Origin of the sequence: Sphingobium sp. CR2-8 (genome assembly GCF_035818615.1) — a bacterium.
Taxonomy (GTDB): domain Bacteria; phylum Pseudomonadota; class Alphaproteobacteria; order Sphingomonadales; family Sphingomonadaceae; genus Sphingobium.
In genome coordinates this window covers 2165324-2389421 of the sequence record NZ_JAYKZY010000002.1, presented here as the reverse complement: position 1 = coordinate 2389421, position 224098 = coordinate 2165324, and the positions used below count along the sequence as shown (strand labels likewise).

222 protein-coding genes, 1 tRNA gene and 11 pseudogenes (2 of these 234 cut by a window edge) are annotated in these 224098 nt (G+C 64.9%); 156 read left to right on the top strand and 78 right to left on the bottom strand.

Annotated elements, in window-relative coordinates; translation table 11 throughout:
• The 13 genes and pseudogenes from U5A82_RS15585 to U5A82_RS15525 form a co-directional block, all read left to right on the top strand.
• On the top strand, positions 1 to 521 hold the 3' portion of the coding sequence (locus tag U5A82_RS15585) for a threonine ammonia-lyase (protein ID WP_326291745.1). Its footprint begins 472 nt before the window's first position; 521 of the gene's 993 nt are visible here — the last part of the coding sequence; the start codon falls outside the window, past its left edge; it ends in the stop codon at positions 519 to 521.
• A complete protein-coding gene (locus tag U5A82_RS15580) occupies positions 518 to 1414 on the top strand; it encodes a LysR family transcriptional regulator (protein ID WP_326291744.1) in 897 nt (298 codons plus the stop codon). The genes U5A82_RS15585 and U5A82_RS15580 overlap by 4 nt, the downstream gene beginning before the upstream one ends.
• Positions 1415 to 1500: 86 nt before the next feature.
• Complete coding sequence (locus tag U5A82_RS15575) at positions 1501 to 2736, top strand: amidohydrolase family protein (protein ID WP_326291743.1); 1236 nt, start codon at positions 1501 to 1503, stop codon at positions 2734 to 2736.
• A 16-nt stretch (positions 2737 to 2752) separates the two neighbouring features.
• Positions 2753 to 4252, top strand: a complete 1500-nt coding sequence (locus tag U5A82_RS15570) for a bifunctional 3-(3-hydroxy-phenyl)propionate/3-hydroxycinnamic acid hydroxylase (protein WP_326291742.1) — start codon at positions 2753 to 2755, stop codon at positions 4250 to 4252.
• Entirely contained in the window at positions 4249 to 4677 is a 429-nt protein-coding gene (locus tag U5A82_RS15565) for a GlcG/HbpS family heme-binding protein (protein ID WP_326291741.1), read from the top strand. Before U5A82_RS15570 ends, U5A82_RS15565 begins: the two co-directional genes overlap by 4 nt.
• A complete protein-coding gene (locus U5A82_RS15560) occupies positions 4674 to 5582 on the top strand; it encodes a VOC family protein (RefSeq protein WP_326291740.1) in 909 nt (302 codons plus the stop codon). The genes U5A82_RS15565 and U5A82_RS15560 overlap by 4 nt, the downstream gene beginning before the upstream one ends.
• Positions 5582 to 6412, top strand: a complete 831-nt coding sequence (locus U5A82_RS15555; RefSeq protein WP_326291739.1) for a fumarylacetoacetate hydrolase family protein — start codon at positions 5582 to 5584, stop codon at positions 6410 to 6412. The genes U5A82_RS15560 and U5A82_RS15555 overlap by 1 nt, the downstream gene beginning before the upstream one ends.
• Before the next feature lie 41 nt (positions 6413 to 6453).
• Entirely contained in the window at positions 6454 to 8739 is a 2286-nt protein-coding gene (locus U5A82_RS15550) for a TonB-dependent receptor (protein ID WP_326291738.1), read from the top strand.
• Between the two features lie 72 nt (positions 8740 to 8811).
• Positions 8812 to 9660 (top strand): alpha/beta hydrolase, encoded by an 849-nt coding sequence (locus U5A82_RS15545; RefSeq protein ID WP_326291737.1) that lies wholly within the window; start codon positions 8812 to 8814, stop codon positions 9658 to 9660.
• Between the two features lie 23 nt (positions 9661 to 9683).
• Entirely contained in the window at positions 9684 to 10988 is a 1305-nt protein-coding gene (locus tag U5A82_RS15540; RefSeq protein WP_326291736.1) for a glycoside hydrolase family 1 protein, read from the top strand.
• Between the two features lie 11 nt (positions 10989 to 10999).
• Positions 11000 to 11907 (top strand): annotated as a pseudogene (locus U5A82_RS15535) (alpha/beta hydrolase).
• Entirely contained in the window at positions 11904 to 12260 is a 357-nt protein-coding gene (locus U5A82_RS15530) for a hypothetical protein (RefSeq protein ID WP_326291735.1), read from the top strand. The pseudogene U5A82_RS15535 and the gene U5A82_RS15530 overlap by 4 nt, the downstream one beginning before the upstream one ends.
• A 102-nt stretch (positions 12261 to 12362) precedes the next feature.
• Entirely contained in the window at positions 12363 to 15686 is a 3324-nt protein-coding gene (locus tag U5A82_RS15525; RefSeq protein WP_326291734.1) for a glycosyl hydrolase, read from the top strand.
• A gap of 26 nt (positions 15687 to 15712) precedes the next feature.
• On the opposite strand, the gene U5A82_RS15520 is transcribed toward U5A82_RS15525, so the two are convergent.
• From U5A82_RS15520 to U5A82_RS15505, 4 genes are read right to left on the bottom strand one after another with little or no spacing between them, the layout of a single operon-like run.
• Positions 15713 to 16474: a TIGR02186 family protein gene (locus U5A82_RS15520; protein WP_326291733.1), complete on the bottom strand. Its 762-nt coding sequence runs from the start codon at positions 16472 to 16474 to the stop codon at positions 15713 to 15715.
• A complete protein-coding gene (locus U5A82_RS15515) occupies positions 16474 to 17388 on the bottom strand; it encodes a sulfite exporter TauE/SafE family protein (RefSeq protein WP_326291732.1) in 915 nt (304 codons plus the stop codon). Before U5A82_RS15515 ends, U5A82_RS15520 begins: the two co-directional genes overlap by 1 nt.
• Positions 17389 to 17445: 57 nt before the next feature.
• Positions 17446 to 18534, bottom strand: coding sequence for a hypothetical protein (locus U5A82_RS15510; RefSeq protein WP_326291731.1), 1089 nt, complete (start codon positions 18532 to 18534; stop codon positions 17446 to 17448).
• Positions 18531 to 19919, bottom strand: coding sequence for a glycosyl transferase family protein (locus tag U5A82_RS15505; RefSeq protein WP_326291730.1), 1389 nt, complete (start codon positions 19917 to 19919; stop codon positions 18531 to 18533). The genes U5A82_RS15510 and U5A82_RS15505 overlap by 4 nt, the downstream gene beginning before the upstream one ends.
• A gap of 259 nt (positions 19920 to 20178) precedes the next feature.
• Between U5A82_RS15505 and U5A82_RS15500 the strand changes: the two genes are divergently transcribed.
• Positions 20179 to 20352, top strand: coding sequence for a hypothetical protein (locus U5A82_RS15500; RefSeq protein ID WP_326291729.1), 174 nt, complete (start codon positions 20179 to 20181; stop codon positions 20350 to 20352).
• A gap of 9 nt (positions 20353 to 20361) precedes the next feature.
• Here U5A82_RS15500 and U5A82_RS15495 read toward each other — a convergent pair whose 3' ends face one another.
• Entirely contained in the window at positions 20362 to 20760 is a 399-nt protein-coding gene (locus U5A82_RS15495) for a low affinity iron permease family protein (protein ID WP_326291728.1), read from the bottom strand.
• A 70-nt stretch (positions 20761 to 20830) separates the two neighbouring features.
• Between U5A82_RS15495 and U5A82_RS15490 the strand changes: the two genes are divergently transcribed.
• The 4 genes from U5A82_RS15490 (at position 20831) to U5A82_RS15475 (ending at position 24277) form a co-directional block, all read left to right on the top strand.
• Positions 20831 to 21151: a hypothetical protein gene (locus tag U5A82_RS15490; protein ID WP_326291727.1), complete on the top strand. Its 321-nt coding sequence runs from the start codon at positions 20831 to 20833 to the stop codon at positions 21149 to 21151.
• Between the two features lie 147 nt (positions 21152 to 21298).
• Positions 21299 to 22498 (top strand): ADP-forming succinate--CoA ligase subunit beta, encoded by a 1200-nt coding sequence (sucC, locus tag U5A82_RS15485; RefSeq protein ID WP_326291726.1) that lies wholly within the window; start codon positions 21299 to 21301, stop codon positions 22496 to 22498.
• Positions 22499 to 22598: 100 nt separating this feature from the next.
• Positions 22599 to 23348, top strand: coding sequence for an electron transfer flavoprotein subunit beta/FixA family protein (locus U5A82_RS15480; protein ID WP_326291725.1), 750 nt, complete (start codon positions 22599 to 22601; stop codon positions 23346 to 23348).
• Positions 23345 to 24277 (top strand): electron transfer flavoprotein subunit alpha/FixB family protein, encoded by a 933-nt coding sequence (locus U5A82_RS15475; RefSeq protein ID WP_326291724.1) that lies wholly within the window; start codon positions 23345 to 23347, stop codon positions 24275 to 24277. The genes U5A82_RS15480 and U5A82_RS15475 overlap by 4 nt, the downstream gene beginning before the upstream one ends.
• Positions 24278 to 24370: 93 nt before the next feature.
• On the opposite strand, the gene U5A82_RS15470 is transcribed toward U5A82_RS15475, so the two are convergent.
• On the bottom strand, positions 24371 to 24730 hold the full coding sequence (locus U5A82_RS15470; RefSeq protein ID WP_326291723.1) for a glycine zipper 2TM domain-containing protein: 360 nt from the start codon (positions 24728 to 24730) through the stop codon (positions 24371 to 24373).
• A gap of 170 nt (positions 24731 to 24900) precedes the next feature.
• A complete protein-coding gene (locus tag U5A82_RS15465) occupies positions 24901 to 25116 on the bottom strand; it encodes a hypothetical protein (RefSeq protein ID WP_326291722.1) in 216 nt (71 codons plus the stop codon).
• A 120-nt stretch (positions 25117 to 25236) separates the two neighbouring features.
• Between U5A82_RS15465 and U5A82_RS15460 the strand changes: the two genes are divergently transcribed.
• Positions 25237 to 25830 carry a hypothetical protein gene (locus tag U5A82_RS15460; protein ID WP_326291721.1) on the top strand — a complete coding sequence of 198 codons (594 nt, stop codon included), beginning with the start codon at positions 25237 to 25239 and terminating at the stop codon, positions 25828 to 25830.
• 63 nt (positions 25831 to 25893) lie between these two features.
• Here the strand turns inward: U5A82_RS15460 and U5A82_RS15455 are convergent, their stop codons facing one another.
• The 8 genes from U5A82_RS15455 to uvrA form a co-directional block, all read right to left on the bottom strand.
• A complete protein-coding gene (locus U5A82_RS15455; RefSeq protein WP_326291720.1) occupies positions 25894 to 26109 on the bottom strand; it encodes a cold-shock protein in 216 nt (71 codons plus the stop codon).
• A gap of 191 nt (positions 26110 to 26300) precedes the next feature.
• Positions 26301 to 26489 (bottom strand): hypothetical protein, encoded by a 189-nt coding sequence (locus tag U5A82_RS21730; RefSeq protein ID WP_442802177.1) that lies wholly within the window; start codon positions 26487 to 26489, stop codon positions 26301 to 26303.
• Positions 26465 to 27364: a hypothetical protein gene (locus U5A82_RS15450; RefSeq protein ID WP_442802176.1), complete on the bottom strand. Its 900-nt coding sequence runs from the start codon at positions 27362 to 27364 to the stop codon at positions 26465 to 26467. The genes U5A82_RS21730 and U5A82_RS15450 overlap by 25 nt, the downstream gene beginning before the upstream one ends.
• Before the next feature lie 106 nt (positions 27365 to 27470).
• A complete protein-coding gene (locus U5A82_RS15445; protein ID WP_326291719.1) occupies positions 27471 to 27794 on the bottom strand; it encodes a DUF5615 family PIN-like protein in 324 nt (107 codons plus the stop codon).
• On the bottom strand, positions 27794 to 28012 hold the full coding sequence (locus U5A82_RS15440) for a DUF433 domain-containing protein (RefSeq protein WP_326291718.1): 219 nt from the start codon (positions 28010 to 28012) through the stop codon (positions 27794 to 27796). The genes U5A82_RS15445 and U5A82_RS15440 overlap by 1 nt, the downstream gene beginning before the upstream one ends.
• Before the next feature lie 139 nt (positions 28013 to 28151).
• Positions 28152 to 28658, bottom strand: a complete 507-nt coding sequence (locus U5A82_RS15435; RefSeq protein WP_326291717.1) for a hypothetical protein — start codon at positions 28656 to 28658, stop codon at positions 28152 to 28154.
• Positions 28655 to 29497 carry a hypothetical protein gene (locus U5A82_RS15430; protein WP_326291716.1) on the bottom strand — a complete coding sequence of 281 codons (843 nt, stop codon included), beginning with the start codon at positions 29495 to 29497 and terminating at the stop codon, positions 28655 to 28657. The genes U5A82_RS15435 and U5A82_RS15430 overlap by 4 nt, the downstream gene beginning before the upstream one ends.
• A gap of 77 nt (positions 29498 to 29574) precedes the next feature.
• A complete protein-coding gene (gene uvrA / locus U5A82_RS15425) occupies positions 29575 to 32478 on the bottom strand; it encodes an excinuclease ABC subunit UvrA (protein ID WP_326292962.1) in 2904 nt (967 codons plus the stop codon).
• Positions 32479 to 33232: 754 nt separating this feature from the next.
• Between uvrA and U5A82_RS15420 the strand changes: the two genes are divergently transcribed.
• Positions 33233 to 33577 (top strand): UrcA family protein, encoded by a 345-nt coding sequence (locus U5A82_RS15420; RefSeq protein ID WP_326291715.1) that lies wholly within the window; start codon positions 33233 to 33235, stop codon positions 33575 to 33577.
• A gap of 278 nt (positions 33578 to 33855) precedes the next feature.
• On the opposite strand, the gene U5A82_RS15415 is transcribed toward U5A82_RS15420, so the two are convergent.
• Together U5A82_RS15415 and U5A82_RS15410 are read right to left on the bottom strand one after the other, a co-directional pair.
• Positions 33856 to 34617 carry an enoyl-CoA hydratase/isomerase family protein gene (locus U5A82_RS15415; protein WP_326292961.1) on the bottom strand — a complete coding sequence of 254 codons (762 nt, stop codon included), beginning with the start codon at positions 34615 to 34617 and terminating at the stop codon, positions 33856 to 33858.
• On the bottom strand, positions 34614 to 35282 hold the full coding sequence (locus U5A82_RS15410) for an HAD family hydrolase (protein WP_326291714.1): 669 nt from the start codon (positions 35280 to 35282) through the stop codon (positions 34614 to 34616). The genes U5A82_RS15415 and U5A82_RS15410 overlap by 4 nt, the downstream gene beginning before the upstream one ends.
• 279 nt (positions 35283 to 35561) lie before the next feature.
• Here U5A82_RS15410 and glmU point away from each other — a divergent pair.
• The 7 genes and pseudogenes from glmU to U5A82_RS15375 all read left to right on the top strand — a co-directional run bounded on the left by glmU (position 35562) and on the right by U5A82_RS15375 (position 40991).
• Positions 35562 to 36859: pseudogene (glmU, locus tag U5A82_RS15405) on the top strand (bifunctional UDP-N-acetylglucosamine diphosphorylase/glucosamine-1-phosphate N-acetyltransferase GlmU).
• Positions 36856 to 37719: a metallophosphoesterase gene (locus U5A82_RS15400; RefSeq protein WP_326291713.1), complete on the top strand. Its 864-nt coding sequence runs from the start codon at positions 36856 to 36858 to the stop codon at positions 37717 to 37719. The pseudogene glmU and the gene U5A82_RS15400 overlap by 4 nt, the downstream one beginning before the upstream one ends.
• A 43-nt stretch (positions 37720 to 37762) precedes the next feature.
• The gene (locus tag U5A82_RS15395; protein WP_326291712.1) at positions 37763 to 38137 is read left to right on the top strand and encodes a ribbon-helix-helix domain-containing protein; all 375 of its coding nucleotides are present in this window, start codon (positions 37763 to 37765) and stop codon (positions 38135 to 38137) included.
• Positions 38134 to 38514 (top strand): PIN domain-containing protein, encoded by a 381-nt coding sequence (locus tag U5A82_RS15390; protein ID WP_326291711.1) that lies wholly within the window; start codon positions 38134 to 38136, stop codon positions 38512 to 38514. Before U5A82_RS15395 ends, U5A82_RS15390 begins: the two co-directional genes overlap by 4 nt.
• A 15-nt stretch (positions 38515 to 38529) precedes the next feature.
• Entirely contained in the window at positions 38530 to 40353 is a 1824-nt protein-coding gene (gene glmS, locus U5A82_RS15385) for a glutamine--fructose-6-phosphate transaminase (isomerizing) (protein WP_326291710.1), read from the top strand.
• 46 nt (positions 40354 to 40399) lie between these two features.
• Positions 40400 to 40648 carry a type II toxin-antitoxin system HicA family toxin gene (locus tag U5A82_RS15380; RefSeq protein WP_326291709.1) on the top strand — a complete coding sequence of 83 codons (249 nt, stop codon included), beginning with the start codon at positions 40400 to 40402 and terminating at the stop codon, positions 40646 to 40648.
• Positions 40641 to 40991, top strand: a complete 351-nt coding sequence (locus U5A82_RS15375) for a type II toxin-antitoxin system HicB family antitoxin (RefSeq protein ID WP_326291708.1) — start codon at positions 40641 to 40643, stop codon at positions 40989 to 40991. Before U5A82_RS15380 ends, U5A82_RS15375 begins: the two co-directional genes overlap by 8 nt.
• 117 nt (positions 40992 to 41108) lie before the next feature.
• On the opposite strand, the gene U5A82_RS15370 is transcribed toward U5A82_RS15375, so the two are convergent.
• Complete coding sequence (locus U5A82_RS15370; protein ID WP_326291706.1) at positions 41109 to 42722, bottom strand: GNAT family N-acetyltransferase; 1614 nt, start codon at positions 42720 to 42722, stop codon at positions 41109 to 41111.
• A gap of 166 nt (positions 42723 to 42888) precedes the next feature.
• Entirely contained in the window at positions 42889 to 44112 is a 1224-nt protein-coding gene (locus tag U5A82_RS15365; RefSeq protein WP_326291705.1) for an NADP-dependent isocitrate dehydrogenase, read from the bottom strand.
• A 161-nt stretch (positions 44113 to 44273) separates the two neighbouring features.
• On the opposite strand from U5A82_RS15365, the gene U5A82_RS15360 reads away from it, so the two are divergent.
• Together U5A82_RS15360 and U5A82_RS15355 are read left to right on the top strand one after the other, a co-directional pair.
• The gene (locus U5A82_RS15360; protein WP_326291704.1) at positions 44274 to 45008 is read left to right on the top strand and encodes a phosphatidylserine decarboxylase; all 735 of its coding nucleotides are present in this window, start codon (positions 44274 to 44276) and stop codon (positions 45006 to 45008) included.
• Positions 45009 to 45061: 53 nt separating this feature from the next.
• Entirely contained in the window at positions 45062 to 45799 is a 738-nt protein-coding gene (locus U5A82_RS15355) for a CDP-alcohol phosphatidyltransferase family protein (protein ID WP_326292960.1), read from the top strand.
• A gap of 116 nt (positions 45800 to 45915) precedes the next feature.
• Here U5A82_RS15355 and U5A82_RS15350 read toward each other — a convergent pair whose 3' ends face one another.
• Complete coding sequence (locus U5A82_RS15350) at positions 45916 to 46143, bottom strand: hypothetical protein (protein ID WP_326291703.1); 228 nt, start codon at positions 46141 to 46143, stop codon at positions 45916 to 45918.
• A 257-nt stretch (positions 46144 to 46400) separates the two neighbouring features.
• Between U5A82_RS15350 and rpsB the strand changes: the two genes are divergently transcribed.
• The 12 genes from rpsB to rpmE all read left to right on the top strand — a co-directional run bounded on the left by rpsB (position 46401) and on the right by rpmE (position 57965).
• Entirely contained in the window at positions 46401 to 47159 is a 759-nt protein-coding gene (gene rpsB / locus U5A82_RS15345; RefSeq protein ID WP_326291702.1) for a 30S ribosomal protein S2, read from the top strand.
• A gap of 114 nt (positions 47160 to 47273) precedes the next feature.
• Positions 47274 to 48206, top strand: coding sequence for a translation elongation factor Ts (gene tsf, locus U5A82_RS15340; RefSeq protein WP_326291701.1), 933 nt, complete (start codon positions 47274 to 47276; stop codon positions 48204 to 48206).
• A gap of 301 nt (positions 48207 to 48507) precedes the next feature.
• The gene (pyrH, locus tag U5A82_RS15335; protein WP_326291700.1) at positions 48508 to 49233 is read left to right on the top strand and encodes a UMP kinase; all 726 of its coding nucleotides are present in this window, start codon (positions 48508 to 48510) and stop codon (positions 49231 to 49233) included.
• A 4-nt stretch (positions 49234 to 49237) separates the two neighbouring features.
• A complete protein-coding gene (gene frr, locus U5A82_RS15330) occupies positions 49238 to 49795 on the top strand; it encodes a ribosome recycling factor (RefSeq protein ID WP_326291699.1) in 558 nt (185 codons plus the stop codon).
• A 43-nt stretch (positions 49796 to 49838) separates the two neighbouring features.
• Entirely contained in the window at positions 49839 to 50618 is a 780-nt protein-coding gene (locus tag U5A82_RS15325; protein WP_326291698.1) for an isoprenyl transferase, read from the top strand.
• 4 nt (positions 50619 to 50622) lie between these two features.
• Positions 50623 to 51402, top strand: a complete 780-nt coding sequence (locus U5A82_RS15320) for a phosphatidate cytidylyltransferase (protein ID WP_326291697.1) — start codon at positions 50623 to 50625, stop codon at positions 51400 to 51402.
• Positions 51399 to 52556: a 1-deoxy-D-xylulose-5-phosphate reductoisomerase gene (locus tag U5A82_RS15315; protein WP_326291696.1), complete on the top strand. Its 1158-nt coding sequence runs from the start codon at positions 51399 to 51401 to the stop codon at positions 52554 to 52556. Before U5A82_RS15320 ends, U5A82_RS15315 begins: the two co-directional genes overlap by 4 nt.
• A complete protein-coding gene (gene rseP / locus U5A82_RS15310) occupies positions 52553 to 53686 on the top strand; it encodes an RIP metalloprotease RseP (protein ID WP_326291695.1) in 1134 nt (377 codons plus the stop codon). The genes U5A82_RS15315 and rseP overlap by 4 nt, the downstream gene beginning before the upstream one ends.
• Before the next feature lie 89 nt (positions 53687 to 53775).
• On the top strand, positions 53776 to 56463 hold the full coding sequence (bamA, locus tag U5A82_RS15305) for an outer membrane protein assembly factor BamA (protein ID WP_326291694.1): 2688 nt from the start codon (positions 53776 to 53778) through the stop codon (positions 56461 to 56463).
• Positions 56463 to 57119 carry an OmpH/Skp family outer membrane protein gene (locus tag U5A82_RS15300; RefSeq protein WP_326291693.1) on the top strand — a complete coding sequence of 219 codons (657 nt, stop codon included), beginning with the start codon at positions 56463 to 56465 and terminating at the stop codon, positions 57117 to 57119. Before bamA ends, U5A82_RS15300 begins: the two co-directional genes overlap by 1 nt.
• A 7-nt stretch (positions 57120 to 57126) precedes the next feature.
• A complete protein-coding gene (gene fabZ / locus U5A82_RS15295; protein WP_326291691.1) occupies positions 57127 to 57603 on the top strand; it encodes a 3-hydroxyacyl-ACP dehydratase FabZ in 477 nt (158 codons plus the stop codon).
• Positions 57604 to 57740: 137 nt separating this feature from the next.
• Positions 57741 to 57965: a 50S ribosomal protein L31 gene (rpmE, locus tag U5A82_RS15290; RefSeq protein WP_196224061.1), complete on the top strand. Its 225-nt coding sequence runs from the start codon at positions 57741 to 57743 to the stop codon at positions 57963 to 57965.
• A gap of 325 nt (positions 57966 to 58290) precedes the next feature.
• Here rpmE and aroB read toward each other — a convergent pair whose 3' ends face one another.
• Both aroB and U5A82_RS15280 read right to left on the bottom strand, forming a co-directional pair.
• Entirely contained in the window at positions 58291 to 59400 is a 1110-nt protein-coding gene (aroB, locus tag U5A82_RS15285) for a 3-dehydroquinate synthase (RefSeq protein WP_326291690.1), read from the bottom strand.
• Positions 59391 to 59939 (bottom strand): shikimate kinase, encoded by a 549-nt coding sequence (locus tag U5A82_RS15280; RefSeq protein ID WP_326291689.1) that lies wholly within the window; start codon positions 59937 to 59939, stop codon positions 59391 to 59393. The genes aroB and U5A82_RS15280 overlap by 10 nt, the downstream gene beginning before the upstream one ends.
• A gap of 94 nt (positions 59940 to 60033) precedes the next feature.
• On the opposite strand from U5A82_RS15280, the gene U5A82_RS15275 reads away from it, so the two are divergent.
• From U5A82_RS15275 to U5A82_RS15255, 5 genes are all read left to right on the top strand, one after another.
• Positions 60034 to 60222 carry a hypothetical protein gene (locus U5A82_RS15275; protein ID WP_326291688.1) on the top strand — a complete coding sequence of 63 codons (189 nt, stop codon included), beginning with the start codon at positions 60034 to 60036 and terminating at the stop codon, positions 60220 to 60222.
• 5 nt (positions 60223 to 60227) lie between these two features.
• Positions 60228 to 62090: a hypothetical protein gene (locus U5A82_RS15270; RefSeq protein ID WP_326291687.1), complete on the top strand. Its 1863-nt coding sequence runs from the start codon at positions 60228 to 60230 to the stop codon at positions 62088 to 62090.
• A gap of 17 nt (positions 62091 to 62107) precedes the next feature.
• Positions 62108 to 63040 carry a tyrosine recombinase gene (locus U5A82_RS15265; RefSeq protein WP_326291686.1) on the top strand — a complete coding sequence of 311 codons (933 nt, stop codon included), beginning with the start codon at positions 62108 to 62110 and terminating at the stop codon, positions 63038 to 63040.
• 10 nt (positions 63041 to 63050) lie between these two features.
• On the top strand, positions 63051 to 63995 hold the full coding sequence (locus U5A82_RS15260) for an acetyl-CoA carboxylase carboxyltransferase subunit alpha (protein WP_326291685.1): 945 nt from the start codon (positions 63051 to 63053) through the stop codon (positions 63993 to 63995).
• Between the two features lie 131 nt (positions 63996 to 64126).
• Entirely contained in the window at positions 64127 to 65605 is a 1479-nt protein-coding gene (locus U5A82_RS15255; RefSeq protein WP_326291684.1) for a M48 family metalloprotease, read from the top strand.
• Positions 65606 to 65678: 73 nt separating this feature from the next.
• Here the strand turns inward: U5A82_RS15255 and U5A82_RS15250 are convergent, their stop codons facing one another.
• Positions 65679 to 65840, bottom strand: coding sequence for a Flp family type IVb pilin (locus U5A82_RS15250; protein ID WP_326291683.1), 162 nt, complete (start codon positions 65838 to 65840; stop codon positions 65679 to 65681).
• Between the two features lie 139 nt (positions 65841 to 65979).
• Positions 65980 to 66165, bottom strand: coding sequence for a Flp family type IVb pilin (locus U5A82_RS15245; RefSeq protein WP_326291682.1), 186 nt, complete (start codon positions 66163 to 66165; stop codon positions 65980 to 65982).
• Positions 66166 to 66247: 82 nt separating this feature from the next.
• Here U5A82_RS15245 and U5A82_RS15240 point away from each other — a divergent pair, with 82 nt between their 5' ends.
• Positions 66248 to 66655, top strand: coding sequence for a (deoxy)nucleoside triphosphate pyrophosphohydrolase (locus U5A82_RS15240; protein ID WP_326291681.1), 408 nt, complete (start codon positions 66248 to 66250; stop codon positions 66653 to 66655).
• An 87-nt stretch (positions 66656 to 66742) separates the two neighbouring features.
• On the opposite strand, the gene bfr is transcribed toward U5A82_RS15240, so the two are convergent.
• From bfr to U5A82_RS15225, 3 genes are all read right to left on the bottom strand, one after another.
• Positions 66743 to 67222 (bottom strand): bacterioferritin, encoded by a 480-nt coding sequence (bfr, locus tag U5A82_RS15235; protein WP_088185415.1) that lies wholly within the window; start codon positions 67220 to 67222, stop codon positions 66743 to 66745.
• Between the two features lie 148 nt (positions 67223 to 67370).
• Positions 67371 to 67541: a (2Fe-2S)-binding protein gene (locus U5A82_RS15230; RefSeq protein ID WP_326292959.1), complete on the bottom strand. Its 171-nt coding sequence runs from the start codon at positions 67539 to 67541 to the stop codon at positions 67371 to 67373.
• Between the two features lie 59 nt (positions 67542 to 67600).
• Positions 67601 to 68842 carry a DUF418 domain-containing protein gene (locus U5A82_RS15225; protein WP_326291680.1) on the bottom strand — a complete coding sequence of 414 codons (1242 nt, stop codon included), beginning with the start codon at positions 68840 to 68842 and terminating at the stop codon, positions 67601 to 67603.
• A 59-nt stretch (positions 68843 to 68901) separates the two neighbouring features.
• Between U5A82_RS15225 and U5A82_RS15220 the strand changes: the two genes are divergently transcribed.
• Both U5A82_RS15220 and U5A82_RS15215 read left to right on the top strand, forming a co-directional pair.
• Positions 68902 to 69684 (top strand): methyltransferase domain-containing protein, encoded by a 783-nt coding sequence (locus U5A82_RS15220; RefSeq protein ID WP_326291679.1) that lies wholly within the window; start codon positions 68902 to 68904, stop codon positions 69682 to 69684.
• Between the two features lie 195 nt (positions 69685 to 69879).
• Positions 69880 to 70416 carry a GNAT family N-acetyltransferase gene (locus U5A82_RS15215; RefSeq protein WP_326291678.1) on the top strand — a complete coding sequence of 179 codons (537 nt, stop codon included), beginning with the start codon at positions 69880 to 69882 and terminating at the stop codon, positions 70414 to 70416.
• Positions 70417 to 70656: 240 nt separating this feature from the next.
• Here the strand turns inward: U5A82_RS15215 and purL are convergent, their stop codons facing one another.
• On the bottom strand, positions 70657 to 72834 hold the full coding sequence (purL, locus tag U5A82_RS15210) for a phosphoribosylformylglycinamidine synthase subunit PurL (RefSeq protein ID WP_326291677.1): 2178 nt from the start codon (positions 72832 to 72834) through the stop codon (positions 70657 to 70659).
• Positions 72835 to 73024: 190 nt separating this feature from the next.
• On the opposite strand from purL, the gene U5A82_RS15205 reads away from it, so the two are divergent.
• Positions 73025 to 73180 carry a hypothetical protein gene (locus U5A82_RS15205; RefSeq protein WP_326291676.1) on the top strand — a complete coding sequence of 52 codons (156 nt, stop codon included), beginning with the start codon at positions 73025 to 73027 and terminating at the stop codon, positions 73178 to 73180.
• A 106-nt stretch (positions 73181 to 73286) separates the two neighbouring features.
• Here U5A82_RS15205 and U5A82_RS15200 read toward each other — a convergent pair whose 3' ends face one another.
• Positions 73287 to 73670 carry a hypothetical protein gene (locus U5A82_RS15200; protein ID WP_326291675.1) on the bottom strand — a complete coding sequence of 128 codons (384 nt, stop codon included), beginning with the start codon at positions 73668 to 73670 and terminating at the stop codon, positions 73287 to 73289.
• Positions 73671 to 73872: 202 nt separating this feature from the next.
• Between U5A82_RS15200 and U5A82_RS15195 the strand changes: the two genes are divergently transcribed.
• From U5A82_RS15195 to queA, 5 genes are all read left to right on the top strand, one after another.
• Entirely contained in the window at positions 73873 to 74127 is a 255-nt protein-coding gene (locus U5A82_RS15195; protein ID WP_326292957.1) for an exodeoxyribonuclease VII small subunit, read from the top strand.
• A gap of 5 nt (positions 74128 to 74132) precedes the next feature.
• Positions 74133 to 75062 (top strand): polyprenyl synthetase family protein, encoded by a 930-nt coding sequence (locus tag U5A82_RS15190; protein WP_326291674.1) that lies wholly within the window; start codon positions 74133 to 74135, stop codon positions 75060 to 75062.
• Positions 75063 to 75066: 4 nt separating this feature from the next.
• Complete coding sequence (gene coaD, locus U5A82_RS15185) at positions 75067 to 75579, top strand: pantetheine-phosphate adenylyltransferase (RefSeq protein ID WP_326291673.1); 513 nt, start codon at positions 75067 to 75069, stop codon at positions 75577 to 75579.
• A gap of 117 nt (positions 75580 to 75696) precedes the next feature.
• Complete coding sequence (locus U5A82_RS15180; RefSeq protein WP_326291672.1) at positions 75697 to 76476, top strand: peptidylprolyl isomerase; 780 nt, start codon at positions 75697 to 75699, stop codon at positions 76474 to 76476.
• A 23-nt stretch (positions 76477 to 76499) separates the two neighbouring features.
• Entirely contained in the window at positions 76500 to 77540 is a 1041-nt protein-coding gene (gene queA / locus U5A82_RS15175) for a tRNA preQ1(34) S-adenosylmethionine ribosyltransferase-isomerase QueA (protein WP_326291671.1), read from the top strand.
• On the opposite strand, the gene U5A82_RS15170 is transcribed toward queA, so the two are convergent.
• The gene (locus U5A82_RS15170; protein WP_326291670.1) at positions 77537 to 77722 is read right to left on the bottom strand and encodes a hypothetical protein; all 186 of its coding nucleotides are present in this window, start codon (positions 77720 to 77722) and stop codon (positions 77537 to 77539) included. The two genes, queA and U5A82_RS15170, sit on opposite strands and share 4 nt — an antisense overlap.
• A 141-nt stretch (positions 77723 to 77863) precedes the next feature.
• On the opposite strand from U5A82_RS15170, the gene U5A82_RS15165 reads away from it, so the two are divergent.
• Positions 77864 to 78118 (top strand): hypothetical protein, encoded by a 255-nt coding sequence (locus U5A82_RS15165; protein ID WP_326291669.1) that lies wholly within the window; start codon positions 77864 to 77866, stop codon positions 78116 to 78118.
• 3 nt (positions 78119 to 78121) lie between these two features.
• On the opposite strand, the gene U5A82_RS15160 is transcribed toward U5A82_RS15165, so the two are convergent.
• Together U5A82_RS15160 and U5A82_RS15155 are read right to left on the bottom strand one after the other, a co-directional pair.
• A complete protein-coding gene (locus U5A82_RS15160; protein ID WP_326291668.1) occupies positions 78122 to 78460 on the bottom strand; it encodes a DMT family protein in 339 nt (112 codons plus the stop codon).
• A 166-nt stretch (positions 78461 to 78626) separates the two neighbouring features.
• Positions 78627 to 79565 carry a DUF2171 domain-containing protein gene (locus U5A82_RS15155; RefSeq protein WP_326291667.1) on the bottom strand — a complete coding sequence of 313 codons (939 nt, stop codon included), beginning with the start codon at positions 79563 to 79565 and terminating at the stop codon, positions 78627 to 78629.
• A gap of 237 nt (positions 79566 to 79802) precedes the next feature.
• On the opposite strand from U5A82_RS15155, the gene U5A82_RS15150 reads away from it, so the two are divergent.
• The 3 genes and pseudogenes from U5A82_RS15150 (at position 79803) to U5A82_RS15140 (ending at position 81451) form a co-directional block, all read left to right on the top strand.
• A tRNA-Ala gene (locus U5A82_RS15150) sits at positions 79803 to 79878 on the top strand.
• A 65-nt stretch (positions 79879 to 79943) separates the two neighbouring features.
• Positions 79944 to 80723 carry an NUDIX hydrolase gene (locus U5A82_RS15145; RefSeq protein WP_326291666.1) on the top strand — a complete coding sequence of 260 codons (780 nt, stop codon included), beginning with the start codon at positions 79944 to 79946 and terminating at the stop codon, positions 80721 to 80723.
• A 3-nt stretch (positions 80724 to 80726) separates the two neighbouring features.
• A pseudogene (locus U5A82_RS15140) lies at positions 80727 to 81451 on the top strand (extensin-like domain-containing protein).
• A gap of 185 nt (positions 81452 to 81636) precedes the next feature.
• On the opposite strand, the gene trpE reads toward U5A82_RS15140, so the two are convergent.
• Both trpE and U5A82_RS15130 read right to left on the bottom strand, forming a co-directional pair.
• The gene (gene trpE / locus U5A82_RS15135; RefSeq protein ID WP_326291665.1) at positions 81637 to 83109 is read right to left on the bottom strand and encodes an anthranilate synthase component I; all 1473 of its coding nucleotides are present in this window, start codon (positions 83107 to 83109) and stop codon (positions 81637 to 81639) included.
• A 51-nt stretch (positions 83110 to 83160) separates the two neighbouring features.
• Entirely contained in the window at positions 83161 to 85110 is a 1950-nt protein-coding gene (locus U5A82_RS15130) for a peptidyl-prolyl cis-trans isomerase (RefSeq protein WP_326291664.1), read from the bottom strand.
• 212 nt (positions 85111 to 85322) lie between these two features.
• On the opposite strand from U5A82_RS15130, the gene tpiA reads away from it, so the two are divergent.
• From tpiA to U5A82_RS15115, 3 genes are all read left to right on the top strand, one after another.
• The gene (gene tpiA / locus U5A82_RS15125; protein ID WP_326291663.1) at positions 85323 to 86084 is read left to right on the top strand and encodes a triose-phosphate isomerase; all 762 of its coding nucleotides are present in this window, start codon (positions 85323 to 85325) and stop codon (positions 86082 to 86084) included.
• A gap of 213 nt (positions 86085 to 86297) precedes the next feature.
• Positions 86298 to 86675 (top strand): preprotein translocase subunit SecG, encoded by a 378-nt coding sequence (secG, locus tag U5A82_RS15120; protein ID WP_326291662.1) that lies wholly within the window; start codon positions 86298 to 86300, stop codon positions 86673 to 86675.
• A 90-nt stretch (positions 86676 to 86765) separates the two neighbouring features.
• The gene (locus U5A82_RS15115) at positions 86766 to 88397 is read left to right on the top strand and encodes a CTP synthase (protein ID WP_326291661.1); all 1632 of its coding nucleotides are present in this window, start codon (positions 86766 to 86768) and stop codon (positions 88395 to 88397) included.
• A 277-nt stretch (positions 88398 to 88674) separates the two neighbouring features.
• Here U5A82_RS15115 and U5A82_RS15110 read toward each other — a convergent pair whose 3' ends face one another.
• Positions 88675 to 89805: a PQQ-dependent sugar dehydrogenase gene (locus U5A82_RS15110; protein WP_326291660.1), complete on the bottom strand. Its 1131-nt coding sequence runs from the start codon at positions 89803 to 89805 to the stop codon at positions 88675 to 88677.
• 187 nt (positions 89806 to 89992) lie between these two features.
• Here U5A82_RS15110 and rimP point away from each other — a divergent pair, with 187 nt between their 5' ends.
• The 11 genes from rimP (at position 89993) to U5A82_RS15055 (ending at position 99001) form a co-directional block, all read left to right on the top strand.
• The gene (rimP, locus tag U5A82_RS15105) at positions 89993 to 90517 is read left to right on the top strand and encodes a ribosome maturation protein RimP (RefSeq protein WP_326291659.1); all 525 of its coding nucleotides are present in this window, start codon (positions 89993 to 89995) and stop codon (positions 90515 to 90517) included.
• A 14-nt stretch (positions 90518 to 90531) separates the two neighbouring features.
• Positions 90532 to 92106: a transcription termination factor NusA gene (gene nusA / locus U5A82_RS15100; RefSeq protein WP_326291658.1), complete on the top strand. Its 1575-nt coding sequence runs from the start codon at positions 90532 to 90534 to the stop codon at positions 92104 to 92106.
• Positions 92107 to 92111: 5 nt separating this feature from the next.
• Complete coding sequence (locus U5A82_RS15095) at positions 92112 to 92354, top strand: tautomerase family protein (protein ID WP_326291657.1); 243 nt, start codon at positions 92112 to 92114, stop codon at positions 92352 to 92354.
• 63 nt (positions 92355 to 92417) lie between these two features.
• Entirely contained in the window at positions 92418 to 93080 is a 663-nt protein-coding gene (locus U5A82_RS15090; RefSeq protein ID WP_326291656.1) for a DUF448 domain-containing protein, read from the top strand.
• Between the two features lie 67 nt (positions 93081 to 93147).
• Positions 93148 to 95745: a translation initiation factor IF-2 gene (gene infB, locus U5A82_RS15085; RefSeq protein WP_326291655.1), complete on the top strand. Its 2598-nt coding sequence runs from the start codon at positions 93148 to 93150 to the stop codon at positions 95743 to 95745.
• Between the two features lie 122 nt (positions 95746 to 95867).
• Positions 95868 to 96266 (top strand): 30S ribosome-binding factor RbfA, encoded by a 399-nt coding sequence (gene rbfA, locus U5A82_RS15080; RefSeq protein ID WP_326291654.1) that lies wholly within the window; start codon positions 95868 to 95870, stop codon positions 96264 to 96266.
• Positions 96267 to 96297: 31 nt separating this feature from the next.
• Positions 96298 to 96567 carry an AbrB/MazE/SpoVT family DNA-binding domain-containing protein gene (locus U5A82_RS15075; protein WP_326291653.1) on the top strand — a complete coding sequence of 90 codons (270 nt, stop codon included), beginning with the start codon at positions 96298 to 96300 and terminating at the stop codon, positions 96565 to 96567.
• Positions 96567 to 96956 carry a type II toxin-antitoxin system VapC family toxin gene (locus U5A82_RS15070; RefSeq protein ID WP_326291652.1) on the top strand — a complete coding sequence of 130 codons (390 nt, stop codon included), beginning with the start codon at positions 96567 to 96569 and terminating at the stop codon, positions 96954 to 96956. Before U5A82_RS15075 ends, U5A82_RS15070 begins: the two co-directional genes overlap by 1 nt.
• 14 nt (positions 96957 to 96970) lie before the next feature.
• Entirely contained in the window at positions 96971 to 97867 is an 897-nt protein-coding gene (locus U5A82_RS15065; RefSeq protein WP_326291651.1) for an alpha/beta hydrolase family protein, read from the top strand.
• Between the two features lie 10 nt (positions 97868 to 97877).
• The gene (locus tag U5A82_RS15060; protein ID WP_326291650.1) at positions 97878 to 98456 is read left to right on the top strand and encodes a thymidine kinase; all 579 of its coding nucleotides are present in this window, start codon (positions 97878 to 97880) and stop codon (positions 98454 to 98456) included.
• Complete coding sequence (locus tag U5A82_RS15055; RefSeq protein ID WP_326291649.1) at positions 98453 to 99001, top strand: GNAT family N-acetyltransferase; 549 nt, start codon at positions 98453 to 98455, stop codon at positions 98999 to 99001. The genes U5A82_RS15060 and U5A82_RS15055 overlap by 4 nt, the downstream gene beginning before the upstream one ends.
• 180 nt (positions 99002 to 99181) lie before the next feature.
• Here the strand turns inward: U5A82_RS15055 and U5A82_RS15050 are convergent, their stop codons facing one another.
• On the bottom strand, positions 99182 to 99877 hold the full coding sequence (locus U5A82_RS15050) for an HAD family hydrolase (protein ID WP_326291648.1): 696 nt from the start codon (positions 99875 to 99877) through the stop codon (positions 99182 to 99184).
• Positions 99878 to 100130: 253 nt separating this feature from the next.
• On the opposite strand from U5A82_RS15050, the gene truB reads away from it, so the two are divergent.
• The 8 genes from truB to ligA all read left to right on the top strand — a co-directional run bounded on the left by truB (position 100131) and on the right by ligA (position 110689).
• Positions 100131 to 101090, top strand: a complete 960-nt coding sequence (gene truB, locus U5A82_RS15045) for a tRNA pseudouridine(55) synthase TruB (RefSeq protein ID WP_326291647.1) — start codon at positions 100131 to 100133, stop codon at positions 101088 to 101090.
• Complete coding sequence (gene rpsO / locus U5A82_RS15040) at positions 101091 to 101360, top strand: 30S ribosomal protein S15 (protein ID WP_037473756.1); 270 nt, start codon at positions 101091 to 101093, stop codon at positions 101358 to 101360.
• 251 nt (positions 101361 to 101611) lie between these two features.
• Positions 101612 to 103948, top strand: a complete 2337-nt coding sequence (pnp, locus tag U5A82_RS15035; RefSeq protein WP_326291646.1) for a polyribonucleotide nucleotidyltransferase — start codon at positions 101612 to 101614, stop codon at positions 103946 to 103948.
• Between the two features lie 156 nt (positions 103949 to 104104).
• Positions 104105 to 105124 (top strand): sensor histidine kinase, encoded by a 1020-nt coding sequence (locus tag U5A82_RS15030; protein WP_326291645.1) that lies wholly within the window; start codon positions 104105 to 104107, stop codon positions 105122 to 105124.
• A 55-nt stretch (positions 105125 to 105179) separates the two neighbouring features.
• Positions 105180 to 105968: an outer membrane protein assembly factor BamD gene (locus U5A82_RS15025; protein WP_326291644.1), complete on the top strand. Its 789-nt coding sequence runs from the start codon at positions 105180 to 105182 to the stop codon at positions 105966 to 105968.
• Between the two features lie 146 nt (positions 105969 to 106114).
• Positions 106115 to 107776, top strand: coding sequence for a DNA repair protein RecN (gene recN / locus U5A82_RS15020; protein ID WP_326291643.1), 1662 nt, complete (start codon positions 106115 to 106117; stop codon positions 107774 to 107776).
• Between the two features lie 86 nt (positions 107777 to 107862).
• The gene (locus U5A82_RS15015; RefSeq protein ID WP_326291642.1) at positions 107863 to 108237 is read left to right on the top strand and encodes a putative quinol monooxygenase; all 375 of its coding nucleotides are present in this window, start codon (positions 107863 to 107865) and stop codon (positions 108235 to 108237) included.
• A gap of 334 nt (positions 108238 to 108571) precedes the next feature.
• Positions 108572 to 110689 (top strand): NAD-dependent DNA ligase LigA, encoded by a 2118-nt coding sequence (gene ligA, locus U5A82_RS15010; protein ID WP_326291641.1) that lies wholly within the window; start codon positions 108572 to 108574, stop codon positions 110687 to 110689.
• A 156-nt stretch (positions 110690 to 110845) separates the two neighbouring features.
• Here the strand turns inward: ligA and chrA are convergent, their stop codons facing one another.
• Together chrA and U5A82_RS15000 are read right to left on the bottom strand one after the other, a co-directional pair.
• Positions 110846 to 112153 carry a chromate efflux transporter gene (gene chrA, locus U5A82_RS15005; RefSeq protein WP_442802175.1) on the bottom strand — a complete coding sequence of 436 codons (1308 nt, stop codon included), beginning with the start codon at positions 112151 to 112153 and terminating at the stop codon, positions 110846 to 110848.
• Positions 112154 to 112286: 133 nt separating this feature from the next.
• Complete coding sequence (locus tag U5A82_RS15000) at positions 112287 to 112694, bottom strand: winged helix-turn-helix transcriptional regulator (RefSeq protein WP_326291639.1); 408 nt, start codon at positions 112692 to 112694, stop codon at positions 112287 to 112289.
• A 111-nt stretch (positions 112695 to 112805) separates the two neighbouring features.
• Here U5A82_RS15000 and U5A82_RS14995 point away from each other — a divergent pair, with 111 nt between their 5' ends.
• Complete coding sequence (locus tag U5A82_RS14995) at positions 112806 to 113417, top strand: NAD(P)-dependent oxidoreductase (RefSeq protein WP_326291638.1); 612 nt, start codon at positions 112806 to 112808, stop codon at positions 113415 to 113417.
• Between the two features lie 147 nt (positions 113418 to 113564).
• Here the strand turns inward: U5A82_RS14995 and yghU are convergent, their stop codons facing one another.
• Positions 113565 to 114434 (bottom strand): glutathione-dependent disulfide-bond oxidoreductase, encoded by an 870-nt coding sequence (gene yghU / locus U5A82_RS14990; protein ID WP_326292956.1) that lies wholly within the window; start codon positions 114432 to 114434, stop codon positions 113565 to 113567.
• Between the two features lie 525 nt (positions 114435 to 114959).
• On the opposite strand from yghU, the gene groES reads away from it, so the two are divergent.
• Together groES and groL are read left to right on the top strand one after the other, a co-directional pair.
• Entirely contained in the window at positions 114960 to 115247 is a 288-nt protein-coding gene (gene groES / locus U5A82_RS14985) for a co-chaperone GroES (RefSeq protein WP_007704439.1), read from the top strand.
• A gap of 130 nt (positions 115248 to 115377) precedes the next feature.
• Complete coding sequence (gene groL, locus U5A82_RS14980; RefSeq protein ID WP_326291636.1) at positions 115378 to 117024, top strand: chaperonin GroEL; 1647 nt, start codon at positions 115378 to 115380, stop codon at positions 117022 to 117024.
• Between the two features lie 252 nt (positions 117025 to 117276).
• Here the strand turns inward: groL and U5A82_RS14975 are convergent, their stop codons facing one another.
• Positions 117277 to 117990, bottom strand: a complete 714-nt coding sequence (locus U5A82_RS14975) for a GNAT family N-acetyltransferase (protein ID WP_326291635.1) — start codon at positions 117988 to 117990, stop codon at positions 117277 to 117279.
• A 161-nt stretch (positions 117991 to 118151) separates the two neighbouring features.
• Here U5A82_RS14975 and U5A82_RS14970 point away from each other — a divergent pair, with 161 nt between their 5' ends.
• The gene (locus U5A82_RS14970) at positions 118152 to 120143 is read left to right on the top strand and encodes a putative bifunctional diguanylate cyclase/phosphodiesterase (RefSeq protein ID WP_326291634.1); all 1992 of its coding nucleotides are present in this window, start codon (positions 118152 to 118154) and stop codon (positions 120141 to 120143) included.
• A gap of 28 nt (positions 120144 to 120171) precedes the next feature.
• Here U5A82_RS14970 and U5A82_RS14965 read toward each other — a convergent pair whose 3' ends face one another.
• Positions 120172 to 121125: a crotonase/enoyl-CoA hydratase family protein gene (locus U5A82_RS14965; RefSeq protein WP_326291632.1), complete on the bottom strand. Its 954-nt coding sequence runs from the start codon at positions 121123 to 121125 to the stop codon at positions 120172 to 120174.
• Positions 121126 to 121363: 238 nt separating this feature from the next.
• Between U5A82_RS14965 and U5A82_RS14960 the strand changes: the two genes are divergently transcribed.
• Together U5A82_RS14960 and tgt are read left to right on the top strand one after the other, a co-directional pair.
• Entirely contained in the window at positions 121364 to 121555 is a 192-nt protein-coding gene (locus U5A82_RS14960; RefSeq protein WP_326291630.1) for a hypothetical protein, read from the top strand.
• A 58-nt stretch (positions 121556 to 121613) separates the two neighbouring features.
• Positions 121614 to 122744: pseudogene (gene tgt / locus U5A82_RS14955) on the top strand (tRNA guanosine(34) transglycosylase Tgt).
• A gap of 6 nt (positions 122745 to 122750) precedes the next feature.
• Here tgt and U5A82_RS14950 read toward each other — a convergent pair.
• Both U5A82_RS14950 and U5A82_RS14945 read right to left on the bottom strand, forming a co-directional pair.
• Entirely contained in the window at positions 122751 to 124295 is a 1545-nt protein-coding gene (locus tag U5A82_RS14950; RefSeq protein ID WP_326291629.1) for a sensor histidine kinase, read from the bottom strand.
• Between the two features lie 43 nt (positions 124296 to 124338).
• Positions 124339 to 124533 carry a NepR family anti-sigma factor gene (locus tag U5A82_RS14945; protein WP_326291627.1) on the bottom strand — a complete coding sequence of 65 codons (195 nt, stop codon included), beginning with the start codon at positions 124531 to 124533 and terminating at the stop codon, positions 124339 to 124341.
• 333 nt (positions 124534 to 124866) lie between these two features.
• Between U5A82_RS14945 and U5A82_RS14940 the strand changes: the two genes are divergently transcribed.
• The 8 genes from U5A82_RS14940 (at position 124867) to U5A82_RS14905 (ending at position 134288) form a co-directional block, all read left to right on the top strand.
• Positions 124867 to 125658: a response regulator gene (locus U5A82_RS14940; RefSeq protein ID WP_326291626.1), complete on the top strand. Its 792-nt coding sequence runs from the start codon at positions 124867 to 124869 to the stop codon at positions 125656 to 125658.
• Positions 125659 to 125733: 75 nt separating this feature from the next.
• Complete coding sequence (locus U5A82_RS14935; protein ID WP_326291625.1) at positions 125734 to 125865, top strand: hypothetical protein; 132 nt, start codon at positions 125734 to 125736, stop codon at positions 125863 to 125865.
• 119 nt (positions 125866 to 125984) lie between these two features.
• Positions 125985 to 126623 carry a sigma-70 family RNA polymerase sigma factor gene (locus U5A82_RS14930; protein ID WP_326291624.1) on the top strand — a complete coding sequence of 213 codons (639 nt, stop codon included), beginning with the start codon at positions 125985 to 125987 and terminating at the stop codon, positions 126621 to 126623.
• A 56-nt stretch (positions 126624 to 126679) separates the two neighbouring features.
• Positions 126680 to 126943, top strand: coding sequence for a hypothetical protein (locus U5A82_RS14925; RefSeq protein ID WP_326291623.1), 264 nt, complete (start codon positions 126680 to 126682; stop codon positions 126941 to 126943).
• A gap of 458 nt (positions 126944 to 127401) precedes the next feature.
• Positions 127402 to 128790 (top strand): TIGR03013 family XrtA/PEP-CTERM system glycosyltransferase, encoded by a 1389-nt coding sequence (locus U5A82_RS14920; RefSeq protein ID WP_326291622.1) that lies wholly within the window; start codon positions 127402 to 127404, stop codon positions 128788 to 128790.
• A 14-nt stretch (positions 128791 to 128804) separates the two neighbouring features.
• Positions 128805 to 130877, top strand: coding sequence for an XrtA/PEP-CTERM system histidine kinase PrsK (prsK, locus tag U5A82_RS14915; RefSeq protein ID WP_326291621.1), 2073 nt, complete (start codon positions 128805 to 128807; stop codon positions 130875 to 130877).
• Complete coding sequence (gene prsR / locus U5A82_RS14910) at positions 130877 to 132241, top strand: PEP-CTERM-box response regulator transcription factor (RefSeq protein ID WP_326291620.1); 1365 nt, start codon at positions 130877 to 130879, stop codon at positions 132239 to 132241. The genes prsK and prsR overlap by 1 nt, the downstream gene beginning before the upstream one ends.
• 7 nt (positions 132242 to 132248) lie before the next feature.
• Positions 132249 to 134288, top strand: coding sequence for a tetratricopeptide repeat protein (locus U5A82_RS14905; RefSeq protein WP_326291619.1), 2040 nt, complete (start codon positions 132249 to 132251; stop codon positions 134286 to 134288).
• Between the two features lie 132 nt (positions 134289 to 134420).
• Here the strand turns inward: U5A82_RS14905 and U5A82_RS14900 are convergent, their stop codons facing one another.
• Both U5A82_RS14900 and U5A82_RS14895 read right to left on the bottom strand, forming a co-directional pair.
• Positions 134421 to 134765 (bottom strand): GntR family transcriptional regulator, encoded by a 345-nt coding sequence (locus tag U5A82_RS14900; RefSeq protein WP_326291618.1) that lies wholly within the window; start codon positions 134763 to 134765, stop codon positions 134421 to 134423.
• Between the two features lie 72 nt (positions 134766 to 134837).
• The gene (locus U5A82_RS14895) at positions 134838 to 135416 is read right to left on the bottom strand and encodes a nitroreductase family protein (RefSeq protein WP_326291617.1); all 579 of its coding nucleotides are present in this window, start codon (positions 135414 to 135416) and stop codon (positions 134838 to 134840) included.
• 141 nt (positions 135417 to 135557) lie between these two features.
• On the opposite strand from U5A82_RS14895, the pseudogene U5A82_RS14890 reads away from it, so the two are divergent.
• The 3 genes and pseudogenes from U5A82_RS14890 to U5A82_RS14880 all read left to right on the top strand — a co-directional run bounded on the left by U5A82_RS14890 (position 135558) and on the right by U5A82_RS14880 (position 139898).
• Positions 135558 to 137080 (top strand): annotated as a pseudogene (locus tag U5A82_RS14890) (peptide MFS transporter).
• Complete coding sequence (locus tag U5A82_RS14885; RefSeq protein WP_326291615.1) at positions 137077 to 138498, top strand: amidohydrolase; 1422 nt, start codon at positions 137077 to 137079, stop codon at positions 138496 to 138498. The pseudogene U5A82_RS14890 and the gene U5A82_RS14885 overlap by 4 nt, the downstream one beginning before the upstream one ends.
• Positions 138499 to 138617: 119 nt before the next feature.
• Positions 138618 to 139898 carry an amidohydrolase family protein gene (locus tag U5A82_RS14880; protein WP_326291614.1) on the top strand — a complete coding sequence of 427 codons (1281 nt, stop codon included), beginning with the start codon at positions 138618 to 138620 and terminating at the stop codon, positions 139896 to 139898.
• Between the two features lie 279 nt (positions 139899 to 140177).
• Here U5A82_RS14880 and U5A82_RS14875 read toward each other — a convergent pair.
• Both U5A82_RS14875 and U5A82_RS14870 read right to left on the bottom strand, forming a co-directional pair.
• Positions 140178 to 140462 (bottom strand): annotated as a pseudogene (locus U5A82_RS14875) (GIY-YIG nuclease family protein).
• 133 nt (positions 140463 to 140595) lie between these two features.
• On the bottom strand, positions 140596 to 141093 hold the full coding sequence (locus U5A82_RS14870; protein WP_326291613.1) for an SH3 domain-containing protein: 498 nt from the start codon (positions 141091 to 141093) through the stop codon (positions 140596 to 140598).
• A 209-nt stretch (positions 141094 to 141302) separates the two neighbouring features.
• On the opposite strand from U5A82_RS14870, the gene U5A82_RS14865 reads away from it, so the two are divergent.
• Positions 141303 to 142226 (top strand): 2-hydroxyacid dehydrogenase, encoded by a 924-nt coding sequence (locus U5A82_RS14865; RefSeq protein ID WP_326292955.1) that lies wholly within the window; start codon positions 141303 to 141305, stop codon positions 142224 to 142226.
• A 56-nt stretch (positions 142227 to 142282) separates the two neighbouring features.
• Here the strand turns inward: U5A82_RS14865 and U5A82_RS14860 are convergent, their stop codons facing one another.
• Positions 142283 to 142732 carry a ferritin-like domain-containing protein gene (locus U5A82_RS14860; RefSeq protein ID WP_326291612.1) on the bottom strand — a complete coding sequence of 150 codons (450 nt, stop codon included), beginning with the start codon at positions 142730 to 142732 and terminating at the stop codon, positions 142283 to 142285.
• A 173-nt stretch (positions 142733 to 142905) separates the two neighbouring features.
• Between U5A82_RS14860 and U5A82_RS14855 the strand changes: the two genes are divergently transcribed.
• From U5A82_RS14855 to U5A82_RS14845, 3 genes are read left to right on the top strand one after another with little or no spacing between them, the layout of a single operon-like run.
• Positions 142906 to 143091: a DUF1328 domain-containing protein gene (locus U5A82_RS14855; protein ID WP_326291611.1), complete on the top strand. Its 186-nt coding sequence runs from the start codon at positions 142906 to 142908 to the stop codon at positions 143089 to 143091.
• Between the two features lie 4 nt (positions 143092 to 143095).
• Positions 143096 to 143299: a DUF5818 domain-containing protein gene (locus U5A82_RS14850; RefSeq protein WP_326291610.1), complete on the top strand. Its 204-nt coding sequence runs from the start codon at positions 143096 to 143098 to the stop codon at positions 143297 to 143299.
• A gap of 42 nt (positions 143300 to 143341) precedes the next feature.
• Positions 143342 to 145114 (top strand): DUF885 domain-containing protein, encoded by a 1773-nt coding sequence (locus tag U5A82_RS14845; RefSeq protein ID WP_326291609.1) that lies wholly within the window; start codon positions 143342 to 143344, stop codon positions 145112 to 145114.
• A 6-nt stretch (positions 145115 to 145120) separates the two neighbouring features.
• On the opposite strand, the gene U5A82_RS14840 is transcribed toward U5A82_RS14845, so the two are convergent.
• On the bottom strand, positions 145121 to 145351 hold the full coding sequence (locus U5A82_RS14840) for a hypothetical protein (RefSeq protein ID WP_326291608.1): 231 nt from the start codon (positions 145349 to 145351) through the stop codon (positions 145121 to 145123).
• A gap of 295 nt (positions 145352 to 145646) precedes the next feature.
• Between U5A82_RS14840 and acnA the strand changes: the two genes are divergently transcribed.
• The 3 genes from acnA (at position 145647) to U5A82_RS14825 (ending at position 150629) form a co-directional block, all read left to right on the top strand.
• A complete protein-coding gene (gene acnA, locus U5A82_RS14835) occupies positions 145647 to 148316 on the top strand; it encodes an aconitate hydratase AcnA (RefSeq protein ID WP_326291607.1) in 2670 nt (889 codons plus the stop codon).
• 195 nt (positions 148317 to 148511) lie between these two features.
• Positions 148512 to 149213, top strand: a complete 702-nt coding sequence (locus tag U5A82_RS14830; RefSeq protein ID WP_326291606.1) for a glutamine amidotransferase — start codon at positions 148512 to 148514, stop codon at positions 149211 to 149213.
• 60 nt (positions 149214 to 149273) lie between these two features.
• The gene (locus U5A82_RS14825; protein WP_326291604.1) at positions 149274 to 150629 is read left to right on the top strand and encodes a glycoside hydrolase family 27 protein; all 1356 of its coding nucleotides are present in this window, start codon (positions 149274 to 149276) and stop codon (positions 150627 to 150629) included.
• 115 nt (positions 150630 to 150744) lie between these two features.
• Here the strand turns inward: U5A82_RS14825 and U5A82_RS14820 are convergent, their stop codons facing one another.
• Both U5A82_RS14820 and U5A82_RS14815 read right to left on the bottom strand, forming a co-directional pair.
• A complete protein-coding gene (locus U5A82_RS14820) occupies positions 150745 to 152397 on the bottom strand; it encodes a M28 family metallopeptidase (protein WP_326291603.1) in 1653 nt (550 codons plus the stop codon).
• Between the two features lie 40 nt (positions 152398 to 152437).
• The gene (locus tag U5A82_RS14815; protein ID WP_326291602.1) at positions 152438 to 153094 is read right to left on the bottom strand and encodes a glutathione S-transferase; all 657 of its coding nucleotides are present in this window, start codon (positions 153092 to 153094) and stop codon (positions 152438 to 152440) included.
• Positions 153095 to 153219: 125 nt separating this feature from the next.
• Here U5A82_RS14815 and U5A82_RS14810 point away from each other — a divergent pair, with 125 nt between their 5' ends.
• Entirely contained in the window at positions 153220 to 154443 is a 1224-nt protein-coding gene (locus U5A82_RS14810) for a polyhydroxyalkanoate depolymerase (RefSeq protein ID WP_326291600.1), read from the top strand.
• 142 nt (positions 154444 to 154585) lie between these two features.
• Here U5A82_RS14810 and U5A82_RS14805 read toward each other — a convergent pair whose 3' ends face one another.
• The 6 genes from U5A82_RS14805 to U5A82_RS14780 all read right to left on the bottom strand — a co-directional run bounded on the left by U5A82_RS14805 (position 154586) and on the right by U5A82_RS14780 (position 160132).
• Complete coding sequence (locus U5A82_RS14805) at positions 154586 to 154939, bottom strand: YbaN family protein (RefSeq protein ID WP_326291599.1); 354 nt, start codon at positions 154937 to 154939, stop codon at positions 154586 to 154588.
• 498 nt (positions 154940 to 155437) lie between these two features.
• Positions 155438 to 156481: an IS110 family RNA-guided transposase gene (locus U5A82_RS14800; protein WP_326291598.1), complete on the bottom strand. Its 1044-nt coding sequence runs from the start codon at positions 156479 to 156481 to the stop codon at positions 155438 to 155440.
• Positions 156482 to 156741: 260 nt separating this feature from the next.
• Entirely contained in the window at positions 156742 to 158049 is a 1308-nt protein-coding gene (locus tag U5A82_RS14795) for a sensor histidine kinase (protein WP_326292954.1), read from the bottom strand.
• A 166-nt stretch (positions 158050 to 158215) separates the two neighbouring features.
• Complete coding sequence (locus tag U5A82_RS14790) at positions 158216 to 158881, bottom strand: response regulator transcription factor (RefSeq protein WP_326291597.1); 666 nt, start codon at positions 158879 to 158881, stop codon at positions 158216 to 158218.
• A 44-nt stretch (positions 158882 to 158925) separates the two neighbouring features.
• Positions 158926 to 159276, bottom strand: coding sequence for a hypothetical protein (locus tag U5A82_RS14785; RefSeq protein WP_326291596.1), 351 nt, complete (start codon positions 159274 to 159276; stop codon positions 158926 to 158928).
• A 124-nt stretch (positions 159277 to 159400) separates the two neighbouring features.
• Positions 159401 to 160132, bottom strand: a complete 732-nt coding sequence (locus U5A82_RS14780) for an SIMPL domain-containing protein (protein ID WP_326291594.1) — start codon at positions 160130 to 160132, stop codon at positions 159401 to 159403.
• Positions 160133 to 160270: 138 nt separating this feature from the next.
• On the opposite strand from U5A82_RS14780, the pseudogene U5A82_RS14775 reads away from it, so the two are divergent.
• The 5 genes and pseudogenes from U5A82_RS14775 (at position 160271) to U5A82_RS14755 (ending at position 165631) form a co-directional block, all read left to right on the top strand.
• A pseudogene (locus U5A82_RS14775) lies at positions 160271 to 162051 on the top strand (ABC-F family ATP-binding cassette domain-containing protein).
• A gap of 130 nt (positions 162052 to 162181) precedes the next feature.
• On the top strand, positions 162182 to 162892 hold the full coding sequence (locus U5A82_RS14770) for a VIT1/CCC1 transporter family protein (RefSeq protein WP_326291593.1): 711 nt from the start codon (positions 162182 to 162184) through the stop codon (positions 162890 to 162892).
• A 39-nt stretch (positions 162893 to 162931) separates the two neighbouring features.
• Positions 162932 to 163477: a glutathione peroxidase gene (locus tag U5A82_RS14765; RefSeq protein WP_326291592.1), complete on the top strand. Its 546-nt coding sequence runs from the start codon at positions 162932 to 162934 to the stop codon at positions 163475 to 163477.
• The gene (locus U5A82_RS14760) at positions 163477 to 164784 is read left to right on the top strand and encodes a M20/M25/M40 family metallo-hydrolase (protein WP_326291591.1); all 1308 of its coding nucleotides are present in this window, start codon (positions 163477 to 163479) and stop codon (positions 164782 to 164784) included. The genes U5A82_RS14765 and U5A82_RS14760 overlap by 1 nt, the downstream gene beginning before the upstream one ends.
• 196 nt (positions 164785 to 164980) lie before the next feature.
• Positions 164981 to 165631: a trimeric intracellular cation channel family protein gene (locus tag U5A82_RS14755; protein ID WP_326291590.1), complete on the top strand. Its 651-nt coding sequence runs from the start codon at positions 164981 to 164983 to the stop codon at positions 165629 to 165631.
• 158 nt (positions 165632 to 165789) lie between these two features.
• Here the strand turns inward: U5A82_RS14755 and sppA are convergent, their stop codons facing one another.
• Positions 165790 to 167673 carry a signal peptide peptidase SppA gene (gene sppA, locus U5A82_RS14750; RefSeq protein ID WP_326291589.1) on the bottom strand — a complete coding sequence of 628 codons (1884 nt, stop codon included), beginning with the start codon at positions 167671 to 167673 and terminating at the stop codon, positions 165790 to 165792.
• A gap of 153 nt (positions 167674 to 167826) precedes the next feature.
• Here sppA and gpmA point away from each other — a divergent pair, with 153 nt between their 5' ends.
• From gpmA to U5A82_RS14710, 8 genes and pseudogenes are all read left to right on the top strand, one after another.
• Positions 167827 to 168513, top strand: a complete 687-nt coding sequence (gpmA, locus tag U5A82_RS14745; RefSeq protein ID WP_326291588.1) for a 2,3-diphosphoglycerate-dependent phosphoglycerate mutase — start codon at positions 167827 to 167829, stop codon at positions 168511 to 168513.
• A gap of 196 nt (positions 168514 to 168709) precedes the next feature.
• Positions 168710 to 169198 (top strand): 5-(carboxyamino)imidazole ribonucleotide mutase, encoded by a 489-nt coding sequence (gene purE, locus U5A82_RS14740; RefSeq protein ID WP_326291587.1) that lies wholly within the window; start codon positions 168710 to 168712, stop codon positions 169196 to 169198.
• 10 nt (positions 169199 to 169208) lie between these two features.
• The gene (locus tag U5A82_RS14735) at positions 169209 to 170279 is read left to right on the top strand and encodes a 5-(carboxyamino)imidazole ribonucleotide synthase (protein ID WP_326291586.1); all 1071 of its coding nucleotides are present in this window, start codon (positions 169209 to 169211) and stop codon (positions 170277 to 170279) included.
• 135 nt (positions 170280 to 170414) lie between these two features.
• Entirely contained in the window at positions 170415 to 171074 is a 660-nt protein-coding gene (locus U5A82_RS14730; protein ID WP_326291585.1) for a dihydrofolate reductase, read from the top strand.
• Between the two features lie 65 nt (positions 171075 to 171139).
• Positions 171140 to 172065, top strand: a pseudogene (locus U5A82_RS14725) (bifunctional riboflavin kinase/FAD synthetase).
• Positions 172066 to 172202: 137 nt separating this feature from the next.
• Positions 172203 to 175103 (top strand): isoleucine--tRNA ligase, encoded by a 2901-nt coding sequence (ileS, locus tag U5A82_RS14720; RefSeq protein ID WP_326291584.1) that lies wholly within the window; start codon positions 172203 to 172205, stop codon positions 175101 to 175103.
• On the top strand, positions 175100 to 175609 hold the full coding sequence (gene lspA, locus U5A82_RS14715; protein ID WP_326291583.1) for a signal peptidase II: 510 nt from the start codon (positions 175100 to 175102) through the stop codon (positions 175607 to 175609). The genes ileS and lspA overlap by 4 nt, the downstream gene beginning before the upstream one ends.
• Entirely contained in the window at positions 175609 to 176052 is a 444-nt protein-coding gene (locus U5A82_RS14710) for a DUF3035 domain-containing protein (protein WP_326291582.1), read from the top strand. The genes lspA and U5A82_RS14710 overlap by 1 nt, the downstream gene beginning before the upstream one ends.
• Here U5A82_RS14710 and U5A82_RS14705 read toward each other — a convergent pair whose 3' ends face one another.
• From U5A82_RS14705 to U5A82_RS14680, 6 genes are all read right to left on the bottom strand, one after another.
• Complete coding sequence (locus U5A82_RS14705; protein WP_326291581.1) at positions 176053 to 177552, bottom strand: DUF4403 family protein; 1500 nt, start codon at positions 177550 to 177552, stop codon at positions 176053 to 176055.
• A 101-nt stretch (positions 177553 to 177653) separates the two neighbouring features.
• Positions 177654 to 179573, bottom strand: a complete 1920-nt coding sequence (gene dxs / locus U5A82_RS14700) for a 1-deoxy-D-xylulose-5-phosphate synthase (protein ID WP_326291580.1) — start codon at positions 179571 to 179573, stop codon at positions 177654 to 177656.
• A 130-nt stretch (positions 179574 to 179703) separates the two neighbouring features.
• Positions 179704 to 180168 carry a Fur family transcriptional regulator gene (locus tag U5A82_RS14695; protein ID WP_326291579.1) on the bottom strand — a complete coding sequence of 155 codons (465 nt, stop codon included), beginning with the start codon at positions 180166 to 180168 and terminating at the stop codon, positions 179704 to 179706.
• Positions 180169 to 180231: 63 nt separating this feature from the next.
• The gene (locus tag U5A82_RS14690; protein WP_326291578.1) at positions 180232 to 180558 is read right to left on the bottom strand and encodes a DUF423 domain-containing protein; all 327 of its coding nucleotides are present in this window, start codon (positions 180556 to 180558) and stop codon (positions 180232 to 180234) included.
• Positions 180555 to 182372 carry a cation:proton antiporter domain-containing protein gene (locus tag U5A82_RS14685; protein WP_326291577.1) on the bottom strand — a complete coding sequence of 606 codons (1818 nt, stop codon included), beginning with the start codon at positions 182370 to 182372 and terminating at the stop codon, positions 180555 to 180557. The genes U5A82_RS14690 and U5A82_RS14685 overlap by 4 nt, the downstream gene beginning before the upstream one ends.
• Positions 182372 to 182794, bottom strand: a complete 423-nt coding sequence (locus tag U5A82_RS14680) for an iron-sulfur cluster assembly scaffold protein (RefSeq protein ID WP_326291575.1) — start codon at positions 182792 to 182794, stop codon at positions 182372 to 182374. Before U5A82_RS14680 ends, U5A82_RS14685 begins: the two co-directional genes overlap by 1 nt.
• Before the next feature lie 275 nt (positions 182795 to 183069).
• Here U5A82_RS14680 and U5A82_RS14675 point away from each other — a divergent pair.
• Positions 183070 to 183518 (top strand): annotated as a pseudogene (locus tag U5A82_RS14675) (YaiI/YqxD family protein).
• The gene (locus U5A82_RS14670; RefSeq protein WP_326291574.1) at positions 183518 to 184690 is read left to right on the top strand and encodes a BaiN/RdsA family NAD(P)/FAD-dependent oxidoreductase; all 1173 of its coding nucleotides are present in this window, start codon (positions 183518 to 183520) and stop codon (positions 184688 to 184690) included. The pseudogene U5A82_RS14675 and the gene U5A82_RS14670 overlap by 1 nt, the downstream one beginning before the upstream one ends.
• Before the next feature lie 96 nt (positions 184691 to 184786).
• Here U5A82_RS14670 and U5A82_RS14665 read toward each other — a convergent pair whose 3' ends face one another.
• Together U5A82_RS14665 and U5A82_RS14660 are read right to left on the bottom strand one after the other, a co-directional pair.
• The gene (locus tag U5A82_RS14665; RefSeq protein ID WP_326291573.1) at positions 184787 to 185533 is read right to left on the bottom strand and encodes a LytR/AlgR family response regulator transcription factor; all 747 of its coding nucleotides are present in this window, start codon (positions 185531 to 185533) and stop codon (positions 184787 to 184789) included.
• Between the two features lie 5 nt (positions 185534 to 185538).
• Positions 185539 to 186651 (bottom strand): sensor histidine kinase, encoded by a 1113-nt coding sequence (locus U5A82_RS14660; protein ID WP_326291572.1) that lies wholly within the window; start codon positions 186649 to 186651, stop codon positions 185539 to 185541.
• A 149-nt stretch (positions 186652 to 186800) separates the two neighbouring features.
• Here U5A82_RS14660 and U5A82_RS14655 point away from each other — a divergent pair, with 149 nt between their 5' ends.
• From U5A82_RS14655 to U5A82_RS14635, 5 genes are all read left to right on the top strand, one after another.
• Positions 186801 to 187016, top strand: coding sequence for a hypothetical protein (locus tag U5A82_RS14655; RefSeq protein WP_326291571.1), 216 nt, complete (start codon positions 186801 to 186803; stop codon positions 187014 to 187016).
• Between the two features lie 89 nt (positions 187017 to 187105).
• Entirely contained in the window at positions 187106 to 187360 is a 255-nt protein-coding gene (locus U5A82_RS14650; protein ID WP_326291570.1) for a hypothetical protein, read from the top strand.
• 37 nt (positions 187361 to 187397) lie between these two features.
• Positions 187398 to 187763 (top strand): winged helix-turn-helix domain-containing protein, encoded by a 366-nt coding sequence (locus U5A82_RS14645; protein ID WP_326292953.1) that lies wholly within the window; start codon positions 187398 to 187400, stop codon positions 187761 to 187763.
• Between the two features lie 49 nt (positions 187764 to 187812).
• Positions 187813 to 188187, top strand: a complete 375-nt coding sequence (locus tag U5A82_RS14640) for an STAS/SEC14 domain-containing protein (RefSeq protein WP_326291569.1) — start codon at positions 187813 to 187815, stop codon at positions 188185 to 188187.
• Positions 188188 to 188378: 191 nt separating this feature from the next.
• The gene (locus tag U5A82_RS14635) at positions 188379 to 188927 is read left to right on the top strand and encodes a hypothetical protein (protein WP_326292952.1); all 549 of its coding nucleotides are present in this window, start codon (positions 188379 to 188381) and stop codon (positions 188925 to 188927) included.
• A 93-nt stretch (positions 188928 to 189020) separates the two neighbouring features.
• Here U5A82_RS14635 and trmB read toward each other — a convergent pair whose 3' ends face one another.
• The 6 genes from trmB to U5A82_RS14605 all read right to left on the bottom strand — a co-directional run bounded on the left by trmB (position 189021) and on the right by U5A82_RS14605 (position 194337).
• A complete protein-coding gene (gene trmB, locus U5A82_RS14630; RefSeq protein WP_326291568.1) occupies positions 189021 to 189716 on the bottom strand; it encodes a tRNA (guanine(46)-N(7))-methyltransferase TrmB in 696 nt (231 codons plus the stop codon).
• Positions 189717 to 189855: 139 nt separating this feature from the next.
• The gene (locus U5A82_RS14625; protein WP_326291567.1) at positions 189856 to 190035 is read right to left on the bottom strand and encodes a hypothetical protein; all 180 of its coding nucleotides are present in this window, start codon (positions 190033 to 190035) and stop codon (positions 189856 to 189858) included.
• A gap of 251 nt (positions 190036 to 190286) precedes the next feature.
• Entirely contained in the window at positions 190287 to 191486 is a 1200-nt protein-coding gene (gene metK, locus U5A82_RS14620) for a methionine adenosyltransferase (RefSeq protein ID WP_326291566.1), read from the bottom strand.
• A gap of 57 nt (positions 191487 to 191543) precedes the next feature.
• Positions 191544 to 193157 (bottom strand): apolipoprotein N-acyltransferase, encoded by a 1614-nt coding sequence (lnt, locus tag U5A82_RS14615; protein WP_326292951.1) that lies wholly within the window; start codon positions 193155 to 193157, stop codon positions 191544 to 191546.
• 5 nt (positions 193158 to 193162) lie between these two features.
• On the bottom strand, positions 193163 to 193801 hold the full coding sequence (locus U5A82_RS14610) for a YqaA family protein (RefSeq protein WP_326291565.1): 639 nt from the start codon (positions 193799 to 193801) through the stop codon (positions 193163 to 193165).
• A gap of 11 nt (positions 193802 to 193812) precedes the next feature.
• The gene (locus tag U5A82_RS14605) at positions 193813 to 194337 is read right to left on the bottom strand and encodes a GNAT family N-acetyltransferase (protein ID WP_326291564.1); all 525 of its coding nucleotides are present in this window, start codon (positions 194335 to 194337) and stop codon (positions 193813 to 193815) included.
• 208 nt (positions 194338 to 194545) lie between these two features.
• Here U5A82_RS14605 and U5A82_RS14600 point away from each other — a divergent pair, with 208 nt between their 5' ends.
• From U5A82_RS14600 to U5A82_RS14545, 12 genes are all read left to right on the top strand, one after another.
• Positions 194546 to 195418, top strand: coding sequence for a hypothetical protein (locus U5A82_RS14600; RefSeq protein WP_326291563.1), 873 nt, complete (start codon positions 194546 to 194548; stop codon positions 195416 to 195418).
• Between the two features lie 82 nt (positions 195419 to 195500).
• A complete protein-coding gene (locus U5A82_RS14595; protein ID WP_326291562.1) occupies positions 195501 to 196112 on the top strand; it encodes a DJ-1/PfpI family protein in 612 nt (203 codons plus the stop codon).
• A gap of 66 nt (positions 196113 to 196178) precedes the next feature.
• Positions 196179 to 196826, top strand: a complete 648-nt coding sequence (locus U5A82_RS14590) for a glutathione S-transferase family protein (protein WP_326291561.1) — start codon at positions 196179 to 196181, stop codon at positions 196824 to 196826.
• Positions 196827 to 196959: 133 nt separating this feature from the next.
• Entirely contained in the window at positions 196960 to 197562 is a 603-nt protein-coding gene (locus tag U5A82_RS14585; RefSeq protein ID WP_326291560.1) for a hypothetical protein, read from the top strand.
• A gap of 100 nt (positions 197563 to 197662) precedes the next feature.
• Positions 197663 to 197986, top strand: a complete 324-nt coding sequence (locus tag U5A82_RS14580) for a YnfA family protein (protein ID WP_326291559.1) — start codon at positions 197663 to 197665, stop codon at positions 197984 to 197986.
• Between the two features lie 115 nt (positions 197987 to 198101).
• On the top strand, positions 198102 to 198389 hold the full coding sequence (locus U5A82_RS14575; RefSeq protein WP_326291558.1) for a hypothetical protein: 288 nt from the start codon (positions 198102 to 198104) through the stop codon (positions 198387 to 198389).
• A gap of 187 nt (positions 198390 to 198576) precedes the next feature.
• Entirely contained in the window at positions 198577 to 198903 is a 327-nt protein-coding gene (locus tag U5A82_RS14570) for a hypothetical protein (protein ID WP_326291557.1), read from the top strand.
• Between the two features lie 81 nt (positions 198904 to 198984).
• Positions 198985 to 200304, top strand: coding sequence for a M28 family peptidase (locus tag U5A82_RS14565; RefSeq protein ID WP_326291556.1), 1320 nt, complete (start codon positions 198985 to 198987; stop codon positions 200302 to 200304).
• A gap of 173 nt (positions 200305 to 200477) precedes the next feature.
• Positions 200478 to 201791 (top strand): DNA-packaging protein, encoded by a 1314-nt coding sequence (locus U5A82_RS14560; protein WP_326291555.1) that lies wholly within the window; start codon positions 200478 to 200480, stop codon positions 201789 to 201791.
• A 256-nt stretch (positions 201792 to 202047) separates the two neighbouring features.
• Positions 202048 to 202680 carry an NAD(P)H-dependent oxidoreductase gene (locus tag U5A82_RS14555; RefSeq protein WP_326291554.1) on the top strand — a complete coding sequence of 211 codons (633 nt, stop codon included), beginning with the start codon at positions 202048 to 202050 and terminating at the stop codon, positions 202678 to 202680.
• 86 nt (positions 202681 to 202766) lie between these two features.
• Positions 202767 to 203105 (top strand): hypothetical protein, encoded by a 339-nt coding sequence (locus tag U5A82_RS14550; protein ID WP_326291553.1) that lies wholly within the window; start codon positions 202767 to 202769, stop codon positions 203103 to 203105.
• 114 nt (positions 203106 to 203219) lie between these two features.
• Positions 203220 to 204341: a phage portal protein gene (locus U5A82_RS14545; RefSeq protein ID WP_326291552.1), complete on the top strand. Its 1122-nt coding sequence runs from the start codon at positions 203220 to 203222 to the stop codon at positions 204339 to 204341.
• A gap of 94 nt (positions 204342 to 204435) precedes the next feature.
• Here U5A82_RS14545 and U5A82_RS14540 read toward each other — a convergent pair whose 3' ends face one another.
• Positions 204436 to 204606, bottom strand: a complete 171-nt coding sequence (locus tag U5A82_RS14540; protein WP_326291551.1) for a hypothetical protein — start codon at positions 204604 to 204606, stop codon at positions 204436 to 204438.
• A gap of 45 nt (positions 204607 to 204651) precedes the next feature.
• Here U5A82_RS14540 and U5A82_RS14535 point away from each other — a divergent pair, with 45 nt between their 5' ends.
• Together U5A82_RS14535 and U5A82_RS14530 are read left to right on the top strand one after the other, a co-directional pair.
• Positions 204652 to 204969 carry a DUF6127 family protein gene (locus U5A82_RS14535; RefSeq protein WP_326291550.1) on the top strand — a complete coding sequence of 106 codons (318 nt, stop codon included), beginning with the start codon at positions 204652 to 204654 and terminating at the stop codon, positions 204967 to 204969.
• Positions 204966 to 205412, top strand: coding sequence for an HK97 family phage prohead protease (locus tag U5A82_RS14530; RefSeq protein ID WP_326291549.1), 447 nt, complete (start codon positions 204966 to 204968; stop codon positions 205410 to 205412). The genes U5A82_RS14535 and U5A82_RS14530 overlap by 4 nt, the downstream gene beginning before the upstream one ends.
• On the opposite strand, the gene U5A82_RS14525 is transcribed toward U5A82_RS14530, so the two are convergent.
• Positions 205364 to 206032: a phytanoyl-CoA dioxygenase family protein gene (locus tag U5A82_RS14525; protein ID WP_326291548.1), complete on the bottom strand. Its 669-nt coding sequence runs from the start codon at positions 206030 to 206032 to the stop codon at positions 205364 to 205366. The genes U5A82_RS14530 and U5A82_RS14525 overlap by 49 nt on opposite strands.
• A 162-nt stretch (positions 206033 to 206194) precedes the next feature.
• On the opposite strand from U5A82_RS14525, the gene U5A82_RS14520 reads away from it, so the two are divergent.
• From U5A82_RS14520 to U5A82_RS14505, 4 genes and pseudogenes are all read left to right on the top strand, one after another.
• A complete protein-coding gene (locus U5A82_RS14520) occupies positions 206195 to 207322 on the top strand; it encodes a phage major capsid protein (RefSeq protein ID WP_326292950.1) in 1128 nt (375 codons plus the stop codon).
• 73 nt (positions 207323 to 207395) lie between these two features.
• A pseudogene (locus U5A82_RS14515) lies at positions 207396 to 207931 on the top strand (head-tail connector protein).
• Positions 207928 to 208119 (top strand): hypothetical protein, encoded by a 192-nt coding sequence (locus U5A82_RS14510; RefSeq protein WP_326291547.1) that lies wholly within the window; start codon positions 207928 to 207930, stop codon positions 208117 to 208119. Before U5A82_RS14515 ends, U5A82_RS14510 begins: the two are co-directional and overlap by 4 nt.
• Complete coding sequence (locus tag U5A82_RS14505) at positions 208116 to 208520, top strand: DUF3168 domain-containing protein (protein WP_326291546.1); 405 nt, start codon at positions 208116 to 208118, stop codon at positions 208518 to 208520. The genes U5A82_RS14510 and U5A82_RS14505 overlap by 4 nt, the downstream gene beginning before the upstream one ends.
• A gap of 334 nt (positions 208521 to 208854) precedes the next feature.
• On the opposite strand, the gene U5A82_RS14500 is transcribed toward U5A82_RS14505, so the two are convergent.
• Complete coding sequence (locus tag U5A82_RS14500) at positions 208855 to 209178, bottom strand: hypothetical protein (RefSeq protein ID WP_326292949.1); 324 nt, start codon at positions 209176 to 209178, stop codon at positions 208855 to 208857.
• Positions 209179 to 209315: 137 nt separating this feature from the next.
• On the opposite strand from U5A82_RS14500, the gene U5A82_RS14495 reads away from it, so the two are divergent.
• From U5A82_RS14495 to U5A82_RS14445, 11 genes and pseudogenes are all read left to right on the top strand, one after another.
• Positions 209316 to 209723 carry a phage tail protein gene (locus tag U5A82_RS14495; RefSeq protein WP_326291545.1) on the top strand — a complete coding sequence of 136 codons (408 nt, stop codon included), beginning with the start codon at positions 209316 to 209318 and terminating at the stop codon, positions 209721 to 209723.
• Positions 209720 to 210031: a gene transfer agent family protein gene (locus tag U5A82_RS14490; RefSeq protein ID WP_326291544.1), complete on the top strand. Its 312-nt coding sequence runs from the start codon at positions 209720 to 209722 to the stop codon at positions 210029 to 210031. Before U5A82_RS14495 ends, U5A82_RS14490 begins: the two co-directional genes overlap by 4 nt.
• On the top strand, positions 210028 to 210225 hold the full coding sequence (locus U5A82_RS14485) for a phage tail assembly chaperone (protein WP_326291543.1): 198 nt from the start codon (positions 210028 to 210030) through the stop codon (positions 210223 to 210225). Before U5A82_RS14490 ends, U5A82_RS14485 begins: the two co-directional genes overlap by 4 nt.
• A 97-nt stretch (positions 210226 to 210322) precedes the next feature.
• Complete coding sequence (locus U5A82_RS14480; RefSeq protein ID WP_442802174.1) at positions 210323 to 210814, top strand: tail tape measure protein; 492 nt, start codon at positions 210323 to 210325, stop codon at positions 210812 to 210814.
• Positions 210814 to 213168 carry a DUF2460 domain-containing protein gene (locus U5A82_RS14475; protein WP_326291542.1) on the top strand — a complete coding sequence of 785 codons (2355 nt, stop codon included), beginning with the start codon at positions 210814 to 210816 and terminating at the stop codon, positions 213166 to 213168. The genes U5A82_RS14480 and U5A82_RS14475 overlap by 1 nt, the downstream gene beginning before the upstream one ends.
• A gap of 11 nt (positions 213169 to 213179) precedes the next feature.
• Positions 213180 to 213995 carry a DUF2163 domain-containing protein gene (locus U5A82_RS14470; protein WP_326291541.1) on the top strand — a complete coding sequence of 272 codons (816 nt, stop codon included), beginning with the start codon at positions 213180 to 213182 and terminating at the stop codon, positions 213993 to 213995.
• Positions 213992 to 214351: an NlpC/P60 family protein gene (locus U5A82_RS14465; protein WP_326291540.1), complete on the top strand. Its 360-nt coding sequence runs from the start codon at positions 213992 to 213994 to the stop codon at positions 214349 to 214351. The genes U5A82_RS14470 and U5A82_RS14465 overlap by 4 nt, the downstream gene beginning before the upstream one ends.
• 41 nt (positions 214352 to 214392) lie before the next feature.
• On the top strand, positions 214393 to 216576 hold the full coding sequence (locus U5A82_RS14460; protein WP_326291539.1) for a phage tail protein: 2184 nt from the start codon (positions 214393 to 214395) through the stop codon (positions 216574 to 216576).
• A 29-nt stretch (positions 216577 to 216605) separates the two neighbouring features.
• Positions 216606 to 217103 (top strand): DUF2793 domain-containing protein, encoded by a 498-nt coding sequence (locus U5A82_RS14455; RefSeq protein WP_326291538.1) that lies wholly within the window; start codon positions 216606 to 216608, stop codon positions 217101 to 217103.
• Between the two features lie 200 nt (positions 217104 to 217303).
• A complete protein-coding gene (locus tag U5A82_RS14450; protein ID WP_326291537.1) occupies positions 217304 to 218377 on the top strand; it encodes an OmpA family protein in 1074 nt (357 codons plus the stop codon).
• An 879-nt stretch (positions 218378 to 219256) separates the two neighbouring features.
• A pseudogene (locus tag U5A82_RS14445) lies at positions 219257 to 219792 on the top strand (superoxide dismutase family protein).
• 531 nt (positions 219793 to 220323) lie between these two features.
• On the opposite strand, the gene thpR reads toward U5A82_RS14445, so the two are convergent.
• The gene (gene thpR, locus U5A82_RS14440) at positions 220324 to 220881 is read right to left on the bottom strand and encodes an RNA 2',3'-cyclic phosphodiesterase (RefSeq protein ID WP_326292948.1); all 558 of its coding nucleotides are present in this window, start codon (positions 220879 to 220881) and stop codon (positions 220324 to 220326) included.
• A gap of 123 nt (positions 220882 to 221004) precedes the next feature.
• Between thpR and U5A82_RS14435 the strand changes: the two genes are divergently transcribed.
• The gene (locus tag U5A82_RS14435) at positions 221005 to 221739 is read left to right on the top strand and encodes a Bax inhibitor-1/YccA family protein (protein WP_326291536.1); all 735 of its coding nucleotides are present in this window, start codon (positions 221005 to 221007) and stop codon (positions 221737 to 221739) included.
• 160 nt (positions 221740 to 221899) lie between these two features.
• Here the strand turns inward: U5A82_RS14435 and U5A82_RS14430 are convergent, their stop codons facing one another.
• A complete protein-coding gene (locus U5A82_RS14430; protein WP_326291535.1) occupies positions 221900 to 222532 on the bottom strand; it encodes a glutathione S-transferase family protein in 633 nt (210 codons plus the stop codon).
• A gap of 435 nt (positions 222533 to 222967) precedes the next feature.
• Positions 222968 to 224098, bottom strand: partial view of an ATP-dependent Clp protease ATP-binding subunit ClpA gene (clpA, locus tag U5A82_RS14425; protein WP_326291534.1) — the 3' end only. It continues 1188 nt past the right edge of the window; the window shows 1131 of its 2319 coding nt (coding positions 1189-2319); the start codon falls outside the window, past its right edge; its stop codon occupies positions 222968 to 222970.

Below are 224098 nucleotides of genomic sequence, written 5' to 3'. Positions count from 1 at the left end.
CCGGGCAGGGGACCGTAGGCCTGGAAATCCTCGACCAGGCGGCCGAGGCGGGCGCGTCGATCGGCCAGATCCTCGTCTGCTGCGGTGGTGGCGGATTGACCGCCGGCATCGCGACGGCAGTCAAGGCGCGCGCGCCCGACATGGCCATCCATGCCGTGGAGCCGACCGGTTTCGACGACACCGCCCGTTCGCTCGCCAGCGGACGGCGCGAAACCATATCCCCCGATGCGCGCAGCATCTGCGACGCGCTGATGGCGCCCAGCCCCGGTGCGATGACCTTCCCGATCAACCGGGCACTGCTGTCGGGCGGACTGGTCGTGACCGACGATCAGGTGCGCGACGCCATGCGGTTCGCCTTCACCACGCTCAAGCTGGTGGTGGAACCGGGCGGCGCGGTCGCGCTGGCGGCCATGCTGAACGGCCTTGCGCCGCTGTGCGATGGGGCTGGCGTCGTCGTCCTGTCCGGCAGCAATGTCGATCCTGCGGCCTATGCCGCCATCATCGGCGCGCCTGCGGCATGATCGACCCGCGCGCCATTCGCACCTTTCTGGCGGTCTGCCGCGCGAACAGCATCAGCGGCGGCGCGCGGGCGCTCAACATCTCCCAACCGTCCGTATCCAATGCGATCGCGCAGCTGGAACAGGCGCTGGGCGTATCCCTGTTCGAACGATCGCGCAGCGGCATCCTGCTGACGCCGGAGGGGGAGGCGCTGCTGCGGCGGGCGGAGGCGATCGATAGCCTGTTGGGCGACGTGGAGGCGGAGGTAAAGCTGGCGAGCGCGGGGGTGGCGGGGCCGCTGCGCGTGGGCGGCACGCCCGGCGCGCTGGTCAGCCTGTTGCCCGACGCGGTCCGGCGGCTGGAGGCGCGGATAGGCCATTTCGCCCTGCATGTGGTGGAACGGCCCGATCATGATCTGGCGGCCATGCTCCACCGGGGCGAGATCGAACTGGCCTTCGTCACCACGGGTATCGAACAGCCACCCCAGGGGATAGAGGAACGCACCTTCTCGCGCGATCCCTTCGCGCTGATCGTCGGCAAGCAGAACGACCATCTGCCCGCGCGCCTGTCCCTGCGCGACACGGGGCATATGCGCTGGGTCTTGCCCGAAGCACGCGGCGCATTCCGCCGACAGGTCGATGCCCTGTTCATGGCCGCCGACATCCCGGTGCCGCAGGATATCATCCGCTGCGACTCCCTCCTCACGACCAAGGCGATGGTGCGCGGCGGCCAGCGCGTCACGATACTGCCGATGCAGGTCGCTTCGGCCGAACTGTCGATCGGCGTGCTGCGCGCGGTGACGATAGAGGAAGCGCTGTTCGCCCGGAGCATCGGCGTGCGGAAGCTGGCGGGCGGTCGCCTGTCGCGTCTGGGTCAGGCGCTGTTCGATACGCTCATCCATAGCTCCAGCCTATGACATAGGGAAAAATCATTATTTTTCTTCCGCCCAATCAGAGCGCATAAGGATCGCACAACGACAGATAGCGGCAGGAGAGATTTTCAGTGCGACAGCTTATCCGCAATGTCCGGATATTTGACGGCACCGGTTCCGATCTCTTTCCCGGCGCTGTCCTGATCGACGGTGACCGCATCGCCGCCGTCCTGCGCGACGACGCCGCTATCGCCGCGGTCGAGGCCGACAGCGTGATCGACGGGCAGGGGCGCACCCTGATGCCCGGCATGGTCGACGCGCATACCCATCTGACCTGGGGCAGCTCGGTCGAGAAAATCTATCACCAGTTCATCCTGCCGCCCGAAGAGTTGAAGGTCGCCGCCTGGCGCAATGCCCGCGTGCTGCTCGACCATGGCTATACCAGCCTCTATTCGGCGGGCGCGCTCGGCGACCAGATCGAACCCGAACTGGCCCGCGCGATCGAAGCGGGCGAAACCCCCGGCCCGCGCCTCGTCCCCTCGACGCTGGAGCGTAGCCCGGAAGGGGAAGAGGGCGTCGAGACCGGCGACGTGTTCAACGGCCGCGGTCCCGAAGCGATGCGCGCCTTCGTCGCCTATTGCGCGGCGGAAGGGGTGAAGTCGCTCAAGCTCGTCATTTCGGGCGAAGATGCGCTGAAACCCGGATCGTCGGGGGACATCCTCTACACCGATGAGGAGATGCAGGCGGCGGGCGAGGCGGCGAAGGACGCGGGCCTGTGGATCGCCACCCACGCCTATTCGCCGCGTGCGATCACGCTCGCGCTCGAAGCGGGCGCGCGCATCCTCTATCATTGCTCCTTCGCCGACGATGCCGCGATCGACGCGATGGCGGCGAAGAAGGACGCCATCTTCTACGCCCCCGGTCCCGGTGTCTCGGTCGCTGCGCTGGAAGCCGCGCCTCCGCCGCATATCGACATGGCGTCGATGAAGGCCAGCGCGGCCCAGCGGCTGGAACTGGAAAAGGTGCTGGTCCCCAAGCTCAAGGCGCGCGGCGTGCGCGTCCTGCCGGGCGGCGACTATGGTTTCCCCTTCAACCCCCATGGCCGCAACGCCCGCGACCTGGAGCATTTCGTCACCTATTATGGCTTTACCCCGGCCGAGGCGTTGAGCGCCGCGACCATGCTGGGCGGACAGCTAATGGGACAGCGAGTTGGACAGGTGAAAGCCGATTATCTGGCCGACCTGCTGCTGATCGATGGTGATCCTACAAAGGACATAACGATCCTACAAAATGTCAATAATATCAACATGATAATTCTAGGCGGGCAGATGCACAAAGCCCCCGCCGCGCAGCCCGTGGCCGCCTGATCGGAAAGACGCCTTCATGTTCGACGTTGCGATCATCGGCTGCGGGCCGGTGGGGGCCTTTGCGGCCAATCTTCTCGGCAAATCCGGCGCATCGGTCCTGGTGATCGAGCAGGCAGCGCATCCCTATCCGCTGCCCCGCGCGGTGCATTTGGACCATGAGATGATGCGCCTGTTCCAGTCGGCCGGGGTCATCGAACGGGTCGTTGGCGACATGCGCGATACCGAAGGGCATCTGCATGTCGGCGCCGACCATGGCGTCATCCGCTACATGGGCACGGTCGGTCGGGCGCGGCCGTTCAGCTGGTCCAACGACTATTTCTTCTACCAGCCCGAACTGGAGGATCACCTTCGCGCGGCGCTGGCCGATTATCCCGATATAACTGTCCAACTCGGTGTCGCATTCGAAGGGCTGGAACAGGACGAAAGCGGCGTCACGCTACGCCTTTCGGGCGGTCGCACGGAACGGGCGCGCTTCATCATCGCGTGCGACGGATCGCGCAGCGCGGTGCGCAAGGCGCTGGGCATCCGGCTGGACGATCTGGATTTCGAGGAACCCTGGCTGGTGGTCGATGCCGAAGTGGACGGTCCCGTCCGCTTCCCCGACCTGTGGGGCGTGCCCGACGCCGCCGACCTCCAGAAATTATCGGTGATGATGTGCGATCCGCAGCGTCCCGCGACGATCGTGCCGGGGCGCGGCAATCATCGCCGCTGGGAATTCATGCTGTTGCCGGGCGAGGACGACCGGGCGATGATGGAGCCGGATGCGGTCGCCGCCCTCGTCGCGCCCTATCTCGCCGATGTGCCGCACAGGATCGTGCGCGCAGCCACCTATCGTTTCCATGGACTGATCGCCGAGCGGTGGCGGATGGGCGGCGTCTTCCTGGCTGGCGATGCCGCGCATCAGACGCCGCCCTTTTTCGGCCAAGGCATGTGCCATGGCCTGCGCGATGTCGCCAATCTCGCCTGGAAGCTGGAGATGGTGTTGAAGGGGCAGGCGCCCGACACACTGCTCGACAGCTATCAGCCCGAACGCGACCCCCATGTCCGCGCCGTCATTTCCGCCGCCGTGGGGGCAGGGCGCTATATCTGCATGCTCGATCCGCAAGCCGCCGCGCAGCGGGACGCCGATATGCGCGAAGCCGCCCGGAATGCGCAGCATGGCACCGCCGCCGACCTCATCCCCGCCATCGCCACCGGCATCGTCGCCAGCGGCACGGCAGGGGCGGGCGAACGCTTCATCCAGCCTTGCGTCGGCGACCGGCTCTTGGACGATGTGACCGGCACGGGCTGGCGGCTGTTTACCCGCACCCCGATCGAGGGCGGCGACGTCGCCGTCATCGACCTATCGGACCTGGGCGACGGTGGCGCGATCGCGACATGGCTGGCCGATCGCGGCGCAGACTCGGTGCTGATCCGGCCCGACCATTATGTGTTCGGCACCGGCAAGCCGTCCGACCTCATCGCCCGGCGCGACGCGCTGATCGCCGGGGCCTTCCGTCAGGAGATCGCTGCATGACCCTTATCCTCGCGCAAGCCCGCGCGATCATCGACGCCGCGCTGGACAAGGGCCGCGCTGATGCCGCGCAGCCGCTTGCCGTGGTGGTGCTGGACGCTGGCGCGCACCCGGTCGCCTTCGCCCGCGAAGATGGCGCGAGCCTGTTCCGCTTCGACATCGCGAAGGCCAAGGCGACGGGTGCGCTGGGCATGGGGGCCGACACGCGGGTCATCGCCGCGCGCGCCGCCAACAACCCGATCTTCTTTCAGAGCGTGGCGGCCGCGACCGGCCAACTCGCTCTGTCCCCCGGCGGCGTCCTGATCCGTGACGTGGAAGGAACGGTGATCGGCGCCGTCGGGATCAGTGGCGACACCGGCGATTGCGACGAAGCCTGCGCCATCGTCGGCATCTTTGCCGCAGGACTGTCACACGGAGATTCGCAATGAAACTGCGCAGCATCGAACTGGCACTGCCGGGCGCGGCACAGGCCGCTGCCTTCCTGGTCGATATCTGGGGCATGGCCCCCGCGTCGGTCGTCGGCGACATCCATTATCTGCGCGGATCGGGCAGTTTCCCCTATCTGGTCGCGCTGGAAGATTCGGCCGAGAATTATGTCCGTTCGACCACCTTCGTCTGCACCGCCGACCGGCTGGAGCAGTTGAAGCGCAGCGTCAGCGCCGCAGGCCTGACCGCCGCGCCGGTCGTGTCCGATGACCCGGGCGGCGGTCATGGCATCATCGTGGAACTGGCCGAGGGCGAACTGCTCCGCTTCCTGGTCGACGCGGGCGAAGTCGATCCGATCGAGGGCCACGACCTGCCGGTGAAACTGACCCATGTCGTGTTCAACAGTGCCGACGCCGAAGCGACCGGCCATCTGGTTGAAGAGGCGTTGGGCTTCCGCGTGTCGGACCGGACCAAGGGCATGGTCTTCGTGCGCTGCAACAATTCGCACCACAGCACCGCCTTCGCCCGCGCCGGCTTTCCTTCGCTCAACCATATCGCCTTCGAGATGGAAGATCTGGACGCCGTGATGCGCGGCATCGGCCGCCTGCGCGATCAGGACATGGCCCCCGCCTGGGGGCCGGGTCGCCATGGTCCCGGCGCAAACGTCTTCGCCTATTTCATCGCCCCCTTCGGCCCCGTCATCGAATTTTCGACCGCAGTCGAAAAGGTGCCCGACGACTATCGGGCAGGCAGCCCGGAAGACTGGACCTGGCCCGAAAAGCGGATCGACCAGTGGGGCATGTCCGACAAGGACTTCGGCGGCCTTCGCGCCGCCGAGGAGAAATTCCGCCATCGCCGCGACTGGGATGCCCGGCCGCTCATCCAGACCCATGAGGAACAAGCCTGATGCGTTATGTCAGCTTCCGCCGTCCCGACGGCACCCCCAGCTTCGGCCGAATCGACGGTGAGACGATCGTTGAACTGGCGACCGATGCGACCCCCAGCCTGAAGGCGGCGCTGACCGAAGGCAGCCTGTCGGGCCTGACCGACGGCGCGGCCTTCGCCGCCGCCGATGTCGTGCTGCTGCCCGTCATCCCCGATCCCGCCAAGATATTGTGCGTCGGCTTGAACTATGCCGAGCATGTCAAGGAAACCGGCCGCGAGCAGAAGGCGCATCCGGCGATCTTCGTGCGCTACGCCGACAGCCTGGTTGCCGACGGACAGCCGCTGGTGAAGCCCGCCGTGACCGAGCGGTTCGATTATGAAGGCGAACTGGCGGTCGTCATCGGCAAGCCGTGCCATCAGGTCGCCGCCGCCGACGCCTGGAACTATGTCGCGGGCTATGCCGCGTTCAACGACGGCAGCGCGCGCGATTGGCAGCGCCACAATATTCAGTTCACCCCCGGCAAGACCTTCCCCGGCACCGGCGGTTTCGGTCCCGCGCTGGTGACGCCGGACGAGATTGACGACCTTGGCGCGCTGCGCGTCCAGACCCGCCTCAACGGCGAACTGCTTCAGGACCAGCCGGTCAGCGACATGATCTGGGATATCCCCACGGTCATCGCATATATCAGCGCCTTCACGCCGCTGGCCCCTGGCGACGTCATCGCCACCGGGACGCCCGGCGGGGTCGGCGACAAGCGCACCCCGCCGCTCTACATGCAAGCGGGCGACAAGGTCGACATCACCATCGGCACCATCGGCACGCTCACCAACCGCATCATCGACGAACAATAATTCAACAATCACCCGATCGTAAAACGGGGAGAGGAGACATCATGCGTCAGTTCAATAAGATCGTCGCGACGCTCGCAGGCGCGAGCATCATCGCCATCGCCGCGCCCGCCTTCGCACAGGACACCGCGCCGCAGCAGGCGGCACAGGCGCCCGACGCCAATTCGGACATTATCGTCACCGCCCAGCGCAAGGCGGAAAAGGTGACGGAAGTGCCCATCTCCATCACTGTCGCCAATCAGGCGCAGCTGGAACGGCAGCAGGTCAATACCGTCAACGACTTGAGCCGCATCGCGCCTTCGCTGGAAATCCAGCAGGCGCCCGGCCAGAATACCGGCGGTGGCGGCGCGATCCGTGGTATCGGCACGCAGACCTTTTCCGCAGGGGCGGTCGCGTCGGTCGGGGTCGTCGTCGATCAGGTGAGCCAGGGCAATGCCAATATCTCCGACCTGTTCGATGTGGCGCGGATCGAAGTGCTGAAGGGACCGCAGGGAACGCTGTTCGGTCTCACCACGTCGGCGGGCGTCATCAACATCACGACCAACGCGCCTGATCCCACCGGCTTTTCGGCGCGCGTCCGGACCGAATTGTCCGACGCGGGCACCGCCGGGTCGAAATTCGGCAACCAGGTCATCCAGGGCGTGGTCAATATCCCGCTGGCGTCCAACGCGGCGGTCCGGGTATCGGGCGTCACCAATTTGCGCCAGGGCGTCAATCGCAACGCGCTGACCGGCGATTATAACGACAATGACCGCTATGGCGTGCGCGGTCGCCTGCTGTGGGAACCGACCGAAAATCTGACCGTCAACCTGATCGGCGACTATACCAAGAGCCGGGCGGAAAATGGCGGCGACTTCTTCACCTTCGTCAAGACCAGCGGGCCGGGCACGGCTCTGGGTGGCCTGCTTCGGGACAGCGCAGGGATCACCGCGCGGCTGGCAAGCTGTGGCGTGACGCCGGGGGAGGGCAACCGCAACTATTGTTCCGGCAACAGCTTTGTCGGCCGCAGCGAAAATTACGGCGGTTCTCTCCAACTCGACTATGATGCCGATCCCTTCACGCTGACGTCGGTAACCGCCTATCGCAAGTCGAACGAAACCGGCCTTGGCGCGGCGACCGACGTGTTCCGTGGCGCGCCGCTGGAATTGCAGGTCGCCAATGGCGCGGTGAACCGTCGCCTCAGCCTGTTCACGCAGGAATTCCGCGTCTCTTCGCCCGCCGACCAGTTCCTGGAATATACGCTGGGCGCCTTCTATTCGAACCAGAAGCAGGTGCGCGATCCCGAAACCCTGTCGGTCTCGGTCCTGCCCTTCCCCGGTTTGGTCATCCCGATCGTCCGCAATCCGGGCGCCGATGTCGACATCAAGGACGAATTGCTCGCCTTTTTCGGTCAGGGCACGTTCCACCTGACGCCCAGCCTGCGCCTGATCGCGGGTGGTCGCTACACCACCGATCGCCTGTCGCTCGACTATTATAACTATGCCATTCCGGCCAATCCGTTCACGAAGACGGTTCTGGATGTCCAGAAATTCTCCTGGCGGCTGGGCGCGCAATATGATCTCGACCAGCGGACGATGGTCTACGCCACCGCCTCGCGCGGGTTCAAGGGCGGTCAGATTGCCACGCCGGCCGCGCCGCAGCAGCCCTTCGTCGTGCAGCCGGAAATCCCGATGGCTTACGAAGCGGGCCTCAAGAGCACGCTGTTCGGGGGCTGGGTCGCCGACCTCAGCGTCTTCTATCAGAAGATCAAGAATTTCCAGGCGCAGCAATGCACCGTGGACAGCACCGCCGTCATCTCCTGCGTTCAGACCAACATCGACGGCGTGAAGTCGCGCGGCGCGGAGATCAACTTCTTCGGCAAGGTTTTCGAGGGCCTGTCGCTCAATACCGGCTTCATCTATGCCAAGGCGACCTATCCCAAGGGCTTACTGGGCACCGATGGCACCAATATCGGCAATACGCAGTTGGCCTATGCGCCCAAATATAAGTTCACCCTGTCGGGCGAATATGAGGTGCCGGTGACGAGCCGCTTCAATGGTTTCCTGGCGGCGGACACGGTGTGGAAGTCGAAGGTCCGCTACGAAGCCAATTCCAACCCCGAAACCCGCTTCCGTTCGCACTGGCTGGTCGGCGGGCGGATCGGTGTGCGGACCGACGATAATCGCTACAGCATCGCGGTGTTCGGCCGGAACCTGTTCAACGTGCACGAACCTTCCCTGATGCAGAGCAATTTCCCCTATACGACCGACCAGAGACAGCAGAATATCGGTGCGATCTATGGGCCGCAGTCCTTCCGTCAGGTCGGCATCAGCCTCGACGCGAAGTTCTGATCCGATCGGGCATGGCGGCGTGACAGGCGTCGCCATGCCCGGTTCTGCGCGCGACGACAGGGAAGGGGACATATGGATCAGGTCAGACAGGCGATCGCCGCGATGGGCACTGGTCTTGGCCCGGATGTCCTCACCCGATGTCGCGTCCTGTTCGACGCCGCGCAATCGGCTTTGACGGAACAAGTGCCGGTGTCGCACGCCGACATGGCCTATGGTCCGCATGACCGTCATCGGCTCGATCTCTATCGGCCGCAGGGGGATGGAATGGCCCCGATACTCGTCTTCGTCCATGGCGGCGGTTTCATCAAAGGCGACAAGGGCGGCGTCGACAACTGGGCCAACGCCAATGTCGGTCGCATGGCCGCGCAGGCGGGCTTCCTGGGCGTCGTCATCAACTATCGCCTCGCGCCGGACGATGTCTGGCCGGCAGGATCGGAAGATGTCGCGTCGGTCGTCGCCTGGCTCCGGGCGCAGGCCGCGCAATATGGCGGCGATCCCGACCGGATCGTGCTGATGGGCACGTCCGCCGGGGCGGTCCATGTCGCAGGCTATCTCAAGCGGAACGGAACCAGCGACATTCGCGCCGCCATTCTGCTGTCGGGCCTCTATGGCTACACCCCGCTCGATCCGCGCGACATGCTCTATTATGGCGATGCCGCCCTCTACCCCGACCGGATGCCGCTAGAGGCGGTGGCGTCCACGCCAGTGCCCCTGTTTATAGCCTGCGCGGAGTTCGATCCGCCCCGCTTCCAGACCGAGTTCCTGGCGCTGATGCAGGACCGCCTTGGCCGCCACGGCGCGATGCCGCGCGCTTTCATCCATTCGGGCCATAATCATTACAGCATGGCCATGCACCTGGGCACCGCCGACCGGCGGCTGTCCGACGAAATCTGCGCCTTCGTGCGCGAAACGACCGCCTGACAAACATAATAGGAGACGGAACCATGCTGGATCGCAGAACCCTTCTGGCAACCGGCGCTGCCGCGATGGCCGCCCCGGCCTTCGCCGCGCGCAAGCGCGCCGACCCGGCCTTTCCCAAGGGCTTCCTTTGGGGCGCGGCGACCGCGCCGCACCAGATCGAGGGCAATAATATCGCCAGCGACCTGTGGTTCCTGGAAAACCAGCAGCCCACCGTCTTCGCCCAGCCGTCGGGCGACGCCTGCAACAGTTTCGAATTGTGGGAAACCGACCTCGACCTAGCCAAAATGATGGGCCTCAACTGCTATCGCTTCGGTGTGGAATGGGCGCGGATCGAACCGGAAAAGGCCCTCTTTTCCCAGGCAATGCTCGATCATTACCGGGCTATGGTTGATGGCTGCCGGACGCGCGGGCTGACGCCGGTCGTCACCTACAGCCATTTCACCGCGCCGCGCTGGTTCAGCGCGCAGGGCGGCTGGACCAACCCGGAAAGCGCACCGCTGTTCGCCCGCTATTGCGACAAGCTGACCCGCGCGCTGGGGCAGGGGGTGGATCGCGTCATCACGTTCAACGAACCCAATATCCTGCTGTTGCTGAAGCCCATGTTGCCCCAGCAGGTGTGGGACATTCAGAAGCTGACCCTGGAAACCGCCGCCAAGCGTCTGGGTGTGCCCAAATTCGTCAGCGCCAATGTGGCGGGCTTCGAAGACCTCCCCGCGTTGCAAAAGGGGCTGCTCGCCGCGCACAAGGCGGGCAAAGCGGCTATCAAGGCGGTGCGGCCCGACCTGCCAGTGGGCATTTCGCTGGCGATGATGGACGACCAGGCGGTCGGCAAGACGTCGATCCGCGACCGGATGCGCGGCGAACTGTATGGCGAATGGCTCCATGTCGCAAAGGGCGACGATTTCATCGGCGTACAGAATTACGAGCGGGCGCTCTGGGGCGACAAGGGCCGCCTGCCAGCGCCCAAGGGATCGATCGTCAACTGGTCGGGCACCGAAGTCTGGGCGGGGTCGCTGGGTGGCGCGGTTCGCTATGCGCATGAGGCGACGGGGGTGCCGATCCTGGTGTCCGAACATGGCGTGGGCACCGACGACGACGCGATCCGCGCGAAATTCATTCCCGAAGCGCTCGCTGGCCTGAAGGCCGCGATGGATGATGGCGTGCCCGTGATCGGCTATTGCCACTGGTCGCTGCTTGACAATTTCGAATGGATATTCGGCTATAAGCCTAAATTCGGCTTGCATAGCGTCGATCCGGTGACGTTCGCTCGCACGCCCAAGCCCAGCGCTGCGGTCTATGGCGCGATCGCGCGCCGCAACGCACTGTAAGGAGAAGGTCCATGAAGCGTTTCGCCATCGCCGCCGCATTGCTGTTATCCGTGCCCGTCGCCGCCCAGATGCCGGTGCCCACGCCCGCCCAGGCACCGGCCGAACCGGGCGCGATTCCCCTCTATCCCGATATGAAGGCGCCCAAGGCTTCGACCGAAAGCTGGGTGCACTTCGGCAATGCTCTGGCCGTCCGCAACGTCACTGTCCCTACGTTGACGCCGGTTTTGCCCGACCCGGCCAAGGCGACCGGCGCGGCGGTGATCGTCGCGCCAGGCGGCGCATTCATGCTGTTGTCGATGGAGCATGAGGGGTGGAGCGTCGCGCGCTGGCTGGCCGATCACGGCATCGCGGCCTTCGTCCTCAAATATCGGCTGAACCAGACCCCGGCGGACACGGCGGAGGCCGCCGCCTATATGGGCAAGCGAGTGGCGGATTCCCTGCGTGATCCGACTGCGCCGCCGAGCATAAGCGAACCGCGCGCCACGCTCGATGCGCTGGCGGCGCTCAAGCTGGTGCGTGGCAATGCGGGCAAGTGGGGCATTGACGCCAATCGCGTCGGCATGATCGGCTTTTCCGCCGGCGCGATGACGGCGCTCAACGCCACGCTGGAAGGAAAGAGCGCGGATCGCCCGTCCTTCATCGGTTATGTCTATGGCCCGATGCTGGCCCGCGAAGTGCCTGCGGACGCCCCCCCATGTTCGCGGCCATCGCCAATGACGACAGCCTGTTTCCCAATCCCTCCTATGCGCTGATCGAAAGCTGGCGGCGCGCGCATGTGCCGGTGGAACTCCATGCCTATGAGCGGGGCGACCATGGTTTCGGCATGGGCAAGCCCGGCACCACGACCATGGGGCTGCTGCCGCAATTTCTGTCCTGGATGGAGATGCGCGGTCTGCTGGCGAAGACGGCCGCCCGGTGACGCATGGCGTGTCGATCCGCCGGGAAGCGGCGATCAGCATCGTCATCAATGGCGCACTGAGCCTTGCCTTCTTCCTGGGCGTTTTCGGGACGCAGCCGCGTCCGCTCACCTGGGGACTGCCTGATCGGCTGGCGCTCGACTTCGTGCCGCAAAGCATCGCCGTCGCGCTGATGAGCGCGCTGGTCCCGGCGCTGATCGCCCGGCGGAAACTGGGCAATCTACCCGTGTTACGCGCTATCCTTGTGCGGGCGGTAGGTTTTGCGCTGGCGGGCGGGGCGTTGGGCGGGCTGATCGCATGGTCGATCGGCGTCGCTGCTTTTCTTCCATCGCCTGGTTCACGGCGCTGGTCATGAAGGTCGCCTATGGCGGCGCGCTCGGCGCGCTCATCGCCACATGGGCGTTGCGGCGGCTGCTATCTGCTGCCGAACATCGTTGAACAAGAGGATCGCCCGTCGATGAAAGCCCGTTTTCGCCTTGCCACCCTGCTGGCCTGCACCGTCCTTGCCGCGCCTGCGCTGGCGGATGATCTGGCGGACGGCTTCCGCAATCCACCCCAGTCGGCGCGCCCGCGCGTCTGGTGGCACTGGATGAACGGCAATGTGACGAAGGATGGGATCGACAAGGATCTGGACTGGATGGCGCGCATGGGGATCCGTGGCGTCCAGAATTTCGATGCCAATCTCCAGACACCGCAGATCGTGCCGCAGCGGCTGACCTATATGACCGATGGCTGGAAGGATGCGTTCCGCCATGCCGTGCGGACGGCCGAAGCCAAGGGGCTGGAATTCGCGATCGCCGCTTCCCCGGGCTGGAGCGAAACGGGCGGTCCTTGGGTCAAGCCGCAGGACGCGATGAAGAAGCTGGTGTGGAGCGAAACCGACCTGCGCGGCGGTCAGCGGCTGAAGGGCGCACTGTCTGCGCCGCCCTCCACCACCGGTCCTTTCCAGAGCGCGAAGTTCAGCGATCCGCTGGCGGGCGGCGGGGATGCGGCCGCGTTGCCCAGCTTCTACGCCGACGCGCGTGTCCTGGCCTATCCGATGAGCGCCACAGCCCTGCCGCAGCCGCGCGTAACCCAGGGTGATGGCGCCGCCATTGCCGCAACGCCGCTGCTCGATGATGACCTGGAAACGGTGGTGCAACTCGGGAAGGGGGATGCCGCGACGCCGGGGACGCTAATCCTGGACTATGGCAAGCCAGTCACGATCCGCTCTGCCAGCCTGTTCGTGCCCCATGCCCGACCGCCCTTCGGCGATCCCGCCTATCGCCCGACGCTGGAGGCGCAGACGGCGCAGGGCTGGCAGGCTGTCGGCCGCTTTGCCCTGACCGAAGTGTCCACCACCATCGGCTTCGCGCCTGTCACCGCTCGGCGCTTCCGGCTGGTCCTGTCACCCAACGACGCGCCCAAGTCGCCGGGGCTGGGTGACGGCGCCCCCGGTGCGGTCATGATGGACGTGTTCGCCCGGCCTGACAGCGCGACCATCGGCATCGGCGATTTGCGTCTGTCGGCCGACGCGAAGATCGATCAATATGAGGCGAAGGCGGGCTACGCCATCGTCCCCGACTATAACAAGCTGAGCGATGGCGTAGCCGCAGCCGTGACGGCCGTCGATCCTGCCAAGGTGATAGACCTGACGGATCGGCTTCGTCCCGACGGCAGGCTCGACTGGACCGCGCCGAATGGGAGCGACTGGCGCATCGTGCGTATCGGCTATTCCTTGACTGGCAAGACCAACCATCCCGCCACGCCCGAAGCGACGGGGCTGGAGGTCGACAAATATGACGCCGCCGCCGTTCGCCGCTATCTGGAAACCTATATCGGCATGTATCGCGACACGGTGGGCGCGGACTGGATCGGCAGGAAGGGCATCCGCGCGCTGCTGACCGACAGTATCGAAGTCGGTGCGTCCAACTGGACGCCGCGCATGGTGGAGGAATTCACGGCGCGGCGCGGCTATGATCCGGTCCCCTTCCTGCCGACGCTGACGGGCGTGGTGGTCGGGTCGACCGCGCGCAGCGATGCCTTCCTGCACGACTATCGGCAGACGCTCGCCGATCTGCTGGCGGACGCCCATTATGGCACGGTGGCGAAGGTCGCGCATGAAAACGGGCTGACCGTCTATGGGGAGGCGCTGGAAAATGGGCGGCCGGTGCTGGGTGACGACCTGGCCATGCGGGCGCATACCGATGTGCCGATGGCGGCCATGTGGACCTTCAATCGCGGAGCTGCGCCGCGCCCGACGCTGGTCGGCGACATGAAGGGCGCGGCATCGGTCGCGCACATATATGGCCAGAATATCGTATCGGCAGAATCCATGACCTCGGCCTTTGCGCCCTGGGCCTTTGCGCCTTCGGACCTGAAGCGCGTCATCGACCTGGAGTTCGCGTCCGGCGTCAACCGGCCGATCGTCCACACCTCCGTCCATCAGCCGGTGGACGACAAGCTGCCGGGCCTGAGCCTCATGATCTTCGGACAATATTTCAATCGGCATGAAAGCTGGGCGGAGATGGCGAAACCCTGGGTCGATTATATGGCGCGTACCGGCTATCTGCTCCAGCAGGGCCGCGATCATGCCGACGTCGCCTATTTCTATGGCGAGGATGCGCCGATCACGTCGCTGTTCGAACATGGCGTGCCGAGCGACCTGCCGACCCGCTACGCCTATGATTTCGTCAATGCCGACATTCTGGCCCATCGGATGACGGTGGAGAAGGGCGAACTGGTGGCGGGCAATGCGCGCTACCGGGCGCTTTATCTGGGCGGGTCGAGCCGGGTGATGACGCTGGCGACCCTGCGCCGCATTGCTGCCCTGGTCGATGCCGGGGCGACCGTGATCGGCGCTGCACCTGAACGTGCGCCGGGGCTTCAGGATGATGCCGCCGCCTTCAAGACGCTGGCGACCCGGCTGTGGAGCGGTGCCTCCCAGGGCCAGGGCAGAGTGATCGCCGGCCTTGACGTGGAAGCTGCCTTGGCAGGCGTCGGGCTCGGACCGGACTTCCGGATCGGCAATGGCGCGCAGGACAGCGACTATCGCTTCGTCCACCGCAAGCTGGCCGATGGCGACCTCTATTTCGTCAATAACCGCACAGACCAAGCGGGGCGCATCGAAGCGCGGTTTCGCGTGACGGGCAAGCAGCCCGAAATCTGGCGCGCCATCGACGGCACAGCGGCGCCTCTATCCTATCGCACGGAAGGCGCGGAGACAGTGATTCCGTTGGATGTTGGACCGGAGGACGCCTTTTTCATCCTGTTCCGCGACCCGGCCAAGGCATCGTCCGTTACGATCGCGGCCAAGGCGATACGTCCGGTCGCGACGCTCGCCGAGGCATGGAGGGTCGGCTTTCAGCCAGGCCGGGGCGCGCCCGCGACGATTGCGATGTCGACATTGACGCCGCTGGAAAGCAACGCCGACAAGGGCGTGCGCTATTTCTCCGGGACCGCATCCTATCAGACCCGCTTTGCCTTGCCCAACGGGGTCAAGCCGGGCGCGCCGCTCTGGATCGATCTGGGCAAGGTCGGCGATCTGGCCGAAGTGAGGGTGAACGGCAAAGTGGCGGGCACGACCTGGTTCGCGCCCTATCGGCTCGACATCGGCAAGCTGGTCAGGGCTGGCTCCAACGATCTGGAGATCAAGGTCGCCAACCTGTGGGTCAATCGCCTGATCGGCGACCAACAAACCGGAGCGGCGAAAATCACGTTTACGGCTGCACCCACCTACAGAGCTGACGCGCCGCTGCGGCCGTCCGGCCTGATCGGGCCGGTGCAGTTGCTGACGCAATAGTCCCCGCCGCCATGCGGCTTTGAGGGTCAGATGCGGCGGGCGATGGCGCCCGCTGCCCATCCCATGCCGACCGCCATCGCGATCGCCACCAGCCCATAGAGGAAGGACCAATGTTCGGCCGCGCTCGCCATGAACTGCTCGAATCCGGACTTGCGCACGGTGATGTCGCGTACGGCGGCGGCTACCACGCGGCCATCCTGCACCAGGAAAGTTTCGGCGGTATAGTCGCCGACGATGACGCGCGCCGACAGGGGCAACCGGGCGCGATAGAGGACGCCGTCGGTGATCTCGACCGTGCCCGGCCGCTCGACGAAAAGGCCCGATCTTGCGCGTAGATCGACCAGCCCCTCCTGGAACCGCGACAGTTCCGCGCTTTCGTTCAGCGAGGATGGGGACAGTTGCAATTTGTCCACGCCCAGTTCGTAGATGGCGGCGGTGCGTTCATCGACGATGCGGTCGATCGGGCGCGATGACGCCATGGCGTAGAAGCTGGGGGCCGATCGGAACAGCGCGGTGTCGGCATTGACCCAGATGCCGGCGACCTTCTGCTTTTCGCGCATGGTGATCGATTGTTCCGGCCCTTTCAGCACGACGACGATGTCGGCGGGTTTGGCGGGCCTTTTCCCTTCGGGATAGACGATCGCGCCGAACAGCAGCAGGTCCGCGCCGGTGAAGCTATATTGAATTTCGACGTCGCGCTGCGATACGTCGGGCACCAGATGGGGTTCGTCCGCGCCGACCAGCAACAGGGCGGCAGGCAGGGCCAGCCAGGCGCAGCGGCGGCGCATCAGCCCACCTCGATCGTGTAGATTTCGTCGGGTCGCCACCCCAGGCCCAACGCCATGCGGGCGGCGACCAGCAGCACGATCGCCGCCAAAAGGATGCGCAGATATTCCGGCCGGATCGACATGGAGATGCGGGTGCCGACCTGCGCGCCGACGACGCTGCCGATCAGCAGCAGCAACGCCAGCACCAGGTCCACCGCCTTGGTCGTCATGGCGTGCATCATCGTCGTCGCCATGGTTACGAACAAAATCTGGAACAGCGATGTGCCGACCACCGACTGGGTCGCCATGCCCAGCAGATAGAGCATGGCGGGCACTAGGATGAAGCCGCCGCCGACGCCCAGCAACATGGTCAGGATGCCGGTCGCCATGCCCAGCAGCAGCGGTGCGAGCGGCGAGATATAGAGGCCCGAACGATAGAAGCGCCAGCGCATCGGCAGGGCGGCGACCAAGGGATGGTGCCGCCGTTTGCGGGCGGGCGCGCGCTTGCCCGTCTTGAGGGCGATGAGTGCCTGGATCAATTCCTTGGCCATCAGGCCGCCGATGCCGCCCAGCATCAGCACATATAATATGCCGATGACCGTATCGATCTGGCCGAGATATTGAAGCAGGCGAAAGATGAAAACGCCCAATCCCGCGCCGATCACGCCGCCTGCGATCAGGACGCCGCCCATGCGGAAATCCACCGTGCCGCGTGATATGTGGGTGAATACGCCCGATACGCTGGCGCCCGTGACCTGCGACGCGGCGGATGCGGCGGCGACGGTGGGCGGAATACCGTAGAAGATCAGCAATGGCGTGGTCAGAAATCCGCCGCCTACGCCGAACATGCCGGACAAAAGGCCGACGACCCCGCCCAGGCCGATTATGACGAGCGCGTTCACCGACAGATTGGCTATGGGCAGGTAGAGATCCATGCTTGTCCCGGGTAGCGTCAACAGCCCGTGATAGAAAGCCGCGATGGCTGAAAAGGATCAAAAATCCGCGGCGAGGGTAACGGCCAGGCCCGATCCGGGGCGGGCATCCCCTGCGATGCGCTCGCGCCATTCGACGGAAACCCGCGCACCAGCTTGCGGCAGAGGTAGTCGCACCTGCAATTGGGGACCGATGTCCAACCGGCTGATACCCGGCTGAGCGCCTCCGGAGAGAGCGACGCCCAGTTGGACCGGGCTGTCGGGAACAGGCGTCGACAGCGAGAGTTTCCCGTCGACAAAAGCGTCTCGTGCCCGGAAACCCACGATGCCGGCCTGGGCATAGCCTTCCGCTTCGATCGCTGGCGCGATAGCCTTTGGTCCAAAGCCGCCGACCGCCATGACCGTATTGGCATTGCGCCCGCCTTGCCCCAAAGCGATGCGTCGTTCCACCGCGATGCTAACCGGCAACGCGCGCGTCGGCTGGAACGAGAGGCCTACCGCACCTTCGGGTGCGGCGGGGCGTTCGAGTGCGGTGGTGAGGCGACCATAGGCGGCGATGCGGCTTTGCGTGCGGGGCGTGATGTCATAGTCCAATCGGAAACCGGCCTGCGATCCCCCAAGCTGGCCTGCCGGAACGCCTTGGCTATCCGTCTTGCCGCCCGGGCGATAGAGCAACCATGCACCCGCTCGCCATCGGTCCGTCGTCTTCTGCGCGGTCAGGAGCGGCGGCGGACTGGCGATCGGCGTGCGGAAACGGCTCATATATTCGACGTCGCTGGCATAATGGCGGTTTGCAAAGGCGGCGGTGAAGGAGATGAACTTCATCAGGTCGACCGACACATCTTCCCCATCCTTCGCTGGGGCTGCGATGACGGATCGCGTGGCCTGATAGGCGATCAGCCTGTGTCGATCGAAGCGCTGCGGAGGCTCGTGGATGATGGATGATGATGGCAGGCTGGCCATGGCGCTGGCGCTGAGCAACGCCTGTGGTGTGATCGCTGACGGTTGTGCCTGCGCGATCGACAAGGGGCTGGGTGAGGGCGCAAGCGGGGCGGTCATGGAACCGGGGCTGAGAAGGCGCACCATGATCCAGCCCATCATGATCATGGCGAAGAAGCGCAATGGGCGTCCACTCGTGCCCCGCGTCATGGATCGGTTTTCAGATCGGGAAAATGATGCTGGGTCTTGTCCCAGGTGAGCGGCTTGCCTCGCAAGGATTTCGCGTACAGGAAAACGGCCCGCCGCGCCGCCAATATGGCGATATAGTTGGCGATGACGGTGCGGGGGATGGACATCATGCCCTGGCGCCAACCATAGGCGCGGGTGACGAACAGCGCCCGCATCATGGTGCGCCAGCCCATCAGGCACAGATTGAACAGCATCAGCGTCTTTATCAGCGGCGACAGCGGCGGGAGGAGGATCAGGCTCAGCCAATCGAGCAGGAACATCACCGCCCAGAGGATCAGCGCCAGGTAGGCGGCAAACAGGACGAACGCGGCCATCGTGGCGCGCCGGTCGCGAAGGCGCATCCAGCATTCGGCCATACTGCCATGCCAGCCCATTCGGTCCCACCCGGCCAGCGATATGCCGACCATCCAGCGCGCCTTCTGCTTGACGGCCGCATCGACGCTGTCGGGAAAATATTCCTGCGTCGCCACCAATGCCCCGGCTTGGTCGCGCATGCGCACGAACACTCCGCGTCCGCCCAGATTTGCGATGCGCAGCCCCGCCTCATAATCTTCCGTCAGCGAAGACGGATCGAACGGGCCGCCATGCACCGGGTTGAACAAGTCCCCTATCGCCGATCGTTTGAAAGCGCAGGCGACGCCAGCCGAAGGGATCGACGCGCCCAGCGCTTCGCGCACGGTCAAGGCTTTCCCATGATTTTCAGCAAATTCGTCCCCGTAGTGGTTGCCGATCGCGCGGCGCAACCAGCCGCCGCGACCGGGCAGCGGCACGACCGGCAACTGGACCAGATCGAACCGGTCGATCATGAAATCGAACAGGCGGATTTCGTCGGCATGCACGACATCTTCGGCATCGTGTAAAAGGATCGCCTTGAAACGCCGCCCTTCGCGCGCTTCGACATCGAGCGTAGTCCGCCACAGGACGTTGAGGCAGTCGGCCTTGGTGCTGGGGCCAGGATGCGGGTTGATGCCCACGATGATCCGCGGGTCGCCCGATGCGATTGGTGCGACCACCGCAATCGTATCGGGATCGTTGGGATACAGGCCGATGAAGATCCGGTAGTCGGCGTCCTGCCAACGCGCCAATGTGTGCCGCAACATGGGGCCGATGACGTCGGCTTCGCGCCAGGCGGGAATGAAGACGGCGATACAGCCGGGTTCATGCGACGCCGGCAGCGTCGCAGTCGTCATGCGCGGGTGACGGGCATAGACGGTCAGCGCGCGCCAGCAGCGACGACTGAGAAACAGCAGGTCGACCAGGAGGTCGTCCACCCCGCCGATCGCCAGACCGACGATCGCGAAGAGCAGGATTTCATGGTGCAGGGCGACAAGGCCGGCACCCACCATATCTCCCAATACTGGACCCCCATTCCCCCTGGCGCATCGAAGATGCCATTTGCGTCATGCGGTGCCAAGTCTTTTGCTTAATTGGCGCGTAAGCTTTGCAAAGCCCGAACGATATTTGGCGGCAAGTTGCCTCTGCGGCGCGACCGCAAGAGTCGTAAGGGCGGAACGATGATGCTATTCTTCGAACGTCGATGGTGTTCAAGAAGCGTTGCATCGACCGATCGACCAATCTCTGTGGCTATACGGGAGGAGGGCGAATATGGAAATGGATGTCAATTATCTGCTGCATCGCCAGCAGATGTCATTGATCCGCGCCCAGACCACACGGTCTGAAGAAGGGCGCTACGCTTATGAAAATCTGGCGCGAATCTATACCGATCGGATCGATGCCTATCGGCGCGAGAATATGGAGCAACGCATCCGGGCGCATTGAGCCCAGCTGTCAACGCCGCCGGATCAGCCTGTCGATCGCCAGGCGATGACTTTCGTCGTCACCGCATTCGCGTTCCAGCACGGATTTGATGCGCTGCAACTCCGCTTCGGTCAGATGCTCGATGCCGATGAAATCGTTGCGCGCGCCATCGACGGCGCGGATCAGTTCATCCAGCTTTGCCTGGATGGCTGAGCCGTCGCGATTTTGCGCATTTTGGATCAGGAAGACCATCAGGAACGTGACGATGGTCGTGCCGGTGTTGATGACCAGCTGCCACGTGTCGGAATAATCGAAGATCGGGCCGGTTACGAGCCACAGGATCACGGTCGCCATGGCCAGGACGAACGCGATCGGCTGCCCCGCCCAACTGGCGACGCGTTGCGACATGGCCGCGAAAATATGGTCCATCCTGAATTCCTTCCATTGCGAAACGCTGCATTTATGGTGTGTTCAGCCGCGCAAGGCCATGAGAACTATCATGCGTCTCATTTTCCGCCGTGCCGCTTTGGCTGCCGCTATTCTTGTGCTGACCGCTTGCGCATCCCTGTCACCCGAATCGCGCCTGCGCGCCGGGCTGGAGGAGGTGGGTTTGTCGCCGCGCATGGCAGTGTGCATGGCCGAAAAGATGGTTGATCGACTGAGCCTTACGCAGTTGCGAAAGCTCCAGTCGCTGGCGTCGCTCCGCAAATCTCACAGCGAGCCAATCACTATCGATCAATGGCTTCACAAGGTGCGGGCGTTGGAAGATCCCGGGATTTTCGCGGTTACCAGTTGGTCCGCGCTGGCCTGCACATTCTGATGCTATGACCTGATTCGGTGGTGGCGGTGCTGGATCGGCTTTACGAACTTTGCAATTTTGCAAAGTCGTTTTGCGAAATTTTCTGGCGTGGCGGTTTGGCCTGTGCTTATCGGCTGACAACGGATTTCAGCAAAAAAGGCACGCCCCATGAACATTCACGAATATCAGGCGAAGGAACTGCTGGCGAAATATGGTGCGCCGATTGCCGCCGGTTACGCTGCCTTCACGGTCGAAGAAGCCGTCGAAGCGGCCAAGAAGCTGCCTGGACCGCTCTATGTCGTGAAGTCGCAAATCCATGCTGGTGGCCGTGGCAAGGGCAAGTTCAAGGAATTGGCCCCCGAAGCCAAGGGCGGCGTGCGCCTGGCCTTCAACCTGGACGAAGTGAAGGCCCATTCGGCCGACATGTTGGGCAACACGCTGGTCACGATCCAGACCGGCGACGCAGGCAAGCAGGTCAACCGTCTCTACATCACCGACGGCGCCGACATCGCCAAGGAATTCTACCTGGCCCTGCTGGTCGACCGCGCCAGCAGCCGCATCGCCTTCGTCGTGTCGACCGAAGGTGGCATGGACATCGAGGAAGTCGCCCATTCGACCCCGGAAAAGATCCACAGCTTCTCGGTCGATCCGGCCGCCGGCTTCCAACCGCACCATGGTCGTTCCATCGCTGCCGCGCTGGGCCTGACCGGTGATCTCGCCAAGCAGGCGGCCAAGGTCGCTTCGTCGCTCTATGCCGCGTTCCTCGACACCGACGCCGAACAGATCGAAGTCAATCCGCTTGCGCTGACCGAGCAGGGCAACCTCCTCGTTCTCGACGCCAAGGTCGGTTTCGACGGCAACGCCATGTTCCGTCACAAGGACATCGCCGAACTGCGCGATTTGACCGAGGAAGATGCGGCCGAAGTCGAAGCATCCAAGTACGACCTGGCCTACATCAAGCTGGACGGCAACATCGGTTGCATGGTCAACGGCGCAGGCCTGGCCATGGCGACGATGGACATCATCAAGCTGAACGGCGAATTCCCGGCCAACTTCCTGGACGTAGGCGGCGGCGCCACGACCGAGAAGGTGACGGCGGCGTTCAAGATCATTCTGCAGGACCCGGCGGTCAAGGGCATCCTGGTCAACATCTTCGGCGGCATCATGAAGTGCGACATCATTGCCAATGGCATCGTCGCCGCCGCCAAGGAAGTGAACCTGTCGGTTCCTCTGGTCGTTCGCCTGGAAGGCACGAACGTCCAGCAGGGCAAGGACATATTGGCCTCGTCCGGCCTGGCGATCGTCCCGGCGGATGATCTGGGCGACGCAGCAAAGAAGATCGTGGCGGAAGTGAGGAAGGCAGCCTGACCGGCTACTTCGCCTGAACGATACACCAAAAAAGGGTGCGGGGAGTCCGGGAACGGGCTGCCCGCGCCCATATTGGCGTTTATAATGGAGGATGTTGACCATGAAGATCCTTGTGCCCGTGAAGCGGGTCATCGACTATAATGTGAAGCCGCGAGTGAAGGCGGACGGGACGGGCGTCGACTTGGCGAACGTGAAAATGAGCATGAACCCGTTCGACGAGATCGCGGTCGAGGAAGCCATTCGCCTGAAGGAAAAGGGCGTGGCGACCGAGGTGATTGCGGTGTCGATCGGCGTCGCCAAGGCGCAGGAAACCCTGCGCACGTCGCTCGCCATGGGCTGCGACCGGGCGATCCTGATCCAGACCGACGATGAGGTCGAACCGCTGGGCGTCGCCAAGCTGCTCGCCAAGGTGCAGGAAGAAGAAGGCGCTGGCCTCATCATCCTGGGCAAGCAGGCGATCGACGACGACAGCAACCAGACCGGCCAGATGCTGGCCGCGCTGCTGAACCTGCCGCAGGGCACGTTCGCATCCAAGGTCGAGGTTGCCGACGGCAGCGTCAGCGTGACCCGTGAAGTCGACGGCGGCCTGGAGACGGTGAAGCTCAATATCCCTGCGATCATCACCACCGACCTGCGTTTGAACGAACCGCGTTACGCCTCGCTGCCCAACATCATGAAGGCGAAGGCTAAGCCTTTGGCGCAGAAAACCCCCGCCGATTATGGCGTGGACATCGCGCCCCGGCTCGAGACGCTCAAGGTGTCCGAACCGCCCAAGCGGTCGGCCGGGATCAAGGTCGCCGATGTCGATGAACTGGTCGCTAAGCTCAAGGCTCTGGGAGTGGCAGCATGACGAAGTCTCTGGTTTGGGTTGAACATGAAGGTGGCGCAGTCAAGGACGCGACTCTTTCCGCCGTCACCGCCGCTGCGAAGCTGGGTGAGGTGCATCTGCTGGTCGCCGGGCAAGGCGTGGACGGCGTGGCGGCGCAAGCGGCCAAGATCGCCGGTGTGAGCAAGGTCCATGTCGCCGATGACGCGGCTTTTGGTCATGCGCTTGCCGAGAATGTCGCGCCGCTGATCGTGGATCTCATGGGTCATCATGACGCCTTCGTCGCGCCAGCCACCAGCAACGGCAAGAATATCGCGCCGCGCGTCGCCGCGCTGCTCGACGTCATGCAGATCAGCGACATATTGTCGGTGGAGAGCGAAGACACGTTCACGCGCCCCATCTATGCGGGTAACGCGATCGCGACGGTCAAGTCCAAGGACGCCAAGAAGGTCATCACCGTGCGCGGCACAGCCTTCGAAAAGGCGGCCGCAGATGGCGGTGCCGGTGTCGTGGAAGCCGTGGCGTCGACGGGTGACAAGGGCATCTCCTCCTTCGTGGGCGCGGAAATCGCCAAGCTGGAACGGCCTGAACTCACCAGCGCGAAGATCATCGTGTCGGGCGGTCGCGCCTTGAAGGACGGTGAAACCTTCGAAGCGACCATCTTCCCGCTGGCCGACAAGCTGGGCGCGGCGGTGGGTGCGAGCCGTGCGGCGGTGGACGCAGGCTATGTGCCCAACGACTATCAGGTCGGCCAGACCGGCAAGATCGTGGCCCCCGAAGTCTATGTCGCCGTCGGCATTTCCGGCGCGATCCAGCATCTGGCGGGGATGAAGGACAGCAAGACCATCATCGCCATCAACAAGGACGAGGATGCGCCGATCTTCCAGGTCGCCGACATCGGCCTGGTGGGCGATCTGTTCAAGATCGTGCCGGAGCTGACGGATAAGCTGTAAGGCGAACCCTATGCAGTAGGAAAGGGCGGGGAATGAAAATTCCGCGCCCTTTTTGCGTCTTGCGTCGGCGTCGTCTTGCAGACGGCAACGCCTTTATTCGCAGTTGATGTCGTTCTTGTCGATCGCCCGACCGGCCAGTGCGCCGCCCGCGCCGCCCAGAATGGTGCCCAATGTCTTGGAGCCGCCCGGGGCGATGACGTTCCCCAACACGCCGCCAGCGATCGCGCCGACGATGGTGCCGGTGGTGCCGTCGTCGCGGCGGCAATAATAGCGGCCGTCGCGGTCGCGATAGATCTGGTCGTTGTCGCGGATCGGGCGACGGCTGTAGCGGGGCGGCGGACCGCGCCGGTCGCTCGGGCGGTCATAGCCGTAGCCGCGACCATAATTGTCCGACGTGCAGGCGCCCAATGGCAGCATGGCCAGGATGGCGGCGGCGATGATGGGTTTGCGCATGGATGTCTCCTTATGTCCTTGCCTTTATGGCTTTGAACAACCCGGTAGGACAGCGGTGGTTGCCGAGGACAAAAAGAAACCGCCCGCTGCGGCCGCGAGAGGGGGAGCGGCAGCGAGCGGGCGGTGACCGGCGGCGAGCGGGGACAGAGCCGCCGGATGGAAAAGCTGGATTAGTTGGGCAGCGGCCGGGTGGTGGTGCCGTTGGCGGAGATCAGCGGCGACGTCTGGGTCGCGGTGTCCGTCTTGGCAGCCTGTTCGGCCAGGCTGGTCTTGGCTTCGCTGTAGCGGGTGACAAGGTCGTTCTTGAACTCGGTCAGCTTGCCTTCGTCATAGAGCTTCTTGCCAACATAGCCAGCGATAGCGCCGAAAATCAGAGTGCGGATCATGATATGCTCCATAGTTGCGGTTCGGGGACATAACCGGCGGCGGAGCAGGGAGTTCCGAGACGGATTGTCTGTGCGACGGCTTTTGCTAGGCTTGCGACGGACGGTGGTCGGGGGATGGGCATGTCGGGGTTCGATCTGGTGTTCGCGGCCTTTGGGTTGTTGCTGGGCTTGGCGATCAGCGAGGTGCTGGGCGGATTTTCGCGTGCCCTCAAACTCAAGCGGGGCGCCAGGCCGGTGCGGATCGGATGGCTGACGCCGCTGCTGGGGCTGTTCGTGCTGCTGGACCTGACAAGCTTCTGGCTGAGCGCGTTCGAGATGCGGGCGCAGATGGACGCCAATTATGTCACGCTGGCTGCGGTGCTGGCGCTGGTCGGGGTCTATTATCTGGCCGCCACGCTGATTTTTCCCGACGAACCGGAGGAATGGCCCGATTTCGACGACTGGTACGACCGGCACAAAAGGCTGGTGGTCGGCGGGGTGCTGAGCGCCAACATCGGCCATATCGTCGGGCAGTTGGTGCTGGAGGCGTATAAGCCGTCGTCCGGACCGGAACTGAGCGACGAGGCGACGATGTGGGGCCTGCTGGCGCTGACGGGCCTGATCGGGCTGCTCGTCGCATTGATGATCGTGCGGTCGCGGCGCTGGAACATCGCCATGTTGCTGGCGCTGCCGGCGATCCTGCTGGCCGGGTCTATCTATCTCGACAGCGTCTGACGTCTGTCACGCAAAAGGGGCGGCCGACCTAAGTCCGCCGCCCCCTTCATACATCGCGACCGATTATTCGGCGGGCGAGATGTTCACCGCAGCGACCTTGCCACGACGATCTTCTTCCAGATCGTAGGACACGCGGTCCTTTTCGCGCAGGGTGGCGAGGCCGGCGCGCTCAACGGCACTGATGTGCACGAAGGCGTCGGCGCCGCCATTGTCGGGGGCGATGAAGCCATAGCCCTTGTCGGCGTTGAAGAATTTTACGGTTCCGGTGATGCTGCTCATGCGAGCGTCCTTTCTTTCTATGCGGCGCACCCCGCTTGGGTACGCCGGATTGCTAGCGGGGCAGGGAAAGAAGGAAGTTGGTGCCGCAAAGCGCCGAAAACCGTCGATTTGCGACTGTAGCCTCCCCCATGTAGACCATGGGGGCCACAATAGCAAATCATCAGGGCGCAGGCGCCGGACCCGCGCGCAAATCAGGCGGGGGCGGGCGTCTGCGTCTGCGCCTGTTCCGCGTGATCCAGCGCGTCATCCGCCTCCGCAAAGCCGAAATAGAGGTCGCGGGCTTGGGCGGCGGCGATCTCGTAGGGGAGGCGCTCCGCCTCCATCTGGGCGGCGAGCGCGTCTTCCTCTTCGGGCGTCAGGTCGCGCTCATAATTGTCCACGTCGTAAATGTCGTCGTTGGCTTCGCCGTCGAAGCCGGGCGGCGGGGGAAATCGGTGCGCCAGCGGTCCAGCTTGTGATCCCACCAGAGGCCGCGCAGGTTCGAGGCGGCCTCTTCGGGCGGCAGATCGCCCAGGACGAGGGGCGGTTCGGGCGGAAGTTCACACCGTTCATCGGCAGTGAAAAAGGTGGCTTTGGGCGGATTGTGGAGCGCCATGCGGGCGGCGATGAAAAGGGCGGCGGACGCGCCGGGCGAGAGGGCGGTGGCGAGGGCTGCGTCGCCGTCCGCCGCGACCGGTTCGGGCGTGTCGGGACGCGCGCCGTCGAGCAGCTGCGCATCGTCCATCCGCCGCGCCGTGGGTTCCTCGCCGGTGCGGGGCAGCGCATCGCGCTCCGCCGCCTGCTCCGCCTCCTCCTCCGCGCAGATCAGATCGAGATAGGCGTTGAAATCCTGCGCGACGACGCGGGCGAGGGCGGCGTCGGAGCCTTCGGTCGGGGTGTCGGCCATGCGATCGAGCCGCGCCAGCATCGACATGGCGAGCCGGTTGTCGTGGCGGTGGCGGGTGATTTCGTGATTGTCGGGGTCTTTGCGGATCGTCTCCTCCGTCCCCATGATGGCGCGGGCGAGCAACGTGTCGGCCAGCCGTGCGCGGGCGATGAGGATCGCCGCGTCCCAGCCCAGGCGAAAAGCCGCGCCGTCGCGCCGCTGGCGCAGCGTATAGGCCGAGCGCGCGGTGATGCGCACCGCTTCGCAGGCGAGCATGATGACGCCGGTCGCAGCGAGGACTTCGAGAAAGCGGCGCTGGCGCGCGGGCGACCAGCCGTCGACGCGGATCTGCGGGGCGGGGGTGGGGAGGTTGGGGTCGTGATAGGACATGGGTCGCGTGCCTCCGGCTGAGGGGTTTGCCGGGAGGATATGCGCGCGCGGGGCGTGTAGGACAGCGAATAGGATTTTTAGGGATATTGTTGGCGTTGGCGACGCTTTACCGCACCTCTATGACAAGGTCGCCTTGGTCCAGGCGTTCCCCAATCATCGGCCAACGTGCGTCGAGCCAAAGTCGCAGGCCGCGATTGCTGATATTGCCGCAGCGCAGCCAGAGCAGGCGGGAATGGATGGGCGGATGACGCAACAGGAAATCATCGTCCTTCGTCACGAGGATCAGGCCGTGCTGTTCGACATGGTTGGCGATGACGGAGTCAGGCGTCTGGCCGCCCAGTGCGATGATGACATGCTGGGCGATCAGGCCGCGCTCTTCGAACCATCCGCAAAGAGCGGGCGGGAGTTGCGCGTCGATCAGAAAGCGCATCAGGCGGCTTGGACGACCGTATGATCGACGGCCCGTGCGCCATAGGCCAGACACGCATGGACATCTTCGCGGGTGAGATAGGGGAAGTCGGCCAGCAGTTCCTCGATCGCGACGGACGATGCCAGCGCATCAAGCACATCGCTGACGCGCATGCGGGTGCCAGAGACGATGGGGCGTCCGCCGCAGACATTGGGGTCGATGACGATGCGCGTGGTCATGGGTGGATTATGTGGGGGAGGGGGCAGGGCGTCAAGGCGATATGCTGGCACGATCCTGACGCGATTTAAGTTCAGTAAAGTGTCACTGTAATCAGCACGTGTTACCGCAAATAGCAATTCCGTTAATCAAAAGCCCTTGCTATTTCGACCTGCGATATTCCAGCATGCTCAACATATTGGTGAAGTTGACCACCCCCCAACATTCCCGAAGTGCCAAACTAATAATGAAATACATGCAATATCCGGAAACTAAGTGATCCCAATGCCGCCCCAGCACGGTTATCCTAAGCCCTCCGCCAGCCATCACAGCGACATAACCAACCATAATCATAACGATAAGTATTGATAGCTGGAAGCCGTACACATAATCTTCCGCAGGACGTTCATCATTAAATAGCGCATCCCTCAGATCTTTAGTTTGCAGAACCGTGGAAGCTCGTGTGGTCCAAGCCATTGACATGCCGATGAGCACCGAGGAAGCAGGGAAAAGTGCCTTTGATGCAAAGGAAAATGGGTCGGTCGCAACAAAATACGTCGCCGCTAGAGCAACAAGTGCGTGAAGTGCGAGCCATAGATTGACTATGTTTCGACATCCGGCTGGGGCTTTGCCTGCGCCTGCCTGCAACCATTTCCAGAATGTAGTCACTGGTCTGCACTGTTTCTCACACGAGCATACGCAGCGCGGGTGCGATCCAAAATAGCAGCAAAGACTGAAATTTTTTCACCGGGTTCAACCGGCTCGACCACCGCATTTCCACTAGAGTGTATTCTCTTCGTGCGACCGCCTCCCTCTGGAATAATATTGGCCGCCGCGACTTCACCAACCGCTGCAACTGCGTGAGTGACGTCCTCAATTAAGTCTCTGTCAAGGTCATTTCCCTCGACTTCAATCCTTGTTCTCTCACCTCCCGCCAACTCCGTAAATTCCTCCGCAGGCTTTTGGATGAGTCTATCGATATCATGGGGATTTGGTCGCGTAACTGTAAAACTAAATCGTGTAACGACCTCCGCACGTCGGATTGCATCAATGAATGTCATGGGATCAGAAATCGGTTCGACCAAGATGCGAGTATTGCTTTCACGCGCGAAATGAGCTGCGTTTAGTAACACTTGCAATTTGCTAGCAACTTCCGAGGAGCTTTGAGACACTCCCGTTTTACGAATAACACCGCATGCCTGCGTTTCGGCGTCAAAAACGCCAACCGTGAATGGAGCCTTCAGAGCTTCCTCTTCGAGAAAATCGTGACTAACGCTATCGAACTTCGGCGACGTAACAGCCTGAGTGCGTCCCATAGCAAAGGCTATTCCACCACCCTCTACACGTTCAACATTTCCGATATGCCATTCTGATCGCCGCCCTACCTCTGCGGTAGGTTTCGCCTCTATAGACTTAGAAATGATATCCACCGAGTCACGTGACACGTGCAGAAAATCACCTTGCGGAAGAGACTCGCATTTCACGCGGAATAGATGGATGTAAAACATAGCTGCCCCCTAACCAACTGCGAGATGCGAAGCACAAAATCAGGCACAAAAAAGAGCCGATAAAAACCGACTTGAGGCTACTCCGCCGCCACGCTCTCCATCCCCAGCAACCGCGCGAGATAGTGCCCGGTGAATGACCGCGGCTCCTTCGCGACCTTTTCCGGCGTGCCTTCGGCGACCACTTCGCCGCCCTTGACGCCGCCTTCGGGGCCCATGTCGATGATCCAGTCGGCGGTCTTGATGACATCCAGATTATGTTCGATCACGACCACGCTGTTGCCCTGGTCGACGAGCGCGTGGAGGACTTCGAGGAGTTTGCGGACATCTTCGAAATGTAATCCGGTGGTGGGTTCGTCCAGGATGTAGAGCGTGTTGCCGGTCGCGCGGCGGGACAGTTCCTTGGCGAGTTTGACGCGCTGGGCTTCGCCGCCCGACAGGGTCGTGGCCTGCTGGCCGACCTTGACATAGCCCAGGCCAACTTCGGCGAGCATCGCCATCTTGTCGCGGATGGGGGGCACGGCCTTGAAGAACTCCACCGCATCCTCGACCGTCATGTCGAGCACGTCGGCGATGGACTTGCCCTTGAACTTCACCTCCAGCGTTTCGCGATTGTAGCGCGCGCCGTGGCAGACGTCGCATTCCACATAGACGTCGGGGAGGAAGTGCATCTCGATCTTGAGCACGCCGTCGCCCTGGCAGGCTTCGCAGCGGCCACCCTTGACGTTGAAGCTGAAACGGCCGGGCTTATAGCCGCGCGCCTGCGCTTCGGGCAGGCCTGCGAACCAGTCGCGGATGTTGGTGAAGGCGCCGGTATAGGTGGCGGGGTTGGAGCGCGGGGTGCGGCCGATGGGCGACTGGTCGATGTCGATCACCTTGTCGCAATGGTCGAGGCCGGTCACCTTGTCATGCGCGCCCGCGATGATGCGCGCGCCGTTCAGCGCGCGGGCGGAGGCGGCGTAGAGCGTGTCGATGGTGAAGCTGGACTTGCCCGATCCGGATACGCCGGTGATGCAGGTGAAGGTGCCGAGCGGGATCGACGCGGTGACGCCGCGCAGATTATTGGCGCGGGCGTTGTGGACGGTGAGCTTCTTGCCCGACCCCTTGCGGCGCTTGGCGGGCACTTCGATGCGGCGGGTGCCGTTGAGATAGTCGGCGGTCAGGCTGTCCTTGTTCTTGAGGATCTGCTTGAGCGTGCCCTGCGCCACGATCGCGCCGCCATGGACGCCCGCACCCGGCCCCATGTCGACGATATAGTCGGCGGCGCGGATCGCATCCTCGTCATGCTCCACGACGATGACGCTGTTGCCGAGGTCGCGCAGGCGCTTCAAGGTCACGAGCAGGCGGTCGTTGTCGCGCTGGTGCAGGCCGATCGAGGGTTCGTCCAGCACGTAGAGGACGCCCGACAGGCCGCTGCCGATTTGCGAGGCGAGGCGGATGCGCTGGGACTCGCCGCCCGACAGCGTGCCGCTGGTGCGGTCGAGGTTGAGGTAATCGAGGCCGACATTGTTGAGGAAGCCGAGGCGCTCGATGATTTCCTTGAGGATGGCCTTGGCGATCTGGTTCTGCTGGTCGTTCAGCGCGTCGGGCATGGCGGTGAAGAAGGCGAGCGCGTCCACCACCGAGCGGCGGGTGGAGACGGAGATGTCCTCGCCCGCGATCTTGACCGCGAGCGCTTCGGGCTTGAGGCGCGCGCCGTGGCAGGTTTCGCACGGCATGGCGGTCTGGTACTTGGCCAGTTCCTCGCGCATCCAGGCGCTGTCGGTTTGCAGGAGGCGGCGGTTGAGATTGCCGATGACGCCCTCGAACGCTTTCTTGACCTCGTAGCTTTTCTTGCCATCCACGAATTTGAGCGTGACGGGCTTGCCGCCGGTGCCGTGGAGGATGACGAGCTTCGCTTCGCCCGGCAGGTCGGCCCAGGGGGTGTCGAGCGAGAAGCCGAACTCCTTGGCGAGGGAGCCGAGCACCTGCATATAATAGGGCGAGGGCGGGTTGGATTTCGCCCAGGGGACGACCGCGCCCTTCTTGATGGTGAGGGCTTCGTTGGGGACGACCAGTTCGGGGTCGAATTCCTGCCGTTCGCCCAGGCCGTCGCAGGCCGGGCAGGCGCCCAAGGGCGCGTTGAAGGAGAAGAGGCGCGGTTCGATGTCGGGGATGGTGAAGCCGCTGACGGGGCAGGCGAATTTTTCGGAGAAGACGATGCGGTTGGCGGGGATGCCCGCGCCCTTCATCTTCTTGTCGGTGGACTGGACTTCATGTTCGCGGCCCGGCACGACGCCTTCGGCCAGATCGACATAGGCGAGGCCGTCGGCGAGCTTGAGCGCTTGTTCGAAACTGTCGGCGAGGCGGGTGGCCATGTCCGGGTCCACGGCGAGGCGGTCGACCACGACTTCGATGTCATGCTTATATTTCTTGTCGAGGGCGGGTGCGTCCTCAATTCCGTAGATTTCGCCGTCGATGCGCACGCGGGTGTAGCCTGCCTTCTGCCACTCCATCAGTTCCTTGCGATATTCGCCCTTGCGCCCGCGCACGACGGGGGCGAGCAGGTAGAAGCGCGTCCCTTCCGGCAGGGTCGCGACGCGATCGACCATCTGGCTGACCGTCTGCGCGCTGATGGGGAGGCCGGTCGCGGGACTGTAGGGGATGCCGACGCGCGCCCACAGGAGGCGCATATAGTCGTAGATTTCCGTGACCGTGGCGACGGTCGAGCGCGGGTTGCGGCTGGTCGTCTTCTGCTCGATGCTGATCGCCGGGGACAGGCCCTCGATATGCTCGACATCGGGCTTCTGCATCATCTCCAGAAACTGGCGGGCGTAGGCGGAGAGCGACTCCACATAGCGGCGCTGACCCTCCGCATAGATGGTGTCGAAGGCGAGGGACGACTTGCCCGATCCCGACAGGCCGGTGATGACGATGAGGGAATCGCGGGGCAGGTCGACGTCGACGCCCTTGAGATTATGTTCGCGGGCGCCGCGAACGCTGATGTGCGTGAGAACTCATGCGATCCGTTCTATAAATGTTCCGAATGGAAATCCAGAGGCGAAGATAGGAAGTCGGCCGCGCGAATACGAGGTCCGATCATGGAACAAAGCGCCCGACGCGGCGCGAAGGTCCATCAAATCGGGTGGAAGGCGCGCGACCATGTCGTTCGTGGTGTGCTAAACGCCGTTCGTCCGGCGGAGATGCCGCCCGGCGTCGGGAGAGGGCAGGTCATCGAACCGGCGACGACCCTGCGCATCCCGTCGCTATAAGGGGGGCATAGGCCGACAGGAGCCGGTGCTGGCGCGCTTCGTTAAGCGACGGTTCAGCGCCCATAGCGTCGTCTGGCCATGGAGATTATCCTTATCCGGTGCCCGACAGCATCTGGATACGCCCCCGGCCTTCCCTTGCGCCGGGGGCGTTTTCGTTTTCCCGCTTCGATATCGTTGCGATTCGCGCTTTCCGCTACGGCAATTTGGGCTGCGATGTCGTTCGCAGCGGCGCGGATGTCGTTCGTCGCGCCGTTCGTCGCCACCCATTTGCGCTTTGTCGGCATAGCGGTCGTTGGCCGATGGAGGGCATGCCCGGGTCGAAGCGGACGGGCGGCGAAACGATCGGCGGCTTAGAGAGGATGGGCGAACGGGACAGGATGCCGACCCTTCAAAGACCCTTTGGCTCCGCCCGTTCGCACCCGGCGATCCGCCCAGCCCCCTTATGCGGAGCGACGCCGGTCACAACAGATTTTGAGGAGATAGATCCATGTTCGCTTCGTTCAAATTCGCCGCCGCCGTCGCTTCCGCCGCCCTGCTCGCCACCACAGGCGTCGCGTCCGCGCAGGAATTCCAGTCCAATGGTCGCACCGATGAAGTCTTTCACGGCGACCTGAACCTGTCGAAGGCGGCCGATCAGAAGGTACTGCGCGCCCGCATCCTGCGGTCCGCCAGCCGCGTGTGCGGGTCGAACAATCTGGCGGAGGCACAGGCGTGCAAGGCCAAGGCGATCGCCCATGTCCAGGCCCCGATCAACGCCGCCATCGCCCGCGCCGAAACCGGCGAGCGCTATGCCGATGCGGGGCGGAGCGGCGTGCCGGTCGCGGGGAACTGATCGACGCGGGATGACGATTGGTCAGCAGGAAAGGCCCGGTTTGCGCCGGGCCTTTTCGCGTGGGTGGCAAATGCCTCATTCTTCGTCGCCCCAGCGAAGGCGGGGGCCTCAGGCGATTACGGGATAAGGTCCGAAATATCGCGCCAATCGGGATGGCCCCGCGCCCTGTTGGTCATGATGGAGGTGTAGCCACCGTTCGCTATGGGCCAGTGTTGCGCGTCTTTGCCTGAGATGCCAGCCTTCGCTGGCATGACGTCCAGTTCAGGTCGGCCGCCCCCTCAAAAATCCGGGCGGCGTTTTTCGCGGAAGGCGGTGACGCCTTCCGCGAAGTCCGGGCGGGTGAAGGCGTCGCGGAAGAGGGAGAGGGTGGTGGCGTCGTCGTCAGCCTGGCCGTCGAGGATGCGGCGGACGATCGCCTTGGACGCGCGGACGCTGTGCTGGGCGTTGGCGGCGATGGTGCGAGCGAGCGTGTCGGCGGCGGCGAGGGGATCGACTGCGATGTCCTCGATCAGTCCGATGGACAGGGCTTCGTCGGCGCTGTGGAGCGCGCCGGTGTAGAGGATTCGCTTGGCGCGGGCGGGGCCGACCAGATCGACCAGCAATTTCGTGTCGAACAGCGAATAGACGATGCCGAGTTTGGCGGGCGTGATGCCGAGGCGTGCGGCGGGCGACGCGATGCGCAGGTCGCAGGCGATGGCGAGGCCGCAGCCGCCGCCGACGCAATCGCCGTCGATCGCGGCGATCACCGGTTTTTCCGCATGGGCCAGCGCATATTGGCTGGCGCGGATCGCGGCCTGATTGGCGACGCGCCAGTCGGGGTCGGCCGAACAGGTGGCAAATTCGTGGATGTCCGCGCCCGCGCAGAACAGACCGGGCGTGGCGGAGGCGAGGATGAGGGCGCGCACGGCATCGTTCGCCATGGCCTGCCCCACCAGAAACGGGAGCGCTTCCCACATCGCCTGGGTCATGGCGTTGCGCCTGTCGGGCCGGTCGATCAGCAGCCGCGCGACCGGGCCGTCCTGTTCCAGCCGCAGCATCAGGCTGGCCAGCGTTGCAGCAGCGGGACCAGTTCGTCGAAATGGTCGATGACGGCGTCGGCCTCCAGATTGTCGACCGGGCCGTCGAGGAAGCCGAAGCCGACCGCGATATTGGGCAGGCCTGCATTGCGTGCGCCCGCTATGTCGTTGATCGTGTCGCCGACGAAGATGGTGCGGCCGCCGCCCGCGCGGGCGATCATTTCGCGGATGGGCGCGGGATCCGGCTTGGCGACGCCCACCGTGTCGCCGCCAACGATGCTGGCGAAGCGATCCGACAGGCCGATCTGGCGCATCAGGGGGAGGGTGAAGCGTTCCGCCTTGTTGGTGCAGATGGCGAGTTTGACCCCGGCGTCGGTCAGGGCGTCCAGCGCGGCGATCAGGCCGGGATAGGGGACCGAATGGATGGCGAGATTCTGCTCATAATAGTCGAGCAGGATGGGCAGAAGCGCGTCCAGCGTGTCCGCGTCATAGCCCCCCGATGCGTCGAGCGCCCGGGCCAGCATGATCTTTGCGCCCTTCCCCACGAAGGGATGGATCGCCGCAGCCGGGAAAGGGGGGCGGTCGATCGTGCCGATGGCGTAATTGACCGCAGCGGCGAGATCGCCGCTGGTATCGATCAGGGTGCCGTCGAGGTCGAAGCCGACGATATCGAAAGGGATGCTGTTCATGCCCACGCCATGCCGCGAGGGTGGTGGCAATGGCAAGGCAAACATGGCAGAGCGAACCGGTAATCGCTTCGTGCGGATGATCGTTGCGCTAATCCCCGTCGGCCGTGCGAGGGCAAGAAGGGGGCTTCGACAGGCTCAGCCCGAACGGGTTTCTGAGGTTGTGGATATGAAGCGGTCGTCGCGCTAGAGGCATCATAGCAACAGGACCGATACGCCGTGACCAGTTCCGCCAGCCGCCCGCTTGCCGTCATCATCCTTGCCGCGGGGCAGGGGACGCGGATGAAATCCAGCCTGCACAAGGTGCTGCACCCCGTTGCGGGACGGCCGATGCTGTTGCATCTGCTGGCGAGCGTCGAACAATTGTCGCCGGAGCGGAAAGTGGTCGTCGTGGGCGCGGGGCGCGCGCAGGTGGAGCAGGCGGTGGCCGGGACCGGCGCCGTCATCGCGGTGCAGGGCGAGCAGTTGGGCACCGGCCATGCGGTGGCCCAGGCGCATGATGCGCTGGCGGGCTTCGCGGGCGATGTGCTCATCCTCTATGGCGACGTGCCGCTGGTGAGCGCGGGCACGATGCGCGCGATGCTGGACCGGCTGAGCCGGGGCGACGAGCCGCGCGCGGTGGTGCTGGGTTTCCGCCCCGACGATGCCGCCGCCTATGGCCGGATCATCGCCGACGGGCAGGGCATCATCGAGAAGATGGTGGAATATAAGGACGCCAGCGAGAGCGAACGCGCGGTGACGCTTTGCAACAGCGGGTTGATGGCGGTGCGGTCGACCGACCTGTTCGTGCTGCTGGACCAGATCGGCAACAGCAACGCGGCGGGGAAGATTATCTGCCCGACATCGTCATGCTGCCCGGCGCGCCCAGCGCGGTGATCGAGACGGAGGCATGGGAAGTGGCGGGCGTCAACAGCCGGATCGAACTGGCGGGGGTCGAAGCGATGTGGCAGGCGCGCCGCCGGATCGAGGCGATGCGCGAGGGGGCGACGCTGGTCGCGCCGGAAACGGTGTTCTTCGCCCATGACACGGTGCTGGGCCGCGACGTGGTGGTGGAGCCGAACGTGGTGTTCGGGCCGGGCGTGATCGTGGCCGATTATGTGACGATCCATGCTTTTTCCCATCTGGAGGGGGCGCGCGTCGAGAGTGGCGCGCAGATCGGTCCCTATGCGCGGTTGCGGCCGGGGGCGGATATCGGCTCCAACGCCAAGGTCGGCAATTTCGTGGAGATCAAGAAGGCGCGGCTGGACGAGGGGGCCAAGGTCAACCACCTGTCCTATATCGGCGACGCCAGCGTGGGGGCGGGGGCGAATATCGGCGCGGGGACGATCACCTGCAATTATGACGGCTTCTTCAAATATAAGACGCAGATCGGGGCGGGGGCGTTCGTCGGCTCCAACAGCGCGCTGGTGGCCCCGGTCAGCATCGGCGACGGCGCGATCGTGGCGGCGGGTAGCGTGGTGACGCAGCCGGTGGAGGCCGACGCGCTATGCCTGGTGCGGCCGGCGCAGGTCGGCAAGCCCGGCTGGGCGGCGGCGTTCCGTGCGCGGATGAAGGCGAAGAAGGCCGCCGCCAAGGGATGAATTGCGTGCGCCGCCACCCGTGGCTGACGGGATTATTGTGCCTGCTGCTGGTGCTGCTGGGCCTGCCGTTGTGGCTGCTCCTCAATGCGCGCGCCATGCCGATCGTGCGGCGGGCCGAGATTGCGCTGCCCTTTCCCGCCGATGCGCCGCGCAAGGCGGTGACGGTCGCCCTGCTGACCGACACGCATCTGTCGGGACCGGACAACAGTCCGGCGCGGATGGCGCGGATCGTGGCGCAGATCAACGCGCTGAAACCCGACCTGATCGTCCTGGGCGGCGACTATATCGGCGATGACAAGGGCGGGGCGATCTATGACGGGCGCGAAAGCATCGCGTCTTTTGCGGGATTGCGCGCGCGGTTGGGCGTGGTGGCGGTGCTGGGCAACCATGATGCGCACAGCAATACCAACCAGCGGGCGCTCAATGCCAAGGACTGGGAGGCGGCCTTTGCGCAGGTCGGCGTGACGCTGTTGCAGGACGCGGTGGTGCGGCGCGGGCCGCTGGCGATCGGCGGGTTGAAGGATGTCTATACGCGCAAGGTGAACATGCCCCGCACGCTCAAGGCGATGAAAAAGGACGGCGGCGCGCCGGTCATCCTGTCGCACGGGCCGGACGTGTTTCCCAAACTGCCTGACGCGGCGTCCCTGATCCTGGTCGGCCATACCCATTGCGGGCAGGTCGCTTTCCCGTTTTGGGGGATCGTCTATGTGCCGTCCCGCTATGGCACCCGCTATGCCTGCGGCCTCTATCGCGACGGCGGCAAGACGATGATCGTGTCGGGCGGGGTCGGCACCAGCGGCGTGCCGGTGCGGATGCTGGCGCCGCCTGATATCTGGCTGGTGACGATCCGGCCGCGCTAAGCGTGATTGACATGATATCATGATATGATATCATTGCAGCATCATGCGTTTCCTGGCCGATATTCCCGACGACGACGTCAAATGGCTCGACCAGCTGGCGCGTGAGCGCGGCAAGTCGCGCGCGGCGGTGTTGCGGGAGGCGGTGCAGGATTATCGCGCCGAAGCGCAATCCGCCGGGAACAAGAAGTGGCTCGATATCGGCTTTGGCGCGTGGAAGGCGCGCGCGGACATGGGCGATGCGGTCGATTGGCAGCGGCGCGAGCGCGCGGCATCGACTCGTCCGTGGGACGATGATTATGAGGCGGTCAGGGCGGAGTTTCCCGATCTGTTCGATGCGGAGGATGATCGCCAGCGCCAGATCCATCTGGATATGGTGGCGGGGAACTATCCCGATGCTGAAAAGCCCGTGTCCCGGTGAGCGGTTTCAGCTTCGATTCCAATATCATCATCGATGCATTGACGGGTTTCGCTCCCGCCCGCGCGGAGATCGATCGCGCGACGGACTTTGGCGCGCGGGCCTGGATTAGTCGCGCGGTGTGGATCGAAGTCATGTCGAAGGGGGCGGGCGATGGGCTATGGCGGGCCGAAACTTTGCTGTCCGGTTTCGGCGTGGACGAGATCGACGCGGAAATCGGGCGGCAGGCTGCGGCCTTGCGCCGCGAACGCAGTCGGCTCAAAGCGATGGATGCGATCATCCTGGCCACCGCCCAGCTGCGCGGCCGGGTGCTGGTGACACGAAATACAAAGGATTTCCCGGCAGAGATGCCGGGCATCCGCGTTCCCTATATTCTTTGAGAGGCTTTCCGGCACATGTGCGGCATCATTGGAATCATCGGCAAGGACGACGTGGCGGAGCGGCTGGTCGATGGCCTCAAGCGGTTGGAATATCGCGGCTATGACAGCGCAGGCGTCGCCACCATCCATGACGGCGCGATCGAGCGGCGGCGGGCGGAGGGGAAGCTGGCGAACCTGGTGCGCGAATTGCGCGACGAGCCGCTGCCCGGCACCACCGGCATCGCGCACACCCGCTGGGCGACGCATGGCGCGCCGACGACCAGCAACGCGCATCCCCATGCGACCGGCGAAGTAGCGCTGGTCCACAATGGCATTATCGAGAATTTCAAGTCATTGCGCGCTGAGTTGATGGCGCGGGGGCGGCATTTCGACAGCCAGACCGACACCGAAGTCGTCGCCCATCTGGTGAGCGAACGGGTGGAGCAGGGCGCGTCGCCGCAGGAGGCGGTGGCGCAGGTGCTGCCGCGCCTGCATGGCGCGTTCGCGCTGGCGATTGCGTTTCGCAGCCATCCCGACATGCTGATCGGGGCGCGGCTGGGGTCGCCTTTGGTCGTGGGCTATGGCGACGGGGAAACCTATCTGGGGTCCGATGCGCTGGCGCTGGCGCCGTTGACGCAGCGTATCGCCTATCTGGAAGAGGGCGACTGGGTCGTCATCACGGCGGACGGAGCCGAGATTTTCGACAAGGATAATCAGCCGGTCGAGCGGCCGGTGACCATTTCCGGCGTGTCGGGCGCAATGATCGACAAGGGCAATCATCGCCACTTCATGCAGAAGGAGATTTACGAGCAGCCGGTCGTGGTCGCCCAGACGCTGCGGTCTTACCTACGTCGTATGGAAAATGAGATCGCCATGCCCGACATGGATTTCGATCTGGGGCAGGTGAAGCGCATCACCATCGTCGCCTGCGGCACCAGTTACTATGCCGGGCTGGTGGCGAAATATTGGTTCGAGAAATTCGCGCGGGTGCCCGTCGACATCGATGTGGCGAGCGAGTTTCGCTATCGCGATCCGGTGCTGGAGGCGGGCGGATTGGCGCTGTTCATCAGCCAGTCGGGCGAGACCGCCGATACGCTGGCGGCGCTGCGCCACGCCAAGGCGGAGGGACAGATCATCGCGGTGGTGGTGAATGTGCCCACCAGTTCGATGGCGCGCGAGGCGGACCTGTTGCTGCCCACCCATGCCGGGCCGGAAATCGGCGTCGCGTCGACCAAGGCCTTCACCTGCCAGTTGGCGGTTCTGGCGGCGCTGGCGGCCAATCTGGCGCGGGCCAAAGGGAAGCTGACGCCGGAAGAGGAAGCTGAGATCGTCTGGCATTTGTCGGAAGCGCCGGCGGCGCTGAACGAAGCGCTGAGCCGCGACGGGCAGATCGAGGCGATGGCGCATCTGATCGCGCCGGCGCGCGATGTGCTGTATCTGGGGCGCGGGCCGGATTATCCCATGGCGCTGGAAGGGGCGCTGAAACTCAAGGAAATCAGCTATATCCATGCCGAGGGCTATGCCGCGGGCGAGATGAAGCATGGGCCGATCGCGCTGATCGATGAACTGGTGCCGGTAATCGTGATCGCGCCGAGCGGGCCGTTGTTCGAAAAGACGGTGAGCAATATGCAGGAAGTGCAGGCGCGCGGTGGCAAGGTGGTGCTGATTTCCGACGCGGAAGGCATCGCGGCGGCGGGCGAAGGCTGCATGGCGACGATCGAAATGCCCAAAGTGCATCCGCTGATCGCGCCTTTGGTGTACGCGGTGCCGGTGCAATTGCTGGCTTACCATGTGGCGGTGGCCAAGGGGACGGATGTCGATCAGCCGCGCAATCTGGCGAAGTCGGTGACGGTGGAGTGAAGGTCTGATCCTTGCGATATGACACCATATAGGGTATCATAATTGCATGGCCAAGGCGGATAAGCTGTTGGATCGGATGGCGCGCAATCCCGCCGGGGATTGGACGATGTCGGATATCCAGACGCTGTGCGAGCAGTTGGGTTGGACGTGTCTGCCGCCGACAGGAGGCGGATCACATTGGAAAGTGGCGGTGCCGGGCAGCGACACGATCCTGACCATTCCGGCCAAGCGCCCGATCAAGCCGGTCTATATTCGTAAGCTGATGGGATTTGTGAAGGACGGCAAGCATGGCTAAAACAACAGCGCGCAAGGCCGACTATGCGATCATGGTCGAGCCATTGTCGGATGCGGATGGTGGCGGCTGGCTTGCCACCGTTCCGGCGCTGCCCGGTTGCATGGGTGACGGTGATACGCCCGAGGCTGCGCTGGCGGATGCGGCGGCGGCGATCGCCGAATGGCATGCTGCCGCAGAGGCGCTGGGACGTCAGGTGCCTGGCCCGGCGGCGCTGGGCCAGTGGCGGCAGCGCGTGCCACGATCCTTGCATGAAAAGCTGAAATTCGTGGCTGCGCGCGAGGGCGTTTCGCTGAACGCCTATGTCGCCAATGTGCTGGCAGAGAGTATTGGGCGGGCGGGATAAGCCGCCTCAATGTTCAGCGTTTCCCGGCGAAGGCCTAGGTCCAGTTAGGAGCGCGGAAATGGACCCCGGCCTTCGCCGGGGAACGACAGAGCACAGGTTCCCGTCGACACGCATTGATTACCCACCCCCCGGCGAATTATGCCCGCCAGCGGGCACCGGGCCGCCGCTCGGCGCGTGGGCGTGGTCGGGGTTGCTGTCCCATTCGATATGATAGAGGTCGAAGCGGCGGTCGCGCAGGTTGCGGACGGTGCCTTCGGCGCGCGCCCAGCTGAGATCGGCCAGGTTCACGTCCGCCATGGTGAGCGTTTCGACATTCTCGGTCGACTCCGCCGCTATGCCGTCCCGCGCGAAGGGGAGGTCGCAGGGGGTCAGGATCGCGCTCTGGGCATATTGGATGTCCATATTGTCGACGTTCGGCAGATTGCCGACATTGCCCGACATGACGACATAGCATTGGTTTTCGATCGCCCGGGCCTGCGCACAGTATCGCACGCGCATGTAGCCTGAACGCGAGTCGGTGCAGAAGGGCACGAAGATGATGCGCGCGCCCTGATCGACCAGGCGGCGGGCGAGTTCGGGAAATTCGCTGTCGTAGCAGATGAGGACGCCGATCGGGCCGCAGTCGGTCTGGATCACGTCGAGCGCGTCGCCGCCCTTGATGTTCCACCAGAAGGCTTCGTTGGGGGTGGGGTGGATCTTCTCCTGCGTGTGGATCGATCCGTCGCGCAGGGCGACATAGGCGATATTCTGGACGTCGCCGTCATCGGCGCGGGTCGGGTGCGATCCGCCGATGATGTTGATATTATATTCCAGCGCCATGCGCCCCAATTCCTTGGTCAGGCGCGGGGTGTAACCGGTCAGCTTGTCGATCGCTTCGACCGGGGACAGCTTCTTGGTTTCGAAGGAGAGCAAAGGCAGGGTGAAGAGTTCGGGGAAGATGATGAAGTCCGAGCGATAATCGGCCGCGACATCGACGAAATATTCGACGTTGCGGATGAATTCATCGAAATCCTGCACGGCGCGCGCCTGGAGCTGGCAGGTGGCGATGCGGACGCTTTCGACGCCGCGCGGCACGCGCATTTCGGGCGCTTCGTCCGGGTCGACATAGGGGTTGCGCCACACGAGATGCGCGGCGTGGCCGTCCGACTGCTTGTCTTCGGGCAGGTAATTTTCAAGGACGCCGAGCGGTTCGAACTGGTTCTTCAACTGGAAGCTGATGACCTGGTCGCGCATCTTGCCGGTGACGACCTTGTCGAGATAATCGGCCGGGCCATGGACGCGGCGCTTGGCGCGGAAATAGCCGGGCATGCGGCCGGCGATGACGATGCCGTGCAGGTCCAGTTCCTCGGCCAGTTCCTTGCGTTCGTCATAAAGGCGCTGGCCGATGCGCAGGCCGCGCAGCTTGGGATCGACCGCCATTTCATAGCCGTAGAGCCATTCGCCCGCCGCGCTGTGCCGGGTACCGAACCCGTTGGCGGTGATCTCGTCCCAGTCGTGGACGGCGAAGGCCATGCCCTTGCTGACGCGCATGGTGGCGCAATAGCCCACGACCTTGTCGTCATAGAGGGCGACGAAGCAGCCATTGGGGAAATTGTTGATCTGGCCGCGTAGGGTGGCGAGCGAATAATTGGGCATGCCCGGATAGGCGCGGGCGATGAGCCGCTGGATACCGCGTACGTCGGACGGGGTGGCGGCGCGGACCTCCAGGCGTTTCTTTGTTCCTGTGGACATCTGGTCGTCTCCCTGATCGCAGTCTGTCGGCAGCCGTTCCCCGGCCTTCGCCGGGGAACGGGCCATTTCGAGGCCGTATTGAAAGAAAAAGGCGGCGCCGGGTATCCGGCGTCGCCTCATTCCGTTTCCGTACTGAACCGCGCAGGCGCGGATCGGTTCCGAACCGTTAAGCCCAGTTGCCCATTTCGACTTCGAGATTGGCACGGATCGCCTCGAAGAACTGCTCCGTGGTCATCCACGACTGGTCGGGACCGATCAGCAAAGCCAGATCCTTGGTCATCGCGCCGCTTTCGACGGTCTGGATGCAGACCTTTTCCAGCGTTTCGGCGAACTTCACGACATCGGGCGTCTCGTCGAACTTGCCGCGGAACTTGAGGCCGCCGGTCCAGGCGAAGATGGAGGCGATCGGGTTGGTCGAGGTCGCCTTGCCCTGCTGATGCTGGCGATAGTGGCGGGTGACGGTGCCGTGCGCAGCTTCCGCTTCCACCGTCTTGCCGTCGGGCGAGAGCAGGACCGAGGTCATGAGACCCAGCGAACCGAAGCCCTGTGCCACCTGATCCGACTGGACGTCGCCGTCGTAATTCTTGCAGGCCCAGACGAATTCGCCGCTCCACTTGAGCGCGGAGGCGACCATGTCGTCGATCAGGCGATGTTCGTAGACGATGCCGGTGTCTTTGAACTTCTGCGCGAAGCCCTCGGTTTCGAACACTTCCTGGAACAGATCCTTGAAGCGGCCGTCATAGGCCTTGAGGATGGTGTTCTTCGTGGACAGATAGACCGGCCATTTCAGGTTCAGGCCATAGTTGAACGAGGCGCGCGCGAAGTCGCGGATCGAATTGTCCAGATTATACATCGCCATGGCGACGCCCGAGCTGGGGAAGTCGAACACTTCGCGGTCGATCGTCTCGCCATTTTCGCCTTCGAAGACGAGGCGCAGCTTGCCCGCGCCGGGGACGCGGAAATCGGTCGCGCGATACTGGTCGCCGAACGCATGACGGCCAACGACGATCGGCTTGGTCCAGCCCGGGATGAGGCGCGGGACGTTGGAAATGACGATGGGTTCGCGGAAGACGACGCCGCCCAGGATGTTGCGGATCGTGCCGTTGGGCGACTTCCACATCGACTTGAGGTTGAATTCCTCGACCCGCTGTTCGTCGGGCGTGATGGTGGCGCACTTCACGCCGACGCCATATTCTTTGATCGCGTTGGCGGAATTGATTGTGATCTGGTCGTTCGTCTCGTCACGCTTTTCGACGCTCAGGTCGTAATATTTGAGGTCGATGTCGAGATAGGGGAGGATCAGGCGCTCGCGTATCCATTCCCAGATGATCCGGGTCATTTCGTCGCCGTCGATTTCCACGACGGGGTTTTTCACCTTGATCTTGGCCATAGCGCCTGTTCGCCTTCTTGTTTGCTGGGTGGAATATGGGGACGCCCTAGGCAAAGCGGCGCAAATGTTCAACCTTGCAGCGGCATGAATCTGCCGCGCGTGGAGCCAGCGGCGGGATCGGTCGTTGTCAGTGTGGAACTCTCCCCCTAAAGACGGTGGCCATGGACAATGATGAGATCACGATTGCCGCAGGCGGCAATGTCAAATGGCGCTTTCCTTCGGTGCATCCGGAGGGGATGAAATTCGGCCTGATCGCCGCCGCGATCACCGGGCTGTTTTTCCTGCTGGGCTGGGAAATCGTGGGTTGGCTGATGCTGATGGTCACGATCTGGGTCTTCGCCTTCTTTCGCGATCCGGTTCGCGCGGTGCCGCAGGACGAAGGCGCGATCATTGCGCCGGCCGATGGCCTGGTGACGCTGATCCAGCGCGTGCCCCCGCCGCGCGAGATGGCGGGCGTGAATGGGCTGGGCGACCAGCCGCTGATCCGCGTGTCGATTTTCATGAGCGTGTTCGACGTCCATATCAATCGCACCCCCATCGGCGGGACGATCAAGTCGGTCGTCTATATTTCGGGCAAGTTCCTGAACGCGGACCTGGACAAGGCGAGCGAGGATAATGAGCGGCAGCATATATTGGTCGAGCGGCATGACGGCGTGCGCATCGGCTTTACCCAGATTGCGGGGCTGGTCGCCCGGCGGATCGTGCCGTTCGTGAAGCCCGGCGACATGGTCGCGGCGGGTCAGCGCATCGGCCTTATCCGCTTCGGCAGCCGGGTCGACGTCTATCTGCCCGCCGGGACCGCGCCGCGCGTGATCCTGGGCCAGCGCACGATCGCGGGCGAGACGATATTGGGCCAGATGGGAGACGCACGGGTGATTGCGGGTATCCAGCAGTGAGCCGCCAGCGGCGGGCCGTGCCGCGCGGATTGCGGCGGGGGATAACCCTGCGGATGCTGGCGCCCAATGCGGTGACGGCGATGGCGCTGTGCTTCGGCCTGACCGGCGTGCGTTATGGTATTTCGGGCGAATGGGAGCGGGCGGTCTTGTCCATCCTGTTCGCGGGCGTGCTGGATGGACTGGACGGGCGGATCGCGCGGATGCTGCGCGGGGAAAGCCGGTTCGGCGCGGAACTGGACTCGCTGTCCGATTCGATCGCGTTCGGCGTCGCGCCTGCGCTGATCCTCTATCTCTGGTCGCTGCATGCGATGCCGAAATTCGGCTGGATCTTCGCCCTGGCCCATGCGCTGTCCTGCGCGTTGCGGCTGGCGCGGTTCAATGCCGCGATCGACGCGGACGAACAGCCGCACAAGTCGGCGGGGTTCCTGACCGGGGTTCCGGCGCCTGCGGGGGCAGGGCTGGCGTTCGTGCCGCTCTATCTGTGGCTGGTGACGGGGGAGGATATCTTCCGCGCCTGGTATGTGGTGGCGCCCTGGGCGGCGTTCGTCGCCTTCCTGATGATTTCCAACATCGCGACCTATAGCTGGTCGGCGTTGCGGCTGCGCAAGCGCATCCGGCTGGAGGCGATCGCGCTGGCCGGGTTGCTGGCGGCTTTGCTGTCCACCGACCCGTGGCTGACGCTGCTGATGATCTGCGCGGTCTATGTCGCGCTGATCCCGTTTGGGGTGATATCCTACGCCAAGGTGAAGCGGCAGCGGGAGAGTGCGGCGATGCCTTCGTCCGTAGGTTGAGGGCTGGGCGAAGTTTGAAGAAGGATGGGGCTTCGACAGGCTCAGCCCGAACGGATTGAGGGGGTGCTAGAACGTCTAAGCTGTGCCCCGGGCCTCGCTATCCAGTGTCTCAACGATCAGGCGGCGAGGGCACTGCCTGGGATGATGCGGGGCGCGGGGCGGGTTGATTGGGGTGCGCGGGTCCGACGGATGCGCAGGCGATAGACCGGCACGTTCTGGGGGATGGGCTCGAACTGGAGCGCCGCCACCATCTTGTCATGATAATGGGCGAACATCCAGACGATCGTGCCCATGGACAGCAGGAAAGCCGCCGAAAACAGGGTCGCTGCAACAAGAGTGAACATCGTGGATCACTTTCCATCTTGCCATTTGCACGGCATGTCTGATTATGACGGTTATAACGGCCGTTAACCGTCTTTGTTCCATCTGTTCCCTTTATGTTCCGGTTTGCGGGCCACGTCAAGCCTTGCATTTGCTTTTTTCCGCGTCTAAAGGCGCGACCATTCCACATGGGAATCGACATATCCGGTGCCGGTCACGCCTTTCAGGCTGTTTTCCGCGTTCCTGATTCCCAGAGGTCAAACCGGAAGGAGAATATCTTATGGCGGCACCTGTCGTCACCATGCACCAATTGATCGAGGCTGGCGCCCATTTCGGCCACCAGACCCACCGTTGGAATCCGCGCATGAAGCCGTACATCTTCGGCGAGCGCAACGGCATCCACATTCTTGACCTGTCGCAGACCGTGCCCCTGTTCGGCCGCGCGCTGGACTTCGTGTCGTCGACCGTCGCCGCCGGTGGCAAGGTGCTGTTCGTCGGCACCAAGCGCCAGGCGCAAGATCCGATCGCGGACGCCGCGCGCCAGTCGGGCCAGCATTTCGTCAACCATCGCTGGCTGGGCGGCATGCTCACCAACTGGAAGACGATTTCGGGTTCGATCAAGCGCCTGAAGACCCTTGAGGAAAAGCTGTCGGGCGACACCCACGGCTTCACCAAGAAGGAAGTCCTTCAGATGACGCGCGAGCGTGAGAAGCTGGAAATGTCGCTGGGCGGCATCCGCGATATGAACGGCATTCCCGATGTCATGTTCGTGATCGACGCCAACAAGGAAGAGCTGGCGATCAAGGAAGCCAACACGCTGGGTATCCCGGTCGTCGCGATCCTCGATTCGAACGTGTCGCCGGACGGCATCGCCTTCCCGGTGCCCGCGAACGATGACGCCAGCCGCGCCATCCGCCTTTACTGCGACGCCATCGCCGCCGCCGCCACCAAGGGCAACCGTGGTGCGCAGCAGGCCTCGGGCGTGGACCTGGGCGCGCTGGACGAGCCGCAGGCCGAAGAGATCGCCGTCGAAGCTTAAGAGCGTCGCACGACTGTAGGAATGACAGGCTAGGGCGCGCTCTTCGGAGACGCGCCCTAACGCCTATTCAAGACCTCGCATATCTAGAACCCTTCAGAATATAGGAGCCGAAACATGGCCGAGATTACCGCTGCCGCCGTCAAGGAACTGCGCGACCGTTCGGGCGCGGGCATGATGGACTGCAAGAAGGCGCTGACCGAAGCGGGTGGCGACATCGAAGCGGCAACCGACTGGCTGCGCGCCAAGGGTCTGGCCGCCGCGCAGAAGAAGTCGAGCCGCACCGCCGCGGAAGGTCTGGTCGGCGTTGCCGTTGCCGGCACCAAGGGCGTCGCCGTCGAAGTGAACAGCGAAACCGACTTCGTCGCCAAGAACGACCAGTTCCAGGACTTCGTCCGCACCGTGTCGACGATCGCGCTGGAAACCGGCGCGACCGACGCCGAAGCGCTGACCGCCGCTGCCTATCCGTCGGGCGGCACCGTGGCTGAAAAGCTGGTCGCCAACATCGCCACCATCGGCGAGAACCAGAATGTCCGCCGCGTCGCGCAGGTCGAAGTGTCGCAGGGTGTCGTCGTGTCCTACGTGCACAACGCCGCTGCACCCGGCCTGGGCAAGATCGGCGTTCTGGTCGCGCTGGAAGGCGATGCGCCTGCCGACGTGCTGGAGCCGCTGGGCAAGCAACTGGCCATGCACATCGCCGCCGCGTTCCCGCTGGCTCTGTCGGCCGACGATATCGATCCGGCGATCATCGAGCGTGAAGCCGCGATCGCGCGTGAGAAGAATGCCGACAAGATCGCTGGCAAGTCGGAAGAGATCGCTGCCAAGATCATCAACGGCCCGGTCGAGAAGTTCCGCAAGGACAGCGCGCTGTTGACGCAGGCGTTCGTGATGGACGGCAAGACCCCGGTGCAGGACGTGATCGCCGCCGCCGCCAAGGATGCCGGCAAGTCGATCACGCTCAAAAGCTATGTCCGCTTCCAGCTGGGCGAAGGCATCGAAAAGGAAGTCAGCGACTTCGCGGCGGAAGTCGCGGCGGCTGCGGGCGTCTAAGCCTCTTCACGCAGCTTGCGCTGTTGCAGGGCGGCGCGGTTCCTTCGAGAGCCGCGCCGTTTTTGCGTTCATGGCCTAGCCTGGGCGACTGCTTCGCTGGCGGTGGTGAGGCGAAGCGGCGTATGCGCATCCTCCGTTCAGAAGACGGAAAGCGGTAGCCGCAGGGTGCGGGCGGGCGAGCGACAAGCATGTTCGGACATGACAAGGTGCGCAATGGTAACAATCGCCCTTCACATCGCGCCCGCGCGCTTCTAATGTCCCCGCCGCTTTCCCTGCAAACGATCAAGGATTCTTGCCCCGCATGACCCGGCCCGCCTACAAGCGCATCCTGTTGAAATTGTCCGGCGAAGTGCTGATGGGGCAGGGGCAGTTCGGCATCGAACCCGAAACCGTGGCCCGTGTCGCGGGCGAAATCGCCGCGGCCAAGGATGCGGGGTTCGAAATCTGCGTCGTCGTGGGCGGCGGCAATATTTTTCGCGGGCTGGCAGGTGCGGCCAAGGGCTTCGACCGGGCGAGCGCCGACTATATGGGCATGCTCGCCACGGTCATGAACGCGCTGGCGGTGCAGAACGGGCTGGAAAAGCTGGGCTACGACACGCGCGTCCAGTCGGCGATCCCGATGGCGTCGGTGTGCGAACCCTATATCCGTCGCAAGGCCGAGCGGCATATGGAGAAGGGCCGGATCGTCATCTTCGCCGCGGGCACCGGCAGCCCCTATTTCACCACCGACACGACCGCTGCGCTGCGTGCGGCGGAAATGAATTGCGACGCGCTGTTCAAGGGCACCAGCGTCGATGGCATCTACAATGCCGATCCCAAGAAAGTGGCCGATGCGGTGCGGTACGACAGCATCAGCTTCGACCAGGTGCTGAACGACAATCTCAAGGTCATGGACGCCAGCGCCATCGCGCTGTGCCGTGAAAATAATATTCCCATCGTCGTGTTCAACATCCGCGAAACCGGCAATCTGGCCACCGTGCTGGCCGGGCAGGGTGTCGCGACGATCGTGCAAAATCAGGAGCGTTAAAACCATGGCCCAATATGACAAGTCCGACCTCGAACGCCGCATGGCCGGCGCGATCGAAGCGCTGCGCGGCGACCTGACCGGTCTGCGCACCGGGCGCGCCAATGTGCAGCTGCTCGATCCCGTGATGGTGACGGTCTATGGCGCGAACATGCCGCTGAACCAGGTGGCGACCGTGTCCGCGCCCGAACCGCGCATGCTGTCGGTGCAGGTATGGGACAAGACCAATGTCGGCCCGTGCGACAAGGCGATCCGGTCTGCGGGCCTGGGCCTCAACCCCATCGTCGACGGGCAGACGCTGCGCCTGCCGATCCCCGACCTGACCGAGGAGCGCCGCAAGGAACTGGCGAAGCTGGCGAGCAAATATGCCGAGGGCGCGCGCATCGCAGTGCGCAACGTGCGCCGCGATGGCATGGACAGCCTGAAGGCCGACGAGAAGAAGGGTGAAATCAGCGAAGACGAGCGCAAGCGCAAGGAAACCGAGGTCCAGAAGCTGACCGACGGCGTCATTGCCGATATCGACGCGCTGGCGACGTCGAAGGAAAAGGAAATCCTCGGCCAGTAAGCCGGGGCTTTCCTTTCGCGGCCAAAGCACGCATCCCCGACAGATGGCCACCCAAGCCAAGCCCGATCTGACCAGCGTCGCGTCCGCCCATGGCGCGCGTCATGTCGATGGCACCGCGTCGGGGTCCCCCGGACCCCGCCACGTCGCCATCATCATGGACGGCAATGGACGCTGGGCCAAGAAGCGGCTGCTGCCGCGCATCGCGGGGCATCGCGCGGGCGTGGAGGCGGTGCGCAAGGTGGCGCGGGCGGCGCAGGAACTGGGGCTGGAATGCCTGACGCTCTATGCCTTTTCGTCGGAAAACTGGAAGCGGCCGGCGAGCGAAGTGTCCGACCTGATGGGGCTGCTGCGCCATTTCATCCAGTCGGACATCGACGAAATGCATGCCAATGGCGTGCGGTTGCGGGTGATCGGCAATTATAGGGCGCTCGACGCGTCGCTGGTGGCGCTGATCGACGGGGCCATGGCGCGAACGGCGGGCAATAGCGGCCCGGTCATCGCGATCGCGCTCAATTATGGCGCGCAGGACGAAATGGTGCGCGCGGTGCAGGCGCTGGCGGCGCGGGCCGCCATGGGCGAGATTGCCGCCGACGCGATCGGCGCAGCGGACATCGACGGCGCGCTCGACACCGCCGACCTGCCGCCTTTGGACCTGATGATCCGCACGTCGGGCGAACAGCGCCTCAGCAACTTCATGCTGTGGCAGGCGGCCTATGCCGAACTCTATTTCACCGACATGCTCTGGCCCGATTTCGATGGCCGGGCGTTGCGGGAGGCGCTGGACGCCTTTCGTCTGAGGGACCGCCGGTTCGGCGGCGTGTGATCCTATGACAAGTGAATTGCGGACCCGCAGCATCGTGGGCGTCGCGCTGATCGCCATGGCGCTGGGGGCGCTGCTGGCGGGTGGCCTTATCTTCTGGACGCTGCTCGTCGTGGCGGGCGTGCTGATGCAGGGGGAGTGGGGCGACCTGACCGGCGCGAAGCCCGAACAGCGCAAGGCCGCGATGTTCGCCGTGTCGATCCCGCTGGCGCTGCTGTGCCCGTTGGCGGCCGGGATCGACTGGCCGGTGCTGATCGCGGGGGCAGGCGCGTTCTTCTTCGTCCTGTTCACCAGCCGCAGCCTGAAGCTGGCGCTGGGCATCCCCTATATCTGCCTGCCGATCGTGGCCCTGCTCTATCTGCGCGGGCAGCCGCCCTATACGTTCGGGCTGTTGCTCGCCTTCTGGGCGCTCGGGCTGGTGTGGGCGACCGACATCGGCGCCTATTTTGCCGGGCGCTCCATTGGCGGGCCGAAGCTGGCGCCGCGAGTCAGCCCGTCCAAGACCTGGGCGGGACTGGCGGGCGGCGTGCTGGCCGCGCTGGTGCTGGGCTTCCTTCTGCATCGCTTTGCTGATCTGCCGATCCAGCTGGCGGCGTCGAGCGGCGTTCTGGCGGTGGCGGCGCAACTGGGCGACCTGTTGGAGAGCGGGATGAAACGCAAGGCGGGGGTCAAGGATAGCGGCACGCTGCTGCCGGGGCATGGCGGGGTGATGGACCGGCTGGACGGTGTGGCGACCGCCGCGCCGCTGGCCGCCTTGCTCTATCTGCTGCTGGTGCAGGGCGCATGAAGCGCGTCTCCATCTTCGGTGCGACCGGGTCGGTCGGCCTGTCCACGCTGGACCTGATCCGGCGTGATCCCGACGCATACAAGGTCGTGGCGCTGACCGCGAACAGCGATGTGGACAGTTTGGCGACGCTGGCGCGCGACACCGGCGCGCAGATGGCCGTGATCGGGCAGGCGCATCTGTATGAGGCTTTGAAGGAGGCGCTGGCCGGGTCTGGCGTGGCAGCGGCGGCGGGCGAGGATGCGCTGGTCGAAGCGGCGCAGGCGGACGCGGACTGGACGATGGCGGCGATCGTGGGGTGCGCGGGGCTGCGGCCGACCATGGCGGCGCTCAAGGCAGGGCGCACGGTGGCGCTGGCGAACAAGGAGTCGCTGGTGTCGGCGGGCGGGCTGATGATGGAGGCGGCGGCTGTGTCGGGCGCGACGCTGCTACCCGTAGACAGCGAGCATAATGCGATTTTCCAGTGCCTTGCGGGCAGCAGTTTAGACGATGTCGCAAGGATAACGCTGACCGCGAGCGGTGGGCCGTTCCGTACCCGCAGCCGGGCCGAGATGGCGGACATCACGCCTGCACAGGCCGTCGCCCATCCCAACTGGTCGATGGGGGCCAAGATCAGCGTCGACAGCGCGACGATGATGAACAAGGGGCTGGAACTGATCGAGGCGGCGCATCTCTTCCCCGTCGGTCTCGACCGGATCGAGATACTGGTCCACCCGCAATCGGTGATTCATTCGATGGTCGAATATCGCGACCGGTCCACACTGGCACAGCTGGGATCGCCCGATATGCGCATTCCCATCGCCCATGCGCTGGCCTGGCCGCAGCGGATTGCGACGCCGTGCCAGCCGCTGGACCTGGCACGAATTGGGAGGCTCGATTTCGAAGCGCCTGATATGGAACGGTTTCCTGCGCTACGTTTGGCGCGGCAGGCGGCCGAGACGGGTGGCGCGACACCCGCCATCCTGAACGCGGCCAATGAAGTGGCGGTCGCGGCTTTCCTGGGCGGGCGCATCGGCTTCCTTGATATCGCCATGATTGTGGAGGATGTGTTGAACCGCTATAGCGCGGCCAGCCCTTCCGCGATCGATGATGTGCTGGCGGCGGACGTGCAGGCGCGCAAGGAAGCGGGCCTAGTGATGGAAAGATTGACGGCTTGATCCACAATCCCGGTTTTCTGTTGACCGCTCTCGCCTTCGTGGCGGTCATCGGGCCGCTCGTCTTCGTGCATGAGCTGGGCCATTATCTGGTCGGGCGCTGGTGCGGGGTGAAGGCGGAGGCGTTCTCGATCGGCTTCGGGCCGGAGCTGTTCGCCTGGGTCGATTCTCGCGGTACCCGCTGGCGCGTCGCGGCGCTGCCGCTGGGCGGCTATGTCCGGTTCAAGGGCGACATGAACGCGGCGAGCATGACCGATCCGGCCTGGCTGGAAATGTCGGCGAAGGACCGGGCCGAAAGCTTTCCCGCCAAACCGCTGTGGCAGCGCGCGGCGATCGTCGCGGCCGGCCCGGCGATCAATTTCCTGTTCGCGATCCTGATCCTGGCGACCTTCGCGTTCGTGCATGGCGAAAGCCGCACCCCGGCGGTCGCTGGCGTGGTCCAGCCCGGCAGCGCGGCGGCGGCGGCCGGTATCCAGGCGGGCGACCGGATCGTGTCGCTGGGCGGGCGCGAGATGACGACGTTCGACGACATCCGCCTCTATGCGCAGATCCGCCCCGGCGAAACGGTCGCGATGGTGATCGAGCGCGACGGCAGGACGTTCGCGCGCGATGGCAGGATCGGCAGCGTTACCGAGGATGACGGGTTCAGCAACAAGTTTCAGATCGGCCGCCTGGGCCTGGCGCCGGGCGATCCGGTGGTCGAGCCGGTGAGCCTGCTGCGCGCGCCGGTCGTGGCGGTCGAGCGCACCGGCCAGATCGTGCGCACCATGGTCGAGACGATGGGCCAGATTTTCAGTGGCGGCCGATCGGTCAAGGAACTGGGCGGGCCGTTGAAGATCGCGCAGGTTTCGGGGCAGGCGGCGACGCTGGGCCTCGAAAGCTTCATCTTCTTCGCTGCCCTCATCTCGATTAACTTGGGGTTCATCAACCTCTTGCCAATCCCGATGCTGGATGGCGGGCATCTGCTTTTTTACGGGATAGAGGCGGTACGGCGGCGACCGGTCAGTGCGCAGGCGCAGGAATGGGCCTATAGGTCCGGCCTGGCGGTGCTGATGGCCATGATGTTGCTGGTGACTTTCAACGATTTGTCGTCTTTCGGTCTGTGGAAGAGTCTGTCCGGCTTGATCGGTTGACGCGCTTCGGGCAGGGAAGCCCGGTTTGGCGTCGTCTGTGTCGGCGGAAACAATGTATCTGAGTTTTTGAGGTGATGCGGGTGACAGCGATGAAGAGCAACAACAGGCAGCGCCCGGTCGTGGCGGCCTTGTTGGCGACCACGATGATCACGGGCCTTTCGGCACCCGTCATGGCGCAACAGGCTCCTGCGCCCGCAGCGCCTCTGGCCGCGCCCGCCGCATCAGTGGCCGCGCCTCAGGGCACGGTCCGCGCGATCGTCGTGACCGGCACCCAGCGGTTGGAGCCGGACACGGTCCTGTCCTATACCAAGCTGCGCATCGGCCAGCCCTACAGCCAGGAGAGCCTGGATCAGGCGCTGCGCGACCTGTACGACACGGAACTGTTCGCGGACGTCCAGATCCGCAACGATAACGGGGCGCTCACCGTCGAGGTGAAGGAAAACCCGGTTATCAACCGTATCGTCCTGGAAGGTAATAAGCGCCTGAAGGACGACAAGATCCGGCCGGAAATCAAATTGGCTCCGCGCCAGATCTACACCCGGTCCAAGGTCCGCGCCGACGTCGCCCGCATCGTGGAACTCTATCGCCGCCAAGGCCGCTTCGCCGCGACGATCGAGCCGAAGATGGTCCAGCTGGACCAGAACCGCGTCGACATCGTGTTCGAGATTTCGGAAGGGCCCAAGTCCAAGGTCCGCCAGATCAACATCATTGGCAACGACAAGTTCAAGGACGGCGAACTGCGCAGCCAGATGGTGACCAAGCAGTCGCGCTGGTTCCGCCTGTTTTCGTCCGGCACCAGCTACGATCCCGATCGCCTGGCCTATGACCAGCAGAAGCTGCGCCAATTCTACCTGACCGAAGGCTATGCCGATTTCCGCGTGATTTCCGCCGTCGCGGAACTGACGCCCGACAAGCAGGACTTCATCATCACCTATGTGGTGGAAGAAGGCGATCGCTACAAATTCGGCGACGTGAAGGTCGAATCCGACATTCGCGACCTGTCGGGCGATTCGCTGACCAAGCGCCTGCCGATGAAGAAGGGCGACTGGTACAACGCCAAGCAGGTCGAGGACACGGTCGATACGCTGAGCGAGACGGCCGGCCTGTTCGGCTATGCCTTCGCCGACGTGTCGCCGGACTTCAACCGCAACAAGGAATCGCTGACGATGGGGATTAATTTCCGCATCGCCAACGCGCCGCGCGTCTATGTCGAGCGGGTCGACATCAACGGCAACACGCTGACGCAGGACAAGGTCGTGCGCCGCGAGTTCCGCCTGGCCGAGGGCGACGCGTTCAACAGCTTCCTGGTCAAGCGGTCGAAGGACCGGATCAATTCGCTCGGCTTCTTCCAGGAGAAGCTGGACATCGAACAGAAGCCGGGGTCCGCGCCCGATCGCATCGTGCTGGAAACCAACGTGCAGGAAAAGTCGACCGGCGAATTGTCGCTGTCGGCCGGCTTCTCGTCGCTGGAACGCTTCATCGTGTCGGCGTCGATCACGCAGCGCAACTTCCGTGGCAAGGGCCAGGAACTGCGCACGTCGGTCAATTATTCGGCATACAGCAAGTCGGTGGAACTGGGCTTTACCGAGCCCTATTTCATGGACAAGAATATCGCGCTGGGCGGCGACATCTATCGTCGCGACCTCAACAGCTTCAATTTCGGGACGAACAACCGTCGTAACACGACCTATGAGCAGTCCACGACTGGCTTCCAGATCCGGGCGGGCGTACCGATCACCGAATATATGTCGCTGGCGCTGCGCTACAGCCTCAACCTGGACGATGTGACGCTCGACCGCAGCACCTATTATACCGATAACAATAATGACGGCATCAGGGGCAATAGTGATGCCGACAGTTGCGACCCGCTGCTGGGCGGGCGCTATCTGTGCGACGCGATCGGCAAGCGCACGACGTCGTCGATCGGCTATTCGCTGATTTACGACACCCGCGACAACCGCATCCGCGCGACGCGGGGCCAGAGCGTCACGTTGAGCCAGGATTTTGCGGGCCTGGGCGGCAGTGTGAAATATATCCGCACCCGCCTGTCGGCGGCGAAATATATACCGCTGGGCAGCGGCTTCATTTTCTCGCTGACCGGCGAGGGCGGCTATATCCACAGTCTGGAAGGGACGCGCCGCGATTCCACCGGGGAAGAGGTCGATCCGGTCCGCCTGACCGACCGCTTCTTCCTGGGCGAACCGCAGTTCCGCGGCTTCGACATTCGTGGTGTCGGCCCGCGCGTGAAGCGCTTCTTCCTGCAACCGCAGACCAACGCCGACGGCACGACATCCTATGTCCGCAATAACAGCAACAACAATGTGTCGGACGACGCGCTGGGCGGCCGGGTCTATTATCTGGCCCGCGCGGAAGTCGAAATCCCGCTGGGTTCGGGTGCGCGTGAAATGGGCCTGCGCCCGTCGATCTTCATGGATGCGGGCGCGGTCGCGGGCCTGAAGAATCCGGGCCTCATCAATGGCGATGGCAGGTTCGCAGGCTACTGCACCGTGACGACCGGTACGACCGCCACGCAGGTGCGCGCGCCGTCGGTCGGCAATTGCAGCACGCCGCCGGCCGGTTCGACCGCCACCTATGCCGGTGGCGCGTTCGAGGAAGTATATCTCGGCGACACGCTCAAGCCGCGTCTGTCGGTGGGCTTCGGCGTCAACTGGAACTCGCCCTTCGGCCCGTTCCGGATCGATATCGCCCGGGCCCTGCTCAAGGAACCAGGGGACGACAACAAACTCATTACCTTCAACGTAGGGACTCAATTCTGATGAAGACCATTTTCAAGGCTGCGGCGCTCGTTTTCGCGCCGATGACCGCCATTGCACTGACTGCCGTTCCCGCCGTTGCCCAGACCAAGTCGGGCATCGCCGTGGTCGACCTGGAAGAAGCCGTCGCCAAGAGCACCGCCTTCACCACCGCGATCAGCCAGATGCAGACCACCTACAAGCCGCAGATCGACGCGCTGAACACGCGCCGCACCGCGATCGAAACCGACCTCAAGACCAAGGGCGACGCTCTGCAGGCGGCGCTCAAGGCGGCCGGCAACAAGCCGACCCCGGCGATCGAAACCCAGTATCAGCAATATCAGCAGACGCAGCAGACCGCGCAGGCCGAATTGCAGCGCATGGGCCAGCCGATCAGCCTGGCGCGCGCCTATGTCGAGGAACAGATCGTTCTGAAGCTGGACGATGCGCTGAAGGCCGCGACCGCCAAGACGAAGTCGGAAATCGTGTTCAAGAAGGCCGCGACCGAAAGCTTCGGCGCGGGCGCGGACATCACGCCTGCCGTCATCACCGAACTCAACGCGCTGGTCCCCAGCGTGGGCATCACCCCGCCGGCCGGCTGGCAGCCGGGCCGTCAGGGCCAGCCCGCCGCGGCCGCGCCTGCACCGGCGACCCCGGCCCAGGCACCCAAGTCGCGCTGATATAAGAATGACGGGAGAGGTTGAAACGACCGCGCGTGGCCCGATGGATATCCGTCGGGTCATGGCCGCGCTGCCGCATCGTTACCCGATGCTGCTGGTCGATCGTGTGGTGACGCTGGTGCCCAACCAGTCGATCCACGCGATCAAGGCGGTGACGCTGAACGAGCCGTTTTTCCAGGGGCATTTCCCCACCCGGCCGATCATGCCCGGTGTGCTGATCGTGGAAGCGATGGCGCAGGCGGCAGGCGTGCTGACGGTGGAGTCCCTGGACCTGTCGGGGTCGGGCAAGCTCGTCTATTTCATGAGCATCGACGGCGCGAAGTTCCGCACGCCGGTGGAGCCGGGCTGCCTGCTCGATCTGCATGTCGAAATCACGCAGATGCGCGGCGCGGTCTGCAAGTTCAGCGGCAAGGCGATGATCGAGGGCAAGCTGGCGGCGGAAGCCAATTTCGTCGCGATGATCAGCGATCCGCCCAAGGATTGAAATATCCCGTCGTCGCGGCGCAGGTCGGGACGACGGCTTTGGTCTTGCCAAGGCGCGCCGAACCCGCTAACGGCGCGCCTTCGCTATTTACCGCATCCACAGCCGGTCGGAACCGGCACTTTACGGAGCAATACGCCATGAAGGCCGATACCCATCCCGACTACCACCTGATCACCGTCCAGATGACCGACGGCACCACCTTTCAGACTCGCTCCACCTGGGGCAAGGAAGGCGACACGCTGGCGCTCGACATCGACCCCAAGTCGCATCCGGCTTGGACCGGCGGCAACCGTCAGTTGGACACCGGCGGCCAGGTGGCGCGCTTCAACAAGCGTTTCGGCGGTCTGACGCTGAAGAAGTAATCGGCCTGCGATGGTTGAGAGAAGGGGCGCCTGCGAGGCGCCCTTTTTTGTGTCTGCGCGGGGCCGAAGGATTGGAATATGCGGGATGACCGGTGTGGGACAGTTGGGGATGATGAGGCGTGTTCAATATCGCGCCGAAGTGACCATCCCCTTCCGTCACCCCAGCGAAGGCTGGGGTCTCAGGCGGTCAGAGGATGAGGTCGGTCATATCCCGGTAGGTGTCCGCGCTTCGCGCCATGCCCTATCGTGGCGCGCCGCCGCCTGAGATGCCAGCCTTCGCTGGCATGACGCGGTTACGGTCGGTCCGTCCCTCACCCTAATCCGCCTACGCCCCGGCGCAATCCGCATCCAGGAACGCGGCCACGTCGTCCAGCACGACGTCCTTCGACAGGAAGGTCTGGCCGATGCCGCGGGCGAGGAGGAAGGGGAGGGTGCCGGCCGCCATCTTCTTGTCGTGCAGCATATGGCCGACCAGTTCGGCCCCGTCCGCGCGGACATGGGCGGTGGCGAGGTCGTGGGGCAGGCCGACGGCTTTGAGATGGGCGGTGACGCGGTCGGCGTCCGCCTGCGTGCAGAGGCCGAGGTGGGCGGAGTAGCGGAAGGCGAGCGCCATGCCCGCCGCGACGCCCTCGCCATGGAGCAAAGTGTCGGAAAAGCCGGTGTCGGCCTCCAGCGCGTGACCGAACGTGTGGCCGAGGTTGAGCAGGGCACGCCGGCCCGAGGTTTCGCGCTCGTCGTCGGCGACGATCGCGGCCTTGGCCTGGACGCTTCGTTTGATCGCATAGGTCCGCGCTTGCGGACCACCTGCCAGCAGCGCGGTGGCGTTGGCGTCGCACCAGGCGAAGAAGGCGGGGTCGTCGATCAGGCCATATTTGACGACTTCGGCATAGCCCGCCCGGGTTTCGCGCAGCGGCAGGCTGTCGAGCGTGGAGGGGTCGATCAGGACGAGGGCGGGCTGGTAGAAACTGCCGATGAGGTTTTTGCCTGCGCGCGCGTTGATCGCGGTCTTGCCGCCGACCGACGAATCGACCTGCGCCAGCAATGTCGTGGGCACCTGGATGAAGTGGCAGCCGCGCTTGAGGATCGAGGCGGCAAAGCCGACAAGGTCGCCGATGACGCCGCCGCCCAAGGCCACGATATGGTCGCCCCGTTCGATTTCCAGCGCCAGCAGCGCGTCGAGCAGCTGTTCCAGATGCCGCCAGCTCTTGGTCTGTTCGCCGGGCGGCAGGATGATCGGTTCGATCCCTATGCCCGCCGCGCGCAGGCTGGCGTCGAGGCGGGGCAGTTGGGCGGCGGCGACATGCGCGTCGGTCACGACCACCAGGCGGCCCTTGCGCGCATAGGGGGCGAGCGTGTCGCCCGCGCGGTCCAGCGCGCCCTGTTCGATGATGATATCGTAGCTGCGCGCACCCAGCGCGACGCGGACTATTGCCATGCGGTCAGTTGCTCCATGATGCGATCGACCGCGACTTCATGCGGGGCGGCGATGCTCTTCACATGAATGGGCGCGAGCGCGTAGATAGGATTGCGCACCGCCGCCAGTTCCGTCAGCACGACGCGCGGGTCGCGCCCTTTCAGCAGTGGGCGGCTTTCGCGGCGGGCGACGCGGTCGACCAATATGTCGATGTCGGCGTCCAGCCAGATGGCGGTCGCCGCGTCCAGGATCAGGCGGCGGGTGTCGTCCTGCATGAAGGCGCCGCCGCCGGTGGCGATCACTTTGGGCGCGCCGTCCATCAGCCGGGCGATGACGCGGCGTTCGCCGTCACGGAAATAGGATTCGCCATAGCGTTCGAAAATCTCGGTCACGCTCATGCCTGCGGCCTTCTCAATCTCCTCATCGGCGTCGACGAAGCTGAGGCCCAGACGCGCGGCGAGGCGGCGGCCGACCGTGGATTTTCCCACGCCCATCATGCCCACCAGAACGATGGGACCGCGACTGGCCTGGCCGTCGGGGATTTTGCTGTTTCGCTGCATGGCTTGCGGGGCTATACAGCCAGCCGCCACAGAGGCAAATCGCATCTTTCTTCGTCGCCCGGCATGTCAGTCGGCCAGTTATAGCCAAGGATCTATGAAGAATAATCGCAACTTCAGCAGTTTCGAGGGCAGTGGGCGCCGTCGTGGCACCCGTCTGCCGATCATTCCCATCGCTCTGGTCGGTCTGGTCATCGCGCTGTTGGCCTTTTTCTGGTCGCGTGGCGGTGAACAGCCGCAGCAGCGCGTCGAAAAGGTCATCCCTGCCGAGAAGCTGGGCCAGTAAGGCGGATGCGCTGGCCGCGCGGTAAGACATCGGGACGTTCGAACGCGAAATGGGCGGTGGGCAGCTTCGCGCTGGCGCTGGCGCTGCCCGTCGTGGCGCAGCAGGCACCCGAATCGCTGTTGCCGCCCGGTTTCGGCGACGCCCCCGAAGCGCCCGCGCCCCGTGCCGAGCGGCCCGCGCCGAGCGGTCCTGCCGTGGCGCGCCCGCCCAGCGCCGCGCCTCAATCCTCTGCCGCAACGGTGCAGCCGCTCAATCCCGCGATGCCGCCCGACCTTTCGCTGGTGCAGGCGGCGCAGAATGAAGCCGCCGAAGACGCGCTGACGCCAGAGGAAATCGCGGCGCAAAAGGCGAAATACGACCTGCCCGACACGGCGCGGCGCTCGCTCGACCGGATCGGGCCGCTGACGCCGCAGACGCGCGGGCTGGAACCGGATGCCTTCGGCGGACAGTCCGGCAAGTTCCTAGCGGCGCTGATGAAGGAGACGCATGCGCCGATCGTGTCGCGCTGGGCCTCCATCCTGCTGCGCCGAACCCTGCTGAGCGCGGTCGATACGCCGCGCGATATCAATGGCGCAGACTGGGCGGCGGAGCGCGCCTGGCTGCTGCTGCGCATGGGCGAGGCGGACAATGCGCGGCTGATGGTCCAGAGCGTCGATTCCGACCGTTATTCCCCGCGCCTCTATGCGATTGCGATGCAGACCTATCTGGCGACCGCCGATCCGGCGGGCCTGTGCCCGTTATCGGCAGGCGCGCTGCGGTTCAGCAAGGAGCCGGGCTGGGACATGACGCGGGCGATCTGTCCGGCGTTGTCGGGGGACCAGGGCACGTCGAGCGGCGCGCTCAATCAGGCGCAGCGCAAGGGCGTGGTGCGCGGGATCGATTATCGCCTGGCAGAAAAAGTGGTCGGCACCGGGTTCAACGCGCGCCGATCGGTGAAGATCGAATGGGACGGCGTCGATCGGCTGACCGCGTGGCGCTACGGCCTGGCAACGGCGCTGAATGTCGAAATTCCCGAAGCGCTCTATGGCACGGTCGGCCCGCATGTGCGGGCGTGGGAAGCGCGCGCGCCTGCGCTGACCGCGTTGCGGCGGCGGCCGGGCGTCGAGATCGCGGCGCGGCTGGGCGTGATTTCGAACGCTGCGCTGGTGGGTTTCTATGGTCAGATCGGCACCGATGGCGATGCGCCGTCGGACGTTGCCGACCGGATCAATTCGCTGCGCACCGCCTATAGCGGATCGACCGTGGGCGACCGGATCGGCGCGATGCGCAATTGGTGGGGCGACAATGGCAAGCCCGATTATCTGGGGCTGATCGCGACGGCGCGCGCCGCCGCGGCGCTGCCGGTGGCGCAGGCGGACGCGCAGGATGCGGCCAATCTGGTCGCCGCCATGCTGACCGCGGGCTATGACCGCAACGCCGCGCGCTGGGCGCGGGCGTCGGGACAGATGGACGGCGCGGGCGCTTTGCAATTCTGGGCGCTGCTGGCGGTCGGTGCGCCCAGCCCGGTGGTGGACATCAGCGCCAGCCGGGTGTCCGACTATGTCGGCGACGCGGGCGCGGCCAAGGGCCGGATGCTGATCGCGGCGCTGGCGGGCCTGTCGCGCCTGTCGGGCGACGAGGGTGCATCGCTGGCGCGCGACAATGGCTTCGCGCTCGACGCGAACAGCCGCTGGGCGCGCGCGATCGGCGCGGCGGCGCAACGGGGCGAGAAGGGCACGGTCGCCTTGCTGGCCGCCGTCGGCATGCAGGGCAATGACTGGAGTCGCCTGCCGGCCGGGCACCTCTATCATGTCGTGGCGGCGCTGCATCGCGTGGGGCTGGACCCCGAAGCGCGGATGATCGCGGCCGAGGCGATCAGTCGCGCCTGACATGACGCAGGGCGATCATGGGACAGGATGACGTCGGCCTGATCGACCGCTTCCTGGAGATGATGGCGGCGGAACGCGGGGCGGCGCGCAATACGTTGCTGGCCTATCGTACCGACCTGAATGGCGTTGGCGAAATGCTGGGCGGTTTGGCCGGGGCGAGCAAGGACGGTCTGGGAACGCTGGCGGCGGCCTGGGCTGAACTGGCGGCGTCGTCCGTCGCGCGCAAGGTCTCCGCCCTGCGCGCTTTCTACGCCTTTCTGGAGGAAGAGGGGCTGCGGGCCGACAATCCCTCCGCCGCGCTGCCGCGTCCCGCGATGCGGCGGTCGCTGCCCAAGATATTGTCGGTGGCCGAGGTCGATCGCTTTTTCGCCACCATCGCCGAGCGGCTGGCGGTCGAGCATCCCGCGCGGCAGGACCTGCGGCTCGCGGCGCTGATCGAACTGCTCTACGGATCAGGGCTGCGCGCGACCGAACTGGTGTCGCTGCCGCGCCGGGCGCTGGCGAGCGATCGGCCCTTCCTGATCCTGAAGGGCAAGGGCGCGCGCGAGCGGCTGGTGCCGATATCGGATCGAGCGCGGGCCGCCGTCGCGGCCTGGTTGCCGCATGTGCCGGTGGACAGCGCGTGGCTCTTTCCATCGGGCAAGAGCCATCTAAGCCGCATCCGCCTCTATCAACTGGTCAAGGCGCTGGCGGGCGCAAGCGGGATCGCGCCGGAGCGGGTTAGCCCCCATGTGCTGCGTCACGCCTTCGCCACCCATTTGCTGGAGGGCGGGGCGGATTTGCGCGCGCTGCAATCGATGCTGGGCCATGCCGATATCGGGACGACGCAAATCTATACCCATGTCGACAGCCGGCGGCTGGTCGAACTGGTGAACAGCCGCCATCCGCTGGCGGGGATGAGCCCCAAGATCACGCACCCTCAAGTTGACGGCGACGCCACAGCGCCTTAACGCACGGGCCATGGTAAGCTTTCTGGAATTCGAAAAGCCGATCGCGGAGCTGGAAGCGCGCATCGTCGAGCTGCGCGCGACCGCCAGCGTGGGTGACATCAACATCGATGGCGAGATCGCGACGCTGGAGCAGCGCGCGGCCAAGCTGTTGTCCGACACCTATGGCAAGCTGACGCCCTGGCAGAAGACGCAGGTGGCGCGGCATGCCGAACGCCCGCACTTCAAGGATTATGTCGCGGGCATGTTCGACAATTTCATGCCGTTGGCCGGCGACCGCGCCTTTGGCGACGATCAGGCGATCATCGGCGGCTTCGCGACGCTGGGCGAGCGCAAGGTGATGGTGATCGGCCATGAAAAGGGCGACGACACCGCCAGCCGGGTGCGCCACAATTTCGGCATGGCCAAGCCGGAAGGCTATCGCAAGGCGATCCGCCTGATGGAACTGGCCGACCGGTTCGGCCTGCCGGTCGTGTCGCTGGTCGACACGTCGGGCGCCTTCCCCGGCGTGCAGGCCGAAGAGCGTGGCCAGGCGGAAGCCATCGCCCGCTCGACCGAAGCCTGTCTGAAACTGGGCGTGCCGATGGTTGCGGCCGTGGTGGGCGAAGGTGGCTCCGGCGGCGCGATCGCGCTGGCGGCGGCGAACCGCGTGCTGATGTTCGAACATGCCATCTATTCGGTGATCTCGCCCGAGGGGTGCGCGTCGATCCTGTGGCGCACCGCCGACAAGGCGAGCGATGCGGCAACAGCCATGCAGGTGACGGCGCAGCATCTGAAAAGCCTGGGCGTGATCGACCGCATCGTGGCCGAGCCTGTGGGCGGCGCGCATCGCGACCCGGTGCAGGCGATCGCCAATCTGGGCGAGGCGATCGAGGCGGAGCTGGATGCGCTCGACGGCCTTGGCGCCGATGCGCTGCGCACCGACCGGGCGGACAAGTTCCTCGCCATCGGGGCTTGAGGGGTCAGGACTGAACTAGACCCCAGCCTTCGCCGGGGAACGGTGATGGGGATGCGTCCAACCGCTGGCTTTTCCGGAACGGCTCGGGATTTTCATCGTTACGTAGGGGTAACGTCGAGGGTGGAGAGACGATGAACTGGAAGATGAAGCTGGGCTGCACGAGTGCGGCGCTGGTAGCGGTGGCAAGCGCGCCCGTGGTGATCGGGCAGCAGCGGGCTATTCGCACCGTGTCCTCGATCAGCGCGCAGGACAAGGCGAGCGGCGCGAAGCAGCATCCCGAACTGCTCAATGAATTTGGCGGCGCCTATGTGGGGCCACAGGCTAAATATGTCGAAGGCGTGGGCCGTCGCATCGCCGTGCAGTCCGGCCTGTCCAATGCGCAGGGCGACTTCACCGTGACCCTTCTCAATTCGCCGGTGAATAACGCATTCGCGATTCCGGGTGGCTATGTCTATGTCACCCGCCAGTTGATGGCGCTGATGAACGACGAGGCGGAACTGGCCGGTGTGCTGGGTCATGAAGTGGGCCATGTCGCGGCCCAGCATGGCCAGCGGCGGCAGAAGACGGCGCAGCGCAATGCCGTGGGCGGCGCGCTGCTGGGCGCGCTGGCCGGGGCGCTGCTGGGCGATTCGGGGCTGGCGGGACTGGTGGAGAAGGGCATCGGCACCGGCAGCCAGTTGCTGACGCTCAAATTCTCCCGCAGCCAGGAATATGAAGCCGACGATCTGGGCATCCGTTACCTGGCGAGCGGCGGCTATGATCCGCGCGCCCTGTCGGACATGTTGGCGTCGCTGGCCGCGCAGAGCGATCTGGATGCGCAGGTGGCGGGGAATGCGCGGTCGATGCCCGAATGGGCGAGCACCCACCCCGATCCGGGCGCGCGGGTCCAGCGGGCGGCGGACGGCGCTGCTGCAACGCGCGTCACCAGCACGGTGCGCAATCGCGATGCGTTCCTCAACGCCTTGGATGGCGTGCTCTATGGCGACGATCCCAAACAGGGCGTGATAGACGGCAACCGCTTCCGCCATCCCGACCTGCGGCTGAGCTTTGCTGCGCCCAGCGGATTCGCCATGGAAAACAGCGCGGCGGCGGTGTCGATCACCGGGTCGGGCGGGCAGGCGCAGTTTAGCGCGGCACCCTATTCGGGTAATCTGGCGACCTATATCAACGGCGTCTTCGCCAAGATGGGCGGGGGACAGGGCGGCGTGCCGGAGGGGGACGTCAATCGCACGACCGTCAACGGCCTGCCTGCCGCCTATCGCACGGTTCGCGCCTCCACCCAGTCGAGCCAGGTCGATGCGACCGTCTTCGCCTATGATTTCGGGGGCGGGAAAGCCTATCATTTCCTGTTGCTGACGCCGGCGGGGCAGGGGGTCGGCCCGTTTACGCCGATGCTCCAGTCGATGCAGCGGCTGAGCGCGCAGGACGCCGCGGCGATCAAGCCGCGCCGGGTCGATGTGGTCGCCGTCAAGGCGGGCGACACGGTCCAGTCGCTGGCCAAGCGCATGGCCTATACCGATTTTCCGCTGGAGCGGTTCCTGACCATCAACGCGCTCAGCCCCAATGCGACGCTGCGGCCGGGCCAGCGGGTGAAGATCGTCACCTGGTGACGCAGCAGCATGCGAAACGAAAAGGGGCGGCGGACCGAAGTCCGCCGCCCCATGATCTTACAATGTGAAGGGCTTACTTCAGGTTGCCCGAAACATTGTTGAAGGTGCCGCCGAGCTTGGTGCCCAGGCTGGTCATCGCGCCGATGGCAGCGACGGCGATCAGAGCGGCGATCAGGCCGTATTCGATCGCGGTGGCACCCTTTTCATTCTTCAGCATCTTACGGACGAACTTCATGTGACGTCTCCTTAAATAGATTTCAGCGTTCAACTACCCGGCCGCCCCGTATGAATTTCTGTGGTCAGCAAGGAACGAATTAGACGTGCTCGGTTGAGAAACTCTTAATGTCAGTATCGGCACTGTCAGAAATTGATGGTTAATGCTTGGTTACTTCGTTTGCGACGTTGTTCCACATGCCGGTCGTCTTGTTGGCGACGTTGTTCAGAGCGACGATCATGGCGAGCACGATCATCGCGATAATCAGCCCATATTCGACCGCAGTCGCGCCGCGCTCGCAGCGCAGCAGCCCCGATCGGGCCAGCATTTCAAGCAGCGCGCGCATAAAGTCCCCGTTTGGCTACAGACAGTCCCCGATGAACATGTAAAGGAAGCAGGGTTAACAAAGCCCTCCCGACTGGACCGATATGCTCTCAAACTCTCCCCTGCTGGTGGTCGCCGTGGCCTTGGTCGACGCCGACGGCCGCGTGTTGTTGCAGGAGCGTCCGCCGGGCAAGGCGATGGCGGGCCTGTGGGAGTTCCCCGGCGGCAAGGTGGAGCCGGGCGAGACGCCGGAAGCGGCGCTGATCCGCGAACTGGAAGAGGAACTAGGGATCGAGACCCATGCCAGTTGTCTGGCGCCCGCGACCTTTGCGAGCGAGGCGCTGGGCGACCGGCATTTGCTGCTGCTGCTTTACGTCTGCCGGAAATGGACGGGGATAGCGCAGGCGCGGCATGCGACAGCGCTGCAATGGCTGCGCCCCGCGCAAATGTATGCGCTCGACATGCCGCCTGCGGACCTGCCGCTGATCGGACTGCTTGAAGCACTGTTGTAACGCAAAGGGGCGCCCCGCAGGACGCCCCTTTACATATCGTTCCCCGGCCCGCGCCGGGGAACAGCGATTACCGCCCAGGCAGGAAGATCAGTCTTCCTTCGCCTTGCTCTGCAACTGGACATAGTTCTGGATGCCCATGCGCTCGATCATTTCGAACTGGGTTTCCAGCGTATCGACATGTTCTTCCTCGCTTTCGAGGATATATTGGAACAGGTCGCGGCTGACGAAGTCGCGGATGCTTTCGCAATAGGCAATCGCGTCGCGCAGCACGGGCAGCGCTTCATATTCCAGTTCGAGGTCGGACTTGAGAATCTCCTCCACCGTCTCGCCGATCTTGAGGCGACCGAGCAGCTGAAAATTGGGCAGGCCGTCGAGGAAGAGGATGCGTTCCGCCACCTTGTCCGCATGCTTCATCTCGTCGATGGATTCTTCATATTCGAACTTGGCCAGCTTCTCGATGCCCCAATGGTTGAGCATGCGATAGTGGAGGAAATATTGGTTGATCGCGGTCAGCTCGTTCTTGAGCACCTCGTTCAGATATTCGATGACCTTGGCGTCGCCTTTCATGGCGCTGTACTCCGGCAATGGGGGATGCCGGTTCGTATATCGTTTCGGACGCGCGCTGTTAAGCGAAAAACCCTAGGAAATCAGGGGTTTTTTCCTGCGCTATTGCGTGATGATCGCGACTGCCGGATGCGGCTGATTCGCAATCCTGTCAGGCCGACGCGCGCTCTGCGGCGATGATGGTCCGGGCGAAGGGGACGCACTGGCCGCATTTGGGGCGGCGGCCATATTGGGCATAGGCGCTGCACGGCGTGTCGGCGCCATTGCGCGCCGCTTCCCGCAGGTCTTTTTCACGAATCGCATTACAGATGCAGACGACCATCGAAGACATTCTCCTGTAAAGTCACAGGTAGCGCGTCTGATAATGGGTCGCAATAGTAATCAATCGCTTTTGCGAATCTTTTGCGGCCGACCGTGGATCAGGCTGCGCCACAGCCATTCGACCGGACCCATGGCGAATCGGGCGGCATAGGGTTTCGACCAGGCCAGCATCATCACCCAGCCGCCCAGCACGAACAGCGGCAGCAGCGCCGGGGGCAAATGCGCGAACAGGCCGAGGCCCCAGCCGTAGAAGATCGCGGTCATGACCAGGCTGGTGGCGAGATAGTTGCTGAGCGCCAGTCGCCCGGCCGCCGCCAGCCGATCGACCAGCGGGTGGGTGCGATGGCGGGCCACCAGCCAGAGGATGAGCGCGGCCCAGCCCACCGTCAAAGGAATGCGGAATGGGAGCGACCAGGCGAGCGCGACGCCATAGGCGGGCAGCGGGGCGAAGCCGCTCCATGCCACCCACAGCGCCAGCGCGGCCATGGGCGGGACGCCGATCAGGAAGCAATGGCGGGCGGTGCGCCGATATTGCTCCGCATCCCAACGGCCGATGAGGAAGCCGCCCTTGAGCATCGCCATGCCCAGCAGCATGAAACCCATCGTCTCGAACGCGGTGAACAGGAATCCCCAGAGCCATTCGCCGGGCAGGCCGACCAGTTTATGCTGGATGATCGCGCCGAAGCCGCTGCGATAGGTGGCGATTTCCGCCTGGGTCGTGGGGCTGGCGGGATCGGACAGGGCGGCCATGAAGGTCGCATAGCCTTCGCGCAGGGGCAGGTCCGCGCCGGGTGCGGCGGCGGCATGGCCCCAGAGATAGAGGCTGGCGATGAAGGCCGCGACCAGCAGGAACTGCGCCAGGAAGAAGAGCAGCGCGCGCTTCACCAGCGCGAAGGGTTCGAGCCCCACGAACAGCAGCGCGAACAGGCCGACCAGCGCATAGACGCGCAGGATGTCGCCCCACCAGAGCAGCAGGAAATGGGCGCAGCCGATGACGAACAGCCAGCCCGAGCGGATCATCTGCGCCCGTCGCCCGTCGCGCCCGGCCATTTCCTCCCGATCGATCAGCAGCAGCATCGACGCGCCAAACAGCAGGGCGAACAGGCCGCGCATCTTGCCATCGATGAAGATCAGGCTGACTGCCCAGGCGGCGATGTCCGCAGGCGATGGCGGCCCCGCGACCGCCGGGTTGAAATAGGCGTTTTGCGGCAGGGCGAAGGCGGTGATGTTCATCCACAAGATGCCCAGCACCGCGCAGCCGCGCAGCACGTCCATGGCGGGAATGCGGGGGGAGGCGGTCATGGGCGAAGTTCCTGCAAAGGGGCTGGTCAGAAAGCCAAGGCTCTGCCATCCGCCTAGCCATGAACGACCGCTCCAGGCAATGGCGCAAGCAACGAATAAGCGACGCCTTCGGCGCGGCGGCGGCGCATTATGATGGGCATGCCGGGCCGCAGCGGCTGGCGGCGACGCTGGTCGCGGACCTCGCCTACAGGCAGAAGCCCGATGGGATCGCGCATATCTTAGAGATCGGGTGTGGCACCGGGTTTCTGACGCGCGACATTCAGGGGCGCTGGCCCGGCGTGGACCTGATGGCCACCGATATTTCGCCCGGCATGCTGGAACAGGCGGCATCGAACGGACGGGTGGCGGGGCGGTTCATGACGATGGATGGCGAAGCGCCACCGTTCGAGGGGCCGTGGTTCGACCTCATCCTGTCGAGCCTGGCCTTTCAGTGGTTCGACGATCTGGGCGGGGCGATCGCCCGGCTGGCGGAGTTGCTGCGGCCCGGCGGCAGCCTGATCTTTTCCACCATGGGGCAGGGGAGTTTCGCGCGCTGGCGCGCGGCGCATGCGGAATGCGGGCTGGTGGCGGGGGTGCCGGACTATCCGTCGCTCGATGCGTTGCGCGCTATGTTGGGCGGGCATGACGACGCCTTTGCCTTTGACGAGACCTATCCGTTGGCCTGCAAGGGCGCGCGCGGGCTGATCGCGCATCTCAAGGGAATCGGGGCGGTGGTGCCCCAGGAGGGACGCAAGCCGCTGGGCCCGGGTGATCTGCGACGGGTGATGACGGCGTTCGAGGCGGAGGGCGGGACCGACAGCTATCAGGTCCTGTTCGCGCGCATCACCCGGCCCGGGGCGTGACAATCGGGCTGAGGCACCATTGACGGCTTAACTTCGCACATTTCCCGCTAATCGTGAAATATCGTTGCTCCGGCATGATCCTATCGAAAAGCGAGAGGGCCATTATGCTGCGACGATGGCGTGTAGGACAGCCTGCGCCCCTATAGTCATAGGGGAGATATTGTGTGGCGCAGCTTGGTCTGTCATTTCAGCTGTGTGACGACTTCATCCTTCATCATCCGCCGGGCAGAGCCTGCCGATGCCGTGCCGCTCTCCGCCCTCAAGCTGGCGGCGTTTCGCGAGACGTTTCTCGACGGCTTCGCCATTCCCTACCCGCCCGCCGACCTCGCCCTGTTCGAGGCGGACAGCTATGGCGCGGCGACGGTGGCGCGGGAACTGGCCGATCCGACGCATGCGACCTGGGTCGCGGAGACGGCCGATGGGCAGTTGCTGGCCTATGCGCATGTCGGGCCATGCAAATTGCCGCATCCGGAGGCCTCGACGGAGCAAGGGGAGTTGTATCAGTTGTATGCGCGCAATGCCGCGCAGGGGCAGGGCGTCGGCCGGGCGTTGATGGACGTGGCGCTGGACTGGCTGGCGGCGGAAATGCCGGGGCCGGTGTGGCTGGGCGTATGGTCCGGCAACGACCGCGCGCTGGCGGTTTATGAGAAGCGCGGCTTCGTGAAGGTCGGGGGCTATGGCTTTCCGGTCGGGACGTGGACGGACCGGGAGTATATATTGCGGCGGGGTTAGTGGAGGGGCTGTTGCGCGCCGCTACCGCCGATGCATCTGGGATGACATAGACTGTTCCCGGCGCAGGCCGGGGTCCAGTTCTTAGCGTGGGACTGGACCCCGGCCTGCGCCGGGGGGACGGTGTATGAAGCCGATACCTCAGTGGCGCCGTTCGCCGCTGGCGAGACGATAAGCCAAAGCGCAATATTTGCCGTTTCGCGACCGTTAGACAGGCTCAGTTCGAAGCGACAGCGGGCAACCCTAAAGTTCGCTGTCCATCAGCGCCGGGAAAAAGCCTTCATGCGCGGTGCGCAGCGTGTCGAGCGCCACGCCTGCGACGCTGTCGCCGCCGACGGTGCCGATCTTCACGGCGCTCGGGATATCGACGCCCGCTGGCGCGGTGACGACATAGCGGCCCTGGTCTTCGCCAAAGGCCGATGCGGTGGTCATCGCGATGTCCAGCGTCGCGCCGACCTTGCCCGCCAAGGCCATTTCCGCGATCGTGACGATCAGGCCGCCGTCGCTGATGTCGTGGACGGCGTTGACCGTGCCGTTGGCGACCAGCGCGCGGACGGTGTCGGCGTTGGCGCGTTCGACGGTCAGGTCGACCTTGGGCGCGTCGCCCGCCTCGCGGCCTGCGATTTCGCGCAGCCAGATGGACTGGCCGAGGTGGGTGCCTTCGCCGCCGATCAGCCAGATCGCGTCGCCTTCCTGCTTGAACGCGACCGTCGCCATCACGTCCACGTCCGCCAGCAGGCCGATGCCGCCGATCGCCGGGGTCGGCAGGATCGCCGAGCCGCCGCCGGTAGCCTTGCTCTCATTATAGAGCGAGACATTGCCCGACACGATCGGGAAGTCGAGCGCGCGGCAGGCGTCGCCCATGCCCTCCAGGCAGCCGGTCAGCTGCGCCATGATTTCGGGGCGCTGCGGGTTGGCGAAGTTCAGGCAGTTGGTGACCGCCAGCGGCGTCGCGCCGACGGCGGACAGGTTGCGATAGCATTCGGCGATCGCCTGCTTGCCGCCTTCATAGGGGTCGGCATAGCAATAGCGCGGCGTGCAATCGGTGCTGATCGCAATGCCCTTCTGGCTGCCATGGACGCGTACGACGGCGGCGTCGCTACCGGGGCGCTGCACCGTGTCGGCGCCGACCATATGGTCGTACTGTTCCCAGATCCAGCGACGGCTGGCGATGTCGGGGCTGCCCATCAGGGTGATGAGGTCCGCGCCGATATCCGCGCTTTCGGCGATGTCGCCCAGCGGCTGGACCTGCGACCAGATCTTATATTCGTCCTTCGGCATGGACGGACGGTCGTAGAGCGGTGCGTCGTCGGCCAGCGGGGCGAGCGGGATGTCGCACACCGTTTCGCCCTTGTGGATCAGGACCATGCGGCCGGTGTCGGTGACATGGCCGATGACGGCGAAGTCCAGTTCCCACTTTTTGAAGATCGCTTCGGCGAAATCCTCGCGGCCGGGCTTCAAGACCATCAACATGCGCTCCTGCAATTCGGAGAGCATCATTTCATAGGTGGTCATGCCGGTTTCGCGCTGCGGCACGTCGTCCATGTTGAGCTGGATGCCGACGCCGCCCTTCGACGCCATTTCTACGCTGGAGGAGGTGAGGCCCGCCGCGCCCATATCCTGGATCGCGACGATCGCGTCGGACGCCATGAGTTCCAGGCAGGCTTCGATCAGCAGCTTTTCGGTGAAGGGGTCGCCGACCTGCACGGTGGGGCGCTTGGCGTCCGCGTCGTCGCCGAAGTCTGCGCTCGCCATCGTCGCGCCATGGATGCCGTCACGGCCGGTCTTCGACCCGACATAGACGATCGGGTTGCCGATGCCGCTGGCGGCGGAATAGAAAATCTTGTCGGTGTCGGCGACGCCCACGGTCATCGCATTGACCAGGATATTGCCGTCATAGGCGGGGTGGAAATTCACTTCGCCGCCCACGGTCGGCACGCCCACGCAATTGCCGTAGCCGCCGATGCCATGCACGACGCCCGCGATCAGATGCTTCATCTTGGGATGATCGGGGCGGCCGAAGCGCAGCGCGTTCATGTTCGCGACCGGACGCGCGCCCATGGTGAACACATCGCGCAGGATGCCGCCGACGCCGGTCGCCGCGCCCTGATAAGGTTCGATGTAGCTCGGGTGGTTGTGGCTCTCCATCTTGAAGATCGCCGCCTGACCGTCACCGATGTCGACCACGCCGGCATTTTCGCCGGGGCCGCAAATCACCTGCGGACCCTTGGTCGGCAGCTTCATCAGGTGGATCTTGGAGGATTTGTACGAGCAATGCTCCGACCACATGACCGAGAATATGCCCAGTTCCGTCAGGTTCGGCTCGCGGCCGATCGCCTTCAATACGCGGTCATATTCTTCCGGGCTGAGGCCATGTTCGGCGACGACTTCCGGGGTGATCTGGGTGGCGGTGTTGGACATGAGCGCGCCTTTAGCGGGGCCGTGGGCGGAGAGCAATGGCGGCGTGCGGCCGCGCGCGGAATATGGCGGGGGGCATGTGCCGGCACGTATTTGCGCGGCTGTAAGGTGTTCGTTAATGTTTCAGAAGAACAATGAACCTCGGCGGGGTGGCGATTCGGCAGAGATCGGGAGGCCACAAAGAGGTACAGGGATGAAGGGGATCGACTTCTTCTATTTTTCCAGCCGCTGCCGCAAGCAGCGGTTGATGGAGCAGGCGTCCAAGTCGGAACGGGCGAAGGCAGCGCATCGATCGCTGGCGAAGGCCTATGCCGATCGGGCCGCCAAGGCGATGTTCAGCAACGATTGACGCGACCGCTTTGCGGTCCTGTCCCATGAAAAAGGCCGGACCTTTAGGGGAGGTCCGGCCACTTCATGCCCGCGCATCCATGGGCGCGGAAACGGGGATGATGTCTTTAGACGTGGCAGGCCTGGGCGCTCTTGCCCGGCACGGTGATGGTGACCTCGTCACCCGATCCCTTGACCTCATAGCCGCCCTCGGCGGTGAAGGGCTGGCCTGCTTCGGCGGCCTTGAGCGAGGTGGCGGTGCCACCCTTTTCGGTACGCAGCAGGGCGGTCTTGTCGTCGCTCATAAAGTCGACGAAGATCAGGCTGTTGTCCTTGCAACGGAACTGCTTGTTCGCCTTGACCGAAGGCGGCAGTTCGACCGGCGCGGCGTTGGCGAGCTGCGCCGCCATCGGGTCGGCAGGGCCGCCGACGACTTCGGGTTCGTCATTCTTGTTGCAGGCCGACAGCAGGGCAACGCTGGCGACGGCGATCAGGGGGAAATAATGTTTCATAGCGATCCTTTTATGTGCATGCGCAACATGGTGCGTCAACGCAAAACTGCGCACTTCCCGCCATGCCCCCTGAAATCGGGGCATGACGCCTTGATGACGCAGCCGGTATGAATGGCGCATTGCAGCGACTATCGGCTGCGGTTCGCCATAAATGGCGGGGCCGGACTTGACCGGCGACGTGGCGGCGGCCAATGCAAGGGGCATGGCTGAGGATATTTCCACCCCCGATCCCGCAACCCTGTCTTTCGAGGATGCGCTGCGCGCGCTGGAAACGATCGTCCGGCGACTGGAAAGCGGCGACGTGCCGCTCGATGAATCGATCTCGCTCTATGCCAAGGGCGAAGAGCTGCGCAAACGCTGCACCGAACGGTTGCAGGCGGCCGAAGCGCGGATCGCCAAGCTGACGGTCGACGCTAATGGCGCGGTGACCGGCGCCCAACCCTTCGGCGCGGATTGATCGTCGTGGCGGGGGGCCGCACGGCGGACGGCGGGGGCGCCTCCGCAACTTCGCTGGTGACGGCGCGGGCGAGCGAGGTCGCAGGTGATATCGATGCGGCGTTCGACCGGCTGCTCGCCGTGCCGCCCGACGCGCGCGCGCGGCTGTATGAGGCGATGCGCCATGCCGCGATCGGCGGGGGCAAGCGCTTGCGGCCTTTGCTGGTGCGGGCGACGAGCGACCTGTTCAACATCTCACGCGAATCGGCGCTGTGGGTCGGCGTCGCGGTCGAGTGCATCCATGTCTATTCGCTGATCCATGACGATCTGCCCGCGATGGACGATGACGACATGCGCCGCGGCAAGCCGACCGTGCACAAGGCCTATGACGAAGCCACCGCGATCCTGGCGGGCGATTGCCTGCATGACCTGGCGTTCGACGTGCTGGCGGGGGAGGATGCGCATCCCGACCCGTTCGTGCGGATCGAACTGGTCAAGGCATTGGCGACCGCCAGCGGCCCGGCGGGCATGGCGGGCGGGCAGATGATGGACCTGGAGGCGGAGAAGACCCGTTTCGACCTCGCCACCGTCACGCGGCTCCAGAATCTCAAGACCGGCGCGCTGATCGAATTTTGCGTGGAGGCCGCCGCGATCATGGCGCGCCTGCCGCATGAGGCGCGCGTCGGCCTGCGTGGCTATGCCCGCGACATCGGCCTCGCCTTCCAGATCGCCGACGATCTGCTGGACGTGGAGGGCGACGCGGCGCTGGCGGGCAAGGCGCTGGGCAAGGATGCGGCGGCGGGCAAGGAGACGTTCCTGTCGCTGCTGGGCGTGGAGCGCGCGCGCGAACAGGCGCATCTGCTGGTCGCGCAGGCCAAGGCGCATCTGCATGGCTATGGCGCGGAGGCGGACCTGCTGCGCGCCATAGCCGACTATATCGTGGAGAGGGATCGCTAACGTCATGAGCACACAGCGTATCGGCGTCTATCCGGGCACGTTCGATCCCGTGACGTTGGGCCACATGGATATCATCCGGCGCGGCGCGAAGCTGGTCGACAAGCTGGTGATCGGCGTCACCACCAATATCGCCAAATCGCCCATGTTCACCGACGAGGAACGGCTGGATATGGTGCGGCGCGAATGCGTGGACATCGACACCGAAATCGTCGTGACCGGCTTCAATTCGCTGCTGATGGACTTTGCCGAATTGCAGCATGCCAGCGTCATCATCCGGGGCCTGCGCGCCGTCGCGGACTTCGAATATGAATATCAGATGGCGGGCATGAACCAGCAGATCAACGACCGGATCGAAACCGTTTTCCTGATGGCGGACGTGTCGTTGCAGCCGATCGCGTCGCGCTTGGTCAAGGAAATCGCGCTTTATGGCGGGCCGATCCAGAAATTCGTCAGCCCCACCGTGCGCGACGAAGTGGCGGCACGGGTCGAAAAGATCGGGCGCAAGGGCGGGATTTAAGCGGGGCTTTGGCAGCCCCTTTTCCGGTTTCAGCCTGCGTTCAGTTGCCAATCGCGATCAGCGCGCTATCAGGGCGGCTTGGCCCCGGGCATCAAGATATCAAGGAACTCCTACCCCATGCGTTTCACTTGCGCGCTCAAGACCGTCGCGATCGGCTTCGCCCTTACCGCGTCCGGCGTGGCCTTTGCCCAAGGCGGGGGCGGCAAGGCCGACGAAATGAAGAAGGCGGAAGCCGCCGTGCGGGCGCAGGATAACGCCAAGTCGCTGGGCACCGACCTGACGCCCAAGCTGCCGCCGGCGACCGTGCCGGCCGATCCGCAGAATATCTGGGATCTGGACCTGTCGAGCGGTGGCCGCGTGCGCATCCAGCTGCGGCCCGACATCGCGCCCACCCATGTCGAGCGGATCAAGGAACTGACGCGCCAGGGCTTTTACAATGGCCTGAAATTCCATCGCGTCATTCCCGGCTTCATGGCGCAGGGCGGCGATCCCAAGGGCGACGGCACCGGCGGTTCGCAGCTGCCCGACCTCAAGGCCGAATTCAATCCGATGCCGCATCTGCGCGGCACCGTGTCGATGGCCCGCGCCCAGAGCGAGGACAGCGCCAACAGCCAGTTCTTCATCGTGCTGCTGCCGCGCATGCAGCTCGACAAGAAATATACCGTCTTCGGCCGCGTGATCGACGGCATCCAATATGTCGACGCGATCCATGAGGGCGAGCCGCCCGCAGACCCCACCGTGATCCTGCAGGCGTCGATCGAAAGCGACGGCAAGCCGCCCGTCACTGTCGCGCCGACCCCGCCTGCGCCGCCGGTGTCGATCATCGACAAGCCCGCGCCCAAGAAGCCCGCCGCCAAGAAGCCGGTGGCCGCAAAGTCCGCACCCAAGAAGAACTGAGCCGGTTCGCCCGGACCACTGCCATGCGCGTAGATTTGTTCGATTTCGACCTGCCGACCGAGAATATCGCGCTCCGGCCCGCATCGCCGCGCGACAGCGCCCGGTTGCTGCTGGTGCCCGGTGCCGACGCCATGCAGGATCATGTCGTATCCGACCTGCCGTCGCTGCTGCGCGCGGGCGACGTGCTGGTCTTCAACGACACGAAGGTCATTCCGGCGCAACTGGAAGGCCTGCGGGGCGAAGCGCGGATCGGCGCGACGCTGCACAAGCGGCAGGGCCTGCGCCAGTGGCAGGCGTTCCTGCGCAATGCCAAGCGGGTGCGCGCGGGCGACCGGATCGATTTCGGGGCGGGCGTGACGGCCATCGCCGGGCCGCGCGACGAGGATGGCGGGGTCACGCTGGATTTCGAAGGCGACGAGCCGGTCGAGATTTTGCTGGAACGGGCGGGGCGCATGCCGTTGCCGCCCTATATCGCCAGCAAACGCCCGACCGACGAGCGCGACCGCAGCGATTACCAGACCATGTTCGCACGGGAAGACGGCGCGGTCGCCGCGCCGACTGCTGCGCTGCATTTCACGCCGGACCTGATGGTGGCGCTCGCCGCTGCGGGCGTATCGATGCATACGCTGACGCTGCATGTGGGCGCGGGCACCTTCCTGCCGGTCAAGGCGGACGATACCGACGATCATCGCATGCATGCCGAATGGGGCCGGATCGACGCTGCGACGGCGGACCGCCTGAACGCCGCGCGGGCCGCCGGGGGGCGGCTGATCGCGGTCGGCACGACGTCGCTACGCCTGCTGGAAAGCGCGGCCGACGAAGACGGGATACTCCGCCCCTTCGCCGACGAAACGCGCATCTTCATCACGCCGGGCTATCAATTCCGGGCGGTGGACGGCCTGATGACCAATTTCCACCTGCCCAAATCGACCCTGTTCATGCTGGTCAGTGCGTTGATGGGGACGGAGCGGATGCAAGCTGTCTATGCGCATGCCATAAAAAGCGGATACCGCTTCTACAGCTATGGTGACAGCTCGCTCCTGCTGCCGGACCGGTCGCTTTAGCGACGCACCGCTTTGCGGGCCAGGCTGACGAGGCCATAGCCGATGGCGGCGAGCGTGCCCAATTTGGCGACGGTCTTGACCGCGCCCGATGCCGCATAGCCCAGGACTGCGCCCTTCACACCGCTGTCGCCGTCGCGGCGATCGATGGCTGCGCCGATGGCCGTGCCCACGATATTCTTCATGCCAGTCTCCTTATGTTGCAGAGGCGAAGCGAGTCATGGCGGCGAAAGTTCCGCTGGCCGCTCCAGCCGCGCCTTTGGTTCGCAATTGAAACCTTTTGCGTTTCAAGCGTTTATTCAGCCAGAGGGATCAAGGATATGACCATGGAGATTGCTTTCGGAACGGCCCGTCCGTCTTTCGCCAAAGGATATAGCCCGCTCTATCATGCGGGCGGGACCAATTGCTGCCCGTCCTGCACGCGCCAGCAGTGGATCGTGGGCCGCATGGTCGCCGAATGCGCCTTTTGCGGGACGGCCCTCCCGCTCGAACAGTTCAGCACTTACAGCGCCAGTCCGCGCTTCGCCTGCAACGGACCTAGCGATGATGGCCTGCCGGAACGCTTGCGCCCGGTCGCCTGACGATCAGGTGCGGCCGACGAACAGGAAGCCGACCGCGCCCATGATGCAGGCGAAGGCGGCCAGATGACGCCAGTGCAGCGGTTCGCCCAACACGGTCACCATGAAGCCGCCGAAGATGATGAGCGCGATCGCTTCCTGCGCTACCTTGAGCTGTCCCGCGCTCCAGCCCCCGGCATAGCCGATGCGGTTGGCGGGCACGGCCAGGCAATATTCGAACAGCGCGATCCCCCAGCTGATCAGGATGACCAGCAGGATCGGCTTGTCCATCCCGCCTTTGAGATGCCAATACCAGGCGACGGTCATGAAGAGGTTGGACAGGACGAGCAGCAGGATGGTCGGCATAGGCGTGTCTTACACCAAATCTATCTGATGACGCTATAATCTGTTCCCCGGCCTGCGCCGGGGAACGGTATGGATTGGGAGGCTCTGAACTCGATCGCCCTGATTGGGAGCGCATAGGAAAAGGCCCGACCGTCATGGCCGGGCCTTTCCTTCAAATCCACCGCTATTAGCGATAGCGGGTGCCGCTATAGCTGCTGGCGCTGCTGCTGCTCGCGGAGCCTTCGCTGCTCCAATCGCTTTGTTGCTGGTTGCGATCGCCGAAAAGGGCGTTTTGTTCGCGCTCGACACGCCAGGCGTCCTGTGCCTGTTCTGCCGTCTTTTCCAGCGTCACCTTGGTCGCGTCGACCGACTTGATCCAGCTGGACGGGATCGAGTGATGGACGCCACCGGCATCGGCGTCGCTTTTGGTCAGGATGATGCGGTCGCCGCGCAGCTTGTCGACGGTGCCGACATGTTCGCCATCGCTGCCCACGACCTCATGATGTTCGCGGACCTGGTTGATCGCCTGCCGCTGTTCGCTGCGGCGAGTGCGCCATGTGCCGAATTCGCTGTTGAAGCGGTCGCGATGTTCCCGCTGATATTCGGCATAGTCACGGTCCAGCTCGTTCAGCCGCTCCTGACGCCAGGCCTGATAATTGCTGTCGTGATGGACGCCATAATCCTCGCGCGGGCCGAAGGTGCGGTCGTCGCCTCGATCCTGGTTGGCATAGCCGCTGCGCTCGCTCGTGAAGGGCGTAAAGCCGCTGTTGGGCACATAGTCCCGCCGCGCGGCCGATGCGTAGCCCAGTCGACTCGACTGGTCGCGCGGGTCGCCATAGCGGCGGTTATAATATTCGTCATATTCGCGGCGGCGTTCCGCCTCTTCATCGCCGAACCAGCTGCGCACTTCGTCGCCCGCCCGGTCCAGGAAGCCGCGATCCTCGGGGTCGTAGTCGCTGGGCCCACGGCGATAGTCGCCGCCGCCGAACTGGCCGCGCGTGCCATAGCGATAGCTGCGGTCGTCGCGTCCATAATCGCGCTGCCCGCGATAGCGATCGCCGCCGCGATCCAGATTGCCGGAATATCGATCGTCGCCACCATAGCGGCGGCCGCCTTGATAACCCATCGTCCTTCTCCTTCTTCTTGCAGCAACGCCTGCACGGCGTCGACGGGGGATCAATGAGCGGATGGAGCCATCGTTCCGGGCGTTACGCAGGGGTAATGTCCCGCCTGTCGGGCGGCTGGTCGCGCAGGATTCGTCCATGATCCCAGACGCTTGATCCAGATCAGAAAGTGACGCGCCATTTTGTGCAAAAGACTGTTGCAAGGGCCAAATCGCTATCCTATAGGCAGCGCTCCTTCGGGGGCCTTAGCTCAGCTGGGAGAGCGCGTCGTTCGCAATGACGAGGTCAGCGGTTCGATCCCGCTAGGCTCCACCAACCCCTCCCAGGGTTGGACCGCAAGGACTTTACCGTAGGCGCCGGACGCGCCTAGAGCGGTTTCCATGACAGATGAAGCAGATACGGCCGACGCCGGGCGTCCCGCCGCCACGCTGGTGATCGTGCGCGATTCGCAGGACGGGCCACCCGACCTGCTGATGCTGGAACGGGCGTCCACCATGGCGTTTGCGGCGGGCGCACTGGTCTTTCCCGGCGGCGCGGTGGATGCGGGCGATCATGACCTGGCGGCGCGGATCGATCATGGCCTGGCGGCGGACGAGGCGGCGGCGCGGATCGCCGCCATTCGCGAGACGATCGAGGAAAGCGGCCTTGGCATCGGGCTGACCGGCGTGATCGATGCGGCGGTGGTGCTGCGACTGCGCGACGGGCTGCATGACGGGCGGACGCTGGGCGACCTGCTGGGCCGGCACGGGCTGGGCGTGGCGCTGGACGAGCTGACGCCCTTCGCGCGCTGGCACCCCGCTCCGTTCGAAGGGGCGCGGCGGATATTCGACACCCGCTTCTATCTGGCGCGCGCGCCACAGGGGCAGATGGCGAGCGTCGACACGACGGAAAATGTCCGGCTGTTCTGGAGCAGCGCGGCCGCCACGCTGGCGATGGCCGATGTGGGCGCGGCGCAGGTGATTTTCCCCACCCGGCGCAATCTGGAGCGGCTGGCGCAATATGGCAGCCATGCCGCGCTGGTCGCCGATGCATTGGCCCATCCGGTCGACAAGATCCGGCCGTGGCTGGAGGAGCGGGACGGGCAAACCCATCTCTGCATCCCCGATCATCTGGGCTATCCCGTCACGGCGGAACCGATGGACCGGGTCCGGCGTGTTTAGGGCATGCGCGCCCTTCACCTGACCATTCGCCGCCTTGTCCTGCTGGGCGGTTTCCTCTGCCTGTTGCTGCTGGGCTATGCCGCACTGCGGCAACGGCCGCAGGATCTGCCCTGGACCGACCTCAGCCTGGATCAGCCGATCGGGCTGTTCACCGGGCGCAAGCTGGCGGCGCTGACCGGCGACGCGGCGCAGTGCCAAGCGCTGCTCGACCGGGCGGGGGTGGACTATGTCGCGATGAAGCCGGGCGGGACGGGCCAGTGCCGCTATGCCGACGCGGTGCGGTTGCGGGCCGACGCCGAAGCGATCACGCTGGCGCCTGCGGCCGTCGCGCCATCCTGCCCGGTCGTCGCGGCGCTGAAATTATGGGAATGGCAGGTGGTGCAGCCCGCCGCCCAACGCATCTACGGCACCTCCGTGCGCAGCATCCGCCATTTCGGCAGCTATAGCTGCCGCCGCATCTATGGGCGAAGCCAGGGCGATTTCAGCGAACATGCCACTGCCGACGCGCTCGACGTGACGGCCTTCGTGTTGAAGGATGGGCGGCAGGTCAGCGTGCTCAAGGACTGGAAAGGGGAGGGCAGGGACGCCGACTTCCTGCGCGCGGTTCGCGACGGGGCGTGCGGCCTGTTTTCGACCGTGCTGTCGCCCGATTATAACGCCGCGCATCGCGACCATTTCCACCTGGACCAGGCGGAGCGCGGCGCGATGGGGGGCGGGCCTGTCGGTGAGGCAAGCTTTGCAAAACCGTCATGCTGAACTTGTTTCAGCATCCATCGTGCCACGGGTCCGGACGACGCGGTCAAGGGACTAACGGGAAGTACAAAGCCGGGCAAACGACCGACGACCCCGATACCGACAATGCGGGTTGAGAAATGGATGCTGAAACAGGTTCAGCATGACAGCGCCGCCTAAATTATTGCCCGAACCGCGCATCCCGCGCCAGCGCCACCGCTTCGCGCGCGGCCGCCAGCAAAGCGCCGCTCTTCGCCTCGCATTCGCGCTGCTCATATTCGGCGGTCGAATCGGCGACGATGCCCGCGCCGGCCTGGACATGCATGATGCCGTCCTTCAGCACGGCGGTGCGCAGGACGATGCAGCTGTCCATATTGCCGTCCGGCCCGAAATAGCCGACGCCGCCAGCATAGGCACCGCGCGTTTCCGGCTCCAGTTCGGCGATGATCTCGCAGGCGCGGACCTTGGGCGCGCCCGATACGGTGCCCGCCGGGAAGCCCGCGAACAGCGCGTCGATCGCATCCTTGTCCGCGCGCAATCGGCCCACGACGTTGGACACGATATGCATGACATGGCTGTAGAATTCGACGGTATAGCTGTCGGTCACGGTCACGCTGCCCGCGCTCGCCACGCGGCCGACATCGTTGCGGCCCAGGTCCAGCAGCATCAGATGCTCGGCCCGTTCCTTGGGATCGGCGAGCAGGCTTTCGCGATTGGCGGCGTCCTCGACGGCGTTCCTGCCGCGCGGGCGGGTGCCCGCGATCGGCCGGATCGTGACTTCGCCATCGCGGGCGCGGACCAGGATTTCGGGCGACGAGCCGATCAGCGCGAAGCCGGGCAGGTCGAGATAATAGAGGAAGGGTGACGGGTTGATCCGCCGCAACGCGCGATAAAGGGCGATCGGCGGCAGGGTGAAGGGGCTAGTGAAACGCTGCGCCAGCACGACCTGAAAGATATCGCCCGCGACGATATAGTCCTTCGCCCTGTCGACCATCTGCGCATAGCGGCCCGGCGCCAGCACCGGCGTGACCGCGACGTCGGCGATGTCGGCAGGCGCGGGAACGCTGGGCAGCGGCGCGGCCAGACGCGCGGCGGTGGCGTCGATCCGCTCCAGCGCTTGCTCGATCGCCCGGTCCGCGTCGATAAAGCTGCCCTTCCACACCGGCGCGACCAGATAGAGCGCGTCGGCCAGCCGATCGAACACCAGGATGACGGTGGGGCGCACGAACAGCATGTCGGGCACGCCGATGGGGTTGGCGGCGGGGCGGTGGAGTTTTTCCACCAGCCCGACCGTCTCATAACCGAAATATCCGACCAGACAGGCGAGCGCAGCGGGCAGCGCCGGGTCCATCGCCGCACGGCATTCGGCGACCAGCGCGCGGAGCGCCGCCAATGCGCCGCCATCCTGCGCCACGAAGGCGTCGCGGTCGCTCGCCCATTGGCGGTTGATTTCCGCCTGCTCACCGTTGGCGCGAAAGACGAGGTCGGGGGCCAGGCCGATCAGGCTGTGGCGGCCGCGCACCGCGCCGCCCTCCACCAATTCGAGCAGATAGTCGCCCCGATCCGGCTCGAACAATTTCAGCGCAGCGGAGATCGGCGTGTCGGTGTCGGCGATCTGTCGCCGCCACACCAGCGCCGATTCGCCGCGCGCCAATGCCGCACGCGCTGTCGCTACGCCGTCCGCCGTCCCCCGGTCGCCGTCATCTTACTGTTCGCCGCTGTTCGTGGCGGCCAGTGCGCTGCGGACCTGTTCCACGGCCTTCGCGTTGCGGGTGACGCCCAGATCCTTTTCGACCGCGCGCTCGAACTGCTGGCCATATTCCTGGCCCACCACTTCGGCGAGCTGGGTACGGACCTGGTTCAGCAATTCGGGCTGGCCCTTGGCGTCGCCGCGCTCGATCTTGTTCAATTGCACCACGAAATAGCCGCGATCCTGACCGATCGGCAGCGTCTTGACCGTGTTCGCCGCCATCGAAAAGAGAATGGCGACCTCGGCCGGGGGACGCTGCTCGCCGCGCATGATATCGGCGCGGCGGCCGCCCAGCGTCTGCGCCGGGGGCAGCTTCACGCCCGCCTGCGCGATGGCATCGGCCAGTTTTGCGCCCTTGGCGACCTTCGCCTGGATCTGTTCGGCCAGCGCCTTCGCCTTCAGATTGCCGGCATTGAGCTTATATTGCGCCAGCACCAGCTGTTTGACCTCGGCCAGCGGCGGCGGGGCGGCGGCGACGATGTCGCCCGGGGCGGCCAGCGCATAGCGCTTGTCCGGGGTGATCGGGATCAGCTGGGCGTCATCGTCCGCGCTCATCGCAAAGACGGGGGCGAGCAGCGGTTGCAGGTCCGGCCCGGCGGTGAAGGCGGCGTCCTTGACCTGCTTGCCGGTCGACACGACCAGCGGGCTTGTTTCCAGCTTCAGGCCGTTATCCTTCACCACTTCCTCGAAGCTGTCGCCATTGCCGACCTGATCCTCGATCTTGCCGGTGAAGTCGGTCAGCAGCTGTTTTTCCTTCTGCACGCGCAACGCCGCGACGATCTCCTCACGCGCCGCGGCGATCGAACGGGCAGGGGTCTCCTTCGCTGCCGTGACGCGCAGCAGCAGCCAGCCCAGCGACCCGCGCACCGGGCCGATCAGATCGCCCTGCTTGCCCGCAAACGCCGCGTCGGCGACGGCCTTGCCCGCCGACGCAGTGAGCGCCTCGCGGCTCTGGTCGGTCAGCGTCGATACGGCGAGGCCTGCGCCCTGCGCGGCGGCGGCCAGCGACTTGCCGCCCTTCACCTGGTCGGCGATAGCCTTGGCCGCCGCCTGCGTCGGCAGGACCAGTTGTTCGACGCTGCGCTGCTGCTTGGCGGCGTAGGCGGCCTTGTTCTGGTTGTAATAGGCGCTGATCTCCGCGTCGGTCGGCGCGGCGGCCTGCGCGAAGCGTTCGGCGTCGATCACGGCGTAGCGAATGCGGCGCTGTTCTGGGATCGTGAAGCGGCTGGCGTTCTTCTTGTAATAGTCGGCCAGTTGCGCATCGGTGGGGTTCTTGTCGTCGAGGAAGGCGACGGCAGGAATTGCCGCGACCGTGCCCTGGCGCCCTTCCAGCAGGAGCGAGGCATAGGGCATGACCATGCTGTCGGTCAGCTTGACGCCCAGGCCCACCGGGGCGAGCAGCTGGCGCTGGAGGATTTCGCGGCTGATATCGTCGCGCAGCGCCTGCTCGGTCAGCCGTTCGCGCACCAGCAGCGCCCGGAAATTCTCGTTGCTGAACTTGCCGGCCGCATCCTGAAAGGCGGGGATCTGCGCGATCTGCGCGTCCACCAGACGCTTGGAGATATGGACGCCCTGCTGATCGGCAAAGGCGCGCAGCGTCAGCGACGCCACCAGCTGGTCGAATACCTGTGCCGCGCCGCCCTGCGCAAAGAAGTCGCCGATCTGGAGGCCCGGATTGGACCGCCGCGCATTTTCGAACACGCGCTGGACGCGGTCCTGAAACTCGTTCTGGCTGAGCGTCAGGCCCTTCGCCTTCGCCGCGGTGCCGCCACCGCCGATCGACCCGCCGAACTTGCCGCTGGTCAGATCCCCCATGATGAAGGCCGCGGCGATCACCCCCAGGAAGAGGACGGCGAAGATCGCGCCGAATTTCGATCGGATGAAGCTGCGAAAGACAGAAAGCATGGGGGTTCCAGAATAGCGGCGATATGGCGGCCCGCTTTAAGGGCGGATGCGCGTCGCGGCAAGGCTTGGGCTGGACAAATGCGCGAGCGCCGTTCATCGCCCTGTATCAGCGCCGGACGATCCGGGGAGACGCGCCTCGATAAGAGGGACGCGGCGGATCGCCCGGCGCATCGTGCGGCAATAATCACATCTCATGATGGGGGAACAGGCGGATGAGCAGGTGCAAGCTGGTTGTCGGCAATTGGAAGATGAACGGGATGCGCGAGCATCTGGACGAAGTGGAGGCGATCGGCGATCTGGCGGCCGCGCATCCGGCGGTCGAGGTCGGGCTATGCCTGCCCGCGACGCTCATCATGGCGGGGTCGGAACGGCGCGGCGCGGCGTTCATCGGCGCGCAGAACTGCCATATGGACATGAGCGGGGCCTATACCGGTTCGCTCTCGGCCGAAATGCTGGCCGAAGCGGGCGCGACCTGGGTCATCACCGGCCATAGCGAACGGCGCGAGGCGCGCGGCGAAACCAATGCCGACATCGCGGCCAAGGCGCTGGCGGCGAAGGCGGCGGGCCTGAAGGTCATATTATGCGTGGGCGAAAGCCTGGACGTGCGCGACGCGGGCGACGCCGAAGCCGTGGTGTCGGCGCAGTTGCTGGCGTCGTTGCCCGATGGCGCGGCGGCGGACTGGCTGGCGGTGGCCTATGAACCCATCTGGGCGATCGGCACCGGCCGCATCCCGACGATGGAGGCGGTGGCGACGATGCATGCGGCCCTGCGCGCCGCGCTCGCGACGCGGATCGGGGACGAGGCGGCGAAGATGCGCATCCTCTATGGCGGGTCGATGAACGGCGCCAATGCGGCCGAATTGCTGGCAATCGCGGATGTCGACGGCGGCCTGATCGGCGGCGCAAGCCTGACCGCGGCGAAATTCGCGCCGATCATCGAGGCGGCGGACAACAAGGTGACGGCGGCGGCTTGAATATCATGGTGTCCAATCCCCACTCTTCGTCACCCTGAACCTGTTTCAGGGTCCATTCCTCCTCTTGGCCCCAGGACGCGGAGGCGAGATGGATGCTGAAACGCGTTCAGCATGACGAAGATGAGGAAGGTGAGGCGGCGCAACGGTTGCCCCCAACCGCCATCCTCGCTATGTGCGCGCCAACGCACCCCATAATACCGGACACATCGTCGCATGTTCACCTTCCTCCTCGTCGTTCAGGCCATTATTGCGGCCCTGCTGGTTGCCGTCATCCTGATGCAGAAGTCGGAAGGCGGGGGCCTTGGCGTGGGCGGCAGCCCGGCGGGCCTGATGTCGGCGCGCGGCGCGGCGGATTTCCTGACCCGGTCGACCACGGTGCTCGCCAGCATCTTCGTATTGCTGTCGATCGTGATGGCGGTGATCGCGTCGGTGCGGCACGCGCCCAGCGACATCGACACCTCGCTGGTGCGCCAGGCGCCTGCGACGCAGAACGCGCCTGCCCCGGCCGGTAATGCCGATCCGCTGGCCGGTGCGGCCAGCAACGCGGCGTCCGCGCCTGCGTCCAACGGCGCGGTTCCGCTCGCCAACTAAACCTCTCACCGATCTTTTCGATCTTTTTTAAGCGCGCGTGGATTCGCGCGCTTGCCCTTTGCTGTTCCGAAAGGCTAAGCCTCTCCTCCCATGACGCGGTATATTTTCATCACCGGCGGCGTGGTCTCCTCGCTTGGCAAGGGCCTGATGGCCGCTTCGCTTGCAGCTTTGTTGCAGGCACGAGGTTTCCGTGTGCGAATCCGGAAATTCGACCCCTATCTCAACGTTGATCCGGGCACGATGTCGCCATATCAGCATGGCGAAGTCTATGTGACGGACGACGGGGCGGAAACCGACCTGGACCTGGGCCATTATGAGCGCTTCACCGGCGTGTCCGCGCGCCAGAGCGACAATGTGACGCAGGGCCGCGTCTACCAGACGATCATCCAGCGCGAACGGCGCGGCGACTATCTGGGCGCGACGGTGCAGGTCATCCCGCACGTCACCGATGAGATCAAGGCGTTCGCCACCGCCGACACCGAAGATCTGGATTTCGTCCTGTGCGAAATCGGCGGCACCGTGGGCGACATCGAATCGCTGCCTTTCATGGAGGCGATTCGCCAGTTGCATAACGACCTGGATCGCGGCCAGTCGATCTTCGTCCATGTGACGCTGGTGCCCTATATCGCCGCGGCGGGTGAGCTGAAGACCAAGCCGACCCAGCGCAGCGTGCGCGACCTGACCTCGCTCGGCATCCAGCCCGATATTTTGCTCTGCCGCTGCGAACATCCGCTGCCCGACAGCGAGCGCAAGAAGATCGCTTTGTTCTGCAACGTGCGCCCCGAAGCGGTCATCCCCGCGCTGGACGCCAGCAGCATCTATGCCGTGCCGCATCAATATCATGCCGAAGGGCTGGACGAGGAAGTGCTGCGCGCCTTCGGCATCCAGGATGCGCCCGTGCCCCAGCTGGAACGCTGGGACGACATCATGGATCGCCAGCAGAACCCCGAAGGCGAAGTGACGATCGGCGTCGTCGGCAAATATGTCGGCCTGCTCGACGCCTATAAGTCGCTTTACGAAGCGCTCAACCATGGCGGCCTCGCCAATCGGGTGAAGGTCAAGGTCAAGTGGATCGACGCGGAGCTGTTCGAAAAGGGCGACGACATCGTCTCCAGCCTGGAGCCGATGCACGGCATTCTGGTCCCCGGCGGCTTTGGCGTGCGCGGATCGGAAGGCAAGATCGAATTGGTCAAGTTCGCGCGCGAACGCAATGTGCCCTTCTTCGGCATTTGCCTGGGCATGCAGATGGCCTGTATCGAGGGCGCACGGCACACGGCGGGGATCGCGCAGGCGTCCACCACCGAATTTGGCGAGACGCCCGAACCGGTCGTCGGCCTCATCACCGAATGGATGGGCAAGGAAGGCTTGCAGAAGCGGACCGCCGACACCGATCTGGGCGGCACGATGCGCCTGGGCGCCTATCCCGCAAAGCTGGACGGCAACAGCGTCGTCGCGGGTATATACGGCACCAACGACATCAGCGAACGGCACCGTCATCGCTATGAAGTCAACGCCGGTTATCGCGAACCGCTGGAAAAGGGCGGCCTGATCTTCTCGGGCATGTCGCCGGATGGCACGTTGCCCGAAATCGTCGAGCGGCCCGACCACCCCTGGTTCGTGGGCGTGCAGTTCCACCCGGAACTCAAATCCAAACCTTTTGACCCGCACCCGCTATTCGCCAGCTTCATCGAAGCGGCGGTCAAGCAGAGCCGGTTGGTGTAATGCCATCTGCTCACCGGCACGGCGTTGTTTGAGACTAGAGCATAATCCGATCATACAGGATCGGATCATGCTCTGGTTGTTCTTTGTTTTCTGCATTTTACAAGCCAGCAGATGACGCCATCTGCTTCGAAAATGCTCTAGGGGGCAAGCCGTCGCGAGGGCGTTCTCCGGCGCAGGCCGGGGTCCAGTCCCATCCTTAGAACTGGGCCCCGGCCTGCGCCGGGGAACAGTGTCGACTACATATATGTGCTGACCTCTATTCTGACAGGCGCGCCTGTCACTTTGCCGGCGTCAGCTTCAGCAGCCGCCCCTGCGACTTGCCGCCATCTTCCAGCAGCCACAGCGCGCCGTCCGGCCCTTGCTCCACTTCGCGGATGCGTGCGCCCATGTCCCACTGGTCGGCCTTCGACGCCTTCTCGCCGTCCAGCTTTACCCGCACCAGCGATTGGCTGGACAGGCCACCGATGAACAGCGATCCCTTCCACGCCGGGAACAGGTCGCCCGAATAATAGAGCAGGCCGCCGGGCGAGATGACCGGATTCCACCAGACCTTGGGCGCTTCAAAGCCGTCGCCGGGCTTGTGATCGGGAATGTCGCGGCCATCATAATGGCTGCCGTTCGACGCCTTGGGCCAGCCGTAATTCAGGCCGGGCTTGATGAGGTTCACCTCGTCCCCGCCCTTCGGCCCCATTTCCTGTTCCCACAAACGTCCCGCCGAATTGAAAGCCAGCCCAAGCAGGTTGCGATGGCCGTAGGACCAGATGGCAGGGTTGAAGCCCTTGGCTGCGAGCGGATTGCCCGCCGCAGGCGTGCCGTCCAGGTTCAGGCGCAGCACCTTGCCCAGCGTCGCCTTGGGGTCTTGCGCAGGATCGAATTTCTGCCGCTCGCCATTGGTGAAGAACAGATATTTGCCGTCGGGGGAAAAGGCGATGCGCCCGCTATAATGGCCGTCCCCGTCGACATAGGGGCTGGCGCGAAAGATCACGGTGACGCCGTCCAGCTTCGTCGTGCCGTCGCTCGCCTGGTTGAACGCGCCCTTGGCGAGCGCCACGCCCTTGACCCCGTCCCGTTCCTCCGAAAAGCTGAAATAGATCGCCTTGTCTTTGGCGAAGGTCGGCGACGGGACGACGTCCATCAGCGCGCCCTGTCCTGCGCTGTCGACCTTTGGGATGCCCGCGACCGGGATCTTGGTGCCGTTCTTGGGATCGAACAGGATCATCTCACCCGCCTTTTCCGTCACCAGCGCGCGGCCGTCCGGCAGGAAGGTCATGGCCCAGGGCGAGTCGAAATCGGCGATGGTCGCGACCTTGAACGGCTTATCGCCGGACGCGGGCGTCTGGCTGTTGGCCCCTTCGCCCGAACAGGCGATCAGCAGCAGGGGGAGGGCGGTGAGCGTCAAATGGCGCATCTATGTCTCCATCTCGGGGATGTGGGGCACGGGATTGTGCGCAAGGAATGATCGGGGACGAATAATGTTGCAGATTTCGCGACGCGTGCCTATATCGGCCTTGCTTCCTTACATCGTCAAACATGTCAGGGTCGCAAGCGAGACGCTTGCGGCGCGGGAAGCGCGCATAGAGTTTTCCGGAGATTGCATGGCGGACATCGCCCAACTGACTGCATTGATCGAACCCGAGGTGAAGGCCATGGGTTTCGACCTCGTGCGGGTCAAGCTGTTCGGCTCGGGGGACGAGCATACGCTCCAGATCATGGCCGAAGATCCCAGGACCAAGCAATTGGTGATCGAGGATTGCGCCGCCATCTCACGCCGCCTTTCCGATCTGTTCGATGAAGTCGATCCGATCGAGGAAGCCTATCGGCTGGAAGTCAGTTCGCCCGGCATCGACCGGCCGCTGACCCGCCTGCACGACTTCCTCGAATGGTCGGGCCATGAAGCCAAGATTACCGCTACCGAGGTCGTCGATGGCCGCAAGAGCTTTCGCGGCGTCCTGAACGGCGTCGATGGCGACGACATATTGTTTACCGATGTGAAGAGTGGCGACGTCGTCATTCCTTTCGCACTGGTCAGCGACGCGAAGCTGCTGCTGACCGACGCGCTTCTTTCTGCTACAATGCCGCTTTCCTCCGATGGGGCGGATGATTTTGAAACCGAAGAATAAGGGTTCATAAAGCCATGGCCAACGCCATTTCCGCCAATCGGGCCGAACTGATCGCGATCGCCAACAGCGTCGCCTCCGAAAAGATGATCGACAAGGCGATCGTTATCGAAGCGATGGAAGACGCGATCCAGCGCGCCGCCCGCGCGCGCTACGGCGCCGAAAACGACATTCGTGCGAAGCTGGACCCGGAAACCGGCGACCTGCGCCTGTGGCGCGTGGTCGAAGTGGTCGAACTGGTCGAGGATTATTTCAAGCAGGTCGATCTGAAGGCCGGGCAGAAGCTCAAGAAGGACGCCGTGATCGGCGACTTCATCGTCGACCCGCTGCCCGCGATCGACCTGGGCCGCATCGACGCCCAGTCGGCCAAGCAGGTGATCTTCCAGAAGGTCCGCGACGCCGAGCGCGAGCGCCAGCATGAAGAATATAAGGATCGCGTGGGTGAGATCATCACCGGCGTCGTCAAATCGGTCGAGTTCGGCCATGTCGTCGTGAACCTCGGTCGCGCCGAAGGCGTCATCCGCCGCGACCAGCAGATCCCGCGCGAAGTCGTCCGCGTCGGCGACCGCATCCGGTCGGTCGTGCTGAACGTCCGCCGCGAAAATCGCGGGCCGCAGATTTTCCTCAGCCGCGCGCATCCCGAATTCATGAAGAAGCTGTTCGCGCAGGAAGTCCCCGAAATCTACGACGGCGTCATCACCATCATGGCCGCCGCCCGCGATCCGGGCAGCCGCGCCAAGATCGGCGTCATCAGCCGCGACAGCAGCATCGATCCGGTCGGCGCCTGCGTCGGCATGAAGGGCAGCCGCGTCCAGGCCGTCGTGCAGGAAATGCAGGGCGAAAAGATCGACATCATCCCCTGGTCGGAAGATACCGCGACTTTCGTCGTCAACGCGTTGCAGCCTGCCCAGGTCAGCCGCGTCGTCATCGATGAGGAAGAAGAGCGGATCGAAGTCGTCGTCCCCGACGATCAGTTGTCGCTCGCCATCGGTCGTCGCGGCCAGAATGTCCGCCTCGCCAGCCAGCTGACCGGCAAGGCGATCGACATCATGACCGAAGCCGACGCCAGCGAAAAGCGCCAGAAGGAATTCGTCAGCCGTTCCGAACTGTTCCAGAACGAACTGGACGTGGACGAGACGCTGTCGCAGCTGCTGGTCGCCGAAGGCTTCGGCGAGCTGGAAGAAGTCGCCTATGTCGAGATCGACGAACTCGCCTCGATCGAGGGCTTCGACGACGAACTGGCCGGCGAATTGCAGAATCGCGCGTTGGAAGCGCTGGAGCGCCGCGAGGCCGCTGCCCGTGAAGAGCGTACCAATCTGGGCGTCGAGGACGCACTGGCCGGCATGCCGCATCTGACCGAAGCCATGCTGGTGACGCTGGGCAAGGCGGGCATCAAGACGCTGGACGATCTGGCCGACCTTGCCACCGACGAACTGGTGCAGAAGAAGCGCATCGATCAGCGTCGCCGCAAATCCGACAGCGGCGCCGAGGACAAGGGTGGCATATTGGCCGCCTATGGCCTGTCGGACGAGCAGGGCAATGAGATCATCATGGCTGCCCGCGCGCATTGGTTTGAGGATGAGGAAGCGTAAAGCAGATGCCGTTCGTTGATATCCGTCTGGCTGGCGCCGTGACCCGCGAGCAGAAAGCCGCGCTGGTTGCCGACGTCACCCGGTCGCTCGTGGAGCGGCTGGGAAAGCCGGCGGCTGCCGTGCAGATCAACATCACCGAACTCAGCCTCGACAATTATGCCGCGGGTGGCGTGCTGCTTGCAGATCGCGCGCCCGCACCTGCCCCTCTTATAAGGGAGGACGCCTATGTTGCGGACACTCCCCGATGAGAGAATAGCGCCTCTCGACAGCGTCGGCCTTGCCCTTTCATCCGTTTTGGCGGAGGGGCACGCATGACCGAACGCAAATGCATATTGACCGGCGACCGCGCCGACCCGCAAGCGCTGATCCGCCTGGCGATCGGGCCGGAGGGGCAGGTGCTGCCCGACATCCGCGCCAAGGCACCGGGGCGTGGCGCATGGATCGGCGTGTCGCGCGCCGAACTGGAAGCCGCGCTGGCCAAGGGCAAGCTCAAGGGCGCGCTCGCCCGTTCGTTCAAGGACGGTGCGCTCGACATTCCCGCCGACCTGCCCGCCATGATCGAGGCGGGGCTGCGCAAGACATTTTTGGACCGGCTGGGGCTGGAGTCGCGCGCGTCGATGCTGCTGACCGGTTCCGAAAAGATCGACGTCGCCTGCCGCAAGGGGCAGGTGCAATTGCTGCTCCACGCCGCCGATGCGGCGGCCGACGGCAACCGCAAACTGGACCAGGCGCTGCGCGTCGGACGGGAAGCGGAAGGCAGTGATTTGGCGGGCAACGTCTTGCCTGTGGACCGCGACGCCCTATCTATGGCAATGGGGCGCGACAATGTCGTCCATATCGCAGTGACCGACTCGCGTGCGGCGTCGCGTCTGCGTGCGGCCATCGGCCGCTTGGAAAGCTATCTGGGTTGCGCTAACGGGGCGCCTGTACATGGGGAGCATGACTCCGCAGATGTGCCGGGCGTGGTCGGATAAGCGTTTGTTAAGGGCGCCGACGGGCCTTTCCGGTCGGGTGCGGAAGTGAAGGGTTAAGTTCAGTCGTATGAGTGACAGCAAGGAAGACAAGCCGGTTCTGGGCCGCAAGCCGCTGGGCATCAAGCGGACCGTGGAATCCGGTCAGGTGCAGCAGCAGTTCAGCCATGGCCGCAAGAATACGGTCGTGGTGGAAGTGAAGCGGCGCCGCGTCCTGGGCAAGCCGGGTGAGACGACCGGTGCCGCCCCTGCGGCTGCGCCCCAGGCGGACGCCACCCCGGCGCCCGTGGCAGCAGCGCCGCGTCCGGCCGCGCCCGCGCCCCAGCAGACCCGCCCGCCGCAGCCCGCCCCGGTGCGTCAGGCGCCGCCGCAGAGCCTGATGTCGCGTCAGGAATTGCAGGCCAAGCTACTGCGCGAGGCGGAAGAAGCCCGCATGACCGCGCTGGAAGATGCGCGCCGTCGTGAGGACGCCGCCCGTCTGGCCGCGAGCGAGGAAGAAAAGCGTCGCGCCGAGGAAAATCGCCTCGCCGCCGAAGCCCCCTCCCCGGTCGAGCAGCCTGCTGCGCCTGCTGCCGAAGTCGCCGCGCCTGCCGCGGAACCGGCCCAGCAGGAGGCTGCGCCTGCGCCTGTTGCCGATCAGGAAGCGCCTGCCAGCGCCACGGCCGCCCCGACCGCTGCTGCTGCTCCGCCGCCGCGTCGCTTCACCCCGGTCACGCCGGTCAAGCGCCCCGAGCCGACGAAGCCCGAACGCGCCAAGAAGGGCGAGGATAATCGTCGCCAGGCTGGCAAGCTGACCGTGACGAAGGCGCTGGCCGATGACGACAGCGCCCGCGCCCGCAGCCTTGCGGCGCTCAAGCGCGCCCGTGAAAAGGAACGCCGCGCCCATTATGCCGGCGGCGCGCAGCAGCGTGACAAGCAGGTCCGTGATGTCGTGGTGCCTGAAATCATCACCGTGCAGGAACTGGCCAACCGTATGGCCGAAAAGGGCGCGGACCTGGTCAAGTCGTTGTTCAAGATGGGGCAGGCGGTCACGCTCAACCAGCCGATCGATCAGGATACGGCCGAACTGCTGGTGGAAGAATTCGGCCACCGCATCCAGCGCGTGTCCGATGCCGACGTCGAAATCGGTATCACCGGCGATGTCGATGCGCCCGAGACGCTGAAAACGCGTGCCCCGGTCGTCACGATCATGGGCCATGTCGATCACGGCAAGACCTCGCTGCTCGACGCCCTGCGCGGGACCGATGTGGTTGCGGGCGAAAGCGGCGGCATCACCCAGCATATCGGCGCCTATCAGGTGACGACGAAGAAGGGCGATGTCATCACCTTCCTCGACACGCCGGGCCATGAGGCCTTCTCGGAAATGCGGGCCCGTGGCGCCAACGTCACCGACATCGTCATCCTGGTGGTGGCGGCCGACGACGGCCTGATGCCGCAGACGATCGAGGCGATCAACCATACCAAGGCGGCCGGCGTGCCGATGATCGTGGCGATCAACAAGTGCGACAAGCCCGAAGCCAATCCCCAGAAGGTGCGCGAGCGCCTGCTGAGCGAAGAGATCGTGGTCGAGGATATGGGCGGCGACGTGCAGGACGTGGAGGTTTCGGCTCTGAAGAAGACCGGCCTTGACGAACTGATCGACAAGATCCTGCTCCAGGCCGAAGTCATGGAACTGACCGCCAACCCCGATCGCGCTGCCGAAGGCAATGTGATCGAGGCGCAGCTGGACAAGGGCCGTGGCGCGGTCGCCACCGTGCTGGTGCGCAAGGGCACGCTCAAGGTCGGCGACACCTTCGTCATCGGCGCGGAAAGCGGCAAGGTGCGTGCGCTGGTCAATGACAAGGGGCAGCAGGTGAAGACCGCCGGTCCTTCGACCCCGGTCGAAGTGCTGGGCCTGTCCGGCGTTCCCAAGGCGGGCGACCAGCTCACCGTCGTGGAAAACGAAGCCCGCGCCCGCGAAGTCGCGGCCTATCGTCAGGAACAGATCACGCTCAAGCGGACGGCGTCGGTGCCGACCAATTTCGAGAGCATGTTCTCCGCGCTCAACACGACGATGATCGAATATCCGGTCGTCATTCGTGGCGACGTGCAGGGGTCTGTCGAAGCGATCGTCACGGCGCTCAACCGCATTTCGACAGACGAGATCAAGGTGCGCATCCTCAGCTCCGGCGTGGGTGCGATCACCGAAAGCGATGTGACGCTGGCCGCCGCCAGCCGCGCGCCGCTGATCGGCTTCAACGTCCGTCCCAATGCCAAGGCGCGTCCGATGGCCGTGCGCGAGAAGATCTCGCTGCGCTATTATGACGTGATCTACGACCTTCTTGAGGAAGTGCGTAACGAAATGGCAGGGCAGCTGGCGCCCGAACGCATCGAAACGATCGTGGGTCGTGCCGAAGTGCTGCAGGTGTTCCCGGCCGGCAAGAAGGACAAGGCGGCGGGTCTGCTCGTCCTCGACGGCATCATCCGCAAGGGGCTCAATGCGCGCCTCACCCGGTCCGATGTCATCGTGTCGAAGACGGTCATCCACTCGCTGCGTCGCTTCAAGGACGACGTGTCCGAAGTCCGCGCAGGCATGGAATGCGGCGCGGTCCTCCAGGATACGAACGACATCAAGGCTGGCGATACGCTGGAACTGTTCGAGGTCGAAGAACGCCAGCGCACGCTGTGATCCATATTCCCCCTCCTGCTTTGCGGGAGGGGGCTGGGGGTGGGCTCGCCCTCTCCTGAATTACAATGGCCGGTGGGAAGAGCCCACCCCCGGCCCCTCCCGCAAACGGGAGGGGAGGACCGATGTCTAACCAACCCGAAGGCCCCTCCGTCCGGCTGCTGCGCGTGGGCGAACAGGTGCGTCACGTCCTGTCCGAAATCCTCCAGCGCGGCGACGTGCATGACGATGTGCTGGCCAAGCATGTCGTGAGCGTCACCGAAGTGCGCATGTCGCCCGACCTGCGCCACGCCACCATCTTCATCAAGTCGCTGCTGGGTCAGGATGAGGAAGCAGTGCTCAAAGCGCTGCGCACCAACACCGCCTATCTCCAGCGCGAAGTCGCGCGTCGCATCGCGCTTAAATATGCCGCGAAGCTCAAATTCCTGGCCGACGAAAGCTTCGATGAGGGCAGCCATATCGACAAGCTGCTGCGCCAGCCCAAGGTTGCGCAGGATCTGGTGAAGGATGAGGGCGAGGATTGACTAAGTGGGCGGTAAGACGCATCTTACCGCCATGAACGCCAAGACCACCCTGTCGGCCAAAGGTCAGGTCGTGATCCCCAAGGATATCCGTGACCAGCTTGGCCTAGCGCCCGGGCAGGTGCTGGACGTCGTGCCAATGGGCGGCGGCGTATTGCTGAAACCGCAGCACAGGAAGTCCGGCCGCAGCTTCAACGAGATCATGGCGGGCATCAGGGCGCGCTACCAGCATCAAGGGCCGCCGGTTTCCATTGAAGCAATGGACGAGGCCATCGCGCAGATGTTTCGCGACCGCACGGACTGATGGCTGCGGCGCTCGACACCAATGTGCTGATCCGCTTTCTGACAGGCGATGACCTGGCGCAAGCGGCGATCGCGGCGGAGCGGATCGCTCGGGGTTTCGTGCTGCTGCCGACGGTGCTGGTCGAAACGGAATGGGTGCTGCGTGCCAGCTACGGCTGGCCGCGCGAACAGATCAGGGCGGCCTTTCGCGATGTGATCGACCTGCCCACGGCGCTTGCTATTCCGGTCGGCATGGACTGGGTGCTGGATCGCTTCGGGGCGGGCGCCGACTTTGCCGACATGATGCACCTGTCCATGGCTGGCGAAGCGGACGCGTTCGTGACATTCGACCGGCGGATCGAACGGGTGGTGGGGGATGTCCCGCCCGTTGCCGTCATCACATTGGAATGAATCGGGGAATTATCATGCGGGCTTTCTGGTTGTCCTGTGCGCTTCTGTCCTGTGCGGCCATCCCCGCCACCGCCCGCGAACCCGCCATCCATCCCGCCGTCATCGCCGACCCCAAACCGGATGCGGCGCATCCTGCGGGCATGAGCGCCTTCGTCATCCCGGCGCAGGACGGTGCGATGAACGCGGTCATGTATACCGCGGCGGGCGCAGGCATCCACCCCACGCTGCTCCTGCTCCACGGCTTTCCCGGCAACGAACAGAATCTCGATCTGGCGCAGGCCGCGCGGCGCGCCGGATGGAATGTGCTGACGCTCCATTATCGCGGCAGTTGGGGCAGCCCCGGCACCTTCTCCTTCGCTAACGCATCGGAAGACGCCTTTACCGCGCTTCAATATCTCCAGCAGCCTGCAGTCGTCGCGCAATATCATATCGACACCAGCGCGATCGCGGTGGCGGGGCACAGTATGGGCGGTTTCATGGCGGCCGATGCCGCCGCCGCCGAGCCGCGGGTCGCGGGCCTGTTCCTGATCGACCCCTGGGATCCGTCGCAGACCGTCGCGGCGCTGGCGACAGCGGAAGGGGAGGCGGCCTGGAAAGCGGAGGTGGTGAGCGACCTGCCGCCGCTGCATGGCGCGACCTATGAAGGGCTGACCGGCGAGATCAAGGCCGACGCCGCGAAGTTCGATCTGGGCCGTCGTCTGGCGGGCTATGGTCGCCGTCCGCTCACCCTGCTGGGCGCGGAAAAGGGCATCGGCGCGATGGCGCGCAAGGCCGCCGCCGACGCGCAGGGGGCCAACCCGAATGCGCGATTGATGGTCTGGCCGACCGATCATAGTTTTTCCGACAGCCGCATCGCGCTGGCCGACGCGCTGGTGCGTTTCCTGGCTGGCGTCGCGCCCACGATCCGCTAATCGCCGTCCGATGGCGAAGCTCTATTTCTACTACAGCTCCATGAATGCGGGGAAATCCACGACCCTGCTGCAATCGGACTTCAACTATCGCGAACGCGGCATGGACACGATGCTGTGGACCGCGGCGCTGGACGATCGCTATGGCCGGGGGCGGGTCGTGTCGCGCATCGGGCTGGAGGCGCAGGCCCATCTGTTCGATCCGCAGGTCGATATCTTCGCCGCCATCGCCGCCCAGAACGACGCGACGCCGCTGTCCTGCGTGCTGATAGATGAAGCGCAGTTTCTGACCGAAGAACAGGTCTGGCAATTGGGCGCGGTGTGCGACCGGCTGGGCATTCCTGTCCTCTGCTACGGCATCCGCACCGACTTTCAGGGGCAGCTCTTCCCCGGCAGCGCCGCGCTGCTGGGGCTGGCCGACACGCTGAGCGAGATCAAGACGGTGTGCGATTGCGGGCGCAAGGCGACGATGAACCTGCGCGTCGATCAGGCGGGCAGGGCGATCCGACAGGGCGACCAGACCGAAATCGGCGGCAACGACCGCTATGTGGCGCTGTGCCGCCGTCATTTCGTGGAGCAGATGCAGCGATGAACCGCATGGACCTACTGCTCGCGCCGATCGATGCGCCCGGCCTTCATCTGGAACAGTTGCGCGAAGCGCATCGCGAGATGCTGCGCCCGCTCTGTCCGGTCGACGATCCGGTGTGGGATATCTTCCCGAGCAACTGGTCGGGCGATCATTTCGACGCGATTTTCGACGCGACCCTCGCCAATCCCGATCGTTGCCCCTTCCTGATCCTGGCCGATGGCGCAGCCGTCGGCATGTCAGGCTATCTGCATATCAACCCGGCGGACAACTGGCTGGAACTGGGCGGCACCTATATGACGCCATCCGCGCGCGGCACCGGGTTGAATGGCCGGATCAAGCCGCTGCTGATCGGGCGTGCCCTCGATTGCGGCTTCACGCGCATCGAATTTCGCATCGATGCCCGCAACATCCGCTCGCAAAAGGCGGTAGAGAAGCTGGGCGCGGTGCGCGAAGGCGTGCTGCGCAAGCAACGCATCACCTGGACCGGCCATGTGCGCGACACGGTGATCTATGCGATCCTGGCCGACGAGTGGCGCGGGCGGGTCTGAGCCATTGTTCCCCGGCATAGGCCGGGGAACAATGGCCTGAATGGATTTATATCAGAATGCGATGATGCTGACCTATAAGGCAGTTCCCCGGCGAAGGCCGGGGTCCAGTTCTGAGCGCGGGACTGGACCCGGCCTTCGCCGGGGAACAGTTCTATAGGTTTCTATCAATGCAACTCGGTATTACCCGATCGTCGCGATCCAGTCCGGCAGGTCTGCCAACCCGTGCAATTGCGTGAAGCAGGGATGCTCCGTCGGTGCGGCCGCGCTTTCATGCGACCATCCGCCCTCCTGCGGGATGAAGGCGGCCCAGGCCCCAGCCTCTAGCGCGGGTAATATGTCCGATCGCATCGAATCGCCTGCCATCACGGCCTGCTCCGGCGCTACGCCGACACGGGCAAAGAGGGCGCGGAAGGTATCCACCTTCTTGTCGCTGACGATCTCGATGCCGGAAAACAGGTCGCCCAGGCCCGACGCAGCCAGCTTGCTTTCCTGATGCAACAGGTCGCCCTTCGTCACCAGCACCAGCGGCGCGACCTTGGCCAGGCGTTCCAGCGTCTCCTCCACCCCGTCGAACAGCACGACCGGATGGGCGAGCAGCGCGCGACCCGCCGCCAATATCCCCGCGATCATCGACGTCGACAGCTTGTCGCCGGCCAGGTCCACCGCCGTCTCGATCATCGACAGGGTAAAGCCCTTCGCCCCGTAGCCATAAAGCGGCAGATTGCGCGTCTCGCACGCGATCAACCGCTCGCGCGTCACGTCGGCGTCGGCAAAGGGGCGCAACATGTCGAGCAGCGCGTCTTCGGTCGCGTTGAAATGGCGCATATTGTGCCAGAGCGTATCGTCGGCATCGAGGCAGATGAGCTTGATCGTCATGCGCGCCCTGTATCGCGGGACAGGGCGAAGGGAAATGGTGGAATTGAGACTGCGATCGAACCACCCCTGCCATAACACATATGCGTCACCCCGGACTTGATCCGGGTCCCGCTGCCGTGTCTGCCACCGACCCGCGCAAAAGAAGCGGGACCCCGGGTCACGCCCGGGGTGACGGGAACAGTTGGCGTTTTGATCCAAACTTTCAGGCATTAAAAGCTGACAGCGCAGGGCAGGGCCGCTAAGCCCCGCCGCCATGCATGGCTGGATCATTCTCGACAAACCGCATGGCCTGGGCTCCACCCAGGCGGTGAGCGCGGTCAAGCGCGCGCTGCGCACCAGTGGTGCGGGCAAGTGGAAGGTCGGCCATGGCGGCACGCTCGATCCGCTTGCGACCGGCGTGCTGCCGATCGCGATCGGGGAAGCGACGAAGCTGGCCGGGCGGATGCTCGACAGCGACAAGATCTATGATTTTACCGTCGCTTTCGGTGTTCAGACCGACACGCTCGACCTGGAGGGCCAAGCGATCGCGCACAGCGACGTGCGCCCGACGCTGGCGCAGGTGCAGGCGATATTGCCGCGCTTCACCGGCGCAATAGAACAGGCGCCACCCGCCTATTCCGCGATCCTGATCGACGGCCAGCGCGCCTACGACCTCGCCCGCAAGGGGGAGGCGGTGGAGATGAAGTTGCGCAGCGTGACGATATACGAACTTACCCCCGTTCGGTTCGAGCCTGTCGAGAACGCCACGCAAGGGTTCTCGACAGGCTCGAACCGAACGGATGAGGGCGCGCTTGCGTCCATCACCCTGACCGCCCATGTCTCCAAGGGCACTTACATCCGCTCCCTCGCCCGCGACATCGCGCTGGCGCTGGGCACGGTCGGGCATGTCACCATGCTCCGCCGGATCAAGGCCGGGCCGTTCACCCTGGAATCGGCGATATCGCTGGACAAATTGGACGAAGCTGCTAAGGGCGGCGGCATCGGTGGGCTTATGCTGCCGTTGACGGCGGGGCTGGACGACATCCCGGCTCTCCCCGTCTCTCCCGATCAGGCCATCGCTCTCCGCCAGGGGAAGATACTGACCGGGATCGCCGCTGCCACTGGCCTTCATCTGGCGACCGACGGGATCATCGCCGTCGCGCTGGTCGAAATGCAGGATGGTGACATTCGGGTGGTGCGCGGTTTCAACCTGATGTCGAGGGAAGACGATTAGATGACGATTACTGCCGAGCGCAAGGAAGCGCTGATCAAGGAATATGCCCGCGCTGAGGGTGATACGGGTTCGCCCGAAGTTCAGGTTTCGATCCTGACCGAGCGGATCACCAACCTGACCGAGCATTTCAAGGGTCACCACAAGGACAATCATAGCCGCCGTGGTCTGCTGATGATGGTCAACAAGCGTCGTTCGCTGCTGGACTATCTCAAGAAGAAGGATCAGGCGCGTTACACCGACCTGATCGGCAAGCTGGGCCTGCGTAAGTAAGCCTGCTATAAAAGGGACGGCCCCATTCGGGGCCGTTTCTGATTCCGGGGCAAGTCGCAATTCGGCGCTTTGTCCCGCTAACGCCACCTCCGTTCGCCCTGAGCTTGTCGAAGGGCTGTACTTTCTTGAAGGAAAGGACGGGGCTTCGACAGGCTCAGCCCGAACGGGTTGAGGGGGCAACTATGGAGCAATATGGCTCCACCAAATGCCCCGCCCGGCAATAGGGCCGACGCGGGCGAAGGAAAAAATCTATGTTCGACGTCAAGAAAGTATCCATCGAGCTGGCTGGCAAGACGCTGACCCTCGAAACCGGTCGTATCGCGCGCCAGGCTGACGCCGCCGTGCTGGCCACCTATGGCGAAACCGTGGTGCTGTGCGCCGTGACCGCCGCCAAGAGCGTGAAGGAAGGCCAGGACTTCTTCCCGCTGACCGTTCACTATCAGGAAAAATATTCCGCCGCCGGCCGCATCCCCGGTGGCTTCTTCAAGCGTGAGCGCGGCGCGACGGAAAAGGAAACGCTGGTTTCCCGCCTGATCGACCGCCCGATCCGCCCGCTGTTCCCCGAAGGTTTCTATAACGAAATCAACGTGATCGCGCAGGTTCTTTCGTTCGACGGTGAAAGCGAGCCGGACATCGTGGCGATGATCGCCGCGTCGGCCGCGCTGACCCTGTCGGGCGTGCCCTTCATGGGCCCGATCGGCGCGGCGCGCGTCGGTTACAAGGACGGCGAATATCAGCTGAACCCCAGCCTGGAAGAAGTGAAGACCGGCGAACTCGACCTGGTCGTCGCCGCCACCGGCAATGCGGTGATGATGGTCGAATCCGAAGCCAAGGAACTGTCGGAAGAAATCATGCTGGGCGCGGTCCTGTTCGCGCACGAAGCGAGCAAGAAGATCGCCAACGCGATCATCGACCTGGCTGAAAAGGCCGCCAAGGACCCGTGGGATATCGCCAAGGGCGACAATCTCGATGACCTCAAGAAGAAGCTCAAGAAGCTGATCGGCAAGGACATCACGGCCGCCTACAAGCTGACCGACAAGTCGGCCCGCTCGAACGCGCTGAACGAAGCCCGCGCCAAGGCGAAGGCCAGCTTCACCGCCGAAGGCCTGGATGCCCAGACCGTCATCGCCGGCATCAAGCTGACCAAGAAGCTGGAAGCGGAAATCGTGCGCGGCGCCATCCTTAAGGACGGCAAGCGCATCGACGGCCGCACCACCACGCAGATCCGCCCGATCGAAGCGATGGTCGGCTTCCTGCCCCGCACCCATGGTTCGGCCCTGTTCACGCGTGGCGAAACGCAGTCCATCTGCACCACCACGCTGGGCACCAAGGACGCCGAGCAGATGATCGACGGCCTGACCGGCCTGCACTACGAAAACTTCATGCTGCACTATAACTTCCCGCCCTATTCGGTCGGTGAAGTCGGCCGCTTCGGCGCGCCGGGTCGTCGTGAAGTGGGTCATGGCAAGCTCGCATGGCGTGCGCTGCACCCCGTGCTGCCCAGCAAGGACGAGTTCCCCTACACGATCCGCGTTCTGTCCGACATTACCGAGTCGAACGGTTCCTCCTCGATGGCGACCGTCTGTGGCGGTTCGCTCTCGATGATGGACGCCGGTGTGCCGTTGAAGCGCCCCGTGTCCGGCATCGCCATGGGCCTGATCCTGGAAGGCAAGGACTTTGCCGTTTTGTCCGACATCCTGGGTGACGAAGATCACCTCGGCGACATGGACTTCAAGGTTGCGGGCACGTCCGAAGGCATCACCACGATGCAGATGGACATCAAGATTGCGGGCATCACGCGCGAAATCTTCGAAGCCGCGCTGACGCAGGCGAAGGAAGGCCGCGCGCATATCCTGGGCGAAATGAGCAAGGCGCTGTCTTCGACCCGCACCGAGCTGTCGGCCCACGCCCCGCGCATCGAGACGCTGCAGATCGACAAGTCGAAGATCCGCGAAGTCATCGGCACCGGCGGTAAGGTCATCCGCGAAATCGTCGCCGAAACCGGCGCGAAGGTGGACATCGATGACGAAGGGCTGATCAAGATCAGCTCGTCCGACCCGGCGCAGATCGAGGCGGCCCGCAAGTGGATCCTGGGCATCACGCAGGAAGCGGAAGTCGGCAAGATCTATGACGGCAAGGTCGTCAACATCGTCGATTTCGGTGCGTTCGTAAACTTCATGGGTGGCAAGGACGGCCTCGTCCACGTCTCCGAAATGAAGAATGAGCGCGTCGAAAAGCCGACCGACGTCGTGTCGGAAGGCCAGGAAGTGAAGGTCAAGGTTCTCGAAATCGATCCGCGCGGCAAGGTGCGCCTGTCGATGCGCGTCGTCGATCAGGAAACCGGCGCGGAACTGGAGGACACCCGTCCTGCCCGTGAAGCGCGCGAACCCCGTGGTGATCGCGGCCCGCGCCGTGATGGCGGTGGTGATCGTGGCCCGCGTCGCGAAGGCGGCGAAGGCCGTGGCGACCGTGGTCGTGGCCCGCGCCGTGATGGCGGCGACCGTGGTCCCCGTCGTGAACGCAGCGAAGGCGGTAACGATGATGGCCCCGCGCCGGGCGGTCTGCCCGACTTCCTGACCCAGGACTGATCGCCCGTCGATCGGCAGATCGAACGACGAACAGGCAGAAAAGGGGTGTCCGGTCCGCCGGGCACCCCCTTTTGATTCCGGGCAGAAAATTTGATGTGGATCAAGGACGTCTGGTAAAGTTCTGCTACTGTAACGACGAACAAAGGGGGCACGATCTTGCAGCGGACGAATGAACGCTTTGTCGAACGCCTGCCGCTCGTCATGGACCGGCCGGTCTATGCCTATCTGCTGACGACCGTCTTCTGCGCCGCCGCCTTGCTGTTGCGGATCGCGGCGGAACCGCTGCTGCCCAGTGGCTATCCCTTTGTCACCTTCTTCCCCGCCGTCATCCTGTCGTCCTTCCTGTTCGGCGTCCGGCCCGGCATCTTCGCCGGCATAGTGTGCGGCATCATATCCTGGTACGCGTTCATCCCGCCCTTCGGCGGCTTCGCGCTCAACCCGGCGGTCATGGTCGCGATGCTGTTCTATACCGGGGTGGTCGCGATCGACATCGCCCTCATCCACTTCATGCAGCGCGCCAATTTCAACCTCGGCATCGAGCGGGAACGCAGCCGGGCGCTGGCGGAGAACCGCGAACTGCTGTTCCACGAACTCCAGCATCGCGTGTCCAACAATCTGCAGGTCGTCGCCGCGATGCTCTCGCTGCAACGCCGCCATGTCGACAATGACGTCGCGCGCCGGGCGCTGGACGACGCATCGGCGCGGCTGTCGCTGGTCGGCCGCATCAGCCGCGCCCTCTACGATCCGTCGGGCGCGGGGCAGGACGTCCGCGCCTTCCTGACGACATTGACCGCCGATATCGTGGACGCCAGCGGGCGGCAGGACGTGGCCACGACCGTCATTGCGCCAACCGGCTTGCGGCTCGATCCCGACATCACCGTGCCGCTGGCGCTGGTCGTCGCGGAATCGGTCAGCAATGCGATCGAACATGGCCTGCCCGATCGCGCGGGCCATATCCATGTGACGCTGGAGGCGGTGGACGGGGCGCTCGCCCTGCAAGTCGCCGACGATGGCCGGGGCATCGCGCCGGACGTCGCCACCGGCCAGGTGGAATCGCTCGGCCTGCGCATCGCCCATGCGCTCGCGGCCCAGCTGGGCGGGCGTTTTGCGCTGGTGCCCTCGGTCCAGGGCGGGGCGGTCGCGCGTCTCGACCTGCCCGCTCGGCTCGCCTGTTGACGAACGCGCATTCTGCCGCTTGGCGGCGGCCCGTCCCTCGGCTATGACCCGCTCCATGCTGACGAAAACCCTGACGCGCATTGGCGCGGCCACCGCCCTGGTCCTGATCGCCTCGCCTGTCCTTACCGGCTGCTCCACGTCCAAGAACAAGGCTGACACCCAATATGTCGCCCGCGACGTGTCCACCCTGTATAACAGCGGGAAGGATCGTCTGGATCGCGGCCAGTATAAGCTCGCCGCCGCCCTGTTCGACGAGGTGGAGCGTCAGCATCCCTATTCGCCCTGGGCGCGCCGGGCGCAGCTCATGTCGGCGTTCAGCTATTATATGAACCAGGACTATAATGAGTCCATCTCGGCCGCGCAGCGCTTCCTGTCGATCCATACGGGCAACAAGGACGCGCCCTACGCCTATTATCTGATTGCGCTGTGCTATTATGAGCAGATCGCCGATGTCACCCGCGACCAGAAGATCACGCAACAGGCGCTGGATGCGCTGGGCGAACTCAACCGCCGCTATCCCGACACCCGCTACGCCGCCGACGCGCGGTTGAAGGTCGATCTGGTCAACGATCATCTGGCCGGGAAGGAAATGGAAGTCGGTCGTTTCTACCAGCGTCGCGGCCAGTGGCTCGCCGCCACGCTGCGTTTCCGTTCGGTGGTCGACAAATATCAGACGACCACCCACACGCCCGAAGCGCTGGAGCGACTGGTCGAATCCTATCTCTCGCTCGGCATCCCCGCCGAAGCGCAAAAGGCCGCCGCCGTGCTGGGCCGCAACTATCCCGGCAGCAAATGGTATGAGCGCAGCTATAAGCTGATGCAGCAACATGGCGGCAAGGCCTGATCTAAAAACATTCCCCTCCCTTCCAGGGAGGGGTTAGGGGTGGGTGGCGAGCGTAGCGAGCCTTCGACCTCTCGATCGTTGAGCGTCGCTGCGCGACGCACCCACCCCCGACCCCTCCCTGGAAGGGAGGGGGGAGTTTCGCTTTTTTGCTGACCTCGCTCGCCATCCGCAACGTCGTGCTGATCGAGGCGCTGGACCTGGAGTTCGGCGCGGGCCTGTCGGTGCTGACGGGGGAGACGGGCGCGGGCAAGTCGATCCTGCTCAATTCGCTGGGGCTGGCGTTGGGCGCGCGCGCCGATAGCGGCCTCGTCCGCAACGGGGAAGCGCAGGCCAGCGTCGTCGCGACCTTCGAGCCGCCCGCCGCCGCCACTCGCGTCGCGGCGCTGCTGGCGGACAATGGCATCGACATGGACCCCGGCGAGCCGCTGCTCATCCGCCGCCTGGTGAAGGCCGATGGCGGCAGCCGCGCCTTCGTCAACGACCAGCCCTGTTCGGCCGCGCTGCTGCGCGACATCGGCGGATCGCTGGTCGAAATTCACGGCCAGCATGACGATCGCGGCCTGCTCAACCCGCGCGGCCACCGGGCGCTGCTCGACAGCTATGGCCGCTGCGATACGGGCGCGGTCGCCGCCGCCCATGCCGCCTGGCGCACCGCTGCGAACGCCCTGGCCGAGGCGCGCACCACCGTCGACAACGCCGCGCGCGACCGCGACTATCTGACCCACGCGGTCGAGGAACTGCGCACATTCGCGCCCGAACCCGGCGAAGAAGCGACGCTGGCCGAGGAACGCGCGAACATGCAGAAGGGCGCGCGCCTGACCGACGACCTGACCGCCGTCGGCGATTGCCTGACCGGGTCGGACGGCGGCCTGGCCCAGTTGCGTCAGGCGGCGCGTCGTCTCGATCGCATCGCGTCGGAAGAACCGCTGCTGAATGCCGTCCTCGAAGCGCTCGACCGTGCGGTGAACGAAGCGGGGGAGGCGGAGGATCGCCTGGCCGAAGCCGCCGAGGCGCTGAGTTTCGATCCCGCGCGCCTCGACAGGGTCGAAACGCGGCTGTTCGACCTGCGCGGCCTGGCGCGCAAGCATCAGGTGCAGCCCGACGACCTCGCCGCCCTGCGCGACGAGATGGCGGCGAAACTCGCCGCGATCGAGGGTGGGGAGGAGCATCTCGCCAAGCTGGAGGCCGATGTCGCGCAGCGCGCCATCACCTATCGCGCCGCCGCGCAGGCGCTGTCGGGCGAACGCCAGCTTGCCGCCGGTCGCCTCGACGCCGCCGTGGCGGGCGAACTGGCGCCGCTCAAACTTGACGCCGCCCGTTTTCGCACCGTCGTCGCGCAGCTTGATGACGGCCAATGGAGCGCGCAGGGCATGGACCGGGTCGAATTCGAAATCTCGACCAACCCCGGCGCGCCCTTCGCGCCGCTGGCGAAAATCGCGTCCGGCGGCGAATTGTCGCGCTTCATCCTGGCGCTCAAGGTCGCGCTGGCCGAACGGGGTGGGGCGGACACGCTGATCTTCGACGAGATCGACCGGGGCGTGGGCGGCGCGGTGGCCGACGCGATCGGCGAACGCCTCTCGCGCCTGGCGCAGAGCAACCAGATCCTCGTCGTCACCCACAGCCCGCAGGTCGCGGCGCGCGGCGCCAGCCATATGCTGATCGCGAAATCCAGTGACGGCACCGTCACCCGCACCGGCGTCCATGCGCTGAGCGACCCCGAACGCCGGGAGGAAATCGCGCGCATGCTGTCCGGCGCGGCAATCACGGCGGAAGCGCGCGCGCAGGCGGAGCGATTGCTGGAAGCTTGACACCACCCTCCGTTCGGTTCGAGCTTGTCGAGAATGACGCGCTAGGGGTTCTCGACAAGCTCGAACCGAACGGAGACGGTAGTAACATGACCCATAACCGTAGAGACATGCTCGGCCTCACCGCCGCCGCCATCGCCGCCAGCGCTATCCCCGCCGCCGCGCAGGAGCCGAAACCCAAATTCGGCCTGATCGGCCAGATGCTGAGCCAGCCCGGCAAGCGCGACGAACTGGTCGGCTATCTTCAGGACGCGATCGGCGCGATGCCCGGTTGCCTGTCCTATGTCGTGGCGCTCGACACCGCCAATCCCGACGCGATCTGGATCACCGAAGTCTGGGACAGTCGCGAAAGCCACGCCGCTTCGCTCAAACTTCCTGCCGTGCGCGCCGCCATCGCGAAAGCCCGCCCGATCATCGCAGGCTTCCCCCAACATTTCGAAACGGTGCCGGTGGCGGGGGTTTGATAAAATATCTGTTCACGCGGAGACGCGGAGGCGCGGAGATTCTTTGAGCGGCCTTCGGCCGATGATACTATAATGCGATGATGCTGACCCATAAGGCAGTTCCCCGGCCTTCGCCGGGGAACTACTGGCTATAGGTTCCTATCAATGCAACTTGGTATAACTCATCCGGCAGCAGCCCTCCAAAAAAACTCTGCGCCCTCTGCGCCTCTGCGCGCAAAGGAAACAGGCAGGAACCTCTCCGTCCAACCCTCCGCGTCCCCGCGCCTCCGCGTGAACAATGAAAGGCAGCACGCCCCGGCTTTCACAGGCGCGACACAGACGGTAAGGCATCCCCATGACCGACCCCGCAACCCTCACGCAAGCCGAAGCCGCCAACCGCCTGATGCGCCTGGCGCGCGAAGTGGCGAAGCATAACCGGCTCTATCACGACCAGGACGCGCCGGAGATCAGCGACGCGGATTACGACGCGCTGATCCGTGAAAACAACGCGCTCGAAGCCGCCTTCCCGCAACTCATCCGCGCCGACTCGCCCAATGCGCAGGTCGGGGCCGCCGCTACATCGGCGCTCAAGAAAGTCCCCCACGCCGTCCGCATGATGAGCCTGGACAACGGTTTTTCCGACGCGGATATCGGCGAATTCCTCACCCGCGTCCGGCGCTTTCTGGCGCTCCCCGAAGACGCGCCGCTGGCGCTGACCGCCGAACCCAAGATCGACGGCCTGTCCTGTTCGCTGCGCTACGAACAGGGCGAACTCAAGCTGGCGGCGACCCGTGGCGACGGCACGACGGGGGAGGATGTCACCGCCAACGTCCGCACGATCGCCGACATCCCGCAGCATCTGACCGGCCCGAACATCCCCGACCTGTTCGAGGTGCGCGGCGAAGTCTATATGGCCAAGGACGATTTCGTCGCGCTCAACCAGCGCCTGCTCGCGGAAGCCGAAGACCCCGAAAAGGCGCGCCAGTTCGCCAATCCTCGCAACGCCGCCGCCGGATCGCTGCGCCAGAAGGACGCCGCCGTCACCGCCGCCCGCCCGCTGCGCTTCCTCGCCCATGGCTGGGGCGCGCACAGCGCCGTTCCCGCCGACACGCAGTTGGGCGTGATGCAGGCGATCGCCAGCTGGGGCCTGCCGGTGTCCGACATGCTCGCCTGCGTCGACAGCCTCGCCGCGCTCATCGCCCATTATCGCGGGATCGAAGCCGCCCGCGCCGAACTCCCGTTCGACATCGACGGCGTCGTCTACAAGGTCGACCGGCTCGACTGGCAGCAGCGGCTGGGCTTCGTCGCGAAGGCGCCGCGCTGGGCCATCGCCCATAAATTCCCCGCCGAACGCGCGCAGACCACGCTGGAAGCCATCGACATCCAGGTCGGCCGCACCGGCAAGCTGACCCCGGTCGGCCGCCTGACCCCCGTGACCGTAGGCGGCGTGGTCGTCTCCAACGTCACGCTGCACAATGCGGACGAGATCGAGCGCCTGGGCGTGCGCCCCGGCGACCGCATCGTCGTCCAGCGCGCGGGCGACGTCATCCCGCAAGTGGTCGAGAATCTGACGCGCGACGAACCGCGCGCACCTTTTCCGTTCCCCACCCATTGTCCCGTCTGCGGTTCCGAAGCCGTGCGCGAGGAGGAGGAAGTCGATTATCGCTGCACCGGCGGCCTCATTTGCCCGGCGCAACGGTTCGAGCGGCTGCGCCATTTCGTCAGCCGCGTGGCGCTGGATATCGAAGGGCTGGGCGAAAAGTCGATCCAGGAATTTATCGACCTCGGCTGGATCGCCGAACCCGCCGACATCTTCCGCCTGAAAAAGCATCGTCCGGCGCTGCTGGAGCGGGAGGGCTGGAAGGAGACGTCGGTCCAGAAACTGCTCGACGCGATCGAGGCCAAGCGCCAGCCCGACGCCGCGCGCCTGCTCTTTGGCCTGGGCATCCGTCATGTCGGCGCGGTGACGGCCCGCGACCTGCTCAAACGCTACACGACGCTGCCTGCCGTGCGCGCGCTCGCACAGGAGATCATCGCCCTGCGCGCCGCTGCCGACCCTGCGGAAACGCAGGCCAAGCGCGACAAGGCCATCGCCGACCATATCGGCGTGGACAATATCGGCGCGGCGGTTGGCCATGCGCTGGCCGACTTCTTCCACGAACCCCATAATGTGGAGGCATGGGACGACCTGCTCGCGCAGGTGTCGCCCCCCGATTATGTCGTGGAAACCACCGCCAGCGCCGTCACCGGCAAGACCATCGTCTTCACCGGCAAGCTCGAAACCATGAGCCGCGACGAGGCGAAGGCGCAGGCCGAACGGCTGGGCGCGAAGGCCGCCGGGTCGGTCAGCGCCAAGACCGACCTGGTCGTCGCCGGCCCCGGCGCAGGCAGCAAATTGAAACAGGCCGCCGCGCTGGACATCAAGGTCATCAGCGAAGAGGAGTGGGCGGCGATCGTCAAGGCGGCGGGCTAAGGCGGCCCGTCGCTCGAACCGAATGGCTGTAGAAGCATGGCGCTTCAACGTCGCACCGTTCGCCCTGAGCTTGTCGAAGGGCCTTCTTCTGTCTTTCAGCGGTAGAAGGAACAACGCTTAGACAGGCTCAGCCCGAACGGCGGAGGGGTTGGCGGTTTATCCCAACCCGCTCACCGCCAACCCCGCCGCAGCACAGACCGCCAGCACCGTCATCACCCCGCGCTTGGCGACAAAGATCAGCAGCGCCGCACCCAGCCCGATCGCGGCGATTCGCCAGTCGATGCTCGTCCAGTCCGGCCACCACAGGCTGATCGGCCCCGCCGTCACCCGCGCGCCGCGCAGGAACAGCACATGCAGCGCGAACCAGACGGTCAGATTACCGATCACCCCCACGATCGCGGCGGTCAGCGAGGCCAGCGCGCCTTGCAGGCGCGGCGCGCGCTCCAGCCGCTCCATCCAGGGCGCAACGCTGAAAATCCACAGGAAGCAGGGCGCGAACGTCACCCAGGTCGTGAGCAACGCGCCCAGCAACCCCGCGACCATCGGCGTGAAGGGCGCGGGCGCCCGAAACGCGCCCAGGAAACCAACGAATTGCGTCACCAATATCAGCGGTCCCGGCGTCGTTTCGGCCAGGCCCAGCCCGTCGGTCATCTCACCGGCCGACAGCCAGTGCATCGACTGCACCGCCTCCTGCGCCATATAGGCCAGCACGGCGTAAGCGCCCCCGAAGGTCACGACCGCCAGTTGCGAAAAGAAGACGCCGATCCGCCAAAGCACATGATCCGGGCCGAGCAGCAGCACCGCCATCATCGGCGCGGCCCAGATGGCGAGCCACAGCAGCATCGACCGCAGCGTCTGCGCCCAGGGCATCGGTCCGACCGGCGCATCGCTGCCCGTCTTGCCATGGGCATGCAGCCAGTCCGGCCTTACTCGCGCCAGCACGAAACCGATCGCCGCCGATCCCAGCACCACCAGCGGGAAGGGCAGGTTGAACAGGAACAGGGCGAGGAAAGCGGCGAACGCCAGTGCCCGTTTGAACCCGCTGTCCAGCGCGCGGCGCGCGATGCGGATCAGCGCCTGCACCACGATCGCCAGCACCGCCGCCTTGATCCCCAGGAACAGCGCCGCCACGGGCTTCAGGTCGGCGGCAAAGGCATAGAGCATCGACAGCCCCAGCATGATCGCCGCGCCCGGCAGCACGAACAGCAGCCCGGCGGCCAGCCCGCCGACCGTGCCGTGCATGCGCCAGCCGATCCATGTCGCGAGTTGCTGCGCTTCCGGCCCCGGCAACAGGTGGCAGACATTGAGCGCGCGCAGGAACGCGCCTTCCTCCACCCATTGCCGTTCTTCCACCAGTTCGCGATGCATCAGGGCGATCTGGCCCGCCGGCCCGCCAAAGCTGATCAGTCCGATCCGGGCAAAGACCCGCAACAGTTCCGGTAATTCTGGATTCGCCACGCACATCCCCCTTGCCTGGCGGCATGGGCCCGCGCAGGCATTATCAAGCCGCAATGCTTGGGCGGGGAACGCCTGAACGGGGGATTGCCTGGCCCCGTCCGCCGATCATGCAGCGGCGGCGGGGCGCGATCAAGCGGATTTACGCGGCCAGCGCATCCACCCCGTCATGCGCGCGGCGTGCCGCCATGATGGCGCTGACATGCGTTTCCGCCCAGCCGGTGATCTGGTCCAATATACCGATCAGCCCGCCCGCCAGCGGCGTCAGCGCATATTCCACCGTCACCGGCACGGTGGCAAATGCCGCGCGGCGCACCAGCCCGTCTCGCTCCAGGCTCTTCAACGTCTGCGACAGCATCTTCTGCGAGATCGCGCCGATCCGGCGACGCAACTCGTTGAAGCGCACCGGCCCGTCCTTCAGCGTCAGCATCACCAGCACGGCCCATTTGTCGCCGATCCGGTCCAGCACATGGCGCGTCGGACAATCGGGATTATAGGCGTCGCCAATTCGGCAGGGCGGGGGCAGGGCGGCAGAGGTGGATAATGTCATGGGGCCAGCGGTATCCTCGACGTAACCAGGTGATGGCAAAGTGCCTTCTTGTCGTCATGATATCGCAATCACTATCTGGTTTCCATCAGTAACCACTATGGAGACGACATCATGAAGGTAGCGATCATCGGCGGCACCGGCCGCGCTGGCACGGAAATCAGCGCGGAACTGGTACGGCGCGGGCACCAGGTGACGGCGATCTCCCGCCATCCCGAAAATGCGATCGATGCCGACGGCGTCACGGCCGTCGCGGGCGACGTCAAGGACCCCGCCGCCCTGGAACAGGTGATCCGTGGCCATGACGTGGTGGTCAGCGCGGTGATGTTCTCCGACACCGATCCTGCCGCGCTGGTCGGCGTCGTGCGCGCGTCGGGCGTGCCGCGCTATCTGGTCGTCGGCGGCGCGGGCAGCCTGGAGGTCGCGCCGGGCGTTGCCCTCTTCACCACCCCGGACTTTCCCGAAGCCTATAAGGCCGAAGCGGCCAAGGGCGCGGACTTCCTGACCTATCTGCGCGGGGTGGAGGACATCGACTGGACCTTCCTGTCGCCATCGGCCTATTTCTTCGTCGGCGACCGCAAGGGCAGCTTCCGCCTGGGCAAGGACGCACTGCTGGTCGATGCGGATGGCAACAGCAGCATCTCCTACGCCGACTATGCCATCGCACTGGTGGACGAGATCGAAAATCCGCAGCACAGCCACGCGCGCTTCACCGTGGGCTATTGAGGGCTAAAGGCAGTTTATGCCCGTTCGTCACCCCGGCCTTGAGCCGGGGTGACGCTGTTCTTCAATCGCCTAGACCGGCATGGAAGAAAAAAGCGGGATCCCGGGTCCGGCCCGGGGTGAAGTCCAATGGACGATGGACGATGCGCCTTAAGCCGCCCCCTCGACCTTATCCTGCGTCTTCGTCGCGAAATCGCCCGCGTCGTGCCGTTCGTGCAGCTGCTCGTGCAGCGGCCCGTTCACCTTGTTGACGATGCGCCCGCGCTTCACCGCCGGGCGCGCGTCGATCTGCTGCGCCCAGCGCAGCACATTCTTGTAGCTTCCTGCATCCAGGAATTCCGCCGCATCATAGGCCCGGCCCAGCACGACGCCGCCATACCAGGGCCAGATCGCGATATCGGCGATGCTATAGTCCGCCCCCGCGATATAGTCGCTCTGCGCCAGCCGCCGGTCGAGCACGTCCAGCTGCCGCTTCACTTCCATCGTGTAGCGGTTGATCGGATATTCGTATTTCTCCGGCGCATAGGCGTAGAAATGGCCAAACCCGCCCCCCAGCAGCGGCCCCGCGCCCATCTGCCAGAACAGCCAGTTCAGCGTCTCGGTCCGTCCCGCCGGATCGGTCGGCAGGAACCTGCCGAACTTTTCGGCCAGATAGAGCAGGATCGCACCCGATTCGAACACGCGCTGCGGCGGCGACACGCTATGGTCCAACAGCGCGGGGATCTTGCTGTTGGGGTTGATGTCCACGAAATCGCTGCCGAACTGGTCGCCATCACCGATCTTGATCAGCCAGGCGTCATATTCCGCCGCCGACACGCCCGCTTCCAGCAATTCCTCCAGCAGGATCGTCACCTTCTGCCCATTGGGCGTGGCGAGCGAATAGAGCTGGAGCGGATGCTTGCCCACAGGCAGCGCCTTGTCATGCGTCGCTCCCGCGACCGGGCGGTTGATGTTGGCGAACGCGCCGCCATTGTCCTTGTCCCAGGTCCAGACTTTGGGCGGGGTATAGCTGTCGGTCATACTGGCAGGCTCCATGATGCGAAATCCTGCCGGACGTAGGAAGCGGCGCCGCGACCCGCAACCAAGCCTGTCTCAACGACCGATGATTATTTCGCATCCGTCCGCACAACGAGCATGCTGTCGGGGAATGACGCACAATGGCCCCGGGCAAGCGGGGCGAGGCAGGCATGGCGGGCGTTACCTGTCATCAAAGCTTCCTTGAAGCACCCTATACAAGGAATAGCCGCAATATCGGCGCAACCCGTCGCGCGTCGGGTGACGATGCGGCGGGCAGGGTCTATCTGCGGCGCTGTCGGGACGTTGGCCCGTGACGAAGGGACGGACGAAATGAAAAATTTCCATCCCTCGCTCTTGACCGGCGAAACGACTTTTCCATATGCATGCCGCTAGCACTCTCGTTCGATGAGTGCTAACAACGCAGAGTTCATCGGGAGAAGGACCAAGGCGGACGGTCATTGCGGAGCACGACTCCGGCTTTGCCCACGCTGCACCCCCTCCCAAAAAGCCAGGGAAAGGCACTCAAACATGGCATTTCGTCCGTTGCACGACCGTGTTCTCGTCCGCCGCATCGAAGCGGAAGCGAAGACCGCCGGTGGCATCATCATCCCCGACACCGCCAAGGAAAAGCCGCAGGAAGGCGAAATCGTCTCCGTCGGCACCGGCAGCAAGGCCGAAGATGGCAAGGTTACGCCCCTCGACGTCAAGGCAGGCGATCGCGTCCTGTTCGGCAAGTGGTCGGGCACCGAAGTCAAGGTCGACGGTGAAGACCTGTTGATCATGAAGGAATCGGATATTCTTGGGGTTGTCGCCTAAATGCGACGGGCTGGGCATCGTGCGCTAAACTTGCGAACCCGGCCACTCTTGGGATTATCGGCGAAAATTCGCGCCCTGTGACGGTGTGAACTTCGCATATTTTGCAATTCTCAAACGAAGGTAAAAGATCATGGCAGCGAAGGACGTAAAGTTTTCGCGTGACGCTCGTGAGCGCATTCTGCGCGGCGTCGACATTCTGGCCGACGCGGTCAAGGTGACCCTGGGGCCCAAGGGCCGCAACGTCGTCATCGATAAGAGCTTCGGCGCGCCCCGCATCACCAAGGACGGTGTATCGGTCGCCAAGGAAATCGAACTCAAGGACAAGTTCGAAAATATCGGCGCACAGCTGGTCCGCGAAGTCGCTTCGAAGACCAACGACATCGCCGGTGACGGCACCACCACCGCGACCGTTCTGGCCCAGGCGATCGTGCGCGAAGGTCTGAAGTCGGTTGCCGCCGGCATCAACCCGATGGATCTGAAGCGCGGCATCGACATCGCCGTCGAAAAGGTCGTTGCGGACCTCAAGGCGCGTTCCAAGCCCGTGTCGGGTTCGGCCGAAATCGCACAGGTTGGCATCATCTCCGCCAACGGCGACCGTGAAGTCGGCGAAAAGATCGCCGAAGCCATGGAAAAGGTCGGCAAGGAAGGCGTCATCACCGTGGAAGAGGCCAAGGGTCTCGACTTCGAACTGGACGTCGTGGAAGGCATGCAGTTCGACCGCGGCTACCTGTCGCCCTACTTCATCACCAACCCGGAAAAGATGGCTGTAGAGCTGGCTGATCCGTACATCCTGATCCACGAAAAGAAGCTGTCGAACCTGCAGTCGATCCTTCCCATCCTGGAAGCCGTCGTGCAGTCGGGCCGTCCCCTGCTGATCATCGCGGAAGACATTGAAGGCGAAGCCCTGGCGACCCTGGTCGTCAACAAGCTGCGCGGTGGCCTGAAGGTCGCGGCTGTCAAGGCGCCTGGCTTCGGCGACCGCCGCAAGGCCATGCTGGAAGATATCGCCGTCCTGACCAAGGGCGAAGTCATCTCCGAAGACCTCGGCATCAAGCTGGAAAGCGTGACGCTGGGCATGCTCGGCACCGCCAAGCGCGTCACCATCGACAAGGACAACACCGTCATCGTCGATGGCGCTGGCGACCATGACTCGATCAAGGGCCGCACGGAACAGATCCGTTCGCAGATCGAAAACACCACGTCGGACTATGACCGTGAAAAGCTGCAGGAACGTCTGGCGAAGCTCGCCGGCGGCGTTGCGGTCATCAAGGTCGGCGGTGCGACCGAAGTGGAAGTCAAGGAACGCAAGGACCGCGTCGACGACGCCCTGCACGCCACGCGCGCAGCCGTCGAAGAAGGCATCGTCCCCGGTGGCGGCACGGCGCTGCTCTACGCGACCAAGGCGCTGGAAGGCGTCAAGGGCGTCAACGACGACCAGACCCGCGGCATCGACATCGTTCGCAAGTCGCTGACGTCGCTGGTTCGCCAGATCGCCAGCAATGCGGGCCAGGACGGCGCCGTCGTGTCGGGCAAGCTGCTCGATCAGGACGACACCTCGTTCGGCTTCAACGCGTCGACCGACGTGTATGAAAACCTGGTCACCGCCGGCGTGATCGACCCGACCAAGGTCGTGCGCACCGCGCTCCAGAACGCTGCTTCGGTGGCGGGCCTGCTCATCACGACGGAAGCCGCCGTGTCCGAACTGCCTGCCGACGACAAGGCCCCGATGGGCATGCCCGGCGGCGGCATGGGCGGCATGGGCGGCATGGACTTCTAAAAACGATCGTAGCGGGTGGGCGAAGCCCGCCCGTGGTTCGATCGCGACCGATAAAACGGTCAGGAAGCGTCATCCCAGCGCAGGCTGGGATCTCATGCCACCAGGTGAAAGCCTGAAGATAAGGGCCGGCGCAGCGATGCGCCGGCCTTTTTCTTTCCTACGCTAAAACGGGCTGACATTCTGCGGTCCGGCGTCATTTGTTTCCCGCAACATGGCGCGGATTAGGCTGGAAGGAAGGGAAGGGGAGGTGCTTTATTCCACCGTTGTCCTGACGACCATCATCGGCCCGTCCGCCCGCATCTCGAAGCCCAGCGACCGATACAGCGCCACCGTCCGCTTATGTGCGGCATAGGCATGAAGGAAGGGCGTCTCACCCCGGTCCATGATCGCCTGCGCCACGACTTTCATCAGCGCGCCCGCCAGCCCGCGACCGCGCCAGTCGGGGTGGGTGCACACGCCGCTGACCTCGGTAAAGCCGGGCATGCGCATCCGTTCGCCCGCCATCGCGATCAGCTTGCCGCCCTTGCGCACGCCGATGAACCGCCCCAGCTGGTGCGTCAGCCCGCGAAAGGGGCCGGGCTTCGTCAGCAGTGCCAACTCCAGCATGTCCGCCGCGTCGTCTTCGCCCAGCAATGTCCAGTCCGGCGCGGCCGCAGTTCCGGGCGGTAGAGCGGCCATGACCATCTGCGCAAGGGGCGCGGTGCGCGTCACCACGACGCCCGGCGGTGGCGTCAGCGCATCGGTCCCGACCAGCCATAATTCGTCATCCGCCGGTATCAGCGCGGCGAGCGCTGCGCGACTGGCGTCCGTCCGATCCGCCGCAGCACCGAACGGCCCATGGCGCGGATCGAGCCTGAGTGCGCGTTCGTCACCCTGCGCCCAGTCGGCCCAGCCGCTGGTCAGGGCATTCCAGACGGGACGGTCGAGTGGATGAATGATGCAGCTCCCTGGCCTGTCACGCCCCATGGCACGATCAGCAGGCCTATCATTTCGTTGCGTTTGCAACAATATCCGCCATGGCCGCGGGACAAGTCACCGCTTTCCGTAGCGTCCAATATTGCGCGCGCTGGAAACCCCAATCGCGCGTTTACCAAATCGCAATGCCACCCGGCCATAACGGCGGGACCGTGCCAGGCCTCATCCACCTCCTTCGCACCGCGCTGCGCGAGCGCTTTGCGCCCCGCACCCAGCAAAGCGCTGAGGTGAAGGACAGTCTTGTCAAAGCGCTGTACGCCTCGCCCGCCTCGTTGCTGAGCGGTGCGATTTCCGGCGGATCGCTCGGATTGGTGGTCGCCTATTATGCGCAGCTGCCCCCCATAACCGTCATTTCCGTGCTGATCTGCGTCGTGGGCGTCAGCCGGTCGATATCCGCCGTCTATTTCCAGCGGCAACTGGCGCATCAGGATAGACCGGCCAGCCCGATCTGGGGCGCGTCCTATGAACTGGGCGCCTGGGCCTATGCCGCATTGCTGGGTCTGCATGCGCTGGCCACGCTGACGATGACGGATGCCGCGACCCTGCATGTGCTGAGCGTCGGCATGGTGGCCTCCTATGCCGGTGGCATATCGGGGCGCAATGCAGGCCGCGTCCATGTCGCGGTGGGGCAGACCTGCTTCTCGCTGCTGCCCACCTCTTTGGGTCTGATCCTGGCCGGGGGGCTGGGCTATACGGTGCTGGGCATTTTGTGCTTCCTCATGATCTTCGCCATGGCGGAGATTACCAAGACGACGCATCGCGTCGTCTTGCAGGCGCTGCTCGCCAAGAATGAAAAGGCGATGCTGGCCCAGAAATTCGAGCGGTTGGCGCGCTACGACAGCCTGACCGGCGTCGAAAACCGCATGGCGATGCAGATGCGCTTGCAGGATCTGTTCGAACAGCGGGAATCGGATCAGGACGCGATGGCGATCCTGTGGATGGATCTGGACCGGTTCAAGGAAATCAACGACACGCTGGGGCACATGGTCGGCGACCAGCTGCTGTGCCAGGTGGCGGAACGGCTGATCCATTCGGTGTCCGGTCGCGCGCATGTCGCCCGTTTCGGCGGGGACGAATTCATCATCATCTGCGCTCATGGCGATCGCGTCGTCGCCGATGCGGTGGCATGCGACATCATGCGCGAATTTGCGCATCCCTTCGATGTCAGCGGCTATTCGCTCAGCGTCACGGCCTCCATGGGCATCGCGGTGGCGCCAGCCGACGGCCGCGAAGCCGACGAACTGCTGCGTCACGCGGACCTGGCGCTCTATCAGGCCAAGCATGGCGGCCGGAACCGCCACAGCCGGTTCGACTGGTCGATGAAGGAACGGCAGAACCGGGTCTACGAACTGGAAATGGGCCTGCGCGCCGCGCTGGCCAATGGCGACCTGCGGCTGCACTATCAGCCGATCTTCAACAGCACGACCGGGCGCATCGTCATCTGCGAAGCGCTGATGCGCTGGGATCATCCGCGACTGGGACCGATTTCGCCCGGCGAGTTCATCCCGATCGCGGAAAGCAGTTCGCTGATCGAACCGATCACCACATGGGCGCTGGAAAAGGCCTGTATGGACGCCATGACGTGGGACGACGATATCCGCGTCGCCGTCAACATTTCGCCCGCGCTCATCAAGAGCGACGGGCTTTCGCGATCCGTGATGGCCGCCCTGCTCAAGGCCGGGATGCGCGCCCGACGGCTGGAACTGGAAGTGACCGAGTCCACCTTCCTGGAGGATGACGGGCATACCCATCTCATCCTGGCGGAACTGCGCCGTATCGGCCTGCGGCTGGCGCTGGACGATTTCGGCACCGGCTATTCCTCGCTCGGCTCGCTGCGGTCGCATGCCTTCGATACGATCAAGGTGGATCAGAGCTTCATGCGCGGCGTGGGCGAAAATCCGCGCGATCGCGCGATCGCGCAATCCGTCGCCTATCTCGCCCATTCGCTGGACGTGGAAACCGTCGCTGAAGGCATCGAATCAGAAGAGCAGTTGCGCTACGCCCGCGAAGTGGGCTTCACCAACGTGCAAGGCTTCGTGCTGGCACGACCGATGCCGATCGACGCGCTGCTGACGCTGATGGCGCAGATGCAGGACGACGGATCGAACATCGCCGGCCTGATGGAGCAGCGCCGCCTCGCCTGACGCAAGGCGCCGCTGCTAGTGAGGATGGTCAGCGCGTCAATCGCGTCTGCGCGGAGGCCAGGCGGCGCATCATGCGCATGTCCTTGAGGTCGATCTTCACCGCCGACGCCGCCCAGTTTTCGACGATGTCCTTGAGTTCCTCATAGTCGAGCGGATCGACGCGCCGTCCTGCCTGAAACACGCCGACATGGCCGGAGTGATGCGGGCGGGTCGACGTGATGTAATCGCGCACCGCCTCTTCCCCTTCGCCATCCTCCACCAACCGGTGGACGATACCCAAGTCGTACATTTCCTCCGCGCTATAGACCTTGCCCGACAGGATCATGCGTTCGGCCATCAGGCGGCCCAATTTGCGCGCCAGGATGGAATAGGCGCCCATACCCGGAAACAGCCCGAATAGCATTTCGGGCAGGCCGAACCGCGCACTGCGTTCGGCAACGACGATATCGAAGCACAAAAGCGCCTCGAATCCGCCGCCCAGGGCGTCCCCCTGCGCCAATGCGATCGAGATGACCGGCATGTCGCCATTGCGCCACGTCCGGTTGACCACATCGATACAGGCGTGACCATAGTCGATGAGACCCGCCAGATCGCCGCGCTCGATGCACCCCGCAAACAGTTCCAGGTCGCCACCTAGGTTGAACACGCCGGGGAAGCGCGATCCTGCTACCAGATATTTGATCGGCAACTGGCCCGTGTCGAACAGGCGTTTGCTTTCGACATACCAGGCGCGGACGTCGCGTAGCATCGCTTTGGAAAAATTGGGCCGTTCGGCAGGCGCCATGAACGCCCATAGCGTCTCCAGCAATTCGTCCCACTGAACGTCGATCTGGCCAAGATCGAAAAGTTTCGACCGGCCCAAAGCCCCGACGGGCTGCGTTTCCGTAGCGTCGACCGATGAATTCAACCCCTCGGTATAATAATCCTCGGATACGTCCTGCGCGTCTTCCCTTATCGGGCTAAAGCGTCCTGAATCAATCATATGCGACCCCATCTTGTTATATGGCGTGAAAAGATCAGGCTGGACGACAGCATGCAATCAAACGGCGACATATTGACAGTGTGTTAACCATTTTTGCTCTGCACTGTTGCAATCGGGCCGCCCCTAATGCCGCCAAAATGGCGATATCGTTGCGCCAATGTCACAAATGCCCTTGTTGTAAGAGTGTACGATAGGCGATCAGGGCTTTGTTAACCTTTGTTAATTACGTCCGTCGCTCATGAACGACCCACGCCAGCCCCCACGCCAGCCATCGCCCTGTGTCACCTTGGCCCTGCACGATGCGCAGGGCGCGCCCTGGCCCCTGCGGCTGTCGGCGGACTGTCTGCGGTTCATCGGCGCCTATCGCCGGGTAGAGGGTTTCAACATCGATGCGATGGCGTTGTTCGAGGGGGTGCGCCGGTCAGGCTGACCGCCCCCGATCGCGTCCATGCCTTGTGCAGGCGCGTCTTCGAACGTAGAGCGCGGCGATGACCCACCCTCGTTTTTCCTTCTCGATCAGCGCCACGGACGGCAAGGCCCGGACCGGCGCGATCCGGATGCGCCGCGGTGAAATCCGCACCCCCGCCTTCATGCCGGTCGGCACCGCCGCGACCGTCAAGGCGATGCGCCCGGCCGAAGTACGCGCCACCGGCGCCGACATCATCCTGGGCAACACCTATCATCTGATGCTCCGCCCCGGCGCCGAGCGGATGGCGCGCCTGGGCGGCCTGCACGGCTTCATGGGCTGGGACCGGCCGATCCTGACCGACAGCGGCGGCTATCAGGTGATGAGCCTGTCGGCGCTGACAAAGATGAGCGAGGAGGGCGTCGCCTTTTCCAGCCATATCGACGGGTCCAAGCATATGCTGACCCCCGAACGGTCGATGGAAATCCAGCGTCTGCTCGACAGCGACATCGTCATGGCCTTCGACGAATGCACGAAGAATGGATGCACCCATGACGAGGGGGCCCGATCGATGGAGCGCTCCATGCGCTGGGCCAGGCGGTCGCGCGACGGGTTCGACGCAGGCGGCGACCATGCGGAACGCGCCGCCCTGTTCGGGATTTAGCAGGGGTCGCTCGACGAAGGACTACGCCGCATTTCGGCGGAGAAGCTGATCGAGGTCGGCTTCGACGGCTATGCCGTGGGCGGCCTGGCGGTGGGGGAGGGGCAGGAGGCGATGTTCGCCACGCTCGATTTCGCGCCCGGCATGCTGCCACAGGACAAGCCGCGTTATCTGATGGGCGTGGGCAAGCCCGACGACATCGTCGGCGCGGTGGAGCGCGGGATCGACATGTTCGACTGCGTGCTGCCGACCCGGTCGGGCCGCAATGGTCAGGCGTTCACATGGGCGGGGCCGCTCAATATCCGCAACGCCAAGTTCAACGAGGATATGGGCCCGCTCGATCCGCGTTGCGGCTGCCCGGTATGCGCGACCTGGAGCCGCGCCTATCTGCATCATCTGGTGAAGGCAGGGGAAATGCTGGGGGCCATGCTGATGACCCAGCATAATATCCATTTCTACCAGGAACTGATGCAGGGCCTGCGCGATAGCATCGCCGCGGGTTCGCTCGCCGCCTTCACTGCGAATTTCCGCCGCGACTATCGCCGGGTGTGAAGCGGATTATGGAATGACGGTGATGACGATGGTATAGCTGCCCGTCTCGCCGTCATAATCCAGCGGCGCGCGCAATTGGCGGGAAAGGCCCGTCAATACCCGGCCATAGCGCTCATCCAGGCGGCTCGCCATATCGTCGGACGTCCGCAGGCCGGGCGACTCCACGGTCAGCCGCGCCCGATCGTCCCGGTCCGGTTCCAGCTGTATCGAAATGCGCATGCCCGCCTGGGGGGCCAGCACCATCGCAAGCTCGATGATCTCGGTCAGCAGGAAAGCGATCGGCACCGCCACGTCCTGACTGATGTGCAGATTGTCGCTGTCGATCTGGATGGCGAAACGCCGTGCCTCGGTCGGCGCGGTGCCGCGCAGGCTGGCGGACAATTCGCTGATCAGCGGGCGAACGCCGACACCGCGATTTTCTTCCAGTTCGGCAAAATGATTGCGGTGGACGACCGACAGCGCATCGACCCGGCGCTGGATGGACGCATAGGCCTCCACCGCTTCGCTATTATGCGCGGACCGGGCATGCAGGTTGATAAGGCTGGCGATGATCTGAAGGTTGTTCTTGACGCGATGATGCACTTCGCGCGTCAGCTTGCGCTGGGTGTCCAGGCTGCCGGCAATTTCCGCTTCGTGCGTCGCCACATCCTTGCTGATCTCATGGAACGTCTCGCCCAGCGCCACGATCTCCTGCGCTGGCGTGCGTACGCGCTCCATCGGCTTCAACACCTCGCCGGGCTGATAATCTGCCACCACCCGTTGAAGCAGGACCAGCGGGCGTATCAACACGCGATTGACCACGAACCAGCCGATCGCGGCCGCTGCGAACCACATGACGAGAGGCAGGAAGAGCGACAGCATCCGTGCCAGCGTGGCCGGCGGATCACGCACCGTCATGGTCAGCAATATGTCGGGCGGATCGAGCCGGGCTGACAGGCTGTCTCTGTCGCCATGCATGCCGCCGGGACGGCTGACGATGAGTTCCTGGCCACCCTGTCGCAGGCTGAGCTGCCGGTTTTGCAGTGCGGTCGCGGGATCGGCGATGCTTTCGAGATGATTGCGCGAATAATAGACCAGCGCCACCAGTCGCCCGTTACCGCTGCGCACCCGGCTCACCAGATTATCGCGCAGCAATTGCGCGATCGGCCGGTCGAACCGATGATCCGACGCTATGCCTGCCGGTTCGGGCTGGGGCGATCGGCACAGGCTTCGGCCTGCGCGGTCGTAGATATAGAAATGCCCGCCCTCGGCATCATGCGACCGAAGGAAGAAAGCCAGCCGCCGACACATATTGTCGTCCGCATCCCCGTTGGCCATCGCATTGACGGCCAGTTCCAGGGCGGTGCGATCCGCCTGCAAGTCCGCCGTCAGCTTGCGCGCGCTCTGGGTCACCGCGACGCGCAGCAGCGCTTCCTTCTCCAGATCGGCGGTGCGGATGGCCTGGAGCGACGCGACAAGCGCGATCAGCCCAAGCGGCAACAGGGCCAGGGTCAGGATGACGAACATCTTGACCCCGGTCGACCGGAAGAAATGCAGCAATGGCTCGATCATCGATCGGGCTGCCGGCGGAAGGCTGCCCCCCATCATATGCCTGTCAGTCCAGCTTGCTCAGCAGATCCAGCATTTCAGACGGAATATCTTCATCCACCGCACGCTGATAGACGGTGCGCAGAACCTGCGAAACATGGGCGTCTTCCTTCGCAGCGGCGGACTGGCGCTTTCTGGACGCGGCTGCGCCCTTCACCTGCGCTTTTCGAGGCGCGTCGGCGTCCTTGTCGTCGTCGGCCACGCCCCGCTCCGTCGTTGAAGAAACCAAAATCAGCCCCTCTGCAGCAATTACCGCCATGCCGGTTCGCCCGTTTCGCGGGTTTGCGTCATGACGTCAATTCGTAGATCCGTGCAATCCATGGGAAAATCACGATATCGTCGAAAAAACTATCTGGGAGCGAAACAAAGTTGGTTGTTGATGGTTCCACCCCCCGAAGCATTTTTTAACGCAGCGCAAAGTTGTGCGGCTTTGGGGCGTCGGGGGGTTGTCATGACGACATGGACATTCCATCCTTCCCGTACGTCCCACGCTTCGGGACAATGATGCCCCGACGGGCAGGGAGAAGAATTGACGATGTCGCTTGGACAGCAACTGCACCCCCATCTTCCGTTCCTGCGGCGTTATGCGCGGGCGCTGACCGGCAGTCAGAATCATGGCGACGCCTATGTGCGCGCCGCGCTGGAAGCGATCGTCGCCGCACCGGAAGAATTTCCCAGCGACGTCGATCCGCGCCTGGGCCTCTACAAGACGTTCCAGGCCATATGGTCTTCGGCGCATCTGGAAGATCTGCCCGTGTCCGCCGGTGGTGGGCGTGAAGCCGTTGCGCAGGCGCGCCTTGCCCGCCTGACGCCGCTCCCGCGACAGGCGCTGCTGCTGACCGCGCTGGAAGGCTTCACCGTCGACGACGTCGCCTATCTGATCGATCTCGACAGCGCCGATGTCGAGGCTCTGGTCGAGGAGGCACTGGGCGAGATCGAGTCCCAGACCCGTGCGAAGGTGCTGATTATCGAGGATGAGCCGATCATCGCGATGGATATCGAAACCATCGTGCGCGATCTCGGCCATGACGTCACCGCCATCGCCGTGACCCGCGAAGACGCGGTGCGTGAAGCGCTGGCCGATCGGCCCGGCCTTGTTCTGGCGGACATCCAGTTGGCCGACGACAGCAGCGGCATCGACGCCGTGAAGGACATTCTTGCCGAATTTTCGGTGCCGGTCATCTTCATCACCGCCTTCCCCGAACGGCTGCTGACGGGCGAGCGGCCGGAACCGACCTTCCTCATCACCAAGCCGTTCCAGCGGTCAACGGTCAAGGCCGCGATTTCGCAGGCGCTTTTCTTCGACGAAGCGACCGCGCCGGCCTGAACCGGCCGACTATTAATATACGGAACCCCGATCGGATCGCTGCGTTAATGATGCGTAACGATCGGGAGACCCGTCATGGTCACGCAGGAACAGCATGTCGCCACGGATGATGCACGCGCAGGCGTGACGAACCACAATGTGCGATATGTGCTCGGTATCTCGCTGGCTCTGGCCGTGATCGCCATGCTGCTGCTTCTATGGCTGTAGGGCGTCGAAGCGGAAAGTTGGTCGTTTGTCAGTGATCGTTTTAGGGTACGGATGCACTTATGGCTTTGACGACGTCGATTCATGCGGCGAGGGCGGATTCCGGCACGGGGGGTATTCCCATGGATGACGACGTTGACGCGATCAACGGCATAGAAGAACGCGCGGCGCTGTCCGATACCGACTTTAAGCGTGAGCTAGCGGCGGTCATCCCGCATCTGCGCGCCTTTGGCCGATCGCTCTCGGGCAATCGCGACGTCGCCGACGATCTCGTGCAGGAAACCCTGCTCAAGGCATGGGCGGCGCGTAACCGCTTTCAGGCGGGCACCAATATGCGCGCCTGGACCTTCATCATCCTGCGCAACCATTATCTCTCGCAGATGCGCCGGTCGCGCTTTCGTGGCGATTGGGACGATCTGACGGCGGAACGCATCCTCGCGGCGCCGGCGGGTCAGGACAAGCATGTCGAATTGTCCGATATGCAGCGCGCGCTTCTCCAACTGCCCCAGCCCCAGCGCGAAGCGCTGATCCTGGTGGGCGCGGGCGGCTTTGCCTATGAAGAAGCAGCGGAAATTTGCGGCGTCGCCGTCGGCACTATCAAAAGCCGCGTCGCGCGTGGTCGTGCTGCGCTGGAACAGATATTGGAAAGCGGCGATCTGCCATCGCGCCGGACCCAGGTGACGACCGACACGGCCGTGCTGGACGAAATCATGGACGACGTCGATCGCCTCAGCCGTGGACGTACTGCCGACGACCATTGATCGGCTGGAACGTTCGCTTCATGTCGACCGTTTATCCGGCGTGAAGGAGAGCTATCATGGCTGACAGGCCTACCGGACCGCGAGACGGACGACCGCCCCATATATCGGTCGTTCGACGCCCGCACGGAAACGGCGTCGTCTTTGCTTTGGTGGCCCTCGCGCTCGTGCTGGCCATAGCCTTTTTCTATCTCACCAATGAAAGGCGGGGCGATCGCCAGGCCTACAAGGTGACGCAGGCCGCCGGGTCGATCGACGATGCTGCCAGGGTCGTGAGCGACGCCGCCCAAAATGCGGCCGACAAATTCCGTAACGATCGCTGAAATTAGCCGACGGGTTCCACAACACCAAGTTGCATTGATAGGAACATATAGTCAGTTGTTCCCCGGCCTACGCCGGGCAACTGCCTTATGGGTCAGCATCATCGCATCATAGTATGTTTCGTCATCGCTGCCGGTGGGCGACGATCGAAAGAAACGACGCGGCGGTGCAGATAGCTGCATTCCGGTTCCAACTGTGAAGCTGTCTGTCGGAACAGGTTCCACCTCGTGCCTCGTTCAGCGTTAAAAAAGCCAAGGCTATCAAAGGTCTCTATATCGCCATGACCGGATATGGGCGATACGAACGCCAGCGCGTGCCCTACTGCATCTCCACATCGATTCAGCATTTCTTTGCCATTTACGGGCAGGGTGCGCGCACTGTCGGATAATCTTACATCCCGTGTAAGAAACGCCGGCCCGGTGAAGGCGCCAACCCGGCCGCCAGCAGGATATGCGTGACGATGATCAGGTTGTTCAAACATTATGTGCCGCATGCGGTGCTGCTGCTGGGCCTGCTCGATTTCGCGCTGCTGCTTTGCGCGGCGGAGGGGGGCTGGGTCTTGCGCGCGCATCAGATCGGCATGGATGTCGACCATGTCATGACGCGCATCGGGCCGCTGCTCAGCTTCGCCATCGCGATCCAGACGGGCATGATCGCGGTCGGCGTCTACGGTCCCGAAGCGCTGCAATCGATCCGCTTCGCCTTCGCGCGCCTGCTGGTCGCGGTGTCGCTGGGCGTCATCTTCCTGTCGGTTCTCTACTTCCTGTTGCCGGGCATGACCCTGTGGCGATCCAATTCGCTCTACGCCATGGGCCTCGCCATGGGCCTCCTCGTGCTGGTGCGCCTGCTGCTGGGTTCGATGCTGGGCGGCGAAGCGTTCAAGCGGCGGCTGGTCGTGCTGGGCGCGGGCAATCGCGCCAACCGGATCAAGGCGCTGGAAAGCAAGCGCGGCGCGGGCTTCCTGGTGGTCGGTTTCATCGCGATGAATGACGGGCCGCAGGTGATCCCCGAAGCAATCAATCGCGACGCCGTCTTCAACCTGTCCGACTTCGTCGTGCGTCTGAACGCCAGCGAAGTGGTGCTCGCTTTGGAGGAACGCCGCAACGCCATCCCCATGTCTGACCTGTTGCGGATCAAGACCACGGGCGTCCATGTCAACGACCTGTCCACCTTCCTGGAACGGGAAACGGGCCGCGTTGACCTGGCCAGCGTCAATCCCAGCTGGCTGATCTTTTCCGATGGGTTTTCCGCCGGTCGCCGCATCTCCAGCTTCGCCAAGCGCCTGTTCGACATCGTCGCCAGTTCGATCCTGCTGGCGCTGACCGGCCCCATCATCCTGCTCGCCGCGATCCTGGTGAAGATGGACAGCAAGGGACCGGCTTTCTACCGGCAGCAGCGCGTCGGCCTGTTCGGCCAGGAATTCTGGATCGTGAAGCTGCGCACCATGCGGCTGGATGCCGAGGTCGACGGCCAGGCGGTCTGGGCGGAAAAGGACGATCCGCGCATCACCCGCCTGGGCTATTGGCTGCGCAAGCTGCGCATCGATGAACTGCCGCAGACCTGGACCGTGCTGAAGGGCGAGATGAGCTTCGTCGGCCCGCGCCCCGAACGGCGCCAGTTCGTGGAGGATCTGGAACAGCATCTGCGCTATTATGCCGAACGCCATATGGTGAAGCCCGGCATCACCGGCTGGGCGCAGATCAACTATCCCTATGGCGCGTCGATCGAGGATAGCCGGCACAAGCTGGAATATGACCTCTATTACGCCAAGAATTACACGCCCTTCCTCGACCTGCTGATCCTCATCCAGACGTTGCGTGTCGTGCTCTGGCCCGACGGCGCGCGTTGAGGCGATAGCGGACGATGGGCGCGCTCCTGCAATTTGTCGGCGACTGGGGCCATGCGCTCGCCGCCGTGCTGTTCGCGGCGCTGGGCATCTTCCTGCTCCGTCGCCGCGACGATGCGCCCGAACCGCGCCTGCTGGCCGCCGCTCTTCTGCTGACCTCCTGCTGGGCGCTTTACGTGTCGTTCGGCGGCGTGTCGAAACCGCTGTCGGGCATCGGCGAAAGCGTCCGCAACGCCGCCTGGCTGCTCGCTCTCTATGTCATGCTGCGCCGGGGACCGGTGGGGCGGGCCGGATCGATCGCGGCGATCAGCCCCGTCTATGCCGCCGTCGCTGGGCTGCTGCTGCTCCAGACCTTCACCGACCTCATATGGCGGCAATTGTCCCCGCTCAGCGAATTGCACCGCGCGCTCGTCACCTGTTCGCTGATCCTGCGCATGATGACCGCGATCGGCAGCCTCTTGCTGGTCCATCATCTCTACACCGCCTGGCCCTCGCGCGAGCGGGGCGGGGTGGCGTTGCTGCTGGGATCGCTGGCCGCGATGTGGACCTATGATCTCAGCCTCTACGCAATTCGCTGGTTCGCACCCAACCATGTGAACGAGCTTTACGCGCTGCGCGGCCTGTTGATGGCGCTGGTCGCGCCCGTGATCGCCGTGGGCATGCGCAAGGGCATGGCCGGTCGCCTGCAACTCTCGCGCGCCATCACCTTTCAGTCGCTATCGATCGTGGCCGTGGGCCTTTATGTCGTGGTGCTGACGGCGGCGGCGGTGCTGATCGAACTGATCGCCGGTCCCTATGCCCGCGTGGTGGAGATCGGCGCGGTCTTCTTCACCGCCGTCACCGCGCTGGTGCTGCTGCCATCGCCCCAGATGCGGGCGCTGTGGAAAGTGCAGGTCGCCAAGCATTTCTTCCAGCACCGCTACGACTATCGCACCGAATGGATGCGCTTTGGCGACACGATCGGCCGCCCCGGCGAGGATGCCGCGCCGCTGGGCGAGCGCGTGGCCAAGGCGATGGCCGACATCACCGATTCCCCCGGTGCGATGCTGTTGCTGCGCGACGAGCGAGGGGGGCTGGCGTTCGAAACGCACTGGAACTGGGGCAGCGACCAAGCGCAAATGGATGCCATTGCGCCCGCGGCCGTGCTGCATCTGGAACAGAGCGGCTGGATCGTCGATCTGGCGCGTCTGAAAAGCAGCGACGCCGCCCTGAACCTGCCCGATTGGATGACGCAGGATCGCCGCGCCTGGGCGCTCGTTCCGCTGATCCATTATGGCCGCCTGATCGGCGCGCTGCTGCTCGCCCGCCCGCCGATCGACCGGCGGCTGGACTGGGAGGATTTCGACATGCTCCGCGCCGCCGGACGGCAGGCCGCGACCCATATCAGCGAAGCGCAGGGCCAGCAGGCCCTGGACGACGCGCAACGGTTCGAGGAATTCAACCGCCGCTTCGCCTTCATCATCCATGACGTCAAGAATCTGGTCAGCCAATTGTCGCTGCTGTCGCGCAATGCGGAACGCCATGCCGACAATCCCGATTTCCGCGCCGACATGGTGCTGACGCTCAAGGAATTGGTGGGCAAGATGAACGACATGCTCGCCCGCCTGTCACAGCATAACAAGGCGCGGGCGGAGGAGCCGCGCGCCACGCCGCTCATTGACCTGCTGCAACAGGTCGCCCGCACCCGCGCGCGCCAGCATCCCGTCCATGTCAGCGGCGACGCCCCGCCCGCTCTGGCCGATCCGGCGCGGGTCGAACAGATCGTCACCCATCTGCTCCAGAACGCGATCGACGCCAGCGCGCCCGACAGCCCGGTCGACCTGCGCCTGTCCACAGAAAACGGCGAAGCGATCGTCGCGATCATCGATCGCGGCAAGGGGATGAGCGCCGAATATATCCGCCGTGACCTGTTCAAACCCTTTTCCTCCAGCAAGGCGGCGGGCTTCGGCCTTGGCGCGTTCGAAGCCCGCACCCTGGCGCAGGCGATGGGCGGCCGGATCGAGGTGGAAAGCAAGCCCGGCGCGGGCAGCCGCTTCACCCTGCGCCTGCCGCTGGCCCCCCGGACAGATAGACAAGAAAAGGCCGCCTGATGAGCGACACCCGTCCCAAATTGCTGATCGTAGAAGATGATCCGGGACTCCAGCGGCAACTCCGCTGGGCCTATGAGGATTATCAACTCTTCATCGCGGGCGACCGGCAGGAAGCGATCGAGATGCTGCGCGCGGAAACGCCCGACGTGGTGACGCTGGACCTTGGCCTGCCGCCGGACCCGGACGGCACCAGCGAAGGCTTCGCTACCCTGGCCGACATGCTCCGGATCAAACCCGATACGAAGATCATCGTCGCGTCCGGCCATGGCGCGCGCGAAAGCGCACTGGATGCGATTGCCGGTGGCGCATATGATTTCTATCAAAAGCCGGTCGACATCGACGAACTGGGCCTGATCGTCCGCCGCGCCTTCCACGTCCACGCGCTGGAGCGCGAAAATGCGCGCCTCGCCGAAACCGCGCCGGACGACGCGCGCATATTGGGCCGGATCATTTCCGGCGCGCCCGAAATGATGAAGGTCGCCCGCACGATCGAGCGGGTGGCCGCCGCGCAGGTGTCCGTCCTGCTGCTGGGCGCAAGCGGCACTGGCAAGGAATTGCTGGCGCAGGGCCTGCACGACGCCAGTCCCCGCCGCAATGGTGCGTTCGTCGCGATCAATTGCGCGGCCATCCCCGAAACGCTGCTCGAATCCGAACTGTTCGGCCATGAAAAGGGCGCTTTCACCGGCGCGATCAAGACGACGCCCGGCAAGATCGAGCAGGCGCAGGGCGGCACGCTGTTCCTGGACGAAGTCGGCGACATCCCGCTTGCCTTGCAGGTCAAGCTGTTGCGCTTCCTCCAGGAACGGGTGATCGAACGGATCGGCGGGCGACAGCCGATCGCGGTGGACACGCGCATCGTCTGCGCCACCCACCAGAATCTGGAACAGATGATCGCGGCGGGCAGCTTCCGCGAAGACCTTTATTATCGCCTCGCCGAAATCGTCGTGCGCATCCCCGCGCTCAAGGAACGGCCCGGCGATCCGGCGCTGCTGGCGCGCCATTTCCTCACCCGCTTCGCCCGCGACATGAACCCGCAGGTCAAGGGGCTGGCCCCCGACGCGCTGGCCGCGCTCGACGCCTGGGCCTGGCCGGGCAACGTGCGCGAACTGGAAAACCGCATGAAGCGCGCCGTCATCATGGCCGATGGCAAGCTGATTACCGCCGCCGACCTCGACCTGGATGATGAACGGGCCGAGGGGGGCGATGTCGTGAACCTCAAGGCCGCGCGCGAAATGGCCGACCGCCGCGCCATCCGTCGTGCCATCGCGCGGACCGACGGCAATATCTCCGGCGCGGCCAAGATGCTGGGGATCAGCCGCCCGACGCTCTACGACCTGCTCAAACAATATCAGATGCAGGGTTGAAGGCGCGATGAAACGCGCCCGTATCCTGCTGATCGCCCTTGTCGTCCTGCTCGCGCTGGCCGCGGCAGGCCTGTGGCAATGGCGCAGCCATGAGCGGGACGGCAGCGCGGCGCTGACCCGTGGCCTCACCGCGCTCGAAAGGGGTGATGCACGCACCGCCCGCATCGAATTGATGAACGCGATCAAGGGCAATCCCCGCTCTGCCATCGCCCATGTCGCGCAGGCCCGCGCGCTCGTGGACCTGGGCGACGGCGCGGGCGCGCAGGCGGCGGCGGAACGCGCGCGGACGCTGGGCGCATCGCCCGCCGACACGCGCATCGTCATGGCGCAGGCGTTGTTGCTGCAAGGCGACACGGCAGGCGCGTTGCGGGAGGCGCAGGCGCGCGACGTGCCCGCCGCATCGACCGTTGCGGCGGACCGCGTGATCGCGCAGGCCGCTTTGGCGCAGGGCGACATGGGTGGTGCGCGCACGGCGCTGGAACGCGTATTGGCGACCACACCGAACGATCCCGAAAACTGGGTCGCGATCGGCCGCTTCCGCCTCCTGTCCGGGGATCAGGCCGGCGCGATCGTCGCAGCCGACCGGGCGGTGGCGCTGGCCCCCGCCAGCGCAAAGGCGCTGACCCTGCGCGGCGAACTGACGCGCGCCCAATATGGCCTCACCGCCGCCTTGCCCTGGTTCGAACAGGCGCTGGCGGCCAATCCCAATTCGGTGCCCACGCTCGAACAACTGGCCGCAACGCTCGCCGATGCCGGTCAGGCGGCCCGGATGCTGGGCCTCACCCGGCGCATCCTGGCGCTCGACCCGTCCAACCCCCGCGCCTGGATCATGCAGGCGGTGATGGCCGCGCGGGCAGGGCAGGACGATCTGGCGCGATCGCTGCTGGGCCGGACGCAGGGGCGGCTGGACGACGAACCGGCCACCCGGCTGCTGCGCGGCGTCCTGCAATTGCGCGACGGCAACCCCGTGCTCGCCACCGAAGCGCTCGCCCCGCTGGTCGCGGCGCAACCCGACAATCGCACCGCGCGCACGCTGCTGGCCCGCGCCTTCTATGCCAACCGCGATTTCGCCAGCGCCGCCTCCACGCTCGCGCCCATCGTGGCGCAGCGCGATGCCGATCCCTATGTGCTGACGCTGGCCGCCCGCGCGCAGGAGGCGCTGGGCGATCGCGCCATGGCCGACGACATGCTGACGCGCGCCGCCTGGCCCGTGCGCGCGTCGGCGGACAGCTTCGCCAGCGCGGCGGACGATCGGCTGGCGACCGGCCCAGCACCGGCCGATGCCGCGACCGCGCGCGACAATATCCCCTATATCCGCGCGCTACTCAGCACCGGCCGCAATGCGGAGGCCGTCGCGCGCGCGCGCCTGCTCAATCGGGCCAATCCCGGCGCGCCGGACGCCTGGCTGATAGGGGGTGATGCGCTGGCGGCGGCGGGCCAAACACCTGAAGCGGTGCACGCCTACGAAATGGCGGCCAACATCCGCTTCGATCGTGACGCCGCCCTGCGGCTGGCGGCCAGCCTGACCCGCACCGGCAACCCGGCGCGCGCGCGTCAGATCGTGACCCTGTTCCTCACCCAGAACCCAAATGATGTGGAAGCGCAGCGCTGGGCCGCCGACATGGCGATCCAGGCGCAGGACTGGCGCGGCGCGCTGCGCCTGCTACAGGCCGTGCGCGCCCGGATCGGCGACAATGACGCGGTGCTGATGGCCAATCTGGCGCGCGCCGCGCTGGAACAGGGCGATTCCTCCGCCGCCCGCGCCTATGCCGCCCATGCCTATCGCCTGATGCCCGCCAATCCCGTGACCGCCGACATGTTCGGCTGGGCCCTGCTGCGGACGGGGGAGAAGGGACCGGCGACCATCGACTTGCTGGAAAAAGCCGTGGCGCTCGCGCCCCAAGCGCCCGCGCTGCAACTGCATCTGGGTCAGGCCTATGCAGCGGCCAGGCGCAAGGGAGAGGCCAAGCTGGCCCTGAGCCGCGCGGCGGCGGCGCGCGGCTTTACCGGACGGCAGGAAGCACTGGACGCGCTGGCGGCTCTTTGAGCGTGCGGCCAATAGCCACGTGCATTGATAGAAACATTGAACGTTCCCCGGCGAAGGCCGGGGTCCAGTTCCACGCTCTCAACTGGACCCCGGCCTTCGCCGGGGAACCTTCAGAGCGAGGGCATGGACAAGCTAGACCTTCGCCAGATCCAGATCGTCCAGCCTGATCCCTAGCCGCCTGATCTGCGCCGCGACCGGCGGCCACACGCTGTCCAGAAAGCGTTCGCGTTCCGCCTCGCGCAGCCGGCGGGTCGCGCCATCGGCGACGAACATGCCGACCCCGCGCTTCACGATCACCAACCCGTCATCCTGAAAACTCTGATAGGCTTTCGCGACCGTCAACGGGTTGGCCCCCTGCGTCGCGGCAAAGGCGCGCACAGACGGCAGCAGGTCGCCATCGGCAAATTCTCCATCCAGGATGGAAGCGGCGATAATCTCACGCAGGCGGAGATAGACGGGTTTGGAGTCGTCGGCCATAGTGCCTCAGTGCCATAATACAGCCATGCGGGTCAATCGATATGCATTGCGCCAGCTGTGTTTCAACCGCAATTATCTGTCCCAGGTTGATACTATCGCGTCATAATCTGGCCGTGGCCGTTCTTCCTGCGGTTTGCCCGACGTGCCGATGAACACGAAGCCGGCGATCTTCTCGCCCGCCTTGCCGAATGCGTTGCGCACATCCTCGTTGAAGCTGGGCCATCCGGTCAGCCATCCACCCGCAAACCCCAGCGCATGGGTGGCGTGCAGCAGGTTCATGATCGCCGCGCCCGCCGACAATTCCTGCTCCCACACCGGGATTTTGCTGCCAGCGACCGGCGTCGACAAAGCGACGATCAGCGTCGGCGCCTGATGCGCGAACTGGTGCATCGCCTCGATCTCCAGCCGTCCCGCGTCCGGCTTCTCCGCGCGATAGGCCGCTTCCAACAGGTCCGCAAGCGCCGCCCTTTTGTCCTGCGGCACGATCACGAAGCGCCACGGGGCGAGCTTGCCATGATCGGGCGTGCGCAACGCCACCTCCAATATCTGGCGCAATTGCGCGGCGTCCGGGCCGGGCGCGATCAGGTCGCGGGGCTTTCCGGAACGGCGGGTCTGGAGCAGGGCGAGCGGGGAGGAGAGGTCGTTGAACATCGTGCCGACAGATGGCGTTCCCCTCGCTTCTACGCAAGAGCCAGCTGCCCTTTTGACAGGACGAACCCATAGGCTCTAGGCTGCGCGCCATAAGCGGCCGCCGCACGGCGGGCCGGACACAAGATAAGCAAAGGGTGCCGAATGGCGACTTCGGACATGACGACGACCGAGGCAGGGAAGACCTGGCTCGGCCATCCACGCGGGCTGTATCTGCTCTTCTTCGCGGAAATGTGGGAGCGTTTCTCCTATTACGGGATGCGCGCGATCCTGATCTTCTACCTCACCAAACATTTCCTCTTCGGGGAGGACAAGGCGTATCTGCTCTACGGCGCCTATACCTCGCTGGTCTATATCACCCCCGTCATCGGCGGCTATCTGGCCGACCGGTTCCTGGGCCCGCGCAAGGCGGTGCTGGTCGGCGGCGTGTTTATCGCCATCGGCCATTTCCTGATCGCCATCACCGAAGGACCGGGGGGCAGGACCAGCTATTCCTCAACGGCTTCTACTTTGCGCTCGCCTCCATCATCGTGGGGACGGGCTTCCTGAAAGCCAATATCTCGGTCCTGGTGGGCGAGCTTTACGCGCGCGACGATCATCGCCGCGATCCGGCCTTCTCCATCTTCTACATGGGCATCAACATGGGCGGGATGCTCGGCCCGATCGTCTGCGGTTTGCTGGGCGAATTGTGGGGCTGGAGCTGGGGCTTCGGCGCGGCGGGCGTCGGCATGCTCGCGGGCCTCGTCATGTTCGTGTGGCTCAAACCCTGGCTGCTCGGCAAAGGGGAGCCGCCCGCGCCGCAGCTATTGCGGCGGCGGACCGCCACCGGCCTCAGCCAGGAATGGACCATCTATCTGGCCGCCGCGCTGGGCGTCGCCGCCATCTGGCTGGTGATCCGCTATGCCGAACTGCTGGGCTATGCGCTGCTCGGCTTCTCCGCCCTGACCGTCCTCTATATCCTCTGGCGCACGGTCGGAACCCTGGGCAAGGTCGATCGCGACCGGATGTTCGCCGCGCTCTTCCTGATCGCGCTCAACCCGCTTTTCTGGGGTCTGTTCGAACAGACCGGATCGTCACTCAACATCTTCACCGACCGCAATGTCGATCGCAACATGCTGGGCTGGGACGTGCCGGCCTCACTGTTCCAGTCGGTCAATTCGGTCTTCATCATCCTGCTCGCGCCGCTCTTCGCGGTGCTGTGGACCTTCCTCGACAAGCGCCGCCTGGAGCCGTCCTCGCCCGCCAAATTCGGCATCGGCCTGGTCCTGTGCGGCGCGGGCTTCCTGGTGCTGGTGGCAGGCGCGGCGATGGCGGGCGAAAATCTGACCCCCGTGCTCTTCGTCTTCCTCATCTACCTGCTGCACACCATGGCGGAACTCTGCTTCTCGCCGGTCGGCCTGTCCGCCATGACGCGTCTGTCGGTGTCGAGCATGGTCGGGCTGGTCATGGGCACATGGTTCCTCGCGATGGCGGCGGGCAATTTCATCGCGGGCCTCATCGCCCGCGCCACCGGCAGCGGAGAGGCGGGCAATGTAACCCAGGTGCTGGACGTCTACACCCGCATCGGCTGGTTCGCGATCGTGGTAGGCGGGCTGGTCCTGCTCGTGTCCCCTTATATCAAGCGACTAATGCATCTCGACCTGATCGGCGCGGAGAAAAAGCCATGAAGACACACGGACGCGCGCTGTTGATCGCGGCGCTGCTGACAGGGCTGGCCGGTCCCGTCGCGGCGAAGAAGGACAAGGAAGCGCCGCCGCCTGCGCAAGGCCAGAATCAGGGCCAGAATCAGGGATCGTCGGCCGAACCGGAAAACCCCTATCACTCCACCTACAAAGCCTATCCCGGCCGCCCCACCGTGATCCGGGGCGCCACCATCTTCGACGGGGAAGGGGGCCGCATCGAAAACGGGGTCGTCTTCCTCTCTGATGGAAAAATAACGGCGATCGGCGGCCCCGACACGCCGATCCCCGCCGACATTGCGGTGTTCGACGGCACCGGCAAATATGTGACGCCGGGCGTGATCGACATCCACAGCCATCTGGGCGACTATCCCTCCCCCGGCGTCGAAGCGCTCTCGGACGGCAATGAAATGACCTCGCCGGTCACGCCGCATGTCTGGGCCGAACATAGCATCTGGCCGCAGGATGCGGGCTTCTCCCGCGCGCTCGCCAATGGCGGCGTCACGAGCCTCCAGATACTCCCCGGTTCCGCCAACCTCTTCGGCGGTCGCAGCGTCACGCTCAAGAATGTCCCCGCCCGCACCATGCAGGGCATGAAATTCCCCGGTGCGCCGCAGGGCCTCAAAATGGCCTGCGGCGAAAATCCCAAGCGCGTCTATGGCAGCAAGGGCCGCGAACCCTCCACCCGCATGGGCAATATGGCGGTCAATCGCCAGACCTGGATCAAGGCGCGCGACTATCAGAAGAAACGCGCCGCCGGAAAAGACCAGCCCCGCGACCTCGGCATGGAAACGCTGGCCGACGTGCTGGAAGGCAAGATCCTGGTCCACAACCATTGCTACCGCGCCGACGAAATGGCCAACGTCATCGATATGAGCAAGGAGTTCGGCTACAAGGTCACCGCCTTCCACCACGCGGTCGAAGTGTACAAGATCGCCGACCTGCTGCGCGACAACGGCATCTGCGCGGCGCTCTGGGGCGACTGGTACGGCTTCAAGATGGAGGCCTATGACGGCATCAAGGAGAATATCCCGCTCGTCCATCGCGCCGGTGCCTGCGCCATCGTCCATAGCGACGATCAGGACGGCATCCAGCGCCTGAACCAAGAAGCGGCCAAGGCGCTGGGCGCGGGCCGCCGCATGGGCATCGACATATCCGACGAAACGGCATGGACTTGGCTTGCCATCAACCCCGCGCGCGCCATGGGCATCGCGGACCAGACCGGCAGCCTCAAGGTAGGGAAGATGGCCGATGTCGTGCTGTGGAACGGCAATCCGTTCAGCACCTATACAAGGCCCGAAAAGGTCTGGATCGACGGCGCGCTGCTCTACGACAGCGCCAACCCGAAGCTGCGACCGGTGGTCGATTTCGAACTGGGCCAGATCGGCGCGGGAGATGTGAAATGAGCAAGATCGCCCACAAAACACCGTTCGGTTCGAGCTTGTCGAGAACCATTGCAGGGCGCAGTTCTCGACCGACGCTTCTCGACTTCGCTCGAAGCTGCTCGAACCGAACGGCCGTGATCATGTTGGCGCTGGCCACCGCCACCCCAGCCCTGGCCCAGTCCCTCGCCATCACCGGCGCGACCCTCGCCATCGGTGACGGCTCCGAACCCATCAGGAACGGCACCGTGGTCATCAGCGCAGGCAAGGTCGTGGCGGCAGGCGCGGGCGTCGCCGTCCCCGCAGGCGTCAAGACCATCGACGCAGGCGGCAAATGGGTGACGCCCGGCATCATATCGGGCTTTTCGCGCGTGGGCCTGGCCGAAGTCCCGGCGGTCCGCGAAACCAACGACACCCGCGCGGCCAAGTCGCTCTTTTCCGCCGCGATCGACGTCGCGCCCGTCATCAACCCGCGCGCCAATCCCATCGCGATCAGCCGCACGGCCGGCGTCACCCGCGCCGTCGTCGCGCCTGCCACCGCCGCCAGCATCTTCGCCGGGCAGGGGGCCGTGGTCGATCTGGGCGCGGACATGAACCCGATCACCAAGGCCCGCGCTTTCCAATATGTCGAAATGGGCGAAGCGGGCGCGGAGGAAGCGGGCGGCAGCCGCGCGGCGATGATCCTGACCTTCAAGATGATGCTGCGCCAGGCGCAGGATTATGCCAAGGCCCCGGCCAGCTATGACGGCGGCTCCCGCGACGCGCTGCTCAACCGCGTCGATGCGGAGGCTTTGGTCCCGGTCGTCAGCGGCGCGATGCCGCTGATGGTCCACGCCGAAAGCGCGCGCGACATCCTCGCCGTACTGGCCCTGCGGCAGGACTTCCCGGCGTTGAAACTCATCCTGGCGGGCGCGACCGAAGGCTGGATGGTCGCGCCACAGATCGCGGCGGCCAAGGTGCCGGTCATCACCGCAGGCCTGGAAGACTTGCCGTCCAGCTTCGAAAAACTGGCCGCGACCCAAAGCAATGTCGGCCGCCTGGTCAAGGCGGGCGTGACCGTCTCCATGGGCCTGCTGACCGGCGACGACGCCCTGCAACTGCGCGCCGCGACGCAGCAGGCGGGCAATATGGTCGCGCTCACCAAAGTGCCGGGCGCCACGGGCCTCAGCTGGGGCCAGGCGCTGCGCACCATCACTTCCGCCCCCGCCGAAGCGCTGGGCCTGGGCGACCGGATCGGATCGCTGAAAACCGGCAAGGCGGGCGACGTGGTGATGTGGGACGGCGACCCGCTGGAAATGACCTCGGCCCCCGTCGCCGTCTGGATCGACGGCGTCGCCCAACCCCTGGAAAACCGCCAGACCAAGCTGCGGGATCGGTATGCGACGCCTACGGAAGGGGCGCTGCCCAAGGCCTATGAATGGTGAGACGGGGGAGGGGGCTGCCCGTGGGCGGAATGTTTCGGTTCTTGGTGTAAGCCGCACCATAGTGTCACCCCGGACCCCTCGACAGGTTCAAGGCAGGCTTGGTCCCGGGGTCTCGCTTTTCTTCGGCCTTGGAAAGCAGCGGGATGCCGGGTCAAGCCCGGCATGACGAAAGGGCGTTCGTGATTGCGACCAGAAGTCGCCGTTAGAACAGGCTGTGCCATTACTTAATGGTGGCCATTCCCTTGATCGTCACCCCAGCGAAGGCTGGTGTCTCAGGCGTCAGAAGATGACGTCTGACAGGTCGCGCCAATCTGGATTGCTCTCTTCCACAAGCCGGATTTTCCATTCCCGCTTCCAGGCTTTGAGCGCCTTTTCGCGGGCGATGGCGAGCATGATGTCATCATGCGGCTCGACCAGAACCAATCGGGTCAGACCGTATTTCTTGCAAAAGCCGGAGCCGTTTCGATGTTGTTACGCACGCGCAACGATATTGGCTGTCACGCCGATATAAAGCATGCCCCTCGGCTTATTGGTCATGATGTAGGTGTGGCCGCCTCTCACCATAATCCTACCATAGCGCGTCACCGCCTGAGACCCCAGCCTTCGCTGGGGTGACGGTGAATGCCAAGTCTACTGTACGGTGCGCGCACCCGCAAACCCGACAGTGGGCATATGCGCAGTGAACCGCAGCCCAATCCTATTTGTCGGTCGCGCCCCAGACATCGCTGGCCTTCACATAGCCGCGCTGGCCCTTCGCGTCGAACGCGCACCAGCCGCCCGAACAGTCGCTCAATCGCCCCACCACGCCGCGTTCCGCCCGGAACAGCGCGCGCGCAGTGTCGCTGGCGGATTCGCGCAGCGGCGCGACCGGCGCCCGCACGATCGCGGTCGGCGTGTCGCTCAATAGGCGGACATGCATCCATCCCTGCGCGCCGTCGGGGTCTTCCACTTTGCGCCACAGGCCCAGCACCTGCACCACCTTCACCGGCAGGTCGCGGCGGCGATAGACCCAGTTGGATGGGTAATCCAGGCTCGGCCCCACGCGCATCCGCGCTTCGTCATGCGACAGCGACGCCCAATAGGGCACCGGCTTGCCCGGCGCAGCCAAAGCCGCGCCCGCAGCACCCAACGCCGCAACCATGCCCGCGCCCAGCAGCCACCGCTTCATTCCAGACCCGTTACCCATGTCACCCATGGCCTTTCCATACGCTTTGCCGGGCCGCCTCGACAAGCGTTGATCTTGCCCGTTCGCCCTTATCCGCTTGACCGATGCCACAGGCGGGCATAGCGGCTTTGGTCATGGTCCAGACACCGCGTACGACGCCCCCGCGCAAGACCTCATCGCGTCCCGCCAAGCCGCGCGTCATCGTCACGCGCCGCCTGCCCCCCAATGTGGAGGCGCGCATGGCGCAATTGTTCGACGCCAGTTTCAATGTCGGCGATGTCGCGATGAACCGCACCGACCTCGCCCGCGCCATGGCCCAGTGCGACGTGCTGGTCCCCTGCATCAGCGACCAGATCGACGCCGCGTTGATAGAGGGCGCGCCGGAAAGGCTGCAACTGATCGCCAGCTTCGGCAGCGGTGTCGACCATATCGATCTTGCCGCCGCGCGGAAGAAGGGCGTCATCGTCACCAATACGCCCGGCGTGTTGACCGAAGACACGGCCGACATGACGATGGCGCTGATCCTGTCCGTCCCCCGCCGCCTGGCCGAGGGGGAGAAGCTGGTGCGCAGCGGGCAATGGCGCGGCTGGAGTCCCTCGGGCATGCTGGGCCACCGGATCGCGTCCAAGAAACTGGGCATCATCGGCATGGGCCGGATCGGCCGGGCCGTCGCGCGCCGCGCCCGCGCCTTCGGCCTGTCGATCGCCTATCACAACCGCCACCGCCTCCCGTTCGAAGTGGAACAGGAGCTGGAGGCGGAATGGCATGCCGATCTCGACGGCCTGCTGTCAGGCAGCGACATCGTGTCCATCCATTGCCCGCTCAACGCCGACAGCCGCGCCATGATCGACGCCCGGCGAGTCGCGCTGATGCCCGCCCATGCCTATCTCATCAACACGTCCCGCGCGGAAATCACCGACGAACAGGCACTGATCGCGGCGCTGGACGAAGGGCGGATCGCGGGTGCGGGCTTCGACGTCTATACCCACGAACCGGCGGTCGATGCCCGGCTCCTGGCCCTCTCCAACGTCGTGCTGCTGCCGCATATGGGATCGGCGACGTTCGAGGGGCGCGACGCCACCGGCGCGCGGGTGATCGCCAATATCCGCACCTGGGTCGACGGCCACCGGCCGCCCAACCAGGTGCTGGAAGGCTGGGTCTAGAGCATTTTCGAAGTAGATGGCGTCATCTGCTGGCTCGTAATGCGGAAAACAAAAAGCTAGGCGGCCGCCAGCTGGTCCTTCAGGCTGGTGACGACGACCTGACCGTGCGCCACCGAGTCATGCGCGCGCCGCACCACCGCCAGCGTCTCTTCGTCGATCGCCGAGTCGTTGAGGACGCGCTCGAACTCCTCGCGCAGATAATCCTCGCCGCGGTCGATCGCCTGGACCACGGCCTTGTCGCCGCCACCCAGCGCCACGAAGATATCCTCCATCCGCCGATGCACGGTGCCCGCCATGGACCCGAACGCATTGGGCTTTCCGCCCAGCGCCCGGCTGCGCGCCTGCAACAGGTCGACCGCCTGCGTGCGCTCGATCGCGAGATTACGGAACAATGTCTGGAAATCGACCGAATCCACTTTGTCGGCGCTATGCTCATAGCCCTTCACGCTATCGATCAGCGTGGTGATGAGGTCGTCCAGTTTGCTGACGGCATGATTGTTCGACATGGCCTTCTCCTTTTGGGGATCAGCCAATAACCGACCGGGCAGGGTGATGGTTCAACCAAACCACTGAAAATGAAGCATAATAGCCGGTTAGCCATAGTCTTGGGCGGGGAACAAGCGTCCCCCTCATCTGTTGATCCATGCATGAACCGCCTTCGCCGTGAAAGGATATTCCCATGCTAAAGCTCGCCCTCATTTCCCTGGTCATCGCGGGCGTGCTCGCCTTGCTCGGCTTCGGCGGCGCCGCCGGCACCTTCGTCGGCATCGCCAAGATCCTCTTCTTCATCGCCCTGGCGATCTTCGTCATCTTCCTTGTCCTGGGCATCCTGGCTGGCCGTGGCATCAAAAACTCGCTAGACTGACGCCATGACACAGATCGGCGCTGGCGTGGACGAAACGGGCAGGTTGCTGCGCGACGAAGCCGGTTTCCTGCTCCAGCGCGATCTGGGCGGCAGCTATCGCCTAGTCCTGCTGCGCGTCCCCGTCGATCATGTCGAAAAGCGAGTGCGGGTGCGCGGCTTTTACGCGGGCGACAACATCGTGGAGGCCGAAGGCGTGGCCGCCGCCTGAGCGTCTTGCCAAATGCCGCCGGACGCGCGAATCATTGCGCCCATGCGTAAGATTCTTTCCCTGTTCCTCGCCGTCGCCACGCCCGCTTTGGTGCATGCCCAGACGCCGCCGCAAACCACCGCCCACGATCAACTGGCCAAGGTCATGGACGACCACTGGGCCTGGTATCTGTCCACCCACCCGGTAGAGGCGACAGCGCGCGGCGTGCGCGATTATGATGACCAGATAGCCGACATGTCGCTCGCCGCCCGCGATGCGCAGGTCAGGGCGGAGCGCGCCTTCGCTACCCGCCTGCAAGCGGTGCCGGAACAGCAGCTCGACAACGCCGACCGCGTGAACCGCGACGTACTGCTCTGGATGCTGCGCGACGATATCGAAGGCGACAGCCATCAGGCCGAACGGCTGATGCTCTTCACCAGCTATTATGGCTGGCATCAGGGCTTTTCCGGCATGGCCGACGGCCTGCCCTTCTACAATCGCGCCGACTATGCCAGCTATCTCAAGCGCCTGTCGCTTTATCCCAAGCTGAATGGCGACGCGCTTGCGATCACGCGACAGGCGATCGAGGGCGGCTATGTCCAGCCCTGCTCGGTTCTGCAAAATTATGCCGGGACGATCGGCGGCATCGTCGATGGCAAGCCGCAGGACACGCGCTTCTACGAACCGTTCAAGCGGACCAGGCCCCGCGACATCAGCGATGCCGACTGGACCGCGATGCAGGCGCAGGCGGTGACGATCATCCGCGACGTCCTGACGCCCGAATATCGCAAATGGCAGGATCTGTTCGTGCAGGACTATCTGCCCCATTGCCGCAAGAGCGACAGTGCGTCCGCCTTACCCGGCGGCGCGGCCTGGTACGCGTCGCGCGTAAAGGCGCATACGACCACCGACCTGACGCCCGATCAAATACACAAGATCGGCCTGGATGAAGTCGCGCGCATCGGCAAGCGGATGGACGCCATCGCGGCCCAAGCGGGCTATCCCAGCCGCGCCGCCTATATCCGGCATCTGCGCACCGATCCGTCCTATTATGCCAGGACGCCAGAGGAGCTGCTGCGGGTCGCCGCGCGCCAGGCCAAGGCGATAGACGGGTTGCTGCCCCGCTATTTCGGCACATTGCCGCGCCTGCCCTATGGCCTCAAAGCCATTCCTGCCGCCGAAGCGGAAGGGACCACCACCGCTTATTATATGCCCGGTGCGCCCGAAAGCGGAATATCGGGCACCTATTTCGTCAACACGTCCAAACTGGACCAGCGCCCCTATTGGGAACTGCCCGCGCTGACCGCGCATGAAGCGGTGCCCGGCCATCACAACCAGATCGCGCTGCAACAGGAATTGCCGCTGCCCCCGTTCCGCAAATATCTGGCGAGCTTCACCGCCTATGTGGAGGGCTGGGCGCTCTACACCGAATATCTGGGGGAGGAGATGGGCCTTTACGACACGCCTGAAAAGATGATGGGCCGCCTGTCCTACGAAATGTGGCGCGCCTGCCGCCTCGTGGTCGATACCGGCATCCACGCCAAGGGCTGGGACAAGGCCAAGGCGGTCGCCTTCATGCAAAGCAACAGCGCGCTCAGCGCCGCGAACATTGATGCGGAGGTCAATCGCTACATCAGCTGGCCGGGCCAGGCGCTGGGCTACAAGCTGGGGGAGATCAGGATCCGAGCGCTGCGGGCGAAGGCGGAGGAGGCGCTGGGTGCCAAGTTCGACCTGCGCCGCTTCCACGACGCGGTCCTTTCGCAGGGCGCGGTGCCGCTGACGGTGCTGGAAAGCCAGATCGACGCATGGATCGCGGCGGAAAAGGCGCGCGCCTGACCGGCGTCAGCTGATCGGGAACGGCTCCAGCACCACAGGCTGAACCACCGCGCCACTCCAGCCCCGATAGCTAAGATCGATCGGCAGAACGGCTTCGCAACAGGCGCACTCGGCCATCACCCGCCCCACGATCCACTGGCGTTCGCCACAGTCGGGGCAGGCGGCCGCGCGCCCAGGGCGATAGGCCAGCACATGGACGGAAGATCGTTCGGCGGCACCTGAACTGGTCGCAGTCATGGCTGGATGTCCCCTTGTTGCACATCCTAAACGTATCACGCGCCATTGGTTTCCTGCGAACCATTGTCAGCAACAGAAAATGACGGAAATAAAGGATCGTTCGGCTGGTTTGTCCATTTGACTTGCCAGCCCCAATCTGTATGGCACCGCAGCATCGGGACATACCTGCTTCGACCACTGGTTGGGGCGCTTGTTCGCCACCTTGCCGACCGGTCGTCTATCACGGTCCGGCGAGACACTGGTGGAATTGCGTTCATCCTCTGGCCGAAGCGCCATGCGAGGAGACGCACATCTTATGACCGCCATCGGACAGGACACATTGGGCACGCGCGACGTTTTGAACGTCGATGGCAAGGACATCGCCTATTATTCGTTCAAGAAGGCCGCCGCGAAGCTTGGAGACGTTTCGCGCCTGCCTTTCTCGATGAAGGTGCTGCTGGAAAACCTGCTCCGCTTCGAGGATGGCGTCACCGTCACCACCGATGACATCCAGGCGATCGTCGACTGGCAGAATGACCGTGGCAAGGCGGAGCGTGAAATCCAGTATCGCCCCGCGCGCGTGCTGCTTCAGGATTTCACCGGCGTCCCCTGCGTGGTCGACCTTGCCGCCATGCGCGATGCGATGAACGCGCTGGGCGCCGACGCCAGCAAGATCAACCCGCAGGTGCCCGTCCACCTCGTCATCGACCACTCGGTCATGGTCGATGAATTCGGCACGCCCAAGGCGTTCGAACAGAATGTGGAAATCGAATATCAGCGCAATATGGAGCGCTACGACTTCCTGAAATGGGGCAGCAAGTCCCTCGCCAATTTCTACGCGGTCCCCCCAGGCACCGGCATCTGCCATCAGGTGAACCTGGAAAATATCGCCCAGGCCGTATGGTCGAGCGAAGGCCCTGACGGCGTCACCGTCGCCTATCCCGACACCTGCGTCGGCACCGACAGCCACACCACCATGATCAACGGCCTGGGCGTGCTCGGCTGGGGCGTGGGCGGCATCGAAGCCGAAGCCGCGATGCTGGGCCAGCCTGTTTCCATGCTGATCCCCGAAGTCGTCGGTTTCAAGCTGGTCGGCGCACTGACGGAGGGCGTCACCGCCACCGACCTGGTGCTGACCGCCACGCAGATGCTGCGCGCCAAGGGCGTGGTCGGCCGTTTCGTCGAATATTTCGGCCCCGGCCTCGCCTCGCTCAGCCTTGCCGATCGCGCGACGCTCGCCAACATGGCGCCCGAATATGGCGCGACCTGCGGCTTCTTCGGCATCGACGACAAGACGCTGGACTATATGCGCCTGACCGGCCGCACCGATGAGAATATCGCCCTGGTCGAAGCCTATGCCAAGGAGCAGGGCTTCTGGATCGACCCCACGCTCGACCCGGTCTTCACCGACACGCTGGAACTGGACCTCGCGACCGTCGTCCCCAGCCTTGCCGGTCCCAAGCGCCCGCAGGATCGCGTCGCGCTGCCGGAAGTCGATGACGTGTTCAACGCCGATCTGGCCAATGTCTACAAGAAGGCGCAGCAGCGCGTGCCGGTCGAGGGCAAGGATTTCGACATTGGCGACGGCGACGTCACCATCGCCGCGATCACCAGCTGCACCAACACGTCGAACCCCGGCGTCCTGGTCGCCGCTGGCCTCGTCGCCAAGAAGGCGAACGAACTGGGCCTCAAGCCCAAGCCCTGGGTGAAGACCTCGCTCGCGCCGGGTTCGCAGGTCGTCACCGACTATCTGGAACGCGCCGGTCTGCAATCGCATCTGGATGCGGTCGGCTTCAATCTGGTCGGCTATGGCTGCACCACCTGCATCGGCAACTCCGGCCCGCTGGCGCCCGCGATCAGCGCGGCGATCAACGAAAACGGCCTGGTCGCGGCGGCCGTCATCTCCGGCAACCGCAATTTCGAAGGCCGCGTGTCGCCCGACGTGCGCGCCAACTTCCTGGCCTCGCCGCCGCTGGTCGTCGCCTACGCGCTCAAGGGCACGGTGATCGAAGATTTCATCACCACCCCGATCGGCGTCAGCACCGCAGGCAACGATGTCTATCTCAAGGACATCTGGCCCACCAACGACGAAGTCGCGTCGACCATGGCGGGTTGCATGGACCGCGCCATGTTCCAGGCGCGCTACGCCAATGTCTATAAGGGCGACGCCCATTGGCAGGCGATCGACGTGACCGGTTCGGACACCTACAGCTGGCGCGCCGGTTCCACCTATGTCGCCAATCCGCCCTATTTCGAAGGGCTGAGCATGACCCCGGCGGCGGTCGAGGACATTATCGAGGCCAAGCCGCTGGCGATCTTCGGCAACTCGATCACCACCGACCACATCTCGCCTGCCGGTTCGATCAAGGCATCGTCGCCCGCGGGCCAGTGGCTCAGCGAGCATCAGGTCGCGCAGGCCGACTTCAACAGCTACGGCGCGCGTCGCGGCCATCATGAAGTCATGATGCGCGGCACCTTCGCCAACATCCGCATCAAGAATTTGATGCTGGACGGCGTCGAAGGCGGCATGACCAGCTACAAGGGCGAAACCCTGCCGATCTACGACGCGGCGATGAAGCACAAGGCCGACGGCACGCCGCTGGTCGTCATCGGCGGCAAGGAATATGGCACCGGTTCGTCGCGCGACTGGGCGGCGAAGGGGACCAACCTGCTGGGCGTCCGTTCGGTCATCGTGGAAAGCTTCGAGCGTATCCACCGGTCGAACCTGGTCGGCATGGGCGTCCTGCCGCTCCAGTTCAAGGACGGCCAGAACAAGGACACGCTGGGCCTGACCGGCGACGAAAGCTTCACCATCACCAACGTCGCGGGTCTCAAGCCGCGTCAGGACGTAGACGTGGTCGTGACGCGCGCCGATGGCTCGACCTTCACCTTCACCGCGCTGTGCCGGATCGACACGATCAACGAGCTGGAATATTTCCTGAACGGCGGCATCCTGCAATATGTGCTGCGCAAGCTGGCTGCTTGATCGCATAACATATTGAATTTATAGAATAAAATGGCTCCTTCTGGCAACGGAAGGGGCCGTTTTTATATGGCGCTACTATTGTCCATTTCGCTGTCTCTTTTCCTGTTTCCCGCCGCGCGATAGCGGCGGTTGCGGCCGGGCAAGAAAGGCTGGGGTGGCGGTCGGCCGCATGATTGTCTAGCGTCCTGCTCAGCAATGAAGAGAGCGTTGATCGTCCGTCATGTCCCGCGCGAAGGTGCGGCAGGCTATCTCCAACCGATCGAGGCGGCGGGCTATCATATCGACCGTGTCGATGTCGCCAGCCCCGACTTCGCGGATGTCGACCTGTGCGATCCCGACCTGCTCATCATGATGGGCGGGCCGATGGGCGTCTACGAACAGGACATCCATCCCTGGATACCGATCCAGATCGCAAAGCTGGCCGCGCGGCTGGCGGCGGATCGCCCGACGCTGGGCGTGTGCCTGGGCAGCCAGATGATCGCGGCGGCGCTGGGCGCGCGGGTCTATCCCGGCGGCCATATGGAACTGGGCTTCGCGCCCGTCAGCGTGAACGACGCGGGCACGGAATCGCCGCTGCGCCATATCGACGGCGTGCCGATCCTCCATTGGCACAGCGACACGTTCGACCTGCCCGACAATGTCGAACTGCTCGCCTCCACCCATCGCTATGCCCATCAGGCATTCCGGCGCGGCCCGAACCTCTTGGCCCTGCAATTTCATGCGGAAATGGGGGAAGACCCACGGTTCGAGGATTGGCTGACCCATTTCTGGGCGGACCTGGACGTCGCGCGCCAATGCGGCCTTGCCCTGCGCCGGGATCATGACGCCCACGGGCCTGCCGCCGTCGCGGCCGGACGCGCGATGATCGGGGAATGGCTGGCGGGGATTAAAGCCTGATACGACCGGTACGGGTTGATCTCTCCGCGCCGTTGCTATTAACTCTGACAAATGACGAAGATGAACTGGAAAGCGAGCCGCCGCGATATGATTGCGGGCGGCATGGCAGGGCTTGCGGCCGCTGGTACGGCGCGCGCAGGCGCAACGAAAACGGCAGCCGGGAAGGGCGCACTACTGGCGCCCCGTCCGCCGATGGGCTGGAACAGCTGGAACAGTTTCGCCACCACCATCACCGAAGCGCAGGCGCGCGAAACCGCTAGCATCATGGCGGAAAAGCTGCTGCCCTTCGGCTACGACATCTTCACCGTCGACATCCAATGGTATGAACCCGACGCGTCCAGCTACACCTACAATGCCAGGCCCAAACCCGCGATGGACGGCTTCGGCCGGATGATCCCGGCCCCCAATCGCTTCCCCTCCAGCGCCGGTGGCAAAGGCTTCACCGCGCTCGCCAGCCAGGTCCACGCATTGGGCATGCAATTCGGCATCCACGTCATGCGCGGCATCCCGCGCGCGGCGGTGGAGGCGAACCTGCCGATCAAGGGCACCCGCTATCGCGCCGCCGACATCGCGGACAAGGGCAGCATCTGCTCCTGGAACCCCGACATGTACGGCGTCGACATGACGAAGCCCGGCGCGCAGGCCTATTATGACAGCATCTTCCAGCTCTATGCCGACTGGGGCGTCGATTTCGTCAAGATGGACGATATGAGCCGCCCATACGACGCGCACGCGCCGGAGATCGAGGCGGCGCACAAGGCGATCGTCGGCACCGGCCGAGCCATCATCCTCAGCCTGTCGCCGGGCGAAACGCCGGTGATACGCGGCGACCATGTGCGCAAATATGCGCAGATGTGGCGCATTTCCGACGATTTCTGGGACGACTGGGCCATGCTGGAGGCGCAGTTCACCCGGCTGGAAAACTGGACGCCCTATCGCGGGCCGGGGTCATGGCCCGACGCGGACATGCTGCCGCTCGGCCGACTGGCGCTGGGCGAACGGGACACGCGTTTCACGCCCGACGAGCAGAAGACGTTGATGACGCTCTGGGCGATCGCGCGATCCCCGCTCATCATGGGTGGCGACCTGCGCCATCTGGATGCGCCGACGCTGGCGCTGCTCACCAATCGCGCTGTGCTGGCGGTCAATCAGGTAAGCCACGACAATCGTCCGCATTTCGTGGCAGACGGCATGCGCCTCTGGTCGGCCAAGGCGGAGGGGAGCGCGGATCGCTATGTCGCGCTGTTCAACACCGGCGACAAGGCGCGGGAGGTTGGCGTAAAGCTCCGCGATCTGGGCATCAGCGGACCGGTGGCGGTGCACGACCTGTGGGCAGGCAAGGCGCTGGGGCGGGCGGCGGAACGGGTCACCGCAACCCTGCCGCCGCATGGCAGTGCGCTATATCGGTTGGGTTGACCAGTTGTAGCAAAACTGTTCCCCGGCGCAGGCCGGGGCCCAGTTGCAAACGCTGATCTGGACCCCGGCCTGCGCCGGGGAACAATGTATTTAGGTAGTAACCTGGCGACCCACCTTACTTCCGCGCCGCCGCGCTCTTGTCCCGCACCGCCTTGAACTCCGATCCGGCCTTCCATTGCGGCCAGCGCGTCGAATTGGCGAGGTCGCGGCCGATGTTGAGCATCAGGTCCACGTCCTGCGCCGCCCCGTCCAGCTTCCATGTGTCGTCCACCGCGTCGCAGGCCTGATGATAGCATGTGCCGGTATAGGCATCGATCCACGCCTGCCCGGCGGCGCGGCCACCCTCGACCAGATCGGACGCGCCCGCCAGCCCCATCATCAGCAGCACGGGCACGCCGCGCTTGGCCATGGAAAAATGGTCGGCGCGGTAGAACAGGCCCCGTTCGGGCAGGCTCTCCTGCGTGATGACGCGACCCTGCTTGCTCGCGAACCTGGCCAGATCATCTTCAAGGCTGTTCTGCCCCTTGCCGATCAGGATGACGTCCTTCGCCTTGCCGCCGGTCTGGAGCACGTCGATGGTCAGGTTCGCGACGGTCTTGTCGATCGGATAGACCGGGTTCTGCGCATAATGTTCGGAGCCGAGCAACCCGCGCTCCTCCGCCGTCCAGGCGGCGAACACGACTGAGCAATTCGGCGCCGGCGCGGCCTTCAACGCGCGGGCGATTTCGAACAGGCCCGCGATGCCCAGCGCGTCGTCGTTCGCCCCCGCGCGGTAGATGCGGCCCTGCGCGTCGGGCTTGCCCTTGCCATAGGCGTCCCAATGCGCACCATAGATGACCGTTTCGTCGGGACGCTTGGCGCCCGGAATGCGGGCCAGGACGTTGGCGCTCTGCACGACTTCCTGCGTGACCGGGAAAGCGGCGGAAAAGGTTGCGCCCTTCAACGCCACCGGCTTGAACGTCGCCGATCGCGCCTGTTTGCGCAACGCGCCCAGATCCTGACCCGCCCCGGCAAAGAGTTTCGTCGCGGCATCGCCCTCGACCCAGCCCTGCACCTGCAAACTGGTCAGCTTGTCGGCGGGCCGGACGAGGTCGTAATTCTCGCCGCCAGGGCTGACGACGACGTTCCAACCATAGCCTGCGCCCGGCGTGTCATGGACGATCAGCGCGCCGATTGCCCCGCGCCGGGCCGCCTCCTCGAACTTGTAGGTCCAGCGGCCATAATAGGTTATCGTCTTGCCGCCGAACTTGCCGAACGGGTCTTCGCCCCTGGCCGCCTCGAAATCCGGGTCGTTGATCAGGAAGACGGCAACCTTGCCTTTTAAGTCCACGCCCTTGAAATCGTCCCAGCCCCGTTCGGGCGCGGATACGCCATAGCCCACGAAGACCAGCGGCGCGTTGGCGACGGCGACCTTGTCCTTGGGCTGGAGCGTGGACAGATAGACTTGGTTGCCGAAAGTCCAGGGCGTGGCCGCGCCATTCTGCGCGATCTGCAATCCCTGCGCCTGACCCAGGCGGGTGTGGAGCAGCGGCACCGTCTGCACCCATTGCCCGTCCGGCCCGCCCGGCTCCAGCCCTAGTTGCTCGAAGCGGGCGACCAGATAGCCGATAGTCCGCTCTTCACCGATCGTGCCGGGCGCGCGTCCTTCGAACAAGTCGGACGCCAGCGTGCGGACGGATTGCTCCAGCCGCTTGGGATCGGTGGTCTGGGCAGAAGCGGGAAGGACGGCGGTCAGCCCAAGGGCCAAGGCAAGGATGCGTGTGATCATGCCTCCGCTCTAGCCCCGGACGGCTGGCGGGAAAGACCGTTCAGAACTCGGTTTCCAGTTCGATCATTTCGTCCGGCTCGGCGCGGGCATCCTCTATCCATTCGCGCATTAGATCCCAGCTGTTGATCGTCTGGCAATAGGCGGCGGACCTTTGCGACACAGGCACGGCATAGGTCAGGAAGCGCTGCGCCACCGGGGCGAACATGGCGTCGGCGACGGTCGGTTCGTCGCCGAACAGCCAGGGTCCGCCATAGCTGTCCAGGCATTCGGCCCATATCGCTTCCACCCGCTCGATATCCGGCTTTGCGCCGGAAAAGATCGGAAAGCGCGCATGGCGTACCTTCAAATTCATCGGCAGGGCGGAGCGCAGATTGGCGAAGCCTGAATGAATTTCCCCCGACACCGACCGGCAATGGGCGCGGGCGATACGATCGGCTGGGTACATGCCGACATTGGGATAAAGTTCGTGCAGATATTCCGCGATCGCCAGCGTGTCCCACACGCTCGCACCCTCATGCGTCAGGCGCGGCACCAGGACGGAGGGGGAGAGCAGCAGCAGTTCGGCCCTATTGTCCGGGTCGTCCAGCGCGATCGTCTTTTCCACGACCCTCAGCCCCGCAAGGCGGCACAACAGCCAGCCGCGCAGCGACCAGGACGAGTAATTTTTGCTGGACAGAGTGAGTATCGCGGCCGCCATAGGACTCTCCTGCTTTGGGGCAAACCTCCCATTTATGATGATGCGGTGCAACATAAAAAGCATGTATAGCGTTGCATCATAATATCGATTCGGTTCGCGGAAATAGAATAAGGTCCAACCCCCTCATGCGCATGCTGTATAGTGGTTATCAGGCTTTGAACGATATGCTGGCCCCGGCACGTTTCGGGGCGCAGATCGCTCTTGGCATGCGCGACAAGATGGGACCGGTGGCCGATTGGGCGATGCCGCGCCGCATGTTCGCGATGATGGACGTGTTCCAGGGCGCGAAGCTGACGCACAAGCGCCCCGCCTATAATATCGACAGCGTCACCAGCGGCAACGCGCAGGTGCCAGTGCGGGAGGAGGTCGCGCTAGACCTGCCCTTCGGCGACCTGCTGCATTTCGTGAAGGACGAAGTGGAGGCCGCGCAGCCCAAGGTGCTGGTCGTCGCGCCGATGTCGGGCCATTTTTCCACCCTGTTGCGCAGCACAGTCGCAACGCTGCTGCGCGATCATGACGTCTATATCACCGATTGGAAAAATGCGCGGGACGTGCCGCTGGAGGCGGGGCGCTTCGGCTTCGACGACTATGTCGACTATGTGATCCGCTTCCTGCAGGAACTGGGCGAAGGCGCGCATCTGGTGTCGGTATGCCAGCCCTGCGTCCCCGCCATGGCGGCGGTCGCCCTGATGTCGGAGGACAAGGACAAAGCGACGCCCCGGTCGATGACGCTGATGGGCGGGCCGATCGATCCCAACGCCGCGCCGACTTCGGTCAACGACCTGGCCAACGAAAAGCCGATCGAATGGTTCGAGGAGAATCTGATCTCAACGGTGCCGTTCCGCTATGCCGGGCGCGGGCGGGAGGTCTATCCGGGCTTCCTGCAATTGTCGGCCTTCATGTCGATGAACATGGAGCGGCATGGCGCGCAGCATCGCGAGCTGTACCAGCTGCTCGCCGACGGCAAGGCGGAAGAGGCGGACAAGATCAAATCCTTCTATCAGGAATATTTCGCGGTCCTCGACATGACCAAGGAATTCTATCTGGAAACCGTCGATATGGTGTTCCAGCGGACCTTGCTCGCCAAGGGCGAACTGACCGTGCGCGGTCGCAAGGTCGATACCGGTGCCATTCACAGCACCGCGCTGCTGACGGTGGAGGGGGAACGCGACGATGTCTGCGCAGTCGGCCAGACGTCGGCGGCCCATGCGTTGTGCACCGGATTGCGGCCGCATCTGAAACGCCATCACCTCCAGCCGGGCGTGGGCCATTATGGCGTCTTTTCCGGCAGCAAATGGGAAAAGCAGGTCTATCCCCAGGTGCGGAACATGATCCTGGCGATGAACTGATACCGAGTTGCATGGATAGAAACCTATAGCCCGTTGTTCGCAGGCCTACAGGTCAGCATCATCCCATTCTGCTATTCCATAGCGTTGGGCAGACGGGTCGCTGGAGTGGTCAATGTCCATGACCGGCGGGTGGGGTCAGCCTTTACTGCTCCGGTCGGCTCCAAATCCAACTGCCCCCGATCAACGCGGCGGCGATCGGGACCAGAAACCAGGGCCATGGCGAAAAGAGCAGGGCCAGCACCACACTGAACGCGAACGCGGCCAGCGCCGCTTTCTTGCCCCGGCGGCTGATCGCGCCATGGTCCCGCCAGCGGCGGATATGCGGGCCGAAATGCTTGTGGTCCAGCAGCTTGGCCTCCAGTCGCGGGCTGGACCGGGCGAAGCAGAAGGCCGCGAGGATCATGAACGGGACGGTCGGCAACAGCGGCAGGAACGCCCCGATCGCGCCTAGGCCGATCGAGGCGAAACCCGCGAAAAGGTAGAAATACCGCCGCATGAACTATCCTGTTTAGCGCGGCGGTGATGCCCGCGCGGTGCATGCTGCTGGTTTGCAGGTGCGGCGTGGGATGGCAAGCGGGATATGGGCGGGCAATGGACGTTCCATCCTTGAGGCCCGTTCGCCCTGAGCCTGTCGAAGCATGTCCTGAGCGCCTGCCTTGGCAGGCAGTCGAAGGGGGCCTTTCTTTCCGGCAAGGACAGGGCTTCGACTAATACCATATGTGGACGGCCTCCTCCCTGCAAGGCGGTCACAGTGATTTGATCTAATCGCTTGCGTCCATATGTCCGGCCTTTGGGTGCGTCCGCACATGGACGCTGGCCAAGATGGTTTCCGCAGCGAGTGTTCCAAACAACCTGACGACCTTCGGAGGGCCATTGGTATTAACGGAATGTCACACGCCTTGGATCGATTGATCACACCATCTGCTATTCCTGCAAGTTCAGGCACCAGATCAGCACGGCAGCGTCAATATGTGCTCGCCGTTACTGACTGATCTCAAGCTGCGCATGCATGGGGTGGCGGTGAGGTGTTTGCGCGATAAGCTTCGCCGGTCATCATCATCTTCCAAGCAATACGAGCAATCTTGTTGGCCAATGCGACCGCGACCAGTTTCGGCGGTTTGCGTTTGAGCATTTCGAGCAGCCAGGGCGTAGCATTCTTACCGCGTCCTGTTCGCACATGCTGAAGCAAGGCGGTAGCGCCGACCACGAGCGTGCATCGCAGCGCCTCGTCGCCTGCTCGAGTGATGATGCCCGGCCTGCTCTTTCCTGCCGTCGAATGATCTTTGGGCGTCAGACCCATCCATGCAGCAAACTGTCGACCGGATGCAAAGAGCTCCGGCGCTGGCGTCTTCATCATCAGCAAGGCAGCCCCGACCGGCCCGACGCCTGGAATTTGAGCCAGACGACGACTGCACTCATTGGCCCGGTGCCACTTCATCAGCTTCTCGTCGATTTCGTCGAGCTGTTCTTCCAGATGCCGATATTCCACGGCATGGGACGCAAAGAGTTCACGCGCGAGTGCGGGGATTGCAGGATCTGTGGCGATACGATCGAGTAATGGCTCAACCTTGCACATGCCCTTTGCCGCTGTGAGCCCGAATTCGGCCGCATAGCCTCTGATCGCGTTGGCGAGCTGCGTTCTGTTTCGAACCAGCCTGTCGCGCATCCCCATCAGCATCAATGATGCCTGCTGCTCGGCGCTCTTCATCGGTACGAAGCGCATAGTCGGGCGACTCATCGCCTCGCAAAGTGCCTCCGCGTCTGCTGCATCATTCTTGCCGCGTTTCACATACGGCTTCGACAATTGGGGTGCGATCAGCTTTACTTGATGGCCAAGTGAACCGAGCAATCGTGCCCAGTGATGCGAACTGCCACAAGCTTCGATCGCGACCACTGTTGTAGGAAGCTTTTCAAAAAACGCTATCATCTCCGAGCGGCGCAGCTTCTTGCGCAACACGGGCTGATCGGCGGCATCCACACCGTGCAGCTGGAAAACATGCTTTGACGTATCCATGCCAATTCGGATAATTTGTTCCACGGACGGTCTCCTCGTTTGAGATTACAACAACCTCATTCTGGCACATCGCGATGCCGTACGGAGGCCGTCCACCCCAACAAAATGCGATGATGCTAACCCATAGGGCAAGTTCCCCGGCGCAGGCCGGGTCCAGTCCCGCACTCAGAACTGGACCCCGGCCTGCGCCGGGGAACAACTGGCTATAGTTTCCTATCAATGCAACTTGGTATAAGCTCAGCCCGAACGGATTTCGGATGCCTGTAAGGGGTCGGACATGCCCCTCACGCAGACGGCAGCCGCAACCGCACGAGCAGCCCGCCCAGATCCTCGCTCTCCTCCAGCGCGACCGTCCCGCCATAAATTTCTGCAACGTCGCGGACGATGGCGAGGCCGAGGCCGGTGCCGGGCTTGCCCGAATCCAGCCGCACGCCCCGATCGAAGATGCGCACCCGTTCGGTTTCGGGAATGCCCATGCCGTCATCCTCGACCAATATCTCCACCATGCCGCCCGCGCGCGCGACCACGGTGGCGAAGACGCTGCCGCCGCCATATTTGGCGGCGTTTTCGATGAGGTTGCCCAGCATTTCGTCCAGATCCTGGCGCTCGACCCGGACGGCGGCGTCCTTGTCGCCGTCCATGTCGACACGGGCTTCGGGATAGAGGCGCTGGACCGCGCGCTCGACCGCAGTCAGGCTGGCCCAGACCTCCGCCCGGCTCTGCGCCGCGCCGCGCCGACCCACCGCGCGGGCGCGGGCGAGGTGATGGTCGACCTGCCGCCGCATCGTCGTCGCCTCGCGGATCACCGCGTCGCCCAGGTCCGGCGCCTGCGCCGTCGCCGCATTCATGATGACGGTCAGCGGCGTCTTGAGCGCATGGGCCAGATTGCCCGCATGGGTGCGCGCTTCCTCCGCCTGGCGTTCATTGTGGGCGAGCAGGGCGTTCAGTTCCTCGACCATGGGCAGCACTTCGGCGGGCATGGGTTCGGTCACGCGGCTTTTCTCCCCGCTGCGCATGCGGATGATTTCCAGCCGGACTTTGCGCAGGGGGCGCAGGCCGTAGATGGTCTGCATCGTTGCCAGCATGAACAGGCCAAGCGCCAGCAGCGCGAAACTGTTGAACAGAGTGGTGCGCAGCGTCCTGATCTGTCCGTCCAGCCCCTCGCGCGCCTGGCCGACCATGAACAGCCAGCGGGTGTTGGAGCCGGGCAGGACGACGGTGCGCTCCATGATGCGCAAATCCTCTCCGGGAAATTGCTTGCTGTTGTAGATATGGAGGTGGCGGTCCTGATGTTCCGCCGGCACCTTGAGCGCGCGATCCCACAGCGAGCGGGAGCGCCAATCTTCATGCCCCTTGGCGCTGATCTGGTAATAAAGGCCGCTGCTGGGTTCCAGGAAGCGCTGGTCGGCCAGTTCGCGGTTGAACAACACTTCGCCGTCCGGGCCGATTTCTGACGCGGCGATCATCGCGGTCAGCACATAATTCATGCCGTCGTCGAAATTGCGCGTGATCGCGTCCGCTAGCACCCGGTCCAGCGCCACGCCGCCACCGATCAGCAACACGCTGATCCACAGCGCGGCGATGCCGATCATCCGTCGGCTGATGGAGCCGGTGGAGCGGACGGGGGGAGGGGATAGGTTGTCCGTCACTATTCACCGTTCGGTTCGAGCAGCTTCGAGAAGCGCCTGTCGAGAATATGAGCGGCAAGACCCGTTCTCGACAAGCTCGAACCGAACGGGGCTGGGAGGGCGGTGATTGTTACCGCCCCGGCTCGTCCAGGCTGTAGCCAAGGCCGCGAATGGTGGTGATGACGTCCGCGCCCAGTTTCTTGCGGATGCGGGTCACGAACACTTCGATCGTGTTGGAATCGCGGTCGAAATCCTGATCGTAAATATGTTCGATCAGTTCCGTGCGGCTGACGACCTTGCCCTTGTGGTGGAGCAGGTAGGACAAGAGCTTATATTCCTGCGCGGTGAGTTTGACCGGGTCGCCCTTCAGCGTCACCTTGCCAGACCGGGTGTCCAGCCGGACATCGCCTGCGATAAGTTCGCTCGACGCATTGCCCGACGCGCGGCGGATGAGCGCGCGCAGGCGGGCGATCAGTTCCTCGCTCTGGAACGGCTTGGCGAGATAGTCGTCCGCGCCCGCATCCAGCCCTGCCACCTTGTCCGACCAGCTGTCGCGCGCGGTCAGCACCAGCACGGGAAAGGCGCGGCCTTCCTTGCGCCAGCGGTCCAGCACGGTCAGGCCGTCGATGGTGGGCAGGCCCAGGTCCAGCACGACCGCGTCATAGCTTTCGGTCGCGCCCAGAAAATGGCCGTCCTCGCCATCGGTGGCAAGGTCCACGGCATAGCCTGCGCCCTCCAGCGTGTTCCTGAGCTGCTGGCCCAGATTCGGTTCATCCTCGACGATCAGCAGGCGCATGGGTCTGGTCCGTTTCTCTTATTGCGTGTCGTGAAGCGTGCGGGTCAGCGCGCCATACCGATGATATCGCCTGTCCGGCCATCCGCATCAACCCACATCACCTTCCCGTCCTTCACATATTTCAGGCGATAGCGGTTGGACGACGGGTCGAATTCGCTGCCGACATAGGATGCGCCGCCCATCGCCGCGTCGACGCGGCGCTTGATCATGGCGAAGGGCATGACCTGCCCGTCCAGCATGGCGCGGCGCGCGGCGTCCTGTTCGTCACGACGATTGCCCGCGTCGGCGGCGGGCATGGCCATCGTCAGGGCAAGGGTCGCGCCGAAGGCGAAGGTCAGGGAGCGGGGCAGGCGGTTCCATGGCATAGGCATGGGCATGACATAGGCGCAGGGCATTGAACAGGTGGTGAATAGACGGACGGCGAATAGAAGAGGCGGCGATGTCGCTACATCGCCGCCTCTTCTATTCAGGGTCATCCCCGCCTGCGCGGGGATGACGATGTCGGTTTATCGGCAGATCTTACTTATCCAGCGCATATTGGACCGTGAGCGTCACCGAAGCGCTGACCTGGCCGGGTTCGACCGGGGTCGTCGTCACGGCGTCCGCCTTGAAGCGGGCGCTTTGCATCATGGGCATGGGTGGCTGGCCGCCACTGTTGTTTTCGCTGATCGACACGAGGCGGGCCGAGCGGAAACCCGCCGCCTGCGCATAATAATCGGCCTGCGCCTTCGCGCTCTTTAGCGCCGCGCCGCGCGCCTGCACGATCAGGGGCGAGGGGTCTTCGATGGAGAAGGTCGGGCCATTGATGTTGGTCGCGCCTGCCGCAACCATGGCGTCGAGCGAGGCGCCGACCTTTTTGATGTCGCGCAGCTTCACGGTCAGCTGGTTGGACGCTTCATAGCCGATGAAGCGCGGTCCTTCGGGCTGGCCGTCGCGGTTGCTATAGTCATATTGGGCCGACAGGTTGATGCCGCTGGTCTGGATGTCCTTCTTGGCGATCCCTGCCTTGGCGAGGGCGGCGATCAGCTTTTCGGTCTTGGCGGCATTGTCCTGCATCGCGGCCTGTGCGGTCTGGGCGCGGGTCTGGACGCCGGTGCCGACGGTCGCGACGTTTGGCGCAGCCTCGACGCTTTCGGTGACGTTGAGCGTCACGACCGGCGCCGTCTCGGCGATGGTGACGCTGGTCTGGGCGACGGCCGCAATCGGCAGGGCGGCAACGCCGAGCGCCATCAGGGCGAGAGCGGATTTCATGGATATTTCTCCTCTGGAAGTCGTGCGCCCCATTTGGCCGGGGTGCGATGAATGGACGCTGACATGCGTTGAAAGCCGTCGGACAGCTTTCCGGTTCCGCACTTGCTACCGCGCGTCGTAGGCCTTAGCTGCACCGCCATGGCAGCTCCTATTCTCTCGTTCGAAAATCTCGGCCTCTCGCAGGGCACCCATTGGCTGTTTCGCGGCCTCAACATCGCGGTGGGCGCAAAGGATCGGCTGGCGCTGATCGGCCGCAATGGCGTGGGCAAGACGACGCTGCTCAAATTGCTGGGCGGGCAGATCGAAGCGGACGAAGGCGTGCGTTCGGTGCAGCCGGGCGCGCGGGTCATCACGCTGGAGCAGGACCCGGACGTCACGCCCTTCGCTACGCTGCACGATTTTGCGCTGTCGGGCGCGTTCGCGCCGCCCGCGCATGCGGTGGAGGCGATCGCCGACCAGCTGGGCATAGACCTGTCGCGCGAGGCGAAGACGGCGAGCGGGGGCGAGCGCCGCCGCGCCGCCATCGCCCGCGCGCTGGCGAGCGAACCGGACCTGCTGTTGCTGGACGAGCCGACCAACCATCTGGATATCGCCGCGATCGACTGGATCGAAAACTGGATGGCACGCTATAATGGCGCGTTCATCGTCATCAGCCATGACCGCGCCTTCCTGACGCGGTTGACGCGCCAGACCTTGTGGCTGGACCGGGGCAGATTCGCCGCAACGAGATCGGCTTCGGCGGGTTCGAACAGTGGATGGAAGCGGTCTATGCCGAAGAAGCGCGGGCAGCTGAAAAGCTGGACGCGAAGCTGAAGATCGAGGCGCATTGGCTGGAACGCGGCGTCACCGCGCGGCGCAAGCGCAACCAGGGGCGGCTCGCCAAGCTGTGGGAGATGCGCGAAACGCGCGCGGCGATGAACGGGCCGCAGGGCATCGCAAAGATTGCGGTGGCGAGTGACGACAGCAAGACCAAGAGCGTCATCAAGGTCGAGCATGTCACCAAGACATTCGGCGAGCGGACGATCATCGACGACCTGTCGCTGCGCGTGCAGCGCGGCGACCGGATCGGCATCGTCGGGGGCAACGGCGCGGGCAAGTCGACACTGCTGAAATTGCTGACCGGCGAACTGGTGCCCGACAGCGGCAGCGTGACGCTGGCCAAGACGCTGGACATGATCTTCATCGACCAGCAGCGCAGCCTGATGCAGGGCGACAAGACCGTCCGCGACGTGCTGGCCGAAGGGGGCGACTGGATCGACGTGCGCGGGGTGCGGAAGCATATCCACGGCTATCTGAAGGACTTTCTGTTCGACCCGTCGTTGGCGGAGGCGAAGGTCGCGACATTGTCCGGCGGGGAGCGGTCGCGTCTGCTGTTCGCGCGCGAATTCGCCCGCGAATCGAACCTGCTGGTGCTGGACGAGCCGACCAACGACCTCGACCTCGAAACGCTGGACCTGTTGCAGGAAGTGATCGCCGATTATGATGGCACCGTGCTGATCGTCAGCCACGACCGCGACTTTCTGGACCGCACAGTTACGGTGACGCTGGGGCTGGACGGCACGGGCGTCGTGGACGTGATCGTGGGCGGCTATGCCGACTGGATCGCCAAGCGCGATCCGCGCAAGGCGGCCAAAGCGGAGAAGAAGGCGGTTGCCGCGCCCCCGCCGCCCAAGCCCGTGTCGGCCAAGCTGACCTACAAGGACCAGCGCGACCTGGAACTGCTGCCCAAGCGGATCGAGGAACTGGAAGCGGCGATCGTGCGCGATGAAGAGGCGCTGGCCGATCCGGCGCTCTATACGCGCGACCGCAAGCGGTTCGATGCGCTGACGAGCGCGATCGAAAAGGCGCGGAGCGATAAGGATGCGGCGGAGGAGCGCTGGCTGGAACTGGCGGAAAAGGCGGAAGGGTTGGCGGGGTAGTCCTCATCTCTCATCCGTTCGGGCTGAGCTTGTCGAAGCCCTTTCCTTTCTTCAAAAGAAGCAAGGCCGTTGGCTTCGCCGACCTTCGGTTCGACAGGCTCAGGGCGAACGGTGATGAGAGGCTGCAATCATGGACACGCACAGCACGGCCCAGCCCCACCACGCCATCCATTATGTCAACCGCGTCGGCTGGCTGCGCGCGGCGGTGCTGGGGGCGAATGACGGGATCGTGTCCACCGCCAGCCTGATGACGGGCGTCGCCGCATCGGGGGCGGGGTCGCAGTCCATTTTACTGTCGGGCGTAGCCGCGCTGGTAGCCGGGGCGATGTCGATGGCGGCGGGCGAATATGTGTCCGTCAGCGCCCAGTCCGATACCGAACGCGCGGACCTGGCCAAGGAGCAGGCGGCGCTCGCCAGCCAGCCGCATGCCGAATGGGTGGAATTGCGCGACATCTATGTCGATCGCGGCCTGACCCGCGACCTGGCAGGACAGGTGGCCGAGCAGTTGATGGCCGCCGACGCGCTGGGCGCGCATGCGCGCGACGAACTGGGCATTTCCGATCTGGCGACGGCGCGGCCGGTGCAGGCGGCCTTGGCCTCCGCCGCCAGTTTCGCCACGGGCGCCGCGCCGCCGGTGCTGGCGGCGGCGCTGACGCCGGCGAGCGGCGCGATCCCCGCGATCGTCGGGGTGTGCCTGCTCTGCCTGCTGCTGCTGGGCTATGTCGGCGCGCGGCTGGGCGGGGCCAGGCCGTTGCGATCGGTCGTCCGCACCCTATTCTGGGGCATGCTGGCGATGGCGGTGACGGCGGGCGCGGGACATCTGTTCGGCGCGGCGATTTGATGCCAAGGTCCGCCGCGACCCGATTCCCAGGAGAAGACCATGACCGATATCCAGCAGATCCCGCTCAAGACCATCAAGGGCGCTGACGCCAGCCTGGCGGATTATGCAGGCAAGGTGGTGCTGGCGGTCAATGTGGCGTCCAAATGCGGCCTGACCCCCCAATATGAAGGGCTGGAAAAGCTCTACGCCGATTATAAGGACAAGGGGCTGGTGGTCGCCGGTTTCCCCGCCAACGACTTCGGCGCGCAGGAGCCGGGCAGCAACGACGAGATCGCGACCTTCTGCACCACCAATTTCGGTGTCGACTTTCCGATGTTCGAAAAGATCGTCGTCACCGGGCCGGACAAGCACCCGCTCTATGCCGCGCTGACCAGCGCCCAGCCCGATGCGCAGGGCGATGCCGGTGGGTTCCGTGAGAAGCTGACCGGCTATGGCATCACGCCCAATCCGCAACCCGAAGTGTTGTGGAATTTCGAGAAGTTCCTGATCGCCAAGAATGGCAGCGTCGCCGCCCGCTTTGCGCCCAACACCGCACCCGATGACGCCGGGCTTGTCGCCGCGATCGAGGCGGAACTGGCGAAGTGATGCGGGCGATGCTGATGGGCGCGCTGCTAATGAGCGGCGCGCCGATGGCGCATGCCGCGCTCAGCCCGGCGGAACAGAAGATCGGCGCGACCGTGGAGGCGGGCTATGAGCCGTCCATTTCGTTGCTCGAAAAACTGGTGAACCAGAATAGCGGGTCGATGAACTTTGTAGGCGTGAAGGCCGTGGCCGATATGCTGCGGCCGGAATTCGAAGCGCTGGGCTTTACCGTAACGTGGCAGCCGATGGACGCGGCCAAGCGCGCCGGGCATCTGATCGCGGTGCATAAGGGGAAAGCGGGCGGCACGAAGATGCTCCTGATCGGCCATCTCGACACCGTGTTCGAACCGGATTCGCCGTTTCAGACCTTCAAGCGCGAGGGTGACTTTGCGTCCGGTCCGGGCGTTTCCGACGACAAGGGCGGGGTGGTGACGATGCTGCTGGCGCTAAAGGCCATGCAGGCGGCGGGCACGCTGAAGGCCGCGAACATCAAAGTGGTGCTGACCGGTGACGAGGAGGATTCGGGCGATCCGGTGTCGATCGCGCGGGCCGACCTGATCGCCGCGGGCAAGCGCGCTGACGTAGCGCTGGATTTCGAAGGGCTGGCCCAGGAGTCCGGCAGGGACATGGGATCGATCGCGCGCCGATCGTCCAACAGCTGGACGCTGACGACGACGGGCAAGTCGGGCCATAGTTCGGGCATTTTTTCCGCATCGGCGGGCGATGGCGCGATCTATGAACTGGCGCGAATCGTCACCGCCTTCCGCAAGGAATTGCCCGAGCCAAACCTGACATTCAATGTCGGGCTGATCGGCGGCGGGCAGAGTGCCGACGTCGACAAGGACGGCGTGCGCATCGCGGTGACGGGCAAGACCAACATCATTCCGCCGATTGCGGTGGCGAAGGGCGATTTCCGTACGCTCAGCGAAGAACAGACGAAGCGCGTCCAGGCGAAAATGCAGGGAATCGTGGATGCCGGGCACCTGCCCGGCACCGGGGCCAGCATCGCGTTCGACCTGGGCTATCCGTCGATGGCGCCGACCGCAGGCAACAAGGCGCTGCTGGCGAAGCTCAACGGCATCAACAAGGATCTGGGGTTGCCGGAGATGCCGGCGCTCGATCCGTTGAAGCGCGGGGCGGGCGACATCGCCTTCGTCGCGGCGGACACTGACGGGCTGGTGGGGCTGGGCCTGGCGTCCAGCGGCGATCATAGCCCGGCGGAAAAAGCGGACCTGTCGACCATGAAGCGCCAAGCCAAGCGCGCCGCGATGCTGATGAGTAGGCTGGCGGTGGAGAAGGGGCGGAAATAGGGGAGCACGCCGCTGCCTAGAGCATTTTCGAAGCAGATGGCGTCATCTGCTGGCTTCGCGGAAAACAAAGGATGGGATGGCACAGGGGCGTGTTCCCGCGCAGGCGGGAACCCAGTCCTGCCGTCCGAACTGGGTTCCCGCCTGCGCGGGAACATGCAGGACTTCAATGATGCCAGGAAAAGAGCTAGATCGCGCCATGCTCCCACCCACGCCCTCGCTCGCCACGACGATCGGTCCGGTGCTTGAAACATTGAGCATCGTGGGTACCTTCGTCTTCGCCGCATCGGGCGCGCTGGCGGCGGCGCGGTTGCAGCAGACATTGGTGACCTTCACCTTCTTCGCGCTGGTCACGGGGGTAGGTGGCGGCACGGTGCGCGACCTGCTGATCGGCGCGCCGGTCTTCTGGGTGGTGGACGCAGTCCCGGCCATCGCCTGTATGGGCGCGGCGTTGCTGGTGTGGTTCACACCGCGCAAATTCTGGAGCGAGCGGGCGCTGGACTGGCTCGACGCGATCGGGCTGGCCGCCTTCGCCGTGTTCGGCGCGGCCAAGGCGATGAGCTTTGGCGTGCCGCCCTTCGTCGCCGGGATCATGGGGGTCGTCACCGGCTGCGTCGGCGGCATCATGCGCGACCTGCTGGCGGGGGAGCCGTCGATCCTGCTGCGACCCGAACTTTATGTGACGGCAGCGGCTTTCGCCTCGGGCCTGTTTGTGGCCTTGCGCTGGATTGGACTGGACGTGCCGGTCGCGGGGGTGATCGCCGCGCTGCTGGGCTTTGCACTGCGCGCGATGGCGATCTGGCGCGGGCTGGGACTGCCGGTGTATCGGGACAGGGACGGGCAGGCGTGATGTAAGATACACGTCATGCCAGCTAAGGCTGGCATCTCAGGCGGGGGCACGGCGCAGTTGAACTTGGTCGTATCAAGTTCGAATTTCATTCCGCCATCGCCTGAGACCCCAGCCTATGCTGGGGTGACGATGATAAGGCAAGGCCACCAATAGAGTCCCTACCGCAGCCACCCCGCCAACGTCGCCAGCATGCCGCGCTCCTCCGCCGCATTGCGCGATTTCGGCGCGCCATAGCCGCGACATTCCAGGCAGTCGGCGCGCACGCCCGCACCCATGACCAAGGCTTTCACGTCCGATACCGCCTGCATCGCCCAGCCGCGCTGCAACCAGGCTTGGCGCGCCAGCATGTCGCGCGGGGCGGTCGCGCCATCCTGTTCGCGATCGGCGATCGACTGCACGAACTGGGCGAATGTGTCGGGCTGCTTCTCGATCCTATAGGCCTTCGCCTTGGCAGGATCGAGTTTCGCGCGCTTGGCCGCTTCCGCAATGGCGTCCTCCAGCCCGCCGAAACGGTCGACCAGGCCCAGTTGACGCGCGGTGCCGCCGTCCCAGACGCGGCCCTGTGCGATGGCGTCGATCGCTTCCGGCGATTTCTTCCGGGATTGGGCGACGAGGCCGACGAAGCGGCGATAGATATCCTCGACCCCCAATTGCATGATCTGGTCGAATTCCGGCGTGGTGCCGCCGGTTATGTCGGGCTGCCCCGACAGCGGCGTGGTGCGTACGCCGTCGGTGGTGATGCCCATCTTCGCCAGCGTCCCTTCGAAGCTGGGGATGATACCGAAGACGCCGATCGACCCGGTGATGGTGTCCGGTTCGGCAAAGATGACGTCGGCGGGCGTCGATACCCAATAGCCGCCGCTGGCCGCGACATTGCCCATGGACACGACCACCGGCAGACCAGCGGACTTGGCTTGCAGGATGGCGCCGCGAATCTTTTCCGACGCCATGACGGAGCCGCCGGGCAAATCGACGCGCACGACCAACGCCTTCAAATCCTTTTCATCCAGCGCGGTCAGCAGCAGGTCGGAAATCGTGTCGCCTGCCGCCGTGCCGGGACCGGCTTCGCCATCGACGATGTCGCCCGCGATCGTCAGCACGCCGATCTGGCCGTCATTGGCGGGCTTGCGCGCTTTGACATAGGTGGGCAGGTCGATCGTGGCGAAACTCCCCGCCTTGTCGCCCGACGCTTCGCCAGCGATCTTCGCCACGCGCGCGCCAAAGGCGGCCTCGTCGCCCAGCCTGTCGACCAGGCCCGCCGTCAGCGCCGCCTTGCCCATGTCGCCGCCCGCCGCCTGCGCGGCGGCGACGGGATCATTGGCATAGGCTGCGATCTTCGCCTTGGGCCGGGCCTTCGTCACATCGTCCTGCCAGCTTTGCCAGAGCGCGCCAGCCAGCGCCTGGTTGGCCTGTTTGGCTTCCGGTGACTGTTCGGCGCGGGTGAAGGGTTCGACGAAGCTCTTATAGGTGCCGACACGATAGACATGGGTGTTGACCCCCAGCTTGTCGATCAGCCCCTTATAATAGAGGTTGGAGCCGCCCCGGCCCATGATCGCGACGCCGCCCAGCGGGTCGCTCCACACTTCGCTGGCATGGGCGGCGATCTGATAGCCGTCGTCGCTGTAGAGGGTGGCGTAGGCCAGCACCGGCTTCTTCGCGGCGCGCACCGCGTCCAGCGCCTTGCCGACGCGGGCCATGGCGACCTGGCCGCCGCCCAGAAACCCGTCGAGGTTCAGGACCACGGCCTTCACCTTGTCGTCGCTCTTGGCCGCATCCAGCGCGGCGACGATGTCGGACAGGCGATATTCCTTGTTGTCCGGGCCGGAGCCCGACAGCAGCGCCATCGCGCCCACGTCGGCGGGCTGTTCCACGATGCTGCCGTCCAGGTCGAGCAGCAGCGCGCCCGACGACACGGTTTTCCCGGGCTTGGGGGAGAAGGACAGCGCGGCATAGAGCGCGCCGAAGAAGAGCAGCAGGAAGAGGAGAACGAGGCCGTCCTTGATCGCGACCAATATGCGCCACGCGCCCTTCACAAATGCCAAGTGCAATGTCCTTCCGGTTGAGGCGCCTAGGGCTAGCCCATCGTTTCTGCGACTGCAATGTGGTGGGGCGGCCCGTCGGGACAAGCTTGCGCCCGGAATTTAGCGCGTTATGGGAGGGCATCATTCGCCGTTATCGTGCAGGAGACGCGCCCAATGCCCACTCTCGTCCTTATCCGCCATGGCCAGTCGTCGTGGAATCTCGAAAACCGCTTCACCGGCTGGTGGGACGTCGACGTAACGGAGAAGGGCGTCGAGGAAGCGCGCGCCGCCGGTCGGCTGATGGCCGAAAAGGGCCTGGATTTCGACCAATGCTATACCAGTTTCCAGAGCCGCGCGATCAAGACGCTGAACCTGGCGCTGGAGGAAATGGGGCGGCTTTGGCTGCCGGTCGAAAAGGACTGGCGTCTGAACGAACGCCATTATGGCGGCCTGACCGGCCTCAACAAGGCGGAGACGGCGGCCAAGCATGGCGACGATCAGGTCAAGATCTGGCGCCGCAGCTTCGACATTCCGCCGCCGGTGCTGGAAGCGGGCAGCGAGTTCGACCTGTCGAAGGACCGCCGCTATGACGGCATCGCCATCCCTTCGACCGAGAGCCTGAAGGACACGATCGCCCGTGTGCTTCCCTATTGGGAAGCGACGATCGCGCCCGACCTGAAAGCGGGCAAGCGCGTGCTGATTTCCGCGCATGGCAATTCGCTGCGCGCGCTGGTGAAGCATCTGTCCAACATCCCCGACGATGAAATCACGCATCTGGAAATCCCGACCGGCCAGCCGATCGTCTATGAACTGGCCGACGATCTGAGCGCCATCGATCGCTATTATCTGTCGGAACGGTAAGACTGGTAATTCCGTTCGGTTCGAGCAGCTTCGAGCGAAGTCGAGACGCGTCGTCGAGAACGGTTCTCGACAAGCTCGAACCGAACGGAGTGTGTATATTTATACGCATTGCGACATTGCTCCCTGGCGGCCCGGCCGCTAAGGGGCTTTGCTTTCCGGGCGGCGTCAAAGGCCGCGGGTTCAGGGGAAGCTGCATATGAGCGGGACAGTGACGGTCGGCATCATCATGGGGTCGCGGTCCGATTGGGACACGATGCGCCATGCCGCCGAAACGCTCGACGCGCTGGGCGTGCCCCATGAATGCAAGGTGGTGTCGGCCCACCGCACCCCGCAGCGACTCTATGATTACGCGACCGGCGCGGTGGATCGCGGCCTGAAGGTCATCATCGCGGGCGCGGGCGGCGCGGCGCATCTGCCGGGCATGACCGCGTCGATGACGCGCTTGCCGGTGCTGGGCGTGCCGGTGGAATCGAAGGCGCTCAAAGGAATGGATTCGCTGCTCTCCATCGTCCAGATGCCGGGCGGCATCCCCGTTGCCACGCTGGCGATCGGCAAGCCCGGCGCGATCAATGCGGGCCTGCTCGCTGCCGCGATCCTGGCGACACACGATCCCGCGCTGGCCGGACGGCTGGACGCGTGGCGCGCGCGGCAGACCGATGCCGTCGCCGAAACCGTCGAGGATTGAGGGCCAGCCCATGACGACGATCGCGCCCGGCGCCACCATCGGCATTTTAGGCGGCGGCCAGCTTGGTCGGATGATCGCCACCGCCGCCGCGCAGCTTGGCTATCGCACCTGCATCTACGCGCCGGAGGACAGCGGCCCGGCCGCCGACGTGTCGCCGCGCTGGACGCAGGGCGCCTATGAAGACGCGCAAGCGCTGGCCGCCTTCGCGGATGGTGTGGACGTCGTCACCTACGAGTTCGAGAATATCGATCCGGCCGCAGTCGACGTGCTGGCCGCCCACGGCCTCGTCCGGCCCGGTGCGCAGGCGCTGCGCGTGGCGCAGGACCGACTGGCTGAAAAGCGCTTCGTCAGCGACCTGGGCGGGCTGACCGCGCCCTTCGCACCGGTCGAGAGCCTAGACGATCTGGAAAGCGCGATCGAGCAGATCGGCAGCCGCGCGATCCTCAAGACCAACCGCATGGGTTATGACGGCAAGGGGCAGGCGCGCTTGTCGGAGCCGGGCGATGCCGTTGGCGCGTGGAATACCATCGGCCGTCAAAGCGCGATCCTGGAGGGGTTCGTGACCTTCGATCAGGAATTTTCGGTGATCCTGGTGCGCGGCGCGGATGGGGAAGTGCGCTTCTGGGATTCGGCGGCGAATGTGCATGTCGACGGGATATTGGCGACCTCGACCTTGCCGGCGGGCGCGGCGATCGAAGGGCAGGTCGGGCAGGCGCGCGCCATGGCGCAGCGGATCGCCGACGCGTTGGACTATGTCGGCGTCCTGACCTGCGAATTTTTCGCCAGCGCCGACGGCCCGGTCTTCAACGAAATGGCGCCGCGCGTCCATAATAGCGGGCACTGGACCATCGAGGGCGCGGTGACGAGCCAGTTCGAGAACCATGTCCGCGCGATCTGCGGCCTGCCCCTGGGCGACACGGCGCTCGCCGCGCGCGGGTTGGAGATGCGCAACCTGATCGGCGACGACGCGCATGACTGGCTGGCGATCCTGTCCGATCCGGCCAATCATTTGCATCTCTACGGCAAGCACGAAGCGCGTCCCGGCCGCAAGATGGGGCATGTGACGCGGCTTAGATTTTAGCGACGTGAAGTTATCCACATTCGCCCACAGATTTCTGATTGTCATTCAACCTTTGATTTGTGGCGTAAGCGATTTGCTGACATTATTCTGTCAACGCAAAATTCCACCGTCGTTTTCAAGGGTCAGCTACACGGTATGAGAAATTTGACGTCTATCGTAGCTTTGAACGAACAGGGCGTGATTGGTTGTGGCAACGCCCTACCTTGGCATGTCAAATCGGACTTAAAGTTCTTTCGTGAAACCACGCTTGGTAACGTGGTTATTATGGGTCGGAAGACGTTTGATTCGATCGGGAAACCTCTTCCGAAGCGACACAGCATCATTGTGTCGCATAATTCAACGTTGGTGCCGACTTCTGAAACTTGCCAATGGGCTGCAAGCGTTGAAGAGGCGATTTTCGACGCATCGATGATTAATAAGGATGCATTTTTGGTTGGCGGTGCGTCAATGTATTCGCAAATGGCGCCATTTGTTGATCGTTATCTAATTACGATCGTAGACAAAGAAGTCATGAATGGTGATGCATTTTTTGATGAAGCTATTATCGGTGATTTAGCGCGCTGGAACTTAGACTTATTGTTTAAAAGCGACGGGGTGTTGCCAGGTGACGAGGCTGCCTTCGAAATTTGGGAGCTCAATCATCCTAATCCTACTGAAATAAGGTTACGACGGGATCAATTGGTTAGGCGATATGCTGAACGAAATCATTTTTATCGAACAGTCGTCGCGGTAAAGGATAATGCAGAGAACCAGCTTCCTGAACTGCCTAAAGCAGTAGGGCGGCTGCTCGCTTAGCGCTTCCTCTTCGTGCTTTTTACGCCGCATTGCCACGCCCCTGCCGCGCCCCTATAGGCCGCGCCATGGAGCGGCTTAGCAGCAGCGCCCCGATCCCTGCGCATCTGCGCGGGAGCGTCATGGCGCTCGGCAATTTCGACGGATTTCACGCGGGCCATCAGGCGGTGGTCGGCCATGCGATCGCGCGCGCCCGCGCCGAAGGGCGTCCCGCGATCGTCGCCACCTTCGATCCGCATCCCATGCGGCTGTTCCGGCCGGACACGCCCAGCTTTCGCCTGACCACGCTGGACCAGCGGGCCGCGTTGTTCGCGTGCGCCGGGGCGGACGCGATGCTGGTGTTCGATTTCACCACCGCGCTGGCGGCGCTCGATCCTGCCGCCTATGTCCGCCTGCTCACCGAACAACTGGGCGTCAGCGCCGTGGTGACGGGGAAGACTTCACCTTCGGCCGGGCGCGCAGCGGTACTGTCGCCACCTTCGCCGAACTTGGTCTGCCTGCGCAAGCGGTCGCGCCAGTGTCGGACGGGGAGGGCGTGATTTCCTCCAGCCGTATCCGCGCGGCGTTGCAGGCCGGGGATTGCGCGACCGCCGCGCGCCTTCTCACGCGCCCCTATGCCATTGCGGGGACTGTGCAGCATGGCGACAAGCTGGGCCGCACCATCGGCTTTCCCACCGCCAATATCGACATGGGGCCGTATCTGCGGCCCGCTTACGGCATCTATGCGGTGCGGGGGCAATTGGCAGATGGGCGAGTTCTGGACGGCGCAGCCAATCTGGGCATCCGGCCCAGCTTCGATCCGCCCAAGGAATTGCTGGAACCCCATTTCTTCGATTTCGCCGAAAGCCTGTATGGGGAGACGGTCGAAGTGCAGCTGATCGCCTATCTGCACGGGGAGCGGAAATATGACGGGCTGGATGCGCTGATGGCGGGGATCGCGCAGGACTGTGACGATGCGCGGCAAATCCTTGCGGGAACGCCCTACGTCGCTTAAGGCACCGGGCCTGATAGACCCAACATCCGTTCGGTTCGCGCTTGTCGAGAACTGATCTTGAAGCCCCGTTCTCGACCGGCGCTTCTCGGCTTCGCTCGAAGATGCTCGAACCGAACGGATCTAATATAAGCGCGCTCATGACCGACCAGCCCGACTACAAGTCCACCGTTTTCCTGCCGCAGACCGACTTCCCGATGAAGGCGGGCCTAGCCCAGAAGGAACCGGCGATCGCCGCCCAATGGGAGGCGATGGACCTCTACGGCAAGCTGCGTGAGAAGCGCGCGGGGCGCGAACGCTTCATCCTGCACGACGGCCCGCCCTACGCCAATGGCGACATCCATATGGGCCATGCGATGAACAAGGTGCTCAAGGACATCATCGTCCGCGCGCAATCCCTGTTGGGCAAGGACGCGCCCTATGTGCCGGGCTGGGACTGCCACGGCCTGCCGATCGAATGGAAGATCGAGGAAGAATATCGCAAGAAGAAGCTGAACAAGGACGAGGTTCCCGCTCAGGAATTTCGTGCCCAGTGCCGTGCCTATGCCGACAAATGGGTGGGCGTGCAGAAGGAACAGTTCAAGCGTCTGGGCGTGATGGGCGACTGGGCCGATCCGTACCTGACCATGAAATTCGACGCCGAAGCGACGATCGTGGGCGAACTGCTGAAATTCGCTGAAAGTGGCCAGCTGTATCGCGGGGCCAAGCCGGTGATGTGGTCGCCGGTGGAAAAGACCGCGCTCGCCGAAGCGGAGGTCGAATATGAGGACGTGACGTCGACCCAGATCGACGTGGCGTTCGAGATCGTGGAAGCCCCGAACGCGCCGGAACTGGTCGGCGCGCATGCGGTGATCTGGACGACGACGCCCTGGACGATCCCGGTAAACCAGGCGATCGCTTATGGGGAAGGCATTGAGTATATCCTCTTGAAGGACGGTGTTTCACCACGCTCTTATCTTGTCGCTAAGGATCTTGCCGCTGCCTTCCAGGCGCGAGGCGGCAATCTTGTTGTCGGCACTCTTTCTTACCATGAAAGTGAATGGCCGGTGTTTAAAGGCTCCGACCTCGCCGGTGCCGTCGCTCGTCACCCGATGCACACGCTGGGCGGCTTCTTCGCTAAGCCCCGCCCGCTGCTCCCCGCCGATCATGTCACCACCGACGCAGGCACCGGCCTTGTCCATATGGCGCCCGACCATGGCGAGGAGGATTTCATCGCCTGCAAGAAGCTGGGCATCGACCCGGTCTTCGCGGTCAACGATGCGGGCTTCTATCGCGACGATTGGGACTGGCTCCCCGGGCAGGGCAGCGTCATCAACACCAAGTTCAACGGTGCGGACGGCCCCATCTGCACCGACCTGCGCGCGGCTGGTGCGCTGCTCTCCGCCAGCGACTTCCGCCACAGCTATCCGCATAGCTGGCGGTCGAAGGCGCGGATCATCTATCGCTGCACGCCGCAATGGTTCATCCCTATGGACAAGCCCTCGACCCAGTCCGTCATCCCAGCGCAAGCTGGGATCTCAGGCGGAGGCACACTGACGCCCGAGACCCCAGCCTATGCTGGGGTGACGGGTGAGGGGGGCAACGGCGCGACCCTGCGCGATATCGCGCTGGACGCGATCGCGAACACCCGCTGGGTGCCCGAGCGCTCCACCAACCGCATCCGATCCATGGTCGAAGGGCGTCCCGACTGGGTCATCAGCCGCCAGCGCGCCTGGGGTGTACCGATTGCGCTCTACGTCCATCGCAAGAGCGGTCAGTATCTGGTCGATCCGGCGGTCAACGCCCGCATCATCGCCGCATTCAAGGGCGCGGGCGCGGACGCCTGGTTCGGGGCCGATCATCAGGCGCTGCTTGGTCCCGATTATGACCTTGCCGACTATGAAGTCGTGAACGACATTCTGGACGTCTGGTTCGACAGCGGTTCGACCCACAGCTTCGTGGTCGAAGGGCGCTATGGCGAGGGCACCCGCGCCGACCTTTATATCGAAGGATCGGACCAGCATCGCGGCTGGTTCCAGTCCTCGCTGCTGGAAAGCTGCGGGACGCGCGGGCGGGCTCCCTATGACGCCGTGCTGACCCATGGCTTCGCGCTGGACGGCACGGGCAAGAAAATGTCCAAGAGCCTCGGCAATGTGGTCGATCCGCTCAAGATCATGGGCGAAAGCGGCGCGGACATCCTGCGCGTCTGGGTCGCCAGCACCGACTATTTCGATGACGTGCGGATCGGCAAGGAAGTGCTGGCCGGGTCGTCCGACGCCTATCGCAAGCTGCGCAACACCTTCCGCTACATGCTGGGTGCGCTGGCCGACTATGACGAGGACAGTGAAGCGGTGTCCTATGCCGAAATGCCGGAGTTGGAGCGCTATATGCTCCACCGTCTGGCGTCGCTGGACGCTGAACTGCGCGGGGTGGTGGACAAGGCGGCGAAGAGCGAGAATTGGCTGGAATTTTCCCGCTACACCCGCGCGATCTTCGATTTCGCCAACAGCGATCTGTCCGCCTTCTTCTTCGATATCCGCAAGGACTGCCTCTATTGCGATGCGAAGTCGGACCCCAAGCGTCGCGCCTATCGCACCTTGCTGGACACACTGTTCCACGCGCTGGTGCGCTATGTCGCGCCGATCATCCCTTTTACGGCGGAAGAAGTCTGGCAGAGCCGCTTCCCCAATGTGGAAGAGAGCGTCCATTTCCTGGAATGGCCCGCGATCGACCATAAGTGGATCGACCGCGATCTGGACGACAAATGGAGCGAACTGCGCAACCAGCGCGAGCAGGTGAACGAAGCGATCGAGCCGCTGCGGCGCGAAAAGGTCGTGCGGTCCAGCCTGGACGCGGACGTCACCATGGGCGAGTTGCTGCCGGTGGGTGATGTCGACTTCGCCGAAGTGGCGATCGTTGCGCGCGTGACCATGGGCGAAGGCGACGGCATCGTCGTCACGCCCAGCGCCTGGCACAAATGCGGTCGCTGCTGGCGCAAGCTGCCGGAAGTGACGGAAGACGGCACGCTGTGCGATCGTTGCGACGCGGTGTTGAAGGCATGAGCGCCGTCAATCATCGCCCGCTGGGCCTGACCGTCGCGATCGTAACGCTCGCGCTGGACCAGCTGATCAAATATACGGTCACCTATCCGCTCGCGCTCAAGAGCCGGTTGGAAGGGATCGATATCGTGCCCTTCTTTCGCCTGCGCTGGCTGGAAAATCGTGGCGTTTCCATGGGCTTTTTCCACGCTGATACTGATGTCGCCCGCTGGGTGCTGGTCGGCATGACGATGCTGATCGCCGGTTTCGTGGGTGTGTGGATGTGGCGCGAAAAGGCGCGGCAGGATGTGACCGCGCTGGGCCTGGTGCTGGGCGGCGCGATCGGCAATATCGTGGATCGCATGCGGCTGGGCTATGTCGTCGATTATGCCGACCTGCATTTCGGCGAATGGCGGCCTTTCCTGATTTTCAATCTGGCGGATGCCGCCATTACCATCGGCGTGCTGATCCTGCTTGCGCGGGCGTTGCTGCTGCGCGACAAGGGCGCAAATTCGGAGACTGTGAAGTAATGCGTAAACTGATCCTCGCCGCCGGCCTTGTGACCACCCTGTCCGCCTGCGGCGGCGGCGGCGGCCTGATGAACCGCCAGCGTCCCGACGAATTCGCCGTGTCGCGGCAGGCCCCCCTGGTGATCCCGCCCGACTTCGCGCTGGTGCCGCCCGCGCCCGGCTCGCCCGCTGCGGCCTCGGTCAATTCGAGCAAGGCTGCGATGGAGGCGATGTTCGGCGGCCCAGCGCCCCGCAGCGCCAGCGAAAGCGCCACGCTGAGCGCGACCGGGCGCGCCAATGCTGCGGCCGGCATCCGCTCGTCGGTCGGTGATCCGGGCACCGAAGTCGTGGACAAGGGCGCGACCACCCGCGACATCATCGCCGCGCCCGAAGGTGACGGGCAGGACGCGCGCGCCGCTACCTCGGCCCCCGCTCCGGCGCCTGCGCCTGCGCCGCAACAATAATCAGAGCGGCCGGTAACTGATCTGCGCCTTGCCCGTCGCACGGACGGGCAGGTGCAGACCCTGGCCATAGGCATGGATGGTGCCGATATCGAAGCGGTCGGCATGCGCCTTTATGACGAAGTCGCCCTCCCGCCGATCGGCGATGGCGCGGCCGATCTTGCCTTTCAGCTCTTCTATGTCCTTGGCGAAATTCTGACCCAGCGCGCTGGCGATCAGGTTGGAAAAGCCGGGGCTTTGTCCGATCGCCAGCAGCATGTCGCCACTGACCCCGTCGGTATCGCCGGTGATGACCGGATCGACGAAACCGACGCGGGGCGAGTTGGCGGCGTTGACCGGGCGCGCGGCCAGCCAGATGCGGCCATGGATTTCCTCCTGCGAATTGGCGGGCCGGGCAGCGATGTCCACGCCCACCGCGATGCGTCCGCCGGTCGCGCCATAGCAGGCGACATTGGAAAAGCGCACCGACACCGCACCGATGCCGGGCAAGTCGAAGGGGCGCGTGGCGCGCTTCGACAGCGCGCGCTGGACGACGGGTTGCAGTTCGCGATAGTCCGCCGTCACCGGCAGGAAGAAGGACAGTTGGTTGCGCACCGGTGAACGGTCGAGCGGGGGCAGCGCGGTCGGACGCGGATCGGCCGGGCGATCGCCGACGAAGGTCTCCGTTATGGCCTCCATCCCCAGATCGAGCCGGATGGACTGGCCGCGCATCACATAGCCATTGTAGAAGATTTTTTGCGGGCTGACGCGCATCCAGACCGGCGGGTTCTGTTTGTTGAGATCGAGCGTCGTAAAGGCCTGACGCCAGAGTTTCTCCGCTTCGCTCCGCAGGTTCATCTTCGCCAGTTCGCGCGGCAGATCCCGCTCCAGTCTGGCGACGATGGGGCGCAGTTTTTCGTCGGCTTCGTCGGTGAAGCGGATGCGCTGGCCCAGAAAATCGATGCCGGGCGGCGTGGTCCAGTCATAATGGAGTTGCACCGTACCCTTGGGCGTCCAGTCGCGCGCCAGATCGATGGTGATGCGGGCCTTGACCATCGCCGATCCTGTCGCGGTTTCGCCTTTCAGCACGCCGCCCACGTCCCGCGCGCTGATGCTGGCATGGATGGGCAGGTCGGCGATGATGTCCCGCCCTTCACCGCGCAGGCTGACCGCGCCGCGGGTGACGGTGCCGACGATGGTGCAGCCGATGGGCGGCGTGACCTTCAGCTCGCCGCCGAATATCTTGACCTTCTGCGGCGCGACGCAGCGCGGCTCGCGGCGGTTGATCGTCCACAGGATGCGCGGCACCGCCTGTTCGACCGCTTCGCGCAAAGCGGCGGAGTCCGCCTCGACCGGCACGGCGATCAGCGATTTTTCCTGTGGCGCGGGCACGGGGTCGGATGCGCGGGGCGGGGCGACGGCAGCGGGTTTCTGCTGGCAACCCACGCAGAGGATCAGGGCGACAAGGGCAGGCGTACGACCGCGTGCGAACCGATGCGATGATGCCCGATAATGCGCCGCCAACCGCCCCTCCGTCTCTTATGGGCCGTGCCGACTATGCTGCCGGTGGCACGGTCAGCCCATTACGCTTGCGGAGCGAATTTGGTTCCTGCGATATGTTGGCGTCAGGCGCGAACTTCCGCCCCGACGCTGTTGTGGCGCAGGGCGGTCAGCACGGTATCGACGATCGCGTCGGCGTCCAGCCGGGCGTCGGCATATTGTTTTTCGGGCTTGTCCTGATCCTGGAAGATATCGGGCAGGCGCATGGTCCGCAGCTTGAGGCCATTGTCGATCAGGCCAAGGTCGCTGGCGAGCGTGAGCACATGCGCGCCCAGGCCGCCGATCGCGCCTTCCTCGATCGTCACGGCGACTTCGTGGGTGGTCAGCAGCTTGCGGATCATCGCTTCGTCCAGCGGCTTGGCGAAACGCAGGTCGGCGACGGTGGTGGACAGGCCCTTGGCCTCCAGCGCTTCGGCGGCCTTGAGCGCTTCCTCCAGACGGGTGCCCAGCGATAGGATGGCGACCTGCCGCCCGTCGCGCACGATGCGGCCCTTGCCGATGGCGAGCCGTTCGGGGACTTCGGGCATGGCGACGCCGGTGCCGTTGCCGCGCGGATAGCGCACCGCGATCGGGCCGCTGTCGTGGACGGCGCAGGTATGGACCATGTGGACCAGTTCCGCCTCGTCCGCCGCCGCCATCACCACCATATTGGGCAGGGTGGCGAGATAGGTGACGTCGAAGCTGCCCGCATGGGTCGAACCGTCCGCGCCGACCAAGCCCGCGCGGTCGATCGCGAAGCGGACGGGCAGGTTCTGGATCGCCACGTCATGCACGACCTGATCGTAGGCGCGTTGCAGGAAGGTCGAGTAGATGGCGCAGAAGGGGCGCATGCCTTCCGCCGCCAGGCCGGCCGCGAAGGTGACGGCATGTTGTTCGGCGATGCCGACGTCGAAGATGCGGTCGGGAAAGGCCAGCTGGAACTTGTCCAGGCCCGTGCCCGACGGCATGGCGGCGGTGATGGCGCAGACGGTGGGATCGCGCTGCGCTTCGGCGATCAGGGCCTGCGCGAAGACATTGGTATAGCTGGGCGGTCCGGGTGGGGCCTTCGCCTGCGCGCCGGTGATGACGTCGAACTTCTGGACGCCATGATATTTGTCGGCGGCCGCTTCGGCAGGGGCATAGCCCTTGCCCTTTTGCGTGACGACATGGACCAGGCACGGCCCTTCGGCCGCGTCGCGTACATTTTCCAGGACCGGGATCAGCTGGTCCAGATTATGGCCGTCGACCGGGCCGACATAATAGAAGCCCAGTTCCTCGAACAGGGTGCCGCCCATCGCCATGCCGCGCGCGAACTCGTCCGTCTTGCGCGCCGCATTGTGGAGCGGTCGGGGAAGCTTGCGGGCGAGGCGCTTGGCAATGTCGCGCAGGCCGAGGAACTCGCGGCTCGACACCAGCCGTGCAAGATAGGCGGACAGGCCACCGACCGGCGGGGCGATCGACATGTCGTTGTCGTTCAGGATCACGACCAGGCGATTGCCCGCGGCGCGCGCATTGTTCATCGCCTCATAGGCCATGCCCGCCGACATCGCGCCGTCACCGATCACGGCGATGCCCTTGCCGGGACGATCCTGCATCTTGTTGGCGATGGCGAAGCCCAAGGCCGCGCTGATCGATGTGGAACTGTGCGCCGCGCCGAAGGGGTCATATTCGGATTCGGCGCGCTTGGTGAAGCCGGACAGGCCGCCGCCCATGCGCAGGGTGCGGATGCGGTCGCGGCGACCGGTCAATATCTTGTGCGGATAGCATTGATGGCCGACGTCCCAGACCAGCTTGTCCTGCGGCGTGTCGAACACATAATGGATCGCAGTGGTCAGTTCGACGACGCCCAGACCCGAACCCAGATGCCCGCCGGTCACGCCGACCGCAGCGATCACTTCCTGCCGCAGTTCGTCGGCCAGCTGGTCCAGTTGATCGGGCTTCAGCGCGCGCAGGTCGGACGGCCAGACGACCTGGTCGAGAAGCGGGGTTTGCGGACGATCATTCATGAAAGACTTAGACTCCCCAGGCCGCGAGGCCGTTCCCTGTCGAAGGGACATCCGCAAGGCCGTTCCCCATCAAAGGGACGTGCGCTAGGCCGTTCCGCGCCAAAGCGCAACGCTGCCGGGCGACCATATATCAGGCTGCGCATTTGGCGCAGGTGCCCAGAATTTCGATCACCGGCCGTTCGGGATGGAACCCTTCCTGCACCGCGACCGCCCGCACTTCGTTCGTGACCTTGTCGTCATCGACATGGGTCGCCTGCTTGCAGGTGCGGCAGACCAGGAAGATGCAGTCGTGATGACAGCCCGGATGGGCGTTGGCGATATAGGCGTTGGCGCTTTCCACCCGCATGGCGATGTTGTTCGTCACGAACAGGTCGAGGATGCGATAGACGCTGTTGGGCGCGACCCGCTTGCCGCGCGCCTTCGACACCGTATCGGCGATGTCGTAGGCTGAAGCCGGGCGCTCCTCCGCCGCCAGCGCGTCGAAGATGGCGGCGCGCATCGGCGTCCATTGTTCGTTCTTCGCTTCCAGCGTGATGCGGGCGGCGTCGGCCAGCTTCGTGCCGGTCGGTTCCTGATGATGGTGATGGTCGGCCATGGCGTTCAATCTAGGCTTGCGAGGGATCGGGGGCAAGGGCGCGCTGCGGCAGGCGCTATCGGGTCAGCGTTGCGCGAAGGCCCATGCCGCCCACAGCCACCCTGCGATCATCAACAGGCCGCCGATCGGCGTGACCGCGCCCAGCCATTTGGGACCGCCCAGCGCCATCGCGTAGAGGGTGAGGGCAAAGATCGCCGCGCCGGTGAGCATCAGCGCCGCCGCACCGCGCGCGACGCCCATTATGGCGATCGCCGCGACCGCATGGATCAGCTGGTACATGCCCCCGGTGCGCAGCCATTCGACCGCCTTGGGATCGGTGACGCCATGCGCGCCGAATGCGCCCGCACCGATGGCGAGCGCGGCCGACAGGCAGGCCGATAATGCGATCATGCGTCTTCCCCATCCCCTCGGCTGAGCAGCCGCATGCCCTTGCCGGGGCGATACATCAAGTCCTTCGCCGCGAGCAGCGTGCCATGTTCGGTCTGGAGCGCCAGCCGCTGGGCATCATTTTCGCGATATTGCCGCTCGACTTCCTCGACTTCTTCGTCCGGGACGCCCAGCGCCTGCATCGCCTGCACGCCCATGCAGATCGCCGATTTATAGACTTCGCGGACGACGCCTGCCAGGTCCATCTCCTGCAATTCCATCAATTGCCGCCGGTCGAAGGCGCGGACCATCAGCGCGGCCTGCGGGAAAGCCTCCGCGATCGGCTGGAGCGTACGCGAATCGAGCGAGGGATCGTCGATGCAGAAGGCGATCAGCCGCGCTTCCGCCCCACCGGCGCGGTGGAGCAGGTCCATGCGGGTGCCGTCGCCATAATAGACTTTCATGTCGAACCGGCTCGACACCTCGATCTGCGAGGGCTTCTTGTCGATCAGGGTGACGCCAAAGCCGTGGCCCATCAGCATCTGCGCCACGGTCTGGCCGAAGCGGCCATAACCCACGACGATGGCGGAACCGCGCGGCGCGTCTTCCGGGCCGGGCAGGTCGTCAAGGTCCTTGGGCCTGGCAAATTCGAAACGGCGGGCGAACAGCATCAGGAAGGGCGTCGTCGCCATGGAGAAGGTGACGATCGCGCTGAACAGGCTGGCCGCTTCGGGCGCGATCAGCAGGGCGTTCTGCGCCTGGGCGAAGAGGACGAAGCCGAATTCGCCGCCTTGGGACAGGAGCAACCCCGCGCCCAGCGCCTGTTTCCACGCCATGCCGAACAGGCGGGCGAGGCCGGTGACGATCGCCGCCTTGGTCGCGACCAGGATCGCGGCCATCGACAGGACGAATAGCGGGTTGGCGGCGACGGCGCGCAGGTCCAGCACCATGCCCACGGCCAGGAAAAAGAGGCCGAGCAGGATCGAGCGGAAGGGTTCGACGTCGGCCTCAATCTCGTGCCGGTAGGGCGAATCGGCGAGCATGACGCCCGCGACGAAGGCGCCCAGCGCGGTCGAGAGGTGCAGGCTGTGCATCAGCGCGGCGGCGGCAAGAACGGTGAAGAGACCGACGACGACGAACATCTCGCGCTCGCCCAGTCGCCCGACCAGCCCCAGGAGCGGGCGAAGAATGAAGCGGCCCGCCAGCACGAGGCCCGCAATGGCGGCGACAGTGTAGCCCGCCATCATCCATCCGGGCGGTCCGCCCGCGTCGGCCGGGTTGCGCGACAGCGCGGCGACGATGGTGATGAGCGGGACGATCGAAAGATCCTGGAACAGCAGGATCGAAAAGACTTTCTCACCGAAGGGCGAGTTGATGCGGCCGCTGGATTTGAGGCCCGGCAGCACCTGTGCGGTGGAGGACAGGGCGAGCGGCAGGCCGAGCGCGATGGCCGCGCCCCAGGTGAAGCCGGTGAAGTAGAAGATGATCGCGGTCAGCATGCTGCCGCACAGCACGACCTGCGCCAGGCCTAGCGCAAAGATATCGCGCTTCAATCGCCAGAGGCGGGCGGGGTGGAGTTCGAGGCCGACGAGGAACAGCAGCAGGACGATACCGATTTCCGCGATGGCGAGCTTCGATTCGCCGCCGCCGACCAGGCCCAGGCCCTGCGGCCCGACCAGTGCGCCCGCGACGAGATAGCCCAGCACCGCGCCCAGGCCGAAGCGGCGGAAGAGCAGGACGAAGAGGACGGCGGCGCCGAGCAGGATGACGCCGTCGCTCAACAATATGTCGGTGGCGCTGATCGGGACGGGCGGGACGGATGCGGGCGCGGCGGACATCAGGCGTCCGCCATCCGCGCGGCTTCCGCGATCGCTTCGAAGCCGAGGCGGATCGAGGCGTGGCGGGCGGGATAGCCGCGCGCCGGGGCCAGCACGGCCAGGCCTGGCCAGAAATCCAGGTCTTCGCTCGTCCCCGCCAGATAGGCGGCCAGCTTGTCGCGCGCTTCGGCCAGTTCCTGCGCGGTCAGGCCGATCGCATGGCCCGCCATCAGCGCGGCGGAGGCCTGGCCCAAGGCGCAGGCCTTCACGTCCAGGCCCATGTCGGCCAGGCGACCGTCCGCCATCCGCGCATCGGCCGTCACCCGCGATCCGCAGGTGGGGGAGCGCCTCTCGACGCTGGCCTGGGGATCGGGCAGGCGGGCATGGTGCGGGATGCCGGCGGCTAGCCGCAAGATGTCCTTGTTATACAGGGGAGCGCTCATATTCGCCCATGTAGGGCAGGATCGGCACGGGGTGAAGGCGGGGAATGGTCCTGGGGGAAAATAGAGGAAACAGATTGCTGTATAAAGCCCACAAAGGACGGGAAGAGGCATTATCCGTTCCCCGGCGCAGGCCGGGGTCCAGTTCCACGGTCTGAACTGGGGCCCGGCCTGCGCCGGGGAACAAGCCGTTGGTTGGGCCACGCATTATATTTGCCATCAGCTATTCGTCGTCCGACCATTGTCTCGACCGGCCCCACGGCCTATCGCCCCCACCCATGAAGATATTGGTCGATGCCGATGCCTGCCCCGTGAAGGAGGAGATCTACAAGGTCGCCTGGCGGCATGACATCCCCGTGACGATCGTGAGCAACAGCCCGATCCGCATTCCCGCCCATCCGCTGCTCGACCGGGTGGTGGTGAGCGACGGGTTCGATGCGGCGGACGACTGGATCGCGGAACGGGCGGACGCGGCGTCGATATGCATCACCGCCGACATCTTGCTGGCCGACCGGTGCCTGAAAGCCGGGGCGGTCGTCATCGCGTCCAATGGCAAGCCCTTCACCCATAGCTCGATCGGGGCGGCGATCGCGACGCGGGCGATCATGGCGGACCTGCGCGCGGGGGAGAGCAGATCGGCGGACCGCCGCCCTTCGGCAAGGCCGACCGATCGCGGTTCCTCCAGGCGTTGGATGAGGCCGTCGTGCGTTTGAAGCGGGGGCGGTAATGGCTCATTACGACGCCATCATATTGGGGGCGGGCGCGGCGGGGATGATGTGTGCCAGCGTTGCCGGACAGCGAAAGCGACAGGTATTGCTGGTCGACCATGCCGAGGCTGTGGGTAAGAAGATCCTGATTTCCGGCGGTGGTCGCTGCAATTTCACCAACATCCATAGCGCCGCCGATCGCTACCTGTCGGCCAACCCCCATTTCGCCAAATCGGCGCTGGGGCGCTACAGCGCGCAGGATTTCATTTCGCTAGTGGAACAATATGGCATCGCCTGGCACGAAAAGACGCTGGGGCAGCTCTTCTGCGACGGGTCGGCCAAGCAGATCGTCGCGATGCTGGCGGAGGAATGCGCCAAGGGCGACGTGACGATCATGCTGGGCCAGAGCGTCACGGACATCCAGCGTGGCGACGGGATGTATCGCGTGACGATCGGCGGGGTCGAGCATCGCGCGCCGGCGCTGGTGCTCGCCACCGGGGGACCGTCGATCCCGAAAATGGGGGCGACGGGCTTTGCCTATGACGTCGCCCGGCAGTTCGGCCTCAGCATCATACAGCCGCGCCCGGCGCTGGTGCCCTTCACGCTGGGGCCGGAGGAACAACTGTTTCAGTCGTTGTCCGGCGTGTCGGCCGATGTCGTCGTGCGCTGGAACAAGACCCGCTTTCGCGAGGCCGCCTTGTTCACCCATCGCGGTCTGTCCGGCCCGGCGATGTTGCAGATCAGCAGCTATTGGCAGCATCGCACGCCGATCCAGGTCGATTTCCTGCCGGACCGGGCGGCCGACTGGCTGCTCGCGGAAAAGCGGGAACGGCCGCGCACCAGCCTGCGCAAGGTGCTGGCGCAGGCGCTGACCGAGCGGCTGGCCGACGCGCTGCTGGAGCGGCTCCAAGTGCAGGGGGAAATGGGCAATCTGTCGGACAAGGCCCTGCGGCAGACGGCTGCGCGACTGGGCGACTGGCCCTTCGCCCCCACGGGCACGGAGGGCTATGCCAAGGCGGAGGTGACGGTAGGCGGGATCGCGACCGCCGGCCTGTCGTCGCGGACGATGGAAGCGGCCAAGGTGCCGGGGCTCTATGCCATCGGCGAGGCGGTGGACGTGACCGGCTGGCTGGGCGGCTATAATTTTCAATGGGCCTGGGCCAGTGGCGTGGCGGCGGGGCAGGCTGTCTAACGGTCAAGACACGGGTTCCCCGGCGTAGGCCGGGGTCCAGTTCTTGAGGGCGGGCCTGGACCCCGGCCTTCGCCGGGGAACAGTCTGGTCTAGCCGCTACCGCCCGGTCATCGCCCGCGCATTGGCGAGGAAGGTGCGGCCGATGCGGATTTCGCCATTGTCGGCCAGCGCCGCGAACCAGACGCCGCTGCCGTCGTGGCGCAGGCGCGCGATATGGTCGCGGCGGACGATGTGGCTGCGGTGCAGGCGGACGAATTGCTGCGGGTCCAGCCGTTCCTCCAGGCTGCTGATGGTCTGGTGCAGCAGATAGCTGTGACCGCCGACATGCAGGCGCATATAGTCGCGCTCCGCCTCTATCCGGTCGATCTGGTCGGTGGCGATGCGGATCAGTTCGGACCGGTGCGGCACCCAGAATTCCTCCGCCCATTCGGGGCTTGGCGCGCTGGTGACGGCGGTCGTGTCGCCGGGCGTCTGGTTGCGCAGCGCCACTTCGACCCGGTCGATGGCGCGGGTCAGGCGATCATGCGCGACGGGCTTGAGCATATAGTCGACGGCGGCCAGGTCGAACGCCTCGACCGCGAAGCCTTCGAATGCGGTGACGAAGATCACCGCCGGGCGGATGCCCATGCGGCCCACGGCGCGGGCGACGCCGATGCCGTCGAGCAGCGGCATGGCGATGTCGAGCATGACGAGGTCGGGCTTCAGCCCCTCGATCAGGCGCAGCGCGGCTTCGCCATCGGTGGCGGTGCCGACGAGCGCGATGCGCGGTTCGCGCGCGCACAGCATCTGGAGGCGTTCGACGGCGAGCGGTTCGTCATCGACGATCATGGTGCGAATGGACATGGGCGTCAGCACCCCTTGCGGATGATGGGTAGGGTGAGGAGGACGGAAAAGCCGTGCCCGTCGCGCGGGCCATAGGCGATCCGCCCGGCGTCGCCGAAGCGCGCGGCCAGCCGATCGCGGACATTGGGCAGGCCGATGCCGCTGCCGCCGTCCGCGTCGTGGGGCGGATTGTCGCCATCGTCGGTGACGGCGATGTGGAGCAGGTCGCCATCCTCCCGCGCGGTGATGGTGATCGTCACCGGGCTGGAGGTGCGCGAGACACCATATTTGATGGCGTTTTCGACCAGTGGCTGGAGGATGAGGCCGGGGACGCAGGCGTTCATCAAGGCAGGCGGGATGTCGATCACCGTAATCAGCCGGTCGGGGAAGCGGACCGCTTCGATATCCAGATAGAGTTTCTGGAGATCCACTTCTTCCTCCAGCGGCACGTCGTCCAGCGGGTCGCCGGTCAGGCTGGTGCGGTAGAAGTTGGAAAGCGACATGATCATCTTTTCCGCTTCGTCCGGGCGGTTGCACATGACCAGGGTGGAGAGCGAATTCAGCGTGTTGAACAGGAAATGCGGGTTCACCTGATAGCGCAGCGATCGCAGTTCGGCCTGTTGGGCGGCCAGTTCCAGCCGGGCGGCGCGGCGCTGGGTGCGCAGCGCTTCGCTGGCGTAGGACAAAGCGAGATAGACGCCGGCCCAGGCCGACAGGAAGAAATAGCGGTTGCTGCTGTCTTCGACCATCTGGATCAGCCAGATATTATGATCGCCGAGATATTTCTTCTGGTCGACGTCGATGAAGGCGTCGATCGGGTAATAGATGTTGAACATGAAATAATTGGCGGCGCCCATAGCGATGGCGAAGGGGGCGGCCAGGGTGAAGGACGCAAGCAGGCGGATGCCGAGCGGCTTGGCGTCGAAACGGCGCAGCGCCAGGTAGAAGATCCAGGTGACGATGATGCCGATGACGGTGACGACCATCCGGCGCGCGGCGATCTCCAACTGGGCGTCCATGCCCATGGCGAAGGCGCGCATCGATGCCCAGACGGCGTAGAAGAACCAGAAACCGAGAATGGAATAGAGCGCGATCGACGGCGCCACGCCGCGATCGCCGTCTTCGGGAAGATCAGTCATCCCGCCATCCTACGCCGCCTGCGTCCAAAAGTCTGCATCGGGCGCGGTTGCTGGTCGAAGCGCGAAGACGTTAGTCGAAGCGGGCTGGGCCGCCTAACGGAACTCCGCTGCCGCGCCGTCCGTTAAACCTGTCATAGAGCAGGAGAGATATGATGACAGACCCCGACAAGACAGACGCCCGGACTCACAGTCGCGAAGATGCCGGCGATGCGCGCGAGAGCGACACGCAGGATCATGTGCTGCATCATGACGAAAAGCGCGACGAAAGCCTGAAGGATTCGATGGACGCGTCCGACCCGCCATCGACCAGCAAGCCCGGCGATCGTGGCGATCCGGTGCCGTCCTCCGGCTTCAAGGAAGATTAGGGCCGATAGATCGGCCGCTCGCGATATGCTATTGCGGGCGGCACAAGCGCGCAACACGCCGTCCATCATGAGAGAGGAGTGCAGCATCCATGCCGACATCGACCACCCCCGCCATCGAACGGATCGCCCGCGTTCTGGCCGGTCGCCAGTTGAGCCTGAATGGTGGCGGTCATGATCCGCATGCGGCGGGCGCGGTGGATGCGGCCTGGCCAGATCATGTCGATGACGCCTATGCCATTTTGCACACGCTGCGCGAGCCGGATGCGCAAATGGCGCAGGCAGGCGATGTCGGCGTGTGGCGCGCGATGATCGGCGCGGTGCTGGAGCGACGCGCCGGGGCATGACGCTGTCGGCTGCTTGGCCGGGACGATCGGTTATGGCATGACCGGCCAGGCGATGCTGAAGATCAAGATCCAGATATATTGCGGCGACCAGATCGCCATGGGGCCGGGCAAGGCCGACCTGCTCGACGCGATCGCGGATGAAGGATCTATCTCTGCGGCTGGCCGCAAGCTGGGCATGAGCTATCGGCGTTGCTGGCTGCTGGTCGATATGATGAACCGATGCTGGGCGCAGCCGCTGGTCGCGACGTCGAGCGAGGGCGCGCAACTGACCGACGCAGGCCGTGCGATCCTGCGCGACTATCGGGCCTTGCAACAGGTCGCCTCCGGCGCGAGCGAGGATGCATGGCCGCTGCTGGAGCGGCACTTGCGCGCCGCGCCGCTGGAGGCGCAGGCGCAATCCTAATCTTTCGGTAAGGTCGATCGGGCATGGGGGAGCGCGGGAGGCCTGCGCCATGTACGACATTGAATTCCGCCACGACATCAATCTGTTGGATATACGCTGGCACGGGCTGTTCAGCAGCGACGGGGTCGCGGCCTATGCCCGCGAGGTCAAGGCCCGATTCGTGCTGGAGGGCTTTGCCCCGGGCTATTTGTTGCGCATGGACATGACCGACAGCGCGGTGCAGCCGCAGGACGCGCTCGCCGCTTTCCGCGAGCATCTGGGCGAAGGTAAGTTTCCGCGTGCGTCCCGCATCGCCATCATAACGCCCAGCGCCATCGCCAAATTGCAGGTGCGCCGGGAAATGACGCAGGAGTATCTGCGCATCTTCGCGAGCGCGCAGGAATTGCTGGCATGGCTTTTGGAGCCTGTATTGGTGGCTGGGTGACGAGTTGGTCGGTTCTTCGGCGCGGCTTGGGGTCCAGAGAAAAACGGCCCGTCGCAGTCACATAAGTTTCATGTTGCGCCGCAAAAAGAAATCTGGTCCGTTGTGAACAGCGGTGGAACAGGCGCTTAAGCCTTCGGTAACCATAGAGGGCGCATGTTTCATCCTACGACTTCAAGTCGGAGGGCATGAACATGGGTACGAGTGCAAGACCGGCGGACGGGGCTGTCACCTTGGCGGAACTGCGTGAATTCGCGAGTTTCCCGTCCTCCACGCAACGCTATATCCGACGATCGCTGGATATCGGGCTGCATCGCCGCGACGCGATGAAGCTGTGGTCCCGCGACATGGTCGAGGAAGCCTCCATCCGGGCGCAGGCGCGCATCTATGGGCGGCTGGACGAGATCAAGGCGCATGTCCCCGACGACAGCGGGCTGGAACAGGTGGAGCCGTTCATGGCGCCGCTGGTGACGATTTCGGCCTTCGATCTGGGGCAGGATCGGCTGAGCAGCTTTTCGGCCTATCGTTTCCTGTACGAACGGCTGCTGGGCGCGGGGGCGCGGCCCTGGTTGCCGGGCGCCTTCTGCGCGGCGGCCAGCCTGCCGCACCTCCACCCCGAAAAGCGGCGCGCTTTGCTCCAGTCGATCAGCGAAGCGGCGGCGACCGCCGTGGGCTGGTCCAATCGCGAGCCGACCTTTTACCCCGAATGGGTGGAAAAGGTGGACCTTTCCAAGGCGAACTGAGCGGGTGACAGCGCGTTTGACGAAAGGCCGCGCGAAGCGGAGCGGGAGCTTCGCGCGGCCTTTTCCTGTGCTGGCGTCTAGCGCCCGTGCAGGTCAGCGGCGGCGGTATCGGAAGTACCAGACTTCGTGGCCGATGCGGCGGGCCTTGGCTTCGTAGCGGGTTTCCGGCCAGCCGCCGGGGCGGGTCTGAAAATCCTTGGGGTCGCTCGCCAGCCAGTCGAAATCGGGGTGGCCGTTCATCACCATCAGCGCCCAGCGCAGATAGACCGGATGGTCGGTGCCGAAGCGGAACTCGCCGCCGGGCTTGAGTTTTTTCGCGATCATCGCGACCGGGCCGGGGTTCATCATGCGGCGCTTGGCATGGCGCGCCTTGGGCCAGGGATCGGGATGAAGCAGATAGACGAAGCTCAATGATCCGTCGGGGATGCGGCTGAGCACGTCGAGGGCATCGCCCATGTGGAGGCGGACATTGCCGAGCGCGCCGTCGCGGACATGGCCGAGCGCCTGGACGACGCCGTTGAGGAAGGGTTCGCAGCCGATGAAGCCATGGTCGGGCAGCATGTCGGCGCGATAGGCCATATGTTCGCCGCCGCCGAAGCCGATTTCGAAATGGAGCGGGCGGTCATAACCAAAGAGGTTGGCGGCGGTCACTTCGCCTTCCGCAGGCACTGCAATGGCGGGCAGGAGGGTGTCGACCAGTTCCTGCTGGCCCTTGCGGAGCTTTGGCCCCGACTGGCGGCCGTAAAGGCGGTTGAGGGTCGTGGGGTCGCCGGATTTATGCGCTGTCATGGGCAGCGCCGATAGCGGGACGGGGCGATCGGAGCAAGCGGGGAGCGCTCAGGTGAAGGGCGTCATTGCGAGGATCGCATGGTGGGTCGCCGCGCTGCACCCCCCATGTGGAGGGATGACGAGCGCCCCGCTCAGGCGCTTATTTGCACTTGATGAATTTGCCCTTCGCATCCTTGCAGGGGGCTTTCTTCACCGGAGCCTTGGGCGGGCATTTGACGAACTTGCCCTTGGCGTCCTTGCAGGGGGCGGCATAGGCGGGGGCGACGCTGCCGGCGATCAGGGTAAGGCCGAGCAGGGCGGTGGCGATCATCTTGGTCATCTGGTGCCTCTATGCGTGAGAGGGGTTGCCGGGTTCGACAGGGGTGGCAAACCCGGCAACCCCCTTATGCGACGGCGCGTGGGGCTTTGCTAATGAACTTTTCGTCATGTTCGCGGAACGTGGGAAGGGCGCCGAAGCTGGTGGTTGGGCGCCCTTTTTTGTTGGTCGATTGTTTCGCCGTGCCCCGCTGCGACTAACGCGCTTCGCGCGCAAGTCTCGCTGCCCCTCCCGCAGGCGGGAGGGGCATAGGGTCAGGCCAGAGCGGCCTTGAGCGCGTCGACCAGATCGGTCTTTTCCCAGGGGAAATAGTCACCTTCGGGCGTGCGGCCGAAATGGCCGTAGGCGGCGGTCTTCTGGTAGATCGGCTTGTTGAGGCCCAGATGGGTGCGGATGCCCTTGGGCGTCAGGCGCACCAGCGTCGGCAGGACGGCCTCGATCGCGGAGGCTTCCACCGTGCCGGTGCCGTGCAGGTCGACATAGAGCGAGAGCGGTTCGGCGACACCGATCGCGTAGCTGAGCTGGATCGTGCAGCGACGGGCGAGGCCAGCGGCGACGATGTTCTTCGCCAGATAACGGGTGATGTAGGCGGCCGAGCGGTCGACCTTTGTGGGGTCCTTGCCGCTGAACGCGCCGCCGCCATGCGGGGATGCGCCGCCATAGGTGTCGACGATGATCTTGCGGCCGGTAAGGCCTGCGTCGCCGTCGGGACCGCCGATTTCGAACAGGCCGGTCGGGTTGACGTAAATGGCTTCGTCGCCCGGCAGCCAGCCTTCGGGCAGGACATCGGCCATCACACCCTTGACGTAGGCGCGCAGCTTGGCGCGGCTGTCGTCATTGTCCATATCCTTGGCGTGCTGGGTCGAGACGACGAGGGCGGTCGCGCGGACCGGCTTTTCGTCGATATATTCGAGCGTCACCTGGCTCTTGGCGTCGGGTTCGAGGAAATCGACGACTTGTGCGTGGCGGTCGGCCGCCATGCGCTCCAGGATCTTGTGGCTGTAATAGAGGGTGGCGGGCATGAGGTCGGGGGTTTCGTCCGAGGCATAGCCGAACATGATGCCCTGATCGCCTGCGCCTTCATCCTTGTTGCCGCTTTCATCGACGCCCTGAGCGATGTGGGCGGACTGGCCGTGGAGGTTGTTTTCGAAGCGGAAGGTCTGCCAATGGAAGCCGTCCTGCTCGTAGCCGATGCGCTTGACGGTCGCGCGGACGGTGGCTTCGATCTCTTCCTGCGCGCCGGGCGCCCAGGCGCCATTTTCATAGACGCCCTTGCAGCGGATTTCACCGGCCAGAACGACCAGCTGGGTAGTGGTCAGCGTTTCGCAGGCGATGCGGGCTTCGGGGTCTTTCGACAGGAAGAGATCGACGATCGAATTGGAAATCTGGTCCGCGACCTTGTCGGGATGGCCTTCGGAAACGGATTCCGAGGTGAAGAGGAATTGATTGCGCATGAGACTCCCGTAAGACGCTTGGGCGGATGGCGATATAAAGAAATGTTTATGTCGCTATTAGCTTTTGCCTCTGCGGAGCGCAAGGGTGGTGCCCAGCAGCAGCAGCAGCATCAGCAGGCCGGACGCCCAGTTGCCGAGCCGCGCGAAGAGCGTGGGCGGGAGCGCGGGCGGCAGGCCGGAGTCGAGGAAACCGGCGCGGTCGAGGCCGAGCGCATGGACGACATGGCCGCGCGCGTCGATGATCGCGGAGACGCCGGTGGGGGTCGAGCGGATGATGGGGATGCCCTCCTCGATCGCGCGGAGGCGCGCCTGGGCCAGATGCTGGACCGGTCCCCAACTGCCGAACCAGGCGTCGTTGGAGGGGTTGAAGAGGAAGGCGGGGCGGTTGGCGGCGTCGACCACATGGCCCGAGAAGATGATCTCGTAGCAGATTTGCACGCCCATCTTCAGGTCCGGGCGGCCGAGCGTGGCGGGAAGCGTCAGGCTTTGCGGGCCGGGGCCGGGCCAGAAATCGGCGTCTCCGGGGACGAGGCGGGAAAGGCCGATCGGCTGGAGGAGCGCGCGCATCGGCAGATATTCGCCATAGGGCACCAGATGCGCCTTGTCATAGCGGCCCGCCAGGCGCGCGTCGGGGGTGACGATGAACAGGCTGTTGTTGGCGCCGGCCAGTTTGGATTCGCCCGTGGCGCTTTGCGGGTCGGGCTTGAAATAGACTTTGGTGGCGCCGGTCATCAGCAGGTCGCCGGGGCCGAGCAGACCCGCAAGGCGCGCGCGCCAGTCGGGTTCCATGTCGAGATAGGCGGGGATGGCGGCTTCGGGCCAGAAGATCAGGCGCGGGGCGGGGCGCGGCGTGCCGGACAGGGCGGCGAGATTGCGGAAATGGGCCTGCTCGAGTTGGGGCGAATATTTCTCGTCCTGGCCGATATTGGGCTGGACGACGCGGATGCGCGGCGCGCCGGGCGGGGTCTGTGGCGCGGGGGAGAGGAGGCCCCAGAGCGCGAGGGCGAGCAGCGGCGCGGCGATCGTGGCAGCGGGGCGGAACTGGCGTCGCAGCGCCAAGAGGAGCGCGGCGGCGGCGAGGATGGTGAGGGCACCGAGGCCATAGGTGCCGATGAGGGTCGCCGCCACGCCGATACCGGTGGGCAGCAAGGTCGCGCCGAGCGGGTTCCAGGCGAAGCCGGTGAAGAGGGTCGCGCGCAGATATTCGCTGGCGAGCCAGGTGGCGGCGAAGAGGAGAGGGAGGAGCATCGGCGTAGCTTGGTCCCGCGCAGGCGGTAACCCGGTCGAGGCGGGGGGACTGGGCTCCCGCCTGCGCGGGAGCAGCGGGCTTTTGGATAGCCACCATGCGCCCAGCGTCGCCAGCCCCGGATAGACGGCGAGATACAAGGATAGCAGCACCACCGCGCCATAGCCGAACCAGTGCGGCATGCTGTCCTGAAAGGTGAAGGCGTGGGCGATCCAGTTGAGGCCCAATGTGAAATGACCGACGCCGAACAGCCAGCCGCGGGTGAAGGCGGCGCGGCGATCGGGCGCGCGCTCGATCAGGAGGATGAGCAGCGCGAGGCAGGCGAGGGTGACGGGCCAGAGGTCCAGCGGGGCGAAGCCGGTGGCGGAGGCGAAACCGGCCAGCAGGGCGACCAGTTTTGGGCGGGTAACGAGCAACGCGCGCATGGGCGCTAGCGGCCGATCGTCGCCATGGTGGCGTGGCTGCACGTGTCGTCCTTCTTGCCGCCGCCGGTCAGCATCGAGGCGGCGAGGAAGCCGCCGACGAGCAGGACGACGAACAGGATCGAGAGCAGGGCCAGATATTTTTCGATGAACGCCTTGATGGGCCGTCCGAATTTCCAGAACAGGAAGCCCACCAGCATGAACTGGAACGCGCGGCTGACGATGCTGGCCCACAGGAAGGTGAAGAGCGGCAGGCCGATGAAGCCCGCCGTGATGGTGATGAGCTTGAACGGGATGGGCGTCGCGCCCTTCGCCAGGATGATGAGGGCGGCGTTTTCCCGCAGATAGCAGGCCGCGACCGGGAATTTGGCGGCGAGGCCGAGGGCCGAGAGGATCTGCTGGCCCACGGCTTCATAGAGGAAATGGCCGATGGCGTAGCCGAACAGGCCGCCCAGGACCGACGCCAGCGTGCAGATGAAGCCGAAGCGGAGCGCGCGTTCTGGCCGGGCCAGGCACATGAGGCCCAGCAGCGGGTGCGGCGGGATCGGGAAGAAGCTGGATTCCATGAAGCTGATGGCGAACAACCACCGTTCGGCATGGCGGTGCGCGGCCTTCGCCAGCGTCCATTGATAGAGCTTGGTGAGCATTGCGGGCGGACCTAGCCGAGATCGTTTCGGGTCGCCAGCGATTTTGCCAGTACGACCATGGCCAGCGGGGGATCGCGCGGGATCGGGAAGGGGCGGCGTTCGCCGGTGAGCGCGTAGCCGCGGCGCTGATACCAGGCGATCAGTTCGACCCGGCTGTCGATGACGGTCATTTCCATGGCGGACGCGCCGAACAGGCGGGCGGCATGCTCTTCGGCCGCGGCGATGAGACGGCGGCCGAGGCCGGCGGACTGGCGCACCGGATCGATGCAGAGCAGGCCGAGATAGGCAAGGCCTGCGCCTGCCCTGTCGCTGATCTGGACGCAGCCCAGCGGCGCGCCGTTCGGGTCAAGGGCGATGAGCAGGCGGTCGGTGGGGCTGTCGAGGATCGCGGCCAGGCTGGCAAGGTCGGTGCGCGGCCCGGTGAGCAGGTCGGATTCGAAGGTCCAGCCCGCGCGCGCCGCGTCGCCGCGATAGGCGCGCTCGATCACCGGATGGAGCAGGGGCAGGTCGGCGGGTGTCGCGAGGCGGATGGTCATGATGAGGGGCTTTAGCGCGGTGGCGATGGCTTGTGCAGGGGGGATTGGGTGTTTGCGCCTCTGGGCTGAAGTCCTGCGGATTGTTCGTGCGCCTCCGGGCTACAGCCCCACGGATTGTTTTTGCGCCTCCGGGCTACAGCCCTACGGCGTTGACTGTCTCGCGTCGTCTGGGCATGACCCCCCAAACCATCCGGACCGGTCGTCGCATTTGAATATCCCTTCTATTCCTTGGTCCAAGGTGCGGCAGCGCGCGGGTGGGCTGGCGTTCGCGCTGGTGCTGAACCTGCTGCTGCTGCTGGCGCTGTTCACCCTGTCGCCCAAAATGGAGCCGCCGCGAGTCGACGACCGGATGCCGGTGACGTTCGACGTCGAGACGGGCGAGAAGACGCAGCAGGAACAGGCCAAGGCGGAGACGGCGGAAAAGCGTGAGCAGGACAAGGCCGCGCCGCAGAAGCAGGCTGACCCGGTGGTGCGGCCGCCGGTCCCGGTCGAGAAGCCAGCAGAGCAGCCGCCATCCCCCTTCCCGTTCATCACGATGAACCGCGAGCAGATGGCGGCGGCCGATATCGGCACCATGCCCAAGGGCGCGCAAGCGGCCGGATCGGGCAAGGGCGACAGCGCGATGGTGCAGGGACCGGGCGAAGGGCCGGGCGGCGTGCAGCTGTTCGAGGCGGAATGGTATCGGCGGCCGACCCATGCGGAACTGGGCAGCTACCTGCCCGCCAACGCGCCCGCGCGGGGCTATGGCCTGGTGGCGTGCAAGACGATCGACCATTATCATGTCGAAAATTGCCAGACGCTGGGCGAAGCGCCGCTGGGGTCGGGCTTTGCCAAGGCGGTGCGGCTGGCGGCCTGGCAGTTCCTGGTGCTGCCGCCGCGCGTCAACGGCAAGGTGATGGTGGGCAGCTGGGTGCGGATACGGATCGACTATACGCGCACGACGGTGTCGGGCGGGGCGGGGGCTGGGGCAGGGGCCGGGGCCGACGATGGGCCTGAGCCGGGGTCTGGATCCGACGCCGGGGCTGGATCGCGGCCCGAGCCGAAGAGGCTGGGGCCGGGGGTTTCCGGGCCGCAATTCTGAGCAGGGCCAATGGCGCGTGAGCGGATCGCGCGGTCGTGGTCGTCCGACCCTATAGAGGCGCTTTCAATGGCGGGGTGTGGCGATGCGGGTTGCGGTTTTGACGTTCGACGGATTCAACGAACTGGACAGTTTCGTGGCGTTGGCGCTGCTGAACCGGGTGCCGGGCTGGCAGGCGGAGATATGCGGGCCGGGCGAGCGCGTGACGTCGATGAATGGTGTCACGGTCGACGTGCAGCAAGATATGGAATTTGCAGCGGAAGCCGACGTGGTGCTGATCGGCAGCGGCGTGCGAACGCGTGAAGTCGTTTCGGATGCGAAACTGATGGCGCGGTTGCGGTTGGACCCCGCGCGGCAGATCATCGGGGCGCAATGTTCGGGCGCGCTGATCCTGGCGCGGCTGGGACTGATCGGCGACCTGCCCGCCTGCACCGACATGACGACCAAGCCCTGGGTGATCGAGGCGGGAATCAGGGTGATCGATGCGCCGTTCGTGGCGCATGGGAATGTCGCGACGGCAGGGGGATGCATGGCCGCGCATTATTTAAGCGCCTGGGCGATCGCGCGGGGTGCGGACGACGCGGCGGCGCGGGCGGTGATAGACTATGTCGCGCCGGTGGGGGAGGAGGCGGCGACCGTGGCGCGGGTGATGGGCGTGATCGCGCCGTTCCTGCCGGTCGAGGCGGAGGGCGTATAAAAGCATTGCATTGCACTGCCGGGTTGGCATCGTGCCGGTCCCCACCTGACGACAGGAGAATGGCATATGATCATCCATGGCGCGCGGCCGTCACCCTTCGTGCGCAAGGTCATCGTCTTTGCCGCCGAAAAGGGGATCGATGTCGAGGTGCGGACGGCCGGCTTTGGTCGGGGCGCGGAGGGCTATCTGAAGGGGTCGCCCTTCGGCAAGATACCGGCGCTCGAAGATGGCGATTTCCTGCTGTGCAATTCGACCGCGATCGTCACCTATATGGATGCCCTGCACCCCGAACCGAACCTGATCCCGACCGCGCCGAGAGCGCGGGCGCGCACGATCTGGTATGAGGAGTTCGGTGATACGGTGGTGCAGGCGGCGGGGCAGATGATCTTCTTCAACCGCGCGGTCGCCAGGCGGCTGAAGCGGGAGCCGGACCTGGCGGCGGCGGACCGCGCCGAGGCGGAGAAGATGCCGAAAATCTACGATTATCTGGAGGATGTGCTGCCGGATGGGGGGTGGCTGATCGAGGATCGTTTCACTTTGGCGGACCTGGCGGCGGCCAGCCCGATCATCAATGTGGGCTATGTTTCGGATGGGCTGACGGCGGATCGCTGGCCCAAGACGGCGGCCTGGATCGCCCGCGTGAAGGCGCGGCCGAGCGTGGCCGAGGCGCTGGCCGAGGAAGCGCCGATGATCCAGGCGATGACTGAAAAATAACCTATATGGAACATTTTGGTTGACATCGTCACGCTCATCTGGCAGAGATGGGCATAGTGGAAAAATGTGAGTCGCCAGCGAAGCGGTGACGGCATCGACGGCATAAGGGCTGGTCCGAAAGGATCGGCCCTTTGTGTTTTGGGGCGGGATCGGGGCGGCGGGGGACAGGGGCATGGCGGGGAAGAAGGCGCAGTCGGGTGCGGGGGCCGACGAAAAGAGCACGGCGCTGGTGGCGCAGCGCCAGCGGGTCGGCGGGAAAAGCCGCGCGCAAAAGCGCCGTCCGCGCGCGGATGGATGGACCAAGGCGAAGGAGAAGCTGTTTCTGGAGACGCTGGCCGAGACCTGCAACGCGAGCGAGGCGGCGCGGGCGGCGGACATGTGCCGGGCGAGCGCCTATCGCCGCCGCAGTGCCAATGCCGCCTTCGCCCAGGCATGGGACGAGGCGCTGGACGTGGGCTATGCCGAGATCGAGGCGCTGTTGATGCGCGAGATACTGTTCGGCGGCGAGGTCGAGGAATTGACGCTGGATGGCGAGGGTGCGGTCAAGGGGCGCAAGGTCAAGCGGACGCGCAACCTGACGGTGGCGCTGCGACTGCTGACGCTGCACCGCGATCGGATGGAGAAGCGGCGGGCTGCGCAGTTGGCGGGCGCGGGGCCGGACAGTGCGGACGCGAAGGCGCGGGTGGCCGATGTGCTGGGGGCGATCGGGCGGCGGCGCGGGGAGAGTGAGGGGTGACGGGGCGCCCAAAATAGCCCTCTCCCCCTTTCGCGGGAGAGGGCTCGCTCTCACCAACCGCCCTTGCGACTAGCCCGCTATGATGCCAACCACGCCAACCATGGCCATCATCCTCTATATCGGTGCGGCGATCGCGGAGATTGCGGGGTGTTTCGCCTTTTGGGCGTGGCTGCGGATGGGCCGGTCGGTCTGGTGGGTGGCGCCGGGGGTTGCGTCCCTGTGCCTGTTCGCCTGGCTGTTGACGCTGGTGGAGGCGGATCATGCGGGGCGGGCCTACGCGGCCTATGGGGCGATCTATATCCTGTCGGCGATACTATGGCTGTGGGCAGCCGAGGGGGTGCGGCCGGACCGGTGGGATCTGGTTGGGCTGGGGCTGTGCCTGGCCGGCGGGGCGGTGATCCTGTGGGGGCCGCGATCGGCATGAGAGGCAGGCGCGGCCATCATGTCCCAATCATGTCCACATTATTGCCCACGTTTCCGGAGCGGAACAAACTATGTTCATGGCCGTTCCAAGCCCACCAAGGTGGAGGAGAGCCAAGATGGTTGAAGTTCGTAACGATCCCTATGACGATCGTGTCGTCGTGCGCAAAAGCAATGGTGGCCGCACCATCGCGATCATCCTGATCGTGGCGCTGGCCGTGGTGGGCGTATTGTTCGCCACCGGGTTCTGGAAGGCGGATGTCAGTGGTGGCGACGTGCCGGAAGTGAGCGTCTCGGGCGGTTCGCTACCCAAGGTGGACGTCGATTCCAAGGCGGTTGTCGTTGGCACCAAGAAGGAAGTGGTGGAAGTGCCGACCGTTGGCGTGAAGGATAATGGGGAAAAGTAAGTCCCCCGATCCATGGCGTTGAAAATGTCGTGAAAAAAGGCTCCCGTGCGAAAGCGCCGGGGGCCTTTTTTGCAGGCGCCTATGGTGAAGGCGATAGCCCACAAGGGCCGGGATCGATAAAGGGCATCGAAAGGGTGGGCCGACGCCCGCACGGGATGCGGGGTTGCAGGATAGAGGAACGAGGACCATGCGGCGAGCGGTGATAATGGGATTGGTGGGCATGCTGGCCGCGTGCGGCGATGGCGGGGCGGATCGCGAGGCGGTCGCCCAGGTCGAGGGGCCGGAGACGGGCGCGGCGGCGCAGGTCGCCAAGCTGGACGTGGATTTGCGCAACGGCGTGTTCGAAAAGGCGATCCGCGACAGCGGCGCGGCCTGCCCGGACGTGACGCAGTCCGACCGTGCCGAGATCCGTGCTGGCGTGCGGGGATGGAAGGCGCAGTGCAATAACGGCACCGCGCATCTGATCCAGATATTGAGCGATGGCACGGCGAAGGTGACGAGCCGCACCCACTGAGGTGGGGCTGCGCCTTTGCAGGCCCCATGGTTTTGCAGGCGCGCGGCTTTACAGACAGGCAAGAGGCGGTAGACCGGGGGCATGAGACATATGATCCTGCTGGCCGCTGCCTCCGCCCTGTGTTCCACCATGGCTGTTTCGGCCCCTGCACAGAGGCGCGCGCCCGATCCGGCGCGGTTGAAGGCGGATGTCGAAAAGCTTGTCAGTTTCGGGACGCGGCATACGCTGTCTTCGGCGACCGATCCCAAGCGCGGGATCGGCGCGGCGCGGCGATGGGGCGCGGCGGAGTTTGCGAAGATCGGCAAGAGCTGCGGCGGGTGCCTGACCGTGGAGACGATCGCGGATCGCTTTACCGGGCCGCGCGCGCCGGACGGGGTCGAGGTGGTCGACGTGCTGGCGATCCAGAAGGGGACGGGTGATCCTAACCAGGTGGTGATCGTCGCGGGGCATATCGACAGTCGCGTGACCGATGTGATGAATGTGACCGGGGATGCGCCGGGCGCGAACGACAATGCGTCGGGCACCGCTTTGGTGATTGAGGCGGCGCGGGTGCTGGCGGGCGAAACGTTCGACGGGACGATCGTCTATGCGCTGTTGTCGGGTGAGGAGCAGGGGCTGTGGGGCGGCAAGCTGCTGGCCGCCACGGCCAAGGCGCGCGGCTGGCAGGTGCGGGCGATGCTGAACAACGATATCGTCGGGAATACGGTCGGCCAGAATGGGCAGGTCGTTGCCGACCGGGTGCGGGTCTTTTCCGAAGGGATGCGCGCGGGCGACGACGCCAAGGCGAGCGCGACGCGGCGGGCGATCGGCGGCGAGGATGACGGGCCGTCGCGGGCGCTGGCCAAGGCGATCGACGGGATTGCCGAGGGGAATCCGCAGATCGGGCTGGATGTGTTTCCGGTGCGGCGCTTCGATCGGTTCGGGCGGGGTGGCGACCATTCGCCCTTCCTGGACCTGGGCTTTCCGGCCGTGCGCTTTTCGGTGGGGATCGAAAATTACGATCGGCAGCATCAGGATCTGCGCACCGAAAACGGGCGGGTCTATGGCGATACGGTCGAGGGGATGGACTTTCCCTATCTGGCGAAGGTGACGGCGCTGAATGTCGCGACTTTGCGGCGGCTGGCGGATGCTCCGGCGGCGCCGGCCAGCGTCTCGCTGGATGGGGCGTTGTCGATGGATACGCGGGTCTTCTGGGACGCGGTGCCGGGGGCGAGCGGATATAAGGTCTATTGGCGACGCGCCGATGCGCAGGACTGGACCGATAGCCGGGACGTGACCGGCGCGACCGAGGTGGTGCTCAAGGATATCGTGGTGGACGATCATTTCATCGGCGTCGCGGCGGTCGGCAAGGATGGCGCGGAAAGTCTGGTGACGTTCGGGGGGATGGCGGCGCGCAAATAGGTTTTTTGCGCGCAGAGGCGCAGAGGACGCGGAGTATCCCGTTCGCAGGCGGGTTGCTGCGCGGCGCAGTCGGGGAGAGTGTCTGGCCGCCTTTGGGCGGCCTTTTTCGTCTCTGCGTTCTTTGCGCCTCTGCGCGAACCCATAGGGTGGTTCAGTTTTCACGGGGGCGGGCGATGCGGGTTTCGGATCAGGAGTGGCTGGCCGGGGAGAGCAGCCGGGCGCGGGCGGCGATCCTGAAGCGGCTGGACCAGGCGGCGGCCGAGCGGCTGGCGCATGAATGGCTGTATCTGGCGCGGCCGGGGCAATTGCCGCCCGCGGGCGACTGGCGCATCTGGCTGATGATGGCGGGGCGCGGCTTCGGCAAGACGCGGGCGGGAGCGGAATGGGTGCGGATGGTGGCGGAGGCCGATCCCACGGCGCGGATCGCGCTGGTGGGCGCGACGCTGGGCGAGGCGCGCAGCGTGATGGTGGAGGGGGCGTCGGGGCTGTTGTCGATCGCGCCCTGGTGGAACCGGCCGGCCTATGCGCCCGCGCTGCGCAAGTTGACCTGGCCCAATGGCGCGATGGCGACCCTGTTCGGCGCGGCCGAGCCGGAGAGTTTGCGCGGGCCGCAGTTCAGCCATGGCTGGGCCGACGAGATCGCCAAATGGGCCGACGGCGAGGCGGCCTGGCATAATCTGATGATGGGATTGCGGCTGGGGAGCAGGCCGCGCGTGCTGGCGACGACGACCCCGCGCCCGGTGCCGCTGGTCCGGGGGCTGGTGGCGCGGAACGGCGACGATGTGGTCGTGACGGGAGGGCGGACGGCGGAGAATGCGGCGCATCTGGCGGAGGGCTTTGTCGACGCCATGGCGGCGAGCTATGGCGGTACGCGGCTGGGGCGGCAGGAGCTGGATGGCGAACTGATCGCGGAGGTGGAGGGCGCGCTGTGGACGCGCGATCTGATCGAGCGGTGCCGGGCGCGCCATGTGCCGGGCGTGTTGACCCGCGTGGTGGTGGCGGTCGATCCGCCCGCGTCGGCTGGTGGCGACGCGTGCGGGATCGTGGTCGCGGGCACCGGGGGCGACGGGCGCGCCTATGTGATCGCCGACGCCAGTGTCGCGGGGCAGTCGCCCGAAGGCTGGGCGCGGGCGGTGGCGGCGGCGGCGCTGGTGCATGGGGCCGACCGGGTGGTGGCCGAGGCGAATAATGGCGGGGCGATGGTGGAAAGCGTGCTGCGCGCGGCGGAGGAGGACATGCCGGTGAAGCTGGTTCATGCGAGCCGGGGCAAATCCGCGCGGGCGGAGCCGGTGGCGGCCCTGTACGAGGCCGGGCGGGTGGCGCATCGCGGGGCCTTTCCCGAACTGGAGGACCAGATGTGCGGGTTGATCGCGGGGGGTGGCTATGTCGGGCCGGGACGGTCGCCGGATCGGGCGGACGCGCTGGTGTGGGCGCTGAGCGAGTTGATGCTGGGGAAGAGAGGGGCGGCGCAGGTGCGGGTGATGTGAGGGGGGATGGGCGCGCTTCGCGCGCCTACCCACCCCCAGCCCCTCCCTATGAGGGAGGGGAGTAGAAGGCGCGCATTCCAGGTGTCTGCAGACGTTGTGATGTTTCGCGCGTCCAGGCTGGCGACTTCGCGTGAAGCACCGACTTGGAAATCATCGGTTTCGATATGGAATCTTTAATTTCCGGTCCGGGGCTTTACATGCGGGCGTCACGCGCCTGGCCCATTGGCCGGTGCTTCATAATTGCGAGGACGTGCCCATGCTGATCGACCGTTTGAACTGGCGCTATGCCACCAAGAAGATGAACCCGGACAAGAAGGTCCCGCAGGATGTGCTGGACCGTATCCTGGAGGCGGTGCGGCTGGCGCCGACGTCGAGCGGGTTGCAGCAGTTCGAGGTGATCGTAGTGACGGCCAAGGACGTGCGCGAAAAGATCCGGGCGATCGCCTGGGACCAGGCGCAGGTCGTGGATGCGTCCTATCTGATCGTCTTTGCCGCGTGGGACAATTATACGGCCGATCGGATCAACCATATGTTCGACCTGGTCAATGACGAGCGCGGGTTCCGCAACGAAGGGTTCGAGGCCTATCGCCAGCAATTGCTGGGCAGCTATCCGCAGCGTGATGCGCAGACCAATTTCGAACATGCTGCGCGACAGGCCTATATCGGCCTGGGCATCGCGCTGACCGCGGCGGCCTTTGAAGAGGTGGATGCGACGCCGATGGAGGGCTTCGATCCGGATGCACTGGACGAGATTCTGGACCTGCGCGCGCGCGGGCTGCGGTCGGTGGCGATCATGCCGCTGGGCTATCGCGCGGATGAAGGCGACTGGCTGGCCGACCTGAAGAAGGTGCGGCGGCCGATGGACCAGTTCGTGTCGCACGTGGATTGACGATGCGGATCGCCCCGTCGGTCGGGAACCGGCGGACGGGGCGGGTCGTTTCTGCGCCATCATGTTTTTTTAATGGAGTAGTGACGATGAAGATGGCCAAATTCTGCGCGGCTGTCGTGGGCCTGTCGGTGATGGCGTCTCCGGTTCTGGCGGCGAGCCTGAACAGCAAGGATCGCGCGCGGGTGGCGCGCGCCGCGCCGCGCGATCGCGACGATGTGCGCTACTGCCTGCTCCAGGGCAAGAAGGGCCGCGACAAGGGCACGCTGATCGGCGCGGCCGGTGGCGCGGGCGTCGGCGTGCTGGCCGGTGGCAGCCTGGGCGAAACCTTGCTGGGTGCGGGCGCGGGCGCGCTGGCGGGCCGGGTGATCGGCAAGAGCGAAGGCACGAACAGCGTGTGCGACCGGGTGCTGGCGCGCAATCGGTGATTTGATTTGAGGGGGAGCGACTCCCTCTCCCAGCTTCGGTAGGCGGCCTACGCCGCCAACCTTCGCTATCCCTCTCCCCGTGGGGAGAGGGTTTTTTGTTGTGGGGGACAATGCATGAAATGGTTCGGGACAAAAGCGGCGCAGGCGGATGCACGGCCGGTGCTGGCGCGGGCGTGGGGGACGGGCGCGGTGGCGCTGGGGGAGTGGCCTGCCAGTTACGAGGCGCAGTTGCGCGCGGGCGTGATGGGCAATGCGGTGGCGCAGCGGGCGATGCGGCTGGTGTCCGAAGGGGCGGGGGCCTGCGCCATCAAGGTGCGGGGCGTGGAGGATGCGGGCCGCATATCGGCGCTGGTCGGGCGGGCGTCCGCCGGGCAGGGGTTGGTGGAGACGCTGGCCTGCCATCTGCTGCTGCATGGCAACGCCTATGTTCAGGTGATTGCCGGGGCGGACGGGATGCCCGCCGAACTTTATGCGCTGCGGCCCGAACGGGTCAGCGTGGAGGCGGATGCGCGGGGATGGCCTGCGGCCTATCTCTATCGCGTGGGGGAGAGCGTGACCCGCCTGTCGCCGCAGGACGGCGCGGGGCGCACGGGGGTGCTGCACATCAAGGCGATGCACCCGCTGGACGATCATTATGGGCTGGGCTGCACCGGCGCGGCGGCGGGCGCGGTGGCGATCCACAACGCGGCGAGCGTGTGGAACAAGGCGCTGCTGGACAATGCGGCGCGGCCGTCGGGCGCGATGGTCTATGATCCGGGCGACGGATCGGTGCTGTCGCCGGAACAGTTCGAGCGGGTGAAGCGCGAGATGGAAGTGGCCTTTGCGGGCGCGGCCAATGCGGGGCGGCCGATGCTGCTGGAGGGGGGCTTGAGCTGGCGGGCGATGAGCCTGACCCCGGCGGAGATGGACTTTGTGGGGCTGAAAAGCGCGGCGGCGCGGGAAATCGCGCTGGCGTTCGGGGTGCCGCCGATGCTGATGGGGCTGCCCGGCGACAATAGCTACGCCAATTATCGCGAGGCGAACAAGGCGCTGTGGCGACAGACGATCCTGCCGCTGGTGGCGAAGATTGCGGGTGCGCTGGCCCAGGGGCTGGACGATTGGTGGCCGGGGCTGAGCCTCGAGGCGGACCTGGACGCGGTGCCTGCGCTGTCGGACGAGCGGGCGGCCTATTGGGAGCGGGTTGCGGCGGCGGATTTCCTCTCGGCGGAGGAGAAGAAGGCCTTGTTGGGGATTTGAGGCGCGCGGAGGCGCGGGGACGCGGAGAAAAGGGTGAGGGGCCGCCTTTGGCGGCTTTTGTGTTGCGCCGGGTTTTCCGCTGCTCCGAGAAATTTCAGATCGGCGGCTGGGCCAGGGAATCGAGGCGGCAGAAGCCGGTGTCCCAGTTCCAGCGGCCGCCCTGGATCAGGCAGTCGCCTGCGCGAAACAGGGCGAAATGCCAGGCGATGGCGCCGAGGATGATCAGGACGAGGACGATCAGGATTTTGCGATGGGTGCGCTTCATGCGCGCACAGATAGGCGCGCAGTGCGCCCGAGGAAAGGTGGGGCGATGAAAGAAGAGATGCTGGCGCGGCTGGTGGCGCAGGCCGAGGGGCGCGGACTGCCCGGTGGCGACATGATCGTGATCCGCGCGCTGATCGAGGAAGCGAGCGACCTGGGCGCGGGCCGGGCGCTGGAACGGTTGGGGCTGGCCGACCGGCGGGCGGAGGAGGACATGCGCGAGCTGCGTGAATTGCTGTCGGCCTGGCGCGACGCGAAGAAGGCGGCGCGCGGGGCGGTGATCGGCTGGGCGGTGCGGATCGTCCTGGCGCTGGTGCTGCTGGGCGTGGCGGTGAAGGTGGGGTTGCTGGGGCTGGTCAGGGCATGAGGGGGGATGTGCGGTTTGCCGGTTATGCGGCGGTGTTCGATCGGGTGGATCGGGGCGGCGACGTGGTGCGGGCGGGCGCGTTCGGGCCGATCGATGCGGCAGGTGTGCCGCTATTGTGGCAACACGGGCCGGGGAGCGTGATCGGGCGGATCGAGACGGCGCGCGAGGACAAGCGCGGGTTGCGGGTGATCGGGCGGGTGTCTCGGCGGACCGCTGCGGGGCGGGAGGCGGCGGCGGCTTTGGCGACGGGGGCGCTGGATGGGCTGTCGTTCGGCTATCGGGTGAAGGCTGCGCGGGGGGCTGGGCCGCGCGAACTGCTGGGGCTGGAACTGGTGGAGGTCAGCCTGGTGACGCATCCGATGCAGCCGCTGGCGCGGGTGATCGGGGTGGAGGATCAGACGCTGAGCCATTCCAGGCCAGCTGGCAGCGGATCGGCACTATAATCCAGTTGCAGGACGCGGCGATGACGCGGGTTGGACGCAGCCTCAGACGCATGGAGGATTGGTGTCGCGTAGAGCCAGATATCACCCCGTGTAGCGAGACAGGCATGGGTTCCATATCGGGTGACGAGGGAAGCGATATCGTGTTCGGCGACGCGACCGTGCCTATGGGAGCCAGGCGCGATCAGTAGCGGGGCATTATCGGCGTCGACCGGATCGAGGTGGATGCGCAGGGTCAGCATCCGATCAAGCAACGGTTGCGGCGGGGCGACATGCTGGATGCCGGACTTGACGGTCCATGGTCCAAAACCAGGTGTGTCGATCCGAGCAGCTACGGCGATCGTACGGTCCTGATGCCAGCCCAACGCCCAGTTGGTCGTTTCGCTTTTGTCGAACAGGATGGCGCGCACCGGGCGGGCATCGTCTCCCATATGTGCGGCAGCATGGCATCCGATCGCGCCGACGGGCTTGAGCAAAGCCTCAAGCGTGGGAAGAGCGGAGAGGCGTATACCAGCACGTTCTGTCGGCTGGATTGAGAGGGCGGCTTCGATCGTTGCGAGTGCCGTGGTGTCGAGCGCGGCGGGAATATGTTGGGCGCCGTCGGTAGCAAGGTTGAAGGACATAGTGGCTTTATGGGCAAGGGGTTGAGCGGCGGCAAGGGCGCTGTTCCTCTCTCCAACTTCGCCTGACCGGCTTGGCCGGTGAGGCATCGTATCCGCTCCTCCAAGGGGGGAGAGGACAATATGGGCGGTCCGTTGGGGCCGCCCTTTTTCGTGGAGACAGGTATGACGGATCAGGTGACGGACGCACTGGACGCGCGTTTCGATGCGGTGTTGCAGGGGGAGCGGATCGAGGGATTGGAGGGCGAGATTGCGGCGTTGAAGGGGGCTTTGCTGGCGCAGCAGCGGCCGGCGCTCGACGGGGTGAAGGGCGGTGCGGTCGATCCGGCGCGGGCGGCGTTCGTGGATCGCTATCTGCGGCAGGGGCATGAGGCGGGGGTCGAGCTGAAGAGCTTTTCCGGCGCGAGCGGTGGCGCGGGCGGCTATGCGGTGCCGCGCGAGATCGACCAGCTGATCGGGTCGACGCTGAAAGCCATTTCGCCGATCCGGGCCATCGCCAATGTGGTGCGCACGGGCACGGCGGGCTATCGCAAGCTGGTGACGGCGGGCGGGATCGTGTCGGGCTGGGCGAGCGAGACGGGCGCGCGGGCCGAGACGGGGACGCCGACCTTCAACGAAATCGCGCCGCCCGGGGGCGAACTGTTCGCCAATCCCGCCGCATCGCAGGCAATGCTGGACGATGCGCAGTTCGATGTCGAAGCCTGGCTGGCGGGCGAGATCGCGCATGAGTTTGCGGCGGCGGAGGGCGCGGCCTTCGTCAACGGCAATGGCGTCAACAAGCCCAAGGGCTTTTTGACCTATGCCACGACCAATGAGGGCGATGCGGCGCGGGCGTTCGGGTCGCTGCAATATGTGGCGTCGGGCGCGGCGGGCGGCTTTGCCGCGACGCACCCGCAGGACCGGTTGATCGACCTGGTCCAGAGCCTGCGTGCGCCCTATCGCCAGGGAGCGAGCTTCGTCATGAACGGCGCCACGCTGGCGGCGGTGCGCAAGATGAAGACGAGCGACGGGGCGTTCATCTGGCAGCCGGGGCTGAGCGGTGGACAGCCTGCGACGCTGCTGGGCTATCCGGTGGTCGAGGCCGAGGACATGCCCGATATCGCCGCGAACAGCCTGTCGATCGCCTTCGGCAATTTCCAGGCGGGCTATGTCATCGCCGAGCGGCAGGAGACGAGCATCCTGCGCGATCCGTTCAGCAACAAGCCGTTCGTGCATTTCTATGCGGTCAAGCGGATCGGCGGCGCGGTGGCGAACAGCGAGGCGATCAAGCTGATGAAATTCGCCGCGTCCTGATCGGACCGGACGGGTGGCGGGGCTTGGCGCCCCGCCACCTTTCGCATGGATGCGGGCGGGGAGCGCGGACGAGATGGTGGAAGAGTTGGAGAGCGGCGGGCTGGCCGCGCCGCTGGAGGAATTGAAGGCCTATCTGCGGATCGAGACGGGGGGCGATGACGCGGTGCTGGCTGGATTGCTGCGCAGCGCGGCGGCGCTGTGCGAGCGCTTTACCGGGCAATGGCTGGTGCGGCGCGGGGTGCGGGAGACGGTGGCGGGCGGCGGCGGCTGGCAGAGGCTGTCGGCACGGCCGGTGATCGCGATCGAGGGCGTGGACGTGGTCGATACGGCGGGGGTGGCGCAGGCCTTGCCGGTGAGCGCCTATGCGATCGATATCGATGCGAGCGGTGACGGCTGGGTACGGGCGACCCGGGCGGGGGACGATCGGCGGTTGCAGGTGCGCTATCGCGCGGGGCTGGCCGATGCGCTGGAGGGCCTGCCCGAGCCGTTGCGGCAGGGGGTCGTGCGGCTGGCCGCCGATCATTTCCTGGCGCGGGGGACGAGAGCGCCGCGCCGCCCGCCGTGGTGAGCGCGCTGTGGCGGCCCTTCCGTCGGATGCGGCTGGCATGAAGGCGCAGTTGATGGCGCTGCTGGAAGCGCGGGCGGCGTTGCGGCGGGCACGGATCGCGGCGGCTTTGGGGGACGAGGGCGTGACGGCGGGCGTCGAGGGCGAGGCCGTGCGCGCGTCCGCGCCGCGGCTGAGCGAACGATGGTGGCGCGACCTGGCGCTGCGGGAAGCGGGGAGGGGCAGGCCATGAGCGCGGAAGTGGCGGCGCGGGCGGCGGTGATCGCGGCCCTGCGCGCGGATGCGGTGTTGATGGCGGGCCTCAACGGCTTGTTCGACGGCGAGCCGGGGCGGGCGAGCGCGCCCTATGGCCATGTCGGCGAGGCGATCGGCGCGGACTGGGGCGGCAAGGATGTCGCGGGGCGGGAGGTGCGGCTGACGATCGGATTGCGCAGCCCGGACAAGACGCCGGGGCGGCTGGGCGCGATGATCGCGCGGATCGATCCGGCGCTGGCGAGCGCCCCGATGCAGGACGGGTGGCGGATCGTGACTGCGCGGCTGATCCGGTCGCGGGTGGCGCGCGAGGATGGGCGCGCGCCCATGGGATGGCGGGCGGTGATCGATTATCGGTTGCGGGTCGTGTGGGAGGGGTGAGAGGTGTGCCGGTGAGGCGCGGATTGGCATCCATCAGTTCCCCGGCGCAGGCCGGGGCGCAGGCCGGGGCCCAGGCCGGAGGTCAGAACTGGGCCCCGGCCTTCGCCGGGGAACGGGGAGGGTGATGTTGGGTGGGCGTGATTCTGCGCGGAGTGTGAAGCTGGGCCCCGGCCTGCGCCGGGGAACGGTGTGGTGCCGTGTCCTGTGGCGGGGACTGCCCCCTCTCAACTTCGGCCAGGCAGCAAGCTGCCAAGCCTTCGCATCTCTCCCCGAGGGGAGAGATGGGGGGCCTTCCGCGAGGGAGAGAGGAAGGTTCTGCGTGGGTGGGGGTGCGTCAGCTGGGGCGGCTGCTTTCTTCATATTCGCTGGTGATCTTGTCGACATATTCGGAGATCTGGTCGTCGGCGTCGCTGTTGGCCGCGGCGTCGGACATCTTGTCGCCCTTGTCCGAGGCCACGATGGCGGCGCGGAAGGCGGCTTCCTTGTCGGCGCAGGTCTTTTTCAGGGCGGCCTGGAAATCGCCGGCAGACAATTTCTTGTCGAGCGAGGGCTGTACCTGGGCGCTGAGGCACTTGGAAAATTCCCTGCGGCCGGTGCCGACGGGGTCGGCCGACGGGGCGGCGGCGAGCATCATCACGAGTGAAGCAGCAACAATCATCATAACCTCTCCATAAGCGGCGGCGGGCCGCTGCGACCCGATGGTCGAACACCATCCGAGTCTCTTAATTTATCGCGATTTTCCGGGCGGAAGCAGGGTGCTTCGCGTGTCGGCATCGCTTGGCTGGAGAATGCGCCATGGGCGTCGAAAAGGGAAGTGCGTTTCTGTTGAAAGTGGGTGATGGCAACATGCCCGCAACATATGCGACGGTGGCCGGGATGCGCACGACGCAATTGTCGGTGAACGGCGAGGCGGTGAACATCACCAGCAAGGATTCGGGCGGGTGGCGCGAATTGCTGTCGGGCGCGGGGGTGCGGTCGGTCAGCGTGTCGGCGGCGGGGCTGTTCACCGGCTCTGCGGCCGAAGTGCGGATACGCAACCACGCGCTGTCGGGCACGATCGACCAGTATGAACTGAGTTTCGAAAGCGGCGAGCGGATGCGCGGGCGCTTTCTGGTCACGCGGCTGGACTATGCCGGGGATTATAATGGCGAGCGTAATTATGCGCTGAGCCTGGAAAGCAGCGGCGCGGTGGTGAGCGAATGAGCGCGCTGGTGAATCCGGAGCGCGGCGAGGCGGCGCTGGTGCTGGGCGGCGAGACGCTGGCGTTGCGGCCGAGTTTCGCGGCGCTGGTGGCGGCGGAGGCGGAACTGGGGCCGCTGTTCGATCTGGTGGAACGGGCGGCGGACGGCAAACTGTCGCTGGCCGATCTGGTGGCGCTGTTCTGGCATTGCCTGGTGGACCGGGAACGGCTGAGCCGCGAGGCGCTGGGCGAGGCGGTGATCGCGGTGGGGCTGGCGAAGGTGACGCCGGTGCTGAAGGCCATCTTGCAGCAGATATTGGCGGGGAAGTGACGCGCTTTGCGGACGGCGCGGGGCGGCTGGCGGGGGTGGCCGGGTGGCTGCTGGGCTGGCGGCCGGACGAGTTCTGGCGCGCGACCCCGGCGGAACTGGCCGCGGTGCTGCGCGTGGGCAGCGGGGAGGCGGCGCCGGACGAGGGCGTGGATGGAGCGGAGCTCAAGCGGTTGATGGGGGTGATGCCGGATTAGGCGCAGCGTTCCAGCTGCGGCGAGTCGAAGCGCCGCCAAAAAAGAAAGGCCCTTCGACAGGCTCAGGGCGAACGGAACTCATAGGGAGCCATGGGACATGGACGAGGAAATCGAGACTTTGGTCGTGCGGGTGCGGGCCGATCGCGAGGGGTTGAGCCGCGATGTCGAGGCGATGCGGGCGGGGCTGGAGGGGCCGCTGGCCGATGGGGCCGACCGGGCGGGGCGGCGGATCGAGCAGGGGCTGCTGCGCGCGGTGCGGACGGGCAAGTTCGGCTTCGAGGATCTGCGGCGGATCGCGATGAGCGTGCTGGACGAGATTGCCGCCAGCGCCTTGCGATCGGCGGTGGGTGGCGGCGGAAGCGGCGGCGCGGGCGGGCTGGCGAGTCTGGGCGCGTCGCTGCTGACGTCCGCGCTGGGACTGCCGGGGCGAGCGACGGGCGGGCCGGTGGCGCCGGGGCGGGCCTATATGGTCGGCGAGCGCGGGCCGGAGATGTTCGTGCCGACGAGCAGCGGACAGGTGATGGCGCATGGCGGCGGTGGCGGGCGCGACGTGCGGGTGAGCATCGCGGTGAACGGGGCGCTGGGCTGATGGGCAGGATCGATTACTGGCTGACGGACGCAAGGCGCGGGCAGGAGACGCGTTGGGTGAAGCGCTTTGCCGCGACGCACTGGACCGTCAATTTTCCGCGGCCAATGATGGCGAGCGTGGTGACCAGCGCGGCAGATGCCCCTTCGACAGGCTCAGGACAGGCTTTGCGGGTGGATGCGGTCTTCTATGGGTCGGGGGATCTGGCGGGGCTGATCTGGGACGCGCAGGACCGGTGGAGCCATCCGCTGCTGGCTTATGAGACGGACCGGGATTTTCGCGACTGCGTGCTGTCGTTCCGTTGGCGCAGCGGGGGCTTGCGCAAGCTGGACGAGACGCATGGGCCGACGCTGACGATCGAGGGGCGCGATGCGGCGGGAATCCCGCGCGCCTGGTATGTGCGGCTATGGAACTATGCGCGCGGTACGCCGGAAGATGCGGAGATCAGGCTGGATTTCGCTGCGCTGGAGGGGGGCTTTCGCCTGCCGGACGAGAGCGATCCGGTGTGGGCCGGGGATGTCGATCGGATGTTCATATCGCTGGTGCCGCCGGGCTATGACGAGGGCGATACGCCTTTTGCCGCGGCGGTCGAGGGGTGGGCGGAACTGAGCGGGATCGCCTGCGACGGGGCGGGATCGGTGCTGGCTATGGGTGACGTGATGCTGCCTGAGCACGGGCTGTCGATGGCGACCGGCTATGACGATTGTTTCAACCAGACGCCCGAGCGGGTGGTGAGCGCGATCCATGCGTTGGGCTATCGCGGGGCGATCAACCATTATGTAGGGATGAGCCATTATTTTCGGCTCGAACGCTTGGGTGAGGGGCTGTACGTCAGCCTGGGCGGCGGGGCGTTGAACGCGGCCTGTGCGGCGTGGCATCGGGACTTTGCGGCGCGGGCGCAGGCGTTGGGGTTCGACCTGATCTGGTCGCTGTCCTATGAATTGTTCGACGCGCATTGCTGGAACGACTGGAAGCAGCGGGCGGAGAATGGCGATCCGGCGCTGACCGGATGGGCGCCGCCGTCGACTTTGCTGTCGCCTGCGCATGGCGGGGCGATGGCCTATTTGCAGGCGATCGCGACGGCCTTTGTTGCCATAGGGTTGGAGGCGGGATTGCCGATCCTGTTTCAGGTCGGTGAACCCTGGTGGTGGGTGATACCGGGCGACGGGCGGATATGCCTGTATGACGATGCGGCGCGGGCGGCGCTAGGCGCGAGCATGGTGTCCATTTCCAGCATCTGGGGGCCGAAGGATACGGCGCAACGCGCGTTGCTGGATGCGGCGGGGGCTTTGCTGGCGGCGTCGACGGCGGCGCTGTGCGCGGCGGTGAAGGCCGCAGCGCCGGGGGCGGTGACGCATCTGCTGGCCTATCTGCCGACCATTCTCGACCCGCGCGCGCCCGACGCCAAGCGGGCGAACATGCCGGTGGGCTGGGCGTCGCCGGCCTTCGACGTGCTGCAACTGGAAGATTATGACTGGGTGACGGAGGGGCGGCGGAGCCTGACCGGGCGGGGGATCGCGCTGGCGACCGAGCGGCTGGGCTATCCGGTGGCCGAGCAGCATTATCTGGCGGGGTTCGTGCTGTTGCCGGAACAGGCGGACCAATGGGCGCGGATCGCGGCGGCGGCGCAGGCGGCTGTCGCGCGGGGCACGGCGCAGACCTTCATCTGGGCGTTGCCGCAGGTGTGCCGCGACGGCTTCACCTGCTTCAGGATCGATGGGGAGGATGATGTGCAAGCCTTTGACGATATAGTCTTTCCGATCGCGATCGGGCGGGAGACGAGCCTGTCGCCGAGCTTTTCGACGCAGATCGTCGAAAGCCCATCGGGGCATGAGCGGCGCAGCAGCGACTGGGCCGATGCGCGCCTGTCCTTCGACGCGGGACCGGGGGTGCGGTCGGACGCGGACATCGCCGCGCTGATCGCATTTTTCCGGGCGCGGCGGGGCGCGGCGCGGGGGTTCCGCTTCACCGATCCCTATGACGATCGCAGCGGCGCGCCGGGGGATGCTCCGGGGCCGATCGACCAGCGGCTGGGAATCGGCGACGGTGTGCGGGCCGAGTTCCCGCTGATGCGCTATTATGGCGAGGGGGAGGATGCGCAGGCGCGGGTCATCACCCGGCCGGTGGCGGGCAGCATCCGCGTGGCGGCCGATGGCGTGGAGTTGCACGAGGGGTGGAGCCATGCCGGGCTGGGCGTGATTGCCTTCGACGATGCGCCGGATGCGGGTGTGGTGCTGACGGCGGGCTACCGGTTCGACGTGCCGGTGCGCTTTGCCGAGGATCGGCTGGATATCAACCGCGCAACCTTTGCAGCGGGCGAAGCGCCGTCGGTGCCGTTGGTGGAGATACGCGAATGAGCGTGGAGGCGATGAGCCAAAGTGAAGAGCTGGGGCAGCCGCTCAATACGCTGGCCTTTTGCTGGCGGATCGAGCGGCGGGACGGGGTGGCGATCGGGCTGACCAGCCATGATCGCGACCTGGCGATCGGGGGCCTGACCTATCGCGCCGCGCCGGGGATGACGCCGTCTGCCGTGCGCAGCGGGATCGGGCTGGACGGCGAGGATAGCGATGTGGCGGGCGCGCTGTCGAGCGATGCGATCGGCGAGGTCGACCTGATGGCCGGGCGATGGGACGGGGCCGCGCTGGAATTGCGGCTGACGCAATGGGAAACGCCGGGCGCCTTGTGGCTGCTGCTGGCGAAAGGCGAGATTGGCGCAGTGGCGCGCAAGGGGGGCGGCTTTACCGCCGAACTGCTGAGCGCGGCGGCGGTGTTGAGCGCGCCGGTCGCGCCGTCGACATCGCCCGATTGCAGGGCAAGGCTGGGCGACGGGGCGTGCCGCGTGGATATGGCCGGGCGGCGCAGGATCGTGGCGGTGGACGGCGTCGCGGACGGCGCGGTGGCGGTCAGCGGGCTGGCGGCGGGGGCCTATGCCTTCGGGACGTTGCGCTGGCTGAGCGGGGCGAATGCGGGGCTGACGCAGGGGGTGGTGGACAATGGTGCGGAAGGGGTGACGCTGGCTGATCCGCCGGCCTTTGCGGTGGCGGCGGGGACTTTGGCGCTGTTGACGGAAGGGTGTGACCGGCAGTTGGGAACTTGTGCGGGGCGTTTTGGCAATGCGGTCAATTTTCGTGGGGAACCCTATCTGCCGGGGATGGACCTGCTGACCCGCTATCCCGGCGCATGAGTGTCATTACGCGCGCGCGGGCGCTGATCGGGGTGCCGTTCCGGTTACATGGACGGAGCGCAATGGGGCTGGATTGCGTGGGGCTGGCGGCGCTGGCGATGGGGCGGGACGCGCCCTGCGCCTATGGGCTGCGCAGTGGCGATGTCGGGCGAGCGGAGGACTGGCTGCGGGCGGCGGGGTTGCGGCCGGTGGACGTGGGGCGGCCGGGCGACCTGGCGCTGGTGCGGCCGGGGCCGTTGCAACTGCATCTGATGATCGCGACGGGCGACGGCTTCATCCATGCCCATGCGGGGTTGGGGCGCGTGGTGGAGACGCCGGGGGTGTCGCCATGGCCGGTCATCGGCTGGTGGGCATGATCTAGCCAGTTGTTGGATACATTTGTTTGGGGGAGCGGGATATGGCGACGGTAGTGCTGACGGCGGTGGGCACCGCGCTGGGCGGGCCGATCGGCGCGGCGATCGGCGGGTTGATCGGCAATGTGTTCGACAGCCAGATTTTGTTCCGGCCCAAGGGGCGGGAGGGCGCGCGCCTGTCCGAATTGCAGGTGCAGACGTCGACCTATGGGACGCAGCTGCCCCGGCTGTTCGGGACGATGCGGGTGGCGGGTACGGTCATCTGGGCGACCGACCTGAAAGAGGTCAAGAATAAGAGCGGCGGCGGCAAGGGGCGGCCGAGCGTGACCAGCTATGCCTATTCGGCGAGTTTCGCGGTGGCGCTGTCGGCGCGGGCGATCCGGTCGGTCGGGCGGATCTGGGCCGACGGCAATCTGCTGCGCGGGGTGGCAGGGGATTTCAAAACGGAGCTGTCGGGCTTTCGCCTGCATGCGGGCGGGGAGGACCAGCCGGTCGATCCGCTGATCGCGGCGGCGGAGGGCATAGCGCTGACCCCGGCGCATCGCGGTGTCGCCTATGTCGTGTTCGAGGATCTGGCGCTGGCCGATTATGGCAATCGCATTCCGTCGCTGACGTTCGAGGTGGCGGCGGATGACGGGGCGGTGCCGATCGGCGCGCTGGCGATGGACCTGAGCTGTGGGCGGCTGGATGGCGGGGGGCTGGCCGAAGTGGACGGCTATGCCGCGAGCGGGGCGGATGTGCGCGCGGCGATCGCGCCGCTGGTCGAGGCGCATGGGCTGGCGCTGCGGTCGGATGCAGGGGGCATGCATTTGGTTGCGGCGGGCGCTGCGGAGGGCATGATCGACGCGCAGGCGTTGGCGCGGCGGGTGAACGGCCGGGCGATCGATTCTGTGGAACGATCGGGCGGGGCGGCCGATGGCGTGCCGGTGGCGCTGAGCCTGCGCCACTATGATGCCGCGCGCGACTATCAGGCCGGGGTGCAGCGGGTGACGCGGCCGGGGCCGGGGCGGCAGGAGCAGGGAATGGAACTGCCCGTCGTGATGGCGGCGGATGCGGCGCGGGGCCTGGTGGCGTCGCGGTTGGCCGAGGCATGGACCGGCCGGACGACGATGACGCTGCGGTGCGACTGGCGCAGCCTGGCCTTTGCGCCGGGCGCGGTGGTGACGGTGGCGGACGTGCCGGGGCTGTGGCGGATCGAGGAGCGCGAATGGGAAGCGATGGCGGTGCGGCTGGCGCTGCGCCGGGTACCAGGCGCGGGCGGAGCGTTGCCGAGCGGGGCGTCTTCGGGCGCGATCGTGCGGCAGGCCGATGCGCCGCATGGTGTGACGACGCTGATACTGGCCGACCTGCCGCAGTTGAAGGACGGTGCGGCGACCGCGCCGCTGCTGGTCGCGGCGGCGAGCGGGGGCGAGGGCTGGCGCAGTGCGGCGCTATTCATGATGAGCGGGAGCGGGGAGGCGACGCCGGTCGGCCGCAGCGCGCCGCGCGCGATCATGGGGACGACGCTGGGCGCCCTGCCGGTCGGGGGCGGGACGCTGGTCGATCGGCGGCATAGCCTGTCGGTGACGTTGCTGGCGTGGGACATGGTGCTGGGCGGGGCGGATGACGCGGCGCTGGGGCAGGGGCGAAACCTGTGCCTGGTGGGGCAGGAACTGGTGCAGTTCGAAACGGCGGTGCGGACCGGGCCTGCCAGCTATCGGCTGAGCGGGCTGCATCGCGGATTGCGCGGCACCGAATGGGCGATGGCGGCGCATGGCGTGGGCGAGCCTTTCCTGCTGATCGAGGAGGAACGGCTGGTGGCGCTGGGGATGGTCGGGGAGACGGGCGCGCCGCTGCGGGTCGCGGCGGTCGGACTGGGCGATGTCGAGCCGGTCGAGGCGGGACTGGTCATCGGCGGGGCGGCGTTGACGCCGCCGTCGCCGGTGCATCTGACGGGTCGGGCCGAGGGCGGCGGGCATGTCTTCGGCTGGGTCAGGCGCAGTCGTGCGGGATGGCGGTGGAGCAATGGGGGCGACGCGCCGCTGGGCGAGGAGGTCGAGCGCTATCGCATCACGGTGATGGATGGGGAGCGGATCGTGCGGAGCGCGGAAACGGGCAGGCCGCAATGGACCTATGACGGCGCGATGATCGGCGCGGACGGGACCGGCGGCCAGTCGCTGGTGCTGGAGGTGCGCCAACTGGGCACATGGGCGCAGGGACGTATCGCACAGATTGGCTTCATCGCCTGACGGCGCGTTATAGAGAGGGAGAGACGATTATGGATGGGACGCCGCGTTGGGCCTTGCCGCTGCTGTTTGCAGGACAGGCGCAGAAGGAAGTCTATCATAATGAGGCGTTGGCGCTGATCGATGCGCTGTTGCACGGGCGGGTCGAGAGCGCCGACCTGAGCGCGCCGCCCGGTGCGCCGGTGGTCGGGCAATGCTGGATCGTCGCGGCGGGCGCGTCGGGCGGCTGGGCCGGGCAGGCGGGCGCGATGGCGCTGTGGACGCAAGGAGGGTGGCGTTTCGTTCCGCCGCGCGCGGACCTGCGCGTCGCCGTGGCGGACCGAGGCCATGACTTATGTTATGACAGCGGCGAATGGCGGCCGGGTCAAATCAGGGAAGACGGCTTCTATATAGACGAAAAACGGGTCGTCGGGCCAAGGATGGCGGCCATCCACGCCCCAAATGGCGGAACCGTGATTGACGCGGAGGCACGCTCTACCGTCGCAGACATTCTGGTCGCCTTGCGCACCCACGGCCTGATCGAGAGCTAATATTACGTTTTTGTGTTTTTGTTGTTGCAGCTGTGATTCATTAGTCTAATTAATGGCATTATTAGCTTGGATACCTCATTAAAGCCGGGCTAGTGCGTTATTTTTGCAACGGTTTCACTAATTGTGGACTTGCTATGAAACCTTCTTGCGGATACAGGGTTTCAGCAGTCCTTCGTGACACTCTTGAAAGGGGAATTCAAATGCGGAAGCTTGCCCTCGCGGCTGCGCTTGCGACCAGCGCTCTGGCCACTCCGGCCTTGGCGCGTGACAACAGCTGGTATGTTGGCGTCGACGCCGGCGTCCTGCTGGTCGAAGACCAGAACCTGACCTTCCCGGGCGCAACCGCGCCCCGTAACCGTGCCGTTCCCGGCATCGATTACCATAAGGGTTATGACTTCGACGCCAATATCGGTTACGATTTCGGTGGTTTCCGCCTGGAGGCTGAAGCAGCCTACAAGCGCGCCAAGATCGACCTGGGCGACACCGGCTTCGGCGGTGCGGCCTCGGCTCTTTCGTTCATGCTGAACGGTTTGCTGGACTTCGGTCCCGATGATGGCCTGCAGGGCTTCGTCGGCGGCGGCGTCGGCGTATCGCGCGGCAAGCTGGCTTCGGACATCGTCAACGACAGCGACACCGGCTTCGCCTGGCAGGCTATTGCTGGCGTCCGTTATCCGGTCACCAACAATGTCGACGTTTCGCTGAAGTATCGTTTCTTCAACCAGGACGATATCAAGCTGATCCCGGCTTTCAACAGCGTCTACACCGGCGCGGGCGTCCAGGGCGAAACCAAGCTGCGTACGCATAGCGTCCTGCTCGGCCTGACCTACAACTTCGGTGGTGAACCGGCTGCTCCGCCGCCGCCCCCGCCGCCGCCCCCGCCGCCCCCGCCGCCTCCCCCGCCGCCCCCGCCGCCGGTTGCTGAATGCAACCCCGGACCGTACATCGTGTTCTTCGAATGGGACAAGTCGGACATCACGCCCGACGCTGGCACCATCCTGGACAACGCGGTTTCGGCCTACAGCAGCTGCGGTAGCGCACAGGTCATGCTGGCCGGTCACGCTGACCGTTCGGGTGCCGCTTCCTACAACGTCGGCCTCTCGCAGCGCCGCGCTGACTCGGTCAAGGCCTATCTGGCCTCGAAGGGTATCCCTGATGGTGTGATCACCACCCAGGCCTTCGGTGAATCGAAGCCGCGTGTCGACACCGCGGACGGCGTTCGCGAAGTCCAGAACCGTCGCGTGGAAATCAGCTACGGTCCGGGTTCGGGCATGTAAGCCGATTTCCATTCCTCGGAATGGAAACAGAATTGGGGGCTGGTCTTCACGGACCGCCCCCTTTTTCTTTGGGTATCGTTGGCGGCCGGTTGATGGCCAGATGCGCCTGACTGAAGCGAGCGGTTGACGCCAGATGACGGCATTAGCGGCTGGTCAGGACGATCGTGATTTGCCTGCCGAAAGCCGGATTCTGGTCCATCCTTTTCGTCGGCTGCTGAATGGCTCTCAAGGCCACCGATCGACGTAGACGGCGATGGCAACGCAGTATGTCCTGCCAGTGCGCCAACTGCGCGACGTGTTGCTATCCTCAAGTGCGACAACGGTGGCCTGATTGGAGTGGGGAAGCGTTATCCTAGCGGTGCCGCGCTTGAGTGTCTGCGGCGGCGCGTCGATGATGATCGTATAGGGCGGCCCCTTGGGCTTGGATTTCCGGCCCGCCATCTAATATTATAATGCGATGATGCTGACCCATAAGGCAGTTCCCCGGCGTGGGCCGGGGAATACTTCTGAGCGCGGGACTTGACCCCGGCCTACGCCGGGGAACAACTGGCTATAGGTTCCTATCAAGGCAACCTGGTATAATAGCGGCAAGCCCTTTACGCTGCTTCTGGCTCAGCGAATGATGTGGAGGAGGTGGTCGGCTTTTTCTTCATCGATCGGGGGCGAGAGGCTAACCTGCGCGTCGCTGTTATGGTCCGTTGCGTGCGAACTGCTGCATTTGGAGGTGCTGGCGGTGAGGAGGCGGGAGCGGAACTGTGACGCAGTTTTGCTTCTTGCGAACGCCTTTCAAAAGATCGATGACAAATCGGTGCGGATGAGCAACAAAAGGCATCCAGCGGCGTTTGCCCTTTATCTTCGCCCTTCCTTGGGAGCCTATCCATGAAATTTTTTCCGCTTTTTGCTGCCCTGCCGATCGTGTTGGCGGGGTCCGCTTGCGCGACCGCATCCGAAACGGCCAAGGCTGCGCCTACCGCTACGGCAAAGCTGGCGGCGGCCGATGGCGCTGCGCGCGGCACGGCGATGGTGACGCAGGCGGCCGACGGTCTGCACGTCGTCGTCAAGGCGCAGGGACTGACGCCTGGCATCCATGCCGTCCATATCCACACCACCGGCCAGTGCGCCGCGCCCGATTTCGCCAGTGCGGGCGGGCATTGGAATCCGACTGCGCGCAAGCATGGCAAGGATAACCCGGCTGGCATGCATATGGGCGACATGCCCAATATGACGGTCGGGCCGGATGGCACGGGCGCCATCGAATATCATGTCGCCGATGCCGCTATCAGCGGGGGGCTACGCCGCTGCTCGATGCTGATGGCGCGGCGGTGGTCGTGCATGCGCAGGCGGACGACAATGTCAGCGATCCGGCAGGCAATGCCGGTGGACGCGTGGCGTGCGGGGTGCTGTCTGCGGGGTGAGCGTTGCGGTGAGGGCTGACGCCGGGCGTGATCCCGTGGGATCGGCCTTGGCAGTTGGTCATCAGCTTTGTGATCGGCGCGGCGTCCGGGTGGACACCTGCCAGCTTAGGTAATGAAAAAAATGCCCCGGCCCATGAGGTTCGGGGCATTTTGTCCGATCGGCAGGCTGCGAATAACGGTCTATCCTGCGGCGGCGGATGGTTCCGTTGGGCAACCCATCGTTCGATCCCATGGATCATGCCGCATTACAGGTCGACGCGGCCTACGAAATCGCTGCCGTTACCGGGCGCGGTTTGTACGCGGTAGATCCGGCATGGGCTAGAATGGCAGTGGCGATCCTATCATAGCCGATGACGACGGGCCGGTCGGCGCGGCGCATGGGGCGTATAGGCGAAGAGCGCTTAGCCGTGCCCACCATGTTTTTCAGCTGGGTGAGAGGCTGTCGAACAGGCGCTTTGCGACCGACGCCCAAAGCCCGGTCGTTCAGGATCACAGCTTTTTTCGATCTGGACGATGGAGAGCGAAGGGTTTTCAATCCCGGTGCGGTTGGTGCATTCCATCGGCGGCATAATGGTCCACTGCATGATAGATGGCGCCATCATGACCGAGATGGCTTTCGAACAGCGTAAAGCCATCGACGCGGAACGGTGCGTCGGTCAATGCAGCATGACGGGCGAGAAAGGGCTCTATCAGGCCGCCCGACCGGCCGAAGCGGGCGAGGGTGATGTGCGGCAGGTAGGCGCGGCTTTCGGGCTGCAACCCGACAGAGACGCAGGCCCGGTCGATCTTGCGATGCAGGGCCGCGAGCGGATCACGCGGCTTGACGCCTGCCCAGAGCGTATCGACCACGCCCTTGCGATGGAAAGCGTCGACGCCCGACAGATGCACGTCGAACGGCGTGAAGCGGATGGTGGCCAGCGCGTCGGCGATATCGTTTGCGCAATGGCGGTCGACCTGGCCGATGAAGCGCAAAGTAAGGTGCAACTGGTCGTCATCCTGCCATCGCGCCATGTCCACGCCGGTCATGAGCGACAAGAGCCGGGCGCGCTGATCGGTGGGCGGGCGTATGGCGACGAACAGGCGGTGCATGGGTTGGATATAGAGCGTCGTGCGCGATCTGCCACGGATCATGCGGGTTTGGCTTGAAACGCAGGGCCGAAGCGCCGATAATAGGGAAGTCGGCGATAGACGCCGGTGAAGGAGACGATTTTCATGGCCAACTGGTCCGACCCCCGTTCCGACATTGCGGGCTTTGGCGGTGCCACCGCTGCGCGCGGCGAGGCGTTCGACGCCGGGCTGCGCCGTTATATGCTGTCGGTTTACAATTATATGGCGAGTGGCGTGCTGCTGACGGGCGTCGTCGCGTTGCTGTTCGCGTCGAGCGGCCTAGCCTATCAGGTGCTGGCTGGTCCCGGCATCCTGAAATATGTCATCATGTTCGCCCCGCTGGTGTTCGTGATGGTGCTCAGCTTCGGCATCAATCGCCTGTCGACAGCGGCGGCGCAGGGCCTGTTCTGGGCCTATGCGGCGGTGATGGGTCTGTCCCTGTCCTCGATCTTCCTGGTCTATACGGGCACCTCGATCGCGCAGACATTTTTTGCAACGGCGGCGGCCTTCGCGGGGCTTAGCCTGTTCGGCTATACCACGAAGAAGGATCTGTCGGGTTTCGGCACCTTCCTGATCATGGGCGTGGTCGGCCTGCTGGTGGCGAGCCTGATCAATATGTTCATGAAGTCGAGCGCGCTGGACCTGGTCATCAGTGGCGTCGGCGTCCTGCTGTTCGCGGGTCTGACCGCCTATGACACGCAGAAGATCAAGAGCATCTACGCGCATGTCGCGGGCACGGACATGATGGGCAAGTCGGTGGTGATGGGGGCGCTGAACCTCTATCTCGACTTCATCAACATGTTCCTGTTCCTGCTGCGCCTGTTCGGCGATCGTCGCTGATCGCAGCGTTTTTAGGATAAGCGAAAGGCCCGGTGGAGCGATCCGCCGGGCCTTTTTCTTTGGATTCCTATGAGAAGACGGTGGAACTGGACCCCGGCCTGCGCCTGGGAACGTCGCCTGGATGTGGGCCTGGACGGTTGGAGCATATCTGTCAGGCCCGTCAGCCCTGCTTCTGCATCTGTGCGATGAGCGCGCCGTCGATGGCCTTTTGCTGTTTGTAGGCTGGGCGTTCGCGCAGCCGGGCGGCGTAGGATTCGAAGGCGGGGCGGCTGGGAATGGTCTCGAAGCTAAGGCCCCAGTCGATCTGGGCGCCGACATAGACGTCGGCGGCGGTGAATTGATCGCAGCAGATCCATGGCCCATTGGACAGCGCGGTTTCGAGCGCGTCGATGGTGGTATCGAAGGTGCCGTAGCCTGCCGATCGTTCCTTTCCTTCGGGGACGACGAAGCCCATCGCCTTGTTGGTGATCGCAGATTCGAGCGGTCCGGCGGCGAAGAAGAGCCAGCGATAATAGGCATGGCGATCGGCGGGCGCGGGCGCCAGATGGGCGGCGGGGAAAGCGTCGGCAAGATAGGCGCAGACCGCGGCGCATTCGGTCACCACCTTACCGTCATGGACGATGGCGGGCACCTTGCCCATCGGGTTGATCGCGCGATAGTCGGCGGCCTTCATGCCGGTGTCGCCATAGTCGAGGATCACCGTGTCATAGGCTTCCCCGACTTCCTCCAGCATCCAGCGGGCGATCTGCCCGCGCGACATGGGGTTGGTGTAGAGGGTGAGAGTTTGGGGCATGGGACATCTCTCCTTGAGGGCCATGGGGCGGAGATTGGCGCAAGAGGCGGGAGATCGCCAGACCTAGATTTATCGAGGCGCTTTTTGGGCAGGGGGGACTTGGCTGGGGCGCGGTCGACTTTCTAGCGGGGGCGGTAAATCTGGGTGGGATGCGGACGTTCGCTCCTTGGACACCGATTTGGACACCGTTCGCCCTGCGCTTGTCGAAGGGCCTTTCTTATCGAATAAGTAAGGGGCTTCGACAGGCTCAGCCCGAACGGATTTTTTTATGTCGACAAGTGGCCGCAACCTATGCGGAGGGTGGTGGCAGATGGCCATGGTTGGGCAGGTTCGATGTGCCGCCTCGGCATTTGGACCGCGTCGCAACGGATGAGGCATGAAGAAAAAGGGCGGCCGTTGCGGGCCGCCCTTTTCATCTTTGCGATAGTCAGGCGCTTATTTCGTGCCTGCCGATGCCTTGGCCTTGCCGCCCTTCTTGCCCTTTTTGGGAGCCGCAGGGGTGATCTGGAAGGCCAGCGCTTCGTCCTTCATATGGACATGGACCTCGCCGCCATGGACCAGCTTGCCGAAGAGCAGTTCCTCTGCGAGCGGCTGCTTGATCTTTTCCTGCATCAGGCGGCCCATCGGACGCGCGCCATAGAGCTTGTCATAGCCCTTCTTCGTCAGCCAGGTCTTGGCATCGTCGTCCAGGGTGATGTGGACATCGCGGTCGGCCAGTTGCAGCTCCAACTGGAGCACGAACTTGTCGATGACGCGGGCGACGACTTCGGTCGGCAGATAATCGAACGGCACGATCGCATCGAGGCGGTTGCGGAATTCGGGGGTGAAGAGTTTCTTCACCGCGTCTTCCTGCACATCCTCTCGGGTGAACTCGCCGAAACCGATCGACTCCTTCGCCATGTCCGACGCACCGGCATTGGTGGTCATGATGAGGATGGTGTTGCGGAAATCGACGGTCTTGCCGTGATGATCGGTCAGGCGACCATTATCCATGACCTGCAACAGGATGTTGAACAGGTCGGGATGCGCCTTTTCGATTTCGTCCAGCAGCAGCACGCTATGTGGATTCTGATCGACCGCGTCGGTCAGCAGGCCGCCCTGATCATAGCCGACATAGCCCGGAGGCGCGCCGATCAAACGGCTGACCGAATGGCGCTCCATATATTCGGACATGTCGAAGCGCTGGAGCGGGATGCCCATGATCGAGGCAAGCTGGCGCGCGACCTCCGTCTTGCCGACGCCGGTGGGACCGGAGAAGAGATAGTTGCCGATCGGCTTGTCGGGATCGCGCAGGCCCGCGCGCGACAGCTTGATCGCGGAGGACAGCACTTCGATCGCCTTGTCCTGGCCGAAGACGACGCGTTTCAGGTCCGTGGTCAGCGAACTGAGCACGGTCTTGTCGTCGGAAGACACGGTTTTGGGCGGGATGCGGGCCATGGTGGCGATGACCTGCTCGATCTCTTTGGGCGTGATCGTCTTCTTGCGCTTGGAGGGGACCACGAGCATCTGCATCGCGCCGACTTCGTCGATCACGTCGATCGCCTTGTCCGGCAGCTTGCGGTCGTT

Bases quoted from the DNA above. Each gene is read 5' to 3' on its own strand.
- U5A82_RS14850 (WP_326291610.1), top strand. From the start codon at position 143,096: ATGACACAGATCGGCGCTGGCGTGGACGAAACGGGCAGGTTGCTGCGC.
- U5A82_RS14480 (WP_442802174.1), top strand. From the start codon at position 210,323: ATGGACGAGGAAATCGAGACTTTGGTCGTGCGGGTGCGGGCCGATCGC.
- U5A82_RS14855 (WP_326291611.1), top strand. From the start codon at position 142,906: ATGCTAAAGCTCGCCCTCATTTCCCTGGTCATCGCGGGCGTGCTCGCC.
- U5A82_RS14500 (WP_326292949.1), bottom strand. From the start codon at position 209,178: ATGATTGTTGCTGCTTCACTCGTGATGATGCTCGCCGCCGCCCCGTCG.
- U5A82_RS15180 (WP_326291672.1), top strand. From the start codon at position 75,697: ATGCGTTTCACTTGCGCGCTCAAGACCGTCGCGATCGGCTTCGCCCTT.
- U5A82_RS15500 (WP_326291729.1), top strand. From the start codon at position 20,179: ATGGAAATGGATGTCAATTATCTGCTGCATCGCCAGCAGATGTCATTG.
- U5A82_RS14810 (WP_326291600.1), top strand. From the start codon at position 153,220: ATGCGCATGCTGTATAGTGGTTATCAGGCTTTGAACGATATGCTGGCC.
- U5A82_RS15225 (WP_326291680.1), bottom strand. From the start codon at position 68,842: ATGACCGCCTCCCCCCGCATTCCCGCCATGGACGTGCTGCGCGGCTGC.
- U5A82_RS14495 (WP_326291545.1), top strand. From the start codon at position 209,316: ATGGGCGTCGAAAAGGGAAGTGCGTTTCTGTTGAAAGTGGGTGATGGC.
- U5A82_RS14635 (WP_326292952.1), top strand. From the start codon at position 188,379: ATGGGTACGAGTGCAAGACCGGCGGACGGGGCTGTCACCTTGGCGGAA.
- U5A82_RS15270 (WP_326291687.1), top strand. From the start codon at position 60,228: ATGCGCTGGCCGCGCGGTAAGACATCGGGACGTTCGAACGCGAAATGG.
- rpsO (WP_037473756.1), top strand. From the start codon at position 101,091: ATGACGATTACTGCCGAGCGCAAGGAAGCGCTGATCAAGGAATATGCC.
- rpmE (WP_196224061.1), top strand. From the start codon at position 57,741: ATGAAGGCCGATACCCATCCCGACTACCACCTGATCACCGTCCAGATG.
- U5A82_RS15450 (WP_442802176.1), bottom strand. From the start codon at position 27,364: ATGTCCTATCACGACCCCAACCTCCCCACCCCCGCCCCGCAGATCCGC.
- U5A82_RS14870 (WP_326291613.1), bottom strand. From the start codon at position 141,093: ATGGGTGACATGGGTAACGGGTCTGGAATGAAGCGGTGGCTGCTGGGC.
- thpR (WP_326292948.1), bottom strand. From the start codon at position 220,881: ATGCACCGCCTGTTCGTCGCCATACGCCCGCCCACCGATCAGCGCGCC.
- U5A82_RS14650 (WP_326291570.1), top strand. From the start codon at position 187,106: ATGCCGACATCGACCACCCCCGCCATCGAACGGATCGCCCGCGTTCTG.
- U5A82_RS15580 (WP_326291744.1), top strand. From the start codon at position 518: ATGATCGACCCGCGCGCCATTCGCACCTTTCTGGCGGTCTGCCGCGCG.
- U5A82_RS14625 (WP_326291567.1), bottom strand. From the start codon at position 190,035: ATGACCAAGATGATCGCCACCGCCCTGCTCGGCCTTACCCTGATCGCC.
- U5A82_RS14565 (WP_326291556.1), top strand. From the start codon at position 198,985: ATGAGACATATGATCCTGCTGGCCGCTGCCTCCGCCCTGTGTTCCACC.
- U5A82_RS15065 (WP_326291651.1), top strand. From the start codon at position 96,971: ATGCGGGCTTTCTGGTTGTCCTGTGCGCTTCTGTCCTGTGCGGCCATC.
- aroB (WP_326291690.1), bottom strand. From the start codon at position 59,400: ATGGCAATAGTCCGCGTCGCGCTGGGTGCGCGCAGCTACGATATCATC.
- U5A82_RS14680 (WP_326291575.1), bottom strand. From the start codon at position 182,794: ATGAGCGCTCCCCTGTATAACAAGGACATCTTGCGGCTAGCCGCCGGC.
- U5A82_RS15440 (WP_326291718.1), bottom strand. From the start codon at position 28,012: ATGACCACGCGCATCGTCATCGACCCCAATGTCTGCGGCGGACGCCCC.
- U5A82_RS15110 (WP_326291660.1), bottom strand. From the start codon at position 89,805: ATGCGCCATTTGACGCTCACCGCCCTCCCCCTGCTGCTGATCGCCTGT.
- glmS (WP_326291710.1), top strand. From the start codon at position 38,530: ATGTGCGGCATCATTGGAATCATCGGCAAGGACGACGTGGCGGAGCGG.
- U5A82_RS14450 (WP_326291537.1), top strand. From the start codon at position 217,304: ATGCGGAAGCTTGCCCTCGCGGCTGCGCTTGCGACCAGCGCTCTGGCC.
- U5A82_RS15470 (WP_326291723.1), bottom strand. From the start codon at position 24,730: ATGCGCAAACCCATCATCGCCGCCGCCATCCTGGCCATGCTGCCATTG.
- U5A82_RS14470 (WP_326291541.1), top strand. From the start codon at position 213,180: ATGAGCCAAAGTGAAGAGCTGGGGCAGCCGCTCAATACGCTGGCCTTT.
- U5A82_RS14825 (WP_326291604.1), top strand. From the start codon at position 149,274: ATGAACTGGAAAGCGAGCCGCCGCGATATGATTGCGGGCGGCATGGCA.
- U5A82_RS14930 (WP_326291624.1), top strand. From the start codon at position 125,985: ATGGATGACGACGTTGACGCGATCAACGGCATAGAAGAACGCGCGGCG.
- U5A82_RS14755 (WP_326291590.1), top strand. From the start codon at position 164,981: ATGCTCCCACCCACGCCCTCGCTCGCCACGACGATCGGTCCGGTGCTT.
- rpsB (WP_326291702.1), top strand. From the start codon at position 46,401: ATGGCGGCACCTGTCGTCACCATGCACCAATTGATCGAGGCTGGCGCC.
- U5A82_RS15560 (WP_326291740.1), top strand. From the start codon at position 4,674: ATGAAACTGCGCAGCATCGAACTGGCACTGCCGGGCGCGGCACAGGCC.
- U5A82_RS14575 (WP_326291558.1), top strand. From the start codon at position 198,102: ATGGTTGAAGTTCGTAACGATCCCTATGACGATCGTGTCGTCGTGCGC.
- U5A82_RS14595 (WP_326291562.1), top strand. From the start codon at position 195,501: ATGCGGGTTGCGGTTTTGACGTTCGACGGATTCAACGAACTGGACAGT.
- U5A82_RS14780 (WP_326291594.1), bottom strand. From the start codon at position 160,132: ATGAAATCCGCTCTCGCCCTGATGGCGCTCGGCGTTGCCGCCCTGCCG.
- U5A82_RS14555 (WP_326291554.1), top strand. From the start codon at position 202,048: ATGCTGATCGACCGTTTGAACTGGCGCTATGCCACCAAGAAGATGAAC.
- U5A82_RS15520 (WP_326291733.1), bottom strand. From the start codon at position 16,474: ATGCGCCGCCGCTGCGCCTGGCTGGCCCTGCCTGCCGCCCTGTTGCTG.
- U5A82_RS15230 (WP_326292959.1), bottom strand. From the start codon at position 67,541: ATGGTCGTCTGCATCTGTAATGCGATTCGTGAAAAAGACCTGCGGGAA.
- U5A82_RS15090 (WP_326291656.1), top strand. From the start codon at position 92,418: ATGACCGAACGCAAATGCATATTGACCGGCGACCGCGCCGACCCGCAA.
- U5A82_RS15445 (WP_326291719.1), bottom strand. From the start codon at position 27,794: ATGCGCTTTCTGATCGACGCGCAACTCCCGCCCGCTCTTTGCGGATGG.
- U5A82_RS15195 (WP_326292957.1), top strand. From the start codon at position 73,873: ATGGCTGAGGATATTTCCACCCCCGATCCCGCAACCCTGTCTTTCGAG.
- trmB (WP_326291568.1), bottom strand. From the start codon at position 189,716: ATGACAGCGCATAAATCCGGCGACCCCACGACCCTCAACCGCCTTTAC.
- U5A82_RS15200 (WP_326291675.1), bottom strand. From the start codon at position 73,670: ATGAAACATTATTTCCCCCTGATCGCCGTCGCCAGCGTTGCCCTGCTG.
- U5A82_RS15410 (WP_326291714.1), bottom strand. From the start codon at position 35,282: ATGAACAGCATCCCTTTCGATATCGTCGGCTTCGACCTCGACGGCACC.
- U5A82_RS14895 (WP_326291617.1), bottom strand. From the start codon at position 135,416: ATGTTCAACGACCTCTCCTCCCCGCTCGCCCTGCTCCAGACCCGCCGT.
- U5A82_RS14770 (WP_326291593.1), top strand. From the start codon at position 162,182: ATGGACACGCACAGCACGGCCCAGCCCCACCACGCCATCCATTATGTC.
- U5A82_RS15015 (WP_326291642.1), top strand. From the start codon at position 107,863: ATGACCCATAACCGTAGAGACATGCTCGGCCTCACCGCCGCCGCCATC.
- U5A82_RS15280 (WP_326291689.1), bottom strand. From the start codon at position 59,939: ATGCAGCGAAACAGCAAAATCCCCGACGGCCAGGCCAGTCGCGGTCCC.
- U5A82_RS15455 (WP_326291720.1), bottom strand. From the start codon at position 26,109: ATGAGCAGCATCACCGGAACCGTAAAATTCTTCAACGCCGACAAGGGC.
- U5A82_RS15170 (WP_326291670.1), bottom strand. From the start codon at position 77,722: ATGAAGAATATCGTGGGCACGGCCATCGGCGCAGCCATCGATCGCCGC.
- U5A82_RS15525 (WP_326291734.1), top strand. From the start codon at position 12,363: ATGAAAGCCCGTTTTCGCCTTGCCACCCTGCTGGCCTGCACCGTCCTT.
- U5A82_RS14820 (WP_326291603.1), bottom strand. From the start codon at position 152,397: ATGATCACACGCATCCTTGCCTTGGCCCTTGGGCTGACCGCCGTCCTT.
- U5A82_RS14685 (WP_326291577.1), bottom strand. From the start codon at position 182,372: ATGTCCGCCGCGCCCGCATCCGTCCCGCCCGTCCCGATCAGCGCCACC.
- U5A82_RS15070 (WP_326291652.1), top strand. From the start codon at position 96,567: ATGGCTGCGGCGCTCGACACCAATGTGCTGATCCGCTTTCTGACAGGC.
- U5A82_RS15420 (WP_326291715.1), top strand. From the start codon at position 33,233: ATGTTCGCTTCGTTCAAATTCGCCGCCGCCGTCGCTTCCGCCGCCCTG.
- frr (WP_326291699.1), top strand. From the start codon at position 49,238: ATGGCCCAATATGACAAGTCCGACCTCGAACGCCGCATGGCCGGCGCG.
- U5A82_RS14520 (WP_326292950.1), top strand. From the start codon at position 206,195: ATGACGGATCAGGTGACGGACGCACTGGACGCGCGTTTCGATGCGGTG.
- U5A82_RS14430 (WP_326291535.1), bottom strand. From the start codon at position 222,532: ATGCCCCAAACTCTCACCCTCTACACCAACCCCATGTCGCGCGGGCAG.
- U5A82_RS15320 (WP_326291697.1), top strand. From the start codon at position 50,623: ATGACAAGTGAATTGCGGACCCGCAGCATCGTGGGCGTCGCGCTGATC.
- U5A82_RS14790 (WP_326291597.1), bottom strand. From the start codon at position 158,881: ATGCGCCTGCTGATCGTCGAGGATGAACCGAATCTGGGCCAGCAGCTC.
- U5A82_RS15145 (WP_326291666.1), top strand. From the start codon at position 79,944: ATGACAGATGAAGCAGATACGGCCGACGCCGGGCGTCCCGCCGCCACG.
- queA (WP_326291671.1), top strand. From the start codon at position 76,500: ATGCGCGTAGATTTGTTCGATTTCGACCTGCCGACCGAGAATATCGCG.
- U5A82_RS15155 (WP_326291667.1), bottom strand. From the start codon at position 79,565: ATGGGTTATCAAGGCGGCCGCCGCTATGGTGGCGACGATCGATATTCC.
- U5A82_RS14550 (WP_326291553.1), top strand. From the start codon at position 202,767: ATGAAGATGGCCAAATTCTGCGCGGCTGTCGTGGGCCTGTCGGTGATG.
- U5A82_RS15495 (WP_326291728.1), bottom strand. From the start codon at position 20,760: ATGGACCATATTTTCGCGGCCATGTCGCAACGCGTCGCCAGTTGGGCG.
- U5A82_RS15220 (WP_326291679.1), top strand. From the start codon at position 68,902: ATGAACGACCGCTCCAGGCAATGGCGCAAGCAACGAATAAGCGACGCC.
- sucC (WP_326291726.1), top strand. From the start codon at position 21,299: ATGAACATTCACGAATATCAGGCGAAGGAACTGCTGGCGAAATATGGT.
- U5A82_RS15000 (WP_326291639.1), bottom strand. From the start codon at position 112,694: ATGACATTATCCACCTCTGCCGCCCTGCCCCCGCCCTGCCGAATTGGC.
- U5A82_RS14905 (WP_326291619.1), top strand. From the start codon at position 132,249: ATGAAACGCGCCCGTATCCTGCTGATCGCCCTTGTCGTCCTGCTCGCG.
- U5A82_RS14535 (WP_326291550.1), top strand. From the start codon at position 204,652: ATGAAAGAAGAGATGCTGGCGCGGCTGGTGGCGCAGGCCGAGGGGCGC.
- U5A82_RS15050 (WP_326291648.1), bottom strand. From the start codon at position 99,877: ATGACGATCAAGCTCATCTGCCTCGATGCCGACGATACGCTCTGGCAC.
- U5A82_RS15245 (WP_326291682.1), bottom strand. From the start codon at position 66,165: ATGCGCGCGCTGCTTGAAATGCTGGCCCGATCGGGGCTGCTGCGCTGC.
- U5A82_RS14570 (WP_326291557.1), top strand. From the start codon at position 198,577: ATGCGGCGAGCGGTGATAATGGGATTGGTGGGCATGCTGGCCGCGTGC.
- U5A82_RS14505 (WP_326291546.1), top strand. From the start codon at position 208,116: ATGAGCGCGGAAGTGGCGGCGCGGGCGGCGGTGATCGCGGCCCTGCGC.
- U5A82_RS14695 (WP_326291579.1), bottom strand. From the start codon at position 180,168: ATGGCCGACCATCACCATCATCAGGAACCGACCGGCACGAAGCTGGCC.
- U5A82_RS14645 (WP_326292953.1), top strand. From the start codon at position 187,398: ATGACCGGCCAGGCGATGCTGAAGATCAAGATCCAGATATATTGCGGC.
- U5A82_RS15555 (WP_326291739.1), top strand. From the start codon at position 5,582: ATGCGTTATGTCAGCTTCCGCCGTCCCGACGGCACCCCCAGCTTCGGC.
- U5A82_RS14455 (WP_326291538.1), top strand. From the start codon at position 216,606: ATGGATGGGACGCCGCGTTGGGCCTTGCCGCTGCTGTTTGCAGGACAG.
- U5A82_RS14730 (WP_326291585.1), top strand. From the start codon at position 170,415: ATGAGAAATTTGACGTCTATCGTAGCTTTGAACGAACAGGGCGTGATT.
- ligA (WP_326291641.1), top strand. From the start codon at position 108,572: ATGACCGACCCCGCAACCCTCACGCAAGCCGAAGCCGCCAACCGCCTG.
- U5A82_RS15160 (WP_326291668.1), bottom strand. From the start codon at position 78,460: ATGCCGACCATCCTGCTGCTCGTCCTGTCCAACCTCTTCATGACCGTC.
- bfr (WP_088185415.1), bottom strand. From the start codon at position 67,222: ATGAAAGGCGACGCCAAGGTCATCGAATATCTGAACGAGGTGCTCAAG.
- lnt (WP_326292951.1), bottom strand. From the start codon at position 193,157: ATGCGCGCGTTGCTCGTTACCCGCCCAAAACTGGTCGCCCTGCTGGCC.
- U5A82_RS15545 (WP_326291737.1), top strand. From the start codon at position 8,812: ATGGATCAGGTCAGACAGGCGATCGCCGCGATGGGCACTGGTCTTGGC.
- U5A82_RS15480 (WP_326291725.1), top strand. From the start codon at position 22,599: ATGAAGATCCTTGTGCCCGTGAAGCGGGTCATCGACTATAATGTGAAG.
- U5A82_RS14920 (WP_326291622.1), top strand. From the start codon at position 127,402: ATGATCAGGTTGTTCAAACATTATGTGCCGCATGCGGTGCTGCTGCTG.
- U5A82_RS15055 (WP_326291649.1), top strand. From the start codon at position 98,453: ATGAACCGCATGGACCTACTGCTCGCGCCGATCGATGCGCCCGGCCTT.
- U5A82_RS15565 (WP_326291741.1), top strand. From the start codon at position 4,249: ATGACCCTTATCCTCGCGCAAGCCCGCGCGATCATCGACGCCGCGCTG.
- U5A82_RS15475 (WP_326291724.1), top strand. From the start codon at position 23,345: ATGACGAAGTCTCTGGTTTGGGTTGAACATGAAGGTGGCGCAGTCAAG.
- U5A82_RS15240 (WP_326291681.1), top strand. From the start codon at position 66,248: ATGCTCTCAAACTCTCCCCTGCTGGTGGTCGCCGTGGCCTTGGTCGAC.
- U5A82_RS15025 (WP_326291644.1), top strand. From the start codon at position 105,180: ATGCTGACGAAAACCCTGACGCGCATTGGCGCGGCCACCGCCCTGGTC.
- U5A82_RS15325 (WP_326291698.1), top strand. From the start codon at position 49,839: ATGGCCACCCAAGCCAAGCCCGATCTGACCAGCGTCGCGTCCGCCCAT.
- U5A82_RS15165 (WP_326291669.1), top strand. From the start codon at position 77,864: ATGGAGATTGCTTTCGGAACGGCCCGTCCGTCTTTCGCCAAAGGATAT.
- secG (WP_326291662.1), top strand. From the start codon at position 86,298: ATGTTCACCTTCCTCCTCGTCGTTCAGGCCATTATTGCGGCCCTGCTG.
- U5A82_RS14560 (WP_326291555.1), top strand. From the start codon at position 200,478: ATGCGGGTTTCGGATCAGGAGTGGCTGGCCGGGGAGAGCAGCCGGGCG.
- U5A82_RS15395 (WP_326291712.1), top strand. From the start codon at position 37,763: ATGCGTTTCCTGGCCGATATTCCCGACGACGACGTCAAATGGCTCGAC.
- coaD (WP_326291673.1), top strand. From the start codon at position 75,067: ATGAGCACACAGCGTATCGGCGTCTATCCGGGCACGTTCGATCCCGTG.
- U5A82_RS15465 (WP_326291722.1), bottom strand. From the start codon at position 25,116: ATGATCCGCACTCTGATTTTCGGCGCTATCGCTGGCTATGTTGGCAAG.
- U5A82_RS14965 (WP_326291632.1), bottom strand. From the start codon at position 121,125: ATGATTGATTCAGGACGCTTTAGCCCGATAAGGGAAGACGCGCAGGAC.
- U5A82_RS14950 (WP_326291629.1), bottom strand. From the start codon at position 124,295: ATGATCGAGCCATTGCTGCATTTCTTCCGGTCGACCGGGGTCAAGATG.
- U5A82_RS14710 (WP_326291582.1), top strand. From the start codon at position 175,609: ATGCGTAAACTGATCCTCGCCGCCGGCCTTGTGACCACCCTGTCCGCC.
- U5A82_RS14545 (WP_326291552.1), top strand. From the start codon at position 203,220: ATGAAATGGTTCGGGACAAAAGCGGCGCAGGCGGATGCACGGCCGGTG.
- U5A82_RS14830 (WP_326291606.1), top strand. From the start codon at position 148,512: ATGAAGAGAGCGTTGATCGTCCGTCATGTCCCGCGCGAAGGTGCGGCA.
- U5A82_RS14995 (WP_326291638.1), top strand. From the start codon at position 112,806: ATGAAGGTAGCGATCATCGGCGGCACCGGCCGCGCTGGCACGGAAATC.
- U5A82_RS15095 (WP_326291657.1), top strand. From the start codon at position 92,112: ATGCCGTTCGTTGATATCCGTCTGGCTGGCGCCGTGACCCGCGAGCAG.
- prsK (WP_326291621.1), top strand. From the start codon at position 128,805: ATGGGCGCGCTCCTGCAATTTGTCGGCGACTGGGGCCATGCGCTCGCC.
- U5A82_RS15360 (WP_326291704.1), top strand. From the start codon at position 44,274: ATGGACAATGATGAGATCACGATTGCCGCAGGCGGCAATGTCAAATGG.
- truB (WP_326291647.1), top strand. From the start codon at position 100,131: ATGCATGGCTGGATCATTCTCGACAAACCGCATGGCCTGGGCTCCACC.
- U5A82_RS15060 (WP_326291650.1), top strand. From the start codon at position 97,878: ATGGCGAAGCTCTATTTCTACTACAGCTCCATGAATGCGGGGAAATCC.
- nusA (WP_326291658.1), top strand. From the start codon at position 90,532: ATGGCCAACGCCATTTCCGCCAATCGGGCCGAACTGATCGCGATCGCC.
- U5A82_RS14805 (WP_326291599.1), bottom strand. From the start codon at position 154,939: ATGCGGCGGTATTTCTACCTTTTCGCGGGTTTCGCCTCGATCGGCCTA.
- U5A82_RS14925 (WP_326291623.1), top strand. From the start codon at position 126,680: ATGGCTGACAGGCCTACCGGACCGCGAGACGGACGACCGCCCCATATA.
- U5A82_RS14435 (WP_326291536.1), top strand. From the start codon at position 221,005: ATGGCCAACTGGTCCGACCCCCGTTCCGACATTGCGGGCTTTGGCGGT.
- rimP (WP_326291659.1), top strand. From the start codon at position 89,993: ATGGCGGACATCGCCCAACTGACTGCATTGATCGAACCCGAGGTGAAG.
- U5A82_RS14795 (WP_326292954.1), bottom strand. From the start codon at position 158,049: ATGATCGGCATCGCCGCGCTGTGGATCAGCGTGTTGCTGATCGGTGGC.
- U5A82_RS15460 (WP_326291721.1), top strand. From the start codon at position 25,237: ATGTCGGGGTTCGATCTGGTGTTCGCGGCCTTTGGGTTGTTGCTGGGC.
- U5A82_RS14590 (WP_326291561.1), top strand. From the start codon at position 196,179: ATGATCATCCATGGCGCGCGGCCGTCACCCTTCGTGCGCAAGGTCATC.
- U5A82_RS15130 (WP_326291664.1), bottom strand. From the start codon at position 85,110: ATGCTTTCTGTCTTTCGCAGCTTCATCCGATCGAAATTCGGCGCGATC.
- pyrH (WP_326291700.1), top strand. From the start codon at position 48,508: ATGACCCGGCCCGCCTACAAGCGCATCCTGTTGAAATTGTCCGGCGAA.
- rbfA (WP_326291654.1), top strand. From the start codon at position 95,868: ATGTCTAACCAACCCGAAGGCCCCTCCGTCCGGCTGCTGCGCGTGGGC.
- U5A82_RS15380 (WP_326291709.1), top strand. From the start codon at position 40,400: ATGGCCAAGGCGGATAAGCTGTTGGATCGGATGGCGCGCAATCCCGCC.
- U5A82_RS15375 (WP_326291708.1), top strand. From the start codon at position 40,641: ATGGCTAAAACAACAGCGCGCAAGGCCGACTATGCGATCATGGTCGAG.
- U5A82_RS15300 (WP_326291693.1), top strand. From the start codon at position 56,463: ATGAAGACCATTTTCAAGGCTGCGGCGCTCGTTTTCGCGCCGATGACC.
- lspA (WP_326291583.1), top strand. From the start codon at position 175,100: ATGAGCGCCGTCAATCATCGCCCGCTGGGCCTGACCGTCGCGATCGTA.
- U5A82_RS14465 (WP_326291540.1), top strand. From the start codon at position 213,992: ATGAGTGTCATTACGCGCGCGCGGGCGCTGATCGGGGTGCCGTTCCGG.
- U5A82_RS15510 (WP_326291731.1), bottom strand. From the start codon at position 18,534: ATGACGCGGGGCACGAGTGGACGCCCATTGCGCTTCTTCGCCATGATC.
- U5A82_RS14665 (WP_326291573.1), bottom strand. From the start codon at position 185,533: ATGTCCATTCGCACCATGATCGTCGATGACGAACCGCTCGCCGTCGAA.
- U5A82_RS14865 (WP_326292955.1), top strand. From the start codon at position 141,303: ATGGCGCAATTGTTCGACGCCAGTTTCAATGTCGGCGATGTCGCGATG.
- U5A82_RS14510 (WP_326291547.1), top strand. From the start codon at position 207,928: ATGAAGGCGCAGTTGATGGCGCTGCTGGAAGCGCGGGCGGCGTTGCGG.
- tsf (WP_326291701.1), top strand. From the start codon at position 47,274: ATGGCCGAGATTACCGCTGCCGCCGTCAAGGAACTGCGCGACCGTTCG.
- U5A82_RS14530 (WP_326291549.1), top strand. From the start codon at position 204,966: ATGAGGGGGGATGTGCGGTTTGCCGGTTATGCGGCGGTGTTCGATCGG.
- chrA (WP_442802175.1), bottom strand. From the start codon at position 112,153: ATGTGCGTGGCGAATCCAGAATTACCGGAACTGTTGCGGGTCTTTGCC.
- U5A82_RS15400 (WP_326291713.1), top strand. From the start codon at position 36,856: ATGAATTGCGTGCGCCGCCACCCGTGGCTGACGGGATTATTGTGCCTG.
- U5A82_RS15205 (WP_326291676.1), top strand. From the start codon at position 73,025: ATGAAGGGGATCGACTTCTTCTATTTTTCCAGCCGCTGCCGCAAGCAG.
- U5A82_RS14960 (WP_326291630.1), top strand. From the start codon at position 121,364: ATGAACGACCCACGCCAGCCCCCACGCCAGCCATCGCCCTGTGTCACC.
- U5A82_RS15355 (WP_326292960.1), top strand. From the start codon at position 45,062: ATGCTGGCGCCCAATGCGGTGACGGCGATGGCGCTGTGCTTCGGCCTG.
- purL (WP_326291677.1), bottom strand. From the start codon at position 72,834: ATGTCCAACACCGCCACCCAGATCACCCCGGAAGTCGTCGCCGAACAT.
- infB (WP_326291655.1), top strand. From the start codon at position 93,148: ATGAGTGACAGCAAGGAAGACAAGCCGGTTCTGGGCCGCAAGCCGCTG.
- U5A82_RS14765 (WP_326291592.1), top strand. From the start codon at position 162,932: ATGACCGATATCCAGCAGATCCCGCTCAAGACCATCAAGGGCGCTGAC.
- ileS (WP_326291584.1), top strand. From the start codon at position 172,203: ATGACCGACCAGCCCGACTACAAGTCCACCGTTTTCCTGCCGCAGACC.
- U5A82_RS14580 (WP_326291559.1), top strand. From the start codon at position 197,663: ATGGCCATCATCCTCTATATCGGTGCGGCGATCGCGGAGATTGCGGGG.
- U5A82_RS15550 (WP_326291738.1), top strand. From the start codon at position 6,454: ATGCGTCAGTTCAATAAGATCGTCGCGACGCTCGCAGGCGCGAGCATC.
- U5A82_RS14845 (WP_326291609.1), top strand. From the start codon at position 143,342: ATGCGTAAGATTCTTTCCCTGTTCCTCGCCGTCGCCACGCCCGCTTTG.
- gpmA (WP_326291588.1), top strand. From the start codon at position 167,827: ATGCCCACTCTCGTCCTTATCCGCCATGGCCAGTCGTCGTGGAATCTC.
- metK (WP_326291566.1), bottom strand. From the start codon at position 191,486: ATGCGCAATCAATTCCTCTTCACCTCGGAATCCGTTTCCGAAGGCCAT.
- U5A82_RS14655 (WP_326291571.1), top strand. From the start codon at position 186,801: ATGATGACAGACCCCGACAAGACAGACGCCCGGACTCACAGTCGCGAA.
- U5A82_RS15315 (WP_326291696.1), top strand. From the start codon at position 51,399: ATGAAGCGCGTCTCCATCTTCGGTGCGACCGGGTCGGTCGGCCTGTCC.
- U5A82_RS14815 (WP_326291602.1), bottom strand. From the start codon at position 153,094: ATGGCGGCCGCGATACTCACTCTGTCCAGCAAAAATTACTCGTCCTGG.
- pnp (WP_326291646.1), top strand. From the start codon at position 101,612: ATGTTCGACGTCAAGAAAGTATCCATCGAGCTGGCTGGCAAGACGCTG.
- U5A82_RS14610 (WP_326291565.1), bottom strand. From the start codon at position 193,801: ATGCTCACCAAGCTCTATCAATGGACGCTGGCGAAGGCCGCGCACCGC.
- U5A82_RS14460 (WP_326291539.1), top strand. From the start codon at position 214,393: ATGGCGACGGTAGTGCTGACGGCGGTGGGCACCGCGCTGGGCGGGCCG.
- U5A82_RS15540 (WP_326291736.1), top strand. From the start codon at position 9,684: ATGCTGGATCGCAGAACCCTTCTGGCAACCGGCGCTGCCGCGATGGCC.
- U5A82_RS15115 (WP_326291661.1), top strand. From the start codon at position 86,766: ATGACGCGGTATATTTTCATCACCGGCGGCGTGGTCTCCTCGCTTGGC.
- U5A82_RS14760 (WP_326291591.1), top strand. From the start codon at position 163,477: ATGCGGGCGATGCTGATGGGCGCGCTGCTAATGAGCGGCGCGCCGATG.
- U5A82_RS15250 (WP_326291683.1), bottom strand. From the start codon at position 65,840: ATGAAGTTCGTCCGTAAGATGCTGAAGAATGAAAAGGGTGCCACCGCG.
- U5A82_RS15075 (WP_326291653.1), top strand. From the start codon at position 96,298: ATGAACGCCAAGACCACCCTGTCGGCCAAAGGTCAGGTCGTGATCCCC.
- U5A82_RS14900 (WP_326291618.1), bottom strand. From the start codon at position 134,765: ATGGCCGACGACTCCAAACCCGTCTATCTCCGCCTGCGTGAGATTATC.
- U5A82_RS15505 (WP_326291730.1), bottom strand. From the start codon at position 19,919: ATGGTGGGTGCCGGCCTTGTCGCCCTGCACCATGAAATCCTGCTCTTC.
- U5A82_RS14885 (WP_326291615.1), top strand. From the start codon at position 137,077: ATGAAGACACACGGACGCGCGCTGTTGATCGCGGCGCTGCTGACAGGG.
- U5A82_RS14660 (WP_326291572.1), bottom strand. From the start codon at position 186,651: ATGACTGATCTTCCCGAAGACGGCGATCGCGGCGTGGCGCCGTCGATC.
- U5A82_RS14935 (WP_326291625.1), top strand. From the start codon at position 125,734: ATGGTCACGCAGGAACAGCATGTCGCCACGGATGATGCACGCGCAGGC.
- U5A82_RS15490 (WP_326291727.1), top strand. From the start codon at position 20,831: ATGCGTCTCATTTTCCGCCGTGCCGCTTTGGCTGCCGCTATTCTTGTG.
- bamA (WP_326291694.1), top strand. From the start codon at position 53,776: ATGAAGAGCAACAACAGGCAGCGCCCGGTCGTGGCGGCCTTGTTGGCG.
- U5A82_RS15255 (WP_326291684.1), top strand. From the start codon at position 64,127: ATGAACTGGAAGATGAAGCTGGGCTGCACGAGTGCGGCGCTGGTAGCG.
- U5A82_RS14940 (WP_326291626.1), top strand. From the start codon at position 124,867: ATGTCGCTTGGACAGCAACTGCACCCCCATCTTCCGTTCCTGCGGCGT.
- groL (WP_326291636.1), top strand. From the start codon at position 115,378: ATGGCAGCGAAGGACGTAAAGTTTTCGCGTGACGCTCGTGAGCGCATT.
- U5A82_RS14860 (WP_326291612.1), bottom strand. From the start codon at position 142,732: ATGTCGAACAATCATGCCGTCAGCAAACTGGACGACCTCATCACCACG.
- U5A82_RS15370 (WP_326291706.1), bottom strand. From the start codon at position 42,722: ATGTCCACAGGAACAAAGAAACGCCTGGAGGTCCGCGCCGCCACCCCG.
- U5A82_RS14670 (WP_326291574.1), top strand. From the start codon at position 183,518: ATGGCTCATTACGACGCCATCATATTGGGGGCGGGCGCGGCGGGGATG.
- yghU (WP_326292956.1), bottom strand. From the start codon at position 114,434: ATGACCGACAGCTATACCCCGCCCAAAGTCTGGACCTGGGACAAGGAC.
- U5A82_RS14880 (WP_326291614.1), top strand. From the start codon at position 138,618: ATGTTGGCGCTGGCCACCGCCACCCCAGCCCTGGCCCAGTCCCTCGCC.
- U5A82_RS15570 (WP_326291742.1), top strand. From the start codon at position 2,753: ATGTTCGACGTTGCGATCATCGGCTGCGGGCCGGTGGGGGCCTTTGCG.
- U5A82_RS14605 (WP_326291564.1), bottom strand. From the start codon at position 194,337: ATGACCATCCGCCTCGCGACACCCGCCGACCTGCCCCTGCTCCATCCG.
- U5A82_RS14540 (WP_326291551.1), bottom strand. From the start codon at position 204,606: ATGAAGCGCACCCATCGCAAAATCCTGATCGTCCTCGTCCTGATCATC.
- U5A82_RS14475 (WP_326291542.1), top strand. From the start codon at position 210,814: ATGGGCAGGATCGATTACTGGCTGACGGACGCAAGGCGCGGGCAGGAG.
- tpiA (WP_326291663.1), top strand. From the start codon at position 85,323: ATGAGCAGGTGCAAGCTGGTTGTCGGCAATTGGAAGATGAACGGGATG.
- U5A82_RS15430 (WP_326291716.1), bottom strand. From the start codon at position 29,497: ATGTTTTACATCCATCTATTCCGCGTGAAATGCGAGTCTCTTCCGCAA.
- acnA (WP_326291607.1), top strand. From the start codon at position 145,647: ATGACCGCCATCGGACAGGACACATTGGGCACGCGCGACGTTTTGAAC.
- U5A82_RS14640 (WP_326291569.1), top strand. From the start codon at position 187,813: ATGTACGACATTGAATTCCGCCACGACATCAATCTGTTGGATATACGC.
- U5A82_RS15365 (WP_326291705.1), bottom strand. From the start codon at position 44,112: ATGGCCAAGATCAAGGTGAAAAACCCCGTCGTGGAAATCGACGGCGAC.
- fabZ (WP_326291691.1), top strand. From the start codon at position 57,127: ATGACGGGAGAGGTTGAAACGACCGCGCGTGGCCCGATGGATATCCGT.
- U5A82_RS14490 (WP_326291544.1), top strand. From the start codon at position 209,720: ATGAGCGCGCTGGTGAATCCGGAGCGCGGCGAGGCGGCGCTGGTGCTG.
- U5A82_RS14975 (WP_326291635.1), bottom strand. From the start codon at position 117,990: ATGGGGCGTGACAGGCCAGGGAGCTGCATCATTCATCCACTCGACCGT.
- purE (WP_326291587.1), top strand. From the start codon at position 168,710: ATGAGCGGGACAGTGACGGTCGGCATCATCATGGGGTCGCGGTCCGAT.
- U5A82_RS14735 (WP_326291586.1), top strand. From the start codon at position 169,209: ATGACGACGATCGCGCCCGGCGCCACCATCGGCATTTTAGGCGGCGGC.
- U5A82_RS14525 (WP_326291548.1), bottom strand. From the start codon at position 206,032: ATGTCCTTCAACCTTGCTACCGACGGCGCCCAACATATTCCCGCCGCG.
- groES (WP_007704439.1), top strand. From the start codon at position 114,960: ATGGCATTTCGTCCGTTGCACGACCGTGTTCTCGTCCGCCGCATCGAA.
- U5A82_RS15265 (WP_326291686.1), top strand. From the start codon at position 62,108: ATGGGACAGGATGACGTCGGCCTGATCGACCGCTTCCTGGAGATGATG.
- U5A82_RS15275 (WP_326291688.1), top strand. From the start codon at position 60,034: ATGAAGAATAATCGCAACTTCAGCAGTTTCGAGGGCAGTGGGCGCCGT.
- U5A82_RS15350 (WP_326291703.1), bottom strand. From the start codon at position 46,143: ATGTTCACTCTTGTTGCAGCGACCCTGTTTTCGGCGGCTTTCCTGCTG.
- dxs (WP_326291580.1), bottom strand. From the start codon at position 179,573: ATGAATGATCGTCCGCAAACCCCGCTTCTCGACCAGGTCGTCTGGCCG.
- prsR (WP_326291620.1), top strand. From the start codon at position 130,877: ATGAGCGACACCCGTCCCAAATTGCTGATCGTAGAAGATGATCCGGGA.
- U5A82_RS14690 (WP_326291578.1), bottom strand. From the start codon at position 180,558: ATGATCGCATTATCGGCCTGCCTGTCGGCCGCGCTCGCCATCGGTGCG.
- U5A82_RS14840 (WP_326291608.1), bottom strand. From the start codon at position 145,351: ATGACTGCGACCAGTTCAGGTGCCGCCGAACGATCTTCCGTCCATGTG.
- U5A82_RS14785 (WP_326291596.1), bottom strand. From the start codon at position 159,276: ATGCCCTGCGCCTATGTCATGCCCATGCCTATGCCATGGAACCGCCTG.
- U5A82_RS15515 (WP_326291732.1), bottom strand. From the start codon at position 17,388: ATGGATCTCTACCTGCCCATAGCCAATCTGTCGGTGAACGCGCTCGTC.
- U5A82_RS15260 (WP_326291685.1), top strand. From the start codon at position 63,051: ATGGTAAGCTTTCTGGAATTCGAAAAGCCGATCGCGGAGCTGGAAGCG.